This window comes from Streptomyces sp. NPDC026515 (assembly GCF_055567595.1).
On record NZ_JBVHQD010000008.1, the window covers coordinates 243982 to 469270 of the forward strand.

Annotated in this window: 203 protein-coding genes, 3 tRNA genes and 2 pseudogenes (2 of these 208 running past the window's edge); 115 read left to right on the forward strand and 93 right to left on the reverse strand. The window is 71.4% G+C overall.

The features are described from left to right. Both trxB and trxA read left to right on the forward strand, forming a co-directional pair. Nucleotides 1-744 carry the 3' portion of a thioredoxin-disulfide reductase gene (gene trxB / locus ACZ4O3_RS18755; RefSeq protein WP_362716837.1) on the forward strand. The gene continues 225 nt to the left of window position 1, outside the view, so 744 of the gene's 969 nt are visible here — the last part of the coding sequence; its start codon lies beyond the left edge, outside the window; it ends in the stop codon at nt 742-744. Nucleotides 745-790: 46 nt separating this feature from the next. Beyond that, the gene (gene trxA, locus ACZ4O3_RS18760) at nt 791-1123 is read left to right on the forward strand and encodes a thioredoxin (RefSeq protein ID WP_362716834.1); all 333 of its coding nucleotides are present in this window, start codon (nt 791-793) and stop codon (nt 1121-1123) included. Nucleotides 1124-1209: 86 nt separating this feature from the next. Here trxA and ACZ4O3_RS18765 read toward each other — a convergent pair whose 3' ends face one another. From ACZ4O3_RS18765 to ACZ4O3_RS18775, 3 genes are all read right to left on the reverse strand, one after another. Then, nucleotides 1210-1827 carry a GNAT family N-acetyltransferase gene (locus ACZ4O3_RS18765; protein WP_362716831.1) on the reverse strand — a complete coding sequence of 206 codons (618 nt, stop codon included), beginning with the start codon at nt 1825-1827 and terminating at the stop codon, nt 1210-1212. Between the two features lie 308 nt (nt 1828-2135). Further along, nucleotides 2136-3248: a ParB/RepB/Spo0J family partition protein gene (locus ACZ4O3_RS18770; protein WP_362716828.1), complete on the reverse strand. Its 1113-nt coding sequence runs from the start codon at nt 3246-3248 to the stop codon at nt 2136-2138. Continuing rightward, the gene (locus ACZ4O3_RS18775; RefSeq protein WP_362716854.1) at nt 3245-4318 is read right to left on the reverse strand and encodes a ParA family protein; all 1074 of its coding nucleotides are present in this window, start codon (nt 4316-4318) and stop codon (nt 3245-3247) included. Before ACZ4O3_RS18775 ends, ACZ4O3_RS18770 begins: the two co-directional genes overlap by 4 nt. Before the next feature lie 420 nt (nt 4319-4738). Here ACZ4O3_RS18775 and ACZ4O3_RS18780 point away from each other — a divergent pair, with 420 nt between their 5' ends. Further along, the gene (locus ACZ4O3_RS18780; RefSeq protein WP_467723047.1) at nt 4739-5086 is read left to right on the forward strand and encodes a hypothetical protein; all 348 of its coding nucleotides are present in this window, start codon (nt 4739-4741) and stop codon (nt 5084-5086) included. 73 nt (nt 5087-5159) lie between these two features. On the opposite strand, the gene rsmG is transcribed toward ACZ4O3_RS18780, so the two are convergent. The 6 genes from rsmG to rpmH all read right to left on the reverse strand — a co-directional run bounded on the left by rsmG (nt 5160) and on the right by rpmH (nt 8710). Next, the gene (gene rsmG, locus ACZ4O3_RS18785; RefSeq protein ID WP_385002785.1) at nt 5160-5876 is read right to left on the reverse strand and encodes a 16S rRNA (guanine(527)-N(7))-methyltransferase RsmG; all 717 of its coding nucleotides are present in this window, start codon (nt 5874-5876) and stop codon (nt 5160-5162) included. Nucleotides 5877-5993: 117 nt separating this feature from the next. After that, the gene (locus ACZ4O3_RS18790) at nt 5994-6503 is read right to left on the reverse strand and encodes a Jag family protein (RefSeq protein WP_362727690.1); all 510 of its coding nucleotides are present in this window, start codon (nt 6501-6503) and stop codon (nt 5994-5996) included. Between the two features lie 15 nt (nt 6504-6518). Beyond that, entirely contained in the window at nt 6519-7814 is a 1296-nt protein-coding gene (yidC, locus tag ACZ4O3_RS18795; RefSeq protein WP_467723049.1) for a membrane protein insertase YidC, read from the reverse strand. Nucleotides 7815-7817: 3 nt separating this feature from the next. Next, complete coding sequence (gene yidD / locus ACZ4O3_RS18800) at nt 7818-8183, reverse strand: membrane protein insertion efficiency factor YidD (RefSeq protein WP_362727686.1); 366 nt, start codon at nt 8181-8183, stop codon at nt 7818-7820. Then, nucleotides 8180-8551 (reverse strand): ribonuclease P protein component, encoded by a 372-nt coding sequence (gene rnpA / locus ACZ4O3_RS18805; RefSeq protein ID WP_362727684.1) that lies wholly within the window; start codon nt 8549-8551, stop codon nt 8180-8182. Before rnpA ends, yidD begins: the two co-directional genes overlap by 4 nt. A gap of 21 nt (nt 8552-8572) precedes the next feature. Beyond that, entirely contained in the window at nt 8573-8710 is a 138-nt protein-coding gene (gene rpmH / locus ACZ4O3_RS18810; protein WP_005482975.1) for a 50S ribosomal protein L34, read from the reverse strand. Nucleotides 8711-9083: 373 nt separating this feature from the next. Here rpmH and dnaA point away from each other — a divergent pair, with 373 nt between their 5' ends. The 10 genes from dnaA to ACZ4O3_RS18860 all read left to right on the forward strand — a co-directional run bounded on the left by dnaA (nt 9084) and on the right by ACZ4O3_RS18860 (nt 22574). Continuing rightward, complete coding sequence (gene dnaA, locus ACZ4O3_RS18815) at nt 9084-11033, forward strand: chromosomal replication initiator protein DnaA (RefSeq protein WP_467723051.1); 1950 nt, start codon at nt 9084-9086, stop codon at nt 11031-11033. A 947-nt stretch (nt 11034-11980) separates the two neighbouring features. Further along, nucleotides 11981-13111: a DNA polymerase III subunit beta gene (dnaN, locus tag ACZ4O3_RS18820; RefSeq protein WP_351695869.1), complete on the forward strand. Its 1131-nt coding sequence runs from the start codon at nt 11981-11983 to the stop codon at nt 13109-13111. A 185-nt stretch (nt 13112-13296) separates the two neighbouring features. Then, nucleotides 13297-14172, forward strand: coding sequence for a phosphogluconate dehydrogenase (NAD(+)-dependent, decarboxylating) (gene gnd, locus ACZ4O3_RS18825; protein WP_362718715.1), 876 nt, complete (start codon nt 13297-13299; stop codon nt 14170-14172). Nucleotides 14173-14201: 29 nt separating this feature from the next. Beyond that, complete coding sequence (gene recF, locus ACZ4O3_RS18830; protein WP_362718712.1) at nt 14202-15323, forward strand: DNA replication/repair protein RecF; 1122 nt, start codon at nt 14202-14204, stop codon at nt 15321-15323. Then, complete coding sequence (locus tag ACZ4O3_RS18835) at nt 15320-15847, forward strand: DciA family protein (RefSeq protein WP_467723054.1); 528 nt, start codon at nt 15320-15322, stop codon at nt 15845-15847. The genes recF and ACZ4O3_RS18835 overlap by 4 nt, the downstream gene beginning before the upstream one ends. Nucleotides 15848-16221: 374 nt before the next feature. Then, nucleotides 16222-18285 (forward strand): DNA topoisomerase (ATP-hydrolyzing) subunit B, encoded by a 2064-nt coding sequence (gene gyrB / locus ACZ4O3_RS18840; protein ID WP_362718707.1) that lies wholly within the window; start codon nt 16222-16224, stop codon nt 18283-18285. Nucleotides 18286-18327: 42 nt separating this feature from the next. Further along, nucleotides 18328-20940: a DNA gyrase subunit A gene (gyrA, locus tag ACZ4O3_RS18845; protein ID WP_362718704.1), complete on the forward strand. Its 2613-nt coding sequence runs from the start codon at nt 18328-18330 to the stop codon at nt 20938-20940. A gap of 18 nt (nt 20941-20958) precedes the next feature. Next, on the forward strand, nt 20959-21732 hold the full coding sequence (locus ACZ4O3_RS18850) for a DUF3566 domain-containing protein (protein ID WP_385002806.1): 774 nt from the start codon (nt 20959-20961) through the stop codon (nt 21730-21732). Nucleotides 21733-21843: 111 nt separating this feature from the next. Then, nucleotides 21844-21920: transfer RNA gene (locus ACZ4O3_RS18855), tRNA-Ile, on the forward strand. 315 nt (nt 21921-22235) lie between these two features. Further along, on the forward strand, nt 22236-22574 hold the full coding sequence (locus ACZ4O3_RS18860) for a peptidase inhibitor family I36 protein (RefSeq protein WP_467723056.1): 339 nt from the start codon (nt 22236-22238) through the stop codon (nt 22572-22574). 76 nt (nt 22575-22650) lie between these two features. Here ACZ4O3_RS18860 and ACZ4O3_RS18865 read toward each other — a convergent pair whose 3' ends face one another. The 10 genes from ACZ4O3_RS18865 to ACZ4O3_RS18910 all read right to left on the reverse strand — a co-directional run bounded on the left by ACZ4O3_RS18865 (nt 22651) and on the right by ACZ4O3_RS18910 (nt 28798). Further along, on the reverse strand, nt 22651-23808 hold the full coding sequence (locus ACZ4O3_RS18865; RefSeq protein WP_467723058.1) for a tyrosine-type recombinase/integrase: 1158 nt from the start codon (nt 23806-23808) through the stop codon (nt 22651-22653). Next, the gene (locus tag ACZ4O3_RS18870; protein WP_467723060.1) at nt 23808-23996 is read right to left on the reverse strand and encodes a helix-turn-helix domain-containing protein; all 189 of its coding nucleotides are present in this window, start codon (nt 23994-23996) and stop codon (nt 23808-23810) included. The genes ACZ4O3_RS18865 and ACZ4O3_RS18870 overlap by 1 nt, the downstream gene beginning before the upstream one ends. After that, a complete protein-coding gene (gene repSA / locus ACZ4O3_RS18875) occupies nt 23993-25378 on the reverse strand; it encodes a replication initiator protein RepSA (RefSeq protein WP_467723062.1) in 1386 nt (461 codons plus the stop codon). The genes ACZ4O3_RS18870 and repSA overlap by 4 nt, the downstream gene beginning before the upstream one ends. Then, nucleotides 25375-25611 (reverse strand): hypothetical protein, encoded by a 237-nt coding sequence (locus tag ACZ4O3_RS18880; RefSeq protein ID WP_467723064.1) that lies wholly within the window; start codon nt 25609-25611, stop codon nt 25375-25377. Before ACZ4O3_RS18880 ends, repSA begins: the two co-directional genes overlap by 4 nt. A gap of 5 nt (nt 25612-25616) precedes the next feature. After that, the gene (locus ACZ4O3_RS18885) at nt 25617-25799 is read right to left on the reverse strand and encodes a hypothetical protein (RefSeq protein WP_467723066.1); all 183 of its coding nucleotides are present in this window, start codon (nt 25797-25799) and stop codon (nt 25617-25619) included. 94 nt (nt 25800-25893) lie between these two features. Continuing rightward, nucleotides 25894-26235, reverse strand: coding sequence for a SpdD protein (locus ACZ4O3_RS18890; RefSeq protein ID WP_467723067.1), 342 nt, complete (start codon nt 26233-26235; stop codon nt 25894-25896). A gap of 20 nt (nt 26236-26255) precedes the next feature. Further along, a complete protein-coding gene (locus ACZ4O3_RS18895) occupies nt 26256-26438 on the reverse strand; it encodes a mobile element transfer protein (RefSeq protein ID WP_467723069.1) in 183 nt (60 codons plus the stop codon). A gap of 19 nt (nt 26439-26457) precedes the next feature. After that, nucleotides 26458-27102 (reverse strand): DUF2637 domain-containing protein, encoded by a 645-nt coding sequence (locus ACZ4O3_RS18900; RefSeq protein ID WP_467723071.1) that lies wholly within the window; start codon nt 27100-27102, stop codon nt 26458-26460. A 20-nt stretch (nt 27103-27122) separates the two neighbouring features. Beyond that, entirely contained in the window at nt 27123-28460 is a 1338-nt protein-coding gene (locus ACZ4O3_RS18905; protein WP_467723073.1) for an FtsK/SpoIIIE domain-containing protein, read from the reverse strand. A gap of 2 nt (nt 28461-28462) precedes the next feature. Continuing rightward, nucleotides 28463-28798, reverse strand: a complete 336-nt coding sequence (locus ACZ4O3_RS18910; protein ID WP_467723075.1) for an SCO3933 family regulatory protein — start codon at nt 28796-28798, stop codon at nt 28463-28465. A gap of 189 nt (nt 28799-28987) precedes the next feature. Here ACZ4O3_RS18910 and ACZ4O3_RS18915 point away from each other — a divergent pair, with 189 nt between their 5' ends. Next, the gene (locus ACZ4O3_RS18915) at nt 28988-29746 is read left to right on the forward strand and encodes a GntR family transcriptional regulator (protein ID WP_467723076.1); all 759 of its coding nucleotides are present in this window, start codon (nt 28988-28990) and stop codon (nt 29744-29746) included. Nucleotides 29747-30484: 738 nt separating this feature from the next. Further along, nucleotides 30485-30754: a hypothetical protein gene (locus ACZ4O3_RS18920; protein WP_467723078.1), complete on the forward strand. Its 270-nt coding sequence runs from the start codon at nt 30485-30487 to the stop codon at nt 30752-30754. Between the two features lie 402 nt (nt 30755-31156). Here the strand turns inward: ACZ4O3_RS18920 and ACZ4O3_RS18925 are convergent, their stop codons facing one another. Together ACZ4O3_RS18925 and ACZ4O3_RS18930 are read right to left on the reverse strand one after the other, a co-directional pair. Then, the gene (locus ACZ4O3_RS18925; RefSeq protein ID WP_467723260.1) at nt 31157-35191 is read right to left on the reverse strand and encodes an nSTAND1 domain-containing NTPase; all 4035 of its coding nucleotides are present in this window, start codon (nt 35189-35191) and stop codon (nt 31157-31159) included. Nucleotides 35192-36338: 1147 nt separating this feature from the next. After that, nucleotides 36339-36788 (reverse strand): DoxX family protein, encoded by a 450-nt coding sequence (locus tag ACZ4O3_RS18930; RefSeq protein ID WP_467723080.1) that lies wholly within the window; start codon nt 36786-36788, stop codon nt 36339-36341. A 184-nt stretch (nt 36789-36972) separates the two neighbouring features. On the opposite strand from ACZ4O3_RS18930, the gene ACZ4O3_RS18935 reads away from it, so the two are divergent. The 3 genes from ACZ4O3_RS18935 to ACZ4O3_RS18945 are packed head-to-tail and all read left to right on the forward strand — an operon-like array spanning nt 36973 to nt 39384. Then, nucleotides 36973-38184, forward strand: coding sequence for an amidohydrolase family protein (locus tag ACZ4O3_RS18935; RefSeq protein ID WP_362724520.1), 1212 nt, complete (start codon nt 36973-36975; stop codon nt 38182-38184). A 39-nt stretch (nt 38185-38223) separates the two neighbouring features. Beyond that, entirely contained in the window at nt 38224-38427 is a 204-nt protein-coding gene (locus ACZ4O3_RS18940; protein WP_362724523.1) for a ferredoxin, read from the forward strand. Nucleotides 38428-38430: 3 nt separating this feature from the next. After that, the gene (locus tag ACZ4O3_RS18945) at nt 38431-39384 is read left to right on the forward strand and encodes an FkbM family methyltransferase (RefSeq protein ID WP_467723082.1); all 954 of its coding nucleotides are present in this window, start codon (nt 38431-38433) and stop codon (nt 39382-39384) included. Nucleotides 39385-39486: 102 nt separating this feature from the next. On the opposite strand, the gene ACZ4O3_RS18950 is transcribed toward ACZ4O3_RS18945, so the two are convergent. From ACZ4O3_RS18950 to ACZ4O3_RS18960, 3 genes are all read right to left on the reverse strand, one after another. Beyond that, nucleotides 39487-40242 (reverse strand): glycosyltransferase family 2 protein, encoded by a 756-nt coding sequence (locus ACZ4O3_RS18950; protein WP_467723084.1) that lies wholly within the window; start codon nt 40240-40242, stop codon nt 39487-39489. Then, nucleotides 40239-41027 carry a GntR family transcriptional regulator gene (locus tag ACZ4O3_RS18955; protein WP_467723085.1) on the reverse strand — a complete coding sequence of 263 codons (789 nt, stop codon included), beginning with the start codon at nt 41025-41027 and terminating at the stop codon, nt 40239-40241. The genes ACZ4O3_RS18950 and ACZ4O3_RS18955 overlap by 4 nt, the downstream gene beginning before the upstream one ends. A gap of 211 nt (nt 41028-41238) precedes the next feature. After that, nucleotides 41239-41586, reverse strand: coding sequence for a DUF6344 domain-containing protein (locus ACZ4O3_RS18960; RefSeq protein WP_362724533.1), 348 nt, complete (start codon nt 41584-41586; stop codon nt 41239-41241). Nucleotides 41587-41947: 361 nt separating this feature from the next. On the opposite strand from ACZ4O3_RS18960, the gene ACZ4O3_RS18965 reads away from it, so the two are divergent. Then, the gene (locus tag ACZ4O3_RS18965; protein WP_003999697.1) at nt 41948-42076 is read left to right on the forward strand and encodes a DLW-39 family protein; all 129 of its coding nucleotides are present in this window, start codon (nt 41948-41950) and stop codon (nt 42074-42076) included. Between the two features lie 197 nt (nt 42077-42273). After that, complete coding sequence (locus tag ACZ4O3_RS18970) at nt 42274-43605, forward strand: hypothetical protein (RefSeq protein WP_467723087.1); 1332 nt, start codon at nt 42274-42276, stop codon at nt 43603-43605. Here ACZ4O3_RS18970 and ACZ4O3_RS18975 read toward each other — a convergent pair. Next, nucleotides 43569-45212, reverse strand: coding sequence for a serine/threonine-protein kinase (locus tag ACZ4O3_RS18975; protein WP_467723089.1), 1644 nt, complete (start codon nt 45210-45212; stop codon nt 43569-43571). The two genes, ACZ4O3_RS18970 and ACZ4O3_RS18975, sit on opposite strands and share 37 nt — an antisense overlap. A gap of 163 nt (nt 45213-45375) precedes the next feature. Beyond that, on the reverse strand, nt 45376-45924 hold the full coding sequence (locus ACZ4O3_RS18980) for a helix-turn-helix domain-containing protein (RefSeq protein WP_362717699.1): 549 nt from the start codon (nt 45922-45924) through the stop codon (nt 45376-45378). A 184-nt stretch (nt 45925-46108) separates the two neighbouring features. Between ACZ4O3_RS18980 and ACZ4O3_RS18985 the strand changes: the two genes are divergently transcribed. Continuing rightward, nucleotides 46109-46181: transfer RNA gene (locus tag ACZ4O3_RS18985), tRNA-Ala, on the forward strand. A 201-nt stretch (nt 46182-46382) separates the two neighbouring features. Here ACZ4O3_RS18985 and ACZ4O3_RS18990 read toward each other — a convergent pair. Then, the gene (locus ACZ4O3_RS18990) at nt 46383-47465 is read right to left on the reverse strand and encodes a sensor histidine kinase (RefSeq protein ID WP_362717701.1); all 1083 of its coding nucleotides are present in this window, start codon (nt 47463-47465) and stop codon (nt 46383-46385) included. Further along, nucleotides 47458-48156 carry a response regulator transcription factor gene (locus ACZ4O3_RS18995; protein ID WP_362717704.1) on the reverse strand — a complete coding sequence of 233 codons (699 nt, stop codon included), beginning with the start codon at nt 48154-48156 and terminating at the stop codon, nt 47458-47460. Before ACZ4O3_RS18995 ends, ACZ4O3_RS18990 begins: the two co-directional genes overlap by 8 nt. A 137-nt stretch (nt 48157-48293) precedes the next feature. Between ACZ4O3_RS18995 and ACZ4O3_RS19000 the strand changes: the two genes are divergently transcribed. Continuing rightward, nucleotides 48294-49454: an endonuclease/exonuclease/phosphatase family protein gene (locus ACZ4O3_RS19000; protein ID WP_467723091.1), complete on the forward strand. Its 1161-nt coding sequence runs from the start codon at nt 48294-48296 to the stop codon at nt 49452-49454. Nucleotides 49455-49526: 72 nt separating this feature from the next. On the opposite strand, the gene ACZ4O3_RS19005 is transcribed toward ACZ4O3_RS19000, so the two are convergent. Beyond that, a complete protein-coding gene (locus ACZ4O3_RS19005) occupies nt 49527-50222 on the reverse strand; it encodes a DUF5324 family protein (protein ID WP_362717710.1) in 696 nt (231 codons plus the stop codon). Nucleotides 50223-50546: 324 nt separating this feature from the next. Here ACZ4O3_RS19005 and ACZ4O3_RS19010 point away from each other — a divergent pair, with 324 nt between their 5' ends. Both ACZ4O3_RS19010 and ACZ4O3_RS19015 read left to right on the forward strand, forming a co-directional pair. Continuing rightward, nucleotides 50547-51080, forward strand: a complete 534-nt coding sequence (locus ACZ4O3_RS19010; protein WP_362717713.1) for a peptidylprolyl isomerase — start codon at nt 50547-50549, stop codon at nt 51078-51080. A 122-nt stretch (nt 51081-51202) separates the two neighbouring features. Beyond that, nucleotides 51203-52084 (forward strand): rhomboid family intramembrane serine protease, encoded by an 882-nt coding sequence (locus tag ACZ4O3_RS19015; protein WP_362730022.1) that lies wholly within the window; start codon nt 51203-51205, stop codon nt 52082-52084. 274 nt (nt 52085-52358) lie between these two features. On the opposite strand, the gene crgA is transcribed toward ACZ4O3_RS19015, so the two are convergent. Continuing rightward, on the reverse strand, nt 52359-52613 hold the full coding sequence (gene crgA / locus ACZ4O3_RS19020; protein ID WP_046727637.1) for a cell division protein CrgA: 255 nt from the start codon (nt 52611-52613) through the stop codon (nt 52359-52361). 152 nt (nt 52614-52765) lie between these two features. On the opposite strand from crgA, the gene ACZ4O3_RS19025 reads away from it, so the two are divergent. Genes ACZ4O3_RS19025 through ACZ4O3_RS19050 form a run of 6 tightly spaced genes read left to right on the forward strand, consistent with a single transcriptional unit; the run spans nt 52766 to nt 56890 of the window. Next, on the forward strand, nt 52766-53554 hold the full coding sequence (locus ACZ4O3_RS19025; RefSeq protein WP_362730016.1) for a DUF881 domain-containing protein: 789 nt from the start codon (nt 52766-52768) through the stop codon (nt 53552-53554). A 27-nt stretch (nt 53555-53581) separates the two neighbouring features. Next, on the forward strand, nt 53582-54265 hold the full coding sequence (locus ACZ4O3_RS19030; RefSeq protein ID WP_467723093.1) for a class E sortase: 684 nt from the start codon (nt 53582-53584) through the stop codon (nt 54263-54265). 52 nt (nt 54266-54317) lie between these two features. Next, nucleotides 54318-54479 carry a hypothetical protein gene (locus tag ACZ4O3_RS19035; protein ID WP_384988840.1) on the forward strand — a complete coding sequence of 54 codons (162 nt, stop codon included), beginning with the start codon at nt 54318-54320 and terminating at the stop codon, nt 54477-54479. After that, complete coding sequence (locus ACZ4O3_RS19040) at nt 54476-55114, forward strand: aminodeoxychorismate/anthranilate synthase component II (RefSeq protein ID WP_467723095.1); 639 nt, start codon at nt 54476-54478, stop codon at nt 55112-55114. The genes ACZ4O3_RS19035 and ACZ4O3_RS19040 overlap by 4 nt, the downstream gene beginning before the upstream one ends. Further along, nucleotides 55111-56121, forward strand: a complete 1011-nt coding sequence (locus ACZ4O3_RS19045; protein WP_467723097.1) for a class E sortase — start codon at nt 55111-55113, stop codon at nt 56119-56121. Before ACZ4O3_RS19040 ends, ACZ4O3_RS19045 begins: the two co-directional genes overlap by 4 nt. A gap of 19 nt (nt 56122-56140) precedes the next feature. Next, entirely contained in the window at nt 56141-56890 is a 750-nt protein-coding gene (locus tag ACZ4O3_RS19050; protein WP_362716769.1) for a class E sortase, read from the forward strand. Between the two features lie 434 nt (nt 56891-57324). Here the strand turns inward: ACZ4O3_RS19050 and ACZ4O3_RS19055 are convergent, their stop codons facing one another. Continuing rightward, entirely contained in the window at nt 57325-58299 is a 975-nt protein-coding gene (locus tag ACZ4O3_RS19055; protein WP_467723099.1) for a recombinase family protein, read from the reverse strand. A 232-nt stretch (nt 58300-58531) separates the two neighbouring features. Between ACZ4O3_RS19055 and ACZ4O3_RS19060 the strand changes: the two genes are divergently transcribed. Further along, a complete protein-coding gene (locus ACZ4O3_RS19060) occupies nt 58532-59731 on the forward strand; it encodes a PP2C family protein-serine/threonine phosphatase (RefSeq protein ID WP_467723100.1) in 1200 nt (399 codons plus the stop codon). 358 nt (nt 59732-60089) lie between these two features. On the opposite strand, the gene pknB is transcribed toward ACZ4O3_RS19060, so the two are convergent. The 6 genes from pknB to ACZ4O3_RS19090 all read right to left on the reverse strand — a co-directional run bounded on the left by pknB (nt 60090) and on the right by ACZ4O3_RS19090 (nt 68252). Next, entirely contained in the window at nt 60090-62051 is a 1962-nt protein-coding gene (gene pknB, locus ACZ4O3_RS19065; RefSeq protein ID WP_362716781.1) for a Stk1 family PASTA domain-containing Ser/Thr kinase, read from the reverse strand. 169 nt (nt 62052-62220) lie between these two features. Continuing rightward, on the reverse strand, nt 62221-63705 hold the full coding sequence (locus tag ACZ4O3_RS19070; RefSeq protein ID WP_362716784.1) for a penicillin-binding transpeptidase domain-containing protein: 1485 nt from the start codon (nt 63703-63705) through the stop codon (nt 62221-62223). Continuing rightward, the gene (locus tag ACZ4O3_RS19075; protein ID WP_362716787.1) at nt 63702-65144 is read right to left on the reverse strand and encodes an FtsW/RodA/SpoVE family cell cycle protein; all 1443 of its coding nucleotides are present in this window, start codon (nt 65142-65144) and stop codon (nt 63702-63704) included. Before ACZ4O3_RS19075 ends, ACZ4O3_RS19070 begins: the two co-directional genes overlap by 4 nt. Before the next feature lie 27 nt (nt 65145-65171). Continuing rightward, nucleotides 65172-66737 carry a Stp1/IreP family PP2C-type Ser/Thr phosphatase gene (locus tag ACZ4O3_RS19080; RefSeq protein WP_362716795.1) on the reverse strand — a complete coding sequence of 522 codons (1566 nt, stop codon included), beginning with the start codon at nt 66735-66737 and terminating at the stop codon, nt 65172-65174. 98 nt (nt 66738-66835) lie between these two features. Beyond that, nucleotides 66836-67360: an FHA domain-containing protein FhaB/FipA gene (locus ACZ4O3_RS19085; RefSeq protein ID WP_351316637.1), complete on the reverse strand. Its 525-nt coding sequence runs from the start codon at nt 67358-67360 to the stop codon at nt 66836-66838. Nucleotides 67361-67370: 10 nt separating this feature from the next. Beyond that, the gene (locus ACZ4O3_RS19090; RefSeq protein ID WP_467723103.1) at nt 67371-68252 is read right to left on the reverse strand and encodes an FhaA domain-containing protein; all 882 of its coding nucleotides are present in this window, start codon (nt 68250-68252) and stop codon (nt 67371-67373) included. A gap of 408 nt (nt 68253-68660) precedes the next feature. On the opposite strand from ACZ4O3_RS19090, the gene ACZ4O3_RS19095 reads away from it, so the two are divergent. The 4 genes from ACZ4O3_RS19095 (at nt 68661) to ACZ4O3_RS19110 (ending at nt 71905) form a co-directional block, all read left to right on the forward strand. After that, nucleotides 68661-68744 (forward strand) — tRNA-Leu (locus ACZ4O3_RS19095). A gap of 360 nt (nt 68745-69104) precedes the next feature. Next, complete coding sequence (locus ACZ4O3_RS19100; protein WP_467723105.1) at nt 69105-70568, forward strand: DUF2252 domain-containing protein; 1464 nt, start codon at nt 69105-69107, stop codon at nt 70566-70568. A 137-nt stretch (nt 70569-70705) separates the two neighbouring features. Next, a complete protein-coding gene (locus ACZ4O3_RS19105; RefSeq protein WP_362714656.1) occupies nt 70706-71518 on the forward strand; it encodes a hypothetical protein in 813 nt (270 codons plus the stop codon). A 57-nt stretch (nt 71519-71575) separates the two neighbouring features. Then, complete coding sequence (locus ACZ4O3_RS19110) at nt 71576-71905, forward strand: rhodanese-like domain-containing protein (protein ID WP_362714673.1); 330 nt, start codon at nt 71576-71578, stop codon at nt 71903-71905. Nucleotides 71906-72052: 147 nt separating this feature from the next. Here the strand turns inward: ACZ4O3_RS19110 and ACZ4O3_RS19115 are convergent, their stop codons facing one another. Beyond that, nucleotides 72053-73186, reverse strand: a complete 1134-nt coding sequence (locus tag ACZ4O3_RS19115; protein ID WP_467723107.1) for an acyl-CoA dehydrogenase family protein — start codon at nt 73184-73186, stop codon at nt 72053-72055. A gap of 158 nt (nt 73187-73344) precedes the next feature. Between ACZ4O3_RS19115 and pepN the strand changes: the two genes are divergently transcribed. The 4 genes from pepN (at nt 73345) to ACZ4O3_RS19135 (ending at nt 78781) form a co-directional block, all read left to right on the forward strand. Continuing rightward, nucleotides 73345-75777: an aminopeptidase N gene (pepN, locus tag ACZ4O3_RS19120; protein WP_467723109.1), complete on the forward strand. Its 2433-nt coding sequence runs from the start codon at nt 73345-73347 to the stop codon at nt 75775-75777. A gap of 303 nt (nt 75778-76080) precedes the next feature. Next, a complete protein-coding gene (locus tag ACZ4O3_RS19125; RefSeq protein WP_467723110.1) occupies nt 76081-76857 on the forward strand; it encodes a DUF5819 family protein in 777 nt (258 codons plus the stop codon). After that, nucleotides 76854-78050, forward strand: a complete 1197-nt coding sequence (locus ACZ4O3_RS19130; RefSeq protein ID WP_467723112.1) for an HTTM domain-containing protein — start codon at nt 76854-76856, stop codon at nt 78048-78050. The genes ACZ4O3_RS19125 and ACZ4O3_RS19130 overlap by 4 nt, the downstream gene beginning before the upstream one ends. Continuing rightward, nucleotides 78047-78781: a TrmH family RNA methyltransferase gene (locus ACZ4O3_RS19135; RefSeq protein WP_467723114.1), complete on the forward strand. Its 735-nt coding sequence runs from the start codon at nt 78047-78049 to the stop codon at nt 78779-78781. Before ACZ4O3_RS19130 ends, ACZ4O3_RS19135 begins: the two co-directional genes overlap by 4 nt. 98 nt (nt 78782-78879) lie before the next feature. On the opposite strand, the gene paaN is transcribed toward ACZ4O3_RS19135, so the two are convergent. Next, complete coding sequence (gene paaN, locus ACZ4O3_RS19140) at nt 78880-80571, reverse strand: phenylacetic acid degradation protein PaaN (RefSeq protein WP_467723115.1); 1692 nt, start codon at nt 80569-80571, stop codon at nt 78880-78882. A 148-nt stretch (nt 80572-80719) separates the two neighbouring features. Here paaN and ACZ4O3_RS19145 point away from each other — a divergent pair, with 148 nt between their 5' ends. Continuing rightward, nucleotides 80720-82234: a 3-hydroxyacyl-CoA dehydrogenase gene (locus ACZ4O3_RS19145; RefSeq protein ID WP_467723117.1), complete on the forward strand. Its 1515-nt coding sequence runs from the start codon at nt 80720-80722 to the stop codon at nt 82232-82234. Next, nucleotides 82231-82818, forward strand: a complete 588-nt coding sequence (locus tag ACZ4O3_RS19150; protein ID WP_362721125.1) for a TetR/AcrR family transcriptional regulator — start codon at nt 82231-82233, stop codon at nt 82816-82818. Before ACZ4O3_RS19145 ends, ACZ4O3_RS19150 begins: the two co-directional genes overlap by 4 nt. Nucleotides 82819-82833: 15 nt before the next feature. Here the strand turns inward: ACZ4O3_RS19150 and ACZ4O3_RS19155 are convergent, their stop codons facing one another. Then, entirely contained in the window at nt 82834-83319 is a 486-nt protein-coding gene (locus ACZ4O3_RS19155) for an Lrp/AsnC family transcriptional regulator (protein ID WP_467723262.1), read from the reverse strand. Between the two features lie 190 nt (nt 83320-83509). On the opposite strand from ACZ4O3_RS19155, the gene pdhA (ACZ4O3_RS19160) reads away from it, so the two are divergent. The 7 genes from pdhA (ACZ4O3_RS19160) to ACZ4O3_RS19190 all read left to right on the forward strand — a co-directional run bounded on the left by pdhA (ACZ4O3_RS19160) (nt 83510) and on the right by ACZ4O3_RS19190 (nt 91581). After that, nucleotides 83510-84655: a pyruvate dehydrogenase (acetyl-transferring) E1 component subunit alpha gene (pdhA, locus tag ACZ4O3_RS19160; RefSeq protein ID WP_362721128.1), complete on the forward strand. Its 1146-nt coding sequence runs from the start codon at nt 83510-83512 to the stop codon at nt 84653-84655. Next, nucleotides 84652-85656, forward strand: coding sequence for an alpha-ketoacid dehydrogenase subunit beta (locus ACZ4O3_RS19165; protein ID WP_467723119.1), 1005 nt, complete (start codon nt 84652-84654; stop codon nt 85654-85656). Before pdhA (ACZ4O3_RS19160) ends, ACZ4O3_RS19165 begins: the two co-directional genes overlap by 4 nt. Then, nucleotides 85656-87020, forward strand: coding sequence for a dihydrolipoamide acetyltransferase family protein (locus ACZ4O3_RS19170; protein ID WP_362721133.1), 1365 nt, complete (start codon nt 85656-85658; stop codon nt 87018-87020). Before ACZ4O3_RS19165 ends, ACZ4O3_RS19170 begins: the two co-directional genes overlap by 1 nt. A gap of 84 nt (nt 87021-87104) precedes the next feature. Continuing rightward, nucleotides 87105-88049 (forward strand): NTP transferase domain-containing protein, encoded by a 945-nt coding sequence (locus tag ACZ4O3_RS19175; protein WP_467723121.1) that lies wholly within the window; start codon nt 87105-87107, stop codon nt 88047-88049. Further along, nucleotides 88046-89434 carry a molybdopterin molybdotransferase MoeA gene (locus tag ACZ4O3_RS19180; RefSeq protein ID WP_467723123.1) on the forward strand — a complete coding sequence of 463 codons (1389 nt, stop codon included), beginning with the start codon at nt 88046-88048 and terminating at the stop codon, nt 89432-89434. The genes ACZ4O3_RS19175 and ACZ4O3_RS19180 overlap by 4 nt, the downstream gene beginning before the upstream one ends. Continuing rightward, nucleotides 89431-90528 carry a potassium channel family protein gene (locus tag ACZ4O3_RS19185; RefSeq protein WP_467723125.1) on the forward strand — a complete coding sequence of 366 codons (1098 nt, stop codon included), beginning with the start codon at nt 89431-89433 and terminating at the stop codon, nt 90526-90528. Before ACZ4O3_RS19180 ends, ACZ4O3_RS19185 begins: the two co-directional genes overlap by 4 nt. Before the next feature lie 72 nt (nt 90529-90600). Further along, nucleotides 90601-91581: an NAD(P)H-quinone oxidoreductase gene (locus ACZ4O3_RS19190; RefSeq protein ID WP_467723127.1), complete on the forward strand. Its 981-nt coding sequence runs from the start codon at nt 90601-90603 to the stop codon at nt 91579-91581. A 203-nt stretch (nt 91582-91784) separates the two neighbouring features. Here ACZ4O3_RS19190 and ACZ4O3_RS19195 read toward each other — a convergent pair whose 3' ends face one another. After that, a complete protein-coding gene (locus ACZ4O3_RS19195) occupies nt 91785-92312 on the reverse strand; it encodes a hypothetical protein (protein ID WP_467723129.1) in 528 nt (175 codons plus the stop codon). Between the two features lie 184 nt (nt 92313-92496). Between ACZ4O3_RS19195 and ACZ4O3_RS19200 the strand changes: the two genes are divergently transcribed. Both ACZ4O3_RS19200 and ACZ4O3_RS19205 read left to right on the forward strand, forming a co-directional pair. Continuing rightward, nucleotides 92497-93039 (forward strand): bacterial proteasome activator family protein, encoded by a 543-nt coding sequence (locus tag ACZ4O3_RS19200; RefSeq protein ID WP_362726213.1) that lies wholly within the window; start codon nt 92497-92499, stop codon nt 93037-93039. 143 nt (nt 93040-93182) lie between these two features. After that, nucleotides 93183-93608 (forward strand): hypothetical protein, encoded by a 426-nt coding sequence (locus ACZ4O3_RS19205; protein ID WP_362726211.1) that lies wholly within the window; start codon nt 93183-93185, stop codon nt 93606-93608. 25 nt (nt 93609-93633) lie between these two features. Here ACZ4O3_RS19205 and ACZ4O3_RS19210 read toward each other — a convergent pair whose 3' ends face one another. Then, nucleotides 93634-95268 (reverse strand): protein kinase domain-containing protein, encoded by a 1635-nt coding sequence (locus ACZ4O3_RS19210; protein ID WP_467723131.1) that lies wholly within the window; start codon nt 95266-95268, stop codon nt 93634-93636. A gap of 330 nt (nt 95269-95598) precedes the next feature. On the opposite strand from ACZ4O3_RS19210, the gene ACZ4O3_RS19215 reads away from it, so the two are divergent. Beyond that, a complete protein-coding gene (locus ACZ4O3_RS19215) occupies nt 95599-97182 on the forward strand; it encodes a protein kinase domain-containing protein (RefSeq protein WP_362726205.1) in 1584 nt (527 codons plus the stop codon). 37 nt (nt 97183-97219) lie between these two features. Here ACZ4O3_RS19215 and ACZ4O3_RS19220 read toward each other — a convergent pair whose 3' ends face one another. Next, on the reverse strand, nt 97220-98236 hold the full coding sequence (locus ACZ4O3_RS19220) for a phosphotransferase (protein ID WP_467723133.1): 1017 nt from the start codon (nt 98234-98236) through the stop codon (nt 97220-97222). 548 nt (nt 98237-98784) lie between these two features. Here ACZ4O3_RS19220 and pdhA (ACZ4O3_RS19225) point away from each other — a divergent pair. From pdhA (ACZ4O3_RS19225) to ACZ4O3_RS19235, 3 genes are read left to right on the forward strand one after another with little or no spacing between them, the layout of a single operon-like run. Beyond that, entirely contained in the window at nt 98785-99984 is a 1200-nt protein-coding gene (gene pdhA / locus ACZ4O3_RS19225) for a pyruvate dehydrogenase (acetyl-transferring) E1 component subunit alpha (protein ID WP_384988873.1), read from the forward strand. Between the two features lie 2 nt (nt 99985-99986). Continuing rightward, a complete protein-coding gene (locus ACZ4O3_RS19230) occupies nt 99987-100967 on the forward strand; it encodes an alpha-ketoacid dehydrogenase subunit beta (RefSeq protein ID WP_362714189.1) in 981 nt (326 codons plus the stop codon). A gap of 10 nt (nt 100968-100977) precedes the next feature. Beyond that, nucleotides 100978-102411 carry a dihydrolipoamide acetyltransferase family protein gene (locus tag ACZ4O3_RS19235; RefSeq protein WP_467723135.1) on the forward strand — a complete coding sequence of 478 codons (1434 nt, stop codon included), beginning with the start codon at nt 100978-100980 and terminating at the stop codon, nt 102409-102411. 62 nt (nt 102412-102473) lie between these two features. Here ACZ4O3_RS19235 and ACZ4O3_RS19240 read toward each other — a convergent pair whose 3' ends face one another. Then, nucleotides 102474-103409 (reverse strand): BRO-N domain-containing protein, encoded by a 936-nt coding sequence (locus ACZ4O3_RS19240; protein ID WP_467723137.1) that lies wholly within the window; start codon nt 103407-103409, stop codon nt 102474-102476. 177 nt (nt 103410-103586) lie between these two features. Further along, nucleotides 103587-104486 (reverse strand): D-alanyl-D-alanine carboxypeptidase family protein, encoded by a 900-nt coding sequence (locus ACZ4O3_RS19245; protein WP_362714183.1) that lies wholly within the window; start codon nt 104484-104486, stop codon nt 103587-103589. 197 nt (nt 104487-104683) lie between these two features. Here ACZ4O3_RS19245 and ACZ4O3_RS19250 point away from each other — a divergent pair, with 197 nt between their 5' ends. Both ACZ4O3_RS19250 and ACZ4O3_RS19255 read left to right on the forward strand, forming a co-directional pair. Further along, nucleotides 104684-105334, forward strand: coding sequence for a GntR family transcriptional regulator (locus tag ACZ4O3_RS19250; protein WP_362714181.1), 651 nt, complete (start codon nt 104684-104686; stop codon nt 105332-105334). Beyond that, nucleotides 105331-106632, forward strand: coding sequence for an MFS transporter (locus tag ACZ4O3_RS19255; RefSeq protein WP_362714179.1), 1302 nt, complete (start codon nt 105331-105333; stop codon nt 106630-106632). The genes ACZ4O3_RS19250 and ACZ4O3_RS19255 overlap by 4 nt, the downstream gene beginning before the upstream one ends. A 39-nt stretch (nt 106633-106671) precedes the next feature. Here the strand turns inward: ACZ4O3_RS19255 and ACZ4O3_RS19260 are convergent, their stop codons facing one another. Further along, nucleotides 106672-107436 (reverse strand): SAM-dependent methyltransferase, encoded by a 765-nt coding sequence (locus ACZ4O3_RS19260; RefSeq protein WP_362714177.1) that lies wholly within the window; start codon nt 107434-107436, stop codon nt 106672-106674. Nucleotides 107437-107568: 132 nt separating this feature from the next. Then, nucleotides 107569-108393, reverse strand: a complete 825-nt coding sequence (locus ACZ4O3_RS19265; RefSeq protein ID WP_467723140.1) for a maleylpyruvate isomerase family mycothiol-dependent enzyme — start codon at nt 108391-108393, stop codon at nt 107569-107571. A gap of 220 nt (nt 108394-108613) precedes the next feature. Here ACZ4O3_RS19265 and ACZ4O3_RS19270 point away from each other — a divergent pair, with 220 nt between their 5' ends. Continuing rightward, complete coding sequence (locus tag ACZ4O3_RS19270) at nt 108614-109435, forward strand: carbon-nitrogen family hydrolase (RefSeq protein WP_362714174.1); 822 nt, start codon at nt 108614-108616, stop codon at nt 109433-109435. A gap of 21 nt (nt 109436-109456) precedes the next feature. Here the strand turns inward: ACZ4O3_RS19270 and ACZ4O3_RS19275 are convergent, their stop codons facing one another. Further along, the gene (locus ACZ4O3_RS19275) at nt 109457-109951 is read right to left on the reverse strand and encodes an LURP-one-related/scramblase family protein (RefSeq protein WP_467723142.1); all 495 of its coding nucleotides are present in this window, start codon (nt 109949-109951) and stop codon (nt 109457-109459) included. Then, a complete protein-coding gene (locus tag ACZ4O3_RS19280) occupies nt 109948-110946 on the reverse strand; it encodes a GlxA family transcriptional regulator (RefSeq protein ID WP_362714170.1) in 999 nt (332 codons plus the stop codon). Before ACZ4O3_RS19280 ends, ACZ4O3_RS19275 begins: the two co-directional genes overlap by 4 nt. Before the next feature lie 53 nt (nt 110947-110999). Here ACZ4O3_RS19280 and ACZ4O3_RS19285 point away from each other — a divergent pair, with 53 nt between their 5' ends. Then, nucleotides 111000-111419, forward strand: coding sequence for a cupin domain-containing protein (locus ACZ4O3_RS19285; protein WP_362714168.1), 420 nt, complete (start codon nt 111000-111002; stop codon nt 111417-111419). Between the two features lie 66 nt (nt 111420-111485). Next, the gene (locus ACZ4O3_RS19290) at nt 111486-113321 is read left to right on the forward strand and encodes a thioredoxin-like domain-containing protein (RefSeq protein WP_467723144.1); all 1836 of its coding nucleotides are present in this window, start codon (nt 111486-111488) and stop codon (nt 113319-113321) included. Nucleotides 113322-113327: 6 nt separating this feature from the next. On the opposite strand, the gene ACZ4O3_RS19295 is transcribed toward ACZ4O3_RS19290, so the two are convergent. From ACZ4O3_RS19295 to ACZ4O3_RS19305, 3 genes are all read right to left on the reverse strand, one after another. Next, nucleotides 113328-113567 carry a DUF6458 family protein gene (locus ACZ4O3_RS19295; RefSeq protein WP_362714165.1) on the reverse strand — a complete coding sequence of 80 codons (240 nt, stop codon included), beginning with the start codon at nt 113565-113567 and terminating at the stop codon, nt 113328-113330. A gap of 74 nt (nt 113568-113641) precedes the next feature. Next, complete coding sequence (locus tag ACZ4O3_RS19300; RefSeq protein ID WP_384988886.1) at nt 113642-114940, reverse strand: M18 family aminopeptidase; 1299 nt, start codon at nt 114938-114940, stop codon at nt 113642-113644. 78 nt (nt 114941-115018) lie between these two features. Beyond that, entirely contained in the window at nt 115019-116845 is a 1827-nt protein-coding gene (locus tag ACZ4O3_RS19305) for an acyl-CoA dehydrogenase (RefSeq protein WP_362714163.1), read from the reverse strand. Between the two features lie 176 nt (nt 116846-117021). Here ACZ4O3_RS19305 and ACZ4O3_RS19310 point away from each other — a divergent pair, with 176 nt between their 5' ends. The 4 genes from ACZ4O3_RS19310 (at nt 117022) to ACZ4O3_RS19325 (ending at nt 121957) form a co-directional block, all read left to right on the forward strand. Next, on the forward strand, nt 117022-117504 hold the full coding sequence (locus ACZ4O3_RS19310) for an SseB family protein (protein WP_362714162.1): 483 nt from the start codon (nt 117022-117024) through the stop codon (nt 117502-117504). Between the two features lie 187 nt (nt 117505-117691). Further along, on the forward strand, nt 117692-119647 hold the full coding sequence (locus ACZ4O3_RS19315) for a YncE family protein (RefSeq protein ID WP_467723146.1): 1956 nt from the start codon (nt 117692-117694) through the stop codon (nt 119645-119647). Between the two features lie 128 nt (nt 119648-119775). Then, entirely contained in the window at nt 119776-120753 is a 978-nt protein-coding gene (locus tag ACZ4O3_RS19320) for a pirin family protein (protein ID WP_467723148.1), read from the forward strand. A gap of 172 nt (nt 120754-120925) precedes the next feature. Continuing rightward, nucleotides 120926-121957, forward strand: a complete 1032-nt coding sequence (locus ACZ4O3_RS19325; RefSeq protein WP_467723150.1) for an AI-2E family transporter — start codon at nt 120926-120928, stop codon at nt 121955-121957. A 210-nt stretch (nt 121958-122167) separates the two neighbouring features. Here the strand turns inward: ACZ4O3_RS19325 and ACZ4O3_RS19330 are convergent, their stop codons facing one another. Then, the gene (locus tag ACZ4O3_RS19330) at nt 122168-124288 is read right to left on the reverse strand and encodes a SpoIIE family protein phosphatase (protein ID WP_467723151.1); all 2121 of its coding nucleotides are present in this window, start codon (nt 124286-124288) and stop codon (nt 122168-122170) included. A gap of 157 nt (nt 124289-124445) precedes the next feature. Between ACZ4O3_RS19330 and aspS the strand changes: the two genes are divergently transcribed. Both aspS and ACZ4O3_RS19340 read left to right on the forward strand, forming a co-directional pair. After that, a complete protein-coding gene (gene aspS / locus ACZ4O3_RS19335; protein WP_362716475.1) occupies nt 124446-126209 on the forward strand; it encodes an aspartate--tRNA ligase in 1764 nt (587 codons plus the stop codon). 112 nt (nt 126210-126321) lie between these two features. After that, the gene (locus ACZ4O3_RS19340; protein ID WP_467723153.1) at nt 126322-126975 is read left to right on the forward strand and encodes a dioxygenase family protein; all 654 of its coding nucleotides are present in this window, start codon (nt 126322-126324) and stop codon (nt 126973-126975) included. 54 nt (nt 126976-127029) lie between these two features. Here ACZ4O3_RS19340 and ACZ4O3_RS19345 read toward each other — a convergent pair whose 3' ends face one another. From ACZ4O3_RS19345 to ACZ4O3_RS19370, 6 genes are all read right to left on the reverse strand, one after another. Next, nucleotides 127030-127503 carry a hypothetical protein gene (locus ACZ4O3_RS19345; RefSeq protein ID WP_362716478.1) on the reverse strand — a complete coding sequence of 158 codons (474 nt, stop codon included), beginning with the start codon at nt 127501-127503 and terminating at the stop codon, nt 127030-127032. A 152-nt stretch (nt 127504-127655) separates the two neighbouring features. Further along, a complete protein-coding gene (locus ACZ4O3_RS19350; protein ID WP_362716481.1) occupies nt 127656-129146 on the reverse strand; it encodes a polysaccharide pyruvyl transferase family protein in 1491 nt (496 codons plus the stop codon). A 185-nt stretch (nt 129147-129331) separates the two neighbouring features. After that, the gene (gene metG, locus ACZ4O3_RS19355) at nt 129332-131062 is read right to left on the reverse strand and encodes a methionine--tRNA ligase (protein ID WP_467723155.1); all 1731 of its coding nucleotides are present in this window, start codon (nt 131060-131062) and stop codon (nt 129332-129334) included. Between the two features lie 131 nt (nt 131063-131193). Beyond that, entirely contained in the window at nt 131194-132507 is a 1314-nt protein-coding gene (locus tag ACZ4O3_RS19360; protein WP_467723157.1) for a VWA domain-containing protein, read from the reverse strand. A gap of 556 nt (nt 132508-133063) precedes the next feature. Then, nucleotides 133064-135010: an FUSC family protein gene (locus ACZ4O3_RS19365; RefSeq protein WP_467723158.1), complete on the reverse strand. Its 1947-nt coding sequence runs from the start codon at nt 135008-135010 to the stop codon at nt 133064-133066. Between the two features lie 110 nt (nt 135011-135120). Then, nucleotides 135121-135909: an alpha/beta fold hydrolase gene (locus tag ACZ4O3_RS19370; protein WP_467723160.1), complete on the reverse strand. Its 789-nt coding sequence runs from the start codon at nt 135907-135909 to the stop codon at nt 135121-135123. A 92-nt stretch (nt 135910-136001) separates the two neighbouring features. Between ACZ4O3_RS19370 and ACZ4O3_RS19375 the strand changes: the two genes are divergently transcribed. Further along, on the forward strand, nt 136002-137354 hold the full coding sequence (locus ACZ4O3_RS19375) for an aminotransferase-like domain-containing protein (RefSeq protein WP_467723162.1): 1353 nt from the start codon (nt 136002-136004) through the stop codon (nt 137352-137354). A gap of 12 nt (nt 137355-137366) precedes the next feature. On the opposite strand, the gene ACZ4O3_RS19380 is transcribed toward ACZ4O3_RS19375, so the two are convergent. Both ACZ4O3_RS19380 and ACZ4O3_RS19385 read right to left on the reverse strand, forming a co-directional pair. After that, complete coding sequence (locus ACZ4O3_RS19380; protein WP_467723264.1) at nt 137367-138344, reverse strand: hypothetical protein; 978 nt, start codon at nt 138342-138344, stop codon at nt 137367-137369. Nucleotides 138345-138711: 367 nt separating this feature from the next. Then, a complete protein-coding gene (locus ACZ4O3_RS19385; protein WP_362727627.1) occupies nt 138712-139152 on the reverse strand; it encodes a hypothetical protein in 441 nt (146 codons plus the stop codon). Between the two features lie 95 nt (nt 139153-139247). Between ACZ4O3_RS19385 and ACZ4O3_RS19390 the strand changes: the two genes are divergently transcribed. Together ACZ4O3_RS19390 and ACZ4O3_RS19395 are read left to right on the forward strand one after the other, a co-directional pair. Continuing rightward, nucleotides 139248-140423, forward strand: coding sequence for a PP2C family protein-serine/threonine phosphatase (locus tag ACZ4O3_RS19390; RefSeq protein WP_467723164.1), 1176 nt, complete (start codon nt 139248-139250; stop codon nt 140421-140423). 126 nt (nt 140424-140549) lie between these two features. Continuing rightward, on the forward strand, nt 140550-141614 hold the full coding sequence (locus tag ACZ4O3_RS19395) for a hypothetical protein (protein ID WP_467723166.1): 1065 nt from the start codon (nt 140550-140552) through the stop codon (nt 141612-141614). Between the two features lie 4 nt (nt 141615-141618). Here ACZ4O3_RS19395 and ACZ4O3_RS19400 read toward each other — a convergent pair whose 3' ends face one another. Both ACZ4O3_RS19400 and ACZ4O3_RS19405 read right to left on the reverse strand, forming a co-directional pair. Next, nucleotides 141619-143592, reverse strand: a complete 1974-nt coding sequence (locus ACZ4O3_RS19400; RefSeq protein ID WP_362729568.1) for an Ig-like domain repeat protein — start codon at nt 143590-143592, stop codon at nt 141619-141621. 186 nt (nt 143593-143778) lie between these two features. Next, on the reverse strand, nt 143779-143901 hold the full coding sequence (locus ACZ4O3_RS19405) for a hypothetical protein (RefSeq protein WP_362729566.1): 123 nt from the start codon (nt 143899-143901) through the stop codon (nt 143779-143781). 196 nt (nt 143902-144097) lie between these two features. Between ACZ4O3_RS19405 and ACZ4O3_RS19410 the strand changes: the two genes are divergently transcribed. The 3 genes from ACZ4O3_RS19410 (at nt 144098) to ACZ4O3_RS19420 (ending at nt 146946) form a co-directional block, all read left to right on the forward strand. Then, nucleotides 144098-145441, forward strand: coding sequence for a helix-turn-helix domain-containing protein (locus ACZ4O3_RS19410; RefSeq protein WP_467723167.1), 1344 nt, complete (start codon nt 144098-144100; stop codon nt 145439-145441). Nucleotides 145442-145823: 382 nt separating this feature from the next. Next, nucleotides 145824-146036, forward strand: coding sequence for a hypothetical protein (locus ACZ4O3_RS19415; RefSeq protein WP_467723169.1), 213 nt, complete (start codon nt 145824-145826; stop codon nt 146034-146036). Between the two features lie 115 nt (nt 146037-146151). Further along, entirely contained in the window at nt 146152-146946 is a 795-nt protein-coding gene (locus ACZ4O3_RS19420; RefSeq protein ID WP_362731227.1) for an SDR family NAD(P)-dependent oxidoreductase, read from the forward strand. Nucleotides 146947-146967: 21 nt separating this feature from the next. On the opposite strand, the gene ACZ4O3_RS19425 is transcribed toward ACZ4O3_RS19420, so the two are convergent. Then, nucleotides 146968-147747, reverse strand: coding sequence for a hypothetical protein (locus ACZ4O3_RS19425; protein ID WP_467723171.1), 780 nt, complete (start codon nt 147745-147747; stop codon nt 146968-146970). A gap of 177 nt (nt 147748-147924) precedes the next feature. Between ACZ4O3_RS19425 and ACZ4O3_RS19430 the strand changes: the two genes are divergently transcribed. Next, on the forward strand, nt 147925-148878 hold the full coding sequence (locus ACZ4O3_RS19430; protein WP_467723266.1) for a nucleoside hydrolase: 954 nt from the start codon (nt 147925-147927) through the stop codon (nt 148876-148878). A gap of 791 nt (nt 148879-149669) precedes the next feature. Here the strand turns inward: ACZ4O3_RS19430 and ACZ4O3_RS19435 are convergent. Continuing rightward, the gene (locus ACZ4O3_RS19435; RefSeq protein WP_467723173.1) at nt 149670-150614 is read right to left on the reverse strand and encodes an LAETG motif-containing sortase-dependent surface protein; all 945 of its coding nucleotides are present in this window, start codon (nt 150612-150614) and stop codon (nt 149670-149672) included. Between the two features lie 285 nt (nt 150615-150899). Here ACZ4O3_RS19435 and ACZ4O3_RS19440 point away from each other — a divergent pair, with 285 nt between their 5' ends. After that, the gene (locus tag ACZ4O3_RS19440; RefSeq protein ID WP_467723175.1) at nt 150900-152549 is read left to right on the forward strand and encodes a glycoside hydrolase family 13 protein; all 1650 of its coding nucleotides are present in this window, start codon (nt 150900-150902) and stop codon (nt 152547-152549) included. Here the strand turns inward: ACZ4O3_RS19440 and ACZ4O3_RS19445 are convergent. After that, nucleotides 152546-153310 carry a DUF4142 domain-containing protein gene (locus tag ACZ4O3_RS19445; protein WP_467723267.1) on the reverse strand — a complete coding sequence of 255 codons (765 nt, stop codon included), beginning with the start codon at nt 153308-153310 and terminating at the stop codon, nt 152546-152548. The genes ACZ4O3_RS19440 and ACZ4O3_RS19445 overlap by 4 nt on opposite strands. Before the next feature lie 250 nt (nt 153311-153560). Between ACZ4O3_RS19445 and ACZ4O3_RS19450 the strand changes: the two genes are divergently transcribed. The 4 genes from ACZ4O3_RS19450 to ACZ4O3_RS19465 all read left to right on the forward strand — a co-directional run bounded on the left by ACZ4O3_RS19450 (nt 153561) and on the right by ACZ4O3_RS19465 (nt 156809). After that, a complete protein-coding gene (locus tag ACZ4O3_RS19450; RefSeq protein WP_467723177.1) occupies nt 153561-154286 on the forward strand; it encodes a DUF6445 family protein in 726 nt (241 codons plus the stop codon). Between the two features lie 130 nt (nt 154287-154416). Further along, nucleotides 154417-155160 carry a DUF4232 domain-containing protein gene (locus ACZ4O3_RS19455; protein ID WP_467723179.1) on the forward strand — a complete coding sequence of 248 codons (744 nt, stop codon included), beginning with the start codon at nt 154417-154419 and terminating at the stop codon, nt 155158-155160. 82 nt (nt 155161-155242) lie between these two features. Continuing rightward, nucleotides 155243-155668, forward strand: coding sequence for a DUF7144 family membrane protein (locus tag ACZ4O3_RS19460; protein WP_362729675.1), 426 nt, complete (start codon nt 155243-155245; stop codon nt 155666-155668). Between the two features lie 466 nt (nt 155669-156134). Continuing rightward, nucleotides 156135-156809 carry a hypothetical protein gene (locus tag ACZ4O3_RS19465; RefSeq protein ID WP_362732554.1) on the forward strand — a complete coding sequence of 225 codons (675 nt, stop codon included), beginning with the start codon at nt 156135-156137 and terminating at the stop codon, nt 156807-156809. A gap of 13 nt (nt 156810-156822) precedes the next feature. Here the strand turns inward: ACZ4O3_RS19465 and ACZ4O3_RS19470 are convergent, their stop codons facing one another. Continuing rightward, nucleotides 156823-158223 carry a hypothetical protein gene (locus tag ACZ4O3_RS19470; protein WP_467723180.1) on the reverse strand — a complete coding sequence of 467 codons (1401 nt, stop codon included), beginning with the start codon at nt 158221-158223 and terminating at the stop codon, nt 156823-156825. A 157-nt stretch (nt 158224-158380) separates the two neighbouring features. Between ACZ4O3_RS19470 and ACZ4O3_RS19475 the strand changes: the two genes are divergently transcribed. The 4 genes from ACZ4O3_RS19475 (at nt 158381) to ACZ4O3_RS19490 (ending at nt 162256) form a co-directional block, all read left to right on the forward strand. After that, a complete protein-coding gene (locus tag ACZ4O3_RS19475) occupies nt 158381-159058 on the forward strand; it encodes a DUF4328 domain-containing protein (protein WP_467723182.1) in 678 nt (225 codons plus the stop codon). A gap of 75 nt (nt 159059-159133) precedes the next feature. Then, on the forward strand, nt 159134-159799 hold the full coding sequence (locus ACZ4O3_RS19480; RefSeq protein WP_362729385.1) for an SDR family NAD(P)-dependent oxidoreductase: 666 nt from the start codon (nt 159134-159136) through the stop codon (nt 159797-159799). Between the two features lie 136 nt (nt 159800-159935). Continuing rightward, a complete protein-coding gene (locus ACZ4O3_RS19485) occupies nt 159936-160874 on the forward strand; it encodes an MIP/aquaporin family protein (protein ID WP_362729383.1) in 939 nt (312 codons plus the stop codon). A gap of 146 nt (nt 160875-161020) precedes the next feature. Next, nucleotides 161021-162256 (forward strand): amidohydrolase, encoded by a 1236-nt coding sequence (locus tag ACZ4O3_RS19490; RefSeq protein ID WP_467723183.1) that lies wholly within the window; start codon nt 161021-161023, stop codon nt 162254-162256. A gap of 25 nt (nt 162257-162281) precedes the next feature. Here ACZ4O3_RS19490 and ACZ4O3_RS19495 read toward each other — a convergent pair whose 3' ends face one another. Beyond that, nucleotides 162282-163847, reverse strand: coding sequence for an XRE family transcriptional regulator (locus ACZ4O3_RS19495; protein ID WP_467723185.1), 1566 nt, complete (start codon nt 163845-163847; stop codon nt 162282-162284). Nucleotides 163848-164042: 195 nt separating this feature from the next. Between ACZ4O3_RS19495 and ACZ4O3_RS19500 the strand changes: the two genes are divergently transcribed. Next, a complete protein-coding gene (locus tag ACZ4O3_RS19500) occupies nt 164043-164348 on the forward strand; it encodes a hypothetical protein (RefSeq protein WP_362731842.1) in 306 nt (101 codons plus the stop codon). Between the two features lie 14 nt (nt 164349-164362). Further along, nucleotides 164363-165130 carry a hypothetical protein gene (locus ACZ4O3_RS19505; RefSeq protein ID WP_467723187.1) on the forward strand — a complete coding sequence of 256 codons (768 nt, stop codon included), beginning with the start codon at nt 164363-164365 and terminating at the stop codon, nt 165128-165130. Here the strand turns inward: ACZ4O3_RS19505 and ACZ4O3_RS19510 are convergent. After that, nucleotides 165109-167841: a LuxR C-terminal-related transcriptional regulator gene (locus ACZ4O3_RS19510; protein ID WP_467723188.1), complete on the reverse strand. Its 2733-nt coding sequence runs from the start codon at nt 167839-167841 to the stop codon at nt 165109-165111. The two genes, ACZ4O3_RS19505 and ACZ4O3_RS19510, sit on opposite strands and share 22 nt — an antisense overlap. Nucleotides 167842-168206: 365 nt before the next feature. Between ACZ4O3_RS19510 and ACZ4O3_RS19515 the strand changes: the two genes are divergently transcribed. The 3 genes from ACZ4O3_RS19515 (at nt 168207) to ACZ4O3_RS19525 (ending at nt 171615) form a co-directional block, all read left to right on the forward strand. Then, nucleotides 168207-168869 (forward strand): helix-turn-helix transcriptional regulator, encoded by a 663-nt coding sequence (locus tag ACZ4O3_RS19515; protein WP_362729959.1) that lies wholly within the window; start codon nt 168207-168209, stop codon nt 168867-168869. A gap of 125 nt (nt 168870-168994) precedes the next feature. Next, nucleotides 168995-169654, forward strand: coding sequence for a Pvc16 family protein (locus ACZ4O3_RS19520; RefSeq protein ID WP_362729956.1), 660 nt, complete (start codon nt 168995-168997; stop codon nt 169652-169654). Further along, complete coding sequence (locus ACZ4O3_RS19525; RefSeq protein WP_467723190.1) at nt 169651-171615, forward strand: ATP-binding protein; 1965 nt, start codon at nt 169651-169653, stop codon at nt 171613-171615. The genes ACZ4O3_RS19520 and ACZ4O3_RS19525 overlap by 4 nt, the downstream gene beginning before the upstream one ends. A 10-nt stretch (nt 171616-171625) precedes the next feature. On the opposite strand, the gene ACZ4O3_RS19530 is transcribed toward ACZ4O3_RS19525, so the two are convergent. From ACZ4O3_RS19530 to ACZ4O3_RS19540, 3 genes are all read right to left on the reverse strand, one after another. Continuing rightward, nucleotides 171626-173065 carry an RICIN domain-containing protein gene (locus tag ACZ4O3_RS19530; protein WP_467723192.1) on the reverse strand — a complete coding sequence of 480 codons (1440 nt, stop codon included), beginning with the start codon at nt 173063-173065 and terminating at the stop codon, nt 171626-171628. Beyond that, complete coding sequence (locus ACZ4O3_RS19535; RefSeq protein WP_362724833.1) at nt 173062-174498, reverse strand: hydrolase; 1437 nt, start codon at nt 174496-174498, stop codon at nt 173062-173064. Before ACZ4O3_RS19535 ends, ACZ4O3_RS19530 begins: the two co-directional genes overlap by 4 nt. Nucleotides 174499-174615: 117 nt before the next feature. Further along, entirely contained in the window at nt 174616-176742 is a 2127-nt protein-coding gene (locus ACZ4O3_RS19540; protein WP_467723194.1) for an eCIS core domain-containing protein, read from the reverse strand. Nucleotides 176743-176998: 256 nt separating this feature from the next. Here ACZ4O3_RS19540 and ACZ4O3_RS19545 point away from each other — a divergent pair, with 256 nt between their 5' ends. The 4 genes from ACZ4O3_RS19545 to ACZ4O3_RS19560 all read left to right on the forward strand — a co-directional run bounded on the left by ACZ4O3_RS19545 (nt 176999) and on the right by ACZ4O3_RS19560 (nt 179737). After that, entirely contained in the window at nt 176999-178582 is a 1584-nt protein-coding gene (locus tag ACZ4O3_RS19545) for a phage tail sheath subtilisin-like domain-containing protein (protein WP_467723196.1), read from the forward strand. A gap of 62 nt (nt 178583-178644) precedes the next feature. Then, the gene (locus ACZ4O3_RS19550; RefSeq protein ID WP_189262970.1) at nt 178645-179088 is read left to right on the forward strand and encodes a phage tail protein; all 444 of its coding nucleotides are present in this window, start codon (nt 178645-178647) and stop codon (nt 179086-179088) included. Then, a complete protein-coding gene (locus ACZ4O3_RS19555; protein WP_362729649.1) occupies nt 179088-179573 on the forward strand; it encodes a hypothetical protein in 486 nt (161 codons plus the stop codon). Before ACZ4O3_RS19550 ends, ACZ4O3_RS19555 begins: the two co-directional genes overlap by 1 nt. After that, on the forward strand, nt 179570-179737 hold the full coding sequence (locus ACZ4O3_RS19560) for a DUF6760 family protein (RefSeq protein WP_351316879.1): 168 nt from the start codon (nt 179570-179572) through the stop codon (nt 179735-179737). The genes ACZ4O3_RS19555 and ACZ4O3_RS19560 overlap by 4 nt, the downstream gene beginning before the upstream one ends. On the opposite strand, the gene ACZ4O3_RS19565 is transcribed toward ACZ4O3_RS19560, so the two are convergent. After that, nucleotides 179677-180909 carry a hypothetical protein gene (locus ACZ4O3_RS19565; RefSeq protein ID WP_467723198.1) on the reverse strand — a complete coding sequence of 411 codons (1233 nt, stop codon included), beginning with the start codon at nt 180907-180909 and terminating at the stop codon, nt 179677-179679. The genes ACZ4O3_RS19560 and ACZ4O3_RS19565 overlap by 61 nt on opposite strands. 1315 nt (nt 180910-182224) lie before the next feature. Here ACZ4O3_RS19565 and ACZ4O3_RS19570 point away from each other — a divergent pair. The 9 genes from ACZ4O3_RS19570 to ACZ4O3_RS19610 are packed head-to-tail and all read left to right on the forward strand — an operon-like array spanning nt 182225 to nt 190734. Beyond that, nucleotides 182225-182989, forward strand: a complete 765-nt coding sequence (locus tag ACZ4O3_RS19570) for a hypothetical protein (RefSeq protein ID WP_467723199.1) — start codon at nt 182225-182227, stop codon at nt 182987-182989. Nucleotides 182990-183028: 39 nt separating this feature from the next. Next, complete coding sequence (locus tag ACZ4O3_RS19575; protein ID WP_093500599.1) at nt 183029-183451, forward strand: phage tail protein; 423 nt, start codon at nt 183029-183031, stop codon at nt 183449-183451. Nucleotides 183452-183492: 41 nt separating this feature from the next. Then, nucleotides 183493-184215 (forward strand): CIS tube protein, encoded by a 723-nt coding sequence (locus ACZ4O3_RS19580; RefSeq protein WP_362724003.1) that lies wholly within the window; start codon nt 183493-183495, stop codon nt 184213-184215. Further along, nucleotides 184215-186125, forward strand: a complete 1911-nt coding sequence (locus tag ACZ4O3_RS19585; protein WP_362724001.1) for a VgrG-related protein — start codon at nt 184215-184217, stop codon at nt 186123-186125. The genes ACZ4O3_RS19580 and ACZ4O3_RS19585 overlap by 1 nt, the downstream gene beginning before the upstream one ends. 40 nt (nt 186126-186165) lie before the next feature. Beyond that, complete coding sequence (locus ACZ4O3_RS19590; RefSeq protein WP_362723998.1) at nt 186166-186609, forward strand: GPW/gp25 family protein; 444 nt, start codon at nt 186166-186168, stop codon at nt 186607-186609. 5 nt (nt 186610-186614) lie between these two features. Further along, complete coding sequence (locus ACZ4O3_RS19595) at nt 186615-188576, forward strand: putative baseplate assembly protein (RefSeq protein WP_467723201.1); 1962 nt, start codon at nt 186615-186617, stop codon at nt 188574-188576. Continuing rightward, nucleotides 188573-189142: a phage tail protein gene (locus ACZ4O3_RS19600; RefSeq protein WP_362723993.1), complete on the forward strand. Its 570-nt coding sequence runs from the start codon at nt 188573-188575 to the stop codon at nt 189140-189142. The genes ACZ4O3_RS19595 and ACZ4O3_RS19600 overlap by 4 nt, the downstream gene beginning before the upstream one ends. Continuing rightward, nucleotides 189139-190428, forward strand: coding sequence for an NADase-type glycan-binding domain-containing protein (locus tag ACZ4O3_RS19605; protein ID WP_467723203.1), 1290 nt, complete (start codon nt 189139-189141; stop codon nt 190426-190428). Before ACZ4O3_RS19600 ends, ACZ4O3_RS19605 begins: the two co-directional genes overlap by 4 nt. A gap of 15 nt (nt 190429-190443) precedes the next feature. After that, complete coding sequence (locus tag ACZ4O3_RS19610) at nt 190444-190734, forward strand: hypothetical protein (protein WP_362719336.1); 291 nt, start codon at nt 190444-190446, stop codon at nt 190732-190734. A gap of 6 nt (nt 190735-190740) precedes the next feature. Here ACZ4O3_RS19610 and ACZ4O3_RS19615 read toward each other — a convergent pair whose 3' ends face one another. Then, nucleotides 190741-191691: a glycoside hydrolase family 26 protein gene (locus ACZ4O3_RS19615; RefSeq protein ID WP_467723205.1), complete on the reverse strand. Its 951-nt coding sequence runs from the start codon at nt 191689-191691 to the stop codon at nt 190741-190743. A gap of 99 nt (nt 191692-191790) precedes the next feature. Then, entirely contained in the window at nt 191791-192231 is a 441-nt protein-coding gene (locus tag ACZ4O3_RS19620) for a MarR family winged helix-turn-helix transcriptional regulator (RefSeq protein ID WP_362719341.1), read from the reverse strand. A gap of 141 nt (nt 192232-192372) precedes the next feature. On the opposite strand from ACZ4O3_RS19620, the gene ACZ4O3_RS19625 reads away from it, so the two are divergent. Together ACZ4O3_RS19625 and gndA are read left to right on the forward strand one after the other, a co-directional pair. After that, nucleotides 192373-193338, forward strand: a complete 966-nt coding sequence (locus tag ACZ4O3_RS19625) for a quinone oxidoreductase family protein (protein WP_467723207.1) — start codon at nt 192373-192375, stop codon at nt 193336-193338. 63 nt (nt 193339-193401) lie between these two features. Then, nucleotides 193402-194841 carry an NADP-dependent phosphogluconate dehydrogenase gene (gene gndA / locus ACZ4O3_RS19630; protein WP_467723209.1) on the forward strand — a complete coding sequence of 480 codons (1440 nt, stop codon included), beginning with the start codon at nt 193402-193404 and terminating at the stop codon, nt 194839-194841. Between the two features lie 19 nt (nt 194842-194860). Here gndA and ACZ4O3_RS19635 read toward each other — a convergent pair whose 3' ends face one another. Then, on the reverse strand, nt 194861-195901 hold the full coding sequence (locus ACZ4O3_RS19635; RefSeq protein ID WP_362719348.1) for a C40 family peptidase: 1041 nt from the start codon (nt 195899-195901) through the stop codon (nt 194861-194863). Nucleotides 195902-196122: 221 nt separating this feature from the next. Between ACZ4O3_RS19635 and ACZ4O3_RS19640 the strand changes: the two genes are divergently transcribed. Beyond that, entirely contained in the window at nt 196123-197175 is a 1053-nt protein-coding gene (locus ACZ4O3_RS19640; protein WP_467723211.1) for a chitinase, read from the forward strand. Nucleotides 197176-197286: 111 nt separating this feature from the next. Here the strand turns inward: ACZ4O3_RS19640 and ACZ4O3_RS19645 are convergent. Both ACZ4O3_RS19645 and ACZ4O3_RS19650 read right to left on the reverse strand, forming a co-directional pair. After that, nucleotides 197287-197457 (reverse strand): annotated as a pseudogene (locus tag ACZ4O3_RS19645) (right-handed parallel beta-helix repeat-containing protein); the annotation flags it as partial. Then, a complete protein-coding gene (locus ACZ4O3_RS19650; protein ID WP_467723213.1) occupies nt 197450-197734 on the reverse strand; it encodes a hypothetical protein in 285 nt (94 codons plus the stop codon). The gene ACZ4O3_RS19650 and the pseudogene ACZ4O3_RS19645, both read right to left, overlap by 8 nt. A gap of 235 nt (nt 197735-197969) precedes the next feature. Between ACZ4O3_RS19650 and ACZ4O3_RS19655 the strand changes: the two genes are divergently transcribed. Next, nucleotides 197970-198830 (forward strand): LLM class F420-dependent oxidoreductase, encoded by an 861-nt coding sequence (locus tag ACZ4O3_RS19655; RefSeq protein WP_467723214.1) that lies wholly within the window; start codon nt 197970-197972, stop codon nt 198828-198830. Between the two features lie 15 nt (nt 198831-198845). Here ACZ4O3_RS19655 and ACZ4O3_RS19660 read toward each other — a convergent pair whose 3' ends face one another. The 4 genes from ACZ4O3_RS19660 to ACZ4O3_RS19675 all read right to left on the reverse strand — a co-directional run bounded on the left by ACZ4O3_RS19660 (nt 198846) and on the right by ACZ4O3_RS19675 (nt 201573). Further along, nucleotides 198846-199301 carry a VOC family protein gene (locus ACZ4O3_RS19660; RefSeq protein WP_467723216.1) on the reverse strand — a complete coding sequence of 152 codons (456 nt, stop codon included), beginning with the start codon at nt 199299-199301 and terminating at the stop codon, nt 198846-198848. 51 nt (nt 199302-199352) lie between these two features. Further along, nucleotides 199353-200027 carry a TOPRIM nucleotidyl transferase/hydrolase domain-containing protein gene (locus ACZ4O3_RS19665; protein ID WP_467723218.1) on the reverse strand — a complete coding sequence of 225 codons (675 nt, stop codon included), beginning with the start codon at nt 200025-200027 and terminating at the stop codon, nt 199353-199355. 225 nt (nt 200028-200252) lie between these two features. Beyond that, on the reverse strand, nt 200253-200375 hold the full coding sequence (locus ACZ4O3_RS19670; protein WP_384988944.1) for a hypothetical protein: 123 nt from the start codon (nt 200373-200375) through the stop codon (nt 200253-200255). A 622-nt stretch (nt 200376-200997) separates the two neighbouring features. After that, nucleotides 200998-201573, reverse strand: a complete 576-nt coding sequence (locus ACZ4O3_RS19675) for a TetR/AcrR family transcriptional regulator (RefSeq protein WP_362724714.1) — start codon at nt 201571-201573, stop codon at nt 200998-201000. Nucleotides 201574-201719: 146 nt separating this feature from the next. On the opposite strand from ACZ4O3_RS19675, the gene ACZ4O3_RS19680 reads away from it, so the two are divergent. Then, complete coding sequence (locus tag ACZ4O3_RS19680) at nt 201720-202739, forward strand: aldo/keto reductase (RefSeq protein WP_362724717.1); 1020 nt, start codon at nt 201720-201722, stop codon at nt 202737-202739. Between the two features lie 22 nt (nt 202740-202761). Next, a complete protein-coding gene (locus ACZ4O3_RS19685) occupies nt 202762-203643 on the forward strand; it encodes an LLM class flavin-dependent oxidoreductase (RefSeq protein ID WP_467723221.1) in 882 nt (293 codons plus the stop codon). 251 nt (nt 203644-203894) lie between these two features. On the opposite strand, the gene ACZ4O3_RS19690 is transcribed toward ACZ4O3_RS19685, so the two are convergent. The 6 genes from ACZ4O3_RS19690 to ACZ4O3_RS19715 form a co-directional block, all read right to left on the reverse strand. Then, nucleotides 203895-204182: an SCO5918 family protein gene (locus tag ACZ4O3_RS19690; protein ID WP_362724720.1), complete on the reverse strand. Its 288-nt coding sequence runs from the start codon at nt 204180-204182 to the stop codon at nt 203895-203897. Between the two features lie 213 nt (nt 204183-204395). Next, nucleotides 204396-205916 (reverse strand): DEAD/DEAH box helicase, encoded by a 1521-nt coding sequence (locus tag ACZ4O3_RS19695; protein ID WP_362724723.1) that lies wholly within the window; start codon nt 205914-205916, stop codon nt 204396-204398. A gap of 178 nt (nt 205917-206094) precedes the next feature. Beyond that, nucleotides 206095-206298 carry a cold-shock protein gene (locus ACZ4O3_RS19700; RefSeq protein ID WP_031482971.1) on the reverse strand — a complete coding sequence of 68 codons (204 nt, stop codon included), beginning with the start codon at nt 206296-206298 and terminating at the stop codon, nt 206095-206097. Nucleotides 206299-206530: 232 nt separating this feature from the next. Continuing rightward, nucleotides 206531-206869 (reverse strand): helix-turn-helix domain-containing protein, encoded by a 339-nt coding sequence (locus ACZ4O3_RS19705; protein ID WP_467723223.1) that lies wholly within the window; start codon nt 206867-206869, stop codon nt 206531-206533. Nucleotides 206870-207062: 193 nt separating this feature from the next. Beyond that, a complete protein-coding gene (locus ACZ4O3_RS19710) occupies nt 207063-207233 on the reverse strand; it encodes a hypothetical protein (RefSeq protein WP_467723225.1) in 171 nt (56 codons plus the stop codon). Nucleotides 207234-207452: 219 nt separating this feature from the next. Continuing rightward, nucleotides 207453-208502: a 2-dehydropantoate 2-reductase gene (locus tag ACZ4O3_RS19715; RefSeq protein ID WP_467723227.1), complete on the reverse strand. Its 1050-nt coding sequence runs from the start codon at nt 208500-208502 to the stop codon at nt 207453-207455. Nucleotides 208503-208674: 172 nt separating this feature from the next. Here ACZ4O3_RS19715 and ACZ4O3_RS19720 point away from each other — a divergent pair, with 172 nt between their 5' ends. Further along, nucleotides 208675-209067 (forward strand): nuclear transport factor 2 family protein, encoded by a 393-nt coding sequence (locus ACZ4O3_RS19720; protein WP_467723229.1) that lies wholly within the window; start codon nt 208675-208677, stop codon nt 209065-209067. Here ACZ4O3_RS19720 and ACZ4O3_RS19725 read toward each other — a convergent pair. Then, the gene (locus ACZ4O3_RS19725) at nt 209057-209689 is read right to left on the reverse strand and encodes a TetR/AcrR family transcriptional regulator (RefSeq protein WP_362728883.1); all 633 of its coding nucleotides are present in this window, start codon (nt 209687-209689) and stop codon (nt 209057-209059) included. The genes ACZ4O3_RS19720 and ACZ4O3_RS19725 overlap by 11 nt on opposite strands. A gap of 71 nt (nt 209690-209760) precedes the next feature. On the opposite strand from ACZ4O3_RS19725, the gene ACZ4O3_RS19730 reads away from it, so the two are divergent. Continuing rightward, on the forward strand, nt 209761-210375 hold the full coding sequence (locus ACZ4O3_RS19730) for a peroxiredoxin-like family protein (protein WP_467723230.1): 615 nt from the start codon (nt 209761-209763) through the stop codon (nt 210373-210375). A 207-nt stretch (nt 210376-210582) separates the two neighbouring features. Continuing rightward, nucleotides 210583-210981 carry a hypothetical protein gene (locus ACZ4O3_RS19735; protein ID WP_362728887.1) on the forward strand — a complete coding sequence of 133 codons (399 nt, stop codon included), beginning with the start codon at nt 210583-210585 and terminating at the stop codon, nt 210979-210981. Nucleotides 210982-211150: 169 nt separating this feature from the next. On the opposite strand, the gene ACZ4O3_RS19740 is transcribed toward ACZ4O3_RS19735, so the two are convergent. Both ACZ4O3_RS19740 and ACZ4O3_RS19745 read right to left on the reverse strand, forming a co-directional pair. Beyond that, nucleotides 211151-213565 carry a SpoIIE family protein phosphatase gene (locus ACZ4O3_RS19740; protein ID WP_467723232.1) on the reverse strand — a complete coding sequence of 805 codons (2415 nt, stop codon included), beginning with the start codon at nt 213563-213565 and terminating at the stop codon, nt 211151-211153. 142 nt (nt 213566-213707) lie between these two features. Continuing rightward, nucleotides 213708-215837, reverse strand: coding sequence for a SpoIIE family protein phosphatase (locus tag ACZ4O3_RS19745; protein ID WP_467723234.1), 2130 nt, complete (start codon nt 215835-215837; stop codon nt 213708-213710). A 177-nt stretch (nt 215838-216014) separates the two neighbouring features. Between ACZ4O3_RS19745 and sigJ the strand changes: the two genes are divergently transcribed. Both sigJ and ACZ4O3_RS19755 read left to right on the forward strand, forming a co-directional pair. Further along, nucleotides 216015-216959 (forward strand): RNA polymerase sigma factor SigJ, encoded by a 945-nt coding sequence (gene sigJ, locus ACZ4O3_RS19750; RefSeq protein ID WP_467723235.1) that lies wholly within the window; start codon nt 216015-216017, stop codon nt 216957-216959. Nucleotides 216960-217063: 104 nt separating this feature from the next. Beyond that, a complete protein-coding gene (locus ACZ4O3_RS19755; protein WP_467723237.1) occupies nt 217064-218272 on the forward strand; it encodes an NAD(P)/FAD-dependent oxidoreductase in 1209 nt (402 codons plus the stop codon). Nucleotides 218273-218349: 77 nt separating this feature from the next. Here ACZ4O3_RS19755 and ACZ4O3_RS19760 read toward each other — a convergent pair whose 3' ends face one another. Together ACZ4O3_RS19760 and ACZ4O3_RS19765 are read right to left on the reverse strand one after the other, a co-directional pair. Further along, entirely contained in the window at nt 218350-218673 is a 324-nt protein-coding gene (locus tag ACZ4O3_RS19760; protein ID WP_362720174.1) for an antibiotic biosynthesis monooxygenase family protein, read from the reverse strand. 338 nt (nt 218674-219011) lie between these two features. Next, complete coding sequence (locus ACZ4O3_RS19765; protein ID WP_384988962.1) at nt 219012-219803, reverse strand: YwqG family protein; 792 nt, start codon at nt 219801-219803, stop codon at nt 219012-219014. 329 nt (nt 219804-220132) lie between these two features. On the opposite strand from ACZ4O3_RS19765, the pseudogene ACZ4O3_RS19770 reads away from it, so the two are divergent. The 5 genes and pseudogenes from ACZ4O3_RS19770 to ACZ4O3_RS19790 all read left to right on the forward strand — a co-directional run. Next, nucleotides 220133-220505 (forward strand): annotated as a pseudogene (locus ACZ4O3_RS19770) (VOC family protein). 190 nt (nt 220506-220695) lie between these two features. Continuing rightward, nucleotides 220696-222174 carry an FG-GAP and VCBS repeat-containing protein gene (locus ACZ4O3_RS19775; RefSeq protein ID WP_467723239.1) on the forward strand — a complete coding sequence of 493 codons (1479 nt, stop codon included), beginning with the start codon at nt 220696-220698 and terminating at the stop codon, nt 222172-222174. A 156-nt stretch (nt 222175-222330) separates the two neighbouring features. Then, nucleotides 222331-223773, forward strand: a complete 1443-nt coding sequence (locus ACZ4O3_RS19780) for an FG-GAP-like repeat-containing protein (RefSeq protein ID WP_467723241.1) — start codon at nt 222331-222333, stop codon at nt 223771-223773. Nucleotides 223774-223775: 2 nt separating this feature from the next. After that, on the forward strand, nt 223776-225200 hold the full coding sequence (locus ACZ4O3_RS19785) for an FG-GAP-like repeat-containing protein (RefSeq protein WP_467723243.1): 1425 nt from the start codon (nt 223776-223778) through the stop codon (nt 225198-225200). 68 nt (nt 225201-225268) lie between these two features. Next, nucleotides 225269-225289, forward strand: the 5' portion of a protein-coding gene (locus ACZ4O3_RS19790) for a Yip1 family protein (RefSeq protein ID WP_467723245.1). It continues 1008 nt past the right edge of the window; 21 of the gene's 1029 nt are visible here — the first part of the coding sequence; its start codon is at nt 225269-225271; the stop codon falls past the right edge of the window.

Sequence of the window (225289 nt, forward strand, 5' to 3'; positions counted from 1 at the left end):
GGCGCCGAGCTGATCCCGGACGACATCGTCTCCGTCGATCTGACCGGCGAGGTCAAGACCGTCACGGACACCGCGGGCACCGTCCACCGGGCGAAGGCCGTCATCGTCACCACGGGCTCCCAGCACCGCAAGCTGGGCCTCCCGAACGAGGACGCCCTCTCCGGCCGCGGCGTCTCCTGGTGTGCCACCTGTGACGGGTTCTTCTTCAAGGAGCAGGACATCGCCGTGATCGGCGGCGGCGACACCGCGATGGAGGAGGCCACCTTCCTCTCCCGGTTCGCCAAGTCCGTGACGATCGTCCACCGCCGGGACACCCTGCGCGCCTCCAAGGCGATGCAGGAGCGCGCCTTCGCCGACCCGAAGATCAAGTTCGCCTGGGACAGCGAGATCGCCGAGGTCCAGGGCGAGCAGAAGCTGGCCGGTCTCAAGCTGCGCAACGTCAAGACCGGTGAGCTCTCGGACCTCCCGGTGACCGGCCTGTTCATCGCGATCGGCCATGACCCGCGCACCGAGCTCTTCAAGGGCCAGCTGGACCTGGACGAGGAGGGCTACCTGAAGGTCGCCTCGCCGACGACGCACACCAACCTGACGGGCGTGTTCGCCGCGGGTGACGTGGTGGACCACACCTACCGCCAGGCGATCACCGCGGCCGGTACCGGCTGCTCCGCTGCTCTCGACGCCGAGCGTTTCCTCGCCGCACTCGCGGACGAGGAGAAGGCCGAGCCCGAGAAGACCACCGTCTGATCATCCCCCTTCCGCCTCACCGCACGAACGAGTAAAGGAGCCCGCCGTGGCCGGCACTCTGAAGCATGTGACCGACGCCGACTTCGAGGAGGTCGTCCTCAAGAGCGACAAGCCCGTCCTGGTGGACTTCTGGGCCGAGTGGTGCGGCCCGTGCCGCCAGATCGCCCCTTCTCTTGAGGCCATCGCCGCCGAGCACGGCGAGAAGATCGAGATCGTCAAGCTGAACATCGACGAGAACCCGTCGACCGCCGCCAAGTACGGCGTCATGTCGATCCCCACCCTGAACGTGTACCAGGGCGGCGAGGTCGCCAAGACGATCGTCGGTGCCAAGCCGAAGGCCGCGCTCCTGCGTGACCTCGACGACTTCATCGCCGAGTGACGTTTCACGTGAAACACGAATGGGCCAACCCCTCGGGGTTGGCCCATTCGCTTTGAGGGCCCGGCGCGATCGGCCGGGCTGCGTCCTCACAACGGCCGCAGCGCCGGTTCCTTCTGTACGGCCCCCAGAAGTCGGTCAAGCGCCATCTCCACGTCTTCCTTCCAGGAGAGCGTCGTACGCAGCTCCAGCCGCATCCGTGGACGCGTGGGATGCTGCCGGACCGTCTTGAAGCCCACGGCCAGCAGATGGTCGGCGGGCAGCAGACAGGCCGGCTCCTTGTAGCGGGCGTCACCGAACGCCTCGATGGCCTTGAAGCCCCGGCGCAGCAGATCCTTGGCGACCGTCTGGACCATCACGCGCCCGAGTCCCTGCCCCTGGTAGCCGGGCATGATGTAGCCGGTCATGAGCTGGACGGCGTCCGGTGAGACCGGGCTCGTCGGGAACGCGGTGGATCGCGGAACGTACGCAGGCGGCGCGTAGAGCACGAAGCCCACGGGCACGTCGTCGACGTAGACCACCCGGCCGCAGGATCCCCAGTCGAGCAGGACAGCCGAGATCCAGGCCTCCTTCTCCACCGCGGGCGTGCCCGCCTTTACCGCTGCTTCGCCGCTGACGGGGTCCAGTTCCCAGAAGACACACGAGCGGCAGCGCTTGGGAAGGTCCTGGAGGTTGTCGAGGGTGAGCGGTACGAGTCGGCGCCCCATGAAGGCTGTTCCTCGCTTCCTTCGCCCGCAGCATCGCGAGCGGCTGTCAGAGCGCTGCGTTCTCTGAGCAGGCTGCCGACGAATCCGACGGTCGCGCCCAGTCCCAGGGCCGCGCTCACCAGTCCGGTGCGGCTCATCGATCGCATGGCTCCCGCCTCCCATTCAGAGGTGCTGCCAGCTGTCAGGTGGATCCCGCCGTACCCGAACGCATCGTATCCACACAGCGTTTCCATCGAAACCGCCTGAAAGCAAAGAGTGGACCGTGTTCCGGTACACACCGGACACGATCCGCTCTTCGGACGACAGGGTCAGTCCTCGGGATTCTCAGGGTCCGCGGAGTCGCCGTCGTGGATCCCCTGGTGGAGGACCGGGCCCTCGCCCGGGGCGAGGGTGCCAAGAATTCGCTCAAGGTCGTCCATCGAGGCGAACTCGACGGTGATCTTGCCTTTCTTCTGGCCCAGATCGACCTTCACCCGGGTCTCGAACCGGTCCGAGAGCCGGGTCGCGAGGTCGGTCAGCGCCGGAGAGACACGGGCGCCCGCACGTGGCCCCTTGGCACGGGTCGTCGCCTGTGGCCGTGAACCCATGAGGGTCACGATCTCCTCGACAGCCCGCACCGAGAGACCCTCGGCCACGATCCGGTGGGCCAGCCGGTCCTGCTCCTCCGAGTCATCGACGGAGAGCAGCGCCCGGGCGTGCCCGGCCGACAGGACCCCGGCGGCGACCCGGCGCTGGACGGCCGGCGAGAGCTTCAGCAGCCGCAGGGTGTTGGAGACCTGAGGGCGGGAGCGCCCGATCCGGTCGGCCAGCTGGTCGTGCGTGCAGTTGAAGTCCTTCAGCAGCTGGTCGTAGGCGGCGGCCTCTTCCAGCGGGTTCAGCTGAGCGCGGTGGAGATTCTCCAGCAGCGCGTCCAGGAGGAGCTTCTCGTCGTCCGTCGCGCGGACGATCGCCGGGATCGCCTCCAGGCCCGCCTCACGGCAGGCCCGCCAGCGCCGCTCGCCCATGATGAGCTCGTAGCGCGAGGGAGCCAGCTGACGCACGACGACGGGCTGGAGGAGACCGACCTCCTGGATGGAGGTGACCAGCTCCTGCAGAGCGTCCTCGTCGAAGACCTCACGCGGCTGGCGCGGGTTCGGCGTGATGTCGTCGAGGGGGATCTCCGCGAAGTGGGCACCCATCGGAGACGCCGGGATCTCCGGAGCCACACCGAAGACCGACGGCTCCTCGGTGTCCTGTGAAACCGCCGGCAGCGTCGTCACCTTGGCAGCGGCGACCCCCCGGTCGGTCGTCAGCACCGGCCCCGCTGCGGGGGACAGAGATCCCGTGCCGCCCACTGCGGCCTGAGCCGGGTTCTTCTCGGTCGGGGCAGCCGGGATCAGCGCGCCGAGGCCACGCCCCAGCCCCCTCCGTCGCTCGCTCACTGAATGCCCTCCACCATGCTCGGGTTGCTCTGGGCGCCGATGTGGGCCTGCGTCGGGTCGTAACTGACACCGAGGCCCTTCAGCGCGATTTCTCGGGCCGCCTCAAGGTAGGAGAGGGCACCGCTCGATCCAGGATCGTAGGTCAAAACCGTCTGCCCGTAGCTCGGCGCCTCGGAGATACGGACCGAGCGGGGAATGCTCGTCCGCAGCACCTCGTCGCCGAAGTGGCTGCGCACCTCGTCCGCGACCTGGGAAGCAAGACGTGTCCGGCCGTCGTACATGGTGAGCAGGATGGTCGACACATGCAGGGAGGGGTTGAGGTGCCCCCGGACCAGGTCGACATTGCGCAGGAGCTGACCGAGGCCCTCCAGGGCGTAGTACTCGCACTGGATCGGGATGAGCACCTCGGCGCCCGCGACCAGCGCGTTGACCGTCAGCAGGCCGAGCGAGGGCGGGCAGTCGATGAGGATGTAGTCCAGCGGCTGCTCGTACGCCTGGATCGCCCGCTGCAGCCGGCTCTCCCGTGCCACCAGAGACACCAGCTCGATCTCCGCACCGGCGAGATCGATCGTGGCGGGGGCACAGAAAAGGCCTTCGACATCCACCACCGGCTGGACGACCTCGGCCAGCGGCTTGCTCTCGACCAACACGTCGTAGATGGACGGAACTTCGGCGTGATGGTCAATACCCAACGCGGTGGAGGCGTTGCCCTGCGGGTCGAGGTCGATCACCAGAACGCGGGCACCATGCAGGGCCAGCGATGCGGCAAGGTTGACGGTCGTCGTCGTCTTGCCCACACCGCCCTTCTGGTTGGCCACCACCATGACTCGGGTCTGCTCCGGACGTGGCAGACCTTCGCCGGCGCGGCCAAGAGCTTCTACCGCGAGTTGGGCAGCACGACCGATGGGAGTGTCGTCCATCGGAGGCGGTGTTTCACGTGAAACATCCGCCCCCATCGACTCGGTACGGGGACCGGGGACCGGATCGGTCATCGGTCCCGCGATGTTGGCGTCGGACCGCAAGGATTCACTCTCCTCGACTTCAGGCTCGCAATGAACAGAGCCTCCCATGCCTTCGGGGTCGTGAACCAGTGAGGCCTGGTGTTCTGTGGAGAAATCCACCTCTGTGGACAACTCCGTGCCCCGGACTGGGGACGGAGTGTCATCAGAGGCCCCGTTTCTGAGGGAACCGAGGGGCTTTCGGTCGCGCGGTTCGGCCGCGGCGCGGCCCCGGCCGATGATGCCGTGCAACAGGGAGCGACGTTTCACGTGAAACACGATGACAACAAATTGTCCTTAATGCCGGTGACACTCCGCCGTGCGCCTTTCCGTCTCCCCCTCAGGGGTAAAGATCGTCTTTTGCTAAGATCAAAAACATACGGGACGGGGGACCCTCGCGTCGCATGACCAGCGACGTGGAGAACTTCCTTGGCCGGTACGCCGGGCGCAAGCCGTTCGGCGACCACATCGACCATCACAGGAAGCAACATCATGACTTCAAAGACCATCGGACGCTTTGTCGCGGCAGCCCTGGGTGTCGGCGTTCTGGCTACCGCCACGCCGGCCTTCGCCAACCAGGACATCAAGGTGATCTGGGGCCACGGCTACCGCGTCAGCAGCGACCACGGAGTGGCCGCCGTCAAGGACCTGGCCGACGACGGCAACGAGGTGTACGTGCAGTACACCCGGGCCGGCCACGGGGACGACATCTACACCCTGTGGAACAAGAAGGGCGACGGCACCACCACGTACAGCGGCCACGGCGGGACCGTGACCATCAAGAAGGTCTGCCGATCCATCTCGCTGCGTCCCGACGTCTGCTTCACGAAGACCCCGTAACCACGGCCCGAACGGCGCAGAGGCGCTCTCCCTCATCGGGAGAGCGCCTCTGCGCCGTTCGCGGCTCCTCTGGTCAGCGTCGCCGCCGTACCCGCCCGGTCCGCGCCGCCTTCGCCCGCTTCGCCGCGAAGCGCACACCGCCCGGACTCTCCCCGACTTCCACCCGCACGACCGTGGACAGCGGGTCCACCACGCCTTCCCCCACATGCAGGATGGACGTGGACACCGCACCGAGCTTCGTCAGGGCGGTGGCCGCCGCCTTCAGCTCCTCCTCCGCCGTGTCACCCTTGAGGGCGAGCATCTCGCCGTAGGGACGCAGCAGCGGCACGCCCCACGTGGCCAGACGGTCCAGCGGAGCCACGGCACGCGCCGTCACCACATGCACCGGGGCCAGCTTGCCCATGACCTCCTCGGCGCGACCACGCACCACGGTCACATGATTCAGACCGAGGAGTTCCACCACCTCGGTCAGGAAGTTGGTACGCCGCAGCAGCGGTTCCAGCAGCGTGATGTTGAGGTCCTCCCTGACCAGCGCCAGCGGAATGCCCGGCAGGCCGGCACCGGAGCCGACATCGCACACCGTCACCCCCTCGGGGACCGCCTCGGAGAGCACCGCGCAGTTCAGCAGGTGCCGCTCCCACAGGCGCGGCACCTCCCGTGGGCCAATCAGACCACGCTGGACGCCGGCCTCGGCGAGCAGCTCCGCATAGCGGACCGCATCGGCGAAGCGCTCGCCGAACACTTCCCGCGCCTGCTCAGGCGCCGGGGGGAGCTCCGCAGCCTCCGTCACGGGGACCGTCCTTCCGTACAGCGCCGGCGCTCCGCGCACCGGCCACCAGAACTACCAGGCTGACAAAGATCGGCCCCGTCTGCTCAACAGACGGGGCCGGTGAAACGGTGCGACCGGTCAGGCGGGCAGCACGACGACGAACCGCTGCGGCTCCTCGCCCTCCGACTCGCTGCGCAGTCCGGCGGACTTGACCGCGTCGTGGACGACCTTGCGCTCGAACGGGCTCATCGGCTTGAGCTTCACGGGCTCGCCCGTGCTCTTCACCTCGGCCGCGGCCTTGGCACCCAGCTCGGAGAGCTCGGCACGCTTCTTGGCGCGGTAACCCGCGATGTCGAGCATCAGCCGGCTCCGATCACCGGTCTCCCGGTGCACGGCCAGGCGCGTCAGCTCCTGGAGTGCCTCCAGCACCTCGCCGTCACGGCCGACCAGCTTCTGCAGGTCGCGACCGGCCGCGTCGCTGATGATCGACACGGAGGCGCGGTCGGCCTCGACATCCATGTCGATGTCGCCGTCGAGGTCGGCGATGTCCAGCAGACCCTCGAGGTAGTCCGCCGCGATCTCGCCCTCCTGCTCGAGGCGGGTCAGGGTGTCTGCACCCTCGGCAGCGGAGGTGGTGCCTTCCGTCACGGGATGGGCTCCTTCTTACTTCTTGGACGGGGACTTGGGGCGCTGCGGACCGCCCTTGCGCTGACCGGACTGGGCCCTGCTGCGGCCGTTGGAACCGCCCTTCGAGGGCTGCTGGGCGGCCGGCTTGGCGTCCTGCGGCTCGTCGGACTTCTCCAGCGAGGTCGTCGGCTCGGAGGAGTCCTCCTTCTCGGCGGCGGCCGACGGCTCGTCGGCCGCCTTCGCACTGCCGGACTGACGCTGGGCCTTCGTCTGGCGCTTGGGCTGCTGGCGCTTGGCGGCACCGGCGGCCGCGACGCCGTCCTCGGTCTGCGCGGCCTGAGCCTCACCCTTCACCACGGCGCCGTCGGCCTGGGCCACGAGGCCCGCCTTGGTCAGCCCGTTGATGAACTTGCGCTCGAACTCGTTACGGTCCCGGCCCTTGGCGACGATGGCCTTGATGATCGTGCGCTCGCTGCGCTTACGGGCCTTGCCGTGGTGCGTGACGTGCTTGGTCAGACGCTCCAGGTAGGCGGCCTGGGCCTTGGAACCCGGGGTCGGGTTGTTGCGGATGACGTACATCTGCTGACCCATGGTCCACACGTTGGTGGTGAGCCAGTAGACGAGGACACCGACCGGGAAGTTCACACCGAAGACGGCGAACATGACCGGGAAGACGTACATCAGCATCTTCTGCTGCTGCATGAACGGCGTCTTCACCGTGGTGTCGACGTTCTTCGTCATCAGCTGACGCTGCGTGTAGAACTGCGACGCCGACATCAGCACGATCATGACGGCGGTCACGATCCGGACGTGCGTCTGCGAGGCGTTGAGCGAGGCCAGCTGGGATTCGCTGCTGAAGAACTTGGCAGCGAGAGGAGCACCGAAGATGTGCGCCTTCTGCGCGCTCTCCAGCAGGCCCTGGTTGATCACGCCGATGGTCGTGCCCGACGCGATGCCGTTGAGCACGTGGTACAGCGCGAAGAAGAACGGCGACTGCGCGAGGATGGGAAGGCACGAGGAGAGCGGGTTCGTACCCGACTCCTTGTACAGCTTCATCATCTCTTCGGACTGGCGCTGCTTGTCGTTCTTGTAGCGCTCCTGGATCTTCTTCATCTCGGGCTGCAGCGTCTGCATGGCCCGGGTCGCCTTGATCTGCTTCACGAAGAGCGGGATCAGGCAGATGCGGATCAGGACCACCAGGGACACGATCGACAGGCCCCAGGCCCACCCGGTGTCAGGGCCGAAGATCGCGCCGTACACCGAGTGGAACTGGACGATGACCCAGGAAACGGGTGTTGTGATGAAGCTGAAGAGGCTGGCAATCGTGTCCACTAATCATGCTCCTTGGGCATGGGGCGAGGTCTCTGCGGCCGGGCTCGAAGGAAGCTCGGGAGCAAGCTTCTCCTCGGTGGCCGGTTCGGCGGCGGAGGGCCCGCCCTTGCGTGCACGCCAGGCGTCACGCAGCATTTCGTGCCACCGCGGTCGCTTACGCGGAGGAACATGATCCACACCACCGAGCGACCACGGATTGCACCGCAGGATGCGCCAGGCAGTGAGTGCCGTCCCCTTGATCGCACCGTGCCGGTCAATGGCCGTGTAGCCGTAGTGGGAGCACGACGGGTAGTACTTGCACACCGGCCCCAGCAGCGGACTGATCGTCCACTGGTACAGCTTGATCAGAGCCAGCAGTGGGTACTTCATCGCGCGCCCCCTCCCAGTAGCCGCTCGATGGCGGCATCCAGGTCTCGGGCCAGCTGTCCATGGTCGGCGTCGCCCGCTCCGGGCAGCGCTCGTACGACTACCAGGCTACCGGGGGGGAACAGGGCGACTCGGTCACGCATCAGGTGACGCAGTCTGCGCTTGACCTTGTTGCGCACGACCGCGCCACCCACTGCTTTGCTCACGACGAAACCCGCACGCGTCGAGGGAGCGCTCTCCCCAGGCGCGTGCGGGTCCGTGGCACCGCTACGAAGATGGACGACGAGGGACGGGCGGCCGGCCCGACGACCCCGTCGTACCGCGGTCGCGAAGTCCTCGCGCCGCCTCAGCCGATGCTCGGTAGGCAGCACGACGTCATGACCTGATCAGGATCAGGCGGACAGGCTGGCGCGACCCTTGCTGCGGCGGTTCGCCAGAATCGCGCGACCGGCACGGGTGCGCATCCGCAGGCGGAAGCCGTGGGTCTTGGCGCGACGACGGTTGTTCGGCTGGAAGGTGCGCTTGCTCACTCGGGGGCTCCAGAAATCAAATCGGTGTGGCGGGTGCCGTCCTGGCTGTCACCGTGCGCCCACGAGTAGCTCGCATCACGCCCGAGTGCACCGCTTCCCGATCACCTTCAGCGATCTGTGCCCATCGGAGGCAGGCGGCAGCAGCCATCGACAACTCGACCTGGTTACGGTACGCGGGGCTACGCCATTCGGTCAAACCAGCAGTGACCGAGAGACACTATCCACAGGCTGGGGACAACAACTTGAACCGCACCCGCCACGCTGACTACCGTGGCTGAACTCCGATTCGTTCCTTTATCCCCGCCCGACCCGATATTCATCCCGACCCGTCCTCGAACCACACGTTCGTGGGACCTGTGAGAGAGCGTGCCCTGTGGCTGACGTACCTGCCGATCTTGCCGCAGTGTGGCCACGAGTACTGGAGCAGCTCCTCGGTGAGGGCCGCGGTCAGGGTGTGGAAGGCAAGGACGAGCACTGGATCCGGCGCTGCCAGCCCCTTGCGCTGGTCGCGGACACCGCCCTGCTCGCCGTACCGAACGAATTCGCCAAGAACGTCCTCGAGGGCCGTCTCGCACCCATCGTCAGCGAGACCCTGAGCCGCGAGTGCGGGCGCCCGATCCGGATCGCGATCACCGTGGACGAGACCGCGGGCGAACCCCCGACCCCGCCGGCACCCCCCGTTCAGCCCCAGCGCTACGAGGAGCCCGAGCTCCCCTCACCGCAGTACGAAGGCGGATACGGCAGGCACCGCGCCGACCACCCGCCCGAGCAGGGCGGCCGCGACCAGCTGCCGTCCCCGCGCGCCGACCAGCTCCCCACCGCCCGCCCGGCCTACCCCTCCGAGTACCAGCGCCCCGAACCCGGCGCCTGGCCGCGCCCGGGGCAGGAGGAGTACGGCTGGCAGCAGCCCCGGCTCGGCTTCCCCGAGCGCGACCCGTACGCCTCGCCGCCGCCGGACACCTACCGCTCGGACGGTTACGGCGACTCCTACTCCCAGGAGTACCGGCCCCAGCAGCCGATGGACCGGCCGTCCTACGAGCAGCAGCGCACGGAGTACGAACCGCAGCGCCCCGAGTACGACCGTCCGGACTACGAACGGTCCGACTACGACCGTGGCGACTACGACCAGCGGGACGCCGGCCGCCGCGAGCGGTCCGAGCCCCCGGGCGGGCCGGGACAGGGCCGCCGGAGCGGACCGGGACGCCCGGACCTGCCGGCCGCCACCGGTGGTCCGAACGCGCCCGGACCACTGGGCGCCAAGCCCGCGCCGTCGCCGGGACCCGGCGAACCCACCGCCCGCCTCAACCCCAAGTACCTCTTCGACACGTTCGTCATCGGCGCGTCCAACCGCTTCGCGCACGCGGCCGCGGTGGCCGTCGCCGAAGCGCCCGCGAAGGCCTACAACCCCCTCTTCATCTACGGGGAGTCGGGGCTCGGCAAGACGCACCTGCTGCACGCGATCGGGCACTACGCGCGGAGCCTCTACCCGGGCACCCGGGTGCGCTACGTGAGCTCGGAGGAGTTCACCAACGAGTTCATCAACTCCATCCGCGACGGCAAGGGCGACAGCTTCCGCAAGCGCTACCGCGAGATGGACATCCTGCTCGTCGACGACATCCAGTTCCTCGCGGACAAGGAGTCGACGCAGGAGGAGTTCTTCCACACCTTCAACACGCTCCACAACGCGAACAAGCAGATCGTGCTCTCCAGCGACCGGCCGCCCAAGCAGCTGGTCACCCTCGAGGACCGGCTGCGGAACCGTTTCGAGTGGGGTCTGATCACCGACGTCCAGCCGCCGGAGCTGGAGACGCGCATCGCGATCCTCCGCAAGAAGGCGGTGCAGGAACAGCTCAACGCGCCTCCGGAGGTGCTCGAGTTCATCGCCTCCCGCATCTCGCGCAACATCCGCGAGCTGGAGGGCGCGCTGATCAGGGTGACGGCGTTCGCGTCGCTCAACCGGCAGCCCGTCGACCTCGGCCTGACCGAGATCGTGCTGAAGGACCTGATCCCCGGGGGCCAGGACTCGACGCCGGAGATCAGCGCGACGGCGATCATGGCGGCGACGGCGGACTACTTCGGCCTCACGGTCGACGACCTGTGCGGCAGCTCGCGCGGCCGGCAGCTGGTCACGGCCCGGCAGATCGCCATGTACCTCTGCCGTGAGCTCACGGATCTGTCACTGCCGAAGATCGGGGCGCAGTTCGGGAACCGGGACCACACGACCGTGATGCACGCCGACCGGAAGATCCGGGCGCTGATGGCGGAGCGGCGGTCGATCTACAACCAGGTGACGGAGCTGACGAACCGCATCAAGAACGGATAGCGGCGCAGCCGGCGGTTCCACGGCGTCCAGGGCGCCCTCGGGAGAGATCCCGGGGGCGCCTTCTGGCGTCCCGGAGTGGCTGCGGAAGGGGTCCCGCACGGGGCGGCGGGGGCCGATCGCGGAGTCTCCCGCGCCCCCGGAGGGACGCGGCGGCCAGCCCCGCTGTTCGATTACCAGCCCGGTTACGGGCGTCCTCCACAGATTTGCCGACTTTCTTGCGTCCACACCCTGGGGACTGCGAAGTTGTCCCGAACGTCGTCCACAGGTGGGCGGGTGAAAAGGCATCAGGCCAGCTCAGAGGGTTGTGGATTCGTGGACGACGGATCTCCACAGCCTGTGGACGAGGAAGTGATCCACAGGCTGTGCACGAAGTTGTCCACCGCCGCCCCACAGGCTGAGGGGCGGTTGTCCCCAGCGATCCCCAGCTTCTCCACATGGCTGTCCACTGTTCGGCAACCTGCCGCGCCCGCTCACCGTGTCGAGTGAAAGGCGTCACACGAAGCTGCCAGGTTGGGCTGTGGGAAAGGCGGGTAAAGCTGGGGACGGCGTTGGGGAGAACTCCCCTCAGGCTGTGCACGGTGTGTGCAGAACTTTCTGTTCTCCACAGAGACACCGAGTTGTCCACCGGCTCAACCCACAGGGGCAGTGGACAAAATCTGGCCCCTGAGCTGGGAAAACGGGGTTATCCACGGTATCCACAGCCCCTACTACTACTGCCAACTAGAGAGAGCTGGGAATCCGTTTCGAAGAGGGCCCTGTGCACAACTCGCTCTTCGGCCTCTGACCGCGCCTCGTCACGACTTGACCCCGAGAGGCACCAGCTGTCAGTGCGGTGCGTCAGACTGGTCCCCGGTGTTCTTCCCCTCCCAGGGACCGACGACACCGACTCAGACGACGAAGACGCAGCAGGGCGAGAAGCCCCGGCAACAGCAGGAGGCGGGCTTACGGTGAAGATCCGGGTGGAACGCGACGTACTCGCGGAGGCAGTGGCCTGGGCGGCACGCAGCCTCCCGGCCCGTCCGCCGGCGCCGGTCCTCGCAGGCCTGCTGCTGAAGGCCGAGGACGGCCAGCTGAGCCTGTCCAGCTTCGACTACGAGGTCTCCGCGAGGGTCAGCGTCGAGACCGAGGTCGAGGAGGAGGGCACGGTCCTGGTCTCCGGCCGGCTGCTCGCCGACATCTGCCGTGCCCTGCCCAACCGGCCGGTGGAGATTTCCACAGACGGTGTGCGGGCGACCGTGGTCTGTGGATCGTCCCGGTTCACGCTGCACACGCTGCCGGTGGAGGAGTACCCGTCCCTGCCGCAGATGCCCAACGCGACGGGCACGGTCCCCGGTGAGGTCTTCGCCTCCGCCGTCTCCCAGGTGGCCATCGCCGCCGGGCGTGACGACACCCTGCCGGTGCTGACCGGTGTGCGCATCGAGATCGAGGGCGACACGGTCACCCTGGCGTCCACCGACCGCTACCGCTTCGCGGTCCGCGAGTTCCTGTGGAAGCCGGAGAACCCCGAGGCGTCCGCGGTGGCCCTGGTGCCCGCCAAGACGCTCCTGGACACCGCCAAGGCCCTCACGAGCGGCGACAGCGTGATCCTGGCGCTGTCCGGCTCGGGCGCCGGCGAGGGGCTCATCGGTTTCGAGGGCGCGGGCCGGCGGACGACCACGCGTCTGCTCGAAGGCGACCTGCCGAAGTACCGCTCGCTGTTCCCGACCGAGTTCAACTCCGTCGCGGTGATCGAGACCGCTCCCTTCGTGGAGGCCGTCAAGCGTGTCGCCCTGGTCGCCGAGCGGAACACCCCGGTGCGGCTCAGCTTCGAGCAGGGCGTGCTGATCCTGGAGGCCGGTTCCAGCGACGACGCACAGGCTGTGGAGAGGGTCGACGCGCAGCTGGAGGGCGATGACGTCTCGATCGCCTTCAACCCGACCTTCCTGCTGGACGGCCTGAGCGCGATCGACTCGCCGGTGGCCCAGCTGTCGTTCACGACGTCCACGAAGCCCGCGCTGCTCAGCGGGAAGCCAGCGCTCGACGCGGAGGCGGACGAGGCCTACAAGTACCTGATCATGCCGGTGCGACTCAGCGGCTGAGCGGCCGCCGTTGTCCACAGCTGTGCACGGTGCCGCCGCTCCCCTGTGGGTGGGCGGCGCTGTGCGCGGGTGGGTTTCCCCAGGTGAGCGGCAGTGCCCACAACTGTGCGCAGGGGGTCGCGATTAGGCTCGGGCACGGCACGCAAGTGCCTCTCCTGCCACACCGCAACCTAAGGAACCAACTGATGGAGCTCGGTCTCGTCGGCCTCGGCAAGATGGGCGGCAACATGCGCGAGCGGATCCGCCGCGCGGGCCACACCGTCGTCGGATACGACCGCAACCCGGACCTCGCCGATGTCCACAGCCTGGAAGAGCTCGTGGGCAAGCTCAGCGGGCCGCGTGTGGTGTGGGTGATGGTCCCGGCCGGGGCGCCGACCCAGTCCACGATCGACGAGCTGGCCGAGCTGCTGGAGCCAGGTGACGTGGTCGTCGACGGCGGGAACTCCCGCTGGACGGACGACGAGAGGCACGCCGAGGAGCTGGCGGCCAAGGGCATCGGCTTCGTCGACTGCGGGGTCTCCGGCGGTGTCTGGGGCCTGGAGAACGGCTACGCGCTGATGTACGGCGGCGACGCCGAGCACGTCGAGACGGTCCGGCCGGTCTTCGACGCGCTGAAGCCCGAGGGTGACTTCGGCGCGGTGCATGCCGGCAAGGTCGGCGCGGGCCACTTCGCGAAGATGGTCCACAACGGCATCGAGTACGCGATGATGCAGGCCTACGCTGAAGGCTGGGAGCTGCTGGAGAAGGTCGACTCCGTCACGGACGTCCGTGAGGTCTTCCGCTCCTGGCAGGAGGGCACGGTCATCCGTTCCTGGCTGCTGGACCTGGCGGTGAACGCCCTCGACGGGGACGAGCACCTGGATCAGCTGAAGGGTTATGCACAGGACTCCGGCGAGGGCCGGTGGACTGTGGAGGCCGCGATAGACAACGCGGTGCCGCTGCCCGCGATCACCGCCTCGCTGTTCGCGCGGTTCGCCTCGCGTCAGGAGGACTCGCCGCAGATGAAGATGATCGCCGCGCTGCGCAACCAGTTCGGCGGTCATGCCGTGGAAACGAAGTAGCAGGTCACGGGGAGGTCGGCGGAACACCCATGCACGTCACGCATCTGTCGCTGGCCGACTTCCGTTCCTACGCCCGGGCCGAGGTCCCGCTCGACCCGGGCGTCACCGCCTTCGTCGGCCCGAACGGCCAGGGCAAGACCAACCTCGTCGAGGCCGTGGGCTATCTCGCCACCCTCGGCAGCCACCGGGTCGCCTCCGACGCGCCGCTGGTGCGGATGGGCGCGGACCGGGCGGTCATCCGGGCGCAGGTGCGGCAGGGCGACCGGCAGCAGCTGGTCGAGCTCGAGCTCAACCCGGGCAAGGCCAACCGCGCGCGTATCAACAGGTCCTCGCAGGTCAGGCCGCGAGACGTGCTGGGGATCGTACGGACCGTGCTGTTCGCGCCGGAGGATCTCGCGCTGGTGAAGGGCGACCCGGGTGAGCGGCGGCGTTTCCTGGACGAGCTGATCACCGCGCGGTCGCCGCGGATGGCCGGTGTGCGGTCGGACTACGAGCGGGTCCTCAAGCAGCGGAACACCCTGTTGAAGAGTGCGGCCCTCGCCCGGCGGCACGGTGGCCGCTCGATGGATCTGTCCACGCTGGACGTGTGGGACCAGCATCTGGCGCGGGTGGGGGCCGAGCTGCTCGCGCAGCGGCTCGACCTGGTGGCCGCGATCCAGCCGCTCGCCGACAAGGCGTACGAGCAGCTGGCGCCGGGCGGCGGTCCGGTGGCGCTGGAGTACAAGCCGTCGGCGCCGGGTGAGGCCCACACCCGTGATGATCTGTACGTCCAGCTGATGGCGGCGCTCGCGGACGTGCGCAAGCAGGAGATCGAGCGGGGTGTGACGCTGGCGGGCCCGCACCGCGACGATCTGGTCCTCAAGCTGGGGCAGCTGCCGGCCAAGGGGTATGCCTCGCACGGCGAGTCCTGGTCGTACGCGCTGGCGTTGCGGCTGGCGTCGTACGACCTGCTGCGTGCCGAGGGCAACGAGCCGGTGCTGGTGCTGGACGACGTGTTCGCCGAGTTGGACGCGCGGCGGCGGGAGCGGCTGGCGGAGCTGGTCGCGCCCGGGGAGCAGGTGCTGGTCACCGCTGCTGTGGACGACGACGTGCCGCACCTTCTGACCGGGGTGCGGTACGTGGTGGCGGACGGGGCGGTGGAGCGGGCGTGAGCGGCGACGTGCCTGTCCCCGAGAAGGAGCCCTCCGGTGTCGACCTGGCGCGGGTGGCGCTCAGGGCGGCGAAGGAGGCGGCGCGCGCGCGTGGCGACGCGGCGCAGCAGAGGAAGCAGGCGCGGCGTGGTGGTCTGCGCTCCGGGGCGCATGCCGACGGCCGTGACCCCATGGCGCTGGGCTCGGCGATCAACCGGCTGATCTCCGAGCGTGGCTGGGAGACGCCGGCGGCGGTCGGCGGGGTCATGGGCCGCTGGCCGGAGATCGTCGGCGAGAACCTCGCCAAGCACTGTGTGCCCGAGCGCTACGACGAGGACGAGCGGGTACTGGTCGTGCAGTGCGACTCCACGGCGTGGGCGACACAGTTGCGTCATCTCGCGCCGGCGCTGGTCGCACGGCTGAACGAGGACCTGGGGCACGGGTCGGTACGGGTGATCAAGGTGCTGAATCCCGGTGGTCCGCCCCGGCGCTACGGCCCGTTGCGCGCCCCCGGAAGCACCGGTCCCGGCGATACCTACGGGTGACTTGCGTCACGTGCTGAGCCGAGTGTGGAGCCCTTGCGCGGCCCCCTCGGCTGGTCGGCGTACAACCGCACGCGGTTGCGAATCGCGACCTGACCCCGGAGTAGCCAAGGGTTGACAGCCGGAAGCGCTGAGTGCCTCCGTGAGCCTCTTGGAGCCCCCATCCGTATATCGGGAGTCGGTGGAGGCCGGTTCAGGGCGGCACATGCGGACTCAGGTACCGGCAAACCCCCATCACTGTCGGCGCTACCGGTAGACTGGGAGGCAATCCCGCCCCGAACGTGGGGACCGCTCGGGAAAAGCTGAGCAACGCTGATCAAGGCTTACCAACGCAACATGCCGCAGCCGCTCCGGCAACCCGCCGACGAGCCTGGCTGGTGCTGTGCCAGAAAGGGCGCTTCGTGGCCGATTCCGGCAACCCCAACGAGAACATCCCGTCCACCGACATTGGCACGAACGGTGAGGTCACCGCCTCGTACGACGCGAGTGCCATCACCGTGCTCGAAGGGCTGGACGCGGTCCGCAAGCGACCCGGTATGTACATCGGCTCGACCGGTGAGCGCGGTCTGCACCACCTGGTGTACGAGGTCGTGGACAACTCCGTCGACGAGGCGCTGGCCGGTCACGCGGACACCATCGACGTGACGATCCTGGCCGACGGCGGTGTGCGTGTCGTCGACAACGGCCGCGGTATCCCGGTCGGCATCGTCGCGTCCGAGGGCAAGCCGGCCGTCGAGGTCGTGCTGACCGTGCTGCACGCGGGCGGCAAGTTCGGCGGCGGCGGTTACGCCGTCTCCGGCGGTCTGCACGGTGTGGGTGTCTCCGTCGTGAACGCGCTGTCGTCCAAGGTGTCCGTGGAGATCAGGACGGACGGTCACCGCTGGACGCAGGACTACAAGCTGGGCGTCCCGACGGCTCCGCTGGTGCAGCACGAGGAGACGGGCGAGACCGGCACCTCGGTCACGTTCTGGGCGGACCCGGACATCTTCGAGACCACCGAGTACTCCTTCGAGACGCTCTCGCGGCGTTTCCAGGAGATGGCCTTCCTCAACAAGGGCCTGACGATCCGGCTCACCGACGAGCGCGAGTCGGCGAAGGCCGTGGCCGGCGCCGACGAGGCGGGCGCGGACGAGAAGGCCGAGGTCAAGACCGTCACGTACCACTACGAGGGCGGCATCGTCGACTTCGTGAAGTACCTCAACTCCCGCAAGGGCGACGTGGTGCACCCGACGGTGATCGACCTGGAGGCCGAGGACAAGGACAAGAGCCTGTCCCTCGAGGTCGCCATGCAGTGGAACAGCGGCTACAGCGAGGGCGTGTACTCGTTCGCCAACATCATCCACACGCACGAGGGCGGCACCCACGAGGAGGGCTTCCGTGCGGCGCTGACCTCGTTGATCAACAAGTACGCGCGGGACAAGAAGCTGCTTCGCGAGAAGGACGACAACCTCACCGGCGACGACATCCGTGAGGGTCTGACGGCGATCATCTCGGTCAAGCTGAGCGAGCCGCAGTTCGAGGGGCAGACGAAGACCAAGCTGGGTAACACGGAGGCCAAGACCTTCGTGCAGAAGGCGGTCTACGAGCACCTGAACGACTGGCTGGACCGCAACCCGGTCGAGGCGGCGGACATCATCCGCAAGGGCATCCAGGCGGCCACCGCGCGCGTGGCGGCCCGCAAGGCCCGCGACCTCACCCGCCGCAAGGGCCTTCTGGAGTCGGCTTCCCTGCCGGGCAAGCTCTCCGACTGCCAGTCGAACGACCCCACCAAGTGCGAGATCTTCATCGTCGAGGGTGACTCCGCCGGCGGCTCGGCCAAGTCCGGCCGCAACCCGCAGTACCAGGCGATCCTCCCGATCCGCGGCAAGATCCTCAACGTCGAGAAGGCGCGGATCGACAAGATCCTGCAGAACCAGGAGATCCAGGCGCTGATCTCCGCGTTCGGCACGGGTGTGCACGAGGACTTCGACATCGAGAAGCTCCGCTATCACAAGATCATCCTGATGGCGGACGCCGACGTCGACGGTCAGCACATCTCCACCCTGCTGCTGACCTTCCTGTTCCGCTTCATGCGGCCGCTGGTCGAGGCCGGGCACGTCTACCTGTCCCGCCCGCCGCTGTACAAGATCAAGTGGGGCCGGGACGACACCGAGTACGCGTACTCCGACCGTGAGCGCGACGCGCTTTTGGAGATGGGCCGCCAGCGCGGCAAGCGGGTCCGTGAGGACTCGATCCAGCGCTTCAAGGGTCTCGGCGAGATGAACGCCGAGGAGCTGCGCATCACGACCATGGACCAGGAGCACCGCGTCCTCGGCCAGGTCACGCTCGACGACGCCGCCCAGGCCGACGACCTGTTCTCGGTCCTGATGGGCGAGGACGTCGAGGCCCGCCGCGCGTTCATCCAGCGCAACGCCAAGGACGTCCGGTTCCTCGACATCTGAGTCGGTCTCAGCTGACCGCACAGGGAAGGATCTTCACCAGCAATGGCCGACGAGAACACTCCCGTCACCCCTGAAGAGGGCGGCGAACTCGCGATGCGTGTCGAGCCCGTCGGGCTCGAGACGGAGATGCAGCGTTCGTACCTGGACTACGCGATGTCCGTCATCGTGTCCCGTGCGCTGCCGGACGTCCGGGACGGTCTCAAGCCCGTCCACCGCCGGGTGCTGTACGCCATGTACGACGGCGGTTACCGCCCCGAGCGCGGCTTCTACAAGTGCGCGCGCGTGGTCGGCGACGTCATGGGCAACTACCACCCCCATGGTGACAGTTCGATCTACGACGCCCTGGTCCGTCTCGCCCAGCCCTGGTCGATGCGCATGCCGCTCGTCGACTCCAACGGCAACTTCGGCTCGCCGGGCAACGACCCGGCGGCCGCCATGCGGTACACCGAGTGCAAGCTCGCGCCGCTGTCGATGGAGATGGTCCGGGACATCGACGAGGAGACCGTCGACTTCACGGACAACTACGACGGCCGCTCCCAGGAGCCGACCGTCCTGCCCGCCCGCTTCCCGAACCTGCTGATCAACGGGTCCGCCGGTATCGCGGTGGGCATGGCGACCAACATCCCGCCGCACAACCTGCGCGAGGTCGCGGCCGGCGCCCAGTGGTACCTGGAGAACCCGGAGGCCTCGCACGAGGAGCTCCTGGACGCGCTGATCGAGCGGATCAAGGGCCCGGACTTCCCGACCGGCGCACTGGTCGTCGGCCGCAAGGGCATCGAGGAGGCCTACCGCACGGGCCGCGGCTCGATCACCATGCGCGCGGTGGTCGAGGTCGAGGAGATCCAGAACCGCCAGTGCCTGGTGGTCACGGAGCTGCCGTACCAGACCAATCCCGACAACCTCGCGCAGAAGATCGCCGACCTGGTGAAGGACGGCAAGGTCGGCGGCATCGCGGACGTCCGGGACGAGACCTCCTCGCGCACCGGTCAGCGCCTGGTCATCGTGCTGAAGCGGGACGCGGTCGCCAAGGTCGTGCTGAACAACCTGTACAAGCACACCGACCTGCAGTCCAACTTCGGCGCCAACATGCTGGCGCTGGTCGACGGCGTGCCGCGCACGCTCTCGCTCGACGCGTTCATCCGGCACTGGGTGACGCACCAGATCGAGGTCATCGTCCGCCGTACGCGTTTCAGGCTGCGCAAGGCCGAGGAGCGGGCGCACATCCTGCGCGGTCTGCTGAAGGCGCTGGACGCGATCGACGAGGTCATCGCGCTGATCCGGGCCAGTGAGACGGTCGAGGTCGCGCGTACGGGCCTGATGGGGCTCCTGGAGATCGACGAGATCCAGGCCAACGCCATCCTGGAGATGCAGCTGCGCCGGCTGGCCGCCCTGGAGCGCCAGAAGATCATCCAGGAGCACGACGAGCTCCAGGCGAAGATCACCGAGTACAACGCGATCCTGGCCTCGCCGGAGCGCCAGCGCGGCATCGTCAGCGCCGAGCTGGCCGCGATCGTGGAGAAGTTCGGCGACGACCGCAAGACCATGCTGGTGCCCTACGACGGTGACATGTCCATCGAGGACCTGATCGCCGAGGAGGACATCGTCGTCACGGTCTCGCGCGGCGGGTACGTCAAGCGGACCAAGACCGTCGACTACCGGGCGCAGAAGCGCGGCGGCAAGGGTGTGCGGGGGACGAAGCTGAAGGAGGACGACATCGTCGACCACTTCTTCGTCTCCACCACGCACCACTGGCTGCTGTTCTTCACCAACAAGGGCCGGGTGTACCGGGCGAAGGCGTACGAGCTGCCGGATGCCGGGCGGGACGCGCGCGGTCAGCACGTGGCGAACCTGCTGGCCTTCCAGCCGGACGAGGCGATCGCCGAGATCCTCGCCATCCGCGACTACGACGCGGCGCCCTACCTGGTGCTGGCCACCAAGGCCGGTCTGGTCAAGAAGACGCCTCTGAAGGATTACGATTCGCCCCGTTCCGGCGGTGTGATCGCGATCAACCTGCGGGAGCGCGAGGACGGTTCCGACGACGAACTGATCGGAGCCGAACTGGTCTCGGCGGACGACGATCTGCTTCTGATCAGCAAGAAGGCACAGTCGATCAGGTTCACCGCCTCCGACGACACACTGCGTCCCATGGGCCGTGCCACCTCGGGTGTCAAGGGCATGAGTTTCCGCGAGAGCGATGAACTTCTGTCGATGAATGTTGTTCGACCCGGTACGTTCGTGTTCACTGCCACCGACGGGGGGTACGCGAAGCGGACCCGTGTCGACGAGTACCGCGTCCAGGGCCGTGGCGGCCTCGGCATCAAGGCCGCCAAGATCGTGGAGGACCGCGGTTCGCTCGTCGGCGCGCTGATCGTCGAGGAGAACGACGAGATCCTCGCCATCACCCTGTCCGGCGGTGTGATTCGTACGCGAGTCAGCGGGGTCAGGGAGACGGGCCGTGACACCATGGGCGTCCAACTGATCAACCTGGGCAAGCGCGATGCCGTGGTCGGCATCGCACGTAACGCCGAGGCCGGCAGCGAGGCGGAGGAAGTCGACGGTGAGGACGCCGTCGACGAAACCGCGGAGACCGCCGAGACCGTCGAAGGTGTCGAGACCAGCGGTACGGACGAGGGTGAGGCGCCCTCGGCCGAGTAGCACGAGGAGAGAGTCATCGTGAGCGGAGCCACGGGCGCCGGATCGGCCGGTACCTCTACGGGTACGGACGCGGACGGCGGCGGCCGTGGCTCCGCCGCGTCCGGCGGGGCCGCCGAGGGTGGTGCGCAGCCGCCGATGGACACGCACACCACCCAGCTGAAGGCGGTCAAGGCGTCCGCGACGGACGCGCAGGGAACTCAGGGGGGCACCGTGAGCGACACCCGGAGCCAGACCGCCGCGGGCGCCCAGCCCGCGGCGGGGCAGCAGCCGAACACCTCCCCGCTGCCCGGGGAGCGGCGCGCGGAGCAGGCCGCCGGGCCCTATCACCCGCCGCAGGCCTACCCGGTGGCGCAGGCCGCCCAGGCGCCCTCGGGGGCGGTACGGCGGCCGCGCACCGGTGCCGGGGCGCGTACCGCCCCGCGCACCCGCAAGGCCCGGCTGCGGGTCGCCAAGGCCGATCCGTGGTCGGTGATGAAGGTCAGCTTCCTGCTCTCCATCGCGCTGGGCATCTGCTCGATCGTGGCGTCGGCGGTGCTGTGGATGGTCCTGGACGCGATGGGCGTGTTCTCGACGGTCGGCGGCACCATCTCGGAGGCGACCGGTTCGAACGAGTCGAACGGCTTCGACCTCCAGTCGTTCCTGTCCCTTCCGCACGTCCTGATGTTCGCGGCGATCATCGCGGTCATCGACGTCGTCCTCGCGACGGCGCTGGCGACCCTCGGCGCCTTCATCTACAACCTCTCCGCGGGCTTCGTCGGGGGCATCGAGCTGACCTTGGCCGAGGACGAGTAACCGGAGTTCAAACCTCTCCCGTCGGTCCCCCGACAACCGATTTTGGGACTGCCCCGGTCGTGCGCTAATCTTCAGGAGTCAGCGCGCGGGAGACACACCGCAGAGCGCGGCGGGGCTATAGCTCAGTTGGTTAGAGCGCATCCCTGATAAGGATGAGGCCACAGGTTCAAATCCTGTTAGCCCCACCAGCATGAAGGCCCCTAGCCGGTATCGGCTGGGGGCCTTTGACATCTACGGCTGACATCAGCCGATGAGTGGATCTTCCCGTAGCTCAGCGAGCATGCCGACTGCTTGCTGCTCACTGTCGTCGGCGATGTGCCTGTAGGCGTGCAGGGCCATGCTGCGCTGGAGAATCGTCTGGTTGCTCGGCGCGGCGCGGGCCCCGAGGTGCTTTGCTGCTCGTCCCCCGAGGCTCCTTCGGCGGCTCACTGTGAGGCTTGCTTGCCCGTTCAGGGCATGACAAGATCAGCGGCCAGTAACGATCTCTGAGGACGGATGTGCCCATGAGGAAACGTTCTTTACTGCTGGCCGGCGCGGCTCTGGTAGCAACCCTTCCCTTCGCTGCCGTGCAGCCCGCTTCCGCCGCGACCGTGTGCGCGACGGGCAAGCTGTGCACCTGGACCGGGGCTAACTTCTCCGGTACGCGCCATGATGAGACGACTTCGTTGGGACACGGTTGCTTTGCGCCGGGCGTGGGCACCAGCTTCCGCACGATCTCGAACCAGTCCGGCTGGACCGTCACCGTCTACAGCGACGCCGGTTGCAACGGAAGCACGGTGGTGATCAAAAACGGGAATTACTCCAGCTCTCTCCCGTTTGCGGCCAAGGCCTTCTCCTGGTAGGAGCCGCTGTTAGCCTCACCAGCGAGGAGACCCCCAGTCGATACCGGCTGGGGGTCGTTGACATCTACGGATGGCATCAGCCGATGAGTGGATCTTCCAGAAGCTCGGCGAGCATGCCCACCGCTTCGCGCTCACTGTCGCCGACGACGTGCGTGTAGATGTCCATGGTCATGCTGATCTGACTGTGCCGGAGGACCGCCTGGGCGATCTTGGGGTGGACCTTCAGGAAGGCGAGCAGGGTCCCACACGTGTGCCGAGCGAGGCGGACTGTGATCCGGCGGACACCGGCGCGCTTGACGAGCCGGTCGAAGGTACGGGAGAAGCCCACCGGGTCGATCATGCCGCCACGCTCGGAGGAGAAGATCAGATCGTGTCCGGGCTCCTGTGCCCAGCGCTCACCGGCGATCTTCCGTTCCAACTCCTGGAGCTCCCGACGCTCCTCCAGGACGCGAGCGCAGAACTCCGGGAGCGGGAGCACGGCCTGTGAGGACTCCGTCTTAAGGTCCTTGAGGACCAGGCCCATGCCCTTGACGCGCTGCACCTGCTTGACCGGGGTGAAGTGGCGAGCCTCGAAGTCGATGTCCTGCCAGCGCAGGCCCAGGACCTCACTGCGGCGGAGCCCCAGAACGAGGACCAGGACGCAGGCCGCGTAGAGGCGGTGGGCGCGGGACGTCCGCAGGAAGGCGACAGCCTCACGCGCGCTCCATGCCTTGCCCTTGTCCTTGCTCACCTTGGGCATGTCCACCAGGAGGGCGACGTTGCGCGACAGGATCTCCTCACGGATGGCCCGGTTGAGAGCGTTGCGCAGCACCCGCAGCACCTCGAAGCGGGTGGCGGTCCCGACCTCCTCACGTTTCAGCGTGGCCATGAACGTACGGACCTGCGCCGGCGTGAGCTTGGTCAACGGCTTCTTGGCCAGGTGCGGTAGCAGGTACAGTCTGATCTTGGACTCGTACTTGACGTAGGTGTTGTGCTCGCGCTCCGGCTTGACGATGTGCTCCAGCCAGTAGGCCAGCCACTCACCGACCGCCCAGGCCCGCGAGGGCACCGGGATGCCGTTCCGCTCCTGCTCCTGGAGCTTGCCTAGCTTCTCGTTGGCCTCGTCCCAGGTCGCGCCGTAGACGTACTTCCGGACGCGGTTGCCGTCGGTGTCGGTGACGTACGCGGCGCCCTGATAGCGCCCGTCCTTGCGTTTGGCGATGGTTCCCCCACCATTGGGGCGGCGCTTGGCCATCAGGCGGCCTCTCCGATCTGACCGGTGATGAAGTCGCGCACCGCGCCCGTCGGGATACGACGGCAGCCGTCGACCTTGATGGACACCAGCCGGTGAGTGCGGATCAGGTCGTAGACCTTGGTACGACCGACGTTGAGCCGTTCCATGACCTCAGGAACGGTCAGCAGCTCAGGCGTGGTGGTGGTCATGCGGCGGCTCCGAGCAGGGCGGGTAGTTCCTCGCGGGCCATCTGGCGGTTGTGCTGGATGTCGCGGCGGATGTTGGCGGCGAGCCAGGATTCGCCGGGGGTGTGGCCGTGGCCGGCGTAGGTCCAATGGGCGAGCGTGAGCGTGGTTGCCTCCGTGTCGTCGGGGTCCGGCAGGCCGAGGGCTTTGCGTTGCTGGGCTGCGCGGTAGTCAGCGCGGTTCTGGCGGAGGACGCCGAGGGTGGTGGAGTAGCGGCGGGACTTGGTGGAGAAGTGGCCGCGGAAGCCGAGCATGTGGGCCCAGTCACGAAGCTTCCGGTCTGGGTAGAGGACGTGCAGGTCGAGGCATGCGGCGATGAGCCGGGCGGGGTGGTCCGGTACGTCGAGCAGGACCAGGGCCTCTTTGTTGCCGATGCGGCGGTCGACCGTGCCGGTCGTCTCAGCGGCTTTGGTGGCGTACTTGGCGACGTAGGAGGCGACGGCCAGTTCGGTGATTTCCTCGCCGTGGCCGAAGGCGCCGATCGGCTGGACGTCGAGCTGTGTGCCCCAGCGCAGTGTCCGGGCGGGCTGGTCTCCCGCGGGCGGTACGTCGACAGCGACGCGGGCGGCGGCGGCACGGATGGCGTCGGTGAGGACGTCGAGGGTGGCCCAGGCCGGCGGCGGGCTGTCGGGTCCCTCGGGTCCGTCGAAGCGGATCACGGCGTGGAAGTGGACGGCTCCGCGCTTTTGGTACTCGGCGACCTTGCCGAAGGACACCCGGGACTGTTCGTGCGCGGCTTTCTGGGTGAGGCCGGCGCGGCGGGCGATCTCGCGGCGCAGGTAGATCGTGAAGTACCGCCACAGCTCCGAGGCGTGGTTGTTCCACAGGACGGCGCCCGCGTAGTCGTACGTCTCGGCATCGAGCGGGGTGCCGAGTTCGGGCGCGTCCTCGCTGTGCCGTTGGCCGCAGCGGCAGGGCCGGTCGCCGGGCCGGTTGTGGACGGGGCCGAACGAGGGCGCGGTGAGGGTGGCGAAGACGCGGGGGTGGTCACGGATGGTCTCGGGGGTGCCTTTGGCGGGGTCGCCGACGAGGCCGGCGCGGATGAGGTGGTAGGTGTCTCCGGCGTAGGTCCAGGCGCAGGCGGGGCAGCGGGAGGCGCGACGGTTGCCGCACGCGATCCGCAGCCGTCCGCCGGGCTCGTTGTCGGTGTCGTACCGATGCAAGATCCGGCCCGTGGACCGGTCGCGGGTGACGGTGGACCCTTGCAGGTGGATCGGGTCGGAGCAGCCGCCCGTACGCCGGATCTGATCCTGGATGCGGTCGAAGCCGGGGGACCCGGCCAGCCTCAGCACATCGGCGAGGGTGGCCGGGTCCTCCAGGCCCGCCAGGGTGGCGGTGTCGGTCACGCAGCCGCCTCCGGCATGTCGGCGGTCATGGCGTCCAGGGCGCCGGCGGCTTCGAGCGCGGCGGCGGCGAGGCTGCGCAGGGCCTCGGAGGTGCCGGGGGCGGCGAGAAGTGCGATCTCGATGCAGGCGCCGCCGATGCGGAGGCTGACGAAGGGGTGAGCGCGGTCCGCGAACGGCGTGACGCGGAAACGGGTGTCCGGCTCGATGTGGGCCGAGGCAGTGAGGTGTTCCATGGCCGTCACCTCCCGATCCGGGCAAGCGCCGGGGCGGGGACGGCCGTGCCGGTGCCGTGGCAGGCCGGGCAGTCGACGCGGAGGGTGGCGCGGGTGCCGTCCGGGTTGCGGGTGCCGGTGGCGATGGCGACGCGGGCGAAGCCGTCGCAGTCGCGGCAGGGGCGCGGGGCCGGGGTGTTCCGGGGCATGATGGGGCTTCCCTTTCGGGTCCGTTGGATCAGGAATGGGTGCAGGCGCCCGGAGCGGCGGAAGTTTGGCGACCGAGGCCGCTCCGGGGGCCGTTCAGCGCTGGTTGTTGAGGTCCTTCAGCAGCGACTTGAGGACGACCATGACCAGCGCGACGGACACGGCGGTGATGGCGACGGCCAGGAGCATGGAGACCAGGACCGTGCCGACGACCAGGACCACGGCACCGCCGCCGGCCGCGAGGGCGAGCGTGGAGCCGGGGGTGAGCTGGATGGTCGGCTTGACCGGCACTGAGGCCGGGGCCACCTGGGCAACCGGGGCCGGGGCGGGAGCGGCCGGGACGACGGGCGCCGGGGTCGTGGTCTGAGACACCGTGGGGGACGGAGACGGGGACGGGGCTGGAGCGGTGTCCGGGGTCGGGTACTTCGGGGTGAACATCAGCGGATCTCCCTTCGGGGTCAGGTGCACTTGTGGGTGCGGGCGGTGAGTTCGGCGGCGGACCGGTCGAAGTGCTCAGTCGAGAAGCCGCAGTTGGGGGCGGTGCAGGCGGCGATGTGCTTGGTCTGGCCACGGCCGTTGTTGAAGGTGGCGACCTTGACCGGCCCGATGCGGATCACGTCGTAGAAGCGGTTCGGGCGCACGATGGAACCTCCCTTTCTGTCAGGCGAGTTTGGCGACGATGGCGCTGGCGAGGTCTTCCGGGACGCCGAGGCGGGCGCGCAGAGTGGCCGCGTCGATTTCGGCTCCGGTGCGCGTACGGTGCTCGGTCGCGACCTTCCGGGCGTGGTCGATCAGGGCCGGAGGCACAGCGGGGGCGACCAGCGGCAGCGCCGGGGCAGGTTCCGGCTCGGAGATCTCGGGCGCGGCCTCGGGTGTTTCGGGTCGGTCGACTTCGACCACGTCACACGATTCCGTCGCCGGAGCGGGTTCCGGGTTCGGCGTGTGGGCGGTGTGCTGGTGAGCGAGGAGGGTGCCGCCGAGGAAGGCCAGGGCGGGCCACCCGGCGATGCCCAGGCGCAGCAGGGCGGGCGGGTGCTCCATGTCGAGGAAGCCGGCCGTGGCGATGTTGGCGCCGAGCGAGGCGACCAGGGAGACCAGGAACCAGCACCAGGCCAGCCGGGACCGCTGAGCCCGCAGCCGACGCCACGCGGCGACCAGCAGCAGGTCAACACTGATCGGGTAGGCCCATGCCTTCCAGCCGGTCTGACCGGCGGCTTGGGCAAGGTCGTGCAGGTGGGCGAAGGACAACGCCCCTGCGATGACAGCCTGCACCAGCACCGCGTCCGGACGGATGGAGCGCTTCATGTCTTCACCTCCTTCAGGGACTAGTCGGTGACCGGCTCCGGGATCACCAGCGCGGGAGCCTTGACCGGCTCGCTGCGGACGGCGGGCCGGAACGGGGCGAGGAACGGCAGGTCCGGGGTCAGATCGGCGAATTCGCGGCAGACGGCCGCCGCCTCGTCGGGGGTGATCTCGGGGGTGCGGATGCGGGACCAGCCGCCGGAGGTGTCACCGGCCACCGCGACGCCGGGCCGGTCCGCACGGATCCCGGTCACTGCCGTCACCGCGTCCGGGGCGATGTCCCCCAAGCCCATCTCAGCGGTCTGCTTGTCGTTGACCCGGTGGACGACACGGCCGGTGAGCTGGGCGCGCAGGGCGGTTGCGCCCCTGCCGAGGTCGGATCCGAAGCGCTGCCCGCAGACCTCCAGGAAGATGCCGACCGCGCGGGCCATCTGGCCCAGCCGCACCAGTTGCATGACGGTGTGGTCGCGGGCTGCCTCGTCTTTCTTCGAGGTCACCAGGAACAGCTCTGCGATCTCGTCTATGAGGACGACCAGTGGCACCGGGCGGATTTTCTCCGGGAGCTTCCACAGCTCCGAGGCCCCGTGGAGGGCAAGCAGGTCGAAGCGCTCTTCCATCTCATGCACGAGTGCATCGATCAGGAGGCCGGCGGACTGCGGATCCGTCGCCAGCGCCGACAGCCGCGGGGCGAAGTGGGACTGTTCCACACCGCGCTTGCAGTCGATCCCGACCAGGCCGACCGGCAGTTGAGCCAGCCCCGTGACCAGGTTGCGCTGATACATGGATTTGCCCGACAGGGTGGCGCCCAGGGTCAGCGCCATGGGGACCTTGCGGTAGTCCCGCGCGTACACCGAGCCGTCCTCGCGCAGCGCGACCGGGACGACCAGGTCACGGGGCTTGGCGGTACGGGGCATGCGGACCCTGTTGAGGACGTCGTAGCCGGTCATCCGCAGTTCGACATAGCCGGGCTTGGTCTCGGACACGGTCACCGACCGCACCCCGAAGGCGTGCCGGAGCCGCTCCGAAGACGCGGCGATGTCCGCCGGTTCCAGACCGGCCGGGAGCCGCAGGGTCACCCGCAGCCCGGTCGAGGTACCCCGCACCCGGCGGACCTTCGGCGGGACCGGCCGCACCTCGGAGTGGGCGATGTTGCGGGTCATGAAGGCCCGCAGGCGGGACGGCTGTACCGTCAGCCCGCAGACTTCCATGGTCGAGTGATACGTCCAGGTGAAGCGGCCCCAGGTGACCGGTAGGCCGACCAGCGACCAGTACACGCGCGGGGCGCGGACCTTCACGTAGCCGAGCCCGCCGGCACCGGCAGCGACGGTGCCCAGCTCCAGCCAGGGCGTGACGTCGGTCATGGTCAGGCCCCCAGCGGGGTGACCGCGACCGCGCGGAACGAGATCCCGTGGCGCTTCTCGCCGTTGAACGTGTTCTCCCAGTCGCGAGCCTTGAGGCCGGTCACGGCGACCGGGGTGCCCGGCACGAGGTTCGCGGGGAGTCCGGTCTCCGGGACGGTGACCTGGTAGAGGTTGCCCTCCCCCTCGTCGGAGACGAGCAGGCCCACGGTGGACATGGCCACGTTGGGGTTGTCCCGGTCCACGGCCCGCTCACCGGTCCGCTTGTTGACCATCTTCGGTTCCGGCGCGGTCGCCACGAACACCACAGCGGTCGAAAGGTCGACCTTGAAAGACGGCATGAGCACATCCCTCGTTCTTGGAGGCCGCCTTACGCAACCTCTCTAGACATCTCGAGGTAAGCACGTCTCTAGAGACGTCGTCAAGGGAGATGTATAGAGAGGTTGAGGGCGAAGGATTGCGGTTACACGCACTGAGCGGGTGACCTGCCCATGCCCTAGGCTGTCTAGAGAAGAGAGGAGGGCTTCCGAATGGCCACCACCGACGACGACCGTCGGCCGAAGTACCAGCGGATCGCAGACTCCCTGCGCGAGGCGATCCAGTCGGGCGAATACGGTCCCGGTGATCGGCTTCCGGGAGAGAACGAGCTGATGGCCGCGCATGGCGTGGCCCGCATGACTGCCCGTCAGGCGTTGGGCGTGCTCAAGGACGAAGGCGTTGCCGAGGCCCGCAAGGGCGCCGGCGTTTTCGTCCGGTCCTTCCGACCGCTCCGGCGCCGAGGTATCCAGCGGCTTTCCGAGGAGCAGTGGGGTAGCGGTCGATCCATCTGGGCGGCCGACACCGAGAACCGCACGCTGGAAGTGGACCAGGTGGCAGTGTCGGAGGAAGCCGCCCCGGAGAACATCGGGCGCGTGCTTGACCTTGCCGATGAGGAGACGGTGTGCGTCCGCCGACGGCGGTACGTCCTGGACGGGAAGCCCGTACTGCTGGCGACCAGCTACCTCCCCACGTCAGTGGTGGGAGGCTCCGCCATCACGCACGCGGATCCCGGGGCAGGTGGGATCTATGGCCGCCTTGCCGAACTCGGCTACAAGCCGGTGCACTTCCGCGAAGAGATCCGCTCGCGCATGCCCTCGAAGGACGAGGCATCGCAGCTGGGCATCTCCTCCGGCACACCCGTCATCCTGATCTGCCGGACCGCATTCGCGGACGAAGGGCGCCCCGTCGAGATCAACGAGATGACCTTGGACGCGGCCTCTTACATCCTGGAGTACGACTTCGACGCGTAGGCCGACGCGGATCTTGTTACAGGTTTCTCTACCTCATCAAGCCGGCTGCGCTCCGCTCCGCCGGGCGCGCTCCCGGCTCCGCGCCGGGCGCCGCTCCTGCCTTCGGCCCGCTCCGCCCGCGCTGCGCCGACGCGCGCCCACGTGCACGCGGCCGGGTCATGAGTCGATCACCGTAGAGAGGCAGCCACGGTCAGAACAGCCTCCGGCGGGGGCGCTCAGGCTCCGAGATGGCGGGGGCGCCGTTCGCGAGTGCCGGCGAGTAGTGGCGTGCGCGGGGTGCTCCCATCCCGCCTGCCGTCGACCCAGGCAGAGCCGAGCAGACGCGGCCCATGGCGTCCAGGTCGTTCGTACAGTGGCGCGCTCCACCTGGACGCCATGAACCACGCCCGCTCCACGGCGTGTGGGCCGACGGCAGACGGGATGGGAGCTGGGGTAGTTGGTGGCTTAGGTGAAGCGGGTCAAGAGGATCACGACCCGGGTGAGCCGAAGTTCGACTACACGGAGAACGACGTACATCGGTGGCATGAGCAGGCCGGCACGTCAAAGCACTGGCAGGCGACCTGAATGTTCCACATGCGACGTTATAAGGCTGGCGTAAGCGAATTCGCCATTGGTTAACTCGCGCCGAATCTGTCAGTGCCGTGCAGTAGAAACGAGGGGTTCAGACAAGACACAGGGCGCACCCAGACACTTTGGCGAGAGACGGGTGCGCCCCTGGGAGAATCAGGAGACACAAGCGTGTCTGTCCCGACCCTCACGGCGTTGCTGCCGAACGGTGGCAACGCCTCTGTAGGCACTGTTCCACGGACCACTGACATTGCCCAGTGGATCATGGGCCCGGCTCTTGTGGGCTGCATCATCAACCCCGAGGCCTTCACCGCAGCACTCGACTCGGCCTCCCAGCTGGTCACCGTGATCATCGTGCTGCTTCTCGTACGCTCAGGTAGCCGTTACGCCCCGACTCGAGAAGCGTCAAGCGGGTCACTGGTGTCTGACACCAACGTCTGACACCAACAGCCGCGTACGGGAGCGGATCAGGGCGGACTTCAGCGGCAAGCGTCAAGCCGTTAACGCGCCGAGCGCCAGGTTCGTTGGGCTGCCCTGATCGACCTGATAAGGATGAGGCCACAGGTTCAAATCCTGTTAGCCCCACCAGCATGAAGGCCCCCGATCCGGATGGATCGGGGGCCTTCGGCGTATCCGGACGGTCCAGACCGATGGCCGCGCGGCCGGGCCTTCCCGGGTCTGCCGTCGGGCACGCAAAAGCCCGGTCGCTGGCGACGGGGGATGCACCAGCGACCGGGTTGTGGCCAGCCTAACAAGGCGGCCTGTGCGACGGGAGTCAACTTCTCAGCCGTCATGAGCAGTTGTGATCGGGATCACTCAAAGGCCGTCATGCGGCGGACCGGTTCAGTCGCAGGGCGGGTCGTAGGCGAGGCGGGGGAGGTACTCCCGCCATTTCGCCTCGGTCAGTACGTTGCGGGTGGCGGCGCAGATCCGGCTCACCGCCCGGTCGACGTCCAGACTCCACAGCCGGACCGTGTCGGCGCCGCTGGAGACGCCCAGCATGTTGCTCTTCGGGCTGAAGGAGAGGAAATTGCCCGTCTTGGCGTTCGGGCTCATGGACTGGCCGATGGGGTGGGCGGAGGACGCGGACGACACGTTCCAGAGGCGGACCGTGTTGTCGTTGCCGCCGCTGGCAAGGGTCCTGCCGTTCCGGCTGAACGTCAGGGAGACCACCGCCTCGGTGTGACCCGTGAGGGCCGCGCCCAGCCGGGCCGCGCGGGCCGGGTCGGAGACGTTCCACAGGCGGACCGTGTCGTCGTCGCTGCCACTGGCCAGGGTCGACCCGTCGGGGCTGTAGGCGAGGGTGTTGACGGGGCCCAGATGGCCGGTGAGGGGGCCGCCCAGGGCCTTGGTGCGGGTCCGGTCGGAGACGTCCCAGAGACGGACCGTGCCGTCCGCGCTGCCGCTGGCCAGGGTGTGGCCGTCCGGGCTGAAGACCAGCGCGTTGACATAGCCGGTGTGGCCCTTGAGGGGTTCACCGAGCCGCCTGGGGTGCGCCGGGTCCGTGATGTCCAGGAGCTGGACCGTGCGGTCGTCGTAGTCGGCGGCCACGGTGCGCCCGTCCGGGCTCAGCGCCAGTGCCTCCGCGCCCGCGTACCGGGTGTCCAGCCGGACGGGCGCGCCGTACTGGCTGGGGTGGGCCGGGTCGGAGATTTTCCACAGCTGCACCCAGTTGGTGTTGTTCTCGCCGGTCATGATGACGAGGGTGCGGCCGTCGCGGGTGAACACCATCGAGCGCAGGTCCCGCCACCCGGTTCTGAACGGCTCGCCGAGCGCCCTGGGCCGGCCCGGATCCGTGATGTTCCACAGCCGCATCCGGCTGTCGCCGCCGCCGGTGGCCAGGACGCGCCCGTCCGGGCTGAACGCGCCCGCCTCGCCGATCATGTCCGATCCGGGGACCGACCACAGCCGTACCTTGCCGTCGCCGCTGCCGGTGGCAAGGGTGTGCCCGTCGGGGCTCCAGCCGACCGCGTACATCTCCCCGCTGCTGCCCGCGAGCGGCTCGCCCACCTGGGAGGGGAAGGCCGGGTTGCCGACGTTCCACACGCTGGCCGTGGAGTCCGCGCTGCCCGCGGCGAGCATCGAGCCGTCGGGGCTGAAGGCCACCGACCAGACCGGCCCGGTGTGCCCGGTGAGCGGTGCGCCGAGGCCCCTGGCGCGGGTCCGGTCGGTGACGTCCCACAGTCGTACAGTGTCGTCCTTGCTGCCACTGGCCAGGGTGTGGCCGTCCGGGCTGAAGGCCACGGAGTGCACGGTCCCGGTGTGCCCGGTCAGCGGTGATCCGACGCGCTCGGGACGCCGGGGGTCCGAGACGTCGTACAGGAGGATCGAGTTGTCGTCGCTGCCGGCCGCGAGCGTGTGGCCGTCGGGGCTGAACGCGAGGGAGCGCACGGCTTCGGTGTGGCCGGTCAGGCTCCCGGCCGGCGAGGGGTGGCGAGGGTCGCGCACGTTCCACAGACGGACGGTGTGGTCCTCGTCGGCGCTGGCCAGGGTATGGCCGTCGGGACTGAAGGCCACCAGGTAGATCGTGCCGTCGTGGCGGCTCAACGGGGCGCCCAGCGAGGCCGGGTGGCGCGGGTCGGTGACGTCCCACAGACGTACGGTGCCGTCGTCGCCGGCGCTGGCCAGGGTGTGGCCGTCCGGGCTGAAGACCGCGCTGGACACCCAGCTCGTGTGGCCGGACAGCGGCTTGCCCAGTGGCTCGGGACGGGTCGGGTCGCTCACGTCCCACAGGCGGACCGTGCGGTCATAGGCGGCAGTGGCCAGCGTCTTGCCGTCGGGGCTGAAGGTGGTGAGGTAGACGGCTCCGGTGTGGCCGAGCAGCGGGGTGGCCAGCGGTGCGTTGACGATCGACACGAGACGGTTGTTGGCGTCCTCGTCGTCCGGGCGCAGATGGTGTGCGACCAGGTCCAGCTGGGCGGAGAGCGCCGGGTCCGAGTACTGGAACCGGTCGGCCTCCGCGACCACCTGCTCGAACATCGCGTCGTCCCGCTGCTGCCGGGCGACCACCGCGGCGCCCGCGGCCAGCACCGCCAGTACGACCAGCGCCGACACGGCGGCCCTGCTGATCCACACCGTGCGCCGCCGGAGTCGTACCGAGGCCGCCAGGAACCGCACCGCGCTGCGGGTCAGGGAGGTGTCGTCGGCCGACTTCGCCCAGGTGTGGGCCTGCTCCAGCCGCGAGCCCCGGTACAGCAGCGCGGAGTCGTGGCCGGACTCGTCCCAGGACCGGCCGTCCTCCTCCAGTCGCTGGCGCAGCAGGTTGCCGTTGCGGTCCTCGTCGAGCCACTCGCGCAGCCGGGGCCAGGCGTGCAGCAGCGCCTCGTGGGTGATCTCCACGGTGTCCGCGTCCAGCGTCACCAGACGGGCCCGCACCAGCGCTTCGAGCGACTCCTCCGTCTTGTTCGGGTCGGTGGACTCGGCGGCCAGCTGGCGTCGGGTGCCACGCCTGCGGGTCGCCTGGGTGTCCTCGCCGAGTCGGACCAGCCGCAGCAGGAGCAGCCGGGCGGCGGTGCGGGCGGCCGGGTCCAGGCCGGTCCAGGCGCGCTCGGCGGTCGCGGCGACGGCACCCTGGATGCCGCCGGCGGCCCGGTAGCCGGCCAGCGTCAGGCGTCCTCCCTTGCGGCGCTGCCAGGTGGCGAGCAGGGCGTGCGAGAGCAGCGGGAGGACACCGGCGTCATGGGCGCCGCGCGGGCCGTCGGCGCTCACCTCGCGGACGATCAACTCGGCCAGCCCGGGCTCCAGTTCCAGACCCACCGCCTTGGCGGGGGCGGTCACCGCTTCGCGCAGCTCGGCTGTGGTCAGCGGACCGAGCACCATGTGCCGGTGCTGGAGCGCGTCGGCCAGCTCGGGGTAGCCCAGGCACTGCTCGTAGAAGTCGGCGCGGATACCGAGGACGACCAGGGCGGGGGCGGGTTCGCCGGGGCGGGCGGAGGTACTGGCCGTGTGCAGGAGCTGGACGAAGGCGCGCCGCTCCGCCTCGTCGGCGCAGAGAGTGAAGGTCTCCTCGAACTGGTCCACGATCACGACCGGACGGGACGCCTCGGGTCCCGAGGGCCGTGTTTCACGTGAAACATCCTCGGTCTCCCGTCGCGCCCAGGACGTGACCGCCTCCCGTACGGCCTCCGGATCGTCCGGGTCCGTCCGATCGGCCAGCTCGGGTATGCGGCGGGACAGTTCCTTGACGGGGTCCGTTCCCGGGACGAGTTGCAGGACCTCGGGCGGGCGGCCCTCGTCCGCCGCCAGGACACCGTTCTGCAGGGCGGTGACCACGCCGGCGTTCAGCAGCGAGGATTTCCCCGCGCCCGAGGCGCCGACCAGCATGACCAGACCGCCGGCTTCCCTCGCCGACCGGAGTTGGGCGACCAGGGCGTCGGTGCTGCGCTCGCGGCCGAAGAACCAGCGGGCGTCCTCATGGCGGTAGGAGGCCAGACCTCGGTACGGGCAGACGCCGTCGGCCGGCGCGGGTGCCTCCGTCTCTTCCGCGGCCTGCGGCACCGGCAGCTCGCCGACCGGGTCGGCCACGGCCCGCTCCCACAGCTTCTGCCACTGGGGCAGGTCGTACAGCCCGGAGGAGACCGGCGTCGGCTGGGAGCGCCGGGCCTGGGGGATGAGGACCTGGAGTACGGCGGAGAGCGCGACGAACTGCGCGGGGACGTTCTTCGCCCGTCGCCAGTCACTGATCCGCTGGGCGGAGACCCGTACGGGCCGGCCCCGCTCGTCCACCCTGTGCAGCCGGTCGACCGCTTCGGCGACGCGTTTGAGCGGAGGGTTGCCGGCCTCCTTGTACAGCAGCGCGAGACGTTCCGCGAAGGCTGTGCGTGCCCCTGCGTCGGGACTCAAGGCTCTCCACCCCTTACTTCCGCCGCTGCTGGCCATCCGGACCGGAAAACTCACTTTATATGGCTGACCTGCGGCGACGCCCTGGACCGGACGCCCTGGCCTCCTCAGATGGGGGCCTCGACTGGCAGGATTTCGCTCCAGCAAGGCGGTGGTCGGGCGGCGCCCGGCGGGCCGACCAGCTCAGCGTCCGCGGAGACAGTGCACGACACCGCATGTTCTCGGTCAGGTTCCACCGGCGATTACCCGCCGGAGTGGCGCGACGACGGCAGCTGCTCTCTCCGACTGAGCGGGCCCTGCGGGGCCTGAGGCCACCCGCGCCGTTCGGCACCGGTCCCCACGTGGGGAGGGACCGGAGCCGAACGGCACGGGGGCATCGTTCGCCGTGGGGCGCCGCCGCCCGCCCCTGGAGCGGCCCGTCCGGGTCTCCTGGAGCCGTTTCCAGCCCGCCGCACGGGCCGCCTCGACCGCCTTTCCTCCGCGTCGTCGGCCGCCGTGTTCAGGGCCGTGTCCATGCCCGCCGCGGTACCGCCGGCCGCCGTCGCTGCGGCCCGGGGCGCCGTGAGGGCGGCGCTCAGGGCCGTGGCCGCCTCGGAGCGGTCGTCCAGTGACCCGGCGACCTGTGCGGCCAGCGCCGCGGTGGCGGCGTTACGGGCGCAGCGGGCGTCCGCCGCCGGGTCCGGTGCGGTCTCCGTCAGGGCGGCGAGGGATCGGGCCGACAGCCGCAGCGCGCCGGCGGCCCGGCCGGCCGGGCTCGTCGGTACCGTCTGCGCCGCGTCGGGGTCGACACCCGCGTGACGGCAGACGGCCAGGGTGCGGGCGTATGCGCGGTGCGCACGGGCGGAGTGCAGCGCTCTGAGCTCCGCCGGGAGACGTTCATCTTCGGCTCCTTGCTGCCGGGCGCGGGGGGCTCCGCCGGGAGGCCGTGTGCACCGGCGGAGCGGCTGCGGGTTCGTCGTGGCCGGGCGCGCGGTTCCCCGCGCCCCTCAGGGGTGCTTGCGAACCGTCGGTGGATGTGGGCTCGGCGTCGTTGCTCGCGGCTACGTGGCGGGGGTGTGCATCGGCACAGCCTCGTGTCCTTCGGGGTGCGTCCGAGCGGTCGGTCGGCTGCGGGTTCGTCGTGGCCGGGCGCGCGGTTCCCCGCGCCCCTCAGGGTGCTTGCGTGCCGTTGTCCGGCTGAGGTGGTTCAGGTGAACAGGCCCAGGGCGGAGTCCAGGGACCAGGTCTGCCAGGACATCGCGAAGAGGCCGACCGCCGCGATCAGGGCCATCATCAGGTTCTGGCCCTGTTCCGCCCAGTCGTGGATCATGAGGGTCAGGTAGACCAGGTTGAGCAGGAACCCGGCCACCAGGGCGATCGGAGTGAGGAAGCCGAAGGCCAGGCCGAGGCCCAGGGCCAGTTCCGCGTACGCCACCACGTAGGCCATCAGCCGGGGACGCGGCGCGACGACGACATCGAAGCCCCGCCGGACCACGGGCCAGCGGTGTTTCTCCGCGACACCGGCCGCCCACCGGATGCCCCCGCCGCCGAACCACTGCTTCTTGTCCTTGTGCCGCCAGCTCTCCAGCCACCACAGACCGAGCCCGATGCGGAGCACCGCGAACCACTCGGCACCGCTCAGCAAGGCTGATCGCATCCCGCACCCTCCCCGGATTTCCTCCACTACCTGACGACCCGTCAGTTCAGCGGAAGGCGGCGCGCGCCGCAAGGGGTCCGGCGGCTCTTGCTGGCGCCGCCTCCTGGGCCTAGCCTGATAGCCGAGCCGAAATCTGACGGTCCGTCAGTTAAGCGGGTATCCAGGCAGGCAGCAGGGGGTAGGCATGGCAGAGAACGCGACCGGTACCCAGGATCTGCCCAGGGTCGTCAGCGTGGACGACCACGTGATCGAGCCCGCGCACCTCTTCGAGAGGTGGCTGCCGGGCAAGTACCGCGACAAGGGCCCCAAGCCCTTCACCGCCGGCATCGGCGAACTCGCCTACGTCGGCGGCAGGTACCGCTTCACCACCGACCCCGAGGGCCAGACCACCGACTGGTGGGAGTACGAGGGCCTGCTCTTCCCGTACAAGCGCATCATCGCCGCCGTCGGCTTCTCCCGGGACGAGATGACGCTCGACGGCATCACCCGGGAGCAGATGCGGCGCGGCTGCTGGGACCCCAAGGCCCGCCTGGACGACATGGACATGAACCATGTGGAGGCCTCCCTCTGCTTCCCCACCTTCCCCCGCTTCTGCGGGCAGACCTTCGCCGAGGCCGAGGACAAGGAGGTCGCGCTGGCCTGCGTCCGGGCCTACAACGACTGGATGGTCGAGGAGTGGTGCGGTGACAGCGGCGGCCGGCTGATCCCGCTGTGCCTGATCCCGCTGTGGGACATCGACCTGGCCGTCGCCGAGATCCGGCGCAACGCCGCACGGGGCGTCCGGGCGGTCACCTTCAGCGAGATCCCCACCTATCTGGGCCTGCCGTCCATCCACTCCGGCTACTGGGACCCGTTCTTCGCGGTCTGCGAGGAGACCGGGACGGTCGTCAACATGCACATCGGCAGCAGCTCGCAGATGCCCGCAGCCTCCCCGGACGCCCCGCCCGCCGTGCAGGCCTCGCTGAGCTTCAACAACGCCATGGCCTCGATGATGGACTTCCTCTTCTCCGGGGTCCTGGTCCGCTTCCCCCGGCTCAAACTGGCCTACAGCGAGGGTCAGATGGGCTGGATCCCCTACGCCCTGGAGCGCGCCGACGACGTCTGGGAGGAGCACCGGGCCTGGGGCGGGGTCAAGGACCTGATCCCCGAGCCCCCGTCGACGTACTACTACCGGCAGATCTTCTGCTGCTTCTTCCGCGACAAGCACGGCATCGAGGCGATCGAGACGGTCGGCGTGGACAACGCGACCTTCGAGACGGACTACCCGCACGTCGACTCGACCTGGCCGGATACCAAGCGGGTCGCCCAGGAACACGTGGGCGGGCTGGCTCCGGAGGTCGCCTACAAGCTGCTGCGCGGGAACGCCATCCGGATGCTGGAACTGCCCTTCACATAACCCGGTTCGGCGGGGCCTCCGTTGGGCAGGGGACTTCCCATGAAGGTCTCCGTCGACGCCGATGTCTGTTATGGGTCGGGTGAGTGTGCCTTCCGGGCACCCGCCGTGTTCGGCTTCGAGGACGGGTACGGTTTCGTCCTGCCCGGACGGGAGGAGTCCGGGGACGACGAACTGATGCGGGACATCGCCGAGCGCTGCCCGTCCCAGGCGATCCGGATCAACGGGAAAAGGGTCACTGACTAGCGGATGAGCACCACCGGCACGGAACCCACGCGGCACACCGGACACACCGGGCTCACCGAACTCCTGGCCACCCTCGGCCGCGGCTACGTCCGGGACTTCCCGGTTCCCTGGGGCAAGCCGCCCGCCGCCCGCGCGCTCAACACCTACCTGCGCGACCACCCGCGCCGGCGGGTCGTCCGGACGCGTTCCGGCGCCCGGTTCGCGGTCGACACGCAGGACCTCATCCAGCGCTACCTCTACCTCTTCGGGGTGTGGGAACCGCACCTGACCCACTGGCTGCGCGGCAGGCTGGCGCCCGGGGACTGCTTCGTCGACGTCGGCGCCAACATCGGTGTCTTCAGCGTCCTCGCCTCCTCACTGGTCGGGGAGCGGGGCCGGGTCGTGGCCGTCGAGGCCTCCCCCGCCTTCCACCGCCGCCTCGAACAGCAGAGCGCGCTCAACGGCTGCCGGAACATCCGGGCGGTCAACGCCGCGGTCTCCGACGCCCACCGCACCCTGACCTTCGTGCTGGCCAGCTCCTCCAACATGGGCGCCAACAGCATCGTGCCCTGGGACGGTCCCGCCGAGTCGAGCTTCGACATCGAGGCCGTGCCGCTCCCCGAGCTGCTGCGGCCTGAGGAGATCGAGGCCGCGCGAGTCATCAAGATCGACGTGGAGGGAGCCGAGGGCGCGGTGGTGCGGGGGCTGGCGCCGCTCCTGGAGAAGCTGCGCCCGGACGCCGAGATCACCGTCGAGGTCACCCCCGACCGCATGACCCAGCTGGGTGACTCGGCGGACGACCTGCTGCGCACCATGACCGACGCCGGCTACCACGTCTACCGGCTCGCCAACAGCTACGCGGCCGACAGCTACCCCCGGGCGCTGTACGGCGCGCCGGTGGCCCCGGTCCGCTGGGACGGCCCGGTGACGCAGGAGAGCGACCTGGTGTTCTCGCGGACCGACGCGGCGACGCTCTAGCCATGTCGTCCCGGATGGCCGGATGGCCGGATGGGCGGGTGGCACGGCCCGGTGTCCTCGTGGACCGCCACCGCCGCGCCACCCGCGCCCTGCTGACGCCGGCTACCGCCAGCCGAACTGCGCCAACGCCCGTGCCCGGGCCGCCACGACCGCCATCCTGGCCTGCCGTTCGGCCGGATCGGTATGGGCGGCCTGACCGGTGACCTGCCCCGGCCACTTGCGGTAGAGCAGCCCGGCCTCCGCCGTGAACCAGCCCCGGCTCACCGCGTTCAGCGCGAGCAGCAGCCCGGTGTCCTCGGAGGCGGGCAGCGCCATCCAGCCGCCCAGGGCGAGCAGCAGTTCGCGGCGGACGAAGAGGCTGGCCGGGTGGACCGGGGCGCGGAAGTCGTTCGCCGTCCAGGATTCGAGTACCGTGCCGCGCTCGATCGGGCCCTGCGCCGGGTCGCCGGGGAAGCCGGCCGTGGAGCCGTCGGGCAGCAGGTCGAGAACGCGTGAGGTGGCCCAGCCGATCGCCGGACGGGCTTCGAGGACGGCCAGGTCGCGGCCGAGCGCGCCCGGCGTGAGCTGGTCGTCGGCGTCGAGGATCTTGACGTACGCCCCCTCGGCCCGGGCCAGCGCGAGAGTCCGGGCCACCCCGGGACCGCCGGTGCGGCCCTGCCGGAACGACACCCGGGCATCGTCCGGGACGTACGGGCGGACCTTGTCGCCGTAGCCGTCCTCCTGGACCAGCCACCGCCACTCCCAGCCGGCGGGCAGCCGCTGCTCGCACAGCGACCTGTACGCCTCCGGCAGGAAACGGGCCGACGGTGCGTGGACCGCGGTGACGACGGTGACGCACCGGCTCACGGCGGCGCTCACCACCTTTCCAGATGTGTGGTGAAGAGCAGTTCGGTGCGGTCGCCGGGAAGCGTGACTGCGGTGATGTCCACGACGCGGTCACGGATGTCGTACGAGGTCTTGCGCAGCAGGATCACCGAGGTGCCGGCCGGCAGGTCGAGCTCCCGGGCCTCCTCGGGGGTCGGCGGCCGGGCGGTGAAGCGTTCCTCGACACGGCCGACCTCGATGCCGACGGTGTGCAGTTGATGGTGGGTGCCGCCCGGCCAGGGTTCCCTGCTCTCGTCCAGGAGCGCCGGGTTCGCCGCGATCATGTCCCGGACGAGATAGGAGCTCACCAGGCTGAAGGGCGCGGTCTCGGCCGAGTACCGGGTCCGGTAGGTGCGTTCCAGGAGCACCGTGCCCTCCGGCACCCCGAACGCGTCGGCGAGAGCGCCGGGCGCGCGCAGCTCGCGGTACCGGGTGAAGAAGACCAGGTCGTCGAGGACCAGCCCGGTCTCGTGCTCGGTCGCGCCCGTCGCGGCGCGGGCGGCCTCCGGCATCCTGGCGCGGTCTTTCTCCCACTGGTGCCGGGTGTTGTCCCGGATCGCACGGGTGCGGGGCCTGCGCACGAAGGTGCCGCTGCCGTGCCGCCTGTCGATCAGGCCCTCCGCGCTCAGCAGGCGCAGCGCGTTCTGGACGGTGGGCACGCTCCGCCCGTAGTGCCGGGCCAGCTCCGCCTCGGAGGGCAGCCGCGCGCCGGGTTCGGGCTCGCCGGTCCTGATGGCGCGGCGGAGGTCGTCGGCGATCTCCTCGTATGCCTTGGGCACGATTTCAGCCTACGACTCCTCAGGAGGAGTTGCGGAGTCGAGCCTTTGCCGGCGCCCCGCCGGCGGTTGAGCCTTTGCCGGACGCCCCGCCGGCGGGTCCGGGCATGCGAAGACCCGCGGCCGGGTCCCGGTCGCGGATCTGTGTCGCAGTAGGCGCTGGTACGTACGCAAGTCGCCCTTGCGCCGTTGCGTCTGAGCCGGCTGGAGAGGATCAGCAGTCGAGGTTCGCCGCGGGGGGTTCGGCCGGGTCGTCCGACTCGGTCGTGTCCAGGGGCCGCTGGCGGCAACCGGGGGTCTTGCCGTGGGCCTCGGCCCGGATGCGCTGCTTCATCGTGGGGGGCAGGGACCTTGCCTGGGACCAGAGCCAGTGGGTCTGTGCCGGGATCATCACCCGGCCGGCCGGGCCGTGCTTGTCGCCGCTGTTGCTGTTGCGCGGGGTCTCGGTCTGCGGTACCGCGGCGGCGGTGGCGGCGGAGACGAGTCCGAGCGCCGTGCAGAGCGCAAGGAAGGCGGTGACGATGGCGGTCCACATCTTCATGACCTTGGCGTTCCGGGCCATGGCCCCTCACTTTCGGGTTGGGCGATTTGCGTACTTTCCTCATGATGTGTATGCGGATCGCGAAGTGGGGGACGTCAACCTGTGGCGCGGCGATGTTCTGATGAACACCACCCGGACGGAGGCAAGAGAGCTGAAAAATCACAAGAAAGGCGCCTGAAGGCGGGCGAAAGGGTGCAAAGTAACCCTCCGTGGGGGTGTGATCACCCTCCGGCCGGAACGGCCGGCGGCGTGCCGCACGCCGGGCAACACCGTCTGGTGAGCCGGAGTTGGGGCCGGATGCCAGGTCACCGATCGATATCGGTCGGTGTGTATAGTCGGGCGCCAGAGGTCCCCTACGTCAAGGAAGAGACGAGGTCGCGCGGTGAAGAAGCTTCTCCTGGTCGCACTGGCCGCCATCGGCGGGCTCCTCGTGTACCGCCAGATCCAGGCGGATCGCGCCGAGCAGGATCTGTGGACGGAGGCGACTGACTCCGTGCCCACGGGTTCGTGAGTACCGACAACGAACGACACTGAGACCCCGACCGCCTCGCGGTCGGGGTTTTGCGTCGTCCGGGGCCGGGAGGGGGCGTTTCGGACGGTCGTACGGATTGCCGGGTGGCGCGGGGGCGCGAACGGCAGTATGGGGCCGGTCCGGGACTTCGAAGGCCGAGGACTTCGAAGGCCGACGAGCGACGACTGGGGGCGCGCGTGACACGGCGGTGGCGCACGGGGGCGGGACGGCGGGGCACCGGTACGACGGCCGCTCTCCCGCTGACGGCAGTGCTGACCGTGCTGCTGACGGCGCTGCTGCCCACCTCTCCGGTTGCGGCCGACGGAGGCAGCGGTTATGCCTTCGCCCCGGACGCCCGCACGATCGCCGCGGCGACGGACACCGCGGCCGCCGCACCGCTGGAGCCCGGCAGGACCTACCGCAGCACCCTGCCGGAGAAGGGCGAACTGTACTTCCGCCTCGAACTCGCCGCCGCCGACACCGCCTACGTCCCGGTCACCGCCGTCCCGCCGACCGATGCCACCGTCTCCGCGAGCGACGGCATCGGCGTCTCCGTCGAGGACGCCAACGGCGTCTCCTGCGGCTACGACAGCGCCCGCTTCGGCGCCGGACTGAGCCCCCGGCCGGTCACCGCGCTGGGACGCCGGGACACGGGCAGGGCGCTGTGCCAGGGCGCGGGCACCTACTACGTGACCGTCCAGCGGCTCGCCTCCGGCTCACGGACCACGACTCCCGGCAGCTGGGACCTGGAGATCGCCCCCGCCACCGAACCGGCCCTGGCCAGGTCCGGTGCCACCTCCGCCCCCGGGACCTGGAACTCCGCCACCCCCGCGCCGCTCACCGGCAACCCCCGCCACCGCACCGCGGGCGCAGGCTTCGCCACGGCCCGCACCCTGGGCGCAGGCGTCTGGCGGACCGGAATCACCCCGGGCCAGACCCTCTACTACGCCGTCCCGGTCGACTGGGGACAGCAACTGCACGCCACCGTCGAACTGGGCAGCACCGCAGGGGACGCCCAGGGCTATGTCAGCGCCGCGCTCAACCTCTCGCTCTACAGCCCGGTCCGCGGCTACGTCAGCGACGTCTCCCTCGGCTACGACGGCACCCAGAAGGCGTCCTCCCTCGCCCCCCTGCCACCGGTGGCCTACGCCAACCGGTACGCCGTCCCCGGCGAGGAGAACTCCGTCCGCTTCGCCGGCGCCTACTATCTCGTCGTCCACCTCACCGGACAGACGGCGGCCACCTTCGGGCAGGGGCCGTACGGCGTGACACTCCGGGTCCGCGTCGACGGCGCCCCGAACTCCGGCCCCCACTACGCCGGTTCACCCGTCCCGAAGAACGTCTTCGACCCGCCGTCGGACCAGGGCGGTGGCCTGGCCGCCGCCCCCGGAGACGACGACACGGCGATGCGGGCGCTCGCGGCCGGCGGAATCGGCGCGGGCACCGTCCTGCTCCTGGTCCTGGTCGTGTGGACACTGACCGCCCGCCGCGCTCAGATCCGGGTCAACGCCCAGAAGCCCACGGCGTAACAGGCCAGCGCCAGCAGCAGGACGGGCACGGCGGCCTTCGCGGACGGCCCCGGCCGCCGCACCCGCCGCCGGCGCCGGCCGTGGGTACGCGCCGACGGCGGCGGGGCCACCGCCACCGACTGCGGGTCACGGGCGGTGTAGGTGGCGGTACCGGTGGCCTCGGCGTGCGGCTGCACCGGGGGGAGGGGCTGCGCCGGGGGCCAGGGTGTCTGGGGCTGGGGCTGCTGGTGGGTGGCATACGGCGGGGACGGCGGTGTGGGCCGCGGCTGGTGCGGCGGCTCCGCTTCCGCGGCGGGGGGAACCGGTGCCCCGGGCGGCGGGAGCCGGAAGCTGCCGGTGTCCGACATGCCGGCCGTGCCCGGGCCCGGGGCCGAGGGTGAGCCGGTGTCGCCGGTGTCGCCGGTGGAGGTGGCGGGGGGCACGTCGCCGTGCGCCGCCCGGGATCCGGTCGCCGAGCCCGAGCCCGAAACCGGTTCGGCCGACGGGCGGGACGAGTCGTTCGACACCGTGCCCGACGTGCCCTTCGGCACGGCGCCGTGACCGGTCGGGGCGGTGCCGGCCTCCGGCGCCGTCCCCTTGTCCGCCTCCGTGCCCGGCCCCGGCCCGGGTTCCGCCGGCCCCAGCGCATCCGTCGTCCCTGTGGCGCCCGTCGGGACCGCTCTGCCTGTCGTCCCCGTCTGTCCCGCTGTCCCCGTCGCCCCCCGCGAATCGCCCCCCGACGCCGCCCGCGACGGTCCCTCCGGAGCGAACCCCGCGGGCAGCGGACCCAGTTGGTCGAAGATCTCGATCAACTCGTCGTCGGGGCCCGGCTCGGGGAGGAGCTCCCTGGCCTGGGCGAGCGCCTTGCGAGCACCTGTGGCCGTGCGGAAACGGAACTCGGGATTGGGCTGGAGGAGAGTGGCGACGACCTGCCACAGAGGATCCGGGATGCCCTTGGGTGCTCCAGGCGTGCCGTGTTCGGCGAAGAGCTGGACGAGCGCCTTGGCGTCCGGCTTGGCGCCTTCCAGGAGGAACAGGGCGACCAGGCCGACGGCGAACAGATCGGCCGTGAAGTCGGGCTCGGCACCCAGGAGTTGCTCGGGAGCGATGTAACCCGGCGTGCCGACCACCAGGTTGGTCTCGGTCAGCCGGGCCTCGCCGAACCGCATGGCGATGCCGAAGTCGGACAGCCGCAGGCGCGGGCGGGCCGTGCCGCTGGCCTCCAGCAGGATGTTCGCGGGTTTGATGTCCCGGTGGACCACGCCCTCCGCGTGCACCGCGGCGAGGCCGGAGAGCAGCTGGTCGAGGAGCGTGCAGACGAAGGCGGGGGGCAGGGGACCGTAGTCCCCCACGAGGTGGACCAGCGAGCCGCCGGCGACCAGGTCCATCGTGAACAGGACCTTGTCGTCGTCGGCGGCCCAGCTGGCCGGCGCGAGGACATGAGGGTGGTCGATGCGCAGCGCCTGCTCCCGCACGAAGCGCAGCAGTGCGTGGGCGTCGCTCTGCTGGAGCACCTTGGCGGCCACGTAGCGCTTGCGCCGGTGGTCCCAGGCACGCCAGACGGCGCCCACTCCGCCATGACCGATCGGGTCGGCCAGTTCGTACCGGCCTGCGAAGACCTCACCCATGACTGCCCGTAGCCCTCCCCCTCTGGTCCCCTCGTTCCCCCCTGCCTCACACCCCCGTTGCCTTCCCCCCGACGAGCGATACGACCCCTCTCGCGTGACCCCCTCGGCCAGGGCCGGGCCCCGCCCGGCTCACCGGACCCCCTCCGGTGTACCGGGCCGTGGCTCAGCTCTGGTGCGACTGGTAGTGCGTGACCGCGTCCGACGTGCGGCCGGCGCCGTAGACACGGAGGAACTCCGCGAGCTCCGGGTGGGTCGGAGCCAGGCTGTCCGCCGCGTCGATGATGTCACCGGCGGCGGCCACCGACCGCAGCAGTGACTGGATCTCGCGGACCACCCGCTTGACCGTGGGCGCACCCGAACCGCTCGTCGTCTGCGTGGTGTTGCTGAGCACCGAGCCCCCCTGGGACTTCTTGATCTCGTCCATCCGCTCGGTCGCCTCGGCCGCGCTCACGCTGCCGTCCGCGACCTGCGCCGCCAGGTCCTGGAGCAGCTGCACCCGCTGGACCACGGCCGGGTTGCCGATCTTCGCCCGCTGTCCGCTCATCAACTGCGACAGCATGGGCGCGGACAGTCCGAGGACCGCCGCGAGACGTGCCTGGTTGAGCCCCAGGTCGTCGATGAGCTTACGGAAGAGCGCCCCCAACGGCTCCCCGTACCAGTTCCGCTGCAGCTCCCGCGCTCTGGCGGTGGCCTCCTGCTGTGCGGCGTCCATTGCGTCTCCCCATCGCTTCCCCAAAAAATCCACGGTTCGCTACAGCGAACCCCGTCGAGCATCTTACGGAGCGTGGTCATCCGCGGGGACCCCCAATCTTTTTGCGAGGTACGGGGGGTGACCCGGTACTCTGGTCTGCGGCACCGACCAGCGGACCTCTCGCTGGGGCGGCGGCTTCCCGTACGGGGCCTTAGCTCAGTTGGTAGAGCGCCGTCTTTGCATGGCGGATGTCAGGGGTTCGACTCCCCTAGGCTCCACCCCGTAGGACCCCTCTGAACTGCGAAAATGCAGTCGGAGGGGTCTTTTTTGTCCCGGTTTCACGCAGGGGCCGCCGTGGAGGACACGGACCCCGGGGCCGAAGGTTCGGGCCCCGCACCTCGGCGAAGAACCGCGTGAACCGCGCGCCGTGCGCACCGTACGTGCCAGTCCGATGACCTGGTGTGAGAAGCCGGCGTCGGCTATCGGCCGGTGTTCGAGGACGAGGCGGGCAGTTCGACGGTGATGCGGATGCCGCCGGCGGCGCGCGGGGTGAGGGTGAGCGTCCCGTCGTGCGCCTGGGCGATGGTCCTGACGATGGCCAGGCCGAGCCCGACCCCCGCGTGGCCGGTACGTACGCGGTCAGTGCCGCGCCGGAACGGTTCGGTGAGCGTCGAAGCCAGTCGCGCGCTGATCCTCCGGCCCGTGTTCTCGACGGTGAGCACCACGGTCCCGGGACGGACGCCGGTGCGGACCCACACGGTGCCCTGGGCGGGCAGGTTGTGGACGATCGCGTTGTGCACGAGGTTCGTGGTCAGCTGCAGCAGAAGCGCCGGCGACCCGAGCGCGGCCGCGATGTCGCCGGACGTCTCGATCGCCACGCCGTGCTGCTCCGCGAGAGGCAGGAGCGTTTCGGTGGCCTCCTCCGCCATGAGGGACAGATCGACGGGTTCCCGGCTGAAGGACCCTCGGTCGGCGCGGCTGAGCAGCAGCAGCGCCTCGGTGAGGTCGATCGCCCTGGTGTTCACGACGTCCAGACGTTCGATGATCTCGCCGGACCGCCCATCCGGATCGCTGCGGGCCACCTCGAGCAGCGCCTTCGAGACGGCGAGCGGAGTACGCAGCTCATGCGAGGCGTTGGCCGCGAATCTCCGTTGCTCGGCGACGTGCGCCTCAAGCCGCGCGAGCATCGCGTCGAAGGCGTCGGCGAGTTCACGGAACTCGTCCCTGCGGCCCGGCAGCCGGATCCGGTGGGAGAGCGAGCCGTCCGTGGCCACGCGGGTGGCGTCCGTGATCCGGGTCAGAGGGGCGAGCATCCGGCCGGCGAGGATCCACCCGCCCGCGAGACCGAACACCAGCAGGAACGTCAGAACGGCAACGGCGGTCGGCGCGAAAGTACGCACGACGGCCAGGCGGTAGTCGGGCACGATGATCAGCCCGGGATGCGGCACACGGTTCAGGAACACCCACACCGCGGCCAGCAGCAGAGCGCCGGCCAGCATGACGAATCCGGCATAGCTGAGGGTGAGTTTGAGGCGAACGCTCGGACCAGGAGCCCTATCCACGGTCTCCCTCTCCCTCCGGAGCGGTCTCCGGCCGGGCGCCGATGCGGTAACCGACGCCCTGCACGGTCGCGATGACCCAGGGCTCGCCCAGACGCTTGCGCAGCGCCGAGACGGTGATGCGTACGGCGTTGGTGAACGGGTCGGCGTTCTCGTCCCAGGCGCGTTCCAGGAGCTCCTCCGCGCTGACGACACCGCCCTCGGCGGCGACGAGGACTTCGAGCACCGCGAACTGCTTCCTGGTCAGCGCGACATAGCGGCCGTCCCGGTAGACCTCCCTGCGGAACGGATCAAGGCGCAGACCCGCGATGTCCCGCACGGGAGGCCGGTGATGGGCACGCCTGCGGTCCAGGGCCCTGAGCCGGAGCGCGAGCTCCTGGAGTTCGAACGGCTTCGTCAGGTAGTCGTCGGCGCCGAGTTCAAAACCGGACGTCTTGTCGTCGAGACGGTCGGCCGCGGTGAGCATGAGGATCGGCATGCCGCTGCCGGAGGCGACGATGTGCTTGGCGACCTCGTCTCCGGAAGGCCCGGGGATGTCGCGGTCGAGGACGGCGACGTCGTAGCTGTTGACACCCAGCAGTTCCAGAGCGGTCCCACCGTCACCTGCGATGTCGGCCGCGATCGCGGCCAGACGCAGGCCGTCGCGGATGGCCTCCGCCAGATAGGGCTCGTCCTCGACGATCAGCACACGCATGCGACCGATGCTATGAGTCGGCACATATCGTCCGCGTATCGAGAACGGCATACGCCACGGCAACACCACACCGCTTTGACTGGCGGCCCGACGTCAGGAACGGCCGGCTCTCCCGCCGGAACGATCGAGGACAGACGATGAGGCAGAAGACGGATGCCGGAGACACGGCGGCCGCAGCGAACGAAGCGGGTCAAGCGGGTCAAGCGGGTCAAGCGGGTCAAGCGGGTCAAGCGGGTCAAGCGGGTCAAGGAGATGCGGCGGACGCGGACGCGGCTCGTACGACGGACGCGGCGGACACCGCGGCGAGCGGGCGGGACGGCTTCGGCCGGCTCGGGCCATGGAAGCGCGGTCCGGTGCTCACGGTTTCGGCGCTGCTGCTCGGTCTGCTCATGCTGCTGCACGCCGACATCCCGAACCGGATCGGCAACCTCGGCAGCCTGGCGGAGAGCGTCCTGCCATGGTTCGGCCTGTTCATCCCGGTGCTGCTGGCCGGGGCGCTGTGGCGCCGCTCCGCCTCCGCGGGGGTCGCACTGCTGCTGCCGGTCGTGGTGTGGCTGAACCTGTTCGGCGGGCTGATCGGCGACAGGTCCCACCCGGGCGGTGACCTCACCGTCGTCAGTCAGAACGTCGACGCCGGCAACCCCGACCCGGTCGGTACCGCCCGCGCCCTGGCCGCCTCTGGCGCGGACGTGCTGGCGCTCGAGGAACTGACCGGCCCCGCCACGGGCACCTACGAGAAAGCGCTGGCCCGGACGTACCCCCACCACGTGGTGCTGGGCACGGTCGGACTGTGGAGCAGGCTGCCGCTGTCGGACACCCGGCCGGTGGACATCAAGACGGACGAGGGGCCACTGGGTGACACCATCCCGGCCGCCGTGAAGATGCGGTACAACCGGGCGCTGCGCACCACGGTGGCCACCTCCCACGGACCTCTCACGGTCTACGTGGCCCACCTGGGATCCGTACGGGTACTGCCCAGGACGGGCTTCTGGACGTCCCAGCGCAACGCCGGCGCGCAGGCCCTCGCCGACGCCGTCGCCGCCGAGCCGAACGCGCGGGTGGTCCTGCTCGGCGACCTGAACGGCACCATGGACGACCGCGCGTTCGCCGGCCTCACCGAGCAGCTGCGATCGGCCCAGGACACGGCAGGCGACGGCTTCGGCTTCAGCTGGCCGGCGAAATTCCCCATGGCACGGATCGACCAGATCCTCGTCCGCGGCGTGCGACCGCACAGGTCATGGACGTTGCCGGCCACCGGCAGTGATCATGTGCCGGTGGCGGCCACGATCAGCTGGTGACACCGCAGCCACCCCTCGGGCCGCCTGAGCGCGGGCCGAAGGGGTCGCCGGTTTCACGTGAAACGCCGCGGCTCAACGCCCCTTGTCGTCCCGGGACGTCTGCTCCTCCGCCTCCTTGGCCTGAACCTCGGGATGCAGGGGAGAACTGCCGTCCACCGAGCCGAGACGCCCCGAATCCGGGACCTCCGTGGCAGCGGGCGGCTCCACCAGCCAGTCCGGGTTGGCCTGCTTGTCCCACCACTTCCACGTGGCGAACGCGGCACCAGCCAGCACACCGAACACGGCGAACGCCTTGAACGCCCGGCCGAACGACGAACGCCGCTGGTTCCTGCGCGCCAGCTTCTCGATCTCCTCGGCCGAGACATTGCCGCGCAGCGCGGCCAACGCGGCCGCACCGCGCGCCGTGGCCTCGTCACGGACCGGCCCGGCCGCCGCCACGGCCTGCTCGATCCTCGGACGTGAATAGTCGGCAGCCTGCCGGGCGGCCTTACGGGTCAGATCGGCCGCGTCGTGCGCAGCCTGGTCCACCATCGATGGCACATGCGTCCGCGCCTGCTCCAGACGCGGGACGAGACGGGCGTCGTACTGGACGCGGGCCTGCTCAGCAGCCTGCGACACCACGGGCGCGAGCCGTACGCGTGCCTCCTGCGCGTAGTACGCGGCACGCTCCTTGGCCGTGTCGGCGTAGGGCGCCACCACTTCCGCGGCGTGCCGCACGCTGTCCTTCGCCGAGCTGGTCGCGGTGCGCACGCTCTCTTTGCGGGTCACGGGTTCCTCCTCCTCGGTGGCGTACGGTATTTCGACTTTCCACCCTTTTACGGATCATGCCTGCCGACGGGCCGAGCGGCGCGCGAGGACGGGCATACGGGTGCAACCAGAGCTAAGAGGGGCTTGCCGACGACAATGCCACGGATCGGCGCCCAGCGCCCCCGCCCGGGGGGATCCGCCGGGTTTCCGCAAGCGATTCGTGAGGATCCGTGCACGGAGAGCCCTGCCGGGTCACCGGGCCGCCGTACCGTGCGAGGATCGTGACGGCGCAACCCACCACCGGGTTACACCCGAGCACCACGAGAGCACAACGGAAGGCGGACCGTGGCCGAGCAGCTCTACGCCACCTTGAAGACCAGTCTCGGTGAGATCGAGGTCCGGCTCTTCCCGAACCACGCGCCCAAGACGGTCAAGAACTTCGTCGAACTGGCCCAGGGCGAGCGTGAGTGGACCCACCCGGCCACCGGCACGGTCTCCACCGACCGGCTCTACGACGGCACGATCTTCCACCGCGTGATCGGCGGGTTCATGATCCAGGGCGGCGACCCGATCGGCACCGGCATCGGCGGCCCCGGTTACAAGTTCGAGGACGAGTTCCACCCCGACCTCCGCTTCGACCGCCCCTACCTGCTGGCCATGGCCAACGCCGGCCCCCGCACCAACGGCTCGCAGTTCTTCATCACGGTCAATCCCGCGCCCCACCTCAACCGCAAGCACACCATCTTCGGCGAGGTCGTCGACGCGGACAGCCAGAAGACCGTGGACAAGATCGCCTCCGTCACCGTCACCGGGCCGAACAAGCGTCCCGAGAACGACGTCGTCGTCGAGACGATCACCGTGGCGAAGCGCGAGAGCTGATCCGCCGCAAGGCACGCCCGGAGGAAGCGCCCGAAAGGAAGTGCCCGAAGGGAACCAAACGCCCCGCCCGTCCGTAAGGATGTGCGGGGCAGCGCATTGCCCACGACGAACGAGGGGACCCCATGGAGGACCAGGCGACAGGCAGCGCGCGCGACGCCCACAGCCTGCCCATGTGCTACCGGCACCCGGACCGGGAGACGGGCGTGCGCTGCACCCGGTGCGAGCGCCCCATCTGCCCCGAGTGCATGGTCAGCGCCTCCGTGGGCTTCCAGTGCCCCGAATGCGTCCGCGGCACCACCCCGGGCCAGAGCGGCCCGCCCCCGGCCGACACCCGCCCGCGCACCATCGCCGGCGGCACCGTCACCGCCGACCCCCGGCTGCTCACCAAGATCCTGATCGGCGTCAACATCGCGATCTTCCTGGTCCAGGTCTCCGTCGGCTGGAGTTTCACCGGCGACTTCGAGCTGTTCGGCAGGATCGGGGTCGAGGGCGTCGCGGAGGGACAGTACTACCGGCTGCTGACCGCGATGTTCCTGCACGACCCGCAGCAGTACACGCACATCGCGTTCAACATGCTCAGCCTGTGGTGGATCGGCGGGCCCTTGGAGACGGCCCTCGGCCGGGCACGCTACTTCACGCTCTATTTCGTGTCGGGCCTGGCCGGCAGCGCGCTCACCTATCTGCTCTCCTCCCCGACCAGCGCGTCCCTCGGCGCGTCCGGCGCCATCTTCGGCCTCTTCGGCGCGACCGCCGTGCTCATCCGCCGGCTCAACTACGACATGCGGCCGATCATCGCCCTGCTGGTGATCAACCTCATCTTCACCTTCCATGGCGGCATCGCCTGGCAGGCCCATATCGGCGGCCTGGTCGCCGGGGTCGTCACCGGCTACGCGATGGTGCACGCTCCGCGCGAGCGGCGGAACCTCATTCAGTACGGCACCTGTGCGCTGGTGCTGGTGGCGGCCCTGGTGATCACGGTCATCCGGACCGCACAGCTCACCTGAGCCGGATCACGGCGGCGCACCGCACCGATACCGAACCGTTGTCCACAGTCGGTGGCGGATCTTGTGCATAGTGTTCCCGCACAGCTGCGCCCCCTGTCACTCACCTGCATTTGTGCAGGTCAGGCAGGGGGCGAACAGTCTTGCGGAGAGCGTTGTGGTAGTCGTACCGGCGTCAACGCCCGATGGGTTATCCACAGATCGTCGTCTTTTCCCCAGGAGGATGTGGACAGCAGGTCAGGCCTGTGGATAACTCAGCGAACAGCCCTGGGCAGAGCTATTTCCACTGGGTGGAGACACCGAAGCCGGCAGCGATGAAGCCGAAGCCCACGACGATGTTCCAGTTGTCGAGGCTGTCGATGGGCAGCGAGCCGTCGGTCACGTAGAAGACGACGATCCAGGCCAGTCCGATCAGGAACATGGCCAGCATCACCGGCGCGACCCAGGCACGGCTGTTCAGTTTGATGGCGGTCGCCTGCTTCGCCGGGGGCGGCGTGTAGTCGGCCTTCTTGCGGATACGTGACTTCGGCACGAGGGTCTCTCCTGTCGATGCGCTGCGTGGCCGCGCAGGTAACTGGGTCGGGCTCGGAGCAGCGTACAAGGGGACAGTAAGGGCACACTGACCGCTCCCCCGGGCGTCCGTTAGCGTAGTGCTTCCGCGGCGCCGAAGGAGATAAGGGTACGTTGAGCAATTCTGCCGACTCCAACGCCACCGGATCAACGGGTAAGGACCCGGCCCGCAAGGCCGGCTTCCGGCCGGTACGGATTCTGACCGTGGCCGTCTTCGCCCTGGCGGGTCTTCTCTTCTTCACCAGCTTCAACACGGCCAAGGGCACCGACATCCGCTCGGACGACAATCTGCTGAAGCTGTCCGACCTGATCCAGGAGCGCAGCCGCAAGAACAAGGACCTGGACGAGTCCAACGCGGGTTCCCGGGAGCGGAACGAGAAGCTCGCCGAGCGGGACGACGGCTCCAGCAAGGCCGAGGACGACAAGCTCTCCGGTCTGGAGAAGGACGCGGGCACCCAGAAGCTGACCGGCGACGCGATCACCGTCACGCTGAACGACGCCCCGCCGAACGCCACCGCCAAGCTTCCCGGATATCCCGAGCCGCAGCCCGATTACCTGGTCATCCACCAGCAGGACCTGCAGGCCGTGGTGAACGCCCTGTGGCAGGGCGGCGCCCGGGGCATCAAGGTCATGGACCAGCGGCTGATCTCCACCAGTGCCGTGCGGTGCGTGGGCAACACGCTGATCCTCCAGGGCCGGGTGTACTCGCCGCCGTACAAGATCCAGGCGGTGGGGGATCCGGCGAAGATGCAGCAGGCGCTCGCGGACTCCGAGGCGATCCAGAACTACATGGTGTACGTCAACGTGTACGGCCTCGGCTGGAAAGTCACCGAGGACGGGACGGTGACTCTGCCGGGCTACTCGGGCACAGTGGATCTGCACTACGCGAAGCCTGTGGGGTAAGCAGCCCGTCGTCCTCTGGAGCCGCCGGTGCGCGTGATCGTCAGGACCGTCAGTGAGCTCTGCATCACGATCGGCACACTCATAGTCCTCTTCGTCGTGTATGTGCTGTTCTGGACCGGTGTGAAGGCCGACAGTGTCATGCACGACCAGATCGACCAGTTGCAGCGGCAGTGGTCGGACAGTGCCGCCGTGCACCCCACGGCCGGGGCGAGCGCCGCCCCCGCCGCGCCGGCCGCGTATCACTACGGCAGGCCTTTCGCGATCATGTACGTCCCCCGGTTCGGTTTCACGTGGAACAAGCCCGTCCTGGAGGGCACCGGCACCGATGTGCTGAAGAAGGGTCTCGCCCACTACGCCCGTACCGCCCGGCTGGGTCAGGAGGGCAACTTCGCGGTCGCCGGCCATCGCCGCACGTACGGCGACCCGTTCCTGGACTTCCCGCGGCTCCGCAGGGGTGACGCGATCGTACTGACGGACGGTACGACCTGGTTCACGTATCGGATCGACAAAGGCCCATACAAAACAGTTCCGACGGACGTTGAAGTGATCGACCCTGTGCCACGTAAGTCCGGGTATACGCGTCCGGGCCGCTATCTCACGCTGACCACGTGCGATCCGGAATGGGGGCACAGTCATCGGCTGATCGTCTGGGCGCATCTGGACTCCACACAGCCTGTGGAGGCAGGCAAACCCGAGGCGCTGCGCCGTTAGTCTGGTGCAGTACGGCGGGATTCTGGTGCCGTGGTGGAACGGAAGGGACGGCATGTACGGCTGGATCTGGCGGCATCTGCCGGGCGGCGCGTGGGTGAGGGCGTTGATCTCACTCGTGCTGGTCCTGGCCGTGGTCTATGTCCTCTTCCAGTACGTCTTCCCCTGGGCCGAACCACTGCTGCCCTTCAACGATGTGACGGTGGACAACCAGTGAGCACGCGGATTCTCGTCGTCGACAACTACGACAGCTTCGTCTTCAACCTGGTCCAGTACCTGTACCAGCTGGGCGCCGAGTGCGAGGTGCTGCGCAACGACGAGGTGTCGACGGCGCACGCCCAGGACGGCTTCGACGGTGTCCTGCTGTCGCCGGGGCCCGGCACGCCGGAGCAGGCGGGGGTCTGCGTGGAGATGGTCCGCCACTGCGCGGGCACCGGCGTTCCCGTCTTCGGCGTCTGTCTCGGCATGCAGTCCATGCAGGTGGCGTACGGCGGTGTGGTGGACCGTGCGCCGGAGCTGCTGCACGGCAAGACGTCGCTGGTGGAGCACGGGGGCAAGGGGGTCTTCGCCGGGCTGCCGAGCCCGTTCACCGCGACCCGCTACCACTCGCTCGCCGCCGAGCCGGCCACCGTGCCGGCCGAGCTGGAGGTCACGGCCCGCACCCACGACGGGATCATCATGGGCCTCAGGCACCGGGAACTCCCGGTGGAGGGGGTCCAGTTCCATCCCGAGTCGGTGCTGACCGAGCACGGGCACCGGATGCTGGCCAACTGGCTGATGGAGTGCGGTGACCAGGGGGCCGTGGCGAGGTCGGCGGGGCTCGCCCCGGTGGTGGGCAGGGCCACGGCGTGACCGCGCTGCGCCCCGAGCGCGAGACCGATGCCTCGTACGGGGATCAGTCGTACGGGGGACCGAGTGCGCTCGGCGGCACGGCGTATCTCCCGCCGGCCGACGACGAGACCGTGGCGCTGCGGATTCCCGATCCGCCGCCCATGTCGGCGTCTGCGGGCTCGGCAGCCTCATCCGGCGCTGGTGTCCCAGGGGGTGGCCGGGCGGCCCGCAGAAAGGCGGCCAGGCGGCGCGGTGGCCGTCATGGCGGCGCACCGGAGACGGCGCCGTCGAAGAGCACCCCGTCGGGGCGTCCGCTCTCCCGGATCGAGGCCCGTCGGCAGGCGCGGGCGCGCAAGCCGAGTCCGGCCGTCATGGCGAGCCGGGCGATAGGAGAGGTCTTCATCACCACCGGTGTGCTGATGCTGCTGTTCGTCACGTACCAGCTGTGGTGGACCAACGTCCGGGCCCATGCGCAGGCGGGCAGCGAGACCAGCAGTCTCCAGAAGGACTGGGCGAGCGGGAAGCGTGCGCCCGGTGTCTTCGCGCCCGGGCAGGGTTTCGCCATCCTGCACATCCCCAAGCTGGACGTGGTGGCGCCGATAGCGGAGGGCGTCAGCAACAAGAAGGTCCTCGACAAGGGCATGGTCGGCCATTACGGCGAGGGCGTGCTGAAGACCGCGATGCCGCAGGACAAGACCGGTAACTTCGGTCTCGCCGCGCACCGCAACACGCACGGCGAGCCGTTCCGGTACATCAACAGGCTGACGGCCGGTGACGCGGTCGTGGTCGAGACGCAGGACGAGTACTTCGTGTACAAGGTGACGTCGATGCTGCCGGTGACGTCGCCGGGCAACGTGAGTGTGCTGGACCCGGTCCCGAAGGGATCGGGCTTCACCACGCCGGGGCGGTACATCACCCTGACCACCTGCACACCGGAGTTCACCAGCAAGTACCGGTTGATCGTGTGGGGCAAGATGGTCGAGGAACGTCCGCGCAGCAAGGGCAAGCCAGACGCGCTCGTCGAGTAAGGGCAGAGGCAGAGGAACAGTGGCAGCGACCGCCGACGACACCGAAGAGCAGACCGACGCGCAGGACGCGGTGCCCGTGCCGGGCCGCCGGCCGATCGGCCGGGTCGCGATGGCGGTCAGCGTCTTCGGTGAACTCCTCATCACCGCGGGCCTGGTGCTCGGTCTGTTCGTCGTCTACTCGCTGTGGTGGACGAACGTGATCGCCGACCGCAAGGCCGACCGGGAGGGCGACAAGGTCCGCGACACCTGGGCCCAGCAGGACACCGGGCCGGGTGCGTTGAACACGAAGAACGGCATCGGGTTCCTGCATGTGCCGTCCATGAGGAACGGCGAGGTGCTGGTCGAGAAGGGCACGTCGACGGATGTCCTGAACGACGGGGTCGCCGGCTACTACACGGACCCGGCGAAGGCGATGCTCCCCACCACCGGCAAGGCCGGCAACTTCACCCTCGCCGCCCACCGTGACGGCCACGGGGCCAAGTTCCACAACATCGACAAGGTGAAGGTCGGCGACCCGATCGTCTTCGAGACGCGGAACGACTGGTACGTCTACAAGGCGTACTCGGTCCTCCCCGAGACGTCGAAGTACAACGTCAAGGTCCTCTCCCAGATCCCCAAGGAGTCCGGCAAGACCAAGCCGGGCCACTACATCACCCTGACGACGTGCACTCCGGTGTACACGAGCCGGTACCGGTACGTGGTGTGGGGCGAGCTGGTCCGGGTCCAGAAGGTCGACAGCAGGCGGACGCCACCGAAGGAACTGCGCTGACAGACCTCCTTGCGGGAGGTCTGCCGCGTCCCGGCCGCTCCAGCACCCTGAGCGGCTCCCCGGCACCCCAGTGGGACTGGTGATGGCGAGGCAGGGCGCGAGCCTTTTGCACCGGACGACGAATCGTCACCCGTCGGCCGTGAGTCCGATGATGTCGACGCCCCGGTCGCCATGACCGCCCTGTACGACGATGCTGGTGCAACCGTCGCGGGCCGCCGGTTTGCGGGTGTGAGTAGTGGAGGTACAGGAAATCCCGGTGAGATTGATCTCGCTTGGGTTCTCCTACTGCTGAGAGCGCTCCGGTGCGCTGTGGCCGGGGCCGGCGTTGTCCACTTCAGGCTCCGTGGGTCGGGCCAGGGCTGAGGAGACCGTGGTCTCCGGGTCCGGTGGCGCCGAGGACGCCGGGCTCTTCCAGCGATGGGGCGGCGTGGGGATCACTGGTTGTCTGCGTTCCGAGTCCGCATGAGCATCTGGGCCACCACGTCGTCGGAGCCGTCCTCGGTCTGGCGGGCCAGGTCGTTCAGCACGGTGTCGCCGTCGAGGACCTGTGCGGTGAGCCGTTCCGTCAACTCCGGGTCGGTGCCGCTGCCGGGGCCCGTGATGCGGGCGCGGATCGGGCGGCGGGGGCTGATGACTTGTGCGTCGTTGGGCTCGGCGCTTTCCTCGGCTTCGGCGAGCGCCCGGTACAGCGAGGCGACCGAGGGGTGGCGCCCCGCGTTCTTGCCCGTCTTGATCGTGAGCTTCTTCGCGATGTCGGGGACGGGGACGCCCTTGTTCTTCAGCGCGACGGCGAGCACGGCGAGCACGGCGAAGAACATCGCTCCCATGCCGTTGGGGTCGTAGATGCCGGTGAGCGGGCCGGTGAGGAGTTCGAGCTGGACGCCGGCGTCCTGGAGCTGACCGGAGAGGGTCATGAGCTCGGCCGCGTTGCGGGCGAGGCGCTTGAGCTCGTGGACGGTGAGGATGACCTCCTGGTCGGGGGCTGCCTCCTTGATGTCATACGCCAGCTTCAGCGCCTTCTCCGGCTCGGGCCGGGTCTTGACCCGGGTGGAGATCTTCTCGGAGAAGATCCGCCTGCAGACCGGTTCGAGCGCGGCGAGCTGGGAGGCGAGTTCCTGCTGGGCGGTCGAGCAGCGGGCGTACCCGATCCGGATGGGCTTCGCCACCGCGGTGGTCGGCGCCGCCTCGACGGGCGGGCCCGGCTTCCACGGCCGCCCCGGGCCGCGGTCCTCCGGCACGATCACCTCAAGCTCCTCGCGGAGCGCGGGAACGAGGATGAAGCGGGCGGTGCGGTACTTCGTCGCGCACTTTCCGCTGCGGGTGCGGCATGCGCTGCCGGCCGGGGCTTCACACTTCGGACAGTCGTTTCGTTCTACCGCGATTGCGGCTTGATCGGGCGTCAGATCCACCCCGGCAGCGCCGCAGAACCGCCTCGCACAACTCGCCGGCTTTGAGAGGACTTCTGCAAACGATGACCTGCGGATTCACGATCGGCTCCGGGGTGTTCGCAGAACTCCCGCAACTGGTCACCTGTGCGAGGGACTGGGCGTGCCTGCCCGCCGCCACGGTGGAACCCGTGTGAGATTGGGTGCGGGCGGTGCCCGCGGTCGGGCTGGGACATTCGCATGAGCGGAGGCAAGGATGCCGGGTGACCCGTTCGGGCTGGCCGAGGTGCTCGCCGCAGCGGAGGACGCGGCGCCGGGGGCGTCTCTCGCTGTGGTGGCGCGCAATCTACGCGACCGGTTCGACGCGCGGACGGTGTCGTTCCTGTTCCTCGGCGTCGCCGGCCGGCAGATGGTGCGGATCGACGAGGGGATCGCCTCGCGGGTCGGTCTCCACGCTGATCGAATCCATCTGGCCGGCAGCCTCTACGACCAGGTGCTGCGCACCCAGGAGCTGGTGCAGGCCCCCGACGCCGGGAACGGGAAGCGGGTGCTCGCCCCGGTGACCAACCGCGGTGACACCATCGGCGTCCTGGAGTTGTCCCTGCCGCACGCCAGCCAGGAGATCCTGGACGAGGTTGGCGAGGCCGCGCACGCGCTGGCGTACATCATCGTCACCGACCGCCGCTTCACCGACCTCTACCGGTGGGGTCAGCGCGCCAGCCCTCTCAGCCTGGCCGCCGAGATCCAGCGCCAGCTCCTGCCCGACGCGCCCTCCTGCGAAGCCGCACAGTTCGTGCTCGCCGCGTGCCTGATCCCGGCCGACCAGGCCGCCGGGGACAGCTACGACTACGCCCTCGACCAGGACACCCTGCACCTGTCCTTGACCGATGCCATGGGCCATGACGTCAACGCCGCCCTCATGGCCACCCTCCTGGTCAATGCCTCGCGTGGCGCTCGTCGCGACGGCGCCGGCCTGGCCAAGCAGGCCCGCCGGATCCACCAGGCTCTCCTCGACCACGGCCACCATGCCCTCGCCACCGGCCAGCTCCTGCGCATCGCCCTGGACGGGACCGGCGCACAGGTCGTCAACGCCGGGCACCCCTGGCCGCTGCTCCTGCGCGACGGCACGGTGAACGAGGTGCGCTTGGACGTCGACCTGCTCTTCGGCGCCCCCGGGCTCGCCCTGTACCACGTACAGGACCTCGACCTGCGCCCCGGCGACCGGCTCCTGCTGCACAGCGACGGCATGCAGGAACGACAAGCCGAGTCCGTCGACCTGCCCGGCCTCATGCGCGAGACCGCCTCCGAACATCCCCGCGAGGTCGTGCGCGTCCTGGCAGAAGCGGTCACCGACGCCTGCGACGGCCACCTGGCCGACGACGCCACGGCGCTGTGCCTCGACTGGCACGGCCCCCAGCACGACGGCCGCCACGCCCACGCCGGAGCCGGCCGATAAGCACTTCCCCGTGCCCCGCCGGAGACCGCCGCCGGGAAAAGGTCATTCCTCTCCACCGTCCGCGCCGCCATCGCCATCGCTGGCCGTGGCCGGGCCGCGCAGCGGGGGCAGGCCGTCTCGGATGCGCCGCCCCTCAGCAGTCTTCCCCTTCGTCCTCGATGGCATCGGGGTCTCGGAAGGGCCGCAGGCCCTGGTCGGGTCCGCTGGCCTTGATGTTGAACAGGTAGCGGCCCAGGAAGTTGATGTGCCGGTCCTTGAGTGAGCGAGTGTGAGGCGCATGTGCGATATCGGTGGATAAAGCAGAGCCCGGTGCCCTTTCGTCAGAAGGACACCGGGCTCTGTCGAGCGCGGGGTGACGTCAGCCGTTGTTGCCGCCGAAGAAGCCGCCGCCGTTGTTGCCGCCGGCACTCACCGTGGTGAGGGTGATCTGTGTGCCGCCGGGGTTGTCGACGGGGGTGTTGGCGTTCGGGTTCTGGGCGAGGACGCGGGCGTTGTCGCTGCTGTCACCGTTGAACTGGATGTTGGTGAAGCCGGCCGCCTGCAGGGTCTGCTTGGCCTGCTGGACGGTCTGGCCGACCACGCCCGGTACGGGCGTCTGCTGCTTGGCCTTGCCGATCTGGATGTTCACCGTGGAGTTCTTGTCGACCTGCTGCCCGGCCTGCGGGTCGGTCGAGACGACCTTGCCCACCAGGTTGGGGTCGTCGGTGTCCACCTCGGAGCAGTTGCCGGTGAGGTTGTTCGCCTGCATCTGCGCCTTGGCCTCGTCGCAGGACTTGCCGCTGACGTCGGGGACCGTCGACTTCTCCTCGGCCTTGGCGACCTCCAGAGTGATGGTCGAGCCCTTTTCCTTCTCCGTGCCCGGATCGGGGTTCTGGCTCAGGACCGTGCCCTCGTCCTGGGAGGACACCGTCTTGGTGACCTTGACGTTGAAGCCCTTGTTCTCCAGCTGGGTGGTGGCGTCGTCGACGTTCTTGCCGATCACGTTGTCGACCGCGACCTTCGGCGCGCCCGTGGACACCACCAGGCTGATCGTGTCGCCCTTGTTGACGTCCGTGCCAAGGGCCGGGTCCTGGGAGCAGACCTTGCCCTTGGGCTGCTTCTCACAGGGCTTCCGGGTCGGGTCCGCGAGTTTCAGGCCGGAGTTGTCGGCCATCTTCTGCGCGTCCGAGTAGGTCTGGCCGATGAAGTTCGGGACGGCGAAGGGTTTGTCCCCGCCGTTGCCGCTGACCACCCACTTGCCGATCAGGATCGAGCCGACCAGCACCAGGATGCCGGCGACCACGAGCAGGATCGTGGAGGTGTTGCTCTTCTTCTGCTGGCGGCGGCGGTCCGGGCGCTCGTCGTAGCCGTAGCCCCCGTCGTCCGGGTTCATCGGCGGGAGCATCGTCGTGGCGCCGGCGTCGGAGCGCAGGGCGGTCGTCTGCTGGTCGTCCGGGTAGCCGTAGCCCACCGAACCCATCGCCGCGGTGGCGGCGACCGGCTGGCCGTCGAGGCATGCCTCGATGTCGGCGCGCATCTCGTCGGCCGACTGGTAGCGGTAGTTCGGGTCCTTGACCAGCGCGCGGAGGACGATCGCGTCCATCTCGGGCGTGATCTCCGGGTCGAACACCGACGGGGGCTGGGGTTCCTCGCGGACGTGCTGGTAGGCGACGGCCACCGGGCTGTCGCCCACGAACGGGGGCCGTACCGTCAGCAGCTCGTAGAGGAGGCAACCCGTCGAGTAGAGGTCCGAGCGGGCGTCGACCTGCTCGCCCTTGGCCTGCTCCGGGGAGAGGTACTGGGCGGTGCCGATGACCGCGGCCGTCTGGGTCATGGTCATGCCGGAGTCGCCCATGGCGCGGGCGATGCCGAAGTCCATCACCTTGACCTGGCCGTTGCGCGTGAGCATGACGTTCGCCGGCTTGATGTCACGGTGGACGATGCCGCTGCGGTGCGCGTACTCCAGGCCCTGGAGAATGCCGATGGTCATTTCCATCGCGCGTTCGGGCAGCAGCTTGCGCCCGGAGTGCAGCAGCTCGCGGAGCGTCGAGCCGTCCACGTACTCCATGACGATGTACGGGATCGAGACCCCGTCGATGTAGTCCTCGCCCGTGTCGTAGACCGCGACGATCGCGGGATGGTTGAGCGAGGCGGCCGACTGGGCCTCCCGGCGGAACCGGGCCTGGAAGGACGGATCGCGTGCGAGGTCCGCGCGCAGCGTCTTCACCGCCACCGTGCGGCCGAGCCGGGTGTCATGTGCGAGGTAGACCTCCGCCATGCCACCGCGGCCGAGCACGTGGCCCAGTTCGTACCGGCCGCCTAGGCGACGCGGCTCTTCCATAGTTCCCTACCAGCCCTCTCCGTCGGTCCCGACCGGCACGGGTGTGCGGTCGGAGGCTGCCGTCCGGGCCTACCGTACCCGGCTGTGTTTGTGTGACCTGGCCAAGCCCGTAACCCGATACAGGACCGGTATGTCAACGTGCACCGATGTGAAGGGGACGTGAGCAGGGTCACTTCTTGGAACTGATGACTGCCTCCATCACGCTCTTCGCGATCGGGGCCGCGAGGCCGCCGCCGGAGATGTCGTCACGGTTGGCCTGGTCGTCCTCGATCACCACGGCGACGGCGACGGGCTTGCTGCCGTCGGGAAGCTTGGCGTACGAGATGAACCAGGCGTAGGGGTTCTCGCTGTTCTCCACACCGTGCTGGGCGGTACCGGTCTTGCCGCCGACGGTGACGCCGCCGATCTGGGCGTTGGTGCCGGTGCCCTCCTTGACGACCGTCTCCATCATGGACTGGAGGATCTGGGCGTTGGAGGAGGACAGCGGCTGGCTCATCTCCTCGGGGTCCGTCTGGGAGATGGTGTCGAGGTTCGACGACTGCAGCTTGTCGATCATGTACGGCTTCATGAGCTTGCCGTCGTTGGCCACCGCCGAGGCGACCATGGCCATCTGCAGCGGGGTCGCGGCGGTGTTGTACTGGCCGATCGAGGACAGCGCGGTCTGCGACTGGTTCATGTCGTCGGAGAAGACCGAGGCGCTGGAGCGGACCGGCGTGAACTGCTCGGAGTCGAAGCCGAACTTCTTGGCCTCGGCCAGCATCTTGTCGTTGCCGAGGTCGGCGCCGATCTTGCCGAAGACGGTGTTGCAGGAGTACCGCAGCGCGACCCGCATGGTCGCGTTCTTGCAGGGGATGCTGCCCTCGTTCTTCAGCTCGGTGGTGGTGCCGGGCATGACGTAGGGCAGCGGGGACTTCGTGGCCTGGTCGGCGGAGCTGTACAGCCCGTTCTGGAGGGCGGCCGCGGCGGTGACCACCTTGAAGGTGGAGCCCGGCGGGTAGGTCTCGCGCAGTGCCCGGTTCAGCATCGGGTCGTCGGGGTTGTACTTCTTCTGGAGCTTCTTCCAGGCCTCGGCGTCGGTGTCCGAGGTGCCGGCGAAGGCCGAGGGGTCGTACGACGGGTAGGAGGCGAGGGCCAGGATCTTGCCGGTGGAGGGCTCCAGGGCGACGACCGCGCCCTTGCCGCCCTGCCTCTTCAGCCCGTTGTAGGCGGCGCTCTGGGCGGCCGCGTTGAGGGTGGTGACGGCGTTGCCGCCCGACTTCTGCTTGCCCGTGACCATGTCGAGGGTGTTGCGGAAGAAGAGCCGGTCGTCGTCGCCGGTGAGGATGCCGTCCTCCAGGGACTCCAGCTGGTTTGCGCCGAAGGCCTGGGAGGCGTACCCGGTGACCGGCGCCCACATGGGGCCGTTCTTGTACGTGCGCTTGTACTTCAGGTCGTTCAGGCCTGACGAGCCGGACGCCGTGGAGCCGGTGATCGGGTCGCCGTCGACGATGATGTCGCCGCGCGGGGTGGAGTAGCGGGCGATGGTGACGCGGCGGTTCTTCGGGTCGGTCTTGAGGCCGTCGGCCTTGACGTACTGGAGCCAGTTGTCGCGCAGCAGGAGGGTGAGGACCAGCAGTCCGCAGAAGATCGCGATTCGGCGCAGGGGCTTGTTCATGACGGGCGGACCACCTGGGTCATCTCGGCGTCGGGGTTGCCGGCGGGGGCGGGCGCCGGGCGGCGCGCGGTGTCGCTGATTCTGATGAGGATGCCGATCAGGGCCCAGTTGGCCAGTACGGACGAGCCTCCGTACGCCATGAACGGCATGGTCATACCGGTCAGCGGGATGAGTCCCATGACACCGCCGGCGACGACGAAGACCTGCAGGGCGAAGGCGCCGGAGAGGCCGACCGCGAGCAGCTTGCCGAAGGGGTCGCGGGCGGCGAGGGCGGTGCGCACGCCGCGTTCCACGATCAGGCCGTAGATCAGCAGGATCGCCATGATGCCGGCCAGGCCCATTTCCTCGCCGAAGGTGGCGAGGATGAAGTCCGAGTTGGCGGCGAACCGGATGAGGTCGGAGTGGCCCTGGCCGAGGCCGGTGCCGAGGGTGCCGCCGGAGCCGAAGGCCCACAGTGCCTGCATGGACTGTTCGGAGTGACCGACGACGCCCTGCTGGCTGAGGGTGTACTCCTTCATCGGGTCCATCCACGCCTGGACACGCTGCTGGACGTGGGGTTCGAAGCTCGCCACACCGACGGCGCCGGCCGCGGACATCAGCAGACCGAAGAAGATCCAGCTGGTCCGCTCGGTGGCGACGTACAGCATGATGACGAACATTCCGAAGAACAGCAGCGAGGTGCCGAGGTCGGTCTCGAAGACCAGGATGAGGATCGAGATCGCCCAGACGACGAGGATCGGCCCGAGGTCGCGGCCGCGCGGCAGGTACAGGCCCATGAAGCGACGGCTGGCCAGGGCCAGTGCGTCGCGCTTCACCATCAGGTAGCCGGCGAAGAAGATCGCCAGGGCGATCTTCGCGAATTCACCGGGCTGCAGGGAGCCCAGGCCCGGGACCCGGATCCAGATCTTGGCGCCGTAGATGTTGGCGCCGAGGCCGGGCACCAGCGGCAGGATGAGCAGCACGAGTGCGCCGAACATCGAGATGTAGGTGTAGCGCTGCAGGACGCGGTGGTCCTTGAGGAAGATCAGTACGACGACGAACAGGCCGATGCCCAGTGCGGTGTACAGCAGCTGGCGGGGCGCGGCCTGGAAGTAGTTGGGCAGCGACTGCAGCAGCTTGGACTGGTCGAGTCTCCAGATGACGACCAGGCCGAGGCCGTTGAGCAGGGTGGCCAGCGGCAGCAGCAGCGGGTCCGCGTACGGGGCGAACTTGCGTACGGCGAGGTGGGCGACGGCGGCCAGCAGGCCGAGGCCCAGTCCGTAGCTCAGCAGTCCGGCGGGGACCTTGTCGCTGATGGCCAGGCCCACGTTGGCGTAGGCGAACACCGGGATGGCGACGGCGAACACCAGCAGCGCGAGCTCGGTGTTGCGCCGGCTCGGGGTGCCGATGGAGCCGATGGTGGACGTGTGGTTCGTCGACGTGTTGGTAGTACTGCTCATCGTGTGACAGGGCCTCTCACGGCTTGCCTACTGCTTACCGCACAGCGAGACGACCTTCTGCTCATCCTCCGAGAGGGTGGGGCCGGGGCTGGGGGTCGCTGAGGGGGACGGGGACGGTGACGCCGTGGAGGACGCCGAGTTCGAAGGGCTTGGCGAGGCCTTGGACGTGAGAGAGGTCTTGGTGGTTCCCGTGGTGCCGCCGGCCTCGCCCTGGCCGGTCTTGGAGCCGGTCTTGGTGCCGGACGCGGTGCGCTCCGACTCCTTCTTGCAGGCGGAGGCCTGCACGGCCAGCTCCTGGACCTTCGACTGGGCGTCGGTGAGACCGCCTTCGGCGATGGTGGCCTTGACCTGCTTCTGCTGGTAGGGCGGCAGGTACTTGAGTTCGATCTCGGGGTGGTCCTTCTCCACCTTCGAGAGCGAGACCCAGGCCAGGTCCTGGCTGATGCCCTGGTACAGCGCGAGGTGCTCGCCGTTGGCGCCGACGTAGTACTGGGTCTGCGTCCAGCGGTAGCCGCCGTACAGGCCCCCGCCGATCACGGCGAGGGCGAGGATGCCGAAGAAGGATCTCTTCAGCCACCTGCGGCCCTTGCGGGGCTTGACGAAGTCGTCGTCGGTGTAGTCGTCGAAACCGCCGGCCGGGACGTATCCGGTGGTGTCGCCGGAGCCGGGCGGGCCGAACTCGCCGCCCCCGCCCTGGCCGGGCACCTGGCGGCCGAGGTTCGCCGCGCGGCCGGCCGGGGTCTGCATGAAGCCGTTGTCGTGCAGGTGGTGCTGGTTCTCGGCGACGGCGCCGACCACGACCGGGGTGTCGGAGAGCTGCCCGGCGAGGGTGTCGCCGGTGTCCAGGTCGAGGACGTCCGCGATGATGACCGTGATGTTGTCGGGGCCGCCGCCGCGCAGTGCGAGCTGGATCAGCTCCTGCACGGTCTCCTGCGGCCCCTGGTAGCTGGCGAGGGTCTCCTCCAGGGTCTGGTGGGAGACGACCCCGGAGAGCCCGTCGGAGCAGATGAGGTAGCGGTCGCCGGCGCGCACCTCGCGGATCGACAGGTCCGGCTCGACGTGGTCGCCGCTGCCGAGCGCGCGCATCAGCAGGGAGCGCTGCGGGTGGGTGGTGGCCTCTTCCTCGGTGATCCGGCCCTCGTCGACCAGCCGCTGCACCCAGGTGTGGTCCTGGGTGATCTGCGTGAGCAGGCCGTCCCGCAGCAGGTACGCGCGGGAGTCGCCGACATGCACCAGGCCGAGCCGCTGCCCGGTCCACAACAGGGCGGTGAGGGTGGTCCCCATGCCCTCCAGCTGCGGGTCCTCCTCGACCATGGCGCGCAGCTGGTCGTTGGCGCGCTGCACGGCGTGGCCGAGGGAGGTGAGGATGTCGGAGCCCGGCACGTCGTCGTCGAGCGTGACCAGGGTGGAGATCACCTCGGAGGAGGCGACCTCACCGGCGGCCTGGCCGCCCATGCCGTCGGCGATGGCGAGCAGCCGGGGACCGGCGTAGCCGGAGTCCTCGTTGCCCTCCCGGATCATGCCTTTGTGCGATCCGGCGGCGAAGCGCAGTGACAGACTCATGCGCACCTCGCCCGTCGGCTCCGGGTACATCCGCACGGTGCCCACCCTCCGGTCGGGAGCGCGCCGGGGACCGGCGTCCGGTCCGCCGCCGCGTGCTCGCTCCGCTCGCGCCTATCCATGATGTAGCACTACTTCCGCAGCTCGATGACGGTTTTGCCGATGCGGATCGGCGCCCCCAGCGGGATCGGCGTGGGAGTCGTCAGCCGGGACCGGTCCAGATACGTGCCGTTCGTGGACCCGAGGTCCTCGACGATCCACTGGCCGTCGCGGTCCGGGTAGATCCTGGCATGGCGGCTGGAGGCGTAGTCGTCGTCCAGCACGATCGTGGAGTCGTGGGCGCGGCCCAGGGTGATGGTCTGTCCCTGGAGTGCGACCGTCGTACCCGTGAGCGTGCCCTCGGAGACGACGAGCTTGCTGGGGGCGTTGCGCCGCCGGCCGCTGCCGGCCGCCTGCTGCTGGCCGCGCTGCTGCGGTGGCGCGGCCTGCTGCCGGGCGGCGGGTTGCTGCCGGCGTCCTTCTTCCCTACGCGATCCGCGCTGGGTGACGCGCGTACCGAACAGGTCGCTGCGGATGACCTGCACGGCCACGATCACGAACAGCCACAGTACGGCCAGGAAACCCAGCCGCATGACCGTGAGGGTCAGCTCTGACATTGCCCCCGCTTCACCCTTCGGCTTGCCGGTAAATGATGGTGCTGCTGCCCACGACGATCCGCGAGCCGTCGCGGAGCGTAGCGCGGGTGGTGTGCTGCCCGTCCACCACGATGCCGTTGGTGGACCCGAGATCCTGGATCGTCGAGGGCGTTCCGGTCCGGATCTCGCAGTGCCGGCGGGAGACGCCGGGGTCGTCGATCCGCACGTCGGCCTCGGTGCTGCGGCCCAGCACGAGCGTCGCGCGGGAGATCTGATGGCGGGTGCCGTTGATCTCGATCCAGTAGCGGGTACGGGAGCCGGGCGCCGGGGCGCCGACCGGCCCGGAGGGGCCGGCGGGCCGCTGGGCGGCGGGCTGGGTCGGCTGTGGGTAGCCGTAGCCACCGGGTCGCTGCGGGGCGCCGGCGGGCGGTGCGCTGGGCATGGGCGGGGCCGCGGCGGCCTGCGGGTAGCCGTAGCCGGGTCGCTGCGGGGCGCCGCCGGCCGCGGGCGCGCGCTCCGGGGCGGCCTGCTGGTTGCTGGAGGAGGCGAGGGTGCGGCTGCGCACCCGGTACAGGCCGGTGTCCAGGTCCTCGGCCTTCTCCAGGTTGACCTTGATGGGCCCCATGAACGTGTAGCGCTGCTGCTTGGCGTAGTCGCGGACCATCCCGGCGAGCTCGTCGCCGAGCTGTCCGGAGTAGGGGCTGAGCCGCTCGAAGTCGGGAGCGCTCAGCTCGACGATGAAGTCATTGGGTACGACGGTCCGGTCGCGGTTCCAGATCGTCGCGTTGTTGTCGCACTCGCGCTGCAGCGCACCGGCGATCTCCACGGGCTGGACCTCGGACTTGAACACCTTGGCGAAGGTGCCGTTGACCAGACCTTCGAGACGTTGCTCGAACTTCTTCAGGACTCCCACAGGGCACCTCCTCTGTCGCGTTGCCCGTACGGCTTGCCTTACCGCTACTGCTCACTGATCGTATCTACGCGCCCGGCAATCAGCCGGTTCCCCCAGCGGCTCCCCTTCGAACTCCTCGGCGTGCTTGTTCCCGTCAGGGATCGGCACTTCCGCTGCCAAGGATCGTAGAGGCGCCCCACGACCAGTGTCCCGCACCTGACTGTGGACCCGATCCCTCTGTGGACAGATGGCCTGGACCGGTACGAGGTTGATACGTGACCGCAGACTGCTCGGTACGTGAGCTCCGGGTGGCCGCTGCCCGCGGAGAACGGATGTGAATCCGCCCCTCCCCACGTGCTAGTGTTCTGCATGTCGGAAGGGGCCGCCCCGAAGGAAACACAGGGGCCGGGACCGGAGGACACACCCAATGCGCGGGTGGCGGAATAGGCAGACGCGCTGGATTCAGGTTCCAGTGCCCGCAAGGGCGTGGGGGTTCAACTCCCCCCTCGCGCACAGAGGCAGAAGGCCCATCGTGATCACGGTGGGCCTTTTTGCTGTGCCCTTGCGGTTCGTTGGTGCGGGCGCAGGGCCGGGTGGCCGGGACGGCGATGTGATTTTCCTGTCGGTGTGAGGTGTCTCTCAGTGGGGGGAGAGGGGCGGACGGCGCGATCGGCCGGGGCCGGTGCCTCTGGACGCGCGACCGGTGGTCCGCCTGCGGGGCGCGGGGAACCGCGATACCAGCCCCGGCCACCCGCGGCCGTACGGCGACGGTCGACCACCCCTTCATGTCCGCCCCCGAAGTTGTCCACAGGGTCTGACGGGTCACCTGCCCCCACCTGTACCGTTTCCACGAGTTGATGTTCGTGCGGGCGGATGTGCGGATGTGCGGATGTCCGGAGTGCGGGGGAGGCGGTCGACGTGACCGGACCGGAAGGGCTGACGACGGCCGAGGCACGCAAGCTGCCCTCGCCGAAGGGCTTCGCGCAGTGGCCCGTGCAGGGCTCGCCCAAGGACGAGGGCAAGGCGCTGCGTTCGGCCGTTCCGCGCCGTGATCACGCCGTCCTGGACCTGGACGGCTCCCGGCCCGACGCGGTGCGCGCGGTCGAGGAGTCCAACCACGACCGGATCCCGGAGCTGGTCCCGATCAGGGTCGGCAGGATGGCGGCGAGCCCGTTCGCGTTCCTGCGCGGCGCGGCCGGCCTGATGGCCTACGACCTGGCCCGGACTCCCATGACCAGGATCGCGACGCAGATCTGCGGCGACGCCCACGCGGCCAACTTCGGTCTGTACGGCGACCCGCGCGGCGACCTGGTCATCGATCTGAACGACTTCGACGAGACGGTGCTCGGCCCCTGGGAGTGGGACCTCAAGCGGCTCGCCGCCTCCCTGGTGCTGGCCGGCCGGGAGGCGGGCGCCGACGAGGACATGTGCCGCAGGGCGGCGGGCGACGCGGCCGGCGCCTACCGCCGCACCATGCGTCTGCTGGCCAGGCTCCCGGTGCTGGACGCGTGGAACGCCATCGCGGACGAGGAACTGGTCTCCCACTCCGACGCCCACGACATGCTCGGCACCCTGCGCAGGGTCTCGGAGAAGGCGCGCGCCAACACCAGCGGCCGGTTCGCGGCCCGCTCCACCGAGCCCACCGAGAACGGCGGGCGCCGCTTCGTCGACGCCGCTCCGGTGCTGCGCCGGGTCACGGACGAGGAGGCGGAAGCGGTCGTGGCGGCCCTGGAGCACTACGTCGGCACGCTCTCCGAGGACCGCCACCCCCTGCTCTCCCGGCACGCCCCGCACGACGTCGCCTTCCGGATAGTCGGCACCGGCAGTGTCGGCACCCGGTCGTACGTGGTGCTGCTCCTCGACCATCGTGGCGAGCCACTGATCCTCCAGGTCAAGGAGGCCCGCCCGTCCGCGCTCGTCCCGCACCTGGCCACGGCCGGTTTCGAGGCGCCCGCCGTCGGCCACGAAGGGCGCCGGGTGGTCCTCGGGCAGAAGCGGATGCAGGTGGTCAGCGACATCCTGCTCGGCTGGACCACGGTGGCCGGCCGGCCCTTCCAGGTCCGTCAGTTCCGCAACCGCAAGGGCAGCGTCGACCCGGCGGCCCTGTCTTTCGACCAGATCGACGACTACGGGCGGATGACCGGCGCCCTGCTGGCCCGCGCCCACTCCCACAGCGCCGACCCCCGCCTGATCGCCGGTTACTGCGGCAAGAACGAGGAGCTGGACGAGGCGATCGCCGCGTTCGCGGTGGCCTACGCCGATCGCACGGAGGCGGATCACGAGACACTGGTGACCGCGGTCCGGACGGGCCGGATCCCGGCGGAGACCGGGGTGTGACCGCCGGAGGCAGGGCAGGCGCTCGGGGCGCTCGGGGAGGTGGGTCGCTGCCCGGAGAACCCCTCGTGGCCTGCGGAGATCTGGCCGAGGAGCGGGTGGCGGCCACCCGTGGCGACGACAGGCCCTAGTCTGGTCGGGTGACGACCCCGGAAGCTGAGCAGTCTGAGGCATCGCGGCCCGAGGAACGCCTGGAGCGAGCCGTGCGGGCCGCCGAGCAGGCGTTGATCGAGTTCGAGATCGCGGTCGAGACCTTCCGTGTCGAGGTGGAGAACTTCTCGCGCCTGCACGAGCAGAAGCTCGGCCCTCTCTACCTCCACCTCGAAGAGCTGGACGCGCGGATCGCCGAGGCGAAGGCCGCCCGTACCGGTGACCCCGAGGACGTCCGCGCCGCCGAGGAGGCCCGGGCCCGGGTCCTGCCCATCCCCGGTGTCGAGGAACTGATGCACGGCTGGATGGACGGCAGCGGCCTGTTCCCGGAGGCCGTCGCCATGCTCACCGAGCAGGAGGTACGGCCCCCGCAGCGGGTGCGGCCCAGCGAGGAGGCCCGCCGGCTCTACCGCGAGCTGGCCCGCAAGGCCCACCCCGACCTGGTGCAGGAGGGGGACGAGCAGGACCGGCGTGAGGAGTTTCTCAGCCGGGTCAACGCGGCCTACGCCCGCGGCGACGAGGTTCTGCTGCGGGAGCTGGCCGAGGAGTGGGAGGCCGGCCCGGTCCCGCCCGAGCGCAAGCCCAGCCGCGCCGAGGAGCTGTACGCCCGCCTCGAATGGCTGGCCGAGCGCAAGGAACTGCTCACCCTGGTCGCCAGGGAACTGGAGAACGGCCCCATCGCCGGCATGCTCCGGCTGGCCCCCGAGGACCCCGACAGCCTCCTTGAGGAGATCGCCGGGAAGCTCTACAAGGATGTCGCCGAGCGGGAGGCGGAGCTGGCCGCGCTGCTCGCCGAGGAGTAGCCGCACGCCCGGGAGCGGCCGTCGGGTAGCGTCGGAGCCATGAACTTCGCAGCGCGTGTGCCCACGGTCGAGGTCGCGGACCTCAAGGACGGTGACTTCCTGCTGGACGTCCGTGAGGACGACGAGTGGCAGGCGGGCCACGCCTCGGGTGCCCTGCACATCCCTATCAGCGAGTTCGCGGCCCGCTACGGCGAGTTCACCGAGGCCGCTCCCCAGGACGGCCGTGTCCACGTGATCTGCCGCTCCGGCGGCCGTTCGGCACAGGTCACGATGTACCTGGTCCAGCAGGGCATCGACGCGGTGAACGTGGACGGCGGCATGCAGACCTGGCAGGCGGCGGGCCGCGAGGTCGTCACGGACGCGGGAGAAGCGGGCTTCGTGATCTGAGCCGGCCCGGCGGTGCAGCGCCCCGCGAGGGGCGCGCGGACCCGCGCGACCAGCCCCACATCGCCCCCACCGGCCGGCGGACCGACCCCGACCGCCGGCGGGCCGTGGACCGCGCCCTGCCGAGCGCCCCCCTTTTTTTCCCAGGCTCTATCCCAGTGGATGCGCGGCCAGCAGATCCCCCAGCGCCTCCTCGTGGGCCGCCGCCGACCCGAGCGCCAGCTCGAGGTGCTTCGCCCAGGCGTGGTAGCGGTGCAGCACGTAATCCGTGTCGGCCCCGAACCCGCCGTGCAGGTGCTGCGCGGTCTGAACCACCCGCCGCACGCCCTCCGCCGCCCAGATCTTCGCCACCGCCACGTCCCCGGCCGCCGGCAACGCCCCGGCCGCCCCGGAGGCGATCCGCCACGCCGCCTGCCACAGCGTCGCCTCCATGGCGCGCAGGTCGATGTACCGGTCGGCGGCCTGCACGGCGACCGCCTGGAACGTGGCGACGGGATGCCCGAACTGCTCCCGCTTCCCCGTGTACTCACTGGTCATCCGCAGCACCCGCTCACCCACCCCGAGCGCCAGCGCACACGTCCCGGTCGCCAGCAGCTCCCGCAGCCACTCCCAGGCCCCTCGCGCCGTCACCACGTCCGGCCCGGCGACCCGCGCCGACTCCAGCCGCAGCTCGCCGAGCCTTTCCCCGCTGGTCGACACCTGCTCGGCGAGCGTGACCCCGTCACCCGACGGCGCCACCAGCGCCAGTACGCTCCGGTCGCCGTCGGTGTGCGCCGGTACGAGGACGAGACCGGCGTCGTACACCCACGGCACCGCGGTCTGCACCCCGTCCAGCACCCACCCGTCACCGTCCCGGCGCGCGGTCACCGCCAGCTCGGCCGGGTCGTGCCCGGTGCGGCCGCTCGCGGCGACGGTCAGCACCAGTTCGCCGCGGCCCGCCCGCGCCAGCAGCCGGTCCCTCAGCTCCGTGTCGCCGTAGGCCTGCACGGCCGCCATGGCCGCGCTGTTCTCCAGCAGCGGCACCCGGGCCAGCACCTTCGCCGACTCCCGCAGCACCAGGCAGAGCGCGATCGCGTCCAGTGACGCCCCGCCGTACTCCTCGGCGGACAGCAGGCTCAGCAGGTCCGCGCCGGCCAGTGTGTCCCAGAGTTCCCGGTCGAAGTGCTCGGCCACGGCCCCGGTGGTCAGCGCGGGGCTCGGCACCGCGTCCGGTGCCACCGCGGCGAACACCCCGCGTGCCGCCTCGGCCGCCGCCAGCTGCTCCTCGGTGAAGGTGAAGTCCACGGTCCTGTCCTCCCGGCCGGTCCGCTGATCTGACGGTCCGTCAAGATAGAACAGGTTCTAGAAGAAGGGAACGGGAAACCGCTGCGATCACCAGTTCCTTCCGTCGTAGGCTGTCGGCCGCTGTCCGCCGGTGTGGACGGGCACACGAGGGAGGACACATGGGGATCCGAAGCCTGACCCGCATCGAGGCCGAGCGCCGGTCCGCGCTGGTCACGGTCGAGCGGTACGACGTCGACATCGACCTCACCGCCCTGCCGGACGGGCCGGAGATCCGCTGCGTCTCGACGGTGACGTTCACCTGCTCGGAGCCGGGCGCCGAGACCTTCGTCGACTGTGCGGCCGAGGTACGCTCCGCCACCCTCAACGGCACCGCCCTCACCCCGGGCGACGACGGCCGGATCCCGCTGCCCGGCCTGGCCGCGCGCAACGTGCTGCGGGTCGAGAGCCTCCAGGCCGACACCACGACCAGCCCGGGCGCCCACAAGGCCGTCGACCCCGCCGACGGCGAGGTCTACCTCTGGACCAGCTTCGAACCCGACGAGGCCCGCTTCGTCTGGGCCTGCTTCGACCAGCCCGACCTCAAGGCTCCGCACGCCTTCACCGTCACCGCCCCGGCCGCCTGGACCGTGCTCAGCAACTCCGGCGACCCGCGCGTCGAGGAGCAGGGCGCCGCCCGCCGCTGGAGCTTCCCGGACACCCCGCCGCTGTCCGTGTACAACACCGTCGTCAACGCGGGCCCCTTCCACGAGATCCGCCGCGAGGCCGGCGGCCACGGCCTCGGCGTCTTCGCCCGCCGCTCGCTCGCCGAGGTCCTGGAGCGCGACGCCGACGAGATCTTCACCCTGACCGGCCAGGGCCTCGCCTTCTTCGCCGAGGCCTTCGCGATGCCGTTCCCGCAGCGCAAGTACGACCAGGTCTTCATGCCCGAGTTCGGCGGCGCGATGGAGAACTACGGCTGTGTGACCTGGTCGGACATGTTCCTGCGCCGGGCCACGCCGACCCACGCTGAACGCGAGCTGCTCGCCGTCGTGCTGCTGCACGAGATGGCGCACATGTGGTTCGGCAACATCGTCACCATGCGCTGGTGGGACGACCTCTGGCTGAACGAGGCCTTCGCCGAGTTCGCCTGCCACTGGGCCGCCGAGGGGGCCACCCGTTACACCGACGTGTGGGCCGGCCACCTCGCCGGCGGCAAGCTCAGGGCCTACCTCTCCGACCAGGGCCCGGTCTCCCACCCGATCCACCAGCCCATCCACGACGTCGCCCAGGCCGCGTCGATCTTCGACAGCATCACGTACCCCAAGGGCGCCTCCGTCCTCCAGCAGTTGATGACCTACGTGGGCGAGGACCGGTTCCGCACCGGCATGGCGGCCTACTTCGCCCGCCACGCCTGGGGCACCACCACCCTCCAGGACCTGATCGACGCCCTCGCCGAGGCCGGTGACAGGGACCTCGCCACCTGGCGCAAGGCCTGGCTGGAGACGGCCGGCACCGACCGCTTCACCCTGGAGCATGACGGCTCCACCGTGATCCTGGTCGCCGACGGCACCCCGCGCCCGCAGGTCCTCGCGGTCGGTGCGTACGACCGCACGGGCGACGCCCTCGAACGCACCGCCCTGGTCCGCGTCGAGGTGAGCGAGCCCCGCACCCCGGTCACCGGCCTTCCCGCCACCTCCGACCTGCTCCTGATCAACGACGACGACCTCACCTTCGCCACCACCCGTCCGGACCCCGCCGTCCGGGACACCCTGTTCCGCGTGGCGGCCCGGCTGCCCACGGCCATCTCGCGGGGCGTGGCCGTCGCCACCGTCTGGGACATGCTCACGGCCGGGGAGGCCACGGCGGCCGAGGCCGGACGATGCCTCACCGCGGTCCTCGCCGCCGAGACGTCCGACGCCGTGATCGAGCCCTTCCTGACCCTCGTCACCAACATCGCCGAGCTCTGGGCCCCGGACGCCGACCGTCCCGCACTGACGGAGGCCGTGGCCGGGGTCTGCCTGCAACTCGCCGACGACCCGGGCCGCCGCCAGGTGGCCCTGCGCGGCCTGGCCCGCACCGCGACCGCCGAGGGCCTGGCCCGGCTCCGCGACCAGGCCGGCGACGACGTGGACCTGCGCTGGCGCGCCCTTGTCCGCGAGGCCGAACTCGGCGGCGACGTGACCGCCGAGTCCGCGGCCCTGCTGGAACGCGACCCCGACCCCGACGCGTGGGTCCGCGCCCTCACCGTCCGCGCCGCCGTCCCCGACCCGGCCGCCAAGGCGGAGACCTGGCAGCGGCTGGCCGTGGACCGCACCGTGCCGGTCCAGTCGGTCGGCGCGGTGGCGGCCGCCTTCTGGCGCCCGGGCCAGGACGCCCTGCTCGCCCCCTACGCCGAGCGGTACCTGGCCGAGATCCCGCGGCTGGACCAGGGCGGAATGATCCCGGCGATGGTCTACACCTCCCAGCTCTTCCCGCCGTACGCCATCGACTCCGCGTACGTCGAGAGGGCCCAGCAGGCGATCCAGGAAGCGGCCCCCGTGGTCCGCAACACCCTCCTGGAACGCTCCGACACCGTTCGTCGCATGCTCCGGGCCCGGGCGGTCAACGCCTGATCCACCCATCGCTGTGGAAAACCTCCGGCGCCGCCTGTGGACAGCTCGTCGGGCGGAGTTCCACGGGCCCTTCTCGTCCCCGTCGGATCCGCTGTGAGCTGGGCCGGAGACCCCGGTGAACCGCCGTAGGGCCGCCGCCGGGGACGGTCGGAGTGGCGATGGCCACGCTGCTGGGCCCCTCCCCGGGGCTGCGCCCGGCGGCCGGTGCTGAGTACCGTTCCGTGCGAGTGCCGGGCAGCGGCACACCGGTCGGCCCCGGACGGGTCGTCCGGACGGCACGGCGGTACCGGGGAACGGGGCGGCATGGACGCGTACGACGGCGACTCGGACGCCCGGCAGGGGCCGGAAGGTCCGGTCGCGCCGCGTCCTGATCCGGGGCCTGCCGGACCCGTCGAAGGGGTTCGGCAGGAGCAGCCGCCGCTCGCCCCGCCCCGCGCCGGCGTCGCCGCCCTCTCCCCGCGCTACCAGGTCGGCGCGGCCCTCGCGCTGGCCCTGGTCGCCGTCACCACCTGTGTCCACCTCGGGATGGTGTTCCTGAGCGTCGCGCCGGCGAACACGGTGACGAAGCAGCACGGCAAGGCGATAGAGGAGTGGGTGTACCCGGAGTTCGAGCAGAACTGGAAGCTGTTCGCGCCGAACCCGCTCCAGCAGAACATCGCCGTACAGGTGCGCGCGGACGTCCGGATGCAGGACGGCACCACGGCCACCACGGGCTGGAACGACCTGTCCGCGCAGGACGGCCAGGCCATCGACGGCAGCCTGCTGCCGAGCCACACCGTGCAGAACGAACTGCGCCGGGCCTGGGACTTCTTCGTCACCACCCACGGCAACGACAACCGACCGATCGGTCTGCGCGGCTCCCTGTCGGAGCAGTACCTGCGCCGGATCGTCGTGATGCGCATGTACGAGGGGGACGCGACCAGCGAGAAGGGCACCATCGCCCGCGTCCAGGTGCGCTCCAGCACCACCGATGTGCCCCCGCCGGACTGGAGCGGCGAGAAGGTCTCCGACACGCCCGTCTACCGGGTGCTGCCCTGGTGGACGGTCACGGCCGACGAGGCCGGCGGAGGTGTGCGATGAGCCGTCTCGCCCTGTGCCTGTCCCGCGCCATCGCCCGGGTCACCGGGTCGGCGCTCGGCCCCTACCAGACGGCCGTCGTACGCATCGGCTTCGCCGCCACCTGGCTGCTGTTCCTGCTGCGCGAGTACCCGCACCGCCAGGAGCTGTACGGCCCCGACGGCCCCTGGAGCTTCGGCCTGGCCCAGCAGCTGACCGCGGACAACCACGCCTTCACGGCGCTGCTGGCCTCCGACGGCCAGGCCTTCTTCGAGGTCTTCTACCTGCTGGCCGTCGTCTCCAGCGCCCTGCTGCTGGTGGGCTGGCACACCCGCGCGATGTCCCTGCTGTTCATGGTCGGCGTGCTGTCCCTGCAGAACCGCAGCGTGTTCGTGGGCGACGGCGGCGACAACGTGCTGCACCTGATGTCCCTCTACCTGGTGTTCACCCGTTGCGGCCAGGTGTGGTCCCTGGACGCGCGCCGGGCGGCACGCGCGCGTGCCGAGGGGCCGGTCACCGACCGGGCCGGGCCGGCGCTGTGGGCGGTGTCGGGTGTCCTGCTGGTCGCGGCGGCCCTCACCGGGCGCACCGGCGGCGGCTGGCTGGTGCCGGCCCTGCTGTGGGCGGCCTGGGCGGGCGCCGCCCTGTGGTGGGCGACGGGCCGCCGGGCGCGTACACCCGAGCCCCGGATCCTGCTGGACGTCGTCGCCAACGTCCTGCACAACGGCGCCCTGTTCCTGATCATGGCCGAGGCCTGCCTGATCTACGCCACCGCGGGCTGGTACAAGATCCAGGGTTCCCGCTGGCAGGATGGCACCGCCGTCTACTACCCCCTCCACCTGGACTACTTCTCGCCCTGGCCGGCCCTCGCCGACCTGCTGTCCGCCAACGGCACCCTGGTGATGCTGGTGACCTACGGGACGGTCATCGTCCAGGTCGCCTTCCCGTTCACGCTGTTCAACCGCCGGGTCAAGAACGTGCTGCTGGCCGCCATGATGACCGAGCACGCGGTGATCGCGGTCGTCCTCGGCCTGCCGTTCTTCTCGCTGGCCATGATCGCGGCGGACTCGGTCTTCCTGCCGACGGCCTTCCTGCTCTGGCTGGGCGGCCGGGCGGCACGCGCACGCGACCGCGTGCGGCGGCGCGGCGGTCCGTCGCTGCCGCCCGCTCGCTCCGCGGAGGCCGACGAACAGCCCCGCGTAGGCTTCGGGGCATGACCGACCCCCTGGACCGCTGGGCGCTGCCGGCGGGTTCAGCCGTCCTCCTCGACGGCTTCCACGCCCTCAAGCACGCCCTGCGCTTCGGGGCACAGGTGCCGGTGGCGGTCACCACGGACCGGGCGGCGGCGCTGGCCCTGGCGGACGAGCTGGCGCCGGACGTGCGGGAGGCACTGGCCGCCCTGCTGACCGAGGTGCCGTCGCAGGTGTACGCGTCGCTGGTCTCCCGCCCGCATCCCACGGCGGTGGCGGCGCTGGCGGTACGGCCGTCCCGCGAGGCCAATCTGCGCGAGCTGGCCCGCGATCCGCGCTCGGCCCCCGTCGTGGTCCTCGACGAACCCCGCAACCTCGGCAACGCCGGCGCGGTGATCCGCCTGGCGGCGGGCTTCGGTGTGACAGGAGTGATCACGACCGGCACGCTCGACCCCTGGCACCCGACGGTCGTACGAGGCGGCGCGGGCCTGCACTTCGCGACGGCGGTCGAGCGCCTGACCGTGCCGGAGCTGCCGCCGGGCCCGGTGTTCGCGCTGGACCCGGAAGGCGAGGACATCCGGGGCACCAAGCTCCCGGACAACGCGATCCTCGCCTTCGGGTCGGAACGAACGGGTCTGTCGGCGGACCTGCGCGCGCGTGCCGACCACCTGCTGCGACTGCCGATGCGCCCGCAGGTGAGCAGCTACAACCTGGCGACCAGCGTGGCGATGACCTTGTACCACTGGAGTGCCCTGTAGCGGGCCCCGGCCGCCACGCCCAGGCAGGGGCGCGGGGAACCGCGGGGCCAGTTGCGACGGATCCGCGGTTCCCGACGGCGATCGGCCTCCCCGAACGGCTACGCCTCCCGGCGCACCTCGATCACCCGGAACCGGTTCGCCACGAACGCCCCGTCGCACAGGGCCGCGTTGGCCGCCGGGTTTCCGCCCGAGCCGTGGAAGTCGGAGAACGCGGCCGTCTGGTTGACGTAGACCCCGCCGACCAGGTTCAGCGACAGCTGGACGGCCTCCTCCAGGCAGACCTCCTCCACGGCGCTCTCCACGTCCGGGTCGACGGTGTACGCGCCGACCGTCATCGCGCCCTTCTCCCGGACCGTGCGCCGCAGCAGTTCCACCGCGTCGGAGGCCGAGTCGACGGCGACCGCGAAGGAGACCGGCCCGAAGCACTCGCTCATGTACGCGGCCTCGTCGTCCGGCTTGGCGCCGTCCAGCTTCACGATCACCGGGGTGCGGACGACCGCGTCCGGGAACTCCGGGTTGGTGATCTCCCGGGAGGGGAGGGCGACCTCGCCCAGTCCGGCGGCGGCCTCCAGGCGGGCCTTGACGTCGGGGTTGACGATCGCGCCGAGCAGCGCGTTGGCGCGGGCGTCGTCGCCGAGCAGGCCGTCGACCGCGCGGGCGATGCCGGACACCACCTCGTCGTAGGTCCGGGGTCCTTCGTCGGTGCGGATGCCGTCGCGGGGGATCAGCAGGTTCTGCGGGGTGGTGCACATCTGGCCGCTGTACAGGGAGAGCGAGAACGCCAGGTTGGAGAGCATCCCCTTGTAGTCGTCGGTCGACTCGACCAGGACCGTGTTGACACCGGCCTTCTCGGTGTACACCTGGGCCTGCCGGGCGTTGGCCTCCAGCCAGTCGCCGAAGGCGGTGGAGCCCGTGTAGTCGATGATCTTGATCTCCGGGCGGGTGGCGAGCGTCTTCGCGATGCCCTCGCCGGGGCGTTCCGTCGTCAGTGCCACCAGGTTCGGGTCGAAGCCGGCCTCGGCGAGCACCTGGCGGGCGACCTGCACGGTGAGGGCGAGCGGCAGTACCGCGCGCGGGTGCGGCTTCACCAGGACCGCGTTGCCCGTGGCGAGGGAGGCGAACAGGCCCGGGTAGCCGTTCCACGTCGGGAACGTGTTGCAGCCGACGACCAGGGCGATCCCGCGCGGGACCGGCTTGAAGGTCTTCGTCAGCGCGAGCGGGTCGCGCTTGCCCTGCGGCTTGGACCACTCGGCCGTGTCGGGGGTGCGGACCTGCTCGACGTACGCGTAGGCCACCGCTTCCAGGCCGCGGTCCTGGGCGTGCGGGCCGCCCGCCTGGAACGCCATCATGAACGCCTGGCCGCTGGTGTGCATGACCGCGTGCGCGAACTCGTGCGTCCGGTCGCTGATCCGCTTGAGGATCTCCAGGCACACCACCGCGCGCGCCTCCGCGCCCGCGTCGCGCCACGCGCGCTGGCCGGACTTCATGGCGGGCAGCAGTGTGTCGACGTCGGCGTGCGGGTAGGTCACGCCCAGTTCGATGCCGTACGGGGAGACCTCGCCGCCCAGCCAGTCGTCGGTGCCGGGCTGGCCGAGGTCCACGCGCGTGCCGAGGAGGGCGTCGAAGGCGGCCTTGCCGGCCGCCGCGTCCAGGCTGCCGTGCTCGCCGTAGGCCTTGGGGTGCTCGGGATGGGGGGACCAGTAGGCGCGGGTGCGGATCGCCTCCAGGGCCTGGTCAAGCGTGGGCCGGTGCTTGGCGATCAGCTCGTGCACGGTGAGTTCGGCGGTCATGCGGGACCAACTCCTCGTCTGATGAGCTCCCCTTCGAGCTCATGACCTGGGCGGAAACGGCCGGACAGGGTTAGAGTAACCGAACGATCGGTCGGGACAAGGGGGCCTGCCGCATCTGTGGAAATCCCCGTGCGGGAGGATCGCGGACATGACAGCACTCGACCTCAGCAGCCCCGTGGGGGTCGCCGGCGCCGGCACCATGGGCCAGGGCATCGCCCAGGTCGCACTCGTCGCGGGCCATCCCGTCAGGCTGTACGACGCCGTGCCCGGACGGGCCCGGGACGCCGCCGCGGCGATCGGCGCCCGTCTCGACCGGCTGGTCGAGCGGGGCCGCATGACGGGCGCCGACCGCGACGCGGCCCGCGCCCGGCTGCTGGCCGCCGGGGAGCTCACCGAGTTCGCGGACTGCACGCTGGTGGTGGAGGCCGTCCAGGAGCGGCTGGAGGTCAAGCAGGAGCTGTTCCGGGCGCTGGAGGACATCGTCGACGGCGACTGTCTGCTGGCGACCAACACCTCCTCCCTGTCGGTGACCGCCATCGGCGGCGGCCTGCGCGGCGCAGCCCGGCTGGTGGGCCTGCACTTCTTCAATCCGGCTCCGCTGCTGCCGCTGGTCGAGGTGGTCTCCGGGTTCGCCACCGACGTCACGTCGGCCACGCGCGCGTACGAGACGGCCCGCGCCTGGGGCAAGACGCCGGTCGCCTGCGCGGACACCCCCGGCTTCATCGTCAACCGCATCGCGCGGCCCTTCTACGCCGAGGCGTTCGCGGTCTACGAGGCGCAGGCCGCGGACCCGGCCACCATCGACGCGGTACTGCGTGAGAGCGGTGACTTCCGGATGGGCGCGTTCGAACTGACCGACCTGATCGGCCAGGACGTCAACGAGTCCGTCACGCACTCCGTGTGGCAGGCCTTCTTCCAGGACGTCCGCTTCACGCCCTCCCTGGCCCAGCGCCGGCTCGTCGAGTCGGGTCACCTGGGCCGCAAGACCGGGCATGGCTGGTACGACTACGCGGACGACGCCGAGCGCCCCGAGCCGCACACCGCCGAGCCGGCCGACGCGCCCTCCTACGTCGTCGCCGAGGGCACCATGGGCCCGGCCGCCGAACTGCTCGCGATGATCCGCGAGGCGGGCATCCAGGTCCGCGAGGAGGACGAGGACCACGGCACCCGGCTGGTCCTGCCCAGCGGCGGCCAGCTGGTCCTCGCCGACGGCCAGACCTCGGTGGAGTTCCGGGACGTCGTCTACTTCGACCTGGCGCTCGACTACCGCCGCGCCACCCGCGTCGCGCTGTCCGCGGGACACGACACCCTGCCCCGGACGCTCAGCGAGGCCGTCGGTCTCTTCCAGGCGCTCGGCAAGCAGGTCAGCGTCATCGGTGACGTGCCCGGCATGATCGTCGCCCGCACGGTCGCCCGGATCATCGACCTCGCGCACGACGCCGTCGCCAAGGGCGTCGCCACCGAGGAGGACATCGACACCGCGATGCGCCTGGGCGTGAACTACCCGCTCGGCCCGTTCGAGTGGAGCCGCCGCCTGGGCCGCGACTTCGCCTACGACCTCCTCGACGACCTGCACCTGCGCGACCCGAGCGGCCGCTACGCGCCCTCCCTCGCGCTCTATCGCCACGCGTACGCCACCGAGAAGCGGGAGGGCGCCTCATGACCACCGCCAAGCGCGACACGTACACCCCGGAGACCCTGCTCTCGGTGGCCGTGCAGGTCTTCATCGAGCGCGGTTACGACGGCACCTCCATGGAGCACCTCTCCAAGGCGGCCGGCATCTCCAAGTCGTCCATCTACCACCATGTCTCCGGCAAGGAGGAACTGCTGCGCCGGGCCGTCAGCCGTGCCCTGGACGGCCTGTTCGGGATCCTCGACGAGGAGCACGCGCGCGTGGGGCGCGCGGTGGACCGCCTGGAGCACGTCGTACGGCGCATGGTGGAGGTGCTGATCACCGAACTGCCGTACGTGACGCTGCTGCTGCGGGTGCGGGGCAACACCGACACCGAACGGTGGGCGCTGGAGCGGCGCCGGGACTTCGACCACCGGGTGGCCGACCTGCTGAGGGCGGCCGCCGCCGACGGGGACGTGCGCGCCGACGTCGAGGTGCGCCTCGCCACCAGGCTGGTCTTCGGCATGGTCAACTCGATCGTGGAGTGGTACCGCCCGGACGGGCGCGGCTCGACCGAGCGCGAGGTCTCCGACGCGGTGGCGCGCCTGGTGTTCTCAGGGCTCCGCGCGGCCTGACCCGGGTGCCCGGCCTCAGCCGCCCGGCCCCAGGTCCTCCTCCTCGAACACCAGCAGCGTGCGGGTGCTGAGCACCTCCGGGATCGCCTGGAGCCGGGTCAGCACCAGCTCGCGCAGTGCCCTGTTGTCGGGCGTGTGCACCAGCAGCAGGACGTCGAAGTCCCCGCCCACCAAGGCGATGTGGTCGGCGCCCGGCAGCTGCCGCAACTCCTCGCGCACCGTGCGCCAGGTGTTCTGGACGATCTTCAGCGTGATGTAGGCGGAGGTGCCGTGGCCGGCCCGCTCATGGTCCACGCGGGCGCCGAAACCGCGGATCACCCCGTCCTCGACGAGCCGGTTGATACGCGCGTAGGCGTTGGCGCGCGAGACATGGACCCGTTCGGCGACCGTCCGTATCGAGGCCCGGCCGTCCGCCTGGAGGATCTGCAGGATGTCCTGATCAATGGCGTCCAGCGGGCGGGCGGGCGGCAGCCCCGCACTGTCCCGCGGCCCCTCGGCCATTTGTTCAGGTGGCATGTCCCCCCGCCTTCCTGTTATGGACGTACTGCATTCATTCCAGGTTGTGGAGAACCGTTTGTCCACAGCCTGGAGCCGCCTGTAGCCAAAATGTGCTGACGACCGAACAATCGGTAGGTGAGACGGGTCACAGCCGGTCCGTCTCCTGTAGCCACCCCCACGAGGAGGTGCCGTCATGACGGTCCTGGAGCAGCGCGGCGCATACCGCCCGTCGCCGCCGCCCGCCTGGCAACCCCGGACGGACCCCGCGCCCCTGCTGCCCGACGAGCGGCCGTACCGCGTCCTCGGGACCGAGGCGGCCGCCAAGGCCGACCCGGAGCTGCTGCGCCGGCTCTACACCCGGCTGGTGCACGGCCGCCGGTACAACACACAGGCCACCGCCCTCACCAAGCAGGGCCGTCTCGCCGTCTACCCGTCCAGCACCGGCCAGGAGGCCTGCGAGGTCGCCGCCGCGCTCGCCCTGGAGGAGCGCGACTGGCTCTTCCCCAGCTACCGCGACACCCTCGCGGTCGTCGCCCGGGGCGTGGACCCCGTGGAGGCGCTCACCCTGCTGCGCGGCGACTGGCACACCGGCTACGACCCCCACGCCCACCGCGTGGCTCCGCTCTCCACCCCGCTCGCCACCCAGCTCCCGCACGCGGTCGGCCTCGCCCACGCGGCCCGGCTCAAGGGCGACGACGTGGTCGCGCTCGCCATGGTCGGCGACGGCGGCACCAGCGAGGGCGACTTCCACGAGGCGCTGAACTTCGCCGCGGTCTGGCGGGCCCCGGTCGTCTTCCTGGTCCAGAACAACGGCTTCGCCATCTCCGTCCCGCTCGACAAGCAGACCGCCGCCCCCTCCCTGGCCCACAAAGCCGTCGGATACGGGATGCCGGGCCGCCTGGTCGACGGCAACGACGCGGCCGCCGTGCACCAGGTCCTCTCCGACGCCGTGCGGCACGCGCGCGAGGGCGGCGGTCCCACCCTGGTCGAGGCGGTGACCTACCGCATCGACGCCCACACCAACGCCGACGACGCCACCCGCTACCGGGGCGACGCCGAGGTGGACGCCTGGCGCGACCACGACCCCATCCTGCTGCTGGAGCGCGAGTTGACCGACCGCGGCCTGCTCGACGACGACCTCGTGCGGAACACCCGCGAGGACGCCGAGACCATGGCCGCCGACCTGCGCGAGCGCATGAACCGCGACCCGGAGCTCGACCCCATGGCCCTCTTCGACCAGGTGTACGCCGAGACCACCAGCCAGCTGCGCGAGCAGCGCGCCCTGCTGCGGGCCGAGCTGGAAGCCGAGCAGGACGGCCGGGAAGGCGGCGACCGATGACGACCGTCGCCGTCAAGCCCGCCACCATGGCACAGGCGCTCAACCGCGCCCTGCGCGACGCGATGGCCGCCGACCCCGCCGTGCACGTCATGGGCGAGGACGTCGGCGCCCTCGGCGGGGTCTTCCGGGTCACCGACGGCCTCGCCAAGGAGTTCGGCGAGGACCGCTGCACCGACACCCCGCTCGCCGAGGCCGGCATCCTCGGCACCGCCGTCGGCATGGCCATGTACGGGCTGCGCCCGGTCGTGGAGATGCAGTTCGACGCCTTCGCCTATCCCGGGTTCGAGCAGCTGATCAGCCATGTCGCCCGGATGCGCAACCGCACCCGCGGCCGGATGCCCCTGCCGATCACCGTCCGCATCCCCTACGGCGGCGGCATCGGCGGCGTCGAGCACCACAGCGACTCCTCCGAGGCCTACTACATGGCCACCCCCGGACTGCACGTCGTCACCCCCGCCACGGTCGCCGACGCCTACGGCCTGCTGCGCGCCGCCATCGCCTCCGACGACCCGGTCGTCTTCCTCGAACCCAAGCGCCTGTACTGGTCCAAGGACACCTGGAACCCCGAGCAGCCGACGGACGTCGAACCCATCGGCCGCGCGGTGGTGCGCCGCACGGGGCGCAGTGCCACGCTCATCACGTACGGCCCCTCCGTGCCGGTCTGCCTCGAAGCCGCCGAGGCCGCCCAGGCGGAGGGCTGGGACCTCGAAGTCGTCGACCTGCGCTCCCTGGTGCCGTTCGACGACGAGACGGTCTGCGCCTCGGTACGGCGCACCGGGCGCGCGGTCGTCGTACACGAGTCGGGCGGGTTCGGCGGACCGGGCGGGGAGATCGCGGCCCGGGTCACGGAGCGCTGCTTCCACCACCTGGAGGCGCCGGTGCTGCGCGTGGCCGGGTTCGACATTCCCTACCCGCCGCCGATGCTGGAGCGCCACCATCTGCCCGGTGTGGACCGCATCCTGGACGCGGTGGCGCGTCTGCAGTGGGAGGCCGAGGGCTGATGGCACAGGTGCTGGAGTTCAAACTGCCCGATCTCGGGGAGGGGCTGACCGAGGCGGTGATCGTCAGCTGGCTGGTCCAGGTCGGCGAGGTCGTCGCGATCGACCAGCCGGTCGTCGAGGTCGAGACGGCCAAGGCGATGGTCGAGGTCCCGTGTCCCTACGGCGGTGTGGTCACGGCCCGCTTCGGGGAGGAGGGCGCCGAACTGCCCGTCGGCGCACCGCTGCTGACGGTCGCCGTCGGTGCGGACACCCCCGCCCCCGAGCCCGAGGGCTCCGGCAACGTTCTGGTGGGCTACGGCACCGGGGCACCCCCGGCGCGCCGCCGCCGGGCCCGCCCCACCGCACCGGACCGGGCCAACGGCACGGCCGGGAAGCCGGCCGCCGTCGAGACCGCGGTCCACGCGAGCGTGCCCGCACCGCCCCCGGTCACCGAGGGCCCCGTGCCGGTGATCTCGCCCCTGGTCCGCCGGCTCGCCCGGGACAACGACCTGGACCTGCGCCGGTTGTCCGGCTCGGGCCCCGACGGCCTGATCCTGCGCGCCGACGTCGAGGACGCCCTGCGGGTCGGTGCGGCCCGCGCCGCCACCAGGACCCCGGCCGGCCTGCCGAACTCCGCGGCGGGCACGGTGAAGGCGGGCACAGCCGGCGCCGCGGCCGCCCCGCCGCACGCCAGGTCCGGCACCCGTACGCCCCTCAAGGGCATCCGGGGCGCGGTCGCCGACAAGCTCTCCCGCAGCCGCCGCGAGATCCCCGACGCGACCTGCTGGGTGGACGCCGACGCGACCGAGCTGATGCGCGCCCGGACCGCGATGAACGCGGCGGCGGCCCCGAAGATCTCCCTCCTCGCGCTCCTCGCCAGGATCAGCACGGCCGCCCTGGCCCGGTACCCCGAGCTGAACTCCTACGTCGACGTGGAGGCCCGCGAGATCGTCCGACTCGACCAGATCCACCTGGGCTTCGCCGCCCAGACCGACCGGGGCCTGGTGGTCCCCGTCGTCCGGGACGCCCACACCCGCGACGCCGAGGCCCTGACCGCGGAGTTCGCCCGGCTGACCGAGGCGGCCCACGCCGGGAAACTCACCCCCGGCGAACTCACCGGCTCCACCTTCACGTTGAACAACTACGGCGTCTTCGGCGTCGACGGCTCCACGCCGATCATCAACCACCCCGAGGCGGCGATGCTGGGCGTGGGCCGCATCGTCCCGAAGCCGTGGGTGCACGAGGGCGAACTGGCGGTCCGGCAGGTCGTCCAGCTGTCCCTCACCTTCGACCACCGGGTCTGCGACGGCGGCACGGCGGGCGGCTTCCTGCGCTACGTGGCCGACTGCGTGGAGAACCCGGCGGTGCTGCTCAGGACGCTCTAGCCGGAGCACCCCTGCCACCGCGCCGCGCAGATCGCCCGCCCGCTATCGGTTCCCAGTGATCCACCCTCCCCCCATACTCGAAAGGTGACCGACACCGAGCCGCCGGCCTACGACGCGATCGTGTTGGCCGGCGGCGCCGCGAGACGCCTCGGCGGGGCCGACAAACCCTCCGTCCGGGTGGGCGGCCGCCCGCTGCTCGACCGCGTGCTGACGGCCTGCGCCGGAGCCCGGGACACCGTCGTCGTGGCGGCTCCGCGCCCCACCCCGCGCCCGGTCCGCTGGACCCGCGAGGACCCCCCGGGCGGCGGCCCGGTCGCCGCCCTCGACGCCGGCCTGCGTCACACCACCGCCGACCGCGCGGTCGTACTCTCCGCCGACCTCCCCTTCCTCGAACGGGCGACCGTGGAGCGGCTGTTGGCCGCCCTGCACGCCACCGGCGCCGACGGGGCCCTGCTCACCGACACCGACGGCCGCGACCAGCCCCTCGTCGCGGCCTACCGCACGGCACCGCTCCGCCACGCCCTGTCGGCCCTGGCCCGGGGCGGCGGAGACGACGGTGGAGACGACGGCGAGGCCCCCGGCCGCGGCGCCCCCGGTCTCACCGGCCTCCCCCTGCGGCGCCTGACCGCCGCACTCGATCTCACCCGTGTCCCGGACCCCCTCGCGTCCTTCGACTGCGACACCTGGGACGACATCGCCGACGCCAGGGCACGCATCAGGGAGCATGGTCACGTGTTGGATGAATGGATCTCCGCAGTCAAGGACGAACTGGGCATCGACCTGGACGTCGACACCCGCGTCCTGCTCGACCTGGCCAGGGACGCCGCGCACGGCGTGGCCCGCCCGGCCGCCCCGCTGACCACGTTCCTCGTCGGCTACGCGGCGGCGCAGGGCAATGGGGGCCCGGAGGCGGTGGCCGAGGCGGCCCGCAAGGCCGCCGCCCTGGCCGTGCGCTGGGGGGAGGAGGCGAACGCCGCCGGGCAGTCCGCTTCCGGGAAGGCCGCCCCCGGCTCCGGGCCCGGCCGGTGACCGGCCCCGGTATCCGGGTCGGAGAGTCCGCCGGGGGCACCGACGACGATCTCGACGTCGAGGAGGCACTCGCCCTCGTGAGAGAACCCAGGGAGCCCAGGGAGTTCGGGGAGGGCGCCGCCGGCCGGACGCCGCCCGTCGCCCAGGACGCGCACGCCCACGGCGGCCCCTCGGCGCACCAGCACCGCGCCACCCCCTGGCCCCAGGCCCGTGAGACCGCCGCCCGCGCCGCCCGCTCCGGTGCCCGCCGTGCCCCCGTCTCCGTACCGCTGGCCGAGGCCCTCGGTCTGGCCCTGGCCGCACCGCTCAACGCGCTGACCGACCTGCCCTCCTTCGACACCTCCGCGATGGACGGCTGGGCGGTGGCCGGCCCCGGACCCTGGGACGTGCGCGACGAGGGCGTGCTGGCCGGACACGCACAGCCCGAGCCGCTCATCGACGGCGAGGCGGTACGGATCGCCACCGGCGCCCGGATCCCGGCGGACACCACCGCCGTGCTGCGCAGCGAACACGGCCGTACCGACACCCAGGGCCGGCTGCACCCCACCCGTGAGGTCGTGCACGGTCAGGACATCCGGCCGCGCGGCCAGGAGTGCCGCAGCGGTGACCAGTTGCTGTCGGTCGGGACCCTGGTCACCCCGGCCGTCCTCGGCCTCGCCGCGGCCGCCGGATACGACAGCGTCACGGTCGTCCCCCGCCCCCGGGCCGAAGTCCTGATCCTCGGGGACGAGCTGATCACCGAAGGGCTCCCGAGCGAGGGACGCATCCGGGACGCGCTCGGCCCGATGCTGCCGTCCTGGCTGCGTGCGATCGGCGCCGAGGTGATTGCCGTACGCCGGCTCGGCGACGACGCCGAGGCCCTGTACAAGGCGATCACCTCGTCGAGCGCCGATCTCGTGGTCACCACCGGTGGCACCGCGTCCGGCCCGGTCGACCATGTGCACTCCACCCTGGAACGCATCGGGGCCGAGCTCCTCGTCGACGGCGTCAAGGTCCGCCCGGGCCACCCCATGCTGCTGGCCCGCACCCAGCAGAACCAGCACCTCGTGGGCCTTCCCGGCAACCCCCTCGCCGCAGTCTCCGGCCTGCTCACCCTCGCCGAACCCCTGCTGCGCACCCTCGCGGCCCACCCGGCCCCCGAGCCGTACGCGGTGCCCCTGGCGGAGGCGACGCACGGACACCCGTACGACACCCGGCTCATCCCCGTCGTCCTGCGCGGTGACGCGGCCGTCCCGCTGCACTACAACGGCCCGGCGATGCTCCGTGGCATCGCCGCCGCCGACGCGCTCGCGGTCGTACGGCCGGGCGGGGCACAGCGGGGTGAGGAGATGGAACTCCTCGACCTGCCGTGGGCGGCCGCCGGGATCGAGGTGTGTTTCACGTGAAACTTCCGGGTCATGACGCCATCGCCCGCCAAGCGGACGAACATCTGGTGACCCAGCGGGTGAAACTCCCGTCGAAAGTGGTGGAGCGCCCGATCCGCCAGGTCAGCAAACGACTGTCTCTGGCCCTGCTGGTGCTGGTCGCCACCGCCTTCATCGTCTATGCCGACCGCGACGGCTACAACGACACCTCGGACGGCAGCATCGACCTCCTCGACGCCTTCTACTACGCGACCGTCACCCTCTCCACCACCGGATACGGCGACATCACCCCGGTCAGTGACGCCGCCCGGCTGACCAACATCTTCGTCATCACGCCGCTGCGCGTGCTGTTCCTGATCATCCTGGTCGGCACCACGCTCGAAGTCCTCACCGAACGCACCCGGGAGGAATGGCGCCAGAACCGCTGGAGGTCCGCCTTGCGGGATCACACCATCGTCGTCGGCTTCGGGACGAAGGGGCGCTCGGCGGTCCAGACCGTCTGTGTGTCCGGGCTGAAGGCGGAGCAGGTGGTCGTGGTCGACCCCAGCGCCAAGGCGATCGAGGCGGCCACCGCGGAGGGGTACGCCGGGGTGGTCGGGGACGCCACCCGCAGCGAGGTGCTGAAACGGGCCGAGGTGCAGCGGGCCCGGCAGATCATCATCGCCACCCAGCGGGACGACACGGCCGTGCTGGTGACCCTGACCGCCCGGCAGCTCAACAAGGGCGCGAAGATCGTGGCCGCCGTCCGCGAGGAGGAGAACGCGCCACTGCTGAAGCAGTCCGGCGCCGACGCCGTCATCACCAGCGCCAGTGCCGCCGGACGCCTGCTGGGGCTGTCCGTGCTCAGTCCGGCCGCCGGCATGGTCATGGAGGACCTGATCCAGCAGGGCACCGGCCTTGACCTGGTGGAGCGCCCGGCGGTCAAGGCCGAGGTCGGCAAGACCCCGCGCGAGACGTCCGACCTGGTGGTAAGCGTCCTGCGCGGACACCGGGTCCTCGGCTACGACGACCCGGCCGTCGGCACCATCCAGCCGACGGACCGGCTGATCACGATCGTGCGGGCCTCCCCGGGCAACAGGACCGCCCCGGACATACGGCCGCTGCCCCGGGCCTGACCGCGACATACGGCCGCTGCCGCGGGCCTGACCGGAGGCGTGGGCGGCCGGGCTGGGGGTAGCGTCGGCCGCATGTATGCGATCACGATTCCCGAACCTGGTGGGCCCGAGGCGCTGGTGTGGGACGAGGTCCCCGATCCGGTGGCCGGGGAGGGCGAGGTGCTGGTCGAGGTGGTGGCCAGTGCCGTCAACCGCGCCGACATCCTGCAGCGGCAGGGCAACTACTACCCGCCGCCGGGTGCCTCCGCCTATCCCGGCCTGGAGTGCTCCGGCCGGATCGTCGAGGTCGGCCCCGCGGTCTCCGGCTGGTCGGTCGGCGACGAGGTGTGCGCACTGCTCGCGGGCGGCGGCTACGCGCAGAAGGCCGCCGTCCCGGCCGGACAGCTGCTGCCGGTGCCCGCGGGCGTGGAGCTGAAGCAGGCGGCCGCGCTGCCCGAGGTGGCCTGCACGGTCTGGTCCAACGTCTTCATGATCGCCCACCTGCGCCCCGGTGAGACGCTGCTCGTGCACGGCGGCTCCAGCGGCATCGGCACCATGGCCGTCCAGCTGGGCAAGTCGGTCGGGGCCAAGGTCGCGGTCACCGCGGGCAGCAAGGAGAAGCTGGACTTCTGCGCGGAGCTCGGCGCGGACATCCTCGTGAACTACCGCGACCAGGACTTCGTCGCCGAGGTGCGGCAGGCCACCGACGGTGCCGGGGCCGACGTCATCCTCGACAACATGGGCGCAAGCTACCTGGACCGGAACGTGCGGGCCCTCGCCGTCAACGGACGGCTCGCGATCATCGGTATGCAGGGCGGGGTGAAGGGCGAGCTGAACATCGGCGCCCTGCTCGGCAAGCGGGCCGCGATCAGCGCGACCTCGCTGCGCGCGCGCCCGCTGGCCGAGAAGGCGGCCATCGTCGCGGCCGTGCGGGAGCACGTGTGGCCGTTGATCGAGGGCGGTCATGTCCGGCCGGTCGTCGACCGGGAGATGCCGATGGCCGAGGCGGCCGAGGCGCAGCGGCTGGTGGAGGCCAGCGGGCACATCGGCAAGGTACTCCTCGTCGCTCCCTGAGCCGTCGCCCCCGGGACCCGGCGGCTAGAGGGCGTGTTGCGAAAGTCCCGTCTGCCGTGCGACGCCATGCACGCACTCTCGCCGCACCGGGCGAAAGCCCAGGTACATCCAGTACGAGGACTTCCGCCCGGCACGACGGGAGCACGCACCTGACGCCGCACGGCCCGCCCTTCGGGCGAACGACGGGACTTTCGCAAGACGCCCTAGCTCCGCCGCACCCGCAGGGCGACGAAGGCGAGGCCGAGGCCGAGGCCGATCAGGACCAGGCCGCTGCCCAGCGGAAGGATGTGCAGGACGGGCTCGGAGGAGTCCTCCTGGCCGGGGGCCACGGCCTGGTGGGCGGGGTACTGCTGGGGCGCGCTGGGCACCGGGCCGGTGCCCCGGGACGGCTGCGCCGCCACGGTGCGGGCCGGGTTCGGGGCAGCCGTCTCGTCGCCGGGCTCGTCTTCGTACTCGTCCTGTTCCTGCCCCTGGACAGCCGCCGCCGGGCCCTGGGGCCGTCCGGGCCGCAGCCTCCCCTCGCCGGCCAGGGTGCCGGCCCGGGACGGCTCGGCGGAGACCGAGGGGCTCGCGGGGGGCGAGGGAGCCGTCTCCGGATCCCGGGCGACCACGGGCCCGGGGTCGTACGCGACGGCTGTGCCGCAGGGCAGCAGCACCGTCGCGAGGGCGAGCAGCAGGCGGAGCAGCGCGAGCCGTACGCCGCCGGAGGTGGATCGCGGCCTTGGAGTCACGTCGGTGACCTCCCGGAACACAGTCGTCAGAGCCGACGATCACCAGCCTCACATCCGCCGGCAGGCCCGGCATGTCTGATTCGGCCGATGGGTCTATGCCCGGCCGGGGCGGCCGGTCAGGGTGGATCAGCTCCGACGGGGGGCACCACGGTGGTGAGATGTACCGGTGCGAGAGAATGGCGGCATGGAGATGCCGAGGAACGAACGGTCGCCCGAGAACCCCCAGATCCTGGTCGTGGGCCAGGACGGGATGGCGCTCGGTGGCGGCAACGGGGACGAGGACTCCCGCGAGATCCCGGTGACGGAGATGGTGGAACAGCCCGCCAAGGTCATGCGGATCGGCAGCATGATCAAGCAGCTCCTGGAGGAGGTGCGCGTGGCTCCTCTCGACGAGGCCAGCCGGGTCCGGCTGAAGGAGATCCACGCCAGCTCCGTCAAGGAACTGGAGGACGGTCTGGCCCCGGAGCTGGTGGAGGAGCTGGAGCGGCTCTCGCTGCCCTTCACCGACGACGTGACCCCGACCGACGCGGAACTGCGTATCGCGCAGGCCCAGCTGGTGGGCTGGCTGGAGGGCCTCTTCCACGGGATCCAGACGACCCTGTTCGCCCAGCAGATGGCCGCCCGCGCCCAGCTGGAGCAGATGCGCCGGGCACTGCCGCCGGGCGTCGGCCACGAGGGCGAGGAACACGGACCGGCGGCCGGCCGCTCCGGGGGACCGTATCTGTGAGCCGTGCGCACGGGGGACCGGCGGACGACTGCCGGTTCTTTCCGTGTTCTGTTACCTCAGTCACACGTGATCACCAGGGGATCGTAAAATAATTTGATCACTCCTAGCCTTCTTGGGCTCAACTCCCAAGAAGGAGAAGCCATATGAAGATACGACGCTCCGCACTCGTCACGGCCGGCGCTCTGGCCTGCTTGGCGATCCCGGCCGTGGCCTCCCCGGCCGCGGCCGACTCGATGGTGACGGGCAGCTGCGGTGTCACCGGTGCCTACGGTGCCTACACGGGTTACTTCGTGAGCAAGACCAGCATCAATCCGTTGCGGCTGAGAGCGGTCGACACCGCCGCCGATGGCCACCATGCTTCCGTTCGCCTGTCCACGGTCGAGAACGACGGCACCCTCAAGGCGTGGTCCTGGCACGACAACTACGACGGCAACGGTGCCGACCTGGTCTGGGACACCTATGCGACGGACGCGAAGGGCATCGCCGCGGTACGCATCGACGTCGGCGTCTTCGAGGGCCATGACCTGCTGAGCATCTGCACGTCCAGCAAGCAGGACAACCCCTACTGACGGTCGTCCGTCTCTCCCTTCCCGGTCACTGCGGCGGGTTGCCCGTCGAGACACTCAGCTCGATCGTCTGCGTGCCTTTCGGATCGACATCGGTGCCCGGGGAGGGGAACTGGTCCACGACGGTCCCGTCGCCCCACGTGTTGTCGTCTTCCTTCTTGATCTTGTACTGCCAGCCGGCGGCCTTGAGGCACTCCTTCACGGAGCCGATGTACTTGTACCTGAAGTCGGGCAGCCGGATCTTGTCCGCGTCGTCGTACGACTCCTGCGGCTCGGTGCACTCGGTCTTCTCGACGGTCTTCGAGGTGTCCGGGCCGCGGTAGCCCGACGCGTGCGAGGGCGACGTGTCCGCGGTGGAGCCGCCGCTGCCCCCGTTGCCGTCCTTGTTGCCGCCGCCGCTGTTCAGTACCAGCGCGACGACCAGACCGATCACCGCGATCAGCGAGACCGCGATCGACCCGATGACCACCTGCCGGTTGCCCCTGCCCCCGCCACCGCCGGAGGAAGGCGACTGCGGGGTGATGTCGTACGGCGGCGGGGTCGTCGGTGCCGGCTGGGCGTACCCGGCCGGCGTCTGGTAGCCCGCCTGCTGCGGATAGCCGTACGCCGGAGCGGGGCTGGGGGTGCCGTACGGATTCGGGTGCGGCGTCGGCTGGTACGGCGTCCGCACCGGGCCGGCCGGTGCCGCGCTCGCCTGGTCGACCGGCGGGAACACCGCGGAACCGACCCCGGAACCGCTCTGCGTGGGCGGGATGCCCGGCACGATGCTGGGCGCGGCCGGCTGGAGCGAGGCGGCGACCCGCAGGCACTCGTCGCGCATGGACTCGGCGGTCGGGAAGCGCTCGTTCGGGTTCTTCTTCAGGGCGCGGGCGACCAGCGCGTCCACGGCCGGGGGAAGGGCACGGTTGACCGAGGACGGCGCGACCGGCTCCTCCTGGACATGCGCGTAGGCGATCGCCAGCGGTGAGTCCGCGTCGAACGGCAGCCGACCGGTGACCAGCTGGAACAGCATGATGCCGACCGAGTAGAGGTCGGAGCGGGCGTCCACGCCCCGGCCGAGCGCCTGCTCGGGGGAGAGGTACTGCGGGGTGCCGACGACCATGCCGGTCTGGGTCATCGAGGTGACCCCGGACTGCATGGCACGGGCGATGCCGAAGTCCATCACCTTGACGACCCCGCGCTTGGTCATCATCACGTTGCCGGGCTTGATGTCACGGTGGACCAGCGCCATCTCGTGGCTGATCTCCAGCGCGGCCAGTACGTCGGCGGTGATCTTCAGTGCCTTGTCGGCGGGCATCGCCCCGTGCCGCGTCACGTCGTCGTCGAGCACCGAGCCGAGCGGGCGGCCCTCGACGTACTCCATGACGATGTACGGCATGGTCGAGCCGTCGAGGTCCTCCTCCCCGGTGTCGAAGACGGAGACGATGTTGGTGTGCGTGAGCTTGGCCACTGCCTGGGCCTCGCGGCGGAAGCGCTCGCGGAAGGCCTGTTCCCGGCCGAGTTCGGTGTGCAGGGTCTTGATCGCGACCTGCCGGTCCAGGACCGCGTCGTAGGCCAGGTGCACGGAGGCCATTCCGCCCGCGCCGAGCAGGTCGCGCAGTTGGTAGCGGCCACCGGCCAGCGCCCGCCCCACGTAACGGCCGTGTGCGCCGTCCTGGCTCATTTTCCCCGTCCCCCGTCGGGCGCTCAGGCACCCTTGTTGATCGAATGTCCCATTCCTGGTCAAGTTCCGGGCCAAGTCTGCCCGAGGGCACTGACACGTCAAGCGCGGTGCCCGATCCGTGACCGTACGCGAAAGAAGAGGCGCGGAAGCGTTACAGCTGCCGTACGCCCGATACACAGAATTTGCACGACAGCGCGGGGTACGGGTTTGATGGCCGGTCCGTCCACGGGACGGAACCCGGACCTGGGGGTTGCGCGGAGGCTGTAGCGTGGCCGACGGAGACCGTGACAACACCGCGCGCACCGCGGGCAGAAACGACGGCGAGGACCGATGGCACAGACGCACAGCGCCCAGGGCCCGTCCGACCCCGAGGCGACTGGCGGCGGCATGTCAGACACGCCGGAGATGTGGGGCAACGGCGGCCTGGTCGGCGACGGCCGTTACCGGCTCACCCACCGGCTCGGCCGGGGCGGCATGGCCGAGGTGTTCGCCGCCGAGGACGTACGGCTCGGCCGGACCGTGGCCGTCAAGCTGCTGCGCGCCGATCTCGCCGAGGACCCGGTCTCCAAGGCCCGTTTCACCCGCGAGGCACAGTCGGTCGCCGGGCTCAACCACCACGCGATCGTGGCGGTGTACGACTCCGGCGAGGACGTCGTCGGCGGCCAGTCCGTGCCGTACATCGTGATGGAGCTGGTCGAGGGCCGCACCATCCGCGACCTGCTGATCAACGCCCAGGCGCCGGGCCCCGAGCAGGCCCTGATCATCACCTCCGGGGTGCTGGAGGCGCTGGCCTACTCGCACCAGCACGGCATCGTGCACCGCGACATCAAGCCCGCCAACGTGATCATCACCCACAACGGCGCGGTCAAGGTGATGGACTTCGGCATCGCCCGCGCCCTGCACGGCGCGTCGACGACGATGACGCAGACCGGCATGGTCATGGGCACGCCCCAGTACCTCTCCCCGGAGCAGGCGCTCGGCAAGGCCGTCGACCACCGCTCCGACCTGTACGCCACCGGCTGTCTGCTGTACGAACTCCTCTCGCTGCGGCCGCCGTTCATCGGCGAGACCCCGCTGTCGGTGGTCTACCAGCACGTCCAGGACATCCCGGTGCCCCCGTCCCAGACCTCGGAGGGCGTCGCCCCGCCGGAGCTGGACGGCCTCGTCATGCGCTCGCTGGCCAAGGACCCCGACGACCGGTTCCAGACCGCCGAGGAGATGCGCGGCCTGGTCCAGTACGGCCTGCAGATGCTGTACGACCAGGGCGCCCACACCGGCACCTGGAACACCGGCCCGGTCACGGTGCACGACGGCCGACACGCGGCGGGCGGCTTCGCCGGTACGACGGCGATGCAGCACCCGATGAACTCCTCCGGCACCTCGCAGATCCCGCAGCCGATCCTGCCGTCCGGGTACGGCGGCGGGGACGACGGCGGCTTCGAGGGCCACGGCAACAAGGGCAGCGGCCGCGGCAAGCTGTGGATCCTGGCCGTCTTCGCGGTGATCGCGATCGCGGCGGGCGTCGCGCTGGCCCTGAACAAGGGCAGCGGCAACGGCGGTGACCCGGGGACGTCGACGTCGCCGAGCGTCACGCGGTCCACCAAGGACGACACGCCCAGCGCGACCCCCTCCGACGAGGCCAGCGACACGGCCACGGACACGGAGACCGGCACCAGCGGCTCGGGCGACGGCGGCGGCTCCCACTACACGCCGTCTCAGACCCCGTCGTACACCCAGTCCCAGACGGAGAGCAGCGAACCGTCCGACGAGCCCTCGGACACGGCGAGCGCCTCGCAGCCCACCGACACCGAGAGCTCCCCGCAGACGGACCCCACCGAGTCGGCGGGCGCGGACGGTGGCAGCGGCAACACGGACGAGGGTGCCGTCGCCGGCACCGGCCTGGGCAACCCTTGACGCACACTGACACCCCTGCGGCGCTGAGCGACCGTCCTCACCGGACGAACGCGTCGCACACCGCGTCGTACTCGCTGGTCCACCAGACGGCCAGCGCCGAGGCGGCCGGGAACTGAGGGTCCGCGCGGGTGTCGCCGCGCTCGTAGTGCCAGCGCAGCATCCAGAAGTCGTTGAGCCGTTCCCACCACACGCGGTGCACGGCCGCCGCCAGCTCCGAGGGGGTGGCGCCGGCCGCCCGCCGGTACGCGCGCGCGTACGCGCGCACCTTCGGCAGGTCGAGCGCTCCCGCCGGGCGGACGAAGAAGATGGCGGCGGCGCGGACGGCCTCCTCCGCGCGGGGCTGCACACCCAGCCGGTCCCAGTCGACGATCGCGGCGGGCGCGCCGTCCTTGTAGAGCAGGTTGAACGGGTGGAAGTCGCCGTGCACCCAGCCCACCGAGGCGCCGCGCGGCGGGCGCCGGCCGGCGTGCTGTTCCAGGAGCGCGCGGCGTTCGAGCAGCCGGTGGCGGGCGAGTTCGTCGAAGGCGTCGGCGGGGCGGTGCCGGCTGACATGGGTCAGCAGGTCGTCGATGAGCACGAAGGTGTCGACGGGGTCGGCGCTCTCGACGGGATGGGGGCTCGTGGCCGGCCGGGTGCGCGCCTTGGGCGGCATCACCCGCTCCAGACAGGCGTGTACGGCGCCCAGGAGCGCACCGAGCCGAGCGCACTCCCCGTGTGTGAGCTGTCCGCCGTGCCGGTGCCGGCCGTCGATCCAGGGATGCAGCGCGTAGGCGTGGCCGCCGACGACGGCGACCGTGCGGCCGTCGCGGTGGGCCAGCGGCGGGGCGACCGGGACGCCGAGGGCGGCCAGCCGCTGGGTGGCCAGATGGCGTCGCTCGATGGCGGCCGGGTCGGCGGTGTCCGGGTCGAAGTGGTGCTTCAGGAAGTACCGCCCGAGGGTGGTGCGGACGCTGTAGCCGCGGTTGAGCAGGCCCTGTTCGACGGGTTCGCAGGCGAGCGCTGAACCGGCGGCGTACAGCCGGAGCAGGGCGCCCAGAGGGGGCGCGGGGGGCATGAGGGGTGGTAAACAAGAGCGCGGCACGCGGCAGATGGTAGGGCAACGCCTGGGCCTGTGAGCTGGGGATTGTCGCAGGCAGTCGCTGTTGGTCACTTTCGGTCACCTGGTGGACGGTGGCGGACCCGGGTGCGCCGGCCGGGCGTACGGGAACGAACGGTTCACCGTCCGTGTCGGACCGGACGGGCCTCGGTGAGCCCCCCGTGGGTCTCGCCCGTGAACTCTTCCCGTGGCCCGGTGCGGCGGGATAACGTGCGGTAGCTCCGGCCTCCCGCAGGGCTCTGACCAGCAACCTTCCGGCACCTGTCGACTTACTAGGAAACCCAAGCAAAAAGTACTTGGATTTCCAAGCAAAAACGCAGGTCAGGAGGGGTTTCACAGAAATGTGGAGCACTGGGTAACGTGCATCTTGCAGGGCGCTCGCCGGGGCACCTGTCACGCCTGTTGCCGGCCGAGTGGCACCCACCCCGTGTCACGGGTGCCGGAAACAGGTGAGCCGCACTGGTTCACCCGGCAACCCCGGGGGCCGGACCGACGGAGGAGCACACGTGACCGTGGACAGCAGTGCCGCGAGCCAACCGCGACGCAGCGCCGCAGGCAAGGCCGGTACCACCGGCAGCAAGACCGGCACCAAGCGCACCACTCGCACCACCGCGAAGAAGAGCACCGATCCCGAACTCGTGCAGCTGCTGACCCCGGAGGGCAAGCGGGTCAAGAACGCCGAGTACGACGCGTACGTCGCCGGGATCACCCCCGAGGAACTGCGCGGTCTGTACCGCGACATGGTGCTCTCCCGCCGCTTCGACGCCGAGGCCACCGCCCTGCAGCGCCAGGGCGAGCTGGGCCTGTGGGCGTCCCTGCTCGGCCAGGAGGCCGCCCAGATCGGCTCCGGGCGCGCCACCCGCGAGGACGACTACGTCTTCCCGACCTACCGCGAGCACGGCGTGGCCTGGTGCCGCGGGGTCGACCCGACCAACCTGCTGGGCATGTTCCGCGGCGTCAACCACGGCGGCTGGGACCCCAACAGCAACAACTTCCACCTCTACACGATCGTCATCGGCTCCCAGACCCTGCACGCCACCGGCTACGCCATGGGCGTCGCCAAGGACGGCGCGGACTCGGCGGTCATCGCCTACTTCGGCGACGGCGCCTCCAGCCAGGGTGACGTCGCCGAATCGTTCACCTTCGCCGCGGTCTACAACGCCCCGGTGGTGTTCTTCTGCCAGAACAACCAGTGGGCGATCTCCGAGCCGACCGAGAAGCAGACCCGCGTCCCGCTCTACCAGCGCGCCCAGGGGTTCGGCTTCCCCGGCGTCCGCGTCGACGGCAACGACGTGCTGGCCTGCCTCGCGGTCACCAAGTGGGCGCTGGAGCGCGCCCGCAGCGGCGAGGGCCCGACGCTGGTCGAGGCGTACACCTACCGGATGGGCGCCCACACCACCTCCGACGACCCGACCAAGTACCGGGCCGACGAGGAGCGTGAGGCGTGGGAGGCCAAGGACCCGATCCTGCGGCTGCGCCGGTACCTGGAGGCCGCAAACCACGCGGACGAGGGATTCTTCGCGGAACTCGAAGCCGAGTCCGAGGCGTTGGGCAAGCGAGTGCGCGAATCGGTCCGTGCCATGCCTGACCCGGACAACTTCGCCATGTTCGAGCACGTGTACGCGGACGGGCACGCGCTCGTCGATGAGGAACGAGCCCAGTTCGCCGCCTACCAGGCGTCGTTCGCTGACGTAGAGGGGGCCTGATCATGGCAGCGGAGAAGATGGCTCTGGCCAAGGCGATCAACGAGTCGCTGCGCCGCGCCCTGGAAACCGACCCCAAGGTCCTCGTCATGGGCGAGGACGTCGGCAAGCTCGGCGGCGTCTTCCGGGTCACCGACGGCCTGCAGAAGGACTTCGGCGAGAGCCGCGTCATCGACACCCCACTCGCGGAGTCCGGCATCGTCGGCACCGCGATCGGCCTCGCCCTGCGCGGCTACCGCCCGGTGGTGGAAATCCAGTTCGACGGATTCGTCTTCCCGGCGTACGACCAGATCGTCACCCAGCTGGCGAAGATGCACGCGCGTTCGCTGGGCACGGTCAAGCTGCCGGTCGTCGTGCGCATCCCCTACGGCGGCGGCATCGGCGCGGTCGAGCACCACTCGGAGTCCCCCGAGGCGCTCTTCGCGCACGTGGCGGGCCTGAAGATCGTCTCCCCGTCCAACTCCTCGGACGCCTACTGGATGATGCAGCAGGCCATCCAGAGCGACGACCCGGTGATCTTCTTCGAGCCCAAGCGCCGCTACTGGGACAAGGGCGAGGTGAACACGGAGGCCATCCCCGGCCCGTTGCACAAGGCGCGGGTGGTCCGCGAGGGCACCGACGTCACCCTGGCCGCCTACGGCCCGATGGTGAAGCTCTGCCAGGAGGCCGCCGACGCGGCCGCCGAGGAGGGCAAGTCCCTGGAGATCCTCGACCTGCGGTCCGTCTCCCCGCTGGACTTCGACTCCATCCAGGCCTCCGTGGAGAAGACCCGCCGCCTGGTCGTGGTCCACGAGGCACCGGTGTTCTTCGGCTCGGGCGCGGAGATCGCCGCCCGGATCACCGAGCGCTGCTTCTACCACCTGGAGGCCCCGGTGCTGCGGGTGGGCGGCTACCACGCCCCCTACCCGCCGGCCCGCCTGGAGGAGGAGTACCTTCCGGGCCTGGACCGGGTGCTCGACGCCGTCGACCGTGCCCTGGCGTACTGAGGAGAGGGGCGTGACGACGATGACGGAAGCTTCCGTGCGCGAGTTCAAGATGCCGGACGTGGGCGAGGGGCTCACCGAGGCCGAGATCCTCAAGTGGTACGTCCAGCCGGGCGACACGGTCACCGACGGCCAGGTGGTGTGCGAGGTCGAGACGGCGAAGGCGGCCGTCGAACTGCCGATCCCCTACGACGGGGTGGTGCGCGAGCTGCGTTTCGCCGAGGGCACCACGGTGGACGTGGGCACGGCGATCATCGCGGTCGACGTGTCCGGCGGGGCGGCCGCTCCCGCGGCGCAGCCCGTGCCGGCTCCCGAGTCCGTGCCGGCCGAGCCGGAGGAGAAGCCGCAGGGCCGTCAGCCGGTCCTGGTCGGTTACGGCGTGGCGGCCTCCTCCACGAAGCGCCGCCCGCGCAAGGGCGCGGAAGGGACGGCCGCCGAGGCCGCCGTCCAGGCGGCGGTCCAGAAGGAGCTGAACGGCCACGGCCCCGCCGGGGTCGCCGAAGCGGCCCCCGAGGCCCCTGGCGTGGAGCGTTCGCGCCCGCTGGCGAAGCCGCCGGTGCGCAAGCTGGCCAAGGACCTGGGCGTCGACCTGGCCACGGTGATCCCGTCGGGCCCGGAGGGCGTCATCACGCGCGAGGACGTCCACGCGGCGGTGGCGGCCGTACCGACGGCGGCCCCGGAGCCGGCCCCGGCCCTGCCGGCGGCTCCCGCCGTCGCGGCGGCTCCCGTGGCGTCGTACGACGGTGTGCGGGAGACCCGGGTCCCCATCAAGGGCGTCCGCAAGGCGACGGCCGCGGCGATGGTGGGTTCCGCGTTCACGGCGCCGCATGTCACGGAGTTCGTGACGGTGGACGTGACCCGCACGATGAAGCTGGTGGAGGAGCTCAAGCAGGACAAGGACCTGCAGGGCCTGCGGGTGAACCCGCTGCTCCTCATCGCCAAGGCGCTGCTGGTCGCCATCAGGCGCAACCCGGACGTCAACGCGTCCTGGGACGAGGCGAACCAGGAGATCGTGCTCAAGCACTACGTCAACCTGGGCATCGCCGCGGCCACCCCGCGGGGCCTGATCGTCCCGAACATCAAGGACGCCCACGCGAAGACGCTGCCGCAGCTGGCCGAGTCCCTCGGTGAGCTGGTGTCCACGGCCCGGGACGGCAAGACCTCGCCCGGCGCCATGCAGGGCGGCACGGTGACGATCACCAACGTCGGCGTCTTCGGCATCGACACGGGGACGCCCATCCTCAACCCGGGTGAGGCGGCGATCCTGGCGGTCGGGGCGATCAAGCTCCAGCCGTGGGTCCACAAGGGCAAGGTCAAGCCACGCCAGGTCACCACGCTGGCGCTGTCCTTCGACCACCGCCTGGTCGACGGCGAGCTCGGCTCCAAGGTCCTCGCGGACATCGCGGCGATCCTGGAACAGCCGAAGCGGTTGATCACCTGGGGCTGAGCCCGGACAGGTCGAACGAGTGGGCGGTCGCGAATTCGTCTTGCGACCGCCCACTCGCGCTTTCAGAGCCGGTTCAGCACGTAGACCGGAGCCCCCTCCTCCGTCCCGCCGCGCGAGTGAATGCAGGCGTGCTTGCGCAGCAGCCGCAGACACTCGTTGACGCGGTGCACCGTCAGACCGGTGCGCGCGGCGATCGATTCGAGCGGCTCACGCAGCTCGCCCTTCTCGACGAGGACCGGGGCGATGACGACCGCCACCGTCCACACGTCCTCGGTCACCGACAACCGCTGCCGCCAGTCGGCGAGTACGGACTCGGTGGTCGGCAGCGCCATGGGCGGACCGTAGGGCCTGCGACGTTCGAGGACGAGTTCGTCGAGCCGGTCGGCGATCCGTTCCATGGCCCGGACCATGGCCTGCTGCACGGCGAGTGTGCTCTTCTGCAACTCGATCAGTTTGCGCTGCCCGTCCGCCAACTGTTCGTCCAGCTGCAGGTTGTGCGCCTCCAGGCGGACGATGGCCTCGGCGACCTGCTCCGGCATGGCGTAGGCGATGGGAGCACCCGGGTCGGCGGGCTGCACCTCGGCCTCTTCGAGAGTGTAGGAACCTTCTCGCTGGACAGTCGAGATGACTTCGGCGACCCACTCCTTGAAGGGGGCGCAGGCGGGCTTCGTGCAGCCGTTGACGAGAGCGATAAGGCCTGGCAGATCGATGAGGTTCATGTCTCGACGCCACTGCCTACCTGCGGGAATGCTGAGAGCGTAACCTCCAGTTACGCTCTCGATAGTCTCTCGATGCTCCTCCGGAACATGGTCGGCGAGAGCCTTCCGGGCGTTGGCATAGCCCAGTTCCTTGCACACATCCACCGCCGGGAACCAGTGCCTTCCGTCCGGCATGGTCAGTCGTCGTACCCGGGCTCCGGTCGCCGCGTACACGAAGTCGCTGACGTCGATCGCCTCGTGGGACCTGGCGGGCTTCGCCTGCTTGTTGGGTTCGTTCATCGGAACCACCTCCGCCGCGGAACCTAGGGCGAAGAAAATGGAATATGCCAGTCAAATGCTGTGATGTTCACGATTGCGAGGGAAGGTCGCCTGTTCCGCTGCGCCGGGGCGTTCGGGTGTGCGAAAGGCCCGCCGCAGGGATCGCGGCGGGCCTTCGTCGGCTCGGTTCCAGACGGGTCAGATCGTCGCGAAGCCGTAGTTCAGGAGCTTCGTCGCGTCCGTCGCGCGCTGGGTGATGGAGGAGGAGGCGAGGACGGTGCCGATGACCGTCTTGCCGTTCCGGGTCGCGGCGAAGACGAGGCAGTACTTGGCCTCGGGGCCGGATCCGGTCTTGATGCCGATGGCGCCGCTGTAGCTGCTGAGCAGCGTGTTGGTGTTGGTCCAGGCACCCATGGTGCGGGTGGAACCGGTCTTGGTGATCGTCTTCGCCGTGTACTTCTTCGTCTTGACGACCGCGCGGAAGTTGGCGTTCTTCATCGCGCTGCTGGCGATCTTCGTCAGGTCGCGCGGCGTCGAGTAGTTGTTGCCGTTGCCGATGCCGTCGAAGGAGTCGAAGTGGGTGTGGGTCAGACCCAGGTTCTTCGCGGCGGTGTTCATCTTGGAGATGAAGTTGGCGACGCGCTTGGCGCGCGTGGTGCCCGAGCCGTACGTGTCCGCGAGCGCGTAGGCGGCGTCGCAGCCGGAGGGCAGCATCAGCCCGTAGAGCAGCTGGCGGACGGTGACCTTGTCGCCGACGATCAGGTGCGCCTGGGAGGCGTTCTTGGCCACGACGTAGTCGCTGTACGCCTTCTGGATCGTGACCTTCTTGTCGAGGTTCAGGTTCGACTGCGCGAGCACGACCTTGGCGGTCATGATCTTCGTGGTCGAACCGGTGGACAGCTTGGTGTCCCCAGCCTTCGTGTACAGCGTCTTCGCGTTCGCGTTGTTCATGACGTAGCCGCCCTTGGCCACGATCGAGGGCTTGGTGACGGCCTGCGCGGGCGCCGCGGTGAGGGCGCCGGTCGCCAGCAGCGCGCCGGACGTGACGGCGACGGCGGCGGCCCTGCGGAGGCGAGTGCCCTTAATACCGGTAATCAACTGAAATACCCCGAGTCGAGTCGAGTCGTAATGCCCCTGGCATGCGGCCGAGTTGGGGGTGCCAAAGCGAATGGGGCCGCACGTGTGTGACACGTAATTAGCACAGATGGTTGTGTAGTTGCTGAGGGCGATTTTCGTCACGTCCGGATGGTGGACGTCGCCACCCCTTGTGTACGTGTTGTATCTATGCTGTAGGCATGAGCCTGGCCGTCAAGCAGCCCCCCGCCGCCGACCGTGTGTACTCCCATGTCAAGCAAGCCGTCCTGGACCGTCACTACGAGGGCGGCACGCTCCTCACCGAGGGCGAGCTGGCCGAGGCCGTAGGGGTGTCGCGCACCCCGGTCCGCGAGGCGCTGCTGCGTCTCGAGGTCGAGGGCCTGATCAGGCTCTACCCGAAGAAGGGCGCCATGGTGCTGCCCGTCTCCGCCCAGGAGATCGCGGACGTGGTGGAGACCCGGATGCTGGTCGAGGAACACGCGGTGCGCAGGGCCGTACCGCCGTCCGCGCTGCTCGTGGCCCGTCTGGAGGAGCTGCTGGACCGGCAGAAGGCCGAGGCCGCCGCCGGTGACCTGGCCGCCGCGGCCGTCACGGACCGCTGCTTCCACGCCGAGATCGTCCGCGACGGCGGCAACGAGATCCTCTCCCGCCTCTACGACCAGCTCCGCGACCGGCAGCTGCGGATGGGCGTCGCGATCATGAACGCGCACCCCGACCGGATCGCCAAGTCGCTCACCGAGCACGAGGAGATCCTGGACGCGCTGCGCGCGGGGGACGCCGACGGAGCGGTCGAGCTGGTGCACCGGCACGTCGACTGGTTCGCGCACCTGGCGCGGGGTGAGGTCCGATGAGCCGCGGCGGCGTCTCGTTGCCCGGTGATCCGCCCGGCGGCCGGCGGGCCGTCGCGGTGTGGTCCATAGGCGTCTCGGTCTACTTCGTCGCCGTCATCTTCCGTACCTCCCTCGGTGTCGCCGGTCTCGACGCGGCCGACCGCTTCCATGTCAACGCCTCGGCGCTGTCCACCTTCTCGATACTCCAGCTGCTGGTCTACGCCGGCATGCAGATACCCGTCGGCCTGCTGGTGGACAGCCTCGGCACCAAGAAGGTGCTCGCCATCGGCGCGGTGCTGTTCACGGCCGGCCAGCTGGGTTTCGCGTTCTCCCCGTCGTACGGCACCGCGCTCGCCTCGCGTGCGCTGCTCGGCTGCGGCGACGCGATGACCTTCATCAGCGTGCTGCGGCTCGGCACCCGCTGGTTCCCGGTGCGGCGCGGTCCGCTCGTCGCGCAGCTCGCCGGCCTGGTCGGCATGGCGGGCAATCTCGTCTCCACGCTGGTCCTGGCCCGGCTGCTGCACGGCATCGGGTGGACCCCGGCGTTCGCGGGCAGCGCGCTGGCCGGGGTGGTCGTCCTGGTCCTCGTGCTGTTCTTCCTGAAGGACCACCCCGAGGGGTACGAGCCGGCGCCCTTCCCGCACCAGGGCGCGGCGTACGTACGGAAGCAGATCGCCGCGTCCTGGCGGGAGCCGGGGACCCGGCTCGGTCTGTGGGTGCACTTCACCACCCAGTTCCCGGCGATGGTGTTCCTGCTGCTGTGGGGGCTGCCGTTCCTGGTCCAGGCGCAGGGGCTGTCCCGTGCCACGGCCGGTGAGCTGTTGACGCTGGTCGTCCTCTCCAACATGGTGATCGGGCTGGTCTACGGCCAGGTCGTCGCCCGGCACCACGCGGCGCGGCTGCCGTTGGCGCTGGGCACGGTCGCGGCGACGGCCGCCGTGTGGGCGGCGACGCTGGTGTACCCGGCCGAGCACGCGCCGATGTGGCTGCTGGTGGTGTTGTGCGCGGTACTGGGGGCGTGCGGTCCGGCGTCCATGCTCGGGTTCGACTTCGCCCGCCCGGCGAATCCGCCCGAGCGGCAGGGGACCGCGTCCGGGATCACCAACATGGGTGGTTTCGTGGCGTCGATGACGACGTTGTTCGCGGTGGGTGTCCTGCTGGACGCGACCGGCGACGACTACTCGGTGGCGTTCTCGTGCGTGTTCGTGCTCCAGGCGCTGGGGGTGAGCCAGATCCTGCGGCTGCGGGGGCGGGCGGCCCGGCGCGAACGGGAGCGGATGGTGGCGAGCCGGGTGGAGACGGTGCACGTGCCGGCATGACCTTTCCTCCCGGCTCTTTCCGGCCGACGACGCGGGTTCTTACGCCGTCGCCGGTACGAGGGTGAGGTACGCCAGGCCCAGTACGCCCCGGTACGTCAGCCAGGACGACCGGTGGGTGTCCAGGCGGGCCCGGGTCTCCGCGGCCAGGGGATGGGCGGGGTTGGCCGCCAGCCATACCTCCTGGTCCGCCTGGTACGCCGACTCGAACTCCTCCCATTCCGCCAAGCTCGCCGTCTCCGTCCACTCCGGGCGGAAGCCCGCCGTCACCGCCAGGTCGACCAGGGCCGCCAGGTCGTGGTGATCGGCGGCCGAGGCGCCCGGCCACATCCCGGAGAGCTCCGTCTCGGTCGGGGTGCGCTGCCAGAAGCCCTCGCCGAGCAGGACCCGCCCGCCGTCGGTCACCAGCCGCCGCAGCTCCCGCAGGGCCGTCACCAGGTCGTCGTCCAGCGCCTGGCTCGCCCCGAGGCACAGCACCACGTCGGCCGGCCCGCGACCGGTGCCCACCGCCGACTCCTCGGCGAACCGCACCCGGCCGGCCAGCCCGCGCGCCTCGGCGGTTCGCCGTCCCCGCGCCAGGTCCCCGGTGTGCACGTCCAGTCCCACGCCGTGCGCGTGGGGGGCGGCCTCCAGCAGGCGGAGCATCAGTTCGCCCCAGCCGCATCCGATGTCCAGCACGGTGGTGGGCCGCGTGGCGGCCAGCCGCCGCACGATCGCGGCCGCGCGGGCCTCGGAGAGCGGGCCGTGGAAAGTGAGCCGGGTCAGCCGGGGCGGGAGGTCGTCGTGCGCTGTGGTGGCAGTGGTCATGCCGGGCAAGGTAGATGTCCACGGGCGCCGCGGCCCACCGAATTACCGGCGCCTGCCCCGGTTTCCTCCCCGGGCACCGAGACCGCCGCCGCGTGACCGCGAAGTCCCGTGACCGCGTGAGGAGAGGTCCCGCTACTGCGTGACCGTGAAGTTCCGCAGGATCGACGCCGTCAGTTCCTGGTCGCCCTCCGCCTTCACCCGGTCCGCCACCGCGTCCGGGGTGGTGCGGCCGCAGGCCAGGCGGACGAAGGTCTCCCAGTCCAGGGTGAAGATGGCCGCGGGGCCGAGGGCGGGGCTGGTCTCCAGCGTGCCGCGGCCCTGGATGTCGATGCGGATGGTGCGCAGGAACTCCACCGGCCCGTGCACATCGAAGATGACGGCCGAACTGCGCGGGGCGTCGGCCTCGGTGGCGACCACCCGGGGCAGCTCACCGAGCAGCACGTCGCGGGCGACCTGCGCGCCCGGCGAGTCGAGGTTGCCGGGCCGGCCCAGCGCCGCGCGCAGGTCCTGCTCGTGCACCCACACGCTGAACGCGTGGTTGCGCATGGCCTCCTCGAGCGTGATCTCCTTGCTCAGCGGCCCGCGCACCAGGTGCCCCGGTTCCCGCGACTCGTTGCGCAGCTGGCGGTTGCGGCGGATGACCGTGTACTCCAGCTCCGAGGTCATCTCCGGCGCCGTGTGATGGCGTCGTACGTCGACCTGCATCTCCATGTAACGCTGGTACTCGTTGGTGACGTGGTACAGGTCGCGCGGCAGGGTGTGGATGGGGCGCGGGTCGCCGAGCATCTCGCAGTCCAGCCCGATGACATGGGAGACCACGTCCCGCACCGACCAGCCCGGGCACGGGGTCCGCCGGTTCCACTCGCCCTCGACAAGCGGGGTCACCAGCTCGGATATCGCTTCGATGGAGTGGGTCCAGGCGTCGGCGTAGGGCTGGAGGGTGGGATGCAGACTCACGGAACGGGACCCCTCGGCGGTCGGTACTCGGGCAGGTTGTGGCGGCGCTGCCAGCGGGAGGTGGCTGCTGTCGGCGGGTGTCTTGGGACTCCCCCAGTTCTCGAACTGGGCTCGAACCGGGGGGACCCCCAAGTTACGCTGCTGTGAGGCACCCCGGCAGTGCTTTCGTGTGACGATCGTAGGCCCGTGTGGACGGCTCGAATGCCAGGACGGTGGTAGTGTGCGCGCCTCGCTCATCCAGATCGATGTAAACGAGGGCGAATCGGTCGAATCGCGTCGGCGGCGCGTGACCGCACTGGTACGCGAGCAGGCCGACGCCGATCTCGTCGTACTGCCCGAGCTGTGGACGACCGGCGCGTTCGCCTACGAGGAGTTCGCCGGCGAGGCGGAGCCGCTCGAAGGCCCGACGTACGAGGCGATGGCGAAGGCGGCGAGCGAGGCGGGCGTCTGGCTGCACGCCGGTTCCATCCCCGAGCGGGCTCCGGCCGACAGCGGATCCGCCGCGGGTGACGGCGCCCTCTACAACACGGCTCTCATCTTCTCCCCCTCCGGTGAGCTGGCCGCGGCCTACCGCAAGATCCACCGCTTCGGCTTCGACAAGGGCGAGGCGGTGCTGATGGGCGCCGGGCACGAACTGGTGACCGTCCCGCTCCCGGAGACCACGCTGGGCGTGGCCACCTGCTACGACCTCCGCTTCCCCGAACTCTTCCGCGCGCTCGTCGACGCCGGCGCCGAGACGATGGTGGTCTCCGCGGGCTGGCCCGAGCGGCGACGCGCGCACTGGACGCTGCTGGCCCAGGCGCGGGCGGTCGAGAACCAGGCGTTCGTGCTCGCGTGTGGAACGGCCGGGACGCATGCCGGAGTTCCGCAGGCGGGTCACTCGATCGTGGTGGACCCCTGGGGCGAGGTGCTGGCCGAGGCGGGAGCCGGCGAGGAGATCCTCACCGTCGACATCGACCCGGCCAGGGTCGCCGTCACCCGCGAACAGTTCCCGGCGCTCAAGGACCGCCTGCTGGGCCTCGAACCGCCCCGCCGCCGCTGAAGGGTGTTGCAGAAGGCCCGCTCAGTCCTCCTCCCGCTCCCTGTCGGCGAGGTGGATCACGCAGACCGCCACCGCGATCAGCAGCGCCGGGTCCGCGTCGTCCCGTACGACGTCGACACCGTAGGTCTCCCGGACATGCAGCCAGCGCCGGGAGACCACGGCCAGCAGCTCACCGTCGTACTCCACGGCGAACTCGCGGTCGAGGATCCTGCCGCTGACGTCCAGTTCGGTACCGTCGACCAGGCGGACGCGGTAGTGGTTGCGCAGCAGCGAGAGCCGCTTGCGCCTGATGGTGGCCAGGGGGCCGCCGTCGCGTTCGATCACCATGGTGTCGCGCAGGGCGAACATCTTCTGGTGGATGTCGACGAGCACGCGCCCGTTCCGGTCCTTCAGTTCGAACGTGTCGCGCACCCGCATGGCCTTGCCGTCGACCAGGAAGACCTTGTCGCCGTGGTCGTTCTCGATCCAGTAGTCCTCGCCGAAGCCGAGGAGCCGGTCGCGTACGAGAAATCTCATGTATTCACCCCTTCCCGGCCGACCGGCCCGAAACGCCGCCGGTAGTCCGACGGGCTGAGCCCGGTCTCACGCCGCAGCCGTGCGCGCAGGTTGGCCGCGGTGCCCAGGCCGCTGCGCGAGGCCACCACGTCCAGCCGCTCCTCGCCGCGTTCGATCAGCCGGCAGGCGAGGGCCACACGCTCCCCGGTCAGCCAGGCCAGCGGAGTGGTGCCGAGCTGGGCGCGGAACCGGCGGTGCAGGGTGGCCGGGGAGAGGGCCGCCCGCCCCGCCAGGTCCGCCACGGTCAGCGGCTCGCCCAGCCGCTCCTGTGCCCAGGCCAACAGCGGGCCCAGCGACTCGTCCGGCACCTCGGGCACCGGCCGCTCCACGAACTGCCGCTGCCCGCCGTCCCGGTGCGAGGCGAACACCAGCCGCCGGGAGACCGCGTTGGCGATCTCGGCCCCGTGGTCCTGCCGCCAGACGTGCAGCCCCAGGTCGAGCGCGGCCGCGCTGCCGGAGGCGGTGAGCAGGTCGCCGTCGTCGACGAAGAGCACGTCGGGGCGGAGCAGCACCCGGGGATGCAGCCGCCGGAAGGCGTCCGCCCAGCGCCAGTGCGTGGTGGCCGGCCGCCCGTCCAGCAGCCCCGCCTCGGCCAGCGCGAAGGTCCCGGTGCAGAAACTCACCACCCGCGCCCCACGCGCGTGCGCCCGCCGGATCGCCTCCAGGACGTCCGCACCGCGCGGTACGACGTTGTCCGGGCGCCCCGGGACGACGAGGGTGTCCGCCGCGTCCACCGCCGTCAGCCCGGCCACTCCGCTCAGGGTGAAGAAGCCGTGGTTCATGCGCACCTCACGGGTCGGCGCGCACAGGGTCACCTCGTACGGCGGCACGGACAGCCCCAGCTCCGGCCGGGGCAGCCCGAACAGCTCGGTGGCAACACCGACCTCGAACGGGTTGGTGCCCGCGTCGACGATCACGGCCACCCGATGGGTGGGTTGCGAGGATCCTTGCGCCATATGCGATTTCTAGCACTCACGCGACCGCCGGGCGAGCGCCCAGGATGAACGCCATGACCGCCATGAACGGCATGAACGCCAAGAGCAGCGAACCCGTCTCCCTCGCCCGCGCCCTCGGCTCCTTCGAGGAGCTGTGGAGCCCCCGGATCGTCACCGCCGTCAACGACCACGACGTCCGCGTCGCCAAGGCCGGGGGCGAGCACCTCTGGCACGTCCACGACCACACCGACGAGTTCTTCCTGGTCCTGGAGGGCGAGCTGCACATCGCCCTGCGGGAGCCGGCCGGCGAGCGCACGGTCGTCCTGCCCCGGGGCTCGGTCTTCACCGTCCCCCGGGGCACCGAGCACAAGCCGTCCGCCCCGTCCGGAGCCTCGATCCTCCTCTTCGAACCGACCGGCACGTCCACGGTCGGCGACCGCCACGACGAGATCCCCGACCACGTGGACGCGACGACGGGCCACACCCTGCCCTGACCGGCGAAAACGCTGGTTGTCCACAGGCCCGGACGCGCTTGCGCCGACAAGTGGCACCCTTGATCCATGAGCGACACATCCCCGGCCTCCACCCCGCGCCGCGCCCGCGTCCGTGCCCCCGAGCTGATCGGCAAGGGCGGCTGGCTGAACACTGGCGACAAGCAGTACACCCTCGCGGACCTGCGCGGACGCATCGTCATCCTGGACTTCTGGACGTTCTGCTGCATCAACTGCCTGCACGTCCTCGACGAGTTGCGGGAGCTGGAGGAGCGGCATCGGGACACGGTGGTGATCATCGGGGTGCACTCGCCGAAGTTCGTGCACGAGGCGGAGCATCAGGCGGTCGTCGACGCCGTGGAGCGGTACGGCGTGGAGCACCCGGTGCTCGACGACCCGGAGCTCGCCACCTGGAAGCAGTACGCGGTGCGGGCCTGGCCGACGCTGGTCGTGATCGATCCCGAGGGGTACGTCGTCGCCCAGCACGCCGGTGAGGGGCACGCGCACGCGATCGCCCGGCTGGTGGAGGAGCTGGAGGCGGAGCACGAGGCGAAGGGCACCCTGCGGCGCGGCGACGGCCCGTACGTGCCGCCGGAGCCCGAGCCGACCGCGCTGCGCTTTCCCGGCAAGGCCCTGTTGCTGCCCTCCGGGAACTTCCTGGTCAGCGACACCACCCGGCACCAGCTGGTGGAGCTGGCCGGGGACGCGGAGACGGTCGTGCGGCGGATCGGCTCCGGTGCGCGCGGCTTCGCCGACGGCCCGGCCACCGCCGCCGCCTTCAGCGAGCCGCAGGGCCTGGCGCTTCTGGACGACGGCTCGGTGGTCGTCGCCGACACCGTCAACCACGCCCTGCGCCGCCTCGACCCGGCCACCGGCGAGGTGACCACGCTGGCCGGTACCGGCCGCCAGTGGTGGCAGGGCTCCGCGACCTCGGGCCCGGCCCGCGAGATCGCCCTGTCCTCCCCGTGGGACGTGGCGGTCTTCGGCGGCAAGGTGTGGATCGCCATGGCGGGCGTGCACCAGCTGTGGGTGTACGACCCGCAGAGCGCGACGGTCGCGGTCGCCGCCGGTACCACCAATGAGGGGCTGGTGGACGGGCCGGCGGCCGAGGCCTGGTTCGCGCAGCCGTCCGGGCTCGCCGCCACCGCCGACCGGCTGTGGCTCGCCGACTCGGAGACGAGCGCCCTGCGCTGGGTCGATCCGGACGGACACGTCCACACCGCCGTGGGCACCGGCCTCTTCGACTTCGGTCACCGGGACGGCGCGGCCGGACAGGCGCTGCTCCAGCACCCGTTGGGGGTGACGGCACTTCCGGACGGCTCGGTCGCGGTGTCCGACACCTACAACCACGCGCTGCGCCGCTACGACCCCGCGACCGGCGAGGTCACCACGCTGGCGACGGACCTGCGGGAGCCGAGCGACGCGGTGCTGGCCGGTGACGACATCGTGGTGGTCGAGTCGGCCCGGCACCGCCTGACCCGGCTGCGGCTGCCCGAGGAGGCGGTCCGGGTGGAGTCGGTCGCCCACCGCACCCAGCGGGCGGCGACCGAGGTGGTCCCGGGACGCCTCCGGCTGGACGTGATCTTCCAGGCCCCGGCGGGCCAGAAGCTGGACCTGCGCTACGGCCCGTCGACACGGCTCCTGGTGTCCTCGACCCCGCCGGAGCTGCTGCTCAAGGGCGAGGGCCCGGACACGGACCTGTCGCGGGAGCTGGAGCTGAACCCGGCCGTGACCGAGGGCGTCCTGCATGTCTCGGCGATGGCCGCGTCCTGCGACGACGACCCCGCCAACGAGTACCCGGCCTGCCATGTCCACCAGCAGGACTGGGGAGTTCCGGTCCGCCTCGCCAAGGGCGGGGCGGACCGGCTGCCGCTGGTTCTGGCCGGCATGGACCAGGAGGCCTAGGGACCGTCAGGCGCCGTATCCGTTGCCGTAGTCGTCCTGGCGACGGCGTTCCTCGACCACCGTCGTCGGCGGCACCATGACCCGCCGACGACGGGCGATGTTGGTGAACGTGGCGACGCCGATGATGCCGACGGCCATCAGGATGAGGCCGACGACGTCGAGGTTGACGCCCTGCATGTGCCAGTCGGTCGCGAACGTGAGGATGGCCCCCACGGCGATGAGGATGATGCACCCGCCAAGGCCCATGAGCGTTGCCTACCCTTCAGGTTCGGTGGTTCCGGTTCACACCGGGTACCCAGGGGCGGGCGGTGCATGTGCAACTACCCCTCCAGGAATGCCGCCAGGGCGTTCGCGAGGAGGAACGGGTCGTCGGAGCCGCACAGTTCGCGGGCGCTGTGCATGGAGAGGATCGCCGCGCCGATGTCGATGGTCTGGATGCCGTGGCGGGCCGCGGTGATCGGTCCGATCGTGGTGCCGCAGGGCATGGAGTTGTTGGAGACGAAGGTCTGGAAGGGGACCCCGGCCCGCTCGCAGGCGGCGGCGAAGATCGCCCGGCCCGAACCGTCCGTCGCGTAGCGGTTGTTGACGTTGACCTTGAGGATCGGGCCGCCGTTGAGGCGGGGGTGGTGCGTGGGGTCGTGCCGCTCGGCGTAGTTGGGGTGCACGGCGTGGCCGGTGTCGGAGGAGAGACAGACGGTGGCGGCGAGGGCGCGCGCCCGGTCCTCGGCGGACCCGCCGCGGGCCAGTACCGAGCGCTCCAGCACGCTGCCGAGCAGCGGGCCGTCCGCGCCGGTGTCGGACTGGGAGCCGGTCTCCTCGTGGTCGAAGGCGGCGAGCACCGGGATGCAGGGGAGCTGCGGGCCGCCCGCCGCCACGGCGGCGAGGGCCGCCGTGCCGGCGTGCACGGACAGCAGGTTGTCCATCCGGGGGCCGGCCGTCATCTCCTGGTCGCGGCCCAGGTAGGCCGGCTCTTCCACGGCGTAGGTCATCAGGTCCCAGCCGGTCACCGAGTGGGCGGGCAGGCCCGACTCCTGTTCCAGGAAGGCGATCAGGTCGCCGTCGCGGACGTCGTCGCCGAGGCCCCAGATCGGCTGCAGGTGGCGCTGCTTGTCCAGCTTGAGTCCGTCGCTGCTCACCGCGCGGTCCAGGTGGATGGCGAGCTGGGGGACGCGTAGCAGCGGACGGCGCACGTCGACCAGGCGGGTGGTGCCGTCGCGCAGGCTGAGCCGGCCGGCCAGGCCCAGGTCCCGGTCGAGCCAGGAGTTCATGAGCGGTCCGCCGTAGATCTCCACGGCGACCTGGCGGAAGCCGTGCGCTCCGGTGTCCGGGCGGGGCTTGACCCGCAGGTTCGGGGAGTCGGTGTGGGCGCCGACGATCCGGAACGGGGTGTGGGGTGCGGCGCCTTCCGGGACGTACCAGGCGATGATGGCGCCGCCGCGCAGCACGTACTTGCCGCCGGCGGTCCCGTCCCAGGCGTCCGTCTCGGCGACCTGCCGGAAACCGGCCTTCTCCAGCCGGGCGCCGGAGTTCGCGACGGCGTGGTACGGCGTGGGGCCGGCCGCGAGGAAGGACATCAGGTCGTCGGTGTGGCCGCGATCGAAGCGGGCGGGTGCGCTCATGGTTCTCACCTTAACGACGTACGGTGGCCCGCTCCCCGGTGAGGGAGCGGGCCACCGTGGGCGGATCAGGCGGCCGGATCAGAAGGCGGCCTCGTCCAGCTCCATCAGGTCGAGGTCGACGTCGGCCGCGATCTTGCGGGCGAGGGTGACGCCCGGCAGCACGTTGGCCGCGAAGAACCTGGCCGCCGCGATCTTGCCGGTGTAGAAGGCGACGTCCTTGGCGGACGCCGTCTCCAGCTTCTCGGTGGCGACGGCGGCGCCCTTGAGCAGCAGGTAGCCGACGATCACGTCGCCGGAGGCGAGCAGCAGGCGGGTGGTGTTCAGGCCCACCTTGTAGATGTTCTTGACGTCCTGCTCGGTGGCCGCGAGGTCGGTCAGCATCAGGCCGACGATGGCCTCCAGCTCCACGGCGGCCTTGGCGAGGTGCTCGCGGGCGCCCGCCAGCTGCTCGCCGCCGGTGCCGAGGGCCAGGAACTTCTTGATGTCCTCGGCGAGGGAGTTCAGCGCCGCGCCCTGGTTGCGGACGATCTTCCGGAAGAAGAAGTCCTGGCCCTGGATGGCGGTGGTGCCCTCGTAGAGGGTGTCGATCTTGGCGTCGCGGATGTACTGCTCGATCGGGTACTCCTGCAGGAAGCCGGAGCCGCCGAAGGTCTGCAGGGACTGGGCGAGCTGCTCGTAGCCCTTCTCGGAGCCGTAACCCTTGACGATCGGCAGGAGCAGGTCGTTGAGGGCGTGCTCGGCCGTCGGGTCCTCGCCGTTCGCCTCCTTGACCATGATCGCGTCCTGGACCGAGGCGGTGTAGAGGACGAGGGCGCGCATGCCCTCGGCGTACGCCTTCTGCGTGATCAGCGAGCGGCGGACGTCCGGGTGGTGGGTGACGGTCACCTTGGGCGCGGACTTGTCCATGAAGTTGGCGAGGTCCGGACCCTGGACGCGCTCCTTGGCGTACTCCAGGGCGTTGAGGTAGCCGGTGGAGAGCGTGGAGATCGCCTTCGTGCCGACCATCATGCGGGCGAACTCGATGATCCGGAACATCTGGCGGATGCCCTCGTGCTTGTCGCCGATCAGCCAGCCCTTGGCCGGGTGCCGGTCGCCGAAGGTCATCTCGCAGGTGTTGGAGGCCTTGAGGCCCATCTTGTGCTCGACGTTCGTGGCGTAGACGCCGTTGCGCTCGCCCAGCTCGCCGGTCTCGAAGTCGAACAGGTACTTCGGGACGAGGAAGAGGGAGAGGCCCTTGGTGCCCGGGCCGGCACCCTCGGGGCGCGCCAGGACGTAGTGGAGGATGTTCTCCTCCATGTCGTGCTCACCGGAGGTGATGAAGCGCTTCACGCCCTCGATGTGCCAGGAGCCGTCCTCCTGCCGGACCGCCTTGGTGCGGCCGGCGCCGACGTCGGACCCCGCGTCGGGCTCGGTGAGCACCATGGTCGAACCCCAGGTCCGGTCCACGGCGATCTGCGCCCACTTCTTCTGCTCCTCGGTGCCCTCCTCGAAGAGGATGCGCGCGAACGCCGGGCCGGAGGAGTACATCCACACGGCCGGGTTGGCGCCGAGGACCAGCTCCGCGTAGGACCAGATCAGGGACGGGGGAGCGGTGGTGCCGCCGATCTCCTCGGGCAGGCCGAGCCGCCAGTACTCGGAGTCCATGAAGGCCTTGTAGCTCTTCTTGAAGGAGGCCGGGACCGGCGCGGTGTTGGTCTCCGGGTCGAAGACCGGCGGGTTGCGGTCGGCGTCGGCGAAGGACTCGGCCAGCTCGTTCTCGGCGAGCCGGGTCAGCTCCTCCAGGACGCTCTTGGCGGTGTCGGTGTCCATCTCGGCGAACGGGCCGGTGCCGTACAGCTTGTCGCGGCCCAGTACTTCGAAGAGGTTGAATTCGATGTCGCGGAGGTTGGACTTGTAGTGCCCCATGCTGACGGCTCCGTATCCGGATCGGCGAGGCACTGAATCCTCGCGCAAGCTTTCACATACCAACGAGTAGCTGAGATGATGCTACCCGTCGGTAATAAGACGCAACCCCTACCGGCGGAAGTGTGAGAAGGGTCTACCTTCTCGTGGCGGCCGCGTGTCTCGGTAGGCTTGCGCGCATGTATGGATACGGCCAGCCCATGGACGGTGGGGCCGCTCAGCAGCAGTACGCCTCGCCGCAGCAGCACATGCCCGGCGGCGCCGGCGGGTACGGCCAGCAGCCCCCGCTCTACCCCGAGCCGTCTCCGCCCTCGCTCGCGGACGCGGTGCGCGCCTTCACCACGGGCCAGCTGACCGCCGAGGACTTCCAGCAGGTCTTCGCCACCTCCAAGGTGTACTGCCCGCGCGGCGACAACCCCGGGTTCCTCGCGCTGCACAACACCCAGCAGCCGGTGATCCCGATGTTCACCTCCCTGAAGGAGCTGCGCCGGTACGCGGGCAAGGAGTCCAAGTACTTCGTGATCACGGGCGCCGAGGTCATCGACCTGCTGCCGACCGGCTACGGCTTCGTCCTCGACATGGAGGGCGAGCACCGGATGGTCTTCGACGCGAAGGCGGTCGAACAGATGGTGGAGTTCGCGATGCGGCGGATGTACGGCTAGCCGTCACGGCCGGCGTCCTCGCACCGGGAAAACCCGCTCCCCCATTGTCACAGCCATGCCATAGGCTGCCCCTCGGCAGCCGCGCCCCGCGCTCAACCGCTGATCCGCGGTCGTGCACGGGCGTCGCGCGGCGCTCTCATCCACCCGGCGAACCCGGGTATGCACTGGGGGTTTCATCACTGTGCGCATGCGCAGCATTTCGGTCGCGACCTCGCTCGCGGTCCTCTTCAGTTCGGCGGCACTGAGCGTCGTTGCGGCGGGGACCGCCTCGGCGGCCGGCGCCACCGTCACCAACAACGGCGGTCTCGTCGTGGACGGCGCCCTCCAGAGGGTGTTCGTCGGCGACGCCGCGAACGGCCGGGTTCTCGCGGCCGACTACAGCGGCACCCTCGTCGACTCGCACACCGGCTTCGGCAGTGTCAGCGACCTGGCCCTGTCGGACGACGGCACCACTGTCTACGCGGCCCTGCCCAACACCCACCAGGTCGTCGCTCTCGACGCGGCCACGCTGGACCTGAAGGCGACGTACACCATCCCGACCGACACCGGTCCCCGCCACCTGGCCTTCGCCGGTGGCAAGGCGTGGTTCTCGTACGGCGATCAGTGGGACGGCGACATCGGCTCCATCGACCCGGCGGTGGACCCGGCGGGCGGGACCGACCCGGTGGCGATGGCGCAGTTCCCCACCGAGGGCACGTCGGTGGGCATCTGGGGCCAGGCGCTGCTGGACACCGACCCGACCCGGCCGGGCCTGCTGGCCGTCGGGGAGACCGGCATCTCCACCGACTCCATGGCGGTCCTCGACGTCTCGGACGGCACCGCCAAGGTGACCGCCTGGTACGACGCCGACTACAGCCTGAACAGCGGCATCGGGGACATCGATCTCGTCCCCGGCGCCGACCAGGTGCTGGTCAACGGCACCGACCGGGACGCGTGGGCGGACGGGAAGTTCAGCAAGGCCGGTGCCTACCCGGGCGGCTGGGGCGCCGACGTGGCGGCGGACGGTCTGGTCGCGCAGACCACCGCGGGCAAGGTCTCGGTCTACCGGCCGAACGCCACCAAGCCGCTGCGCACCTACGCGGTCGGCTCGACCTCCGACTGGCCGGGCAGCACCGTGCGCTGGGCGCCGGACTCCTCGCGGATCTTCGCGATGGTCCCCAGCGGCAGCACCTTCACGCTCAAGGTCCTGACGCAGCCGACGCTCAACGTGCCGGCGCTCACGGTCAACGCCCCGAGTTCGGCGACCCGGGCCAAGAAGCTCACCGTCACCGGCAAGATCTCGGCCACGGTCCCGCTGGCGGCCGGCACCAGGCTCTCCGTCACCCGCACCGACCTGGAGTCGCCGAGCGGCAAGGCGCTCGCCTCCGTCACGGTCAAGGCGGACGGCACGTACTCCTTCTCGGACACCCCGCCGGCCGGCGGCACGGTCACGTACAAGGTGAGCTACGCGGGCGACGCCGCGCACACCGCGGTCTCCGCCTCCGACAAGGTCGCGGTCTCGCGTGCGGCGACCGGCCTGAGCCTGAACAACAACGGCAAGCTCTACAACTACGGCACCGACGTGAAGTTCACCGCTCACCTCGGGACGACGTACAAGAACCGTTCGGTCAAGATCTACGCGGACCCCTTCGGCGGTGACAAGGGCAAGAAGCTGATCAAGACCGGCAAGGTGGACTCCCACGGCAACATCGCCGCGTGGGTGGACATGACCCGGGACACGGCCGTCTCCGCGGTCTTCGACGGCGACGCCCGCTACGCCCCGAAGACCGTGAAGGCCACGGCGTACGCGCGGGTCAGGATCTCCACCTCGCTGTCCAGGCACTACAAGACGGCGAAGATCGGTTCGACGTCGTACTACTGGTTCCACAAGAACACCGATCCGGTGTTCAACACGACCATGACCTACTACCCGGGCCGCGAGCACCGCCTGGACCTGCAGGTCTACTACCAGGGGCGGTGGTACTCGTCGGACTCCGAGTACTTCAAGCTGGGTACGAGCGGCAAGACGTCCGTGCGGCTCGGCGCTCCCGGCCAGTCCGGCATCCGGGCGCGGATGCGTTCGGTGTACGTCAACGGCTCGTCCGGCGACACCGTGAACTCCACGACGTACGGCGGCTGGAAGTACCTCTACTTCAGCAACTGATCCACTGATCCAGCGATCCACTGGTCGGCGGTGACCGGGCCCGGAGGGAATGTCCTCCGGGCCTTCGCCGTTAGGGGTGGCAGAAAGTTCAACGCTCAACTAAAGTGGGCGTACAAGGAGGAGCCAACATGCCTGCAGTGACCGTCGAGAACCCGCTGACCCTTCCCCGGGTGGCCGCACCGGCCGACGCCGTGGCCCGTCCCGTGCTCACCGTCACGACCGCGCCGAGCGGTTTCGAGGGCGAGGGCTTCCCGGTACGCCGGGCGTTCGCGGGGATCAACTACCGCCACCTCGACCCGTTCATCATGATGGACCAGATGGGTGAGGTGGAGTACGCGCCGGGCGAGCCCAAGGGCACCCCCTGGCACCCGCACCGCGGCTTCGAGACCGTCACCTACATCATCGACGGCATCTTCGACCACCAGGACAGCAACGGCGGGGGTGGCACCATCACCAACGGCGACACCCAGTGGATGACGGCCGGCGCCGGCCTGCTCCACATCGAGGCGCCGCCGGAGTCCCTGGTCATGTCCGGCGGTCTCTTCCACGGCCTCCAGCTGTGGGTGAACCTCCCGGCCAAGGACAAGATGATGGCCCCGCGCTACCAGGACATCCGCGGTGGCAACGTCCAGCTGCTGACCACCCCCGACGGCGGCGCGCTGCTGCGGGTCATCGCCGGTGAGCTGGACGGGCACACCGGTCCCGGTGTCACGCACACCCCGATCACCATGATCCACGCGACGCTGGCCCCCGGCGCCGAGATCACGCTCCCCTGGCGCGAGGACTTCAACGGGCTGGCCTACGTGCTGGCCGGCAAGGGCGCGGTGGGTGTGGAGCGCCGCCCGATCCACCTCGGCCAGACGGCCGTCTTCGGCGCTGGTTCCTCGCTGACCGTCCGCGCGGACGAGAAGCAGGACTCGCACACCCCGGACCTGGAGGTCGTCCTCCTCGGCGGGCAGCCGATCCGCGAGCCCATGGCCCACTACGGCCCGTTCGTCATGAACACCAAGGACGAGCTGATGCAGGCCTTCGAGGACTTCCAGAAGGGCCGCCTGGGCACGATCCCGGCGGTGCACGGCATGACGGAGACCGGCCCGGAGGCGTAACGGACCCGTGGCTCCGAGAGGCCCGGCGCGACCACCGCGCCGGGCCTCTCTCCTTCCCCGCTTTCTCCCCTTTCTCCCTCTCGTTCTGCCTCTTGCCTGCCTGGCCGCCGTGTTCACCCGGCAGGGGGTGTACGGCAGGGCATGCGGCGGCCGTGCATGATCCGCTGGACGCGTGTCCCTGTTGCCCGAGCCCGTGCGCCGGTTCGCCGCCTGGTGCGGCGTGCTGCTGCTGGCCGCCGGGGTCGGCTGGGTCGGCATCCGGCTCTGCTCGGAGTTCCGCACCGCGGTCACCCCGGTACTGCTCGCCCTTCTCGGCACCGCCCTGCTCGGGCCCCTGTACCGGCGGCTCGTCACGGTCGGCGTCCAGCGCTCCCTGGCCGCCGGTCTCACCTGCGTCGCCGTCGTCGCCGTGGTCGGCGGGGCGGTGTACATCGTCGTCGCCGCGCTCATCGACACCGGCGCGCAGATCACCTCGTCCCTCAAGAACGCGGCGAAGTCGCTCGCCCGGCACTTCGGCACGGCCGGCACCTCGCTCGACGACGTCGCCGGCAACGCCAGGGAACTGCTGGGCAAGTTCGGCGGGACGGCCGTCTCCAACGTGATCACCGGCGTGAGCGTGGTCGGCGAGGGCATCGCCGTGGCCGTGCTCGCCCTGCTGCTCGTCTTCTTCTTCCTGCGGGACTCGCATCTCTTCGTCGACTCCCTCCGGGCCGTGGCACCCGGCGAGAGCGCCGACATGCTGGAGGCCATGGCGCGCCGCGCCTTCGAGGGCGTCGAGGGGTTCATGCGCGGCACGACCGTCATCGCGCTGATCGACGCGGTCTGCATCACCGCCGGTCTGCTGATCCTCCGGGTCCCCGGCGCGGTCGGGCTCGGCGCGCTCGTCTTCGTCTTCGCCTACATCCCCTACCTCGGCGCCTTCATCTCCGGGGCCGTCGCCGTACTGGTCGCCCTCGCCGACCGGGGTTTCGTCATCGCGCTGTGGGCGCTCGGCGTCGTACTCGCCGTGCAGGTGCTCGAGGGGCACGTGCTGCAGCCCGTGATCCAGAGCCGGACCGTGCAGATGCATCCGGCGGTGGTGATGCTGGCGATCACCGCGGGGGCCTCCGTGGCCGGGATCCTGGGGATGCTGCTCGCCGTACCGCTCACCGCGGCCGCCTTCGGCATCGTCCACGAACTGCGCGCACGGTACGCGAACGCTTAGGGCCTGTCGTTTGGATCATGCCGCAGACGCGGGGGCCGGCAGGCGTGTCTGCGGCGTTGCCGTCGGCCGCAGGCGTCCCCCGGCCCTCGGCCGGGAGGTGCGCCCACCGCGTCGACGCCCTCCTCCGCCTTGCAGCACACGCACCAGACCCCGCTCACCGGCACCGATCAGCACCGTCGCTGTCCTGCGACCTGATCCAAACGACAGGCCCTAGCAGCGGTCGGGCTCGCCGTCGCTCTCGTGCAGCTCGAACCAGATGCTCTTGCCCTTGCCGCGCGGGTCGACGCCCCAGGCCTGCGCCAGGAGCTCGATCAGGACCAGGCCGCGGCCGGAGGAGGCCAGCTCGCCGGGGCGGCGCTTGTGCGGGAGGTCGTCGCCGGCGTCGGTGACCTCGACCCGCAGCCGGCGCTCCGGGGCCTGTCCCCAGACCTCGGCGAGCAGCAGCGCGTCCGCGTCGGTGTGCACCAGCACGTTCGTGAGCATCTCGGAGATCAGCAGCACCGCCGAGTCGACCTGGTCGGGCGAGTCCCAGTCGTGCAGCAGCTCGCGCAGCTGCTGACGGGCCTCGGCGATCCGCTCGGGCTCGTCCTGGGCCACCGACAGCAGGGTGCGGCGGACCCGGGGCCGTACCGCGAGCGGCTCGTCGCTCCGCCCCTGGCCCGGCCGGGACAGCAGCAGGACTGCGATGTCGTCCTCGCGGCGGTCGGCCAGCGGCCCGGTGGTGTGGTGCGAGGAGGGGCCGTGCACCGCCTGGACCAGGGCGTCGGCCATCTTCTCCAGGTCGCCGTCGTGGTCCTCCATGATCGCCCGGACCCGCTGCCAGCCGCTCTCCATGTCATGGCCGCCGGTCTCGATCAGACCGTCGGTGCAGAGCATCATGATCTCGCCGGGTTCGAGGGTGAACCGGGTGGTCGGATAGTCCGCGTCCGGGTCGATGCCGAGCGGCAGCCCGCCCGCCGTCGGCCGTCGCAGCACCGTGCCGTCGGCCATCCGGATCGACGGGTCGAGATGCCCCGCACGGGCGATCTCCAGGACTCCGCTCGCCGGATCCGTCTCGACGTACAGGCAGGTCGCGAAGCGCGTGTCGGTGATCGTCTCGTCGTAGGTGATCCCGTGCAGGAAACGGGATGCCCGGGAGAGGACCGCGTCCGGGCGGTGCCCCTCGGAGGCGTAGGCGCGCAGCGCGATCCGGAGCTGCCCCATCAGTCCGGCGGCCCGTACGTCATGACCCTGGACGTCGCCGATGACCAGCGCGAACCGGCCGGACGGCAGCGGGATCATGTCGTACCAGTCGCCGCCCACCTGGAGCCCGCCGCCGGTCGGTATGTAGCGGGCGGCCACGTCCATGCCCGGTATCTCCGGGCCGAGCATGGGCAGCATGGACCGCTGGAGCCCGTCCGTCAGCTCCCGCTCCGAGTCGGCGACCCCGGCCCGGGACAGGGCCTGCGCCAGCATCCGGGCCACCGTGGTGAGCACGGACCGCTCGTCGGGGGTGAACGACACCGGATAGGCGAACCCGGCCATCCAGGCGCCCATGGTCCGGCCCGCCACCGTCAGCGGCAGGAAGGCCCAGGACCGGCGGTGGAAGCGCTCGGCCAGCGGCCAGGTCACCGGGTAGCGGGACCTGTACTGCTCGGGGGAGGAGAGATACACGGCCCGCCCGGTCCGTACCACCTCCGCCGCCGGGTAGTCGGTGTCCAGGGGCATGTTGCTGAAGGGGCTGTCCTCGTCGATCTGCTGACCGTGGTGCCCGATCATCGTCAGCCGGTCGCCCTTGAGGCCGAAGACGGCCAGCCCCTCCGGGGAGAACCCGGGCATCGACAGGCCCCCGGCGACCCGCAGCACCTCCTCGGTGGACCGCGCCTCGGCCAGCGCCCTCCCCGCGTCCAGCAGGAACGCCTCCCGGGAGCGCCGCCAGTCGCCGGTGACCGGATGCTGCGCGGCGGTGCCGGGGGACGGCTCGGAGACCTCCTGGATGGTCCCCGTCACCCGGTAGACGCGTTCCTTGGAGTCGTACACCGGCCGGAAACGGCTGCGTACGGTACGGATCAGCCGGCCCCGCTCGTCCATGACCCGCAGCCGTACCTCGCCGAGCGTGCCCTCAGTGGCGGCCAGCCGGGTGATGCTGGTGTTCTCGTTCCAGTCCACGGGGTGGAATCGGGACCGGACCAGAGCCTCCGAGAGGAGGGAGGGTTCGGCCGGCAGCCCGATGAGCCGCGCCGCCTCCGCATCCGCGGTGACCAGCCCGGTGGCCGTGTCCCAGTGCCACAGCCCGGTCGCGAGGGCGGCGAGTACGTCCTCCACGGCGGGCAGGGGCTCGCCAGTTCGCATTGCCCCACTTTAGGAAGATGGGATTGAAAAAAGCTACTGATCATCCACCTGCTAATGGGGAGAGTCGGCCCTGGGGGGCCCGGTACGCTGGGTGGTGTTTCACGTGAAACACCAGGCTGACACCACACCCCGATCCGCGAAGGCTGGATGAACCACGATGCATCGGTACAGGTCCCACACCTGCGGCGAGCTCCGCTCCTCTGACGTCGGCACCGACGTCCGGCTGAGTGGCTGGCTGCACAATCGGCGCGACCTGGGCGGCATCCTCTTCATCGATCTGCGCGATCACTACGGCATCACCCAGCTGGTGGCACGTCCGGGCACGCCCGCCTACGAGGCCCTGGACAAGCTCAGCAAGGAGTCGACGGTACGGGTCGACGGCAAGGTCGTCTCCCGCGGCGCCGAGAACATCAACGCCGACCTGCCCACCGGCGAGGTCGAGGTCGAGGTCGGCGAGGTCGAGCTGCTCGGCGCGGCCGCCCCGCTGCCGTTCACGATCAACGCCGAGGACGGGGTCAACGAGGAGCGGCGCCTGGAGTACCGCTTCCTGGACCTGCGCCGTGAGCGCATGCACCGCAACATCATGCTGCGTACGGCCGTGATCTCGGCCATCCGCCACAAGATGGTCGCCCTCGGCTTCAACGAGATGGCCACCCCGATCCTCACCGCGACCTCCCCCGAGGGCGCCCGTGACTTCGTGGTGCCGTCCCGCCTGAACCCGGGCAAGTTCTACGCGCTGCCGCAGGCCCCTCAGCAGTTCAAGCAGCTGCTGATGATCTCCGGCTTCGACCGGTACTTCCAGATCGCGCCCTGCTTCCGCGACGAGGACGCCCGCGCCGACCGTTCGCCGGGCGAGTTCTACCAGCTCGACGTCGAGATGAGCTTCGTCGAGCAGGAGGACGTCTTCCGCCCGATCGAGCAGCTGATGACCGAGCTGTTCACGGAGTTCGGCGGCGGCCACGAGGTCACCTCGCCGTTCCCGCGGATCCCGTTCCGCGAGTCGATGCTGAAGTACGGCTCCGACAAGCCGGACCTGCGCGCCCAGCTGGAGCTGGTCGACATCACCGACATCTTCGAGGGCTCGGAGTTCAAGGCCTTCGCCGGCAAGCACGTTCGTGCGCTGCCGGTGCCGGCGGTCCAGGACCAGCCCCGCAAGTTCTTCGACCAGCTCGGTGACTTCGCCGTCTCGCAGGGTGCCAAGGGCCTGGCCTGGGTCCGCGTCGCCGAGGACGGCACGCTGTCCGGCCCGATCGCGAAGTTCCTCACCGAGGAGAACGTCGCCGAGCTGACCAAGCGGCTCCAGCTGGCCGCCGGTCACGCCGTCTTCTTCGGCGCGGGCGAGTTCGACGAGGTCTCCAAGATCATGGGTGCGGTGCGGGTCGAGGCCGCCAAGCGCGCCGGGCACTTCGAGGAGAACGTCTTCCGGTTCTGCTGGATCGTCGACTTCCCGATGTTCGAGAAGGACGAGGAGACCGGCCGGATCGACTTCTCGCACAACCCGTTCTCGATGCCCCAGGGCGGCATGGAGGCCCTGGAGACCCAGGACCCGCTGGACGTCCTGGCCTGGCAGTACGACATCGTCTGCAACGGTGTCGAGCTGTCCTCGGGCGCGATCCGGAACCACGAGCCGGACATCATGCTCAAGGCGTTCGGCATCGCGGGCTACGACGAGGAGACCGTCGAGCGCGAGTTCGCCGGCATGCTCCGCGCGCTGCGCTTCGGCGCCCCGCCGCACGGTGGCATCGCCCCGGGCGTGGACCGCATCGTGATGCTCCTCGCCGACGAGCCCAACATCCGCGAGACCATCGCCTTCCCGCTCAACGGCAACGCCCAGGACCTGATGATGGGCGCCCCGACCGAGCTGGACGAGGCCCGCCTGCGCGAACTGCACCTGACCATCAGGAAGCCGCAGCCGAAGTAGCGAGCGGGCCCGAGCGGGCCGTCGTCGATTTCCAGCCCCCTTGTGCACGAGAGTGCGCAAGGGGGCTGTCTTATAAGGTCGTTGACAGGATGCGCACCTACCTTCCAGCGCCATGACAGACGACGAGCTGCTCGCGCGGCCCCAACAGGGTCACGGAGCAACACAACTGACGCGCCGCAAGGCCATGGCGGCGGGAACGGGCGTGGTCGCGGCGATGGGCCTGGGCGGCACCTTCGCGGCGAACGCGGTGGCCGGGGAGAGGAACCCGGCGGTGCCGGAGCCGCGCGACGGCTGCTACACGCTCACCTCCGAACTGGTCGAGGGCCCCTACTGCATCGACGCCGACAAGCTCCGCCGGGACGTCACCGAGGACCAGGAGGGCATCCCCCTGCACCTCACCCTCAAGGTGATCGACGCGGAGACCTGCACGCCGCTCAGGAACGCGGCCGTGGACATCTGGCACTGCAACGGGCCACCGCCCGGCGGTGGCGGCGGACACCAGGAGCCGACCGACGACACCCGCTACCTGCGCGGCACCTGGCACACGGACCGGCACGGGCAGGTCACCTTCAAGACCGTCTTCCCCGGCTGGTACCAGGGCCGGTGCGTCCACATCCACGTCAAGGTGCACGTGGACGGCGAGTGGACGGACAACGGGCACGAGAGCGGCCTGCTCCACCTCGAGTACGACCGCCACCACATCACCCGCGGCGTCCGCGCCCGTCGGACGGTGGGCGTGGAGCCGGACCAGACGAACAACGGCTGAGACGGGCGCCCGGGACCCGGCGACGGACGTCCCGGGCGTTCCGGCGGTGGTGGGTCAGGTGTCGTACCGGCCGTCCCAGGGTTCGCCGAAGCCCAGGTGGTCCGGGTAGAGCTCGGCCCAGCCTCCGTCGTCGTCCTCCTTGGCGACCAGGCCGAAGAACACGCCGTCCACCGTGAGCTGGAACGGGCGTATCGCGATGTCCGTGTACGTGCGCCTCGGCAGGCTGCGCAGCATGTTCGCCATGTGCGCGCGGGCCCGCGCCAGTACCGAGCCGGCGCCGTCCGGATCGCGCTGCTGCTCGGCCCAGCTTCCCGCGCACCAGATCTGCGAGTCGCGGTAGTGCCCGTCGGCGTCGAAGAGATGCAGCACCGAGTAGAGCCGTTTCTGCTCCTCCCAGCCCTCGTCGAGCCGGAACCCCTCGGGGAACGCGTAGGTGACCGACGCCAGGAACTGTCCGTCGGTGTAGTGACCGATGGCCTCGGTACGGCCGTGGGGCTCGTAGGCGATCGGGATGAGCTCAGGTGCCATGGCGAAACCATACGGATGTGTTGTGGACATGCGGGAACGTGGGTGCCACCCCGCCGGGATGTTCACCTGATTCTGCCGAAAATGCCACTGCGTTCACCAGTCCGGTGGACCGTGCTCCGGCCCGTCGGCCGGCCGGAGCGCCGGCGCCGGGCTCAGTCCTGGGAGGTCTTGGGCTTGGTGCGGCGGACACGGCGGCGCAGGGCCGGCCCCAGGCGGACCAGAAGGCGTTTGTCGATGCCGGTGACCCGGCGCTCCACCGCGGACAGCTGCTTGGTGGCGGCGGCCAGTTCCTTGCGCAGGGCGGCGAGCTGGCGGGTGGTCTCGGTCGCGCGCTTCTCGGCGGTGGTCAGCCGGGAGCGCAGCTCCCGGTTCTCCTTGGCGTGCCGGTCGGCCTTCGCGTCGGCCGCGGTGATCCGCTCGCGCAGCCGGCTGACCCGGTACCGCATCTGGCCGTCGTCCCCGCCGTCCCAGACCGGCATCGAGGCGGGCAGGTCCAGGCCGGCCAGCCGGGCGTCGAAGGCGGCGCCGCCGTCACCGTGGGTGTAGGTGTTCTCCAGGCCGTTGCGGTCGAGGAAGGCGATGATGCGCTCGAAGCGCTCTCCGTGTCCCTTGAGCATCGCGGAGAAGTCGGCGTCCTCGTACAGCTCCCGCGGGTCGGTGTCCGCGCCGAGTTCGGTGAGCGGGCGGTGCGGGATGTCGAAGTAACGGCACAGTTCGAGGGTGCGTGAGTCGTGGGTGAGGACCACGCTCGGGGTGCCGGCCAGCAGGGCGGCGACATTGCCGTGGATACGGGTGCCGTAGGCGAAGTCGTAGCCGCGCAGTTCGTCGATCCAGGTAGCCGGGTCCAGCGGCATGCGGACCTTGTTCTCCTGGAGCAGGGCGTGGCTGAGCTGGAGCGGGAAGGCGTCGGTGTGCCCGGACTCCGGCGAGGTGTCACCCCACATCAGCAGTTCCGCGTCGACGGTGTTCTGCGCGTAGTAGGCGAGGTGGGGGTAGCGCTCCCACGCGTGCCGGGCGAGGCCCGATATGTCGCCGACGGGTATCGCGTCCGGCGACAGGTTGAGGGCGATACGGGAGTCGGCGGTCAGCTCCGTGGCCCGGATCTCCGGGAAGGTGTCGCCGTACAGGAACATCGACGGGCAGCCGATGATGTCGACGTCCTTGAAGCCGAGGCCCTTGAGGTAGTCCGAGGTCAGCTCGCCGCGTACGCCGATGGAGGCGGAGCGGTCCAGGACGGCGCGGGCGAAACGGCGGACCGAGTCCGCCATCGGCTCCAGCCAGCCGGTGTCGTAGTCCGCGGGAGCCTGGGCGCCGACGCCGAACACCACGACCGGGATGGTGAGTTGCTCGATCAGTGTGGTGAGCCGGTCCAGGGACGCGTGGAACGTCGGGCGGAAGGCGTTGGCGAGCGGGACGACGAAGGCGTCGTACTGCTCGTTGATCTCCGCGGCCCGTCGTGCCGAGGGGTCGGTGCGGATGCCGTTCGACGTCACCTCGGTGTCCGGGGTGGTCAGCATCTTGTGGGCCGAGTCGCTGAAGAGCAGGTTCCCGGTGTTCGTTCCGATCAGATCCTGGTGGATGAACTCCGCCGGAGTGGCGACACGGAACGGGCTCTTCCCGGAACGGATCAGAATTCGTTTCACGAACGGCACACTATCCCGGTGGTAAACGCGGGGTGAAGCAGGAGTAAGAGTCTGATAGGTCTCTTTCCCCGGACTTACCTCATGCCGAAGGCCCGGCGGAGGGGGGCCTCCTGCCGGGCCTTCGACGGTGCGTGCGTCCGGTGCGTGCGGTGCGTGCGGTACGCGTGGTGAGTGCGGTGTGGGGACTACTCGGCCGGCGCGCCGCCGAAGCGCTCCTTGTAGGTCTCCAGGTCCTCGTCCGTGAGCTTGGCGAAGAGGACCGGGGGCACCGTGAAGGGGGTGCCGCTGGGGACGGAGGCCAGCGCCTTCGCCTCGGCGGGGGTGGCCCAGGTGGCCGTGTCCCCGGTCAGGGCGAACGCCTCGCGCATGATCTTCGCGGTGGCCGGGATGAAGGGTTCCGAGACCACCGCGTAGAGGTGGATCAGGTTCATCGCCGTGCGCAGGGTCAGGGCCGCGCCGTCCTTGTCCGTCTTGATCTCCAGCCAGGGGGCCTTCTCCTCCAGGTAGGAGTTGCCGGCCGACCACAGGGCGCGCAGGGCGGCCGCGGCCTTGCGGAACTGGAGGGACTCCATGTGCGACTCGTACTCCGCGAGGAGTTCCGCGATCTGCTCGCCCAGCTTCGCCTCGGCCTCGCCCGGCTCGCCGCCGGCCGGGACCTCCTCGCCGAAGCGCTTCTTGGAGAAGGACAGGACACGGTTGACGAAGTTGCCGAGGGTGTCGGCCAGGTCCTTGTTCACCGTGGCCGTGAAGTGCTCCCACGTGAAGGAGGAGTCGTCCGACTCGGGCGCGTTGGCGATCAGGAAGTAGCGCCAGTAGTCGGCGGGGAGGATGGCGAGGGCCTGGTCGGTGAAGACGCCGCGCTTCTGGCTGGTGGAGAACTTGCCGCCGTAGTACGTCAGCCAGTTGAAGGCCTTGACGTAGTCCACCTTCTTCCACGGCTCGCGCACGCCGAGTTCGGTGGCCGGGAACATCACCGTGTGGAACGGGACGTTGTCCTTCGCCATGAACTCCGTGTAGCGGACGTCGGTGTCGACGTCGTACCACCAGGACTTCCAGTCGCGGTTGTCCTGGTCTGTCTCCTGCGCGGCGTCTGCCCACTCCTTCGTCGCGCCGATGTACTCGATCGGGGCGTCGAACCAGACGTAGAAGACCTTGCCCTCGGCCGCCAGCTCCGGCCAGGTGTCGGCCGGGACCGGGACGCCCCAGTCCAGGTCGCGGGTGATGGCGCGGTCGTGCAGGCCCTCGGTCAGCCACTTGTGGGCGATGGAGGAGGCCAGCTGCGGCCAGTCCTTGTCGTGCTTCGAGACCCACTCGCGGACCTCGTTCTCCAGCTTGGACTGGAGGAGGAAGAGGTGCTTGGTCTCGCGGATCTCCAGGTCCGTGGAGCCGGAGATCGCCGAGCGCGGGTTGATCAGGTCGGTCGGGTCGAGCACGCGGGTGCAGTTCTCGCACTGGTCGCCGCGGGCCTTGTCGTAGCCGCAGTGCGGGCAGGTGCCCTCGACGTAGCGGTCCGGCAGGAAGCGGCCGTCGACCGGCGAGTACACCTGGCGGATCGACCGCTCCTCGATGAAGCCGTTCTCGTTCAGGCGGCGGGCGAAGTGCTGGGTGATCTCGCGGTTCTCGGCGCTGGAGCTGCGGCCGAAGTAGTCGAAGGCGAGCGCGAAGCCGTCGTAGACCGCCTTCTGGGCGTCGTGGGCCTGCGCGCAGAACTCGTCGACCGGGAGGCCCTGCTCCTTGGCCGCGAGTTCGGCGGGGGTGCCGTGCTCGTCCGTCGCGCAGATGTAGAGGACCTCGTGGCCGCGCTGGCGGAGGTACCGCGAGTACACGTCCGCCGGGAGCATGGACCCCACCATGTTGCCCAGGTGCTTGATCCCGTTGATGTACGGAAGGGCGCTGGTGATGAGGTGTCGAGCCATCGGGGGCTGCTCCCAGGTCGGTCTTGCTGCTGGTTTTGCGAACCTTGAAATCGTAGCCGACATGTGTATGCCGCCCGCCTCCCGTTTTACGGGGTGAGAGGCGGGCGGCACGGGAGGGGCTCGGGAAGGGGCTACGGGCGCCAGTCGATCAGTACGCCGTCGTAGAGCTCGGCGTCCGTGAGCTCCAGGGGGGTCGGGCCCGCGTGGAAGAAGGCCGCGTTGGCGGTCTTCAGCTTGCGGAGGTAGTCGAAGGCCTTGTTCTCGTGCTCGCCGAACGCGACGAAGGAGAAGAACACCGAGGGGTGCGACTTCGCGGCGTCGGTGAGGGACTGGGTGGCCGGGGTCTTCGCGTCGGGGGCGCCGTCGGTCTGGAAGACGACGAGGGCCGGGGTGTCGGGGGCCTCCGGGGCGACGTTCTTGTCGTAGTGGGCGAGTACGGCTCCCACGGCGGCGTGGTAGCTGGTGCGGCCCATGCGGCCGAGGCCGGCGTGGGCCTCGTCGATCGCGTTCTCGGAGGAGGCGGGGGTGAGATCCGTGGTGCCGTCGACCTCGGTGGAGAAGAAGACGACGTGCACGGAGGGGGTCCCGCCGTCCGGGGTGAGGCGGGTGGCGAGGGCGAGGGTCTGGTCGGCGAGGGCCGCGGCGGAGCCGTCCTTGTAGTACGCGCGCATGCTCGCGGAGCGGTCGAGGACGAGGTAGGTGACGGCGTGGGTGCCGGTCAGGCCGGCCTTGGCGAGGGCGGTGGCTGCGGCGTCGTCGTCTCCGCCTTCGGCGGGGTTGTTCCCACCCGCACCACCCGTGACGGTCTCGTCGGCGGGTGCGGGTGGCCCCTGCGGGGCGGACTCGCCGTCGGCGGCCGCGGCGGGAGCGACTTCGGGGGCGGGCTCCGGAAGCGTTTCGGTGCCGGGCTCGCCCTCGGCCTCCTGGGAGACCTCCGGCTCGACAACAGCCTGCGGAACCGGCTCCGCCTCCACCTCGGGCTCGGCCACCACTTCGGCGACCGGCTCGGGCGCTGCCTCAGCCACGGCCTCGGTCTCGGCGGCAGCCACCGGCTCGGGCGCTGCCTCAGCGGCGGGCTCCGTCTCGGCGGCAGGCATGGCTTCCGGCTCCGCTTCGGCCTCCGCCTTCGGCTCAGCCGTCACCTCGGCCTGCGGCTCCGGGGTCGCCTCAGCGGCGGACTCGGGCGCGGCCTCGGCCTCCGGCTCCGTCTCGGCAGCAGGCATGGCCTCCGGCTCCGCTTCGGCCTCCGCCTTCGGCTCAGCCGTCACCTCGGCCTGCGGCTCCGGGGTCGCCTCAGCCACCGGCTCGGGCGCTGCCTCAGCGGCGGGCTCCATCTCGGCGGCAGGCATGGCCTCCGGCTCCGCTTCGGCCTCCGCCTTCGGCTCAGCCGTCACCTCGGCCTTGGCGACGGCCTCGGCTTCGGCCACCGCTTCAGCCTCGGCCACTGCTTCAGCCTCGGCCACTGCTTCAGCCTCGGCCTTGGCCACTGCTTCCGCTTCGGCCACTGCTTCGGCCTCGGCTGCTGTCTCCGCCCCTGCCGGCGGCTCGGGGGTCGGTTCTGCCGTGGTTTCCGGCGTTACCTCGATTTCCGGTTCGATCGTTCGTGATGCCTGCTTCGGCACGGTCACGTTGTCGAAAGCCGCAGTCACCAGGTCGTGCTCGTCGGTGTCTGCCGGGCGGGGTTCAGGGACCACCGCCGAGGTGGCCGGTTCAGGTGCTTCCTGCTTCGACGCCGGTGCCGGCGTCGGCTGCGAGGGGAGCTGGTCTGCACCCTCTGCCTCGGCGGGGCGCGGCTTTCGCGACCGGCCGAATGCGTTCCGCAGGAGAGTGAGAATGCCCATGTGCGCAACCCTTCGCGTGAGTTGATACCCGTCAATCGCTGGCCAGGACGGACACGTAAGGTTAGCGGCCCCAGGTTGCGATCTTGGGGAGGGTCGATGACTCCTGTCGGGCGTAGGGCGGTCCAGCTCCGGGCCCCTTCCCAAGTCCCCTCCGCGGGACCTAGTGCGGGGACGTGATCGCCCGGGCCGCCGCCACTTCCTGGCGCAGTGGTTCCAGGACGCTGTCCGGTGGGCCCGTGAGGTCGGTGCGGACCGCGAACAGGGTGTCCGCCTCGCGGACGCCGTCCGCCAACTCACGCAGTTGCAGCGCGATCTGGTCCACCTCGGCGCGGGGCGGGGGCGGTGCTCCGTGCCGTACCCGGACCCGGGCCGCCGTCGTCGCGTCGACGATGCGTTCCACGGCGACGACCAGCGGCCACCAGGCGGCCGCCCGCCGTCCCGCCGGCGGCGGTTCGGTCAGGGCGCGCTGGAACTCCGTACGGACCGTGGACAGGTCGCGGTAGAGGCGGCGGCGCATCCGGGCACGGGCCGCCGGGTCCGCGCCCTGCTCGAAGGCCAGGTCGACATAGGCCGCGGTGTCCGCCACCGCGTTGGCGAGCCGGTCGCCGACCCGGGTGCGCCAGCTCTCCGGCCAGAGCAGGTATCCCGCGGTCAGGGCGATCCCGCAGCCCATCAGGGAGTCCAGCAGGCGCGGCAGGAGCAGGCCGGTGCCCTGGTGGTTCAGTATGTCGGAGAGCAGCAGGATCACCGGGGTGACGGCGGCCGTCTGAGAGCCGTAGCCCCGCGGGGTGAGGGCCGGGATCAGCGGGGCCAGGACCATCATCACCGGGATGTCCCACCAGCCGCGCGGCACCAGCATGAGCACGGTCGCCGCCACCACCAGGCCCACCACCGTGCCCAGCGCGCGCAGCAGGGCCCGGGAGAAGACCGAGCCGAAGTCGGGCTTGAGGACGAAGGTGACGGTGAGCGCGACCCAGTAGGAGCGCGGGACCGGGACCAGGGACACCAGCGCCTGCGCGATGCCGATGCACAGGGCGAGGCGGATGCCGTAGCGCCAGGAGTTGGCGGACAGCACCACGTTGCGGGCGGCGCGGGAGGTGCGGATGCCGAGGGCGGCGGGGCGGCCGAGGCGGTCGTCGATGCCGCGCGGGTCGACGTCGGGGCTGGTGACGACCTCGGTGAGGTGCCGCAGGGAGTGGTCGACGGCCCGGCCGGTCTCGCTGCGCGGCTCGGGGAGGTCGAGTTCCAGCGGGCCGGTGTACCCGGTGTCGATGGCGTCGGCGATGCGGTGCACGGCCGCCGGGATCTCGGGCGGCAGCCGCTCTCCGGCGATCCGGACGGCGGGTGCGGCCTCCACCACCGGGGTGATGGCGTTCAGCTGCGCCAGCATGCGGGTGAGGTCGCGGCTGCGGCCGCGGTACCGGGCTCGCCGGGCCAGGATCAGGTCGTACGACTCGTTCAGCGACTCGGTGACGGTGTGCCGGGCGCGGTCGTATTCCTCGGCGTCGGTGCTGCCGATGGCGGTGAGCTGGTCCGCGACCGTGCGGTAGGTGGCGGCGACCGCCGAGCGTTCCGGTACGCCCGAGCGCAGCGGCCAGGCCAGCAGGGCCAGGAAGAGGACCAGCAGACCGCCGCCGGTCATCAGGACCGGGGCCAGCCACCAGGCGCCGGGCATGGGCAGGCCGGCGCCGATCACGGAGTTGAGCAGCAGGAGCAGGCCGGAGACGGAGGAGACCGCGCCGATCGTCGAGATCATCCCGGAGATCAGCGCGATGCCGGTGATCACGGCCACCGTCAGCCAGCCCTGGCCGTAGACCAGTGCGCCGGCGGTGACACCGGCGGCGCCGAAGAGCTGGGGGACCGCGATGTTGAGGATCCGCATCCGGTAGGCGTCGGCGGTGTCGCCGATGACCCCGGACAGGGCGCCCATGGAGGCGAGCGCGCCGTACGCGGGCTGTCCGACGGCGAGCCCGGCGGCGAGCGGGAGTGCCATGGCAAGAGCGGCGCGGGCCAGGGCGGGCCAGTTCAGGGGGGCGGCCTGCTCGGGCCGGAGGTTCCTTACCAGCCAGTCGGGAGGGGTGAGGCCGATGGGGAACTCGCGGGGCATGTGCTCATTATCGGGGCCGGCGCCGGCGCCGGTGGAGTGTGCCCCCCCACGACGGGGGCGCGGCGCGCCGGCCGGTTCCGCGGCCGGGTGCCGCGTCGTCCGGGCCGCGATCACGGTCCTTCGTCGACCCGTGCCAGGAACTCGCCCAACGCCCGGTTGAACTCCTGCGGCCGTTCCAGGTTCGGCAGGTGGGCCGCCGCGTCGATGATCCGGAGGGTGGCGTCGGGCAGGAGGGCGTGCATGGCCTCGGCGTCGCGGACGGGGGTGTACGCGTCGTCGGCGCCGACCACCACCAGCGCCGGGGCCGTGACCTTCGTCAGCAGGGGGCGGTAGTCGGGGCGTTCGGCCCGGCCGCGCAGGGCCGCCGCCGCGCCCTGGGGGTCGGTGGCCGTCATCATGCGGTGCACGTGGGCCTTCACCTCCGGACGGGCTCGCGGCGCGACCATCTTCTCCAGGACCTCGTCGGCGTAGCCCCGCATGCCCTCGCGGAGCAGGCGGTCGGCCATGGCGTTGCGGGCCCGCCGGCCCTGCGGTGTCTCCGGGGCGGGGAAGGTGTCCGCCAGGACCAGGCCCCGTAGCCGGTCCGCGCCGAAGCGGTCGTAGCACTCCATGGCGATCTGGCCGCCCATCGACAGGCCCGCGACGACACAGGTCCGCACGTCCAGCGCGTCGAGCAGGTCCTCGAGGTCCGCGGCGAAGCGGGCGAGCGGGGTACGGCCGGGGGTGACCGGGGAGGCGCCGTAGCCGCGCAGGTCGGGGGCGATGACCCGGCGGGAGGCGGCGAAGGCGGTGCGCTGGGGGTGCCACATCGTGCGGTCGAAGGGGTGGCCGTGGATCAGCAGCAGGGGGGTAAGCGCGGTTTGTGGGTCATCGTCGTCGTATGCGAGGAAGGGGGGCATGCGGACGACCCTAGGCGTGGCCAACTTCTCGGTGCAATAAGATCTTTGCCCTCGGTGCAATGCCGGCAGGGGAGGGACGGGAGGGACGGGACGTGGACGATTTCCGGGGGATCGCCGACCGGATCGCGCTGGACATCGCGCGCGGACGGCTGCGGACCGGGCAACGGCTGCCTCCGCAGCGGGCGTTCGCGCGGCGGCACGGGATCGCCGCCTCGACCGCCGGGCGGGTCTACGCCGAACTGGTGCGGCGCGGGCTGGTGGTGGGCGAGGTCGGCCGCGGCACCTTCGTCCGGGCCACCGAGGTCACCCCGCAGGGGCGGGCGCTGGTCGAGGACGGCACCGCCCGCGTCAACCTGGAGCTCAACTACCCCTCGGTGCCCGGGCAGCCGGAGCTGCTGGCCCCCGCGCTCGCCCCGCTGCTGCGGCCGGACGCCCTCGGTGACGCGCTGCGCACCGGCGCCGCGGACGGTACCCCGCGGGCCCGGGAGGCCGTCGCCGCGCTGCTGGCCACCGGCGACTGGCGGCCCGCCCCCGGCCGTGTCCTCTTCACCGGCAACGCCCGGCAGGCCGTCGCCGCCACCCTGGCCTCGCTGGTACGGCCGGGCGGTCGGGTCGGGGTCGAGCCGCTGACGTATCCGCTGGTCAAGGAGGTCGCGGAGCGGCTCTCCGTCACGCTCGTCCCAGTGCGGACGGACGCCGAGGGGCCCGTCGCCGAGTCGGTGCGCGCCGCGCACCGGTCCGCCCCGCTCTCCGCCCTCTACCTCCAGCCGACCCTGCACAACCCGACGTCCCTGACCGTGCCGGCCGAGCGGCGGCTCCAACTCGCCAGGTGTGTGGACGACCTGGGCCTGCCGGTGGTGGAAGACCGGGTCTGGTCGTTTCTGCACACCGGCCCCGAGCCGCCGCTCGCGGCGCTCGCACCGGGCCTCGTCCATGTCGTCGACTCGCTCTCCAAGCGGGTCGCGCCCGGACTCACCGTCGGATTCGCCGTCGTGCCCGAGGGCCGGGTGGACGCGGTGGCGGCGGCTGTGCGGTCCGGAGGGTGGGGGCCGGGGGCGTTCGCGCTGGAGGCGGCCGTGCGGTGGATCGGGGACGGGACGGTGGCGCGGCTCGTCGCGGCCAAACGTGAGCAGGCCAGGCGGCGGCAGAGGCTCGTTCGCGAGCTGCTGGGCGGGTTCGCCGTCCGGGCCGACCCGGGCGGGTACGTCGCCTGGTGGGAACTGCCCGCGCCCTGGCGGGCGGACGGCTTCACGGCGGCCGCGGCGGCGCTCGGCATCGGGATCACGCCCGGCACCGCCTTCCGGGCCGACCCGAAGCGGACGCCGGACGCGGTACGGCTCGCGCTCGCCTCGGCGGCCGAACCCGAGCTGGTGGGGGCGCTGCGCACACTCGCGGAACTCGCGGCGCGGCATCCCCGGGAGCTTCGGGCCGGCAGTCCCTCGTAGCCGGGGAGCGGGTCAGGTGATGGGCATGTTCTGGCCGGCGGGCTGTGAATCCGGGTGGACGGACGCGGCGTCGGGGGTCCCGGGGGCCGGTTCCTGCCCGGGGTCCGGACGCCGGCGGAGGCGCCCGCCCAGCCAGGCCAGCGCGGCGACCGTCAGGCCCAGGCCCAGCAGCAGCCAGGAGACCGTGCGCAGGGTGGACGTCAGGGCGTCGTAGACCGCGGCCGCCGCCGGGTGCGAGACGTCGGGTGGCAGGCCGGCCAGGGTGAGCCGGCGGCCGACGCTGAGGGCGAGCCCCAGCAGGCCGCCGCCCAGCGCCGTGCCCGCCGCGGTCGCGAGCACCGCACGGCGGCGGTGGACGGCGACGGCGATACCGCCGACCGCGAAGACGGCGGCCGCGACAGGCAGCCAGAAGCCGGCTACTTCGAGCACGTGGAACCCCTTCCGGAGCCGGTCCAGTTCCGCCGCCGGAAGGACGGCGACGGCCGTGTGCTGGACCGGGATACGGGCCGCGAGCGGCACATGGTCCTGGGTGAGCTGGTCCTTGACCTGGGCGGTCACCGGCGCGAGGTCGACGGTCACGGCCTCCTCGCGCTCGTCCTGGAGCGCGCACAGGATCGCGTCGTGGGCGGCCCGGTTGCCCGCGTCCCAGGCCAGCCGGAACGCCCGGGTCTGGGTGAACGAGCGCACCGCCTCGCGGACGAAGGGCGCCACCGTGGCCTGCATCGGCCGGCCGACGTCCACCTCGCGCATGATGCCCTCGCCGACGGTGTCCGCCACCGCGTCCCGGACGTCCGGGTCGTCGGCCAGCGGCGCCATCGAGCTGACGTACTGTCCGGTGTCCGCGAGCCCGTACGCCGCCCAGGCCGCCAGCGCGCCGAACGGCAGCAGCAGGCAGGACAGCACGATCAGCAGGGCCGACAGGGCGTTGCGGAGACGTGCGGCCCGGATGCGCCGTACCGGCCGCGCGGGCCCTGTGGGCGCGGGGGGCACTGGGGGCACGCTTCCAGGCAAACCCCTGAGGTCAGGTGTGGCGACCGGTAGGACTGCATCCGGGGCACGGCAGGGCGTCAGGTGGAGCCGAACGGACGACACGGCGTCCGAAGCGGCCCTCCGGGCGCCGCAAACCCGTGGGGTGCCGCGCTCCGGTGGAGGGTTGGCCCGAACGGGTGTTTCCTGGTGCTGAGGAGCCGTCCTGGCCGGTGGAACGGCCGGCGCGGCTTCGCAGGGATGTCGCCGGGTGCCTTCGGCGGCCCGGCGGCTGGTGAGGGGAAACCCGTGAGGGAAGCACCCGCAAGGGAAATAGGGGAACGCGTGGGCCCCGGCCGCGGTGGCCGGGGCCCACGCGTGGTCGGGACGGTCATCGGATGCGATGGCCGACCGCGTCCTCGTGCGTGTAGAACCGGTAGAACATCACGATGAACGTCACCGCCGCGACCGCCAGGGACATGCCGGTGGAGCGCAGGACCGACTCTCCGCTCTGGCTGTACAGGAAGCCGAAGGCGATTCCCATGAACGCCGTCCACACCAGCGCGTGCACCTCCCGCCGCAGCCGCGGGGCGATGGTCAGCACGGCGAACAGCACCAGCGCGAAGACGATCGCGGTCACGAAGCCGAACAGCAGGTTCCAGCCGGTGATGGAACCGCCGCTGCGCCGGTTCGAGGCCGCCCAGTAGCCGTAGATCAGCCCGGTCACGATCGGGAACGCCATCCTGCCCATCAGGTGCGTGTGCGGGCTGAAGATGTCGGGCGTGGGACCGCGCCGGGACGTACCGCCGGTCGTGGGTGCCGCTTGAGCCATGAGAGTGCTCCTCTCTCCTCGCCCCCAGCTTCCAGGGCACACCTGCGGGTACCCCCTGGCAAGTCGGCCATCCGGGGTCTGCGCGGCGGCACGACATGCGCCGGGTACCGGCGCGTGGTTCCCTGGCTGTCGTGACCGACCACGCGGCCCCGCGGCGGCGGCAGGATCCGCGGCGCCGACAGCCCCTGGAGTGGGTCCGGGGCCGGAGTTTCTCCTGGGCGGCGCCGTTGCTGCTGCTGGCCGGGATCACGGCTGTCGACCTCACCACCTCCGAACGGTTCCGGATCATCTCCTGGATCGTGCTGGTTCCCGGGATCGCGGCGGCGATCTGCGGGGTCTGGGTGACGGCCGTCTACGCGGTGCTGGCCGCCCTGGACTACGCCGTCGTGGACAGCCTCTGGCCGCACGAGTACCAGGCCGGACTGCCCAACTTCATCCTGGTCGCCTTCGCCGGGCTGCTGGCCGTCCTCGCCTGCGTGGTCCGGGCCGGCGGCGAGCGGCGGATGCTGCACATGCGGGACATCGCCGAGACGACCCGCCGTACCGTGCTGCGTCCGCTGCCGCCGGGCTGGGCCGGGCTGGACCACGCGGAGGTGTATCTCGCCGCCGACACGGTGGCCCGGGTCGGCGGCGACTTCTACGACATCCAGCCGGGCCCGCACGGCACCCGGGTGCTGGTCGGGGACGTGCAGGGCAAGGGGCTGGGGGCGGTGGAGGCGGCGGCCGCACTGCTGGGCACGTTCCGTGAGGCGGGCTATCACGAGAAGGACCTGGCGACGGTGGCCGGCCGGCTCGAGACCCGGATGCTCCGGCACCGTGGCCTCACGGTCGCCCTGGGCCGCGACGACGGCGACCGTTTCGCCACCGCGGTGCTGCTGGGCTTCCGGCCGGGCGAGCCGGACGCGGTGGAGATGGTCAACTTCGGCCACGAGCCGCCGCTCGCGGTGCGCCCCACGAGGGTACGAGCGCTGCCGCCGGGCGACGGACTGCCGCTGGGCATGGGTGAGTTGGTGACGGAACCGGGTCCCCCGCCGACCCGCACGATCGCCCTCGCCGCCGACGAGACCCTCCTCGTGACCACGGACGGCGTCACCGAGGCGAGGAACGCGGACGGCGAGTTCTACCCACTGACCGAGGAGGCCTCCCGGGCCGGCACCGCCGACCCGGCCCTCCTGGTCGCCCACGTCCGCGACGGCGTGCTCCGGCACACCCGGGGGCGTCTCTCCGACGACACCACGATCTTCGCGATCCGCCGGACGACGGCGCCCTGACCGGTCACGGGGCGAGGCTCACGACCCCCCATCGCACCCCAAACCTCCCCCGTACCCGCCCGCTTTGCAGGCGCAGCGGTTAACGTGCTGACGTAAATGGACCTGGGGAACAAAGGGGGAGGGCCGATGCCCGGAACCGTGCTGCTGCTCGCGGCCTCGCCGACGGGCAGGGGGCGCCTGGTGGACGCGGCCTCCGTGCTCCCCGTGCTCGCGGCCGTGCCCCCGGCGATACTCTCCGGCACCGACACCGCCAACGTCGTGGAACTCGCCGACCCCCTGGAACCGCAGGCGGTCCTGACCCGGCTGCGGGCCGCCGCGGCCGCCCCCGGCCCGCTCACCGTGTTCGTCACGGGCCAGCTCCAGCTGGACCGCAGGCAGCGGCTGCCGCATCTGGCGCTGGCCCGGACCACGCCCGCCACCGTCCGCTACACCGGCCTGCCCTGGCACTGGATCCGCGAGGAGCTGCGGTTGCGGCCGGCCGGGGCGACCACGCTCGTCCTGGACCTGCACGCCGACCCCGAGACCTGGGAACTGCTGCGAACGGTTGCGCTGGACTCAGGGCGCAACAACGCGGTGTACGGGCGGATCGCACCGCCGCCGGCCCGCCGGGAGGTCGCGGCGCCGTCGTACATGAAGGCCGTGGCGACCTTGCTGCGCAGCGGGCACCGGCCGCCGCTGGTGCTGCTGCACCAGCAGGTGCTGGCGCGGCTCGGCGCCGAGGCGGCGAGCGGCATCCTGCTCAGCGCCCACACCCCGGACAGCGGGGATCCGCACGACGCGATCAGCGCGGCCGCGCGGGGCGGGAGGTACGCGGAGGCCGACGGGCTCGCCGCCCGCTGGGAGGAGGCCGCCGCGCGGGCGCACGGACCGGCCTCCGAGGACGCCCTGCACTGGTCGGAGGTGCGGGCCGACCTGGCGATGTTCGCCGGGGACGCGGCGCGCAGCTGCCGTACCTGGCTGACCGTCGCGCACGTCCGGCTCGCCGCCGGGCAGCCGGCCGACGCACCGTCCGTCGAGACGGCCGCGGACCGGGCCCACCATCAGTGGGGGGCCATCAAGGACGCGGCGCGGGCCCGTGAACTGGGACCCGCGCTCGCGGAGTTGAGACTCAGGGTGCCGGGCCGCCGGGAGGGTGCGCTGGAGAACGTCCAGCAGCACCTGCGGCAGCTTCAGCAGCTCCAGACCAGCTGACGCGCTAGTTCGTGAAGGTGAAGTACTTCCACGCGCCGTAGGTCGTGGAGTTGACCGTGTCGCCGGACGTGCCGTTGATGTAGTCGGAGCGGACCCGGAAGCGCCGGCCCACGTCCCCCTTGTGGCTGCCGGCGAACTCGACCCGGGAGATTCCGCTGGTGGCCAGCGCGAAGTACTTCGAGTCGTCGGCGTACCACCTGCCCTGGTAGTAGACCTGGAAGTCGAACCGCTGCGCACGGCCGCTGTAGTACGGCATTTTGGTGGTGAACCGCGGGTTCTTGGTCTTGTGGAAGAGGGCGTAGGTGTGGCCCCAGGTCTTCTTCGTCTTGTACTGGCCGCTCGTGGTCATGGAGATGCTGACCTTCGCGCCCACCGAGCTGGACACCGACCGCGGCTGCCAGCGCGCGTCACCGGTGAACTTCGCGGTGACCCTGGTGTCGCGCCTGAGGTCCAGGGTGACCGACAGGTTGCCGTGCGAGTCGACCTTTCCGGACCTGACCAGCTTGTCGGGCTTGTCCGAGCCGAACGGGTCGGCCCAGATCTCCACCGCGCGGTTCTTGTACGTCGTCCCGAGGTGGGCGGTGAACTTCACGTCCTGCCCGTACGCGTACACCTTGCCGTTGTTGTTCAGCGTCAGCGTCGGCCTGGCGCGGGAGACGTCCACGGTGTCCTTGGCGGCGGCGGCCGTGTGCTCGGCGTCGCCCGCGTAGGACACCTGGTACGTCACCTTGCCGCCGGCCGGCGGGGTGTCGGTGAACGAGTAGCCGCCGTCGGCCTTGACGGTGACGGCGGGCAGCGCCTTGCCGTTCGGCGAGTCCAGGTCGGTGCGGGTGACCGTGACCTGGGTGCCGGCGGGCAGCGCGGCCGTCGAGGAGACGGTGCCGGTGACGGTGAGCTGCTTGGCTCGGGTGGCGGTCGCCGGGGCGTTCACGGTGACGGTGGTGGCCGCCTTGCCCGGGGTGTCGTACTCGCGCAGCGAGTAGACGTCCGCGTCGTTGTACGTCACCGCGAACAGCCGGGAGCCGTCCGGCGCCCAGGCCAGTCCGCCGTCCGTGAGGGTGTCGGCACCACTGGAGTGACCGGTGTTGGGGAAGTCGTACGAGCGGACCGCCTCGCTGCTGCCCGGATGGAAGATGTAGACGTCCGGGTCGTACCAGGCGAAGCTGCCGGCCGCGACCGTGCCGTCGGGTGCGATGGCGACGGAGTTCGGGTAGGCGGTGGTGGTGTACTTGCCGTCCTCGTTGAGGTCGGACGTCCGGTAGACCTGGTGGTAGTACGGCGCTCCGCTCGCCACCACGACGTCCTTGCCGTCGGGGGTGACCTGGAGGTCGCCGAGGTTGCTGCCGTCGGTGCGGATGTGGGCCAGCTGGGCCGCGCTGCCCGACGAGACGTCGTAGGAGGTCAGCGAGGCGGGGCTCAGGTCGCGGTCGCCGGCGACCAGGATGTCGGTGCCCGGTGCCGCGTCCAGGATCGGCGCCGAGTACCAGCTGCCGTCCTGGCCGAGGGTGACCTGGTGGTCGCCGGCCAGATCGACCGAGCCGATGTTGCCCTCGGCGTCGCCGCCGTAGCCGAACCACAGTTTGCCGTCCGCGAGGGCGACGCTCCGCGGCTTGTCGCCGACCGTGTACCGGGTGGTCTCGGTGTCCGTCGCGGTGTCGACGACGGCGACGGCGTCCAGGTCCCGGACGGCCGCGTAGAGCGTGCCCGAGTCGGCGGACAGTTCGAGGCCGGTGACCCCGGACAGGTTGGCCGTCAGCTGCTTGAGCACGGTGCCCGAGTAGTCGGTGACGACGATCTTGCCGTTGCTCGGGTCGCTGATGAAGACCTGCTGGTGGACGCCGTCGACGACGATGTCACCGGTCGACCTGATCGGCAGCGGTGCGCTGGTGTCGGCGAAGGCCGGAGTGGTGGCGGCCAGGGCCGCGGAGCTGAAGAGGACCGCCAGGGTGGTGGCGGCCGTGACGGTGCGGGTGCGCATACGCACGCTGATTCGAACCCCCCGGATCGAATGAAGTGGGCGTCACGGGAGTGCGGCCCACGTGGGTGCGTGCGCTGTGGGCCGCGTGTGACGGATGCGGTGAAGACTAGGTCATGCCACTGACAACCAGCACCGGGGATTTCCCGTCGCCCGCCGGCGCCGTCCCGCCGGGGCGGCCGGGCCGGGTCAGCGCGGCGCGTGTTCGGCGCTGGCGGGCGCGGTGGAACGGGGGGTGTCGTCCGACGCTCTGGCGGGCCCCGCGTTGGCCGCGGTGATGAGCGCGGCGACGGCGATCACGGCAGCTGCCACACTACGGGCGGTGGGAGTCCCCCCGATCGAGCGCAGCCGGGAGTGGGGGAGTGCGGTGGGGCGTGCGGATGTGCGTCCGAGCACGGCGACCTCGCAACGACAGGGGCGGGTTAAGCGTGTTTAACTCGCCGTTTAACCTAGGGGCTGACAGAGCTCAACGGCAAGAGGCCCAGGGGGAGTTGAGGGGAGTGACAGAATGCAGGAACGGGACGATCCGGAGATCATCGGGCGCCGGGTGCAGCAACTGCGCACCGAACGGGGTCTGACCCAGCGCCAGTTGGCCGAGCCGGCCTACACGCCGGCCTATATCTCCACGCTGGAGGCGGGGCGGGTGCGGGCCTCCGACGAGGCGCTGAAGCACATCGCCGGGCGGCTCGGCGTCGGCTTCGAGGAACTGGCCAGCGGGCGCCCCGCCCATCTCGCCACCGACCTCAGGCTGCGGCTCACCGAGGCGCAGCGCACCCTGGCCACCGGCGCGGCCGAGGAGGCCGCCGCTCTGTACACCGCCCTCTTCGAGGAGGCGGAGGCGCACGGGCTGGCGGCCGAGCAGGCCACCGCACTGCTCGGGATGGGTGAGTGCGCCCTGGACACCGGTGAGCTGGGGCAGGCCAGGGAGTTCTTCGAGCGGGCCGAGCTGTGGACCGCCGACGAGCCGCTGCCGGTGCGGGTACCGGCGATCCGCGGCCGGGCGGTCAGCCACTACCTCGCGGGTGAACTCCGTTACGCCGTCTACCTTCTGGAGACCACCCTCGACGAACTGAACCGCAGCGGCCTGCACGACCCCGACGCGCTGCTGCTTCTCTACGCCTCGGCCATCGGCCCGTACATGGACATGGGCGCCCACGCCCGCGCCGCCCAGGCCGCCGAACTCGCGCTCGCCCTCGCGCCGCAGGCCGGCGACCCCGCGCTGATCGCCCGGATGCACCGCTCCGTCGCCCGCACCCTGCTGGCCGAGGGCCGGGTCGCCGAGGCCGACGCCTCGCTGGCCAAGGCCGCCGAGCTCTACCGCCAGCTCCAGTTGCGCACCGAACTCGCCAACTGCCACTGGATGCGCGGGTACGTCTGCGCGCAGAACGGCGAACTGGAGCGCGCGGAAGGAGAGCTGCGGGAGGCCCTCGCGATGCTGTCGGAGACCCGGGCGGCCCTGTACCGCAGCCAGGCGGCCGTCGAACTGGCCGACGTACTGCACCGCCGGGGCAAGTCCGAGGAGGCCGCCGCGCTGCTGCACGACGTGCTCGGCGACTTCTCCTCCGAGCGCGGCGCGGTACACGCGGCCGCCGCGCACCGCCTGCTCGGCATCATCGCCGAGGACGCCCGGGAGACGGAGTCCGCGGAGGAGCACTACGTCCGCGCGCTGAGTCTGCTGGAGCGGGCGGGCGCGGCCGGTGACCTGGCGGACCTGTGCCGGCTGCTGGGCGACCTGCTGCGCCGCACCGGCCGGGTGGAGGCGGCCCTGGACGCGTACCGCACCGGCCTCGGCCACCGCACGGCCCCGGGGACCACGACCCTCGGCCCGGCCCCGGCACAGCCCCCGCTCTAAGGCGTGTTGTGAAAGTCCCGTCTGCGGTGCGACGCCGTGCACGCATTCTCGCCGCACCGGTCGAAAGCCCGAGTACATCCCGTACGAGGACTTCCGCCCGGCACGACGGGAGCACGCACCTGACGCCGCACGGCCCGCCCTTCGGGCGAACGACGGTACTTTCGCAACACGCCCCAGGGGCGCCGCCGGCGCCGGGCGGCGCCACGCCCGTACGGCACACCCGCCGCGCCCACCACCGTCCGCACGGTGCACGGCCGACGGACGGCAACCGGACACCCTGTGCCTCCTCGTCCACGCCGTCCTCGGCGGCACCGCCCTCCTGCCCTTCCTGCTCCTCGGCACCGTCGTCTCCGCGGCGATCGGAGCCTTCGCGCCGGACCGCGTGTTCACCCGCCTCCTGTCCCGCAACCAGACGCTCGCCGCCGTCGCCACCACCGCCAAGGTGTCGATCCGGGGCCAGGACGTGCCGGTCCCGGCACCTGGGTCACCGTCACCGGTACCTGGCGCCCCAGGGGCAGGCCGGGCTCGGACGCTGCCGGGCGCCACGTCGGTCCGCACGGTGCGGCAGCTGCCGGACCCGTACGAGGAGCCGTAGCCCGTTCGGACCAGGTGGCCGGGTCGGACGGCCTCGTATGACGGACGGTTGCATCCGTAGGCACCGGTCGACGGACCCTGGCACTCACAGGTGGACGAAGGGAACCCTCCCGCCCATGCATATCGATCTGACAGGACGCACCGCACTGGTCACCGGCTCCACGCAGGGCATCGGCGCGGCCATCGCCGTGGGGCTCGCCCGGGCCGGCGCCCGGGTGGGGGTCAACGGCCGTGACGAACGCCGGGTGGCGGACAGCGTGCAGGCGCTCGCCGAGCAGGCCCCCGGCGCCGACCTGGTGCCCGTGGCCGCCGACGTCTCCACCGACGAGGGCGCGGCCCGGGCGGTGGAGCTGCTGCCCCGGGTGGACATCCTCGTCAACAACCTGGGTGTCTTCGGGGCCGCCGACCCGCTGGAGCTCAGCGACGACGAGTGGCGGCGGTACTTCGAGGTCAACGTGCTCGCCGCGGTACGCCTGACGCGGCTGTACCTGCCGGGCATGACCGACCGCGGCTGGGGGCGCGTGCAGTACATCGCCAGCGACTCGGCGGTGGCCATCCCGGCCGAGATGATCCACTACGGGATGTCGAAGACCGCGCTGCTGGCGGTGAGCCGCGGGTTCGCCAAGAAGGCGGCCGGCACCGGCGTGACGGTGAACTCGGTCGTCGCGGGCCCCACGCACACCGGCGGCGTCGAGGACTTCGTCTACGAACTCGTGGACCGGGACCTGCCGTGGGAGGAGGCCCAGCGGAGGTTCATGCGCGAGTACCGTCCGCAGTCGCTGCTGCAACGGCTGATCGAGCCGGAGGAGATCGCCCACATGGTCGTCTACCTCAGCTCCGAGCAGGCGTCGGCCACGACCGGGGGCGCCCTGCGGGTCGACGGCGGTTACGTCGACGCCATCCTCCCCTGACCACCGGGGCAGGGCCCCGGCCTAGGCCTGGGCCCGGCCCTGTTCCCGGGCCTGCGCGAGGCGTTGGACGCCGAGGCCGAGGACTTCCTCGGTGGTGTGCGCCGGGAGGGTGCCGAGAGCACCGGCGGTGAGGACGATCGCGTCGTCGCCGACGCGGACGACGGCGATGTCGACGGTGAGGGTGGTGGGGTCCTCGTCCTGCGACGGCTGTGCGGTGAGGGTGACCCGCAGCCCCTGCCGGGCCTCGCCGACGGCCGGCAGTCCGGAGTCGGCGACCTGGACGGTCTCCGTCCCGGCCGAGGTCGTCTGCGCGGTGAACTGGCCGCAGGAGCCGGGCACCGTCCGCAGCCAGGCCAGGGTCCGGTCCACGTCGGCGGCGTGGCTGGCGTAGATCTGGTAGCGCAGCTGGGCGTCGTCGTCGCCGTCGTCGAGGACGGCGACGGCGTGCGGGCCGGCCGGTTCGAGCAGTTCGTCGGCGTACAGGGCGTCGAGCAGACGCTGGCAGTCGGGTTGCCCGGCGACGGCCTTGAGCAGCCCGTCGTGCCAGGTGGCGGTGGAGTCGCCGGCCGTCCACGGCACCCCGAGGTCGGCCTCCCCGATCAGCGCGGACTGGGCCTGGTCGGGGGTGAGCGCCGGAACGCCGGGCGGGGCGGCCGGGCCGGTGGGGGCGGGGCGTTCAGCGGCGGTCGCGTTCGCCGCCGGGGAGGCGCCCGCGGCGGACGCCTCCGGTGGCCGGCCGGCCGCGCAGGCGGAGGCGGCGAACAGGCCGGCCACGGCAAGACCGCAGGCGATGACTCTCATGGCGGGGCCTCTCCGGGAACAGGAGCGGTGGACGCGTGAGATCACGCCATCACCACTGGCGCATCCGTACCACCGCTCCGGTCCGTCCGGGTGACCGTTCGACCGGGTGTTCTGGTCGGCGCATAGAGTCGGGGGGACGGAAGGAGCCCCGTGACCGCTCAGCCCATTCCCGTGATCATGGACTGCGACACCGGTGTCGATGACGCCCTCGCCCTGCTGTTCGCCGTGCGGCACCCCGGGATCGATCTGCGGGCGGTCACCTGTGTGGCCGGGAACACGGACGTCGACGGGGTGGTCCGGAACACGCTGACCGTGCTGGAGCGGGCCGGGGCCGGGGACGTACCCGTCGCGCGGGGCGCCGAGCGGCCGCTCATCGAGGCGGCCCGGTCGGCCAGGCACGTGCACGGCACGGACGGCATGGGCGACCTGGGGCTGCCCGCGCCCACCCGCCGCCCCGCCGACGTCGACGCCGTCACCCTGCTCCGCCGCGAGATCCTCGCCTCGCCCCGCCCGGTCACCCTGGTCCCGACCGCGCCCCTCACCAACATCGCGCTGCTGCTGCGCACCCACCCCGAGGTCACCCGCAACATCGAGCGGATCGTCTTCATGGGCGGCGCGGTCGCCACCGGGAACGCCACGCCGGTCGCCGAGTTCAACGTCTGGCACGACCCCGAGGCCGCTGCCGTCCTGCTCACCGCGGGCGTCCCGATCACCATGTACGGCCTGGACGTCTTCCAGCGGGTCGTGGTGCCGGGCGCGGACGTGCGGCGGCTGCGCGCGAGCGCGGAACCCGGCGCGCGGCTCGCGGGCGACCTGCTGGCACACCGGCCCGCCGCCCCCGGCCCGGACCGCGACGGCCCGGACGGCGACGACCCGTCCGGCGGCCTCGGTGACGCGGGCGCGGTCTGCGCCGTCGCCGACCCGGCCGGTCTGACCACCCGGCACCTCCCGGTCGAGGTCTCCCTGACTCCGGGGCCGACGCGGGGCCAGACCGTCGTCGACCGCCGCCCCCGTCCGGGCGAGGCGGAGATCCACGGCGGCGGCCGGGAACGGGCCATGGTGGACGTGGCACTGGACGTGGACGTGGCCCGGTACGTGAAGCTCTACCTGGAGACGGTCGCCGCCGGGTAGGCCCGAGCGACCGCGGCGCGGAAGCAGCTGGAAACACCCTTGTCCACATCGAACGGGACGGGTGACGCTCAAGGGGCAACCCCGATGACCGACCACCATCGGAGAACCCCCCATGTTGCGGCTGCACTTCACGCCCGACGACCTCGCGCGGGTGCGTGTCGCCCGCCGGGCCGGACCATCTCTGGGAGATCGCCAACAGTTTCCAGGGCCTGTTCCACGGCGCCGACACCCTGTCCTTCGGGCCGTGGCGGCGACTGGTGCGGCCCCGGCTGGGCGGTCCGGCCGACCGGCTGCTCGCCGGCCTGCTGCCGGGCCGCGGCTACTTTCCCGACTTCCTCACGCCGGCCGCCGGCGGCCAGGGCGAACTGGCGGCCGCCCTGGACACCGTCCTCGGCGCACCCCGCGCCGCGCTGCGCGACGACCTCGCCCTGCTCGCCGCCTCCCCGCACCGGCGCCGCCCGTTGCCCGACCTGACCGGAGCGCTCGACTCTGCGCGGTCGTCTGGGACCCGACGACCAGTGACTACAAGCAGTTCTTCTTCTACAACTGCGCGCGGTACCACCTGTCCGACTGGAACGGCACGGGCAACTTCTACGATGCCCAGACCGGCGGGGTCACCTCGTACTTCTACGGTCAGAGCGGCAACGTGCTGAGGTCCTTCACCCCGGACTTCACCAACCACGACCAGGACTGGGGCCCGGTCTGGTCCATCCGGAACTGCTGACCCGAGGGACGGGTACGCCCCAGCCGCTCAAAACGGCCGGGGCGTACCTGCGTACGGGCTGTGCGGGTCAGGCGCGGGTGGCCTTGCGGCGGCGCGTGGCGACGACGATCGCCGCGCCGCCGGCCAGGAGCACGGCCGCGCCGCCGGCGATGAGCGGGGTGCTGGAGTCGGCGCCGGTGTGGGCCAGGTCGCCGCCACCGCCGGAGTCCGTGCCCGGGGCCGGCGCGGGGGTGGTGGCCGACTCGGAGGCGGAGGCCGACGGGGTGGCCGTGCCGGCCGACTCGCTCGCCGAGGGCGTGGGGGTCTCGGCGGCCGGCGGCGTGCTCTCCTCGGCCGGGGCCGACTCGGAGGCGGAGGCCGACGGGGAGGGGGACGGGGAGGACGACTCTCCGGTCGCGCAGTCCTTCGTACCGCCGTTCCAGGAGGCGATCAGCTTGTCCTTGATGACCGCGTGGTCCGGGCCGGCCGGCAGGTCGCCGTGGACGAAGCCGTCGTTCGCGTCCTTCCTGCCGTCGAACTTGACCGCGCCCCGGTACAGGTCGATCTGCGCGAAGCAGCCGGCGTCCGGGACCACGATGTCGAGGGAGTCGGTCTGGCCCTGCTTGACCGTCACCGAGTCGAAGTCGACGAAGACCTGCTCGCCGGAGGTGGCGAAGGTGGCGCCGTGGGCCTGGTACGAGGCGAGCGACGCGGTGCAGCTCGCGGCGTCGGCGGCGGCGCGGACCTTGATGTGGACCTTGCCGTCGTCGGTGACCTTCAGGTTCTGGTCGTCGACCTTCACCGAGTCGAAGAAGTTGGCGCCGTCGACCGAGAACTGGCACTTGTCGGTGCCGGTCTCCGTGCCGGCCCCGGTGCCGGGGCTGTAGTGGCCGCCGGACTTCCAGCCGTCACCGCCCGGGGCGTCGTGCGCGAAGGCGCCGGAAGCCCCGCCGACGGAGGCGGCACACAGGGCGAACGACGCGAGGCCCGTCCCCAGCAGGCGGCGCGCGGTGACATGTCTGGCTATGGACATGGATATCCCATCGTGGATCTCGCGAGGAGAGCAGCGGAGGCTGCGGGAAGGCGAAGAGACACCAGGCTCACTGGTCACATGCGCCACGGTGTGCGCCCATGGTCGTGTGACGTGCCGAAGCCTGTCAACCTGCCCTGACTCAAGCGGTGTTCGGTGCTCATCACAACTTCCACACACGGGGAACGATCGGCTCCGGACGGTGTGAAGGTTCGCTTTCTCGGCACTTTGGACAGACTTGTTCTCGGTTTCCCCGCTCGAATTCCGTCCCGCCCGAAAGGAACGCGCGTGGCCGACCTCTCCTCCCGGAACCCCGACTGGTGGCGCCAGGCCGTGATCTACCAGGTGTATCCGCGCAGCTTCGCCGACGCGGACGGCGACGGGCTCGGTGACCTCCGGGGCATCACCGGGCGGCTGCCCCATCTGGCCGGGCTGGGCGTGGACGCCCTGTGGCTCAGTCCCTTCTACCCGTCCGAACTCGCCGACGGCGGCTACGACGTCGCCGACCACCGGGACGTCGACCCGCGCCTGGGCACCCTGGACGACTTCGACGCGATGGCCGCCGAGGCGCACCGGCTGGGCCTGAAGGTGATCGTGGACATCGTCCCGAACCACACCTCTCGGCTGCACCCCTGGTTCCAGGAGGCCCTGCTCGCGGGCCCCGGCTCGGCGGCCCGCGATCGCTACGTCTTCCGGCCCGGCCGCGGCGAGCACGGCGAACTCCCGCCCTCCGACTGGCGGTCGGTGTTCGGCGGCAGCGCCTGGCACCGCGTCCCGGACGGCGAGTGGTACCTGCATCTCTTCGCTCCCGAACAGCCCGACCTGAACTGGGCCCACGACGAGGTCCGCGCCGACTTCCGCACCACCCTGCGCTTCTGGTCCGACCGCGGTGTCGACGGCTTCCGCGTCGACGTGGCGCACGCGCTGGTGAAGGACCTCGCCGAGCCGCTGCGGGACGTGGCGGAGTTCGGCGCCACCGGCGAGCAGGCGCTGGAACGGGTACCGCCCGGCACGCACCCCTACTGGGACCGTGACGAGGTGCACGAGATCTTCCGGGACTGGCGCAAGATCTTCGACGCCTACAGCCCGCCGCGCACGGCCGTCGCCGAGGCCTGGGTGCCGGGTGCCCGCCGCGCCCTGTACGCGCGCCCGGACGAACTCGGCCAGGCCTTCAACTTCGAGTACCTCCAGACCGCATGGGACGCGGACGCCCTGCGGGGGGCCATCACCGGCGCCCTCGCCACCGCCCGCGCGGCCGGTGCCTCCGCCACCTGGGTGCTCTCCAACCACGACGTCGTACGGCACGCCTCCCGGCTGATGCTGCCGCCGGGTACGGACGAGAACGCCTGGCTGCTGTCCGGCGGCCGGGCGCCGGAGATCGATGCTTCGCACAGCCTCCGCCGGGCCCGCGCCGCCACCCTGCTGATGCTGGCGCTGCCCGGCTCGTCCTACGTCTACCAGGGTGAGGAACTCGGGCTGCCCGAGGCGGCCGACCTGCCCGTGGGCGTCCTCCAGGACCCGGTCTGGGAACAGACCGGCCGTGCCCGCAAGGGCCGCGACGGCTGCCGGGTGCCGTTGCCGTGGACGGCGGACGGACCGTCGTACGGCTTCGGGTCCGGCGGCGCCTGGCTGCCGCAGCCGGAGTGGTTCGGGTCGTACGCCGTCGAGACGCAGGCCGGTACGGCGGGCTCCACGCTGGAGCTGTACCGCACCGCCCTGCGGCTGCGCCGCAAGCTGCTGGAGGGCGAGTCGCTGACCTGGACCGCCGACGCCCCCTCCGGGGTGCTGCACTTCGCCCGGTCGGAGGGCTGGCGGTGCGTCACGAACGTGTCGCACGCGCCGGTGCCGCTGCCGCCGGGCGAAGTGCTGCTGGCCAGCGTGCCGCTGCCGCTGGACGGCACGCTGCCGCCCGACACCACGGTGTGGCTGGGCGCCTAGCCGGCTGTGGGGTTGGGGGTCGGGGAGGCGCCGGCGTTGCCGACGCCGGCGCCGCTGCCCGTGAAGCCGTTCTCGCCCGGCAGCGCCGGCGGTTTGGTCGTGCTGTTGACCGGCGGGGTGAGGACGACCTGGGGCTGACCCCCGTCCGGGGGCGGCGGCGTCAGGTCGGTGGCGGGCAGCTTCGGCGGGGTCGTCTCCTGGAAGAGGACCGACGGGAAGTCGACCAGGCCGGTCTGCTCCATCACCGTGATGTGGTCGAGGACCGTGGCGTTGGCCTGGTCGGCCAGGATCCGCACCAGGGTGTTCCGGGTCGTGGAGCGGATCTTGGCGATCGTGTTGAAGATCGAACCGTGCGTGACCCGCAGGATGTTGGCGAAGTCCGTGTCGAACTTCTTGCCGCTGTCCGCGGACAGCATGTTGACGAATCCCTGCTGCTGCGGAGAGGGCAGGTTGGGGATGGTGATGTTGAGCATGGGCGCGATCTTGCGGCAGCTGGTGTCCAGCGCCGCGTGCCCGTCGATCAGGTGCTTGCTCGCGGTGATGACGGCCTGGCTCTGGCCCTTCTTCAGGCCGAGCTGGCCCACCGGGTACTCCCACAGCCCGGCAGCGCGGACCTTCACCACGAAGTCGCGGTCCCCCTCGGTCAGGGGCCCCCACTGGGTGTTGGCGATGACCCGGTTCGTGTCGCTGGACACAGTGTTCACGCCCAGCATGCTCGGGTAGGCGAGTGCCACGAGGGTCAGGCTCAGGGCTCCGCCCACGAAGAGCGTGCCCGTCGCGTTCCGCGAAAAGCGCACCGGTGCCTCCTGCCGGTCAGGGTTCCCGCGCAGGGGCGGGGTCGGTCACCGGTGAATACGGATGGCTCAAGCACCGGAAACCTTTTGGTTTGGCAAAGAACTTGTGAGGCCTTGCTCTGCCCGGGATGCCGTCTTCCCATGTCTTGCCCAGGGGAAGGTGATGACTTCCTCTGGTGAATGTGGCCATGACAAAGCTGCGGATTAGCTTCGCCGTATGCCCCCACAGCCAGCCTTCCCGCGCGTTCCCCGCGGCCCCCACGGCGCACCTCCCGGCCGGGGTCCCGCCGCGCTGCCGGTGCTTCCTTACCGCAAGCCCACCAAGGGCCGCGACTACTGGGTGTTCGACGACGTCCTGCCGGACGTGGACGCCGTCCGCGAGCGCTGCCTCGCCAGGGACGACTGGGTCCAGGGATACCCGTACACCTCGGAGACCTGGCCCGGACTGCGCACCATGCCCGGCCTGGAACCGGCCGAACTCGCCGTCGTGGAGGGCGTGGTGCGGCAGGCGACCGGCGCCGGGGACCTGTGGGTGCAGCAGGCGCCCGGCGGCGGCACCCTCAACCACAACTGCGTCCAGGTCGTCGGCGAGGGCGAGAGCGAGCCGCGCCCGCACACCGACTCACGGGCGCTGTGCCGGTACGCGGCGGTGCTGTACCTCAACCCCGGTGTCGCCAAGGACTGCGGCACCGCCTTCTACCGTCAGTCACTGCCCGGCGGCCGGCTCGGCGGCAACATCGTCCAGGCCCCCCACAACAACCTCGTCGACGCCCTCGGGACACGGTTCGTCCCGGGCGACCACTTCGAGGAGGACGTCCGCGTCCCGCACAGGTACAACCGGCTGCTGCTCTACAACGCCAACCTCGTGCACAGCGCGACCGGCTACACCGGCAGGTCGCTGGAGGAGAAGCGGATGACGGCGGTGTTCTTCTGGATGGCCTGACTCTGTAACGGCGGGCGTGACACGACCACGACGGGCCCGTGACGGCGGACTCCGAACTTCCCCTCCCGGGCCCGCATCGAAAGAGGTGTCCGGCAGAGAGCCGGGGAGAACACCACCGCTGGGGGACCCCATGTCGAACCGTCGCCGCAACCTCCGCAGGACCGCCGCCGCCCTGACCGGCGCCGCCGCGCTGATGGCCGCACTGACCGCGTGCAACGGCACCGCGACCGGCTCCGTCACCTCCGACGGCGGTACGGCGGCGCCGGCGGCGGGCGACACGGCGAGTTCGGACGGCTCCACCGGCTCCACCGGCTCCACCGGGTCGACCGGGTCGACCGGCTCCACCGGTTCGGGGGCCACGCCGGACGGGAACACCGGGTCGGGCAGCGGCACGGGCGGGAGCACGGGCTCGTCCACCGCGGGCGGTTCGTCCACCGCGGGCGGTTCCTCCGCATCGGGCGGCTCGGTGGCCGCGGCCTGCCAGGCCTCCGGGCTCGGCTACTCCTGGGCGGACACCGGAAGCGGCACCGGCCAGAAGCACGCTGTCGTGGCGCTCACCAACAAGAGCGGTCACACCTGCACGCTGCACGGCTTCCCGGGCGTCGACCTGGTCAACAGCGGTCAGCAGTGGTCGTTGCGGCGCACCGACGCCACCCCGCAGCGGGTCACCCTGGCGAGCGGTGCCTCCGCCCACTTCACCATCACCTACCTGGCGTCCGACCAGAGCGACTCCACCGCGTTCACGCCCACCACGGTCGTCATCACCGCACCGGACCAGCGCACCTCGTACGACCTGCCGTGGCGCGGCGGTGCCGTGGTGCTCCAGGACGGCGCGACCCACCCGGGCACGTACATCGGCCCGGTCGGCAAGTGACCACAGGGCTCCGGGCGCCCAATTCACCCGTTCGGAGTAACTCCCGTGGTGAGGGGGCGCGGCCGGACGGATCGTCTTACCCATGACACAGCAGACGCATCCGGCGCCGGCACCGGCGCCCACCCCGAACAGCGGCTGGACCACCGGCGGGGTGGTCTTCGCGGGGGTCCTCCTGCTGATGAACGGCATCTTCGCCATCCTGCAGGGCATCTCCGCCATCGCCACGGACGACGTGTACACCCGCATCCACAACTACGTCTACAAGATCAACCTCACCGGCTGGGGCTGGATCCTGGTGATCCTGGGCGCACTCGGCGTCATCGCCGGCGCCGCCCTCCTCAAGGGCGCCCCCGGCTGGGCCCGCGGGGTCGGCATCTTCCTGGCCGCGCTGAGCATGGTCGCCCAGTTCCTGTTCCTGCCCTACGCCCCGCTCTGGGCGCTCATCATGATCGGCATCGACTTCTTCGTGATCTGGGCACTGGCGCTGTACAAGCCGGAGCACGTCTGATCCCGCGAAGTCACCTCGCGTCGCGGACGCGGCGTGAGCCGGGGTGGCCGGTGGAGCTGTCGGGGTGCCGGCGTTCCCGCAACGCACACCGCCACGGCGTCGGCGGCGGCCGGGGCGCCCCCGGCCGCAGCGGGGCGTACGGGAACCCGGTGAACACGTGGGACCAGCCCCGGCGTTCGGCGGCGGTGACATCTCCGGTGCCGGCGACGAACGCGGGCGCTCACCGTGCAGGCAGCGGCGAGGCGCGGCGCCACGCACACGGCCCGCACCGGCCCCTCCCCGTCCGCCCAAAACCCGTCGGCGTCCTCGGCACGCATGAGGAACTCACCACCTGTCGAGCGCTCGGCCGGGGCCGGCGGCACGCGGCAGGCGGACGGCCGGGGGAAAGACGTCCCCGGCCAGCGATAATCCCCTTCATGGCATCCCCCACTGCCGCCGCACTCCCCCACCGGGCACCGGCCGCCACGTGAACGTCGAACTTCCCGAGCCGCACCGCCGGCTGCTGCCCGACCTGCTGTCGGCCGGTGCCGCGTACCCGCTGGCCCTGACCGGTGACTACGCGGCCCTGGCCCACGGTCTGTCCGGCCGTCCCGGCCGCACGGTGGAGGCCGCGACCCAGCACCCGGCGCCGATGCGGACGATCGCCGAGACCGTCGGCGCGGTCCTGCGCGACCACGGCTGGCAGGTGACCAGGGGCGAGACGGACCCGCTCTCCGCGCAGCTCGTCGTCACCGACGCCGTGTCGGGGGAGGCCACCGAGGTCGACCTCCTCAAGGAGGCCCTCTGGCATCCGCCGGTCCGCACGGAACTCGGCCCGACCCTGTCGCTCGAGGACACCGTCGGCATGCGGGTCTGGGCGCTGACCGACCGCGGCCTGCCCCGCGACCTCCTCGTCGTGCACGCGGCGGCGGACCGCTGGAGCCTGCCCGACCTCGAAGACCTCGGCCGCCGCCACGCCCGCGACACCTTCGACCTCACCGACCTCCAGGCCCGCCTGACCGGCACCGACTGGATCGACGACAGGGCCTTCAGCGCGCACGGACTGGACGACCGCGCGGTCACGGCCCTGCGCCACTGGGCCCAGACCTGGGCGGACGACATCGCGGAACGCCTGATGGAGGGCCGGCCACCGGAGGAGTGACCCCCGCGGCCGCCTATGCCGGCCCGGCCGGACGCGCGGGGCCGGGCTCCGGTTCCGCCAGGAACTCCACCACCGCGAGGGCGAACAGCAGGCACAGGGCGATGCCGACGACCACCCAGCCGGTGGGGTAGGACCACAGCAGGTAGACCAGGAGGGACACGGCGACCAGGAGCCAGTCGATCCAGGTGCGGTGGCGGCGGACGAGGGGGGCGACCGGGCCGGTGCGCAGGCCGGCGTGGTCGGCGGTGGTGCGTACCGCGCCGATTCCCGAGGACCACAGCCGGCGCACCAGTCCGGCGTACCGGCCGGGGCCGGTGAGCCAGCAGCCGAGGGCGACCACCACGGCCAGGGCCACGACCGTCCGTACGGTGGTGCGGAGGAAGCGGACCAGCGTGTCGTAGACGGCGGCGGCCGCGTCCGGGGAGACGCCGGCGGGGAGCCGGTCCAGATAGATCACGCGGAAGACGCTCAGCCCGATACCGAGGATTCCGGTGGCGACGGCGACGCCGACGCAGCCCGCGACCAGGGCGCGGCGGCGCCGGACCGAGAGCAGCACGCCGGCGGCGATCAGCAGGACGGCCAGCACCGGCAGCCAGTTGCCGGCGAGTTGGAGCAGCCGTACGTAGGTCTTGTACCGGCCGATCTGGTCGGACCTCGCCAGGGTGAAGTCGGTGTGCACGGCGGGGATGTGCTCGGCCGGGGTCAGGCCCGCGTCGACGAGGCGCTGCTTGACCTGGTCCACGAGCGGGCCGATGTCGAGGGTGACGGTGTCGTCGTTCAGCTGGACCGCGCCGCCGCCGCTGCCGGTGAGGGCCTTGTCGAGGGAGCTGTGGATCCGGCGGTTGGCATCGGTCCAGACGGTCCTGAAGGCGTCCGACGCGGCGGCCCTGCGGGCCTGGTCGTGGACGAAGCTGCGGACGGCCCCTTCGAGCGCGCCGCCCAGTTTCCCGCCGAGCGCCTGTTGCAGCCGGGGCCGGTCCGCGGGCGTCACGTCGGCCAGCAGGGCGGGCAGGTCCAGGCGGGTCATGAGCGCGTCGGTGGCCCGGTTGGCGACCGCGTCCTGCACGGCGGGGTCCGAGGCGAGCGGGGCGACGGTGGCGACGTAGCGGTCGGTGTCACCCAGCACGTCGGCGGCCCACGCGGCGACGACGGAGAGCGGGGCGAGCAGACAGCCGAGGACGATGAGCACGGCGCCGAGCAGGGACCGGCCGTGATGCCGGGGCGAGTGCCGGGCCCGCTCGTTCTCCAGCGCCGTCAGCCGCCCCCGCAGTTCCGCCAACTCGCCGCGCTCAGCCGCACCGTCCTCCATCCGTGCCTCCTCCTCGCCGACGATCCGGACCGCGGACCCGGCGCGGAAGGCAAGGCCGCGCACGGGCAGGCCGGACGCCGGCGCCGGCACGGTGGACGCGGCCACTGCCACCTTCGCCCGGCGCCCCCACGCCCACGAGCGGGTCAGGGCCGTACGGGTGATGCGCGGGACCGGCGGCGACCCGCGTGATCACCGCGCGTCCTCGGTTCCAGGGCGGTAACGGCCATGGCTCCGGGAGCCCGGAGTGGACGAGGATGAGCCGGTGAGTGAAGACATGGTCGCCCTGAGCCCCGTTCGGACCATCGGGGTCGCCGCCTCCTGCGGGCTGCTGGGCGCCGGCGGGGTCTGGGTGGTGCGGGCGGTGTGGGAGCTGCGGCTGGCCGGGGCCGGGGTGCCCGCGGGCGGACTGCCGGATCAGGGGGGCGGGCGGCACCGGCCGTTGACCTCGTTGGAGAACGGCTATCAGCTGGTCGGTTCCGCCGGGGCCGTGCTGTCGTTGGCGAGCGCCGTGCTCTTTCTGATGTGGCTGGGGCGGGTGCGCGACAACGCGCGGCTGCTGTCCGGACGGTCGCCCCGGTACAGCGGGATCTGGGTGCTGCTGGGCTGGGTCATCCCCCTCGGCAATCTCTGGATCCCGCGTGGGATCGTCGCCGACGTGTTCCGGGACAGTTCACCCGGACGGCGGTTGCCCTGGGTTGTCAATGTGTGGTGGGTGCTCTGGCTGGTCGCGTTGGTGAGCGACGTCGGGGTGATCAACCGGCACAGCACCGACGAACTCATCGCCCGTTCCTACGGCGACGTCTGGCCGCTGCTGCTCTCCGACCTCGTCGTCGTCGGAGCCGCCGTCGCGGGCGCGTTCGTCGTGCGGGCCGTGACCCGGGTGCAGGCCGAGCGGGAGGGCGAGGAGTTCACCGAGGTGCGGGCCGGGAAGCACATGTGACCACGTGTGAAGCCAGGGGCTGCGCGGTACGGAGCTAGGTACCACTTCGCCGTTTCAGCCGTCAGGAGTCACGTCGTGAGCAGTATCGCCATCGTGGGTGCCGGGCCGGGGCTGGGGGCCGCCGTCGCCCGGCGGTTCGGGCGGGAGGGCTACGGTGTCGCGCTGCTCGCCCGGGACGGGGAGCGGCTCGCCGCGATCGCCGGGGAGCTCTCCGGCCTCGGCGTCGACGCCCGCGGGTTCTCCGCCGACGTACGCGATCCGCTCGCCCTCGCCGTCGCCCTGGAGCGGGCCGCCGAGGAACTCGGGACCGTCGAGATCCTGCAGTACAGCCCCGTGCCGCAGCGGGACTTCATGCGGCCCGTGCTGGAGACCACCCACGCGGATCTGCTCGGTCCGGTCGAGTTCTCGGTGTACGGGCCCGTCGCCGCGGTGCAGCAGGTGCTGCCGGGCATGCGGGAACTGGGCCGGGGGACCATCCTCCTCGTCAACGGCGGTACGGCCGTCATCCCGCATCCGGAGCGCGCCGGGACCTCCATCGCCTTCGCCGCCGAGAGTGCCTACGGGCATCTGCTGCACGACCGGCTCGCCGGGGAGGGCATCCACGTGGCGCAACTCGTCATTCCCGGGGCCATCGTGGCGGGGCACCCGCGCAAGGACCCCGCCGTGCTCGCCGACACGCTCTGGGCGATGCACCGCGACCGGCACGGATTCCGGCACTACGCCGACGACCTCGACGGATAGCCGTGGCCCGAGAGGCGAACGGAGGTCCCCGCCGGGCGCGATGAGCGGATCTGCGCGAACATCATTTGTGGGTCGATATGGTGTTCGGCCCGATTGCTCCTCTCAGGGAGCCAGCGATGGCTAAAGGGGGCCAGCGATGGCGGTGGAAATATCTCCTCTCCTCAAGCCCTCCCGGCTCAGAAGCCGCGGAGGCCTGCTCGGTGAGTGCCTGGCGGAGTTTCTCGGGACCTTCGTCATCCTCGCGTTCGGAGCCGGTTCCGTCGCGATGGCGGTGGCCGCGCTGCCCGGATCGGGGCGCGCTGAGACGCCCACGACGATCTTCCTGGCCGCCGGTGACTGGCTCCTGATCGCCTGGGGCTGGGGCCTGGCCGTGACCTTCGCCATCTATGTGGCCGGCGGTGTCAGCGGCGCCCATCTGAACCCGGCGGTCACGCTCGCGTTCGCCGTTCGCCGCGGGTTCCCCTGGGCGAAGGTGGTGCCCTACTGGGTGTCGCAGGTGCTGGGCGCCTTCGCCGGGGCCGCGCTGGTCTTCCTCGTGTACCACGACGCCATCAACGCGTTCGACGCCCTGTCGAAGCCGCCGAAGGTGGGCGGCCACACCGAGGCCACCTTCTCCATCTTCGCCACCTTCCCGGCGCCGTACTTCCACGGCGGGATCTGGGGACCGCTGATCGACCAGATCGTGGGTACCGCGTTCCTGGTCATGTTCGTCGTCGCGGTCATCGACCTGCGCAACACGGCCGTGGGATCCAACCTCGGCCCGTTCGTCATCGGTCTCGCCGTCGCCGCCATCGGCATCTCCTACGGCGCGAACGCCGGCTACGCCATCAACCCGGCCCGTGACTTCGGCCCCCGGGTGCTCACCTGGCTCGCCGGGTGGAAGAGCCTCGCGTTCCCGGGGAACGGGGCCGGGTTCAGCAACTACTGGTGGATCCCGATCGTCGGCCCGCTGGTCGGCGGCGTGATCGGCGTGCTGATCTACGACCTGTTCATCGGCGACATCCTGCACGCCCGGCACAAGCTGGGTGAGCTGCCCGAGCCGGGCCGGACCCGCCCGACGACGGACGAGCCGTAGCCGCGGCGGAACACGGAAGAGCGGTGGGCGGCCGCCGGGGGCCGGGTTCCGGCAGGGTGTGAAAGGAGCGCTCGGGCGTTCCCCGCGGCGGGTGACGGTGGAGACTCGGCGGGTAAGCACCGCCACCCACCTCTGGAGACGACGCCATGAGCATCAGCCCCCTCCTGACCGGTCTGACCGGGAAGCTCCCCGAACTGCGGGCGCTGTACGAGGATCTGCACACGCATCCGGAGCTGTCCTTCGAGGAGGAGCGGACCGCGGCGGTGGTCGCGGAGCGGCTGCGGGAGCAGGGCTGGGAGGTCACCGAGCGGGTCGGCGGCACCGGAGTGGTCGGGGTGCTGGCCAACGGGGACGGACCGGTCGTCCTGTTGCGGGCCGACATGGACGCGCTGCCGGTGCGGGAGGAGACCGGGCTGCCGTACGCCTCGCAGAACGACGGGGTCATGCACGCGTGCGGGCACGACATGCATGTCGCCTGGCTGCTGGGCGCCACCGGCCAGTTGGCCGCCGTGCGGGACGGCTGGCGGGGCACGGTGGTGGCGGTGTTCCAGCCGGCCGAGGAGCTCGGCGGGGCGCCGAAGATGCTCGCCGACGGGTTCGCCGAGCGGTTCCCGCGGCCGGACGTGTGCCTGGCCCAGCATGTGGCGGCCGCGCCGGCCGGTCTGGTCGGGACCCGGGCGGGGGCGCTGATGGCGGGCGCGGACAGCATGCGGGTCACGCTGTTCGGGCGGGGCGGGCACGGGTCCACGCCGGAGGCCACCGTCGACCCGGTGGTGCTGGCCGCCGCCGTGGTGATGCGGCTGCAGACGGTCGTCTCGCGCGAGGTGGGCGCGGGCCAGCAGGCCGTGGTCACGGTCGGGTCGATCCACGGCGGCACCAAGGAGAACATCATCCCGGACAGTGTCGAGCTGAAGATCAACATCCGGTCCGCCACGGCGGCCGTACGGGAACGGGTGCTGGCGGCGGTCGAGCGGATCGTCCGGGCCGAGGCGGCCGCCTCCGCGGCGCCGAGGGAGCCGGACATCGTCCCCATCGACTCCTTCCCGGTCACCCACAACGATCCCGCCGCCACCGAGGCCGTACAGGCCGCCCTGGCAACCGAATTCCCCGGCCTGACCTTCGAGCTGACCTCACCGGTCCCCAACAGCGAGGACTTCGGGGCCTTCGGAACGGTCCTCGGGGTGCCCTCGGTCTTCTGGTTCGTCGGCGGCGCGGACCACCGGCTCTTCGCCGACGTCGACCTGGAGGCCCTGGTCCGCGACGGCATACCGCCGCAGATCCCCTCCAACCACTCCCCGCACTTCGCCCCGGTCCCGGAGCCCACCATCGAGACGGGCGTACGGACGCTGCTCGCGGCGGCGGGCCACTGGCTGGCGCCCTGACCCGGACCCAGGGCACGCCGCGGGGTCAGCGCAGGGCGCTCGTCCGCCGGTGGGCCGGGATCGCCAGCCACCCCCCGGCCGCCGTTCGGGCGGCCGGCAGGAAGCCGGGGTCGGCGCGGATCTCCGCCAGGATGTCGTCCCGGGCCGCCATGCCCAGGGCGTAGACCAGGCTCTCCAGGGTGGCCGCGCTCATCGGGTCCCGGGTGAGCCGCCAGGCCGTGTGGTGGTGGGCGACCGCCGCGCGCAGGAACACCGAGTCCGTGTCGTCGGCGGCGACATGACCGAGCGCGCGCACCGCCACGTACGCCGTGCGGCGCGGCACGCCCGGCCGCACGGCGAGCGCCTTGACCACCGCGCGGTGCCGGCGGCTGCCCAGGATGCGCAGCGCGTCCAGCAGCGGCACCGCCAGCTCCGCGTGGCGCGCGGTGGACGGGCGGGCCAGCTCGGCGGCGACCGCGTCGGCGAGCGGCTCGCGGTAGGGGGTGGCGGCGAGCAGGAACGCGGAGTACAGGCGGACGTCGAAGACGGGCGAGGTGAGGGCCTCGGAGACCAGGGCGGCCGGCACCGTGGTGTCGGGGACCAGGTCCGGTTCGATGGTCCACACCGGGGCGGTGATCCGGCGGACGGCCGCCGTGAGCGGCGCGGACGCCGGCTCCGCCGGTGGTGCCACCGGGCCGCGTCCGCCGAGGAGTTCGCGGGCGTGCTCGGGGTGGACGCGGGCCAGGTAACGGCGCAGCGGGTCGGTCTGGTCGGCGACCGGGCCGGTCCCGGGGGACTCGCGCAGGGCGCGGACCAGGGTGCGCAGCTGGGTGCGGTCGAAGTGCCGGTATCCGACCTTGCGGAAGCAGGCCATCACCGCGCCCCGGTGGGCCAGCGGGCCGCTGGGCGCGGCGAGTTCGGCCAGCACCCGGTCGGCGGCGTCGGGGTGACCGCAGTTGTCGAGGGCGCAGACGATCTCCGTGGCCGTCGACCGTGCCCGCCCGGCGGCCAGTTCGGCGCAGGCGAGGACCACGGTGCGGCCGCTGCGCGGGTGGTTGAGCAGCCGGTTGAGGGTCTCGAAGCGGAGCATCCAGGGCAGGTCGTCGGCGATCACCATCTCCCCGACGAGGCGTTCGGCGAGCCCGTACCAGGTGCCGGACGGCATCAGCACCACGTCGGGGCGGGCACACAGCCCGTCGGCGAGCCGGTCCCAGTCGTCGCCGGTCATCACCGCACCGGACAGGGCCTGTTCGAGGAGGTCCTCCAGGGCTGCGCCGTCGGCGGCCGTGACCGGGGCGGTGTCCAGGACCGGGGCCGGGGCCAGGTAGCGCCAGACCGTGCGGGCGGTGGCGGTGAGCAGGTTGCGGGGCAGGCCGAGCAGCTCCTCGTAGCGGCGGACCGCCGTCCAGGGCACGGCCGTCCGGCCGGTCTCCCAGCGGGAGGGTGTGCTGACGCTGACCTCGCGGTCGTAGCAGCCGCCCCGGAAGGCCGCGGCGAAGGCCGGGAGGGAACGGAAGGCGGGGTCCGCGCCGAGCAGACGGTTGACGCGCAGCAGCCAGGCCACACGGGAGCGGCGGCCCGGAGCGCCGCCCGCCGTCAAGTGCGTGCTCATGAGGGACAGTTTGGCAGTGGTCGTCCGGCTTCGTGGCGAGTGCGGCAAACCTTTTCCCGGCCGCTTACCCGAAGCGCCCGCGACGGCGAGGGGCCGTTGCACGCGGCGGGCGGGTGTGCAACGCGCCCCGGGTGGTGGCCGGTACGGCGGTACCAAGAGGGGAGCCGGAAAGACGAGGCCGACCGAGGGGGACACATGGGGACTGTGGTGGGACTGGTGCATGTGATCGGCGTGGCCGTCGCGCTGTGGACGTTCAACGGGCGGGCCGGCGGCTCGTTCTGGCACGGCATGCCGCCGATGCTGATGCTGATCAGCCCGGAGTGGCTGGTCGTCAGCATCGGCAAGGCGTTGCTGTGGGAGGTGACCCTGGTGGTGTGGCTGGTCGGAGGCCGGCCGTCGTCGCCCTGGGGGATCAGGGAGAACAGCCGCTCCGGGCGGATCACCCGGCTGAGCCCGGCAGAACGCGTCGCCCGCGACCGGGCCGCCGCCCGCGCGATGTGAGGAGGGCACCTGCCATGGGACTGCTGCGCAGACTCTTCGCCGGAGAGCAGCTGCCACCGACCAAGGACGGTTACCAGCCACCGCCGGGCGCACTGGCCGAGGGCTGGCAGTGCCTGGACCCGGACTGCGGGGAGGGCGGGTACTTCCCGGTGCCGCGCACCGGCATCCCGCGCTGGTGCGAGACGTGCGGTGAGGAGACGTACCCGAGGCTCGCGTGGCCCTGGGAGCACGGGGCGCGGCGCGCCGAACTGGACGCGCTGCTCGCGGAGGCGGAGCGGGACGGCGACGAGTACCTCGGCCTGCTGGTCCGCCTCCACCTGCTGGCCTGGAGCTTCGAGGACCATCTGATGGACGGCGGCACGCGCGCCGCGCAGGGCGTCCTCGCTCACACCGACCGGCAGTTGCGCGGGGCGATGCGGGAGCAGCCGCATCTCACCGAGGGGTCCTACCGGTTCGCGATGGTGCTGGGCGCGCTGCGCAGCGGGGGTCCGGAGATCGCGCTGCGGGTGCTCGAACCGTGGGTGGAACTGGCCCGGCAGCAGGGCCCCGGTTACGGCACCGACCTGGAGCACGACAACGCGGCCCGCACCAACTACCGCAACCTGGTGTCCAGTTGCCTGGAGTGGCTGGGGGACGGCCGGACCCCCGGTCATCCGGCGTACGGCACGGTCGTGCGGTGGATGCTGGACACCGCCCGCGCCCCGCACGTGCGGGACTGGCTCACCGGCGACCAGGACCGCGCCCTGGACGCCCTGGACCCCTACTGGCGGGGTGCGCCCTGATCCAGGGCCGGGCGCAGCTCGGCCCGCCGGCGGATGCCCAGTTTCCTGTAGGTGTGGGTGAGATGGGTCTCCACGGTGCGGCGTGCCAGATGGAGCAGGGCCGCGATCTCCACGTTGGTGCGGCCCTCGGCGGCGAGCTCGGCGATCCGGCGCTCGCTGCCGGTCAGGGAGGCGGCGCCCGTACGTCGTCTGGGGGAGCGGGCGCCGCCTTTCCGCAGCATGTCCTCGGCCAGTTCCACCAGCCGTACGGCACCGAGCCGTTCGGCGTGCGCGACGGCCTCCCGCAGGCAGTCGCGGGCCCGGACGGCCTCGCCGGCGGCGGTCAGCTGGCGGCCCAGGGCGAGCAGGGCGCGCGCCGGTTCCGTACCGGCGGAGCCGGCGCCGCTCAGCAACCCGACGGCCTCCTCGGTGAGTTCCAGACCCCGGCGGCCGCCGGTCGCGCCACCGAGCACGCGCAGGGCCCGGCCCACCGTGCGCGGGGTGCCCCAGACCCGGGCCAGCCGCAGCTCCTCCTCGGCCAGGGCGATGGCTTCGAGGGGGCGGCCGAGCGCCAGCCGGCACTCGGCGGCGGCCGTCCGCCAGGGGGTGACCACCGGGCTGGTCACCTCACGGGCGGACTGGCGGCGGCCGCATTCCAGGAAGTCGTGCAGTGCCGCCGCCGGATCACCGGCGGCGGCCCGCACCACTCCCCGCGCGTAGAGGAACCGGTTCAGCTCCCAGGAGTCCGCAGCCTCCCGCAGGTCGAGTCCCGCGACCAGGCTCTCGGCCCGCGCGGTACGGCCGGTCTCCACCAGCGCGACCAGGGTGTGCGCGTGGGCGTTGCCGGGCGTGACCGACTCGGGCACCGCAGGCGGGTGCGTGTAGTCGGCGCGGGCCGCCGCGATGTCCGAACGGCTGTGCAGCAGGGCCTGGTGCATGGGGTGCAGCAGATCGGGGCGCTGTCCCGCGAGGCCGCGGTCCACCAGCCGGTCGGCCTCGTCGAGTTCGTCGGCCCACTGGGCGACCGTGGCCGCCGTGCCGACCAGGAACGGTTCGGTGAGCGGGTCGGTGGGTTCGGCGAGCAGGGCGCGCAGCCGCCGCATCGCGTCCCGGGCCGAGGTGAGGCCCGCGGAGGCCGCGTGCCGCACCAGCAGTGCCTGCCCGGCCGGCCCGACCAGCTCCGGGGAGTGCTCGGCGGTCTCCGACAGCCGGCGGTAGACCTCCTGCCGTACCTCCTGGTCCTGGTCGGACAGGAGGACGGTGGCCGTGTGCAGGGTGCGCACCAGGTCGGGGTGGTCGTTCAGTTCGCCGTCCACGGACCGCAGTACCTCGACGGCCTTGCGGGTGCGGCCCCGGCCGGTCAGCGCGGTGCCGAGGGCGACGGCCGCGCGCACCCGGTCCTGCGGGGCGGCGGGCAGCCGGACCGCCTCGGCGAGCCGGGGGATCGCCGCGGAGGAGCGGGGCGCCGCGTACTCCAGCGAGCCGAGCTCGGTCAGCAGGCGCTGCCGGCGGTCGTCGGAGAGGGGTTCCTCCAGGGCCCGGCGCAGATAGCCGACCGCGTCCTCGGCCCGGCCGTCGAGGAGGGCGAGCGCGGCCGCGTCCTGGAGCAGGGACACCGCCCAGGGGGCGGTCACCGGGCCGGTCGGGAGCAGCTGCCGGGCCACGGCCTCGGCGGGGGCGTCCTGGCGGAGCATCGCCTCGGCGATCGCCCGGTGCACGGCCCGGCGGCGGGCCGCGGGGACACCGGCGAGGACCGCGTCGCGCAGCAACGGGTGCGGATAGCGCGGACGGCTGTCCGGGCCGGGGGTGAGCAGCCCGAGGTTGGTCATGGCGGTGAGCCAGCCGGCCACCCGCGTGGGGTCGGCGCCGGTCAGCTCGGCGAGCAGCGGGGTGAGGTCGACGTCCGGCAGGGCGGCGCCGGTGTTCTCCTCCAGTACGGCGAGGGCGCGGGCCACCTCGGTGGTGGCCGGTCCCGCACTGTCCAGCCACCAGCGGACGGCGGCCGGGAACGCGCCCGGGTACAGCGCCGCGGTGGCGGTGGGCACCGCCGGGTGCCGGGCCCCGCGGAGGTCGTCCAGCAGGGCGCGCAGGAGCAGCGGACTGCCGGCGGCGGCCCGTACGCAGTCCTCCACCCAGGCCCGGTCCGCGCCGGGGAAGGCGTCGCGCACCCGGCCGGCCGCGGCCTCCGGGGTGAGGGGAGCGAGGGTGCGGGTACGGACGAGCGCCGGGGGGAGGGTGTGGGCGAAGCCGGGGGTGGGCGGGTCGAGGTCGTACTGGCTGCGCTCGCCGACGACGAGGAGGATCGGTAAGCGGTCGATGTGGCGGGCGGACTCCACGAGCCAGCGGTGCGAGGCCGCGTCCGCGAGGTGCACGTCGTCCACCACCACGAGCAGCGGCGAGTTGTCGGCGTAGGCGCGCAGCACCCGCCACAGTCCGGCGGCGGTCGCCCGCTCGTCGCCGTCCACCGCGAGGTCGGCGAACTCCGGCACCGGGCCGAGGAGTTGCAGGACGGTCGCGAAGGAGATGCAGGTGTCGGCGGGCGAGCAGCGGGCGCGAAGCGTTCTGAGCCCGAGGGCGGGTGCCTGTTCGGCCACGGCCTCCAGGACGGTGGTACGGCCGGTCCCGGTGGCGCCCCGCAGGAGTACGAGGCGGCCGGCGCCGGTCAGCGTGCGCGCCGCTTCCTCGGTCAACAGGTTCATGGCGTCGACGAGTTCAGGGGACGAATGCATCATTCCTGGCTCCTCGTGGTGCGCTGGTGGTTTCGGGCCCGTCCGGGGGATTAGAGGGGGCCGCGGCGGGAGAGGTTGTGGGGAACTGTGACGACCGGCGGTTTTGTTGCGGGGTCGGCACAATTCGGGGTGCTCGGGTCCGTGGTTCGCTGCGGGTGCGTCGTGGCTGGTCGCGCGGTTCCCCTTCTTGGGGGCGCGGGGAACCGCGCGAACAACCCCCGCCGGCCCGCGGGGCACCACGGCCCGGCGTCCGCCACATCTCGTGGTCCATCTCGTGGTCGTCCACGATTGTCGTTGCCCCTTTGGTCCCATCAGGCTGGGTACTCCCGCCCGTCACCGTTCCCTCAGGGGTGACGAGCACGTGGACATTGGGGAAGCGGTTGGTCAGCAACAGCTCATTAGCGTCGGTCCCCCGCACACCCGTCGCGGTGTACGCACCGGACCCGATCTCCCGCGAGGGCGCGCTCAGCCAGCTGCGCCGGCACCCGGAGATCGAGTTGCGTGAGGAGTCCGAGACCGGCCCCGGCACGGTCGCCCTGCTCATCAGCGACAGCCTCGACGAACCGGAACTGACCCGGCTGCGCCGCGTCGTGCGCAGCGAGGGGGCGCGGGCCGTGCTCGTGGTCGGGGCCCTGCGCGAGACCGAACTGCTCGATGTGATCGAGTGCGGGGTCGGCGCCATCGTCTGGCGCCACGAGGCCACCGAACTGCGGCTCGTGCAGGCCGTGCTCGCGTCCGCCCGGGGCGACGGCGACCTTCCGGCCGACCTGCTCGGCCGGCTGATCAGCCAGGTCGGCACCCTGCACCGTAACGCCGCGGGCCGTCCGGGCACCCCGGCCTCCGGGCTGTCCGCCCGCGAGGTGGACGTACTGCGGCTGGTCGCCGAGGGGCTCGACACCGGTGAGATCGCCAGCAAGCTGTCCTACTCCGAGCGCACCGTCAAGAACGTCATGCACGGGCTGACGACCCGGCTGCACCTGCGCAACCGGGCACACGCCGTGGCCCATGCCCTCCGGGAAGGCTACATCTGACCGAACGGGCAGCACGCACCGGTTCCCGGGCAGCGCGGTCTGCCCGGCCGTTCCTGCGGGTGCGACGCGGGCGGAGGGCAGGATGGAGACGAGTGCGGACAGGTCCATGGGGTGGTGAGTAAGGCGTGATCCACGAGGTGGACCAGGTGCTGCGGACTCTGCTGACCGGCGGCGCGCTGGAGGGTTCCGGCATCGACGTCTCCTTCGACGCCCCGACCCGCGACTGGGCGGCCCGCCGCAACGGCCCGGTGATCAACAGCTATCTGTACGACATCCGCGAGGACGTGAAACGGCGTCAGCGCGGCCACATCGACGTCCGGGACGACCGGGACGTCGTCGTCAAGCGCCGGCAGCCGCCCCGCTGGTTCCGGCTGTCGTACCTGGTGACGGCGTGGACCAAGCGGCCCGAGGACGAACACCGGCTGATCAGCGCCGTGCTGGCGACCCTGATCCCGAGAGAGCTGATCCATCCGGACGAACTGCCGCGGTCGCTGGCGGCGCTGGGACTGACCGTGCAGCTGTCGGTGGCCGGTATCCAGACCGAGGCCCGCTCCCTGGCCGAGATCTGGTCCGCGCTCGGCGGTGAGCTCAAACCGTCCCTGGACGTCGTCATCACGGCACCCTTCCCGGCCTACCCCGAGTACGACGCCGGCCCGCCGGTCACCGAGGGCGCCGCCGTCCGCGTACGCGGCGGACTGGAGGAGGACGCACCGGTCCTGGAGGAGCGGGCCCACCGGCCCGGCCAGATCGCCGAGGCCAAGGCCGCGCGGAGGACCCGGGCGTGACCCTGGACGTCTCCCTGTCGCCGGCCGTCCCCCTGCTCGCCCGGCTGGCGGAGCTGCGGGACCGGGCCGCCGCCCTCGTCGACCACCGGTCGGCCGGCGACCCGACGGCCACCGACCCGCTGCGCGGCCTCTACCTCTCCGAGGAGGCGGTACGGCACTTCCTGCACCCGGCGACGACCCCCGAAATGCCCGCCCTGGCGGCGGACTTCGGCGACCGGCTGGCCGAACTCGCCACCCGTCTCCGGCTCACCCCCCTCGACACCGCGATCCTGCTCATCGCGCTCGCCCCGGACCTGGACCGGTCCTTCGAGCCGCTGTACGGCTACCTCAACGACGACGTCGGCCGCCGTCGCGCCACCGTCGCCCTCGCCCTCGACCTGTTCGGTGTCCCCGCCCACCTCGCCGAGGCGCGCGCCCGCTTCCACCCCGCCGCCCCGCTCCCCGCGCTCGGCCTGCTCACCGTCGAGGAGCCCGAACGCCCCTTCCTCAGCCGTTCGTTGCGCGTCCCCGACCGGGTCCTGTCGCACCTCCTCGGCGACGACACCCCGGACCCGGCGCTGGCGGGGCACCTGCGCGCGCCGTCGTACGACAGCCGGTCCGGCGCCGAGGAGGACGAGGAGTTCGTACGGCGGCTGGCCGGGCGGATCGCCGCCGGGCCGTTCTTCGGGTACCTGCGGGAGCGCCGCGAGGGCGAGGGCCTCGGCTGCGCTGCGGCCGCGCTGCGGCTGGCCGGCCTGGCCGCCCTGCACTACACCGGCCCCGAGGGGCATGTCCCGGAGCTGCTCCGGGAGGCCCGCCTCGGCGGCCTGGCGGTCCTCGTGGACGCGGCCCAGCCCCGGGCGCTCGTCACGGAGCTGCACGATGTCACCGACGTCACCGTGCTGATCACCACCCCGCACCCCTACGACCCGCAGTGGTGCGACGACCGCGACCCCCTGGTCCTGGAGGTGCCCTCCCGGCGCGCCGTGGCCGCGGACGCCTGGGCCGCCGTACTCCCCGAACCCTCCGGCTTCGACCTGGCGGCCACCGTCGCCCCGTACCACCTGGGCGGCGACCGGCTCGCCCGCGCGGCCCGGGCGGCAAAGGCGCTGGCCGCCTTCGACGGCACGCCGCTTGCCGCCGGCCACCTGCGGCTGGCCGCCCGCCAGCAGTCGGCGTCCGGGCTCGAACAGCACGCCCGCCGGATCCGGCCCGCAGTCGACTGGCGGGACCTGGTGCTGCCCGAACGCCCGCTCACCGAGCTGCGCGAACTGGCCCTGCGCGCCCGCCATCGCGACCGGGTGCTCGGCGACTGGCGGCTGAGCGCGGGCGGCGGCCGGGGCCGTGGCGTCCTCGGGCTGTTCGCCGGCGACTCGGGCACCGGCAAGACCCTGTCGGCGGAGGTGGTGGCCGCCGAACTCGGCCTCGACCTCTACGTCGTGCAGCTCTCCTCGGTCGTCGACAAGTACGTCGGCGAGACCGAGAAGAACCTGGAGCGCATCTTCACCGAGGCCGACCGCACCGACGCCGTACTGCTCTTCGACGAGGCGGACGCCGTCTTCGGCAAGCGCTCCGAGGTCAAGGACGCCCACGACCGGTACGCCAACCTGGAGTCGGCCTACCTCCTCCAGCGCCTGGAGGCCTTCGACGGCATCGCGCTGCTCACCACGAACCTGCGCGCCAACATCGACGAGGCCTTCACCCGCCGCCTGGACCTGGTGATCGACTTCCCGTTCCCGGAGGAGGAGCAGCGGCTGGCGCTGTGGCGCCACGGGCTGGTGCACGTACCGAGCGACCCGGACATCGACCTCACCCCGCTGGCCCGTGACTTCGAGCTGGCCGGCGGCGCCATCCGCAGCGCGGTGGTCACCGCCGCCTACCTGGCCGCCGGATCCGGCGAGCCGGTGTCCGCGGCGAACCTCCTGGAGGGCGCCCGCCGCGAATACCGCAAGGCAGGCCGCCTGGTCCCGGGCACCTGGTGACCGGGTTCCGTCACTCTCCCGACGGGTGCACGATCTGCCATTCCTGGTCGTCGGTGTTCGAGCAGTGGTACAGGGTCAGGTTGGTGTCGTTGCCGCCGGTGCTGTAGCCGGCCACGTCCAGGCAGAGGTTGTCGCTGGCGAAGTTGCGGATCCAGTAGGCGCCGCTGGGCTGCTTGTCGATCCACCAGAGCTGGTTGTCGGCCTTGGTGCCGTCGCACTTGTACTCGGTGATCGGTGCGGACAGCCGTGCCGAACCGTAGGCGGGCAGGTCCATGCAGAGCTGGTCCTTCACGTTGCGCATCTGGAAGAGCGCGGCCGAGCCGGGGCCGTCCTTCGAGTACCGCACCTCCAGGTTCCACAGCTGATTGTCCGCGGTCGTCTCGTTGCAGGTGTACTCCCGCACCGGGCCGTTGCTGGTCCCCTTGTCGTAGCCGGGGACGTCCACGCACTTCTTGGTCGTCGTGTTGCGCAGCAGGACGTTGTACGCCGGTACGACGGGCTTCGGGACCTTCTTCTTCGTCGCCTTCGGGGACGGCTGGGCCTGGCCGCCGCCCCCGCCCGCCGGGGTGTCGGAGGATCCGCTGCCGGCGGGCTGCCGCTCGGCCGGGGTCGGCGAGGGCGCCGGCGGGGCGGCCAGGGGCGCGCCGGCCGTCGGGCTGGGCGCGATCGAACTCACCCCGGCCTCCTGGACCCCTTCTCGGGTGAGGCTCTTGACCTGCGGTTTGTAGGCGATCCAGATCAGGGCGAAGGTGATCGCGAGGGCGAGCAGGGTGCCGAAGAGCGTGGCGATCCAGCGGGGCAGGAAGCCGCGCTGGATGTACGTTCCGTCCACAGGCTGTGGATTGACGCCCGAACGCTGGACGGTGAGCCGGTACGGCCGCTGTTCTTTCGGCCCGAACCAGATGATCCGCCGGGGCTTGAGCGTGGCCTTGATGAAGGCGGCGCGGCCGGGTTCGATCTGGACGTTGCTGGGGTGGAGGTCGTAGACGAGCTGGTCGCCGTTGTCGTTCCCGCCCACGGAGGCGGTGAGCGTGGTGTTGCCGAGGTTGTCGATGGCCAGCTTGGGCCGGCCCCGGAAGCGGCCTTTGACCGTCGGCGGGACCAGTTCGGCACGCAGTTCGGTGAAGGGGGTGATGGTGAGGTTGCCCTCGGGGACGGTGACGGCCTCGGGGTGTTCGGTGGGGGTGATGCGGACCGCGTAGGGATTGGGTCCGGCCGTCGCGTCGGAGGTGCGGGGCGGGGCGAAGGTCAGCTCGACCGTGCCGGTGGTGCCCGGGTAGAGGCGGAGCGTCTGTGGCTCGACCGTGGTCCAGGGCGAGACGGGTCCGACCGGTTCGAAGCGGTACTCGTCGACGACGTCACCGGTGTTGCGCAGTCGCAGACGGACGCGGGTGGAGGACCCGGGGTCCACGGTCGCGGAAGCGGGTTCCAGCGAGGTCCACAGCGTCACGGGATCACCGTCAGCTTGAAGGCCTCGAGCCACAGCGTGTTGTCGAGGGTGCCGACGAAGTCGAGGTCGGGGCGGGCGCCCTTGCACCACTGGTCGCCCCAGTCGTGGTCGCGGACCTTCGCGTAGTTGCAGCCCTGGCCGTTGCCGACGTTGAAGGCGAAGCCCTCGATGTAGGGGTCGGAAGCCTTCGTGCTGCCGATGTAGTTGTCCTTGCCGTCGGGGATGATCGCCGTCCAGTTCGGCTTCCACTTGCCCTGGCCGCTGGTGGACTGCGGGTCGTAGACGAAGGCGTTGGCGGCGGAGCCCTGGACGCCGTACACCGCGATGTTGATGGCCTTGATCGGCACGTTCTTGCCGGCCGTGCCGGCCATGGTGCCGTCGCAGACGGGCTTTTGCCAGCCGTTGCCCTGGACGAAGGCGCGATAGCAGATGTGCCGCCCGGACGGGTCGTCGGAGGCGAGGCGGTTCACGGCGGTCGCCGCGGTGTCCTGCTTGGGTTTGGCGGTCACGGTGGCCGTCGCACCGCCGCCGCCCCCACCGCCCCCGCCGCCGTTGCCGCCGTCACCGGCGTCCGGGGCGGCCGGCGGGGTGGCGGCCGTGACACTGGGCGCCGGCGGCGGGGTCGGCGTGGCCGAGGGGCTGGGCGCGATCGAACTCACCCCGGCCTCCTGGATCTGCTCCTCGGCGAGGCTCTTGACCTGCGGCTTGTAGTTGAACCAGATCAGGGCGAAGGTGATCGCGAGGGCGAGCAGGGTGCCGAAGAGCGTGGCGATCCAGCGGGGCAGGAAGCCGCGCTGGATGTACGTTCCGTCCACAGGCTGTGGATTGACGCCCGAACGCTGGACGGTGAGCCGGTACGGCCGCTGTTCTTTCGGCCCGAACCAGATGATCCGCCGGGGCTTGAGCGTGGCCTTGATGAAGGCGGCGCGGCCGGGTTCGATCTGGACGTTGCTGGGGTGGAGGTCGTAGACGAGCTGGTCGCCGTTGTCGTTCCCGCCCACGGAGGCGGTGAGCGTGGTGTTGCCGAGGTTGTCGATGGCCAGCTTGGGCCGGCCCCGGAAGCGGCCTTTGACCGTCGGCGGGACCAGTTCGGCACGCAGTTCGGTGAAGGGGGTGATGGTGAGGTTGCCCTCGGGGACGGTGACGGCCTCGGGGTGTTCGGTGGGGGTGATGCGGACCGCGTAGGGATTGGGTCCGGCCGTCGCGTCGGAGGTGCGGGGCGGGGCGAAGGTCAGCTCGACCGTGCCGGTGGTGCCCGGGTAGAGGCGGAGCGTCTGTGGCTCGACCGTGGTCCAGGGCGAGACGGGTCCGACCGGTTCGAAGCGGTACTCGTCGACGACGTCACCGGTGTTGCGCAGTCGCAGACGGACGCGGGTGGAGGACCCGGGGTCCACGGTCGCGGAAGCGGGTTCCAGGGAAGTCCACAGGCTCACGCGTCGACGCTATGCGCAGCGCGAAGCCCGGCGCAGCGGACCGCGGGGCAGACCCGCGGTGCCGCAGGGGCCGCACCCGTTGCCCCTGCGGACGGTGGAGCGTGCGGCGCGGGCGGCCTAGGAACCGGAACGCTTGCCGATCAGGTCCCGGTACAGAGCGGCCCGCTCCTCGTCGGTCGTCGCCTTGGCGAGTTCGCTTTTCCAGTCGGCTTCCAGATCCTTCAGCTTCTTCAGCCAGTCGCCGAACTGCCGCAGGTCGACATAGCGTTGGCTGGCACTGAGAGGCGCGTCGCCGCCGATCTTGTCGTCCTTGTGGCCGCCGAAGTTGCTGAAGGGGTTGGCGGTCTTCTCGCTGCTCTTCCAGTTGTGTTCGTAGCCCTCGGGGGTCCGGCCGCCCGGCCCGGCGGTCTCGATGCCGACCTGGAGTGCGCCGTCACGCTTGCCGGTCGGCGGCTTGTACCCCATGAACAGGTGCCCGTGCGACTCGTCCGGGAGGATGGTCCCGCCGTGGTAGCCCGTGTTCCCGGTGCCCCCGATGCCCACCCCCATGCCGTAGAGGTGGCTGTGGGGGTCGATGAGGTTCTGGGCGGTGGCCCCCAGTCCGCCCTTCTCCACGAAGCGGCCGGGCTGTCCGGGCTTGTTGTCGCCGATGTCCATGTGGTGGGTGGCGTACGTGCGCTTGTACACCGGGGCCTCGGGCTTCGCGTTGGGCTCGTAGAACCTGGGGTTCTCCCTGGTGATGTGGAGCCACCGGGGGAGCTCGTAGCCGTGCTGGCCGTCGGCCAGCTGCGGGATGCGGATGTTGACGCGGCCGCCGTAGGCCAGGGCGTGCGCGACGTCGTCCTTGAAGTCCTCGTGGAGACCGGTCTTCGGGTTGAAGACCTGCAGCCCCTCCTTCAGGATCAGGAAGATCTTGGTCAGGATCTCGGTGCCGCGCTCCACGCGCTTGCGGTGCTCGGCGGCGTCCGGCACCTCGTCGGAGATGCCGGGAGGAAGCAGCGTGGCGACGAAGGTCCGGAAGATCTGCTCGTTGCGCTCCCCGGTGAGCTGTTCCCGCTCCGCCTCGGGGTTGGACTTGTCGCGCATGGCGTGGTGGCGGCCGAGCTGGTAGTCCGGCCGGGGGCCGGCGCCGGCCGGGCCCTTCCCCTTGCCCTCGGCGTGCTGCTGCCAGCGCAGGGTGGCGATGAGCAGGCGCTTGCCCCTGGGCTGCGCCAGCCAGCTGTGGAAGTCGTCCTTCTTGATGTAGTCCTCGGCCTCCAGGTGTGTGCACAGGCCGACCGTCCGCAGCCAGCCGGGATCCTCGGCCTCCGCGGTCCTGATCATCTGGAGTTCCTCGGCCGTGAACTTCGGGCCGTTGCGCTCCCGTCTGTCGAGGACGGACCGCACCTGCTTGTTCCGGATCTCGGCGGTGCCGCCGACGATCAGCCGCGCCAGGCGCGCGGTGGCCGGGAGCGCGGCGACGGGAGTGGCGGGGGTGATCGCCGGCGAGGCCGGGGGAGAGGGCTCGGCCGCGGGTGCGGTCTCGGACGCGGCCGTGGCTTCCGTCGTGGGTCCGTCGCCGGGCACCCGCTGGACGAAGACGCCCTCGTCCGGGCCGCGCTGGACCGATTCGTCCTCCTCCGGGCTGCGCTGCACCGCGTCGGCGGGCGACGCGGAGGACCCGGGCAGCGCGAGGTCGGGCGCGGCGCCCCGGGCCAGCTTGCGGCCGTTGGAGCCGGCACTCCGCTCGAACGGGTCGTCCGGGTGGGAGACCTTCTCGCCCCTGCCGTTGACGGTTCCGGGCACCGGGCCCAGGGCCTGCTGGCGGACGTGGTCGACCTCCTCGTACATCACCTCGTCGGTGACGCCGTTCCCCCCGAGCACGATGTGCGGCCCGCTGGTGTAGGCCCGGGCCCCGAGTTCCTCGGCCGACCGCTGGGCCACCGGGCCGCTGTGCACGCGCACATGGCCGAAGTCCATTCCGTAGGCGCTCTCCGCCCGCCGCAGGATGCGGGGCTCCAGCGGCGCGCCGGGCGAGCCGACCGCGTCGGCGACCGACGTCCGCGGCTGCGCCGGCCCGGTCTCCTGGTCCTGGCTACCCTCCGTCCCGTCCTCCTGCCTGGCCCGCTGGACCGCCCGGGTCACCGCGGCGTTCCCCGCGGACCGCTGGAGGGCGCCCAAGGGGGGCGGGGCGGTGGCCTTCCGGGGCGCGGCGAGGCCGCCGTCACGGTCCGCGGTGGAGCGGTTCTCTGCTTGAGTGCGCATAGCCGGTTCCCGTCCGGTCGACAGGGCCCCAGACCGAGGGCCTCTCCCTCCGTACCCGAGCGGTGCCGGACACCGGGAGGTCCGGGAGGGCAGGACCGCGGGCAGACCTGCCGGCCGAAGGGCCGCGGGGCGGCCCGGACTGCCCTTGCGGGCAAGGGAACTGCCCCCGGTGAGGCACCGGAGGACGTTTCGTGAGCCGCGCTTCGCGCGTGAGGGTTGGGAATGTTCCTGTCTCGTACCCCGAGGAGAGCAGAGCATGCCGTCCTACCTGTCACCCGGCGTCTACGTCGAGGAGGTGGCCAGCGGCTCGCGCCCCATCGAGGGAGTGGGCACGTCGGTGGCGGCCTTCGTGGGCCTGGCCCCGACCGGTCCGCTGAACGAGCCGACGCTGGTGACCAACTGGACGCAGTACGTCGCGTCCTTCGGTGAGTTCACCGACGGGTACTACCTCGCTCACTCCGTCTACGGCTTCTTCAACAACGGCGGCACGGCGGCGTACGTCGTCCGTGTCGGCGGCACCAAGGAAGGCGCCGAAGGCGCCGTCGACGCGCCCGCCGCCGTGGCCGGTTCGGCCGCGCCGGCCGCGCTGCCGCCGGGCGAGGCCAAGCAGCTCGGCACCTTCACGGTGAGCGCGGTGGCCTCGGGCGACCTGAGCGTCGAGGTCTCCGACCCGGAGGGCGAAGGTCCCGCCGAGCGCTTCAAGCTCGTCGTCAAGGACGGCGGCAAGGCCGTCGAGTCCTTCGACGTGACCGCGAAGAAGGGCGGCCGCAACTACGTCGTCACGCAGGTCAAGGAGCGCTCCAAGCTCATCACCGTGACCGAGGCCGCGCCCGCCGCGCAGCTGGCCCGTCCGGAGAACCAGACGGTGGCCCTCGTGGCCCCGACCCCGTCCCCGGCGTCCGCGTCCCCCGTCGCGGACGCCGGCTCCCACCCCGGCCCCGCCACCTATCTCGGCGACTCCGCCGACCGCACCGGCTTCGGCGGCCTGGAGGCCGTCGACGAGGTGTCCATGGTGGCCGTGCCCGACCTGATGGCCGCCTACCAGCGCGGCGCGATCGACCTGGAGGCCGTCAAGGCCGTCCAGCTCGGCCTGATCGCGCACTGCGAGCTGATGGGCGACCGGGTCGCGATCATCGACCCGCCGCCCAGCCTCAACGCCCGCCAGATCCGGGTCTGGCGCCAGGAGACGGCCGGCTACGACTCCAAGTACGCGGCCCTGTACTACCCCTGGATCAAGACCTTCGACCCGGCTTCCGGCCAGTCCCGGCTGATCCCGCCGTCCGGCCACGTGGCCGGCGTCTGGGCCCGCAACGACGCCGAGCGCGGTGTCCACAAGGCCCCGGCGAACGAGGTGATCCGCGGCGCGGTCGACCTGGAGCTCCAGATCACCCGCGGCGAGCAGGACCTGCTGAACCCGATCGGCGTCAACTGCATCCGTGCCTTCCCGGGCCGTGGCATCCGCATCTGGGGCGCGCGCACGCTCTCCTCCGACCCGGCCTGGCGCTACCTGAACATCCGCCGGTACTTCAACTACCTGGAGGAGTCGATCCTGATCGGCACCCAGTGGGTGGTCTTCGAGCCCAACGACCACAACCTCTGGGCCCGGATCCGGCGCAACATCTCCGCGTTCCTGGTCAACGAGTGGCGCAGCGGCGCACTGTTCGGGCAGCGGCCCGAGGAGGCGTACTACGTCAAGTGCGACGAGGAGACCAACCCGCCGGAGTCGGTCGACGTGGGCCGCGTGATCTGCGAGATCGGCATCGCGCCGGTCAAGCCCGCCGAGTTCGTGATCTTCCGCCTCGCGCAGTTCTCCAGCGGCAGCGGCGAGCTCCAGGAGTAGCGGACCCCCGGGCCCCAACCCCCTTGTTTCCCAGGCATTTTGAGAAGAACGGGCAGTAACACATGAGTCTCCAGCCGGGTGACGCCCTCACATCGCACAATTTCGGCCTGCAGATCGACGGCGTGATGGTCGAGTACCTCGCCGAGGTCAGCGGCATGACGATGGAGCAGGACGTCATCACCTACCAGCAGAACACGCCGGACGGGAAGAACCACGTCCGCAACCTGCCGGGTGTGAAGAAGAACGGCACCTGCACGGTCGTGCGCGGTATGACGCAGTCCTCGTCGTTCACCCAGTGGATCAACGAGTCGATCAACGGTCAGATGGCCACGGCCCGCAAGAACGCCTCCATCATCATGATGGACTTCGAGAACAACCCGGTGAAGCGCTACAACCTGCGCAACGCCTGGTGCAGCAAGATCGACACCAGCACGGTCAAGGCGGGCGAGGCGGCCGCGCTGACCGAGACGGTGACCATCACGTTCGAAGAACTGGTCATCGAGTAATGAGGCGTTCGGCTGTCAGGGCCGGGGGCGTGGGCGCGCCGCTCGCACCGGAGGAGGCGGCGCCCCAGGCCCCTCAGCAGCAGGTGTCCCAGCAACCGGAGACACCCGTCGAGGTGCTGCGCACGGAGTTCCCGTTCCAGCTGCCCCGCGGGTACGTCGACGAGCAGGGCACCGTCCACCGCGACGGCGTGATGCGCCTGTCGACGGCACGGGACGAACTGATCCCGCTGCGGGACGTGCGCGTCCAGGAGAACCCCGCGTTCCTGTCGGTGGTGCTGCTCGGCCGGGTCATCACCCGGCTCGGCACGCTCGCCTTCGTCCACGACGGGGTGGTGGAGAACATGTTCGCCTCCGACCTGGCGTTCCTGCAGGACTTCTACCGGCAGATCAACGCGGAGGGCCACACCCGGGCCGCGGTCAACTGCCCGCACTGCTCGGAGCCCTTCGAGGTGGAACTCGGCGGGAGCCGCCTGGGGGAATCGTGACGTACGCGACCGACCGGCTGCACGAGGAGATCGCGTACGTCGCCTACCACTTCCACTGGAGCCTGGAGGACATCCTGGACCTGGAGCACGCCGACCGCCGCCGCTACACGGCGGAGATCGCGTCCCTGGTGACCAGGGCGGCCTCCGCAGGGGCGGAGGGCTGAGCAGTGGGCTTGTGGGAACGGATACGGGGACGTGGGGCCGCGGAGACCGGGGCCGAGGCCGCCGTCCAGGCGCCGCGTCCTGTCGAGACACCGCGGCCCGTGGTGGCGGCGGCCTGGTCCGGGCTGCCGCCGATCCAGCGTGCGCTGGGGAGGGCGGCCGGGCCGGTCGCGGACTCGGGGTTCGGCGGCCGGCTGCCGACCTGGCAGAACCCCTCGTTCATGGGCATGGGCTCGCACGCCGTCCTGGACGGCGCGTCGAGCGCCGCCCTGTCCGGCGGCGGCCGCACGGGGCTGACGGGCACGGGTGCCGTGTCAGGCATGGAACGCCCGGTGCAGAGGCTGCCGTTGTCGGGGCCGGCCGACTCCGCGGGCCCGGCGGGAGCGGTGGGGCCGACGGCTGCGGCCGGCGGCCGTGGACCGTCGGTTCCGGTGGTACCGCTGCGGGCGGTGCGCGCGCCGTCGGCGGTGCCGGCCGCGGGCGGTGGGTCGCCTTCGGCTTCCGCCCCCGCCCCCGCCCCCGCTCCGACGATGGGGGCGGGTGCGGCCACGCGTCCGGCCGGGGCCGCGAGCGGGGTGGGTTCCGTCGGCCCGACCGGGTCCGCCAGGGCCGCCGGGCCCACCGGACCGGCGGGTGTGGCGGGTTCGGCGGCGCCGCGGGCCACGGCCGTGCAGCGGGTGCCGTCGACCGGGCGTCGCGGTGGTGGTGCGGCCGCGCGGACGGCGGGTTCGGGAGCGGCACGGAGCGCGGGGAGCGCGCCGATGCCGGTGACCCCGTCGGTCTCCCCGGCCCAGACCCCGGCCGCGCCGCCGATGTCCTCCCAACCGTCGGTCTCCCCGACCTCGTCGGCTTCCCCGGCTTCCCAGGCTTCCCCGGCTTCCCCGGCTTCCCCGAGCTCCTCGCCTTCCCCGGCCTCCTCGGTCTCATCGACCCCGCCGATCCCGCCGGTCTCGTCGGTCGAGCCGATCCCGCCGGCCTCGTCGGTCGCGTCGGCTTCCGCGGACGGCCCGGTTTCCGCGGCCTCCCCCGCTCCCTCGGTCAGGAGGAGCTCCGTGGACGGGCCGCGGGCGGTTCCTGCCGTCCAGCGTGCGGTTCCCCGGGTGGCCGTCGCTCCGCCTGCCGTGCCGGTGGCCTGGCCGCCGCAGCCGGCTCCCGTCGCTCCCGCTCCGGCCACCGGCCCGCGACTGTCGGCCGCACCTCCCGTCCCGCCTCGCCGCAGCGCGCTGACGCAGGCGCCGGTGGGCACGGCGGTGACGGCCGTACAACGCCGGACACTGCCGTCGGCGCCCAGGACACCGGCGAGCGGGAGCGCGGTGCCGGCGTCGGGTGAGGGTGACCGAGCCGGCGGCGGGACGACGACGGGCGGAGGCGTACGGCGAGCCGCCGACGCCGGGGAGCCGGTTCCGCGCGACGGTGGCCGTACCTCCCCGGACACCGCATCGCCCACCCCTGGGGGCGCCGCCTCCCGACCGGCACGTACACCGGCGCCGGCGCCGGCCGTCGTACAGCGGTCCCTCCGCGGTGGTACGGCATCGGCCCCGGACTCCCCCAGGACGGCACCGCGCTCTCCTGCGACGACACCCCGGCGTACCCCTGCCGCGTCCCCGCCGCCCACGCCCACGCCGTCCGCCGTCTCCGCGGACCGCGGTGGGCCTTCCGGCATGGCCGGCACCGGGACGCGGACCCCGGTGCAGCGCCGTACGGTCACGGGCTCGGCCGCCCCGAACACCCCGGCTCCGGACAGCGGTCCCGCGGCGCGGGGTTCGGCACCGCGGCCCGCGACCGGCTCCACCCCAGGAGCCGCCGCCGCGACCGCACCTCCCGCCGTGCCGCGGAGTCAGCGTCCTTCGGCCGGTCCGGCCGAAGGCGGTGGCCGCGAGGCGTCCGTGCAGCGCCGGGCGCCGGAGAACGCGGCCGCCGCCGAAACGGCAGCCGCGCCGACGTCCCCGCCGGTGCGTGAACCCGACCGGGCCTTCCCGACCGCGACCCCGGCACCGATCCGGCCTGCGGTGTCGGCTCCCCGCCCGCCGCGCCCGGGCCTCGGCGTCCCCCTCACCGGTCCGGCCGGAGCCGCTTCGACGGGCGGAGGCACGGCCGGCGAGGTGGCAGTGCGGCGACGGACGCCGGAGCGGCCCGCTGTCCCCTCCACCGGCGACACCGAGGCCGTCGGCCCGGCCACGACGAGCAGGCCCGCGCCGGCGCCGTCAGCACCGTCACCGTCGGCTCCCGTCCCCGTCCAGCGTGCCGCGACGGCCGCTCCCGGCGTTCCCCGCCTCGGCCTCGGTGCCCCCGTCGCCGGCCCGGCCGCGAGCGCGGCTCCCGCGAGGCGCACCGGTCGCGGGGCTCCGGTGCCGTCCGTGCAGCGGCGGCGGACGACGGGCGGTCCGGTGGACCGGCCGGCCGCGGTCTCCCGCCCGGTACCCCCGGTACCCGAAGCTCCCCTGCGGGGACCGTCGGCCGTCGCGTCCGGCCTGCCGACACCGGCGCCCATGCCGACGCCGACGCCGACGCGACCGCCGCACTCCGAGCACGACCGGCCCACGGCCGCCGTCCCGGCCACGCCGCCGTCACCACCGGCCCCGCCCGCTCCCGTGACGACGGGTTCCTCGCCGTATCCCCCTTTCGTCCAGCGTGCCGCCGCCCCGGCCGCTTCCGCCGCCGCGGCCGTGGCCGTTCCCGGCCTCGGAGGCCGCCCGGCATCCGTCCAGCGCCGGCCGCAGTCACCACCCCCGCCCACGGGCGCCGCCGGACCGGCCTCGGCACCCCGGCCGCCCGTCGTGCAGCGAGCGGCGACTCCCGCCGTCTCCCTGCCCGTCGGACCGAGCACCGGCACCGCCGCGACCGCTCACCCCGTACCCCTGCGAGCGACCACGCCGATCTCCGCGACCGCTGCCCTCCCCGTCGCGCCCCTCACCCCCCGTGCCGTCCAGCGCGACGCCCTCCCCACGACCACCGTGAAGGAGGTGCCGGCCACCACCAGCGGTCCCAAGGCCCCGGTGATCCGGGCCGAGCGGCAGCCGCCGCCCAGCGACCCGCCACCCTCGTACCCCGGTTCCGGTTCCGGCTCGTCCTCCGACGATCCGCCGCCCGGTTACTCGGCGGTCGCGGAGGGCGGTTTCGACCCCCGTGCCCTCACCGAGTTCCAGGTGGACGCCCTGGTGCACCGGATCATCGACCGGATCACCCGGCACGTCCGCACCGAACTCCGCCGCGACCGCGAACGCGTCGGAAAGCTCCGCGACTTCCGCCCCTGACCACGACGACCGCGCACCCACCCCACAGAAAGGCCCCCGATGGATCGCCAGGACCCGGGAACCACAGTCTGGTTCAGCCTCTCCATCGACGGCGAGGACCTCGGTTACTTCAACGGGTGCGAGGGGCTGTCGTCGCAGGTGGAGATCGAGCAGCGGCAGGAGGGCGGCAACAACGGGTTCGTGTGGCAGCTGCCGACCCGTGTCACGTTCTCCCACATTCGGCTGACCCGCCCGCTCACCCCGGACACCTCGAAGGTCGCCAAGTGGATCTCGTCCGTGCAGACGGGGATCGAGCGGCCCACCGGGCAGATCACGGCGTTGCGCGCGGACGGTTCGGAGGTGGCCCGGTGGGGGCTCCTGGACGTGCTGCCGGTGAGCTGGCAGGGGCCCTCCCTGGACGCGGGCAATCCGTCCGTGGCCACCGAGGTCCTGGAGATCGCCCACCACGGCTTCACCGACTGAGCGACGACGCCGACCGAGCGGACTGAGAGGCAGATCAGATCATGGCCAGGAGCAGCCGGGGCGCCGGCAAGAGCCTCGTGCGGGCCACCCTCGCGATTCACGAGCCGCCCGTGGGCACCGGCACCAGCCCGGGCGGCATCATCAAGACGTTCGGCTTCGAGTTCAACCCGGCGGAACTGTCGATCGCCCGCCGGGCGGACTGGAAGTCGTCGGCGGCGCCGATCGAACGGGACGGCGCGCTCCCGGAGTTCCTCGGCACCCACCCGCGCGAGATGAGCGTGGAGATCTTCCTGGACCGGTCCGACGACCCGGACAGCAACGACGTGATGAAGAAGGTGGAGTCGTTGCTGGCCTGCTGCGAGGTCACCAGCAAGAGCATCGCCGCCAAGCAGCCGTCGCCGCCCTGGGTGGTGTTCCAGTGGGGTTCGTTCTCGACCGCCCACTTCACGGCGTACGTCGCCTCCGTCGACGTCTCCTACTCCCTGTTCGGGACGAGCGGGATGCCGATCCGGGCCAGCTGCCGGCTCCAGCTGCACGAGATCCCGAGCAAGACCGCGGGCCAGAACCCGACGTCCGGCGCGCTCACCGCGCAGCGCGTGCACCGGGTCGTCGCCGGCGACTCGCTGCAGTCGCTGGCCTGGCGGGAGTACGGCAACGCGGGCGCCTGGCGGGCGATCGCGGACGCCAACGGGATCGACGACCCGGGGTGGCTGCCCGCGGGGACGGAACTGGTGTTGCCCGCCGCCGAGGAGGTGCGGTCCTGATGGTGAAGCACGCTTTCTCGAACGTCGTCAAGGTCGTCATCGGCGGCAGGGAACTGACCGCCGCCTCGGAGTACGGCCGGTATCTCGTCGACGCCCACGTGGACCAGGGCGTCGGGGTACCGGCGGCCTTCCAGCTGACCTTCCGCGACCCGTCGCGCAAGCTGCTGGGCAAGCTGGGCGTCACGTTCGGCACCCCGGTGGTGATCACGCCGGTCTCGGACGGGCAGGGCACCGGCGACCCGCTGCTCACCGGCGAGGTCACCGGGATGGAGGCCGAGTACGACGGCACCGGCAGTTACGCGGTGGTCCGGGGCTACGACTACGGGTTCCGGCTGATGCGGCAGCGCCGCGTGGTCGCGTACCGCAACCAGACCGCCTCCGACATCGCCCGCAAGCTGGCCGCGCAGGACGGCGTGCCGATCGGGCGCATCCAGGCCACCAAGACCGTCTACGAGTTCATCAGCCAGTCGAACGTCACCGACTGGGACTTCCTGGCCCGGCTCGCCGACGAGAACGAGATGGTCATGTCGGTGGACGCGGACGGCAAGTTCCAGTTCGTGAAGCAGAAGAGCGCCTCCGGGGCGCCGTCGCCGCAGACCGACGGCGACAAGAGCCCGTTCGTGCTGGAGGCCGGGCACGACATCCTGCGGCTGCGCACCGCCGTCACCGCCTCGGACCAGGTGAACAAGGTCGAGTCGCGCGGCTGGGACGTACGGACGAAGAAGACGCTCACGGCGACCGTGACCCCCGCGAGCAACACCAGCTACAGCATCGGCACCACCCCGGGCGCGGCGGCCGGCGAGTTCAAGACCACGAAGCTGGTCGAGACGCGCACGCCGTACGACAAGCAGTCCGAGGTGAAGTTCGCGGCCGACGCCCTCTCCGACGACGTCACCTCGACGTTCGCCGAGGTGGAGGTGGTCGTCCGGGGCAATCCGAAGCTGCGGCCGGGGGTCCCGGTGGCGCTCGCGGACGTCGGGGACCCCTTCGAGGGGAAGTACACGGTCACCTCGGTACGGCACGTCTTCGGGGACGCCAAGCACTACGAGACCTGGGTGACGGTCAGCGGCCGGCAGTGGCGGTCCCTGTACGGCGTGGCCTCGGGCGGTGCCTCGGACGCCGGGACGGACCGGCAGCTCAGCGTGGCGCAGGCCCTGGTCACCGACGTACAGGATCCGCTCCAGCAGGGGCGGGTGAAGCTCAAGTTCCCGTGGCTGGACGACACCTACGTCAGCGACTGGACCCGGACCATGCAGTGGGGCGGGGTGCGCGGCGGCGGGGTCTTCCCGATGGACGTCGGCGACGAGGTGCTCGTCGCCTTCGACCGGGGCGCCCTCGACCACGCGTACGTCATCGGCGGCCTCTACAACGGCAAGGACAAGCCGACCAGGGTCAAGGACGTGCCGCTGCACGACGGCATGCGCGGCCGGGCCACCCGGCACACGATCTCCGACCGGGTCGGCAACCGGATGGACCTGCTCGACCAGCGGGGCCGCAAACAGGGCGTCCGGCTGGCCAGCGGCGACGACAAGCTCACCGTCTTCCTGGACCGGCAGCAGACCGAGATCACCGTGGACAGCAAGGGCAGCGTCTCCATCAAGGGCAGCAGATCGGTGTCGGTCGAGGCCGGCGCCAACCTGTCCCTGAAGGCGGGCGGCGCGCTCAGCCTCCGCAGCGGGGGACCGCTGTCCATCCAGAGCGCGGAACTCGTCGACATCAAGGCGCCCGCCGGCGCGGTCTCGGTGAACGCCGCCGCCGTGAACGTGATGGCGAACGCCGCGCTGTCGCTGCGCGGCAACGCCGCCGTCGCGATCGGCTCCCTCGCCACCGTGGCGATCCAGGCCCCGGAGGTACCGGTTTTGGGCAACCTGATGATGGGCGGACTGACGGTGATGGTGATCCCGGCATGAGCGGACCGCAGGTCTTCCCGGAGGGGCGGGTGCGGAGCTGATGGCAGAGCAGTTCGTCGGCTCCGGCTGGTCGTTCCCGTTGCGCATCGGGCCCACCGGCGGTATCGCGCTGGTCAGCGGCGAGAAGGAGGTGGAGGAGGCGATCCGCCTCATCCTCTCCACGGCCCCGGGCGAACGCCCGATGCGGCCGGAGTTCGGCTGCGCCATCCACGACCTGGTCTTCGCCCCGGTCAACGAGCAGACCGCCGGCCGGATCCAGCACGAGGTGTACGCCAGCCTCGACCGCTGGGAGCCGCGGATCGAGGTGGAGGACGTCGAGGTGACCACCGGGGCCGACCCGAGCGTGCTGATGATCGACGTCCGCTACGCGATCCGGGGCACCAACAACCCGCGCAGCCTGGTGTTCCCCTTCTACGTCATCCCCTCCCACGACGAGCCGGACCTGCCCCCCGCCTCCTCGGACTCCTCCGAAAGCGACCGCTGATCCCGATGGCCCTGCCCTCCCCGAACCTCGACGACCGCCGCTTCCAGCAGTTCGTCGACGACGCCAAGCGTTACATCCAGCAGCGCGCCCCGGAGTGGACCGACCACAACGTCTCCGACCCCGGCATCACGCTGGTGGAGACGGTCGCGCACATGGCCGACCAGATCGTGTACCGCCTCAACCGGGTTCCGGAGAAGAACCACCTGGCCTTCCTGGACCTGGTCGGCATCACGCTGTTCCCGCCGTCCGCCGCCCGCACGGACGTGACGTTCTGGCTGTCGGCGGCCCAGGAGGAACCGGTCCCGGTGCCGGTCGGCACCGAGGTGGCGACCCGCCGTACCGAGACGCAGGAGGCGGTGGTCTTCGCGACCGAGCGCGAACTGACCATCGTTCCCAGCGAGTTGCGGCACCTGCTGCGACAGCAGGAGGGCTCGGCCGTCGTCGACCTCACCCACGAACTCGCCGAGGGCAAGGACATGCTGTGCTTCACCGAGTCCCCGAACCCGGGTGACTGCATGCTGCTCGGCCTGTCCGCCGCCGTCCCGCACTGCGCGGTCGCCCTGGACCTGGACAGCCGGGTCGACGGTGTCGGTGTGGACCCGCGGCAGCCCCCGCTGGTGTGGGAGGCGTGGACGGAGGACGGCTGGAAGGAGTGCGAGGTCGACCGGGACGGCACCGGTGGCCTCAACCGCCCCGGCGAGGTCGTGCTGCACGTGCCCGGCGGCCACGTGCTGTCCCGCAACGGCGGCCTGGAGGCGAGCTGGCTGCGCTGCCGGGTCACCGAGCCGCGCGCCGACCAGCCCTTCTACACCACCTCTCCGACGGTCCGGTTCGTCGAGGCCTGCACGGTGGGCGGCACGACCGCCGCCGTGCACGCGGAGACCGTCGAGGACGAGGCGCTCGGCGAGTCGACGGGACTGCCCGGCCAGCGCCTGCGGCTCGCCCACGCCCCCGTGGTCGGGGACACCCCGCCGCTGCTCCTGCAGACCGCCGAGCACGACGGGGAGGGCGGCTGGGTGGACTGGGAGGTCGTTCCGCACTTCGCGGCCTCGGGACCGGACGACCGGCACCTCACCCTCGACGCGACGACCGGCGAGATCGCCTTCGGCCCCGCGGTACGGGAACCGGACGGCTCCCTGCGCCAGCACGGCACGGTGGCCCCGAAGGGCGCGGTCATCCGGGCCCGCCGCTACCGTACGGGCGGGGGCCGGGACGGCAACGTGGCCCGCGGGGCCGTGCAGATCCTGCGCTCCTCCATCCCGTACGTGGCGGAGGTCGTCAACCGGGAGGCCGCCCGCGGCGGAGTGGACGGCGAGACGGTCGCCGAGGCGAAGGTCCGCGCCCCGATCACGCTGCGCGCCCAGGAACGGGCGGTGACCCTGCGCGACTACGAGGAGCTGGCCCGCCGCGCCGCCCCCGAGACGGCCCGGATCACCTGCCTGGAGGGCGAGGAGGGCGAGCACGGGTCCTACGCGGTACGGGTGCTGGTGGTGCCGCAGGCGGTCCCGGACCCCGGCGGCCGGCTCCGCTTCGAGCAACTGGTCCCGGGGGACGCCCTGCTGGACCGCATCACCCGCTACCTGGACGAACGCCGGCTGATCGGGACCCGGTTGGCGGTCGGCCCGCCCTTCTACCAGGGCGTCTCGGTCGTCGCCACGGTGCACGCCTTCCGTGGCGTGGACGTCGACCGGGTCCGCCACCAGGTCCACGACGCCCTCTACCGCCACCTGGACCCGCTGACGGGCGGCGCGGACGGCAAGGGCTGGCGGTTCGGGCGTCCGGTGCAGTCGGGCGAGGTCTTCGCGGTGCTGCAACGCGTACCCGGCGTCGAGCTCGTCGACGAGGTCGTGCTGCACCCCGCCGACCCGCTCACCGGCAAGCGCGGCGACCCGACCGACCGCATCGACCTGGACGCCCCGTCCCTGGTCTTCTCCTACGACCACCGGGTCCGGGTGATCGGCGAATGAGAGGCTCCATCGACGGCCTCGGCTCCTCCGTCCCGATCGGCGCGATGCTCCCGGCGGTCTTCGCCGACGACGACCTGGCGCTGCGGTTCGTCGCCGGCCTGGACGACGTGATCGCCCCGATCCCGAACGTCCTGGACTGTCTGCCGAGCTACTTCGATCCGGCGCTGGCCCCGCTGGACTTCGCGGAGTGGCTCGGCACCTGGGTCGGCGCGGAGACGGACGGCACCGAATCGGAACCCCTGCTCCGCGCGGCCGTCGCGGCCGCCGCCTACCTGCACCGCATCCGGGGCACCCGCCTCGGCCTGTCCGAGACGGTCCGCCTGGCCTTCGGCGTGACCCCCGACATCACGGAGAGCGGCGGCGCCGAGTGGAACGCCCGCCCGCTGGGCCCCTTCCCCGGGCGGCCCCGCCCCGGCCTGCACGTCCACCTCGCGCTGCCCTCCCCCACCCCGGCCGACGAGGTCCGCCTGGAACACCTCGTGGCGGCCGCCCGTCCCGCTCACATGCCCTACACGGTCCAGGTGACCGCTTCTTCTCCGTCCGCCGAAAGGACCCCGCAGCGATGACGACCAACCGGAACTGCACGGAGTGCGGCACGGTCGCCGACCCGGGCCGGTCCTTCTGCGACGCCTGCGGCTCGGTACTGAGCTGGGCCGTCGCCGGGGGAGGTGCCCCACAGCAGCCGGCCGCCCCTGAGCCGGCCCCGGCCACCTCGGGCTGGGACGGCTTCGCCGGGAGGGACGGCAGCACCGGCCCTCCTCTCCGGGAGGCACGGGTGACGGCCACGACGGCGCCCCTCGAGGGGCGCGGGGAACTGAGCGACCAGCCCCCACCCGCCGCAACGTCCCCCACAGCCGAAACCACCCCCATCCCGGCCCCCACCCCGCATGCCGCCGCCGACACGGTCCCCCAGCCCGCCCCACCCCCGGAGGGCCCCGCCGGGGACGACCACGACCGGGCCCGGCGCCTCCTCGTCCCCGTGACGGACCCCACGCCCCCGCCCGCGCCGGCGGCGTCCGTGTCCCCCGTCCTGCCCGGCCGCCCCACCCCCCAGCGCCCCCAGTCCGTGCGCGCCCCCGGGGAGGACCTCGGCGCCCACGGCGGCATCCCCTGCCCCTGGTGCGCCACCCCGAACCGCCCCGACCGTCACTTCTGCACCCGCTGCGCGATGCCCATGGCCGGCAGCGGCCACGACGCCCCCTCGGCCCCCCGCCCCTGGTGGCGCCGCATCTTCGACTTCCGCAACCGGGAGACCCCCTGGGCCGGCGACCGCCCCCGGCTGCGCCGTACCTTCGACCGCGTGCTGACCTGGACCGGCGTGGCCCTCGTCCTGGCGCTCGTCACGGTCCTGGCGATCAACATCCCGAACGCCGTGAGCGCCACCCGTGACCACTTCGCCAAGCGCGCCCAGGTCTCCCCGGACAAGGTCAGCGCGTCCCGCTCGTACGCCGGTCACAAGCCGGACCTCCTCTTCGACAAGCTGAGCAACACCTGGTGGGGACCCGGTGTGACGGGGGCCGGCGAGGGCGAGTGGATCGAGGCCCGCTTCAACGAACCGACGCGCCTGCTGAACGTCGTCGTCACCTCCGGCGAGTCGAACCACTTCGACCAGCTGAAGAAGTCGGCCCTGCCGCACCGGTTGGAGGCGGTCGTCAAGACGTCGGACGGCAAGACGGAGAAGCGGGAGATCGTCCTCGACCAGACGGCCGGCGGCCAGACCCGCAACTTCCGCGCGCAGAACGTCCTCTCGGTCCGGTTCACCATCGAGTCCTCGTACCAGGCCTCGCCCAAGACCCAGGTGGCCATCGCCGAGATCGAGTTCTTCGGCCCGTCGAGCGCCAACTCCTCCTGATGCCATAATCCGGCCATGGCCGAAAGGGATGCAGTCGGGCGGGGTCTCGCGCGCAGGGTCCGGCGCACCACCTCGCTCGCCCACGTGGCCTGCCTGCTCGTGAGTCTCCCGCTGACCAGGTTCGTCGGCGCCGTGTGCTCCCTCGCCGTCGGTCTCGTCCTGGGACATGGGTTCGCCACTCGGGATCTGCTGCACGACGTGGACGAACTGGCGACCAGTCTGGTGTTCGCCTGCCTGTTCGTCCTGGTCGCCGTCCTCGTGCGGTCGAGGTGGAGGAGAAGGCGGCGGCCGGTCCCGGAGAGCTGAGGAGCCCTACTGCCTCATCAGGGACCGGTAGGCGGCCGTGGACCTGGGGTTGCCCCGGCAGCCCCACACCCCGTGCGGGCAGTAGTCGGTGATGGTCTGGTACAGCGGGCGGTTGTCCGCGAACCACTTCACCATGCCCTTTATGTAGGCGGGGTCGTCCCCGTTCTCGTACAGCCCCCACTCGGGATAGGAGACCGGCTTGCCGTGCGCGCGGGCGAACCCGACCTGGGCCCGCAACCCGTACGGCTCGGCGACCTGTTCCGCGAAGGACAGGCCGCGCGGGGAGTCGTAGGCGTCCATGCCGATGACGTCCACGAACCGGTCCCCCGGGTAGCAGCGGGTCCAGGGGATCGCGTCGCGCCCCCGGCTGGGCGCGAAGTCGAACCGGAACCGCTGGCCGGGTACCGACCGGATCGCCGTGACGATCCGTGCCCAGTACGCCTTCCAGGCGGCCGGGTCCGGTCCGCAGCGGTGGGTGTACGTCACTCCGTTCATCTCCCAGCCGAGCACCAGGGCGGTGTCCGGCGCCCCGACCGCCACCAGCCGCCGCGCCAGCGCCCGGAAGTGTCCGTCGTACCGCCCCCGCGCCCCGGACCCGAGCCGCCGGCGCACCTCGGCGTCGGGCAGATGGGCCTCCGTCCCCTCCAGCATCGGCACGTTGAGCACCAGGAGCCGGTCCGGATCGGCCCGCCGCCAGTTCGCCCACAGCCGGACGAAGTCGGGGGCGCCCTCGATGTTCCGCCACACGTCACCGGGGAGGTAGGTGTGCCCGACCCGGGGCTCCTCGCGCCCCAGCCAGCTGCCCATCGCGCTCACCCGGCGCACGCCTTCGGCGCCGTACCCCACGTACGCCCCGAAGGGGCCGGGAGCGGCGGGCCGGGCGGTCTCCGGGCGGGAGACGGGGAGGAGGAACAGGGCGGCCAGCGTGGCGACCAGGAGGAACCTCAGACGTGCCATGGGGTGCAGTCTGGCCGCTCAGGGAGGGCGAGTTGCCCGTGGTGGGCAACTTGCACTGCTGTGCGAGGCCGCCGCCGGACCGTCGGCGCGGTCCTGCGGTCAGAACGGGGTGTGGTGGTTGACCAGGGCGCTCGCGAGCAGCGAGAGCCGGTCGCGCTGGTCGGCGGTGAGGTGCGCGGTGAGATCGTGGATCTGCCGCTCGACCTCGGTCTCGCAGTGCCGGACGAGCTTCAGCCCCTCGGGGGTGACCGACACCAGGACGCTCCGCCTGTCGTGCGGCGAGGGGGTCCGGCGGACCAGGTCCCGGCGTTCGGCGCGGTCGACCAGGCCGGTCATGCTGGACTTGTCCAGCCCGAGGTGGTGGGCGAGTTCCTGCATGCCGGGCGTGCGGTCGCGCAACACGCCGAGCAGCCGCAGCTGGACGACCGACAGACCGTGCTCCGCCGCCACCTTCCCGAGCGCGGCCTGCACCAGGAACGACAGCTGGGCGAGGCTGTCCACGATCCCCAGGTCCGTCACGTTCTCCGGTTCGTCCGACATGAGCGCCATCCTACGAGGATTAGTACGCGACGCCAACCACTTGACTTGGTACGTGGTACCAACTAATTTGGTTGGTGTCACGTACTAAGTGTGCGGGGCGACCCGACCCGATCTGACCTGACCTGCGACGGAGGAGTCATCATGCACGCTGCTGTCGTCCGCTCGTTCGACCACGCCCCTCGCTTCGAGGAGTTCCCGACCCCCGAGCCCGTCGAGGGCGGGCTGCTGGTGGAGATGGTCGCCGCCGGCCTGCACCCCAGGGTCCGCTCCGGTGCCGCCGGCACGCACTACACCAGCGACGGCCGGCTCCCCCTGGTCCCGGGCGTCGACGGGGTGGGCCGACTGCCCGACGGGCACCTCGTCTACTTCGTCGCCGACGACGAGGGCCCGGGCACCATGGCCGAGCAGGCCCTCGTCGACCCGCGCCGGTCCGTCCCGCTCCCCGACGGCGCCGACCCGGTGACCATCGCCGCCGCCGTGAACCCCGCGATGTCCTCCTGGGTGGCGCTGCGCCGCCGGATCACCTTCGAGGCCGGGCAGAGCGTCCTGGTCCTCGGCGCCACCGGCAACGCCGGCCGGGCGGCCGTCCAGGTCGCCCGGCACCTCGGCGCCGGCCGGATCGTCGCCGCCGGCCGCGACCCGCGCCGGCTGGAACTGCTCCCCGGGCTCGGTGCCACGGACGTGGTCTCGCTGGCCGGGGACCCGGACAAGGACTTCGCCCGGCTCGGCGAGGCCGCCGCGGACGTCGACGTCGTCATCGACTACACCTGGGGCGCACCCACCGAGCGGGCCGTCCCGGCCGTGCTGACCCGGCGTGACGACCGCAGTGCCCCGCTGGACTGGATCCAGATCGGCTCCCTGGCCGGACCGGAGATCACCCTGCCGTCCGCCTGGCTGCGCGCCGCCAACCTGCGGTTCACCGGCAGCGGCCAGGGCTCCGTCACCGCCCGCGGGATCGTCGCCGAACTGCCCTCCCTCATGGCCGAGATCAGCCGGGGCACGGTCACCGCCGACGCCCTGCCGGTGCCGCTGTCCCAGGTCGAGGAAGCCTGGACCGCTCCCGTCGAGCCCGGCCGGCGGATCGTCCTCACGATGGCCGCCGGCTGAACACCGGGCCCGTGTCCGGCCGTACTTGCGGGGACAGCGTTCGTCCGCAGATCGGAGTCCCCCGTGCACGCATCCGCAGCCATCGGCGTGACCGGCCTCGGAGTGATGGGCCGCAACCTGGCCCGGAACTTCGCCCGGCACGGCTACCCGGTCGCCGTCCACAACCGCACACCCGCCCGCACCCGCGCCCTGGTCGCCGAGTACGCGGACGAGGGCACGTTCGTCGGCGCCGAGACCGCCGCCGACCTGGTCGCGGCCCTCGAACGCCCCCGGCGCCTCATGATCATGGTGCAGGCGGGTGCCGCCACCGACGCCGTCATCGACGAGTTCGTACCGCTGCTCGAACCCGGTGACATCGTCATCGACGGCGGCAACGCCCACTTCGCCGACACCCGCCGCCGCGAGGCCGCCCTGCGGGAGAAGGGCCTGCACTTCGTGGGGGTCGGGGTGTCCGGCGGCGAGGAGGGCGCGCTCAACGGGCCGTCGATCATGCCGGGCGGGTCCGCGGAGTCGTACGCCGTCCTCGGGCCGATGTTCGAGGACATCAGCGCGAAGGTCGGCGGCGAGCCGTGCGCCACCCACGTCGGGGCGGACGGCGCCGGGCACTTCGTGAAGATGGTCCACAACGGCATCGAGTACGCCGACATGCAGCTCATCGCCGAGGCCTACGACCTGCTCCGCCAGGTCGGCGGGTACTCCCCGGCCGGGATCGCGGACATCTTCCGGCAGTGGAACGGCGGCCGGCTCGGGTCCTACCTCATCGAGATCACCGCCGACGTGCTCGCCCACGTGGACTCCGCCACCGGCGCCCCGTTCGTCGACGTCGTCGCCGACGCCGCAGGGCAGAAGGGCACCGGGCGCTGGACCGTCCAGACCGCGCTGGACCTGGCCTCGCCGGTCACCGCCATCGCCCAGGCGACCTTCGCCCGGGCCGCCTCCGGCCGCCGCGAACTGCGGGCCGCGTACGCCGGGTTGCCGGGCGGCACCACGCCCCCGCTCAGCGCCACCGAGGCCGACCGCTTCGCCTCGCGCGTCGAACACGCCCTGTACGCGTCGAAGGTCATCGCCTACGACCAGGGCTGGACGATGATCCAGGACGCGGCCGCCGAGTACGGCTGGAAGATCGACCTGGGCGCGGTGGCCCGGATCTGGCGGGGCGGCTGCATCATCCGCGCGTCCTTCCTGGACCGGATCCGCTCGGCCTACCGGGCCGACCCGGACCTGGTCAGCCTGCTGGCCGAGCGGGAGTTCGCCCGGGAGATCGCCGACGCGCAGGTGCCGTGGCGGGAGACCGTGGCCTCGGCGGCCCGCCGGGGCATCCCCGTCCCGGCGTTCTCGGCGGCCCTGGCCCACTACGACACGCTGCGTTCCGCCCGTCTTCCCGCGGCGCTTCTCCAGGGCCAGCGGGACTACTTCGGCGCGCACACCTACGGTCGCGTCGACCGCGCCGGTGCCTTCCACACCCACTGGGCGACGGAGGGCCGCCCCGAAACGCAGGGCTGAGCAACGTCCCGCAACGGGCTCAGACGCGGACGCCGAACATGAACGGCCCGCCGATGGTGCTCATCGACTCGTAGCGGACGACCGTGCCGGTGCGCGGGGCGTGCAGGATCTGCCCGTTGCCCGCGTACAGGCCCACGTGGTGCAGGTCGTTGAAGAAGAAGACCAGGTCGCCGACCTGGAGGCCGGACGTCGAGTAGATCCTGGTGCCGATCGTCGTCTGCGACTCGGAGGTGCGCGGGATGGAGACCCCGGCCTGCGCGTAGGCCCAGGAGGTCAGGCCCGAGCAGTCGAAGGAGGACGGACCGGTGGCTCCGTAGACGTACGGCGTGCCGAGCCTGGTCTTGGCGGCGGCGAAGGCGGCGGCGGCCCGCCCGGTGGCGGAGGTGTCGCCGCCGAGGTCGACGCGCTCGCTGGAGGAGCGGCTGGCCCGGTCCTGTTCGGCGGCGAGCGCGGCCTTCTCGGCGGCGGTGAGGCTGTTCAGCAGCTTCTGCGCCTCGGCCAGCTTGGCCTGGACTTCCTTCTTCTTCTTGCCGAGTTCGGTGCGGGTGGCGGCCAGGTCCTTGAGCTTGCCGGTGGCCTCCGCCCGCTCCTGCGCCAGTTCGCGCTGCTTGGCCTGGATCTTCTTCAGCGTCTCGACCTGCTGGCCGCTGAGCTGGTCGAGGGTGGAGGCCTTGTCCAGGTAGTCGTCCGGGTCGGCGGAGAGGAACAGCTGGAGCGAGGGGTCGAGGCCGCCGCTGCGGTACTGGGCGGTGGCCATGGAGCCGATGCCGTCGCGCAGTTCGTTCAGCTCGTCCTGACCGCGGGCGACCGAGTCCTGCAGCGCGGATATCTGCTTCTGGAGCTTGTCCTGCTTCTCCTGGGCCCCGTTGAACTTCTCGGTGGCCTGTTCGGCCTGCTCGTAGAGCTTGTCGACCCGGGACTTCACCTCGTCCTTGCTGGGCTTCTCACCGGGCGCGGCGTTCGCGGCCTGCGAGGACAGGGCCACGGCGGCAGCGGCGGCCGTGGTGAGCACGGTGACCCGAGCACGGCTCGGCTGCTTGGGACGACGGTGGAACGCCACGGAGGCGATCTCCTTCCGAGCAGAGGTTCGGGTAACAGACCCTAATGACTCTCTTATGGTCGGTTCAAATCTTCGCATGAAAATTCTTGGCCGGAACTGCCCGGAGGAGTCCGCCTCTTGACGTCACGTCGAACGGATCGGGCGACGGGAGGCCGACGGAAGGGTCTGGTGATTGTAAAGAACCTTGACAGTCAATTGGTCTAGTCCAACTATGGGCGTCCATGAGACGCACTCGTGCACTGCAGGCCGCACTGACCGCAACTGCCCTGTCCACCGCGCTCGTCGGTCTCGGAACAGGCTCCGCGCACGCCTCCGCGCAGCACGCCGCGCAGCCCATGCCCGCCCGGGTCGCGGCACCCTACTTCGAGGCCTGGACCGGCGAGAGCCCCGCCGCGCTCGCCGCCGAGTCCGGCAACAAGTACCTCACCCTGGCCTTCCTCCAGACGCCCGCCGCCGGCTCCTGCACCGCCGACTGGAACGGTGACGCCACCCAGCCGGTCTCCCGGTCGGCCTTCGGCGCCGACATCGCCGCCCTCCAGGCCCGCGGCGGCAACGCCATCCCCTCGTTCGGCGGCTACGGCGCCGACACCACCGGCACCGAACTCGCCGACAGCTGCACCGACGTGGACGCGATCGCCGGGGTGTACGAGAAACTCGTCACGACGTACGGCATCTCCCGCATCGACCTCGACATCGAGGCCGACTCCCTCGCCGACACCGCGGGCGTGGACCGCCGCAACCAGGCGATCGCCAGGGCCGAGCGCTGGGCCGACCGCACCGGCCACCCGCTCCAGTTCTCCTACACCCTGCCGACCACCACCAAGGGCCTGGCGCCCAGCGGCCTCGCCGTCCTGCAGAACGCCGTCTCCCACCACGCGCGCGTGGACGTCGTCAACATCATGACCTTCGACTACTACGACGGCGCCACCCACGACATGGCCGCCGACACCAGGACCGCGGCCGACGGTCTGCACGCCCAACTCGCGTCCCTCTACCCGCACAAGAGCTCCAAGGAGCTGTGGGGCATGGTCGGCGTCACCGAGATGCCCGGCATCGACGACTACGGCCCGGAGGAGACCTTCACCACTGGCGACGCCGTGCAGGTCGAGCGCTGGGCCGCCGCCCGGGGCATCGACACCCTCTCCTTCTGGGCGCTCCAGCGCGACAACGGCGGCTGCGTCGGCACCGGCGGCGCCAACTCCTGCTCCGGGACCGCCCAGGACACCTGGCAGTTCAGCCACACCTTCGCCCGCTTCGCCGGCCCGCGGCGGTAGGCACCGCACCGCCCGCGGGAGTTCACCCGGTCCCGTACGGCCCGCGCCGTCGGCCGGCCCCTCGGCCCGGGGGTCCACAGGGTGTGGACGCCCGGGCCGAGGTGGGTGCGGCTACGCGTTGACGACCGTCCCGCCGAAGGTGACGTCCAGCCTGCCGGACGAGGCGGAGGACCAGCCCAGGGCACCCGAGTGGGAGGAGCGCCGGGAGCCGTTCGTCCCCGTCCAGAACTGGTTGGAGCTGTCGGCGTCGCCGGCGGTCTTGTCGTCGGAGCCGTCACGGCTCGCTCGATGACGTTGCTGCTGCGCCCGCGTAGATGCCGTTGTCACCGGCGTGCTGCACGGTGAGCCCGGACAGCTGCCAGTGGTCGGCGTACGGCTGGATGCCCCGGTTCGGCGAACTCCGACTCCGGGCCGAGAAGTTGAGCACCGAGGTCTCGCCCGGGTGTCCGGAGAGGGTGGTGCGGGCGGCGGAGCTGCCGTTGGCGCCGGCCGCTCCGTCGGTACCGCTCGGCGACACGTACAGCACGGTGGACGCGGCCTGCGCGGAGGTGCCGGACACGGCGGCGAGGGTGCCGACGAGCAGGCCGACGGCGGCGGTGCGGCCGGACGTGCGGGAGGAGTAGAAGCGGAAAGTGCTTTCCCGACGGAGCTGGCCGTGAAGTCAGGAGGGTGTCGCGGACCTGTCAGGAATCATGTACGTAATGGCTGTTCAGGTGAGTGTCCATCGGTCGGATCATGGGGCCTATTTCGATGACGATCGGAATAGGTGTCGCGGAGCCCCGGTTGTCCCTTTCATGGACGAGATAGTGGATGAGACGGACAAGATCGACCTGGGCGCCGTCGGCGTGTGGCGCCACGCGGACACCGAACCCGAGCTCGCCGCCGAGCTGGAACGCCTGGGCTACGGCACGCTGTGGCTCGGGAACGTGACCGATCCCGACCTGGCCGTGGTCGAGCGGCTCCTGGACGCCACCGAGACCCTGGTCCTCGCCACCGGCATCGTGAACATCTGGTCCAACCCGGCCGACCGGGTGGCCCGTTCGTACCGCCGTGTCGCCGACCGCCACCCGGACCGCTTCCTGCTGGGCATCGGCGCGGGCCACCCGGAGGCGACCAAGGAGTTCGTACGGCCGTACCAGGCCCTGAACGACTACCTGGACGTCCTCGACGCGGGCGGTGTCCCGGTGGCGCGTCGCGCTCTGGCGGCCCTCGGCCCCCGGGTACTGCGCCTGGCCGGGGACCGCACGGCGGCCGCGCACCCGTACCTCGTCACCCCGGACCACACCCGCCAGGCACGCGAGATCCTCGGCACCGGGCCGGTCCTGGCCCCCGAGCAGAAGGTGGTCCTGGAGACCGACCGCGCCCGGGCCCGCGCGATCGGCGACGCCACCCTCGGCTTCTACCTGAACCTGACCAACTACGTGGGCAACCTGCGCCGTCTCGGCTTCGACGACGCCGACTTCGCGGACGGCGGCAGCGACCGCCTCTTCGACGCGCTGATCCTGCACGGCGAGGCGGCCCGGGTGGCGGAGGGCGTCCGCGCCCACCAGCAGGCGGGCGCCGACCATGTGGCGCTCCAGCTGCTGCACCCCGCGGACGCCGACCCGCTGCCGGGGTACCGGGCGCTGGCGGAGGCGCTGGGGCTGGGGAGCTAGGTCGGGTACCGGCTCCTAGACGACGCAGAACTCGTTGCCCTCCGGGTCGTGGAGTACGGCCGCGTAGTACTCCATGTCCGGCTCGTCCATGATCCGGAGCACGCCGGCACCGGCTGCGACCAGTCTCTCCACGGTGGCGCTGACCCGCTGCGTGCGGACCGCCAAGGGGACGTCGCGGCCGCCGCCGACCTTCAGGTCGAGGTGGACCCGGTTCTTGGCGGTCTTGGGCTCGGGAACCTGCTGGAACCACACCCGCGGTCCCTGCCCGGCGGGATCGACGATCGACTCCGGCGATTCGCCCGCACCGGGGGGCAACTCCTCCTCGGGCACCCCCATGGCCGCCCAGTACTCCCGCCACGTGGCGTGTCCGCCCGGCGCCGGTTCGGGTACGTACCCCAGCGCCTCGCTCCAGAACTCCACCAGCCTGCGCGGGTCGGCGCAGTCGATCGTCAGTTGCAGTGTCGTCTCCATGACCGGAGCCTGGCAGAGGGGTCTGACACTCACGCACCGCGCCGACCCGCGTCAGGGAGCGCCGCCCGCCTCCGCCGGAACGCCGACGAGCAAGGTGTCGAGCAGCCCGTCCAGCGGTGCGGGCACCTGGTCGGGCTCCAGGGCCTCGACGAGGACCCGGCCGTAGTGGATCTTCCGGCCCTTCTTCGTACCGAGGAAGCGGCGGAGCTGCTGCTGCGGGGTGCGGCCCTGCTGCGCGGGCTGGTTCAGGAAGGTCTGCAGGGGGCGCGCGTCTCCCTCGGCCCTGATGAGCTCCGTGACCCGGGGCGGACCGAGGGCGCGGATCAGTTCGTCCTCCAGGTCGGCGGCGCAGACGAAGAAGCCGCGCCGGGTGGCACCGGCCCGCGCCAGGCCACGGACGTAGTAGGGCCACTCCCGCTCGTCGCACAGCCCGGTCAGCCGCAGCCCCAGGCCGGGCGGTCCGAGCAGACGGGCGTAACGTCCCACGTTCATCGCCCCGCCCATCGACAGCACGCACACCCCCTCGGCCGCCGGATCCCGTCCGCGCCGCGCGGCCAGCGCGCCGACGGCGGCGACATCACTCGGCCCTTCGAGCAGCACGGCGACCCGCACCCCCAGCCGGTCACCCAGCCGCCCGGCCCGCTCCCGGCCTGGGCCGTCCGCACTCTCGCCCGCACTCCCCGCCCAGTCGGCGACCGCGTCCCGGAACGCCCTCATGTCGGCCATGGCACGAGTCTCCCTGCGGGCCGGGCGCCGATGCCAGGGAATATCCGCCGCGCGAACGGCATGGGCACCGGTATCGGCGGTGGGCGGCAGGCCAGGTGGCAGGCGGTGGGCGGCAGCACGGTCCGGCGTGCGAACCGCGGCCGGATCGGCGGCCGGACAACCGCCGGATCCTCGCCCGGCCGTTGTCCGGCAGCCGTACCCGCCTGCCGCGGCGCCTCCGTGACGTCAGCTCGGGAACATCCCGGCGGTCGCGTTGACCCAGGTGCCGGTGAGAGCGACCCCGGCGTCCGGGGCGAGGAAGGCGGCCCGCGCCGCGATGTCCGCGATCCGCGGGGAGCGCTTCGTCATCCGCAGCGAGTCCAGGTGGGCACGGCCAACGCCGCCGCGTCCGTCGCCGGGGCGCCGGCCGCGCTCGCCGGGCCCGCAGGAACGTCTCCTGGGTGAGGTCGTCGGCCTCGTCGCAGGACCCGAGCAGCCGGTAGCAGTGCACGCGCGGCTCGCGGCGGTGGCCCTCGACGAGGGTGGTGAAGCCGGTGCCGTCCGAATTCGTCACGGCGTCGGGAGCGACGCGTTCGGCGTCGGCGGCCGTTCCTGCCCTCCTCCTTGCCCTGCCCTTGCGCCTGCCTCCGTGGCGATGCGGGTCCCGGTCCGAGTTCCGGCTCCGGTCCGCGACCCCCTTCCGCCCCCTGTCCCGCCTCCCGGGGGAGTCGTCGTAGCTGGGCGAAGCGAGTGATGAGGCCCTCCACGTCGGCGTGGAAGGCGGTGCCCGGCGCCAGTCGTACCCGCCCCAGCCGGTCCCCGACGTGCGAGAGCAGCTCCCTGGCCGGGGGCGTGCCGGTCCGCCCGTCGACGCTGCCGGTAGGCCCGGCGGCGGCATGCCCGTGAGCAGTACGACGCGGTACGGCCGGGGCCGCCGCCGCTCGCGATCGGGTTGCCCCGGACCGGGCAACTGCCGTTCACGCCCGGCACCTTACGTCCGGCCCAGCCCCGTGACGAGAAGCGAGACCAGGCGGCGGGCGTCGTAGCCGGGGTCGTTCTCCGCGCCGATGCAGAGGTTGCCGACGCCGCGCATCAGCTCGACCGCGGCCAGGTCGGTGTGGACCTGGCCCGCCTCGGTCGCCGCGTCGAGGAGCCGGGTGCAGACCGGGACCAGGCGGTCCAGGAAGTAGGCGTGGAGGGCGTCGAAGCCCGCCTGGTCCGAACGCAGGGCGGCGGCGAGTCCGTGCTTGGTGACCAGGAAGTCCACGAAGAGGTCGATCCACCGGCGCAGCGCGTCGTACGGGCTGGGCGCCTCCGCCAGCAGGGCCGGGCCGGCTTCGGCGCAGGCCTCCACCTGGTGCCGGTAGACGGCGATGATCAGGTCCGCGCGGGTCGGGAAGTGCCGGTAGACGGTCGCCGTGCCGACGCCCGCCCGGGCCGCGATGTCACGCAGCGGGGCCTCCACGCCCGCCGCGACGAAGGCCGCCGCGGCGGCCTCCAGCAGGGTCGTCTCGTTGCGCCGGGCGTCCGCCCGACGGTGCCGTACCGCCTGCTCCTCGTTCTTCATCGACCGTCCTCCATCGGTGCTCCCTCCGCTGTCACCCTATCGGGGCGTTGCTAAACGGGACAGTGTTCCGTATCGTCGCAGACATGAAACGGGACATCGTCCCACTTGTCTGCCCGTCCATTTGCCTGCTTGAAGGAGACTCGGTCATGCAGTACCGCACCTTGGGCCGTACTGGTGTACAGGTCAGCGCGCTCGCGCTCGGCGCGATGAACTTCGGCGCGATCGGCCGCACCACGCAGGAGGAGGCGACGGCGATCGTCGACGCCGCCCTGGACGCCGGCATCAACCTGATCGACACGGCCGACATGTACGGCCAGGGCGAGTCGGAGGAGATGGTCGGCAAGGCGATCGCCGGCCGTCGTGACGACGTCGTGCTGGCCACGAAGGCGGGGCTGCCGATGGGTGACGAGCGCAATCACCGCGGCGGTTCGCGGCGTTGGCTGGTCACCGAGCTGGAGAACAGTCTGGTCCGGCTCGGCGTCGACCATGTGGATCTGTACCAGATACACCGCTGGGACCCGGCCACCAGCGACGAGGAGACCCTGTCGGCGCTGACCGATCTGCAACGCGCGGGAAAGATCCGCTACTTCGGCTCCTCGACCTACCCGGCCTACCGGATCGTCCAGGGCCAATGGGCCGCACACCGGCACCACCTGGGCCGTTACGTCACCGAACAGCCCAGCTACTCCCTCCTCCAGCGCGGCGTCGAGGCCCATGTGCTGCCGGTGACCGAGGAGTACGGGATGGGTGTCCTGGCGTGGAGCCCGCTGGCCTCGGGCTGGCTCTCGGGGGCCGTGCGCAAGGGCCGGTCCATCGCCACCAGCCGGTCCGTGATCAGTCCCGACCGCTTCGACCTCGCCCTGCCCGCCAACCAGGCCCGGCTCGACGCCGTGGAGCGGCTCGCCGTCGTGGCCGAGGAGGCCGGACTGACCCTGATCCAGCTCGCACTCGGTTTCGTCACCGCGCACCCCGCCGTGACCAGCGCCCTCATCGGGCCCCGCACCAGGGACCACCTGGACTCCCAGCTCGCGGCCGCCGACACCGTGCTCTCCGCCGACGTCCTCGACGCGATCGACGCGATCGTCGCCCCCGGCACCGACCTGGCCGCCCACGAGAAGTACGACACCCCGCCTGCCCTCCTCGACCCGGCACTGCGCCGCCGCTGACCGACGGCAGAGAGGCCGACCCATGGCATCCATGACCACGACCCCACCCAGCTTCGGGATCATGACCGCTCCCATGCAGGTGTCGTACGACGACATCCTGCGGGTCTGGCAGGAGGCGGACGCGATCCCGCAGATCGAGCACGCCTGGCTGTTCGACCACCTCATGCCGATCGGCGGCGATCCCGAGGGGCCGATCCACGAGGGCTGGACCCTGCTGTCCGCGCTGGCGGCACAGACCCGTCGGCTGCGGCTCGGGCTCCTGGTGACCAGCAACCGTTTCCGTCCGCCCGCGGTACTGGCGAAGATCGCCACGACCGTCGACACAGTCTCCGGCGGGCGGCTCGACTTCGGTATCGGCGTCGGCTCACGGCCGCACCCGCCCGAGGCCCGCCGCGAGTACCCGGCGTACGGCCTGCCCTTCGCCCCTCCCGCCCAGGCCGTGGAGAGCCTCGGCGAGGCCTGCGTCCTGATCCGGCGTCTGTGGACGTCAGCCGGACCCTTTGACTTCCACGGCACCCACCACCGGCTCACCGGCGCCTTCGCCAACCCCAAACCGGTGCAGCGCCCGCATCCCCCGATCCTGATCGGCGGCCGGGCCGCGGCGACCCTCCGGGTGGCCGCCGAACACGCCGACCTGTGGAACATCCCGGGCGGCGACATCGAGGACTGCGTCCGGCGCAGTGCCCTGCTGGACCGCTACTGCGCGGAGATCGGCCGCGACCCGGCCGGGATCACCCGCTCCATCCACCTCCCGGTGTCCTACGAACACCCGGAGACGACCCGCGCCGCGATCGCCGAGGCGCTGACCGCCGGCTTCGGGCACATCGTCCTGGGCCTGCCCGCCCCCTACCCGGAAGGAGTCGCGCACTGGGTGGCGGACGAACTCGTCGGCAAGGAGGCCTGACCTCCCAGGACTTTCCAGACTTCCCAGGTGCACCGGACCGGTGGGACGCGCATGCGTTGCGTACCGGTTGTCGCCGGGCAGCCCCGCGGCGACAACCGGCTGAGCGGGGCGTGCCGGGTTCGCGCGGTGCACGGCTCGTGGCTGAACCGTCAGCCGCTCCTACCGGAGTCCGGCCCGCTCAGGAGTCGGGTGCCACGTCTCCCGCTTTCCAACCCACGAACCGCGCGGTTCGCGCCCTCGCCCGGCGGACGTCACCAGCCGAGGACGCCCTCGTCGGTCCGCGCCTCCTGGGGCGGCGTCACCGGGCGGGCGTCATGGCAGCTGAAACCGAGCCGGGTCAGGGCGCGGCGCATTTCGAGGGTGGTGAAGTCCCGGCGGTTCTGCCGGGTGATCACCTCTCCGACCTGCATCACCGGGTAGATCCGGCCGTCGATGGTCACGCCGACGCCGGTGACGGGTTCGGGCGTGTGACTGCTCATCGAGTGTTCGACCTCGCTCTTGGTCAGGTCGAAGGGGAAACGGGCGATGACAACACGCATGGATGCCTCCTCAGGGGCGACCGCGGGGCGCGGCGGGGACGGGGGTTTCGGACGGCTGTCAGAGGGTGGGGGCGAGAACGCCCGGGGATATCCGTGGTCGTCGATGACGGGGGACACGTCCGGGGCGCGCTCCAGCGTCGCGACGGGCGTCGGCTCGGCCCGTCCGCCAGGAGCGCATCCCCCTGCCCCGGCCGTGAACCGGTCCTTCTGCGGCTACGAGTCGGTCCGTGAGGTGGAACGGCGTGTCCGGGCGGCGGACGACCGGCCTCCGCGGCCCCGGCCCCGGCCGCCGGATCGTGTGCCCTCGCGTGGTGCGTCGGCGGTCGGTGCGGTGAGCGTGACCGGCACGCCCGAGGGGGTGCGGGCGCCGGTGATGCGGTGCAGTTCGTCCTCGCCGGGGCGGACCTGGACGGCACGCGCGGTGATCCCGGCGTCCGTCATCAGGCGGTCCACGGCCCGCCGTTGGTGCGGCAGGACGAGGGTGACGACGGTGCCGGTCTCTCCGGCGCGGGCGGTACGGCCGCCGCGGTGCAGGTAGTCCTTGTGGTCGGCGGGCGGATCGAAGTTGACGACCAGGTCGAGACCGTCGACGTGGATGCCGCGGGCGGCCACGTTGGTCGCGACCAGGACCGAGACATGGCCGTCCTTGAACTGGGCGAGCGTCCGGGTCCGCTGCGACTGGGACTTGCCGCCGTGCAGTGCCGAGGCCCGCACGCCGACGGCGAGCAGCCGCTTGGCGAGCCGGTCCGCCGCGTGCTTGGTGTCCAGGAACATCAGCACGCGTCCGTCCCGGGCGGCGATCTCGGTGGCGGCGGTCTCCTTGTCGGCGTCGCGCACGTGCAGCAGGTGGTGCTCCATGGTGGTGACCGCGCCCGCGGAGGGGTCGACCGAGTGCACGACGGGGTCGTGGAGGTAGCGGCGGACCAGGAGGTCGATGTTCCGGTCCAGGGTGGCCGAGAACAGCAGTCGCTGGCCGCCGGCGGGTACTTGGTCGAGCAGTGCGGTCACCTGCGGCATGAAGCCCATGTCGGCCATCTGGTCGGCCTCGTCGAGGACGGTGATGCCGACCTGGTCCACCCGGCAGGCGTCGCGCTCGATGAGGTCCCGGAGGCGGCCGGGCGTCGCGACGACGACCTCGGCGCCGGCCCGCAGGCTGCTGATCTGGCGGCCGATCGACATGCCGCCCACCACGGTGGCGAGCCGCAGCCGCAGGGCCTGCGCGTAGGGGGTGAGCGCGTCGGTGACCTGCTGGGCCAGTTCCCGGGTGGGGACGAGGACCAGGGCCAGCGGCTGCTTGGGCTGGGCGCGCTGTCCGTCCAGCCGGGCCAGCAGCGGCAGGCCGAAGGCGAGCGTCTTGCCCGAACCGGTGCGGCCCCGGCCCAGGACGTCCCGGCCGGCCAGCGCGTTCGGCAGCGTGGCGGCCTGGATCGGGAAGGGGACGGTCACGCCCTCGGCGCGCAGGGCGGCCAGCAGCCGTTCCGGCATGTCCAGTTCGGCGAACGTCTCGACGGCGGGCAGCGGTTCGGTGAGGGTGACCGGCAGCGCGAACTCCTGGCGACCGGGGGTGGAGCGCTGGCCGTTCTTGCGGCCGGTGCCGGTGCCCTGACGGGGACCCTGGTGGCCGGACCCCTGGGAACGGAAGCGGTTGCCGGACGGGGCGCCTGCCGAGCGTGTGGTGCTCCGGTCCGTACGGGGGCGCCCGGAAGTACCGCCGTTGCGGCGGGTGCGGTTCATGAAGGAACCTTCCTCGATGCGGCGTATCGAGGAATTCCGGCCGGCGGGCAGATGGCCGCGCGAGGAATCACAAGAAACAGCCGGAGAAAAAAGAGAAAAGCTGGGGCCCGCACCCCAAGAGCGCGGGCCCCAGCCTCAAAACGCGCGAGAACGTGACTCGCAGCGGTTCGCGTCAGCTTCAGGCGGGAACGATGTTCTCGGCCTGCGGGCCCTTCTGGCCCTGCGTGACGTCGAAGGTCACCTTCTGGCCTTCCTGAAGCTCGCGGAAGCCCTGGGTGGCGATGTTCGAGTAGTGGGCGAAGACGTCGGGGCCGCCACCCTCCTGCTCGATGAAGCCGAAGCCCTTTTCCGCGTTGAACCACTTCACGGTGCCAGATGCCATATTGAATCTCCCTTGAGGGGCAGTGCCGGACTCCGCACTTTACGAAGCCGAGTCGCCGCGATGATCACCCCTCCGGAATGATCCGGAAAGCTTTACAAAGAAAAAATTTCTCTGGCAACCAAAACTGCAACTGCTATCACGCTAACACAGGCAGGCGGTAAGCGGCCATGTGTTTCCGGTGCCGCACGCGAATTCTAGTGTCGCCGCATGGGTCATTTCTGTACTGGCGGGACTAGGTATTCGTGCCGTACCCGTCGAGCTTGCGGCTGATTTCCCGGTTCAGCCGGAGGGCGTCCGCCAGCTGGTTCTCCAGGGAGATGATCCGGCACGCGGCGTCCACGGGGGTGCCCTGGCCGACCAGTTCCCGGGCGCGCGCGGCGATGCGCAGCTGACGGCGGGAGTACCTGCGGTGACCTCCTTGCGAACGCAACGGAGCGATCAGCCCGGCCTCGCCCACCGAGCGGAGGAAGGCGGGGGTGGTGCCGAGAACGGCGGCGGCCCTTCCCATGGTGTAGGCCGGGTAGTCGTCATCGTCGAGGTTGTCGGCGACCGGGGCGTTCTCAGCGGGCATGACACCTTCGTTTCGGGGACGCGGCGGGGGACCCGGGCGGGTCTGGCACCGGTCGGGGAAGGATCCGCCGCCATCCGCGTCGCACGGCAACCCTAACGCCGTCGGTCCTGGAGATGTGGCTCCGCCGTGACAGATTTCCGTCAGCGGCCTGGCCGGTGCGCGGCGTGGCCGGCCGCCCGCGCCCGGCACGTGATCAGTCCGTTCGGCGTATCGCCGACGCCGCGGCGGCGCGTCCGCCGAGCGCGTCGGCGATGTCGGGCTCCGCCGCCCGCGAGGTCGCGGGCCCCACCGCCTCCTCGAATCCGGGCACGGCACTCGGGATCGGCTCGGGATCCGCCACGAACACGTCGACGGCCGGGCTCATCGCCACACGATCACCCCGGGTGCGGCCCCGGCGTGTCCCCGTGCCGGCCGCACAGCGTGCCCCGCCCGGTGATCTTCCCGGCCTGGCGCCTCCGGTCGGGCCTGCGGGGATCCGGCCGCGGCTTTCGGCGGCGACCGTCGGCCGCGGCGGGTCCGGTTCGCCCGGCGCGGTGTCCGGGGCGGTCCGCACGGCGTCGGCGAGGCCGTCGTACGCGCCCGCTCAGCGTGCCGCGCGCAGTTCGGCGTAGAGCTCCCGGCCCTGCCAGGTGCGCGGCGCGGCCTCCGCCGCCCGCACCAGGGTGACCAGCCGGGCGTTCGCGGGGGCGGTCCGTCCGTGGGCGGCGGCGAGGGCGACGATCTCGCCCTGGAGGGAGTCGATCTCGGTGGCCCGGCCGCGTTGCAGGTCCTCCCACATCGAGGAGCGGGCCTGCGCGTCGATCCGCAGGGCCGCCCCCGCCAGCCGCCGGAACAGGCCGTCGGGCAGCGCCAGGACATAGGGGGTGACAGCGGGCGCGGTGGGGCCGAGGCGGGCCGGGGTGAGCCCGGCGGCGCGGTAGGCGGCGAGGGCCTCCCGCTGGCACAGGGCGAGGCAGCGGCGGTAGGCCCGCTCGCCGAGCTGGTCGCGGAGCGGCAGCCCGGACAGGGCGTTGACCGCGTTGTTGAGGTTCAGCAGCAGTTTGGCGTGCTGCACCTCGGACATGTCGGTACGGGCCTCGACGGCCAGGTGCGCCGCGCGGAAGGCGGTGACGAGCGTGGCGTCCGGCTCGGTCATGAGTGTGCCCGGCATGCCCTGGTGCACGGTGCCCGGCCCGGACCGCACCACGTTGTACGGCACCATCCCGGCCAGCACGGTGTGACCGGGGAGAGCGGCGCGCAGGGTGGCGGGGTTGCGCAGCCCGTTCTGGAAGCTCACCACGACCGCGCCGGGGGCGAGCTGCGCGGCGAGTTCCCTGGCGGCGGTCGCGGTGCCGGCGCTCTTCACGGTGACCAGCACGTAGTCGGCGTCGGCCGCGGCCTGCGCGCCGGTGGCCAGCGTGAGCCGCTCCGGCGCGAGATGGACGGGCGGCCGGACGGAGGTGCTGAGGGTCAGTCCCCGCTCGCGCAGCACGTCCATGGCGGCGGGCCTGCCGATGAGCGTCACGTCGTACCCGGCGGCGCGCAGATGGCCGCCGAGGTGACACCCGATGGTGCCGGCACCGAGAACGGCGAAGCGGGGCTTGGACAGCGGAGGCGCGGGAGGCTGGGGAGGCACGGGAGGTACGGAGGGCATGGGGGCTCCTGCGGAAGGCTCGTGATCAACCGTACTCACGTTCGTGCTCTCCTGACGATGGCGTCACACGTTCCGGCCGGACGGCGTTTCTCCCCGCGGCCCGTGCCGCCCCGGGGTCTGATACTGCCCCGGCCCTGATCGGCCGTCCGTTTCCGTCGGAGGAGCCGCCGTCATGTCCGAACCGGAGAACATCGCCCTCGTCCGCCGCTTCTACGCGTCCAGGGTGGCGCCGGAGGTCTTCCAGGAGGTCATGGACCCGGAACTCGTCTGGGACATCACGCCCGGTTTCCCCGGCGGCGGGGTCTATCACGGCCCGCAGAGCGTGAGCCGGGACTTCTTCGGCCCGCTGATGGAGAACTTCGACACCTTCTACCCCGTGGGCGAGGAGTACTTCGCGGACGGGGAGGACCATGTCTTCGCCCTCGGGCACTACCACACCGTGAGCAGGCGGGGGGCGACGGCCGACGCCAGGTTCATGCACCTGTGGACCGTCCGTGACGGCAGGCTGGCCGCGCTTTGGCAGGTGAGCGACACCCTGGTCGTGGACCGGGTGATCAACGGCTGACGCCGCCGAGCCCTTCGAGACCGTCCAGCAGCATGCCGAGCCCGCCGAGGAACTCGCGGTCGGCTTCGACGTTCCGGGCGTCGCGGGCGGTCTCGGCCATCAGCGGGAAGTCGTCGGACGACAGTTCGGCGATGGCCACCGTCCCGGGACCGGCCAGGGAGCCGAGATGCTCCAGCTGGATCGCCCCGTTGAGGTAGCTGAGCAGTGCGCGCAGGGCGACGACCCGCCGCTCTCCCGTCACGCCCGTCCCGCCGAGGACCACGAGCACGGTCTCCGACCAGCGCAGCACCCCGAGGGAGTGGTGGCGGTGGGCGATGATCAGCGGGACGACCGCGGGATGGGCGCCCACGGCGTCGCGCATGCGTCGCACCAGGACCGTGATCCGTTCGCGCCACGGGGCGCCGGGGTCGGGCGGCTCGGTGTCCACGGCGCCCAGGACGAGCTCCACGACGAGCCTCTCCAGCTCCTCGCGGTCGCGCACGTACCGGTAGAGCCCCATGGTGCTCATGCCGAGTTCCTTGGCGACGGCGCGCATCGACAGTCCGGCGAGCCCCTCGCGGTCGATGACGGCGAGAGCGGCCGAGGCGAGCTGGTCGGGGGTGACGGAACGTGGTCGTGGCATGGCGGTTGACAGCGTACGGCATACGCCTACGCTGGTAGGCGTATGCCGTACGCTTACGGAGGGGAACAGTCATGCGCACACCCCGTAGCCCCATGGGTCCCGGCTCCACCGTGCCCCGGCGCGGTCTCAGTACGGTCTCCGGCGACCCCGTCACCGTCCCCGACCCCACCCGCCCGGTCCACCTCCAGTTCCGGCGCTTCGCCGGATGCCCGGTCTGCAATCTGCACCTGCGCTCGGTGGTGCGGCGGCACCACGAGATCGAGGCCGCCGGGATCCGCGAGGTGGTCGTCTTCCACTCGCCCGCCGAGGAACTGCGCCGCCACACCGGAGACCTTCCGTTCGCCGTCGTCGCCGACCCGGACAAACGGCTGTACCGGGAGTTCGGCGTGGAACAGTCGCCCCGCTCCCTGCTCGCGCCGCGCGCCTGGTGGCCGATCGTCCGAGCGGTGGTGAGCGGCGCCTGGCACGTCGTCCGCGGACGCGAACACCTGCCCGCCAACAGCCCGCACGGCGGCCGGCTCGGCCTTCCCGCCGACTTCCTCGTCGCCCCCGACGGCCAGATCCTGGCCGCCAAGCACGGCGAGCACGCCTACGACCAGTGGTCGGTCGACGAACTCCTGGAACTGGCGGCGCGCGCGGCCCGCACACCCCCTCCCGCGCATCCCGCGCCCGCCGAACGGCCGTGACCGGCCACCACCAGGGGACGGCCGTGGACCAACTCGACGGCGTCGAAGCCGTCGAGCACGACGTCCGGGCCGGCGAACAGCCGGAACAGGACGTGCGGACGCGGTATCAGGGCACGGCCGAGCGCTTCGCCCGGCGCAGCAGGTACTCGGGTCGGTCTGAGTATCCGTGCTCTGTCCGGCGCCCGGACCGGCCGCGACGCTGAACGCATGAGAATTCACGAGCCAGTTCCTCGGACCGTGCTGCCGGCGCTCGCGTCGGCCGGGGCGTCGGCGGCGGCCTGGGCCGGGTGGCTGGGCTGGGACCAGCGGTACGACGTGCAGGCAGACGGATCGACGAGCGGGCCCTACGAGGTCTGGCAGGTCGGCGGGCTCGTGCTCACCCTGCTGGTGGCCGTCGGCTGGACGGCCGTCCGGGGACACAGCGCGGCCGCCGTGGGCGGTACGACCGTGGGGCTGACGCTCGCCGCCTACGTCGACTGGTCGGACGACGCCAGCGGACTGTTCATGGTGGGAGTGGCCCTGGTCATGGTGGGCACCTTCGTCGCCTCGGCGGTCGTCTGCGCCGTGATCGACGTGCTGCGCCGGGACGTTCCCGTCCCCCACTAGCCTGTCCGGCGGATCAGGCCGCGGGAAGTCCACCGCGCCTCATCGGCGCCGCGGGCGGGCCCGGCGGCCCCTGCGTCCACGGCGTGATCCGCCGGGCGGCCCCAGGGTCTCTCCGCCCCAGGGCCGCCCGGCGACTGCCGTCCGGCTCGCGGGGCCGTGCACGCGCCCGCTAGACGAGCGCCGAGGCCGGCAGTGGCTGTTCCGCCCAGATCGTCTTGCCGGTCGGCGTCTGGCGGCTGCCCCAGCGTTCCGAGAGCTGGGCGACCAGGAGCAGACCCCGGCCGCCCTCGTCGTAGACCCGTGCCCGGCGCAGATGCGGGGCCGTGCTGCTTCCGTCGGAGACCTCACAGATCAGGGACGCGTCGCGGATCAGGCGGAGGGCGATCGGGCCGTCGCCGTAGCGGACCGCGTTGGTGACCAGTTCGCTGACGATCAGCTCCGTGACGAAGGCCGCGTCCGTCAGGCCCCAGGCCTCCAGCTGCCGGCCCGCCATCTTGCGGGCCCCGGCGACCGCCGCCGGATGCCGCGGGAGCTGCCAGGTGCGGACCTTCCCGGAGCCCAGGGCACGGGTGCGGGCCAGCAGGAGCACGATGTCGTCGGCAGGGCGGTCGGTCAGCAGCGTGTGCAGGACGCGGTCGCAGGTCTCCTCCAGGGGTGCTGCCGGGGCGGCCAGGGCCCGGCGGAGGAGGCCCAGGCCCACGTCGATGTCCTGGCCGGCGGTCCCCACCAGGCCGTCGGTGTAGAGGGCGAGCAGGCTGCCGTCCGCCAGTTCCACCTCGGTGGACTCGAAGGGCAGGCCGCCCAGGCCGAGCGGCGGGCCGGCCGGCAGGTCCAGCAGACGGACCTCGCCGGCGGGGGTGACCAGGGCGGGCGGCGGATGGCCGGCCCGGGCCATGGTGCAGCGCCGGGTCACCGGGTCGTACACGGCGTAGAGGCAGGTCGCGCCGACCTCCCCCGACGTGGTCCGCGGGTCCTCCTCCCTGGCGAGCCCGATGACGAGGTCGTCCAGCTGGGTGAGGAGTTCGTCGGGGGCGAGGTCGACGTCCGCCAGCGTCCGTACCGCCGTGCGCAGGCGGCCCATCGTCGCCGAGGCGCGGATGCCGTGGCCGACGACGTCCCCGACGACCAGGGCGACCCGGGCGCCGGACATCGGGATCACGTCGAACCAGTCGCCGCCGACTTCCGCTCCGGACCCCGTGGGCAGATAACGGTAGGCCACCTCGGTCGCCTCCAGGTCGGGCGGCGGCCGGCCGGGCAGCAGGCTGCACTGGAGGGCGAGCGCGGTGCGGCGCTCCCGGGTGTAGCGGCGGGCGTTGTCCACGCACACCGCGGCGCGGGCGACGATCTCCTCCGCGAGCCGCTGGTCGTCCTCGGTGAACGACTCGGGCGTGCGGTGCCGCAGGAAGTGCACCAGGCCGAGGGTGACACCACGGGCGCGCAGCGGGACCATCAGCACCGAGTGGATCATGGGTCGGGCGACGGTGCCGGCGCGGGCCTGGAAGGCGCCGATCCACTCCGTCATGCCGGGGTCGCCCGGCCGTTGGCGGGTGCCGTGACCGGCGAGCAGGGTCCACATCGGAGGCGTGTCCACCGGGTAGCGGACCGGGTCGCCGGGGTCGGCCACCTTCTCCGGGCAGCCGGCCAGCACCGAGCGGTGCGCGACACGGCGTACGGTGATGGGCTCGTCGGTCGGCAGCGGTGCCGGCTCGTCGCCCTGGGTGACGGACTCCAGCAGATCGACGGTGACGTAGTCCGCGAACCCGCCCACGGCGACCTCGGCCAGCTCCTCGGCGGTCCGGGTCACGTCCAGGGTGCTGCCGATACGCAGGCTCGCGTCGTTGAGGACGGCCAGGTGGCGGCGGGCCCAGTACTGCTCAGTGGTGTCGAAGACGATCGCGGACAGGCCCCGCACGGTGCCGGACGCGTCCTTCAGCGGGGAGAGGTACATCGACCAGGCGTGCTCCCGGGTCTCCCCGGGCGCCTGGGCGTGCTGCTCGTGGAAGACGGTCCGCCCGGTGCGCAGGACCTGCCGCTGGAGGCGGTCGTACTCGTCGAAGGGCGGGCCGGACTCGATCTCCCGCAGGGTCAGGCCCCGCATCTCCGCCACGGGCAGGCCCATGACCTCGGTCATGACCTCGTTGGCGGCGACCAGCCGGGCCTCCCGGTCGTAGATCGCCACCGGCACGGGCAGCTGGGCGAGCGTGAAGTCCCACAGGGTGGCCGCCCCGGGCTGGTCGTGCCCGGACACGGCCGTCCGCACGGCACCGGTCACCAGCCAGAGCGGCCGGTCGCCCGCGTCCGCGAGAGGGATGCCCTGGAGGCGTACGACGATCCGGTCGCCGTTGCGGTGCCGCAGAGCCACCTCGGTGGACCAGCGGTGCGCCGCGGCGATGTGGCGGCGCGCGGAGGCGGGCAGGTCGGTGGCGAGCAGGTTCCGGGCGGGGAGGCCGACGATCTCGCCGGGTTCGTATCCGAGCAGCCGCCGGGCACCGGCACTCCACACCAGGACCGACCCGTCGGCGTCGACGACGACCGCGAGGTCGTCGGGTACGACTGCCGGGCCTTCCGGTTCCCGTCCCTCCATGGTGCCTCCGGGTGCCCGGCGGCCCGCGCGTCCGGGATGCCCGCACCCGCTCCCAGCATCCCGCCGCGCGGTGCGCCCTACAACCGACTCCGGAGTACGGCGGCCGGTGCCACCCCTACGGCCCGCGGCCATCACCACGGGGTCACGCACCCCGGCCCGGCCCCGCCGCCACGACCGTCCGCAGCAGGAGCACCGCCACGTCGTCGGTGTGGCCACCGGCCGGCCAGGTGGACTGGACGAGGTCCTCCGTGAGGCGTTCCAGGTCGTGCGCGTCGGCCCGGGCGAGGTGGGCGGCGAGGTCGGCGGTGGCGTGCTGGACGTCGGTGCCGGCGCGTTCGATCAGGCCGTCGGTGTACAGGGCGAGGACGGCGCCGGCCGGGAGCGCGGCGCGGGTGACGGGATAACGGGCCTCCGTGTCGACGCCCAGGGGCGGGCCGGGGTCGACGTGCAGGCAGTGGGCCCGGCCGGGCGCGGGGCGCAGCAGGGGCGGTGCGTGGCCGGCACTGGCCATGGTCAGTTCCTGGCCGAGGAGGTCCAGGTGGACGTAGAGGCAGGTCACCAGGAGGTCGGAGGAGAGGTCGGCGAGCAGCCGGTTGGTGCGGGCGATGACCTGGTCCGGGGCGGCTCCGGTGGTGGCGTGGGCGTGGATGGCGGTGCGGACCTGCCCCATCAGGGCGGCCGCGGCCATGCTGTGGCCCTCCACGTCACCGATGACGGCCGCCGCGTGGTGGGCGTCGAGGCGCAGCAGGTCGTAGAAGTCGCCGCCGACGTCGATGCCGTGCGCGGCCGGCAGATAGCGGGCGGCGACGTCGAGGCCGGGCAGGGCGGGCAGGCCGCGGGGCAGCAGCGCCTGCTGGAGCTGGTGGACGAGATGGTGCTGGGTGTCGTACACACGGGCCCGGTCCAGGGCCTGGGCCAGCAGGCCGGCCAGCGGGTGCAGGACGGCGCGTTCGTCGGCGGTGAAGGTGTGCGGGCGGTCGTAGGAGAGGATGCAGCAGCCCACCGGACGCCCCGAGATCACCAGCGGCAGCACGGCCCATGCCTGCTTCCCGTTGATCAGCGGGGCGTGGGGGTAGCTGTCGGCGAGTTCGGCGGGGCTGCCGAAGTAGGCCGGGACGCCGCTGGCCAGGGCCCGGCCGGCGGGGGTGAGGTCGGAGTCGAGGGGGAGGGCGTCGAGGAGTTCGGCGCTGTCGGCGAGGTACCCGTGCTGCCCGGCGATCCGCAGCCGGCCCGCCTCGGCGATGCTGAGCAGCAGCCCCTGGGCGCCGAACGCCGGCAGGATCTGGTCCGCGATCAGCTCCACGAGGTCCTGGGTGGTCACCGTCTCGGCGAGCGCGGCCGCCTGATGGATCAGCTGGAAGAGGCGGCCGGGCGTGGTCGGGGCGGGTTCCCGGCCGACGGGCGGCGCGGCCCCGGCCTGCGCGCCGGGGACGATGCGCACGCTGATGCCGCTGTGATCCGGGTGCAGGTGGAAGGTCAGCCAACGGTCCGGCGGGCGGCGCGCGCTGAAGGACACGGGGGCGCGGCTGACCACCGCCATGCGGTACCGCTCCTCGTACCGCAGATCGTCCAGCCACGGCAGGGACTGCCAGGGCCGGGTGCCCAGCAGCACGTCCGGCTCCCGGCCGAGCAGCCGGGCGGCCCCGGCGGACACGAACGTGACGCGGCCCTCCAGGTCGAGGGCGAGGCCGCCCTCCGGGAGCCGCTCCAGGTAGTCGGCGGCGGCCGGTCCGGTCCGGGTGGGGTGGCGCTGGGAGGCGGCGGGGACGGCGTACGGCTGGTCGGGGAGGACCGGGGGCACCGGCGAGTCGTCCAGGAGCCGGGCCAGCCGGCGGGCGCTCGCGGTGATGTGGTGCCGTTCGCGGGCGGTGGCCCGGGGCGGATGGCCGGCCGGCCACATCAGCACCACCCCGCCCCAGCAGCGGCGCTCCCCGCGCAGCGGCACCGCGGCGAGTGCGAAGGGGTACGGCAGGACCGCCGCCGTACGCGGATAGCGGCGCGCCATCTCGTCCTGGCCGCCGACCCAGACGAGGCGGTGCTCACGGATCGCGTCGGCCACCGGGACGGGGGCGGCCAGCGGCAGGCGCTGCCAGGGCGCGGTGAAGTCGACGGGCAGTCCGCACAGCGCCACCAGGCGCAGCAGCGAGGCCGGTTCCTCGATGAGGTACACCCCGCCGATCGCCGCGCCCGTCCGGCGCACCATGCCGGCCAGCGCCCCGCCCAGGGCGTCCCCGACCGGAAGGCCACCCCTGGGCCGGGCACGGTGCCACATGACGTCGTCCTCCGGTCGGGTGCCGTCCGCCGGTCGCGTGCCGTGGACGGCACGCGCCGTACCGTCGCCCCCGTGATGGGTGACGCATACCACCTATTCGCGACAATATGCGCGCACCTCCTCGTCGTACGCGTCGGGCCGTCGTGTGCCGTGCGGACACGGCCTAGGATCCTGGCCATGGCCCAGACCATGAGCGAGGTGGACCGGTTCGAGGCGGCCAGGCCCCGGCTGGCGGCCCTCGCCTATCGCCTCCTCGGCTCCGCGAGCGAGGCCGAGGACGCCGTGCAGGAGACGTACCTGCGCTGGCAGGCCGCCGACACCGGCCGTATCGAGGTCCCCGCGGCCTGGCTGACGAAGGTGCTCACCAACCTGTGCCTCAACCAGCTCACCTCGGCCCGCGCCCGGCGCGAGACCTACGTGGGCCAGTGGCTCCCCGAGCCGCTGCTCGCCGGAGACCCGATGCTCGGCCCTGCCGACACCGCCGAGCGGCGCGAGTCCGTGTCGTACGCCGTCCTGACCCTGCTGGAGCGGCTCACGCCCGGCGAGCGGGCGGTGTACGTGCTGCGGGAGGCCTTCGACTATCCGCACCGGGAGATCGCCCGGATCCTCGACATCACCGAGGCCGCCAGCCAGCAGACCTTCCACCGGGCCAGAGGGCATGTCGCGGCCGGCAAGGCGCGTGCCGAGGTCGACGAGGCCGCCGCCCGGCGGATCATCGAGGAGTTCCTCGCGGCCGCCACCAGCGGCCGGACCGAGCCGCTGGTCCGGCTGCTCACCGAGGACGCCGTCGCGGTCGGCGACGGCGGCGGGAAGGTGCCGGCCCGGGCCAAGGCGTTCGAGGGCGCCCTCGCGGTCGCGACGTTCATGCGGGGCCTGTTCAAGCCGGGACCGGCACAGCGGGCCCTGGCCGGCGGCCCGGTCGAACTCCACGCCGCGACCGCCAACGGCGGCCCCGCCCTGGTGGCGGTCGTCGACGGGCGGGTCTTCGGGGTCATGTGCCTGGAGATCACCACCGAGGGCATCGCCGCGCTCCGCAACCAGGTCAACCCCGACAAGCTCGAACGCGCGACCAGGCAGTGGACGGCCACCGGCCACGGCGAACCCCTGCTCCGGCTCTTCTGACCGGGTGTGAGCCGCTTCACTCCGCGTTCCTGTCAGGAAACGGCGGGCTGCCCGGTTCAAGGGGCGACCCGCTCGACCCGCCGTTTCCCGACAGGAGCACGGACATGCAGCACCGCATCGTCGTCCTCGGCGCCGGATACTCCGGAGCCATCGCCGCCGGCCGTCTCGCCAGGCGGCTGCACCGCGAAGACGTCGCCATCACCCTCGTCAACGCCGAACCCGACTTCGTCGAGCGTGTCCGGATGCACCAGCTGGCGACCGGCCAGGAGCTCAGGTCCCGGCCCCTCGCCGAGATGTTCGCGGGCACCGGCGTGCGGCTGAGGTTCGCGAGGGTCACCGCCGTGGACGCCGACCGGCGGACGGTCACCACCGTCGACTCCGGTGACAGGGACGGGAAGACGGAGGTGCTGGAGTACGACAGCCTCGTCTACGCCCTCGGCAGCGCCTGGAACGACCAGGGCGTCCCCGGCACCGCCGAGCACGCCCACCAGATCGCGAGCCGCGCCGGCGCGCTCCGGCTCCGCGAGCGCCTCGCCGCCCTGCCGGCCGGACAGCCCGTGCTCGTGGTCGGCGGCGGACTCACCGGCCTGGAGGCCGTCACCGAGATCGCCGAGGCCCGCCCGGACCTGGCCGTCGCCCTCGCCGCCCGCGGTGCCCTCGGTGACTGGCTCTCCCCCAAGGGCCGCCGGCACCTGCGGAAGGTCCTCGACGGGCTCGGTGTCGCCGTGCACGAGCACACCGCCGTCACCGCAGTGGCGGCCGGCCATGTCACCACCGCCGACGGCGCGACGATCCCCGCCGCGGTCACGGTGTGGACCACCGGCTTCGCCGTCCACCCCGTCGCGGCGGCCGGCACGCTGGAGGTCACCGGCTCCGGCCGGATCGTGGTCGACGGGACCATGCGGTCGGTCTCGCACCCGGACGTGTACGCGGTCGGCGACGCGGCGCTGGCGACGGGCCCCGGCGGCAAGCCGCTGCGCATGTCGTGCGCCACGGGCGTCCCGATGGCGTGGCAGGCAGCGGACGCCCTCGCGGCCCGCCTGACCGGCGGAAAGCTCCCGAAGGTGCCGCTGCGGTACTTCAACCAGTGCATCTCGCTGGGCCGCGGGCAGGGCCTGATCCAGTACGTCACCGCGGACGACCGCGCCGTACGGCAGGCCCTGACGGGACGCACCGCCGCCCTCTACAAGGAACTGGTCTGCAAGGGCGCGGCCTGGGCGGTGGCCCACCCGACCCTCGCCCTTCCGACCCGCACCCGCCGCACCCTGCCCGCCCCGGCCCGCACGCCGGAGAGGACAGCCACCTCGGCCTGAGCCACCGGTCTCCGTCCGCCGGCTCCGCACGGCCCGCCACCACGGCGGGCCGTGCACACCCGCACGGGCACCGGTCGCTACGCGCCCTTCGGCCCCGCCGACTGCACCACGTCGAAGGACCACAGCGTCGACCCGGAAGCCGCCGGCTTCGCCCGCTCGCCCTCGGCACCCCCCTGATGCGCCGTCTTCATCGGCCCCTCCATCCACGCCTGGAAGGCCTCCTCGTCCCGCCACCGCGTGTACACGAGATACTGATCGGTCCCCTCGACCGGACGCAGCAGCTCGAACCACTCGAACCCGTCCGAGTTCTCCACGGAGTGCGCCCGGGACGCGAACCGCTTCTCCAGCGTCTCCCGCTGCTCGACGGGCACGGCCAGCACGTTGATCTTGACTACGCTCATGCGCCCATCCTGCCGCAGGGATGATCAGGAAGGCGTGAGCGGCCGGGAGGCTTTGTCCGCGCGCGTTCTGAAGGCGGCACGGGAGGCGACCGCGCAGACGGTTTCGACGAAGGAACGGATCCGCGCAGTGACACCGTTGCGCGGCCGGAGTCGGCCGTACTCGCGATCGGTCGTGCGTCACGGAACGGTACGAAGACGATGCCGTTCCGTGCGTGGTACCGCCGGGCACGCAGTGCGGCGGGCGAAGCTCCGCGGCCGGGCCGCGGCGAGCGGGACCACCTGGAACGAGCCCCCGGGGCCAAGCCGGATGGATCGTGCTGCGGGAAGTGAGCCGCAGGTCAGTGCAGGTCCACCTGGAACGCGTGACGGTGGTCGGCGGGGCAGGTGAAGATGCGCAAGTCTCCCCACCGGCCGACGACAACCCCTGTCTCGTCGTCGCTGGCCACGGTGAACAGGAGCGTCATGGCCGTGCCGCAGTCATCGCAGGCAAGGACCGTGGGGTACGTCAGGTGCCAAGTCGGCCAACCGCCGAGTTTCCAGCCTGCGACGCGGGTGATGACGTCACCGCCGTCGCCGGTCTCGCGGATCAGGTTCTCAAGCCGAGGACGGAGCTCTGCCGGCAGTTCCTCAGGGAAAGGGAAGTCGGTCACGCGCTCGGCGCTGATGGCGCAGGCCTGCGGAAGGTAGCCGTCCTCCTCGTAGCGTGAGGGCGGCGGCGGAGTCGTCCCATGGCTGATCACGTCAGCGGCCCGACGCCACCGCACCTCGACCACAGGGCTGATGTCGGCCTGCCGGGCCGGAGGATCCCAGTGTTCGTTGGGACACCAGAGGATCTGCAGGAGGTCGATGCCTGCGGGCCACCAGGGACCCGGCGCGTCGCGCTGAAAGATCTGTGCGACCGGCACCATGGCGGTGGCGGGCTCGCCATCAGGGCTGTTCACGTCGGGCAAGGAGCACTCGGGCCACGGTTCGTCACCCGGCCACAGCAGTGGTCCGCCGATGGAACTGGTCCGGCAGTCCGGCTCTGCCCGCTCGGGATGGAACAGGACCGCGTCGCGTGCGTGGGGAGCGAGTTCGGGAAGAAGGGCGAGTATCGCTTCAGCCGTCGGTCTGGGGGTGGGGGTCATCATGCCTTCCGGTCAGCCGGCCGTGGATCGCGCACAGCGTATGGGCCGGCTGCGACAGTCGGCCCAACCAGCGTTCCCGGACCGTCTTCCAGCTGCCCGGGCGCGTGGGCAGGTCGCGCCACGCCACACCGCTTCGGGGAACGATGAACGGCAACCACGATCACCGACCCACGGGGCAGGCCTCGGTAGTACTTCAGCGCACCCGCCGCGGACGCAGCAGCTCGAGTTCCGGGAGCCGGGCCGGTGTCACCGCCGCACGGTCACCCCACCGGCCCGGGCGCCGGTGTCCGTTTCCAGGACCTGTCCCGCCGGCCGCGGGCATACTGCCCGACGTGCCCCTGTCGCTGCACCACATCGTCATCGACGCCCACGATCTTGCCCGCCCTGGCCCGGTTCTGGGCCGAGGTACTCGGCTGGCGGATCCTGTCCGAGCGGGAGCGGGAGGTGGTGATCGGGCCGGACGAGACCGCACCGGTGGGCATCTGCTTCATGCCGGTGACCGACGGCAAGACCGTCAAGAACCGCCTGCACCTCGACCTGACGTCCGCCGCGGAGGACCGGGAGGCCGAGATCGAACGCATCCTCGCGCTCGGCGCCCGCAGGGCGGACGTCGGGCAGAGCGGCGACGAGTCGTGGACCGTGCTGGCCGATCCGGAGGGCAACGAGTTCTGCGTGGTCCGCCCGAAGCAGACCCTCGTCGGCTAGCGGTGCGTCAGCTCCCGTCGCGGCCGCACCGCTTCTCCGGTCCGGCGGGAGTCACAGAGTCCTCACATCTTCACCGTAGTCATGTACAACCCTTGCTCCTCGGTACGGGTCTTCTGACCGCTGGACACCATTGACTCCGGCCGCCCGCCGGGAGGCGGGCGGCCCCCGCATGCCGCAGGAGACAACCCGCATGCACACGTTCCCGCGACTCGCCCTCGCGACGGCCACCGCGGCCGCGCTGACGGGCGGTCTGCTCACGTTCTCCGCCGCCTCGGCCACGGCCGCGGACTCGTTCAAGGTCGCGCGCGCCGACTTCAACGGCGACGGCATCGGCGACATCGCCACCTCGGCCACCACCGCCTACGTCAGCGGTCACAAGGGCGCCGGCCAGGTCGTCGCCCTCTACGGCTCCGCCTCGGGCATCACCACCACCAAGCGCACCACCCTCAGCCAGAACAGCGCCGGAGTCCCCGGCACCGCCGAGGCGGGCGACAGCTTCGGCGAGACCCTGGCGTACGCCGACTTCAACGCCGACGGCTACGACGACCTGGCCGTCGGCTCCCCTGAGGAGAAGGTCGGTTCCGACACCGACGGCGGCACCGTCACCCTCCTGTGGGGCTCCAAGAGCGGCCTCACCGGCAAGGGCGTCGACATCAAGGACCCGTCGCCGAGCAGCCACGACTACTGGGGACTGCAGCTGGCCGCCGGCGACTTCGACGGCGACGGCAAGGCCGACCTCGCCGTCGGCAGCTCCGCCGCCACCCTGTGGGTGCTCAAGGGCGGCTTCTCCGCCAGCGGCACGCCCGGCGGCCGGTACACCGTCAAGCCGCCGATCGAGCCGGGCACCAGCTCCTACCCGTACGGCCCGATGAAGCTCACCGCCGGCGACGTCAACGGCGACGGCCGTACCGACCTGATCGTCGACGGGTACGAGACGAAGACCAGCAGCCACTGGAACACCAACTACTGGCTGCCGGGCAGCTCCAGGGGCGTGACCGTGACCGGCGCCAAGTCACTGAAGAGCGGCATCGTCACCGGCGTCGGCGACATCAACGGCGACGGCTACGGCGACATCGTCAGCGGCGCCTCCTGGGACGCCAGCAGCGGCGGGACCGTCTTCCCGGACTCCGCCACCGGCGGCCGGGTGGCGATCACCTACGGCAGCGCCTCCGGCCCGGCCAAGGCCACCATGTTCAACCAGAACTCCGCCAACGTCCCCGGCACCTCCGAGAAGGGCGACGGGTTCGGCTGGGAGATCGACCTCGGTGACGTCAACGGCGACGGCTACGCCGATCTCGTCGTCACCACCCCGAACGAGGACATCGGCAGCAACACCAACACCGGCCAGGTCACTGTCCTCTACGGCTCGAAGACCGGGATCAACCTGGCCTCCGGCGCCCAGTCCTTCGCGCAGAGCACGGCCGGCGTCCCCGGCGACGACGAGAAGAACGACCTCTTCGGCGCCGACGTCAAGCTCGACGACGTCACCGGCGACGGCCGGGCCGACCTGATCGTCGGCTCGTACGAGAACGCAGGCGACGGCGCGGTCACCTACCTGCCGTCCAACGGCTCGAAGATCACCACGACCGGTTCCCGGGCCCTGTCCACGAGCAAGCTGGGCGTCTCGACGACCGGCACCCCGCAGCTCAGCGCCATTTTCGCCGACTGACCCGCGGGTCACCGGAGTTTCTCCGGACGGCGTAGGGGCAGGCCCGCCGGTCGCACGACCACGGGCCTGCCCGGTCCCGCGCGCCCGCTCCGGCACCAGGCACCGCCCGCCGCACCGCCTCCGCGTCTCCTCTCCTCACCACTCACGGGGAAGTCCATGCCCAAGCGCACCACCCTGCTGCTCGCCACGGCCCTCACCACGGGCCTGCTCACCGCGCTGCCCGCCGCCACCGCCACCGCCGCCCCCTCGGGCCTGTCCGGCGACTTCAACGGCGACGGCTACCGCGACCTCGCGATCGCCGCGCCCGTCGCCAAGGTCTCCGGCAAGTCCGGCGCCGGATACGTGGCGGTCGTCTACGGCACGAAGAGCGGCCTCGACACCGCCAGACGCCAGATCATCAGCCAGGCCACCACCGGCGTCCCCGGCAACCCGGCCTCCGGCGACTACTTCGGAGACCGGCTCACCACCGGCGACCTGGACGGCGACGGATACACCGACCTGGTCGTCGGCGTGCACAGCGAGCGGATCGGCAGCACCGACTCCTACGGCAACGTGACCGTCCTGTGGGGCGGCGCGAGCGGCCTCAAGGGCGCCAGCAACCTCTCCTCACCGATGCCGAGGTACCGCAACGAACTCGGCTGGGCACTGGCGGCGGGCGACTTCGACGGCGACGGGCACACCGACCTGGCCGTCGGCAACAACGCCACGCCCTCCCTGAACGTCTTCCGCGGCCCCTTCACCCGCAAGGGCAAGGCGGCCGCCCTGGTCGGCATCGACACGATCGCCCAGACCACGATCTACGCCGACAAGCTGATCGCCGGCGACGTCAACGCCGACGGCAGGAGCGACCTGCTGGTCATGGGCCAGGAGGAGACCGCCTCCGGCGACTACCGCACCCGCAGCGTCCTCTACACCGGTTCCGTCACCGGCACCCTCAAGGTCGGCAAGAAGCTCGCGGGCGGCTACGACGCGGCCATCGCCGACGTGAACAAGGACGGCTACGGCGACATCGTCACCGGCAACTTCATGGAGAAGTCGGCCACCGAGCCGAACGGCGGCCTCGGCGGCGCTGTCACGGTGACGTACGGCGCGGCCGGAGGCCTCAGCAGCCGTACCCCGGTCCGGATCACCCAGGACACGGCGGGCGTCCCGGAGAAGGGCGAGAAGGGCGACGGCTTCGGCTGGAGCGTGTCCGCCGGGGACGTGAACGGCGACGGATATGCCGACATCGCGGTCGGCGCCGAGGACGAGACCCTCGGCTCGGCGCGGAAGGCGGGCACGGTCACCGTGCTGCGCGGCTCGGCCTCCGGCCTGACCGGCGGCGGCGCCAAGGTCTTCTCCCAGAACACGGCGGGCGTCCCCGGCACCGCGGAGACCCTCGACTACTTCGGCGGGGCCGTCCGCCTCGTCGACGCGAACGGCGACGGCCGCGCCGAACTGGTCGCCTCCGCCTCGAACGAGGACAAGGGCGCGGGCGCCGTCTGGTTCTTCAAGTCCACCACCGCCGGCATCACGGCGGGCGGCTCGAAGTCCTGCACCGGCACCACCCTGGGCGGTCCGTCGGGCACCGCCTACTTCGGCGACGTCCTGGAGGGCTGATCATGCGTGTCCGTACGGCGGCGACCCTCGCCGCCCTCCTCACCGCGGGCCTGGTCCCGCTGGCCGGCCCGGCCTCCGCCGCGCCCGCCAAGTACGCGGACGACTTCAACGGCGACGGCTACCACGACCTCGCCACCGCCGCCCCGGGCGCCACGGTCGGCGGCAGGGCGGACGCCGGCGCGGTCGTCGTCAGCTACGGCTCCAGGTCCGGGATCAAGGCGTCGAACCGTACGGTCGTCACCCAGAACTCGGCGGGCGTTCCCGGCACCGCCGAGAAGTACGACGACTTCGGTTCCTCGCTGGCCTTCGGTGACCTGAACCGGGACGGTTACGCCGACCTGGCCGTCGGCGCCGAGGGCGAGGACGGCGAAGCCGGATCGGTGACGATCCTGTGGGGGAGCAAGAAGGGTCTGTCCGGCGGCCGGGCCGTCGCCGACCCGGCCCGTTCCTCCCACCACCGTTTCGGTATGTCCCTGGCGATCGGCGACTTCACCGCGGACGGCCGGGCGGACCTGGCCGTCGGCAGCACCGGCGCCGACGTCCAGATCTTCCGGGGCGGCTTCACCAGGACCGCCGGGGCCGCGTCCCGCACCTGGGTGGTTCCCTCGCTGCGGACCGGTGACAGCTACGGCTCCCAGTCGCTGGCCGCCGGCGACGTCAACGGCGACGGCGTCGACGACCTGGTGGTCAGCGGCACGATCCACTCGGGGACGGGCGAGTGGACCGACGGCAACCTGGTGTACCTGGGCGCCGGTTCCCGCCCCAAGCCGCTGCGGACGCTGGAGAGCGGCGGCTACGAGCGGGCGGTCCTCGGCGACCTCAACGGGGACGGCTACGACGACATCGTCACCTCCTGCTCCCCGGTCAACGGCTCCACGGTCGGGCCCGGCGTCGTCAAGGCCTACCTGGGCGGCGCGCACGGTGTGGGCCCCACCCCGCAGGCGGCCATCACCCAGGACAGCCCGGGCGTCCCCGGCACCACGCATGCCTCCGGAACCAGCTCGTTCGGCAGCTCGCTCTCGGTCGGTGACGTCAACGGCGACGGCTACGCCGACGTCGCGGTCGGCGCCGAGTTCGAGGGGGTCGGCGCGGCCTGGCAGACCGGCACCGTCACGCTGCTGCGCGGCTCCGCGGCCGGTCTGACGGGCGCGGGCTCCACCCGCTGGACCCAGAACACGCCGGGGGTGCCGGACTCGAACGAGAAGAACGACTTCTGGGGCAGCGCCGTCCGCCTGGCCGACCTCAACGGCGACCGCAGGGCCGACCTCGCGGTGGGTGCCCGGTACGAGAACGGCGGGCGGGGCGCCGTATGGGCCCTGCGCGGTTCGTCCTCCGGCCTGACGGCCACGGGCGCGGTGAGCTTCGGGGCGGCGCAGGAGGCCCTGTCGGGCACGTGGTCGCAGCTGGGCTTCCTGTTCGCCCAGTGAGCGGCGCCGAGGGGGCGTCGGGGGTGGCCCTGATCGGCCCTGATCGCCCCCGGGGTTCCCCTTAGGGGATGTCACAGCTCTGCGGCAAT

Excerpts from the sequence above, each read along its gene's own strand:
- ACZ4O3_RS19395 (WP_467723166.1), top strand. The coding sequence starts at position 140,550 with ATGCCCGGAACCGTGCTGCTGCTCGCGGCCTCGCCGACGGGCAGGGGG.
- ACZ4O3_RS19240 (WP_467723137.1), bottom strand. The coding sequence starts at position 103,409 with ATGAACGAACCCAACAAGCAGGCGAAGCCCGCCAGGTCCCACGAGGCG.
- ACZ4O3_RS19200 (WP_362726213.1), top strand. The coding sequence starts at position 92,497 with ATGGAGATGCCGAGGAACGAACGGTCGCCCGAGAACCCCCAGATCCTG.
- ACZ4O3_RS19485 (WP_362729383.1), top strand. The coding sequence starts at position 159,936 with ATGGCGGTGGAAATATCTCCTCTCCTCAAGCCCTCCCGGCTCAGAAGC.
- ACZ4O3_RS19070 (WP_362716784.1), bottom strand. The coding sequence starts at position 63,705 with ATGAACAAGCCCCTGCGCCGAATCGCGATCTTCTGCGGACTGCTGGTC.
- pepN (WP_467723109.1), top strand. The coding sequence starts at position 73,345 with ATGGGGATCCGAAGCCTGACCCGCATCGAGGCCGAGCGCCGGTCCGCG.
- ACZ4O3_RS19610 (WP_362719336.1), top strand. The coding sequence starts at position 190,444 with ATGGCCGAAAGGGATGCAGTCGGGCGGGGTCTCGCGCGCAGGGTCCGG.
- ACZ4O3_RS19555 (WP_362729649.1), top strand. The coding sequence starts at position 179,088 with ATGAGGCGTTCGGCTGTCAGGGCCGGGGGCGTGGGCGCGCCGCTCGCA.
- ACZ4O3_RS19390 (WP_467723164.1), top strand. The coding sequence starts at position 139,248 with ATGCGCCGGGTACCGGCGCGTGGTTCCCTGGCTGTCGTGACCGACCAC.
- ACZ4O3_RS19295 (WP_362714165.1), bottom strand. The coding sequence starts at position 113,567 with ATGGGCCTTGGCGGGTGCATCATCCTCATCGCCGTGGGGGCCATCCTC.
- ACZ4O3_RS19620 (WP_362719341.1), bottom strand. The coding sequence starts at position 192,231 with ATGTCGGACGAACCGGAGAACGTGACGGACCTGGGGATCGTGGACAGC.
- ACZ4O3_RS19150 (WP_362721125.1), top strand. The coding sequence starts at position 82,231 with ATGACCACCGCCAAGCGCGACACGTACACCCCGGAGACCCTGCTCTCG.
- ACZ4O3_RS18780 (WP_467723047.1), top strand. The coding sequence starts at position 4,739 with ATGACTTCAAAGACCATCGGACGCTTTGTCGCGGCAGCCCTGGGTGTC.
- ACZ4O3_RS19580 (WP_362724003.1), top strand. The coding sequence starts at position 183,493 with ATGGCCAGGAGCAGCCGGGGCGCCGGCAAGAGCCTCGTGCGGGCCACC.
- ACZ4O3_RS19705 (WP_467723223.1), bottom strand. The coding sequence starts at position 206,869 with ATGCCCGCTGAGAACGCCCCGGTCGCCGACAACCTCGACGATGACGAC.
- ACZ4O3_RS18765 (WP_362716831.1), bottom strand. The coding sequence starts at position 1,827 with ATGGGGCGCCGACTCGTACCGCTCACCCTCGACAACCTCCAGGACCTT.
- ACZ4O3_RS18885 (WP_467723066.1), bottom strand. The coding sequence starts at position 25,799 with ATGCCCCGGAACACCCCGGCCCCGCGCCCCTGCCGCGACTGCGACGGC.
- ACZ4O3_RS18995 (WP_362717704.1), bottom strand. The coding sequence starts at position 48,156 with ATGCGTGTGCTGATCGTCGAGGACGAGCCCTATCTGGCGGAGGCCATC.
- ACZ4O3_RS19625 (WP_467723207.1), top strand. The coding sequence starts at position 192,373 with ATGCACGCTGCTGTCGTCCGCTCGTTCGACCACGCCCCTCGCTTCGAG.
- ACZ4O3_RS18910 (WP_467723075.1), bottom strand. The coding sequence starts at position 28,798 with ATGCCGTCTTTCAAGGTCGACCTTTCGACCGCTGTGGTGTTCGTGGCG.
- ACZ4O3_RS19385 (WP_362727627.1), bottom strand. The coding sequence starts at position 139,152 with ATGGCTCAAGCGGCACCCACGACCGGCGGTACGTCCCGGCGCGGTCCC.
- ACZ4O3_RS19460 (WP_362729675.1), top strand. The coding sequence starts at position 155,243 with ATGACACAGCAGACGCATCCGGCGCCGGCACCGGCGCCCACCCCGAAC.
- ACZ4O3_RS19595 (WP_467723201.1), top strand. The coding sequence starts at position 186,615 with ATGGCCCTGCCCTCCCCGAACCTCGACGACCGCCGCTTCCAGCAGTTC.
- ACZ4O3_RS19615 (WP_467723205.1), bottom strand. The coding sequence starts at position 191,691 with ATGGCACGTCTGAGGTTCCTCCTGGTCGCCACGCTGGCCGCCCTGTTC.
- ACZ4O3_RS19780 (WP_467723241.1), top strand. The coding sequence starts at position 222,331 with ATGCCCAAGCGCACCACCCTGCTGCTCGCCACGGCCCTCACCACGGGC.
- ACZ4O3_RS19435 (WP_467723173.1), bottom strand. The coding sequence starts at position 150,614 with ATGTCCATAGCCAGACATGTCACCGCGCGCCGCCTGCTGGGGACGGGC.
- ACZ4O3_RS19165 (WP_467723119.1), top strand. The coding sequence starts at position 84,652 with ATGACGACCGTCGCCGTCAAGCCCGCCACCATGGCACAGGCGCTCAAC.
- ACZ4O3_RS19080 (WP_362716795.1), bottom strand. The coding sequence starts at position 66,737 with ATGTACCCGGAGCCGACGGGCGAGGTGCGCATGAGTCTGTCACTGCGC.
- ACZ4O3_RS19545 (WP_467723196.1), top strand. The coding sequence starts at position 176,999 with ATGCCGTCCTACCTGTCACCCGGCGTCTACGTCGAGGAGGTGGCCAGC.
- ACZ4O3_RS19660 (WP_467723216.1), bottom strand. The coding sequence starts at position 199,301 with ATGGAGACGACACTGCAACTGACGATCGACTGCGCCGACCCGCGCAGG.
- ACZ4O3_RS19495 (WP_467723185.1), bottom strand. The coding sequence starts at position 163,847 with ATGAGCACGCACTTGACGGCGGGCGGCGCTCCGGGCCGCCGCTCCCGT.
- ACZ4O3_RS19540 (WP_467723194.1), bottom strand. The coding sequence starts at position 176,742 with ATGCGCACTCAAGCAGAGAACCGCTCCACCGCGGACCGTGACGGCGGC.
- ACZ4O3_RS19255 (WP_362714179.1), top strand. The coding sequence starts at position 105,331 with ATGAGCCGCGGCGGCGTCTCGTTGCCCGGTGATCCGCCCGGCGGCCGG.
- ACZ4O3_RS19135 (WP_467723114.1), top strand. The coding sequence starts at position 78,047 with ATGACCGACCCCCTGGACCGCTGGGCGCTGCCGGCGGGTTCAGCCGTC.
- ACZ4O3_RS19655 (WP_467723214.1), top strand. The coding sequence starts at position 197,970 with ATGGACGAGATAGTGGATGAGACGGACAAGATCGACCTGGGCGCCGTC.
- ACZ4O3_RS19205 (WP_362726211.1), top strand. The coding sequence starts at position 93,183 with ATGAAGATACGACGCTCCGCACTCGTCACGGCCGGCGCTCTGGCCTGC.
- ACZ4O3_RS19125 (WP_467723110.1), top strand. The coding sequence starts at position 76,081 with ATGGACGCGTACGACGGCGACTCGGACGCCCGGCAGGGGCCGGAAGGT.
- ACZ4O3_RS19130 (WP_467723112.1), top strand. The coding sequence starts at position 76,854 with ATGAGCCGTCTCGCCCTGTGCCTGTCCCGCGCCATCGCCCGGGTCACC.
- ACZ4O3_RS19085 (WP_351316637.1), bottom strand. The coding sequence starts at position 67,360 with ATGTCAGAGCTGACCCTCACGGTCATGCGGCTGGGTTTCCTGGCCGTA.
- ACZ4O3_RS19730 (WP_467723230.1), top strand. The coding sequence starts at position 209,761 with ATGCGCACACCCCGTAGCCCCATGGGTCCCGGCTCCACCGTGCCCCGG.
- ACZ4O3_RS19170 (WP_362721133.1), top strand. The coding sequence starts at position 85,656 with ATGGCACAGGTGCTGGAGTTCAAACTGCCCGATCTCGGGGAGGGGCTG.
- gnd (WP_362718715.1), top strand. The coding sequence starts at position 13,297 with ATGGAGCTCGGTCTCGTCGGCCTCGGCAAGATGGGCGGCAACATGCGC.
- ACZ4O3_RS19320 (WP_467723148.1), top strand. The coding sequence starts at position 119,776 with ATGCCTGCAGTGACCGTCGAGAACCCGCTGACCCTTCCCCGGGTGGCC.
- ACZ4O3_RS19000 (WP_467723091.1), top strand. The coding sequence starts at position 48,294 with ATGAGGCAGAAGACGGATGCCGGAGACACGGCGGCCGCAGCGAACGAA.
- ACZ4O3_RS19710 (WP_467723225.1), bottom strand. The coding sequence starts at position 207,233 with ATGAGCCCGGCCGTCGACGTGTTCGTGGCGGATCCCGAGCCGATCCCG.
- ACZ4O3_RS19550 (WP_189262970.1), top strand. The coding sequence starts at position 178,645 with ATGAGTCTCCAGCCGGGTGACGCCCTCACATCGCACAATTTCGGCCTG.
- ACZ4O3_RS19760 (WP_362720174.1), bottom strand. The coding sequence starts at position 218,673 with ATGAGCGTAGTCAAGATCAACGTGCTGGCCGTGCCCGTCGAGCAGCGG.
- ACZ4O3_RS19600 (WP_362723993.1), top strand. The coding sequence starts at position 188,573 with ATGAGAGGCTCCATCGACGGCCTCGGCTCCTCCGTCCCGATCGGCGCG.
- ACZ4O3_RS19665 (WP_467723218.1), bottom strand. The coding sequence starts at position 200,027 with ATGGCCGACATGAGGGCGTTCCGGGACGCGGTCGCCGACTGGGCGGGG.
- ACZ4O3_RS18945 (WP_467723082.1), top strand. The coding sequence starts at position 38,431 with ATGAGCACCACCGGCACGGAACCCACGCGGCACACCGGACACACCGGG.
- ACZ4O3_RS19230 (WP_362714189.1), top strand. The coding sequence starts at position 99,987 with ATGGCAGCGGAGAAGATGGCTCTGGCCAAGGCGATCAACGAGTCGCTG.
- ACZ4O3_RS19570 (WP_467723199.1), top strand. The coding sequence starts at position 182,225 with ATGCCGACGCCGACGCCGACGCGACCGCCGCACTCCGAGCACGACCGG.
- ACZ4O3_RS19035 (WP_384988840.1), top strand. The coding sequence starts at position 54,318 with ATGTACGGCTGGATCTGGCGGCATCTGCCGGGCGGCGCGTGGGTGAGG.
- ACZ4O3_RS19425 (WP_467723171.1), bottom strand. The coding sequence starts at position 147,747 with ATGAGAGTCATCGCCTGCGGTCTTGCCGTGGCCGGCCTGTTCGCCGCC.
- ACZ4O3_RS18775 (WP_362716854.1), bottom strand. The coding sequence starts at position 4,318 with ATGGGAGGCTCTGTTCATTGCGAGCCTGAAGTCGAGGAGAGTGAATCC.
- ACZ4O3_RS18925 (WP_467723260.1), bottom strand. The coding sequence starts at position 35,191 with ATGGCCAGCAGCGGCGGAAGTAAGGGGTGGAGAGCCTTGAGTCCCGAC.
- ACZ4O3_RS19700 (WP_031482971.1), bottom strand. The coding sequence starts at position 206,298 with ATGGCATCTGGCACCGTGAAGTGGTTCAACGCGGAAAAGGGCTTCGGC.
- ACZ4O3_RS19145 (WP_467723117.1), top strand. The coding sequence starts at position 80,720 with ATGACAGCACTCGACCTCAGCAGCCCCGTGGGGGTCGCCGGCGCCGGC.
- ACZ4O3_RS19735 (WP_362728887.1), top strand. The coding sequence starts at position 210,583 with ATGAGAATTCACGAGCCAGTTCCTCGGACCGTGCTGCCGGCGCTCGCG.
- ACZ4O3_RS19575 (WP_093500599.1), top strand. The coding sequence starts at position 183,029 with ATGGATCGCCAGGACCCGGGAACCACAGTCTGGTTCAGCCTCTCCATC.
- ACZ4O3_RS19675 (WP_362724714.1), bottom strand. The coding sequence starts at position 201,573 with ATGAAGAACGAGGAGCAGGCGGTACGGCACCGTCGGGCGGACGCCCGG.
- ACZ4O3_RS19340 (WP_467723153.1), top strand. The coding sequence starts at position 126,322 with ATGACAGACGACGAGCTGCTCGCGCGGCCCCAACAGGGTCACGGAGCA.
- metG (WP_467723155.1), bottom strand. The coding sequence starts at position 131,062 with ATGGCTCGACACCTCATCACCAGCGCCCTTCCGTACATCAACGGGATC.
- ACZ4O3_RS18935 (WP_362724520.1), top strand. The coding sequence starts at position 36,973 with ATGGCAGAGAACGCGACCGGTACCCAGGATCTGCCCAGGGTCGTCAGC.
- ACZ4O3_RS18900 (WP_467723071.1), bottom strand. The coding sequence starts at position 27,102 with ATGAAGCGCTCCATCCGTCCGGACGCGGTGCTGGTGCAGGCTGTCATC.
- yidD (WP_362727686.1), bottom strand. The coding sequence starts at position 8,183 with ATGAAGTACCCACTGCTGGCTCTGATCAAGCTGTACCAGTGGACGATC.
- ACZ4O3_RS19670 (WP_384988944.1), bottom strand. The coding sequence starts at position 200,375 with ATGACGAAGCGCTCCCCGCGGATCGCGGACATCGCGGCGCGGGCCGCC.
- ACZ4O3_RS19685 (WP_467723221.1), top strand. The coding sequence starts at position 202,762 with ATGGCATCCATGACCACGACCCCACCCAGCTTCGGGATCATGACCGCT.
- ACZ4O3_RS18980 (WP_362717699.1), bottom strand. The coding sequence starts at position 45,924 with ATGGACGCCGCACAGCAGGAGGCCACCGCCAGAGCGCGGGAGCTGCAG.
- ACZ4O3_RS19100 (WP_467723105.1), top strand. The coding sequence starts at position 69,105 with ATGTGCGGATGTGCGGATGTCCGGAGTGCGGGGGAGGCGGTCGACGTG.
- ACZ4O3_RS19500 (WP_362731842.1), top strand. The coding sequence starts at position 164,043 with ATGGGGACTGTGGTGGGACTGGTGCATGTGATCGGCGTGGCCGTCGCG.
- ACZ4O3_RS19585 (WP_362724001.1), top strand. The coding sequence starts at position 184,215 with ATGGTGAAGCACGCTTTCTCGAACGTCGTCAAGGTCGTCATCGGCGGC.
- ACZ4O3_RS19370 (WP_467723160.1), bottom strand. The coding sequence starts at position 135,909 with ATGCCCCCCTTCCTCGCATACGACGACGATGACCCACAAACCGCGCTT.
- ACZ4O3_RS19690 (WP_362724720.1), bottom strand. The coding sequence starts at position 204,182 with ATGCGTGTTGTCATCGCCCGTTTCCCCTTCGACCTGACCAAGAGCGAG.
- ACZ4O3_RS19015 (WP_362730022.1), top strand. The coding sequence starts at position 51,203 with ATGGAGGACCAGGCGACAGGCAGCGCGCGCGACGCCCACAGCCTGCCC.
- pknB (WP_362716781.1), bottom strand. The coding sequence starts at position 62,051 with ATGGAAGAGCCGCGTCGCCTAGGCGGCCGGTACGAACTGGGCCACGTG.
- paaN (WP_467723115.1), bottom strand. The coding sequence starts at position 80,571 with ATGACCGCCGAACTCACCGTGCACGAGCTGATCGCCAAGCACCGGCCC.
- ACZ4O3_RS19605 (WP_467723203.1), top strand. The coding sequence starts at position 189,139 with ATGACGACCAACCGGAACTGCACGGAGTGCGGCACGGTCGCCGACCCG.
- ACZ4O3_RS19075 (WP_362716787.1), bottom strand. The coding sequence starts at position 65,144 with ATGAGCAGTACTACCAACACGTCGACGAACCACACGTCCACCATCGGC.
- ACZ4O3_RS18890 (WP_467723067.1), bottom strand. The coding sequence starts at position 26,235 with ATGTTCACCCCGAAGTACCCGACCCCGGACACCGCTCCAGCCCCGTCC.
- ACZ4O3_RS19315 (WP_467723146.1), top strand. The coding sequence starts at position 117,692 with ATGCGCAGCATTTCGGTCGCGACCTCGCTCGCGGTCCTCTTCAGTTCG.
- ACZ4O3_RS19280 (WP_362714170.1), bottom strand. The coding sequence starts at position 110,946 with ATGGCGCAAGGATCCTCGCAACCCACCCATCGGGTGGCCGTGATCGTC.
- ACZ4O3_RS19275 (WP_467723142.1), bottom strand. The coding sequence starts at position 109,951 with ATGAGATTTCTCGTACGCGACCGGCTCCTCGGCTTCGGCGAGGACTAC.
- ACZ4O3_RS19330 (WP_467723151.1), bottom strand. The coding sequence starts at position 124,288 with ATGCGAACTGGCGAGCCCCTGCCCGCCGTGGAGGACGTACTCGCCGCC.
- ACZ4O3_RS19765 (WP_384988962.1), bottom strand. The coding sequence starts at position 219,803 with ATGATGACCCCCACCCCCAGACCGACGGCTGAAGCGATACTCGCCCTT.
- ACZ4O3_RS18870 (WP_467723060.1), bottom strand. The coding sequence starts at position 23,996 with ATGACCACCACCACGCCTGAGCTGCTGACCGTTCCTGAGGTCATGGAA.
- ACZ4O3_RS18940 (WP_362724523.1), top strand. The coding sequence starts at position 38,224 with ATGAAGGTCTCCGTCGACGCCGATGTCTGTTATGGGTCGGGTGAGTGT.
- ACZ4O3_RS19590 (WP_362723998.1), top strand. The coding sequence starts at position 186,166 with ATGGCAGAGCAGTTCGTCGGCTCCGGCTGGTCGTTCCCGTTGCGCATC.
- ACZ4O3_RS18860 (WP_467723056.1), top strand. The coding sequence starts at position 22,236 with ATGAGGAAACGTTCTTTACTGCTGGCCGGCGCGGCTCTGGTAGCAACC.
- ACZ4O3_RS19310 (WP_362714162.1), top strand. The coding sequence starts at position 117,022 with ATGTATGGATACGGCCAGCCCATGGACGGTGGGGCCGCTCAGCAGCAG.
- ACZ4O3_RS19285 (WP_362714168.1), top strand. The coding sequence starts at position 111,000 with ATGACCGCCATGAACGGCATGAACGCCAAGAGCAGCGAACCCGTCTCC.
- sigJ (WP_467723235.1), top strand. The coding sequence starts at position 216,015 with ATGGCCCAGACCATGAGCGAGGTGGACCGGTTCGAGGCGGCCAGGCCC.
- ACZ4O3_RS19215 (WP_362726205.1), top strand. The coding sequence starts at position 95,599 with ATGGCACAGACGCACAGCGCCCAGGGCCCGTCCGACCCCGAGGCGACT.
- ACZ4O3_RS19290 (WP_467723144.1), top strand. The coding sequence starts at position 111,486 with ATGAGCGACACATCCCCGGCCTCCACCCCGCGCCGCGCCCGCGTCCGT.
- ACZ4O3_RS18930 (WP_467723080.1), bottom strand. The coding sequence starts at position 36,788 with ATGCGATCAGCCTTGCTGAGCGGTGCCGAGTGGTTCGCGGTGCTCCGC.
- ACZ4O3_RS18915 (WP_467723076.1), top strand. The coding sequence starts at position 28,988 with ATGGCCACCACCGACGACGACCGTCGGCCGAAGTACCAGCGGATCGCA.
- ACZ4O3_RS19785 (WP_467723243.1), top strand. The coding sequence starts at position 223,776 with ATGCGTGTCCGTACGGCGGCGACCCTCGCCGCCCTCCTCACCGCGGGC.
- ACZ4O3_RS19695 (WP_362724723.1), bottom strand. The coding sequence starts at position 205,916 with ATGAACCGCACCCGCCGCAACGGCGGTACTTCCGGGCGCCCCCGTACG.
- ACZ4O3_RS19510 (WP_467723188.1), bottom strand. The coding sequence starts at position 167,841 with ATGATGCATTCGTCCCCTGAACTCGTCGACGCCATGAACCTGTTGACC.
- ACZ4O3_RS19365 (WP_467723158.1), bottom strand. The coding sequence starts at position 135,010 with ATGCCCCGCGAGTTCCCCATCGGCCTCACCCCTCCCGACTGGCTGGTA.
- ACZ4O3_RS19505 (WP_467723187.1), top strand. The coding sequence starts at position 164,363 with ATGGGACTGCTGCGCAGACTCTTCGCCGGAGAGCAGCTGCCACCGACC.
- ACZ4O3_RS19680 (WP_362724717.1), top strand. The coding sequence starts at position 201,720 with ATGCAGTACCGCACCTTGGGCCGTACTGGTGTACAGGTCAGCGCGCTC.
- ACZ4O3_RS19060 (WP_467723100.1), top strand. The coding sequence starts at position 58,532 with ATGCCGGGTGACCCGTTCGGGCTGGCCGAGGTGCTCGCCGCAGCGGAG.
- ACZ4O3_RS19190 (WP_467723127.1), top strand. The coding sequence starts at position 90,601 with ATGTATGCGATCACGATTCCCGAACCTGGTGGGCCCGAGGCGCTGGTG.
- recF (WP_362718712.1), top strand. The coding sequence starts at position 14,202 with ATGCACGTCACGCATCTGTCGCTGGCCGACTTCCGTTCCTACGCCCGG.
- ACZ4O3_RS18975 (WP_467723089.1), bottom strand. The coding sequence starts at position 45,212 with ATGGGTGAGGTCTTCGCAGGCCGGTACGAACTGGCCGACCCGATCGGT.
- ACZ4O3_RS19455 (WP_467723179.1), top strand. The coding sequence starts at position 154,417 with ATGTCGAACCGTCGCCGCAACCTCCGCAGGACCGCCGCCGCCCTGACC.
- ACZ4O3_RS19745 (WP_467723234.1), bottom strand. The coding sequence starts at position 215,837 with ATGTGGCACCGTGCCCGGCCCAGGGGTGGCCTTCCGGTCGGGGACGCC.
- ACZ4O3_RS18905 (WP_467723073.1), bottom strand. The coding sequence starts at position 28,460 with ATGACCGACGTCACGCCCTGGCTGGAGCTGGGCACCGTCGCTGCCGGT.
- ACZ4O3_RS19155 (WP_467723262.1), bottom strand. The coding sequence starts at position 83,319 with ATGGCCGAGGGGCCGCGGGACAGTGCGGGGCTGCCGCCCGCCCGCCCG.
- ACZ4O3_RS19420 (WP_362731227.1), top strand. The coding sequence starts at position 146,152 with ATGCATATCGATCTGACAGGACGCACCGCACTGGTCACCGGCTCCACG.
- ACZ4O3_RS19300 (WP_384988886.1), bottom strand. The coding sequence starts at position 114,940 with ATGAGCGCACCCGCCCGCTTCGATCGCGGCCACACCGACGACCTGATG.
- ACZ4O3_RS19640 (WP_467723211.1), top strand. The coding sequence starts at position 196,123 with ATGAGACGCACTCGTGCACTGCAGGCCGCACTGACCGCAACTGCCCTG.
- ACZ4O3_RS19740 (WP_467723232.1), bottom strand. The coding sequence starts at position 213,565 with ATGGAGGGACGGGAACCGGAAGGCCCGGCAGTCGTACCCGACGACCTC.
- ACZ4O3_RS19305 (WP_362714163.1), bottom strand. The coding sequence starts at position 116,845 with ATGGGGCACTACAAGTCCAACCTCCGCGACATCGAATTCAACCTCTTC.
- ACZ4O3_RS19250 (WP_362714181.1), top strand. The coding sequence starts at position 104,684 with ATGAGCCTGGCCGTCAAGCAGCCCCCCGCCGCCGACCGTGTGTACTCC.
- ACZ4O3_RS19220 (WP_467723133.1), bottom strand. The coding sequence starts at position 98,236 with ATGCCCCCCGCGCCCCCTCTGGGCGCCCTGCTCCGGCTGTACGCCGCC.
- ACZ4O3_RS18880 (WP_467723064.1), bottom strand. The coding sequence starts at position 25,611 with ATGGAACACCTCACTGCCTCGGCCCACATCGAGCCGGACACCCGTTTC.
- ACZ4O3_RS19715 (WP_467723227.1), bottom strand. The coding sequence starts at position 208,502 with ATGCCCTCCGTACCTCCCGTGCCTCCCCAGCCTCCCGCGCCTCCGCTG.
- ACZ4O3_RS19430 (WP_467723266.1), top strand. The coding sequence starts at position 147,925 with ATGGACTGCGACACCGGTGTCGATGACGCCCTCGCCCTGCTGTTCGCC.
- ACZ4O3_RS19720 (WP_467723229.1), top strand. The coding sequence starts at position 208,675 with ATGTCCGAACCGGAGAACATCGCCCTCGTCCGCCGCTTCTACGCGTCC.
- ACZ4O3_RS19400 (WP_362729568.1), bottom strand. The coding sequence starts at position 143,592 with ATGCGCACCCGCACCGTCACGGCCGCCACCACCCTGGCGGTCCTCTTC.
- ACZ4O3_RS19210 (WP_467723131.1), bottom strand. The coding sequence starts at position 95,268 with ATGAGCCAGGACGGCGCACACGGCCGTTACGTGGGGCGGGCGCTGGCC.
- ACZ4O3_RS19450 (WP_467723177.1), top strand. The coding sequence starts at position 153,561 with ATGCCCCCACAGCCAGCCTTCCCGCGCGTTCCCCGCGGCCCCCACGGC.
- ACZ4O3_RS19345 (WP_362716478.1), bottom strand. The coding sequence starts at position 127,503 with ATGGCACCTGAGCTCATCCCGATCGCCTACGAGCCCCACGGCCGTACC.
- ACZ4O3_RS19410 (WP_467723167.1), top strand. The coding sequence starts at position 144,098 with ATGCAGGAACGGGACGATCCGGAGATCATCGGGCGCCGGGTGCAGCAA.
- ACZ4O3_RS18960 (WP_362724533.1), bottom strand. The coding sequence starts at position 41,586 with ATGGCCCGGAACGCCAAGGTCATGAAGATGTGGACCGCCATCGTCACC.
- gyrA (WP_362718704.1), top strand. The coding sequence starts at position 18,328 with ATGGCCGACGAGAACACTCCCGTCACCCCTGAAGAGGGCGGCGAACTC.
- ACZ4O3_RS19490 (WP_467723183.1), top strand. The coding sequence starts at position 161,021 with ATGAGCATCAGCCCCCTCCTGACCGGTCTGACCGGGAAGCTCCCCGAA.
- ACZ4O3_RS19725 (WP_362728883.1), bottom strand. The coding sequence starts at position 209,689 with ATGCCACGACCACGTTCCGTCACCCCCGACCAGCTCGCCTCGGCCGCT.
- ACZ4O3_RS19260 (WP_362714177.1), bottom strand. The coding sequence starts at position 107,436 with ATGACCACTGCCACCACAGCGCACGACGACCTCCCGCCCCGGCTGACC.
- aspS (WP_362716475.1), top strand. The coding sequence starts at position 124,446 with ATGCATCGGTACAGGTCCCACACCTGCGGCGAGCTCCGCTCCTCTGAC.
- ACZ4O3_RS19775 (WP_467723239.1), top strand. The coding sequence starts at position 220,696 with ATGCACACGTTCCCGCGACTCGCCCTCGCGACGGCCACCGCGGCCGCG.
- ACZ4O3_RS18865 (WP_467723058.1), bottom strand. The coding sequence starts at position 23,808 with ATGGCCAAGCGCCGCCCCAATGGTGGGGGAACCATCGCCAAACGCAAG.
- ACZ4O3_RS19755 (WP_467723237.1), top strand. The coding sequence starts at position 217,064 with ATGCAGCACCGCATCGTCGTCCTCGGCGCCGGATACTCCGGAGCCATC.
- pdhA (WP_362721128.1), top strand. The coding sequence starts at position 83,510 with ATGACGGTCCTGGAGCAGCGCGGCGCATACCGCCCGTCGCCGCCGCCC.